The 181,393-nt window shown below is 55.8% G+C and carries 177 protein-coding genes, 4 tRNA genes, 1 rRNA gene and 3 pseudogenes (1 of these 185 running past the window's edge); 104 read left to right on the top strand and 81 right to left on the bottom strand.

From position 1 onward, the window contains the following. Nucleotides 1–32: 32 nt before the first annotated feature. A 5S ribosomal RNA gene (gene rrf, locus SK54_RS21530) occupies nucleotides 33–148 on the top strand. Between the two features lie 107 nt (nucleotides 149–255). Here the strand turns inward: rrf and SK54_RS21525 are convergent. After that, on the bottom strand, nucleotides 256–873 hold the full coding sequence (locus SK54_RS21525; protein WP_048247976.1) for a DUF2238 domain-containing protein: 618 nt from the start codon (nucleotides 871–873) through the stop codon (nucleotides 256–258). 113 nt (nucleotides 874–986) lie between these two features. Next, nucleotides 987–1,062: transfer RNA gene (locus SK54_RS21520), tRNA-Phe, on the bottom strand. Between the two features lie 169 nt (nucleotides 1,063–1,231). Between SK54_RS21520 and SK54_RS21515 the strand changes: the two genes are divergently transcribed. Together SK54_RS21515 and SK54_RS21510 are read left to right on the top strand one after the other, a co-directional pair. Next, nucleotides 1,232–2,077 (top strand): AraC family transcriptional regulator, encoded by an 846-nt coding sequence (locus SK54_RS21515; RefSeq protein WP_017694689.1) that lies wholly within the window; start codon nucleotides 1,232–1,234, stop codon nucleotides 2,075–2,077. Nucleotides 2,078–2,114: 37 nt separating this feature from the next. Continuing rightward, nucleotides 2,115–2,705, top strand: a complete 591-nt coding sequence (locus SK54_RS21510; protein WP_017694688.1) for a LysE family translocator — start codon at nucleotides 2,115–2,117, stop codon at nucleotides 2,703–2,705. On the opposite strand, the gene SK54_RS21505 is transcribed toward SK54_RS21510, so the two are convergent. The 5 genes from SK54_RS21505 to aspA all read right to left on the bottom strand — a co-directional run bounded on the left by SK54_RS21505 (nucleotide 2,702) and on the right by aspA (nucleotide 8,285). Continuing rightward, a complete protein-coding gene (locus tag SK54_RS21505) occupies nucleotides 2,702–3,277 on the bottom strand; it encodes a transcriptional regulator (protein ID WP_017383972.1) in 576 nt (191 codons plus the stop codon). The two genes, SK54_RS21510 and SK54_RS21505, sit on opposite strands and share 4 nt — an antisense overlap. A 49-nt stretch (nucleotides 3,278–3,326) precedes the next feature. After that, nucleotides 3,327–5,018, bottom strand: a complete 1,692-nt coding sequence (locus SK54_RS21500) for a protein-disulfide reductase DsbD (RefSeq protein WP_017694687.1) — start codon at nucleotides 5,016–5,018, stop codon at nucleotides 3,327–3,329. Beyond that, the gene (gene cutA / locus SK54_RS21495; protein WP_003855908.1) at nucleotides 4,994–5,317 is read right to left on the bottom strand and encodes a divalent cation tolerance protein CutA; all 324 of its coding nucleotides are present in this window, start codon (nucleotides 5,315–5,317) and stop codon (nucleotides 4,994–4,996) included. The genes SK54_RS21500 and cutA overlap by 25 nt, the downstream gene beginning before the upstream one ends. 113 nt (nucleotides 5,318–5,430) lie before the next feature. Then, entirely contained in the window at nucleotides 5,431–6,732 is a 1,302-nt protein-coding gene (locus SK54_RS21490; protein ID WP_047728100.1) for an anaerobic C4-dicarboxylate transporter, read from the bottom strand. 116 nt (nucleotides 6,733–6,848) lie between these two features. After that, nucleotides 6,849–8,285 (bottom strand): aspartate ammonia-lyase, encoded by a 1,437-nt coding sequence (gene aspA, locus SK54_RS21485; RefSeq protein ID WP_015572444.1) that lies wholly within the window; start codon nucleotides 8,283–8,285, stop codon nucleotides 6,849–6,851. Nucleotides 8,286–8,620: 335 nt separating this feature from the next. On the opposite strand from aspA, the gene SK54_RS21480 reads away from it, so the two are divergent. Further along, the gene (locus tag SK54_RS21480) at nucleotides 8,621–9,085 is read left to right on the top strand and encodes an FxsA family protein (RefSeq protein ID WP_003855925.1); all 465 of its coding nucleotides are present in this window, start codon (nucleotides 8,621–8,623) and stop codon (nucleotides 9,083–9,085) included. Nucleotides 9,086–9,108: 23 nt separating this feature from the next. Here the strand turns inward: SK54_RS21480 and yjeH are convergent, their stop codons facing one another. Then, complete coding sequence (gene yjeH / locus SK54_RS21475) at nucleotides 9,109–10,356, bottom strand: L-methionine/branched-chain amino acid transporter (RefSeq protein ID WP_032646955.1); 1,248 nt, start codon at nucleotides 10,354–10,356, stop codon at nucleotides 9,109–9,111. A 178-nt stretch (nucleotides 10,357–10,534) separates the two neighbouring features. On the opposite strand from yjeH, the gene SK54_RS21470 reads away from it, so the two are divergent. Beyond that, nucleotides 10,535–10,828, top strand: a complete 294-nt coding sequence (locus SK54_RS21470; RefSeq protein ID WP_003855929.1) for a co-chaperone GroES — start codon at nucleotides 10,535–10,537, stop codon at nucleotides 10,826–10,828. 39 nt (nucleotides 10,829–10,867) lie between these two features. Further along, nucleotides 10,868–12,514 (top strand): chaperonin GroEL, encoded by a 1,647-nt coding sequence (gene groL / locus SK54_RS21465; RefSeq protein WP_015572446.1) that lies wholly within the window; start codon nucleotides 10,868–10,870, stop codon nucleotides 12,512–12,514. Nucleotides 12,515–12,579: 65 nt separating this feature from the next. Here groL and iadA read toward each other — a convergent pair whose 3' ends face one another. The 3 genes from iadA to SK54_RS21450 are packed head-to-tail and all read right to left on the bottom strand — an operon-like array spanning nucleotide 12,580 to nucleotide 14,859. Further along, entirely contained in the window at nucleotides 12,580–13,743 is a 1,164-nt protein-coding gene (gene iadA / locus SK54_RS21460; RefSeq protein ID WP_047728104.1) for a beta-aspartyl-peptidase, read from the bottom strand. Between the two features lie 10 nt (nucleotides 13,744–13,753). Further along, nucleotides 13,754–14,215 (bottom strand): YjiG family protein, encoded by a 462-nt coding sequence (locus SK54_RS21455; protein WP_047728106.1) that lies wholly within the window; start codon nucleotides 14,213–14,215, stop codon nucleotides 13,754–13,756. Next, nucleotides 14,212–14,859 carry a nucleoside recognition domain-containing protein gene (locus SK54_RS21450; RefSeq protein WP_017694685.1) on the bottom strand — a complete coding sequence of 216 codons (648 nt, stop codon included), beginning with the start codon at nucleotides 14,857–14,859 and terminating at the stop codon, nucleotides 14,212–14,214. Before SK54_RS21450 ends, SK54_RS21455 begins: the two co-directional genes overlap by 4 nt. A 233-nt stretch (nucleotides 14,860–15,092) precedes the next feature. Here SK54_RS21450 and SK54_RS21445 point away from each other — a divergent pair, with 233 nt between their 5' ends. Further along, nucleotides 15,093–15,446 (top strand): DUF4156 domain-containing protein, encoded by a 354-nt coding sequence (locus SK54_RS21445; protein WP_003855938.1) that lies wholly within the window; start codon nucleotides 15,093–15,095, stop codon nucleotides 15,444–15,446. A gap of 65 nt (nucleotides 15,447–15,511) precedes the next feature. Here SK54_RS21445 and epmB read toward each other — a convergent pair whose 3' ends face one another. Next, nucleotides 15,512–16,540 (bottom strand): EF-P beta-lysylation protein EpmB, encoded by a 1,029-nt coding sequence (epmB, locus tag SK54_RS21440; RefSeq protein ID WP_032652269.1) that lies wholly within the window; start codon nucleotides 16,538–16,540, stop codon nucleotides 15,512–15,514. Between the two features lie 40 nt (nucleotides 16,541–16,580). Between epmB and efp the strand changes: the two genes are divergently transcribed. From efp to ecnB, 3 genes are all read left to right on the top strand, one after another. Continuing rightward, on the top strand, nucleotides 16,581–17,147 hold the full coding sequence (efp, locus tag SK54_RS21435; RefSeq protein WP_003855940.1) for an elongation factor P: 567 nt from the start codon (nucleotides 16,581–16,583) through the stop codon (nucleotides 17,145–17,147). Nucleotides 17,148–17,204: 57 nt separating this feature from the next. Continuing rightward, nucleotides 17,205–17,336, top strand: a complete 132-nt coding sequence (locus SK54_RS21430; RefSeq protein ID WP_015572451.1) for an entericidin A/B family lipoprotein — start codon at nucleotides 17,205–17,207, stop codon at nucleotides 17,334–17,336. Between the two features lie 108 nt (nucleotides 17,337–17,444). Next, nucleotides 17,445–17,591 carry a lipoprotein toxin entericidin B gene (ecnB, locus tag SK54_RS21425; protein WP_003855942.1) on the top strand — a complete coding sequence of 49 codons (147 nt, stop codon included), beginning with the start codon at nucleotides 17,445–17,447 and terminating at the stop codon, nucleotides 17,589–17,591. A gap of 37 nt (nucleotides 17,592–17,628) precedes the next feature. Here the strand turns inward: ecnB and SK54_RS21420 are convergent, their stop codons facing one another. Next, nucleotides 17,629–18,228: a helix-turn-helix transcriptional regulator gene (locus tag SK54_RS21420; protein WP_047716192.1), complete on the bottom strand. Its 600-nt coding sequence runs from the start codon at nucleotides 18,226–18,228 to the stop codon at nucleotides 17,629–17,631. A 262-nt stretch (nucleotides 18,229–18,490) separates the two neighbouring features. On the opposite strand from SK54_RS21420, the gene sugE reads away from it, so the two are divergent. Beyond that, nucleotides 18,491–18,808, top strand: coding sequence for a quaternary ammonium compound efflux SMR transporter SugE (sugE, locus tag SK54_RS21415; RefSeq protein ID WP_015572453.1), 318 nt, complete (start codon nucleotides 18,491–18,493; stop codon nucleotides 18,806–18,808). Here sugE and SK54_RS21410 read toward each other — a convergent pair. Together SK54_RS21410 and blaACT are read right to left on the bottom strand one after the other, a co-directional pair. Continuing rightward, on the bottom strand, nucleotides 18,805–19,335 hold the full coding sequence (locus SK54_RS21410; RefSeq protein WP_023295791.1) for a lipocalin family protein: 531 nt from the start codon (nucleotides 19,333–19,335) through the stop codon (nucleotides 18,805–18,807). The genes sugE and SK54_RS21410 overlap by 4 nt on opposite strands. A gap of 158 nt (nucleotides 19,336–19,493) precedes the next feature. Next, nucleotides 19,494–20,638, bottom strand: a pseudogene (gene blaACT, locus SK54_RS21405) (ACT family cephalosporin-hydrolyzing class C beta-lactamase). A 132-nt stretch (nucleotides 20,639–20,770) separates the two neighbouring features. Here blaACT and ampR point away from each other — a divergent pair. After that, nucleotides 20,771–21,646, top strand: coding sequence for a LysR family transcriptional regulator AmpR (ampR, locus tag SK54_RS21400; RefSeq protein ID WP_023302952.1), 876 nt, complete (start codon nucleotides 20,771–20,773; stop codon nucleotides 21,644–21,646). Between the two features lie 29 nt (nucleotides 21,647–21,675). On the opposite strand, the gene frdD is transcribed toward ampR, so the two are convergent. The 4 genes from frdD to frdA are packed head-to-tail and all read right to left on the bottom strand — an operon-like array spanning nucleotide 21,676 to nucleotide 24,969. Beyond that, on the bottom strand, nucleotides 21,676–22,035 hold the full coding sequence (gene frdD, locus SK54_RS21395; protein WP_000609653.1) for a fumarate reductase subunit FrdD: 360 nt from the start codon (nucleotides 22,033–22,035) through the stop codon (nucleotides 21,676–21,678). 10 nt (nucleotides 22,036–22,045) lie between these two features. Then, entirely contained in the window at nucleotides 22,046–22,441 is a 396-nt protein-coding gene (gene frdC / locus SK54_RS21390; protein WP_017383964.1) for a fumarate reductase subunit FrdC, read from the bottom strand. Nucleotides 22,442–22,451: 10 nt separating this feature from the next. Beyond that, on the bottom strand, nucleotides 22,452–23,186 hold the full coding sequence (gene frdB, locus SK54_RS21385; RefSeq protein ID WP_048247922.1) for a fumarate reductase iron-sulfur protein: 735 nt from the start codon (nucleotides 23,184–23,186) through the stop codon (nucleotides 22,452–22,454). Beyond that, nucleotides 23,179–24,969, bottom strand: coding sequence for a fumarate reductase (quinol) flavoprotein subunit (gene frdA / locus SK54_RS21380; protein WP_047728108.1), 1,791 nt, complete (start codon nucleotides 24,967–24,969; stop codon nucleotides 23,179–23,181). Before frdA ends, frdB begins: the two co-directional genes overlap by 8 nt. 310 nt (nucleotides 24,970–25,279) lie before the next feature. On the opposite strand from frdA, the gene epmA reads away from it, so the two are divergent. Both epmA and yjeM read left to right on the top strand, forming a co-directional pair. Beyond that, the gene (gene epmA, locus SK54_RS21375; RefSeq protein ID WP_045340464.1) at nucleotides 25,280–26,257 is read left to right on the top strand and encodes an elongation factor P--(R)-beta-lysine ligase; all 978 of its coding nucleotides are present in this window, start codon (nucleotides 25,280–25,282) and stop codon (nucleotides 26,255–26,257) included. Between the two features lie 177 nt (nucleotides 26,258–26,434). Continuing rightward, a complete protein-coding gene (gene yjeM, locus SK54_RS21370) occupies nucleotides 26,435–27,934 on the top strand; it encodes a glutamate/gamma-aminobutyrate family transporter YjeM (RefSeq protein WP_032646974.1) in 1,500 nt (499 codons plus the stop codon). 36 nt (nucleotides 27,935–27,970) lie between these two features. Here the strand turns inward: yjeM and mscM are convergent, their stop codons facing one another. From mscM to rsgA, 3 genes are all read right to left on the bottom strand, one after another. Further along, a complete protein-coding gene (gene mscM, locus SK54_RS21365) occupies nucleotides 27,971–31,294 on the bottom strand; it encodes a miniconductance mechanosensitive channel MscM (protein WP_017383961.1) in 3,324 nt (1,107 codons plus the stop codon). 19 nt (nucleotides 31,295–31,313) lie between these two features. Continuing rightward, entirely contained in the window at nucleotides 31,314–32,282 is a 969-nt protein-coding gene (gene asd, locus SK54_RS21360; protein WP_048247974.1) for an archaetidylserine decarboxylase, read from the bottom strand. Nucleotides 32,283–32,379: 97 nt separating this feature from the next. After that, nucleotides 32,380–33,432, bottom strand: a complete 1,053-nt coding sequence (gene rsgA, locus SK54_RS21355) for a small ribosomal subunit biogenesis GTPase RsgA (RefSeq protein ID WP_003855964.1) — start codon at nucleotides 33,430–33,432, stop codon at nucleotides 32,380–32,382. A gap of 107 nt (nucleotides 33,433–33,539) precedes the next feature. Here rsgA and orn point away from each other — a divergent pair, with 107 nt between their 5' ends. The 3 genes from orn (at nucleotide 33,540) to SK54_RS21340 (ending at nucleotide 34,478) form a co-directional block, all read left to right on the top strand. After that, a complete protein-coding gene (gene orn / locus SK54_RS21350) occupies nucleotides 33,540–34,085 on the top strand; it encodes an oligoribonuclease (protein ID WP_003855965.1) in 546 nt (181 codons plus the stop codon). 196 nt (nucleotides 34,086–34,281) lie between these two features. Further along, a tRNA-Gly gene (locus SK54_RS21345) sits at nucleotides 34,282–34,357 on the top strand. 45 nt (nucleotides 34,358–34,402) lie between these two features. Further along, nucleotides 34,403–34,478: transfer RNA gene (locus SK54_RS21340), tRNA-Gly, on the top strand. A 270-nt stretch (nucleotides 34,479–34,748) separates the two neighbouring features. Here the strand turns inward: SK54_RS21340 and queG are convergent. Continuing rightward, nucleotides 34,749–35,888, bottom strand: coding sequence for a tRNA epoxyqueuosine(34) reductase QueG (gene queG, locus SK54_RS21335; protein WP_015572463.1), 1,140 nt, complete (start codon nucleotides 35,886–35,888; stop codon nucleotides 34,749–34,751). Here queG and nnr point away from each other — a divergent pair. The 14 genes from nnr to rlmB all read left to right on the top strand — a co-directional run bounded on the left by nnr (nucleotide 35,887) and on the right by rlmB (nucleotide 51,657). Beyond that, complete coding sequence (gene nnr, locus SK54_RS21330; RefSeq protein WP_017383959.1) at nucleotides 35,887–37,410, top strand: bifunctional ADP-dependent NAD(P)H-hydrate dehydratase/NAD(P)H-hydrate epimerase; 1,524 nt, start codon at nucleotides 35,887–35,889, stop codon at nucleotides 37,408–37,410. The genes queG and nnr overlap by 2 nt on opposite strands. Beyond that, nucleotides 37,403–37,864: a tRNA (adenosine(37)-N6)-threonylcarbamoyltransferase complex ATPase subunit type 1 TsaE gene (tsaE, locus tag SK54_RS21325; RefSeq protein ID WP_003855970.1), complete on the top strand. Its 462-nt coding sequence runs from the start codon at nucleotides 37,403–37,405 to the stop codon at nucleotides 37,862–37,864. Before nnr ends, tsaE begins: the two co-directional genes overlap by 8 nt. Nucleotides 37,865–37,880: 16 nt before the next feature. Then, a complete protein-coding gene (amiB, locus tag SK54_RS21320; protein WP_023295800.1) occupies nucleotides 37,881–39,221 on the top strand; it encodes an N-acetylmuramoyl-L-alanine amidase AmiB in 1,341 nt (446 codons plus the stop codon). A 9-nt stretch (nucleotides 39,222–39,230) separates the two neighbouring features. Further along, entirely contained in the window at nucleotides 39,231–41,075 is a 1,845-nt protein-coding gene (gene mutL, locus SK54_RS21315) for a DNA mismatch repair endonuclease MutL (protein ID WP_022650252.1), read from the top strand. Then, nucleotides 41,068–42,018, top strand: coding sequence for a tRNA (adenosine(37)-N6)-dimethylallyltransferase MiaA (gene miaA, locus SK54_RS21310; protein ID WP_048247919.1), 951 nt, complete (start codon nucleotides 41,068–41,070; stop codon nucleotides 42,016–42,018). The genes mutL and miaA overlap by 8 nt, the downstream gene beginning before the upstream one ends. An 85-nt stretch (nucleotides 42,019–42,103) precedes the next feature. Continuing rightward, nucleotides 42,104–42,415 carry an RNA chaperone Hfq gene (gene hfq / locus SK54_RS21305; RefSeq protein ID WP_003855990.1) on the top strand — a complete coding sequence of 104 codons (312 nt, stop codon included), beginning with the start codon at nucleotides 42,104–42,106 and terminating at the stop codon, nucleotides 42,413–42,415. 74 nt (nucleotides 42,416–42,489) lie between these two features. Beyond that, a complete protein-coding gene (gene hflX, locus SK54_RS21300) occupies nucleotides 42,490–43,770 on the top strand; it encodes a ribosome rescue GTPase HflX (protein WP_003855991.1) in 1,281 nt (426 codons plus the stop codon). 56 nt (nucleotides 43,771–43,826) lie between these two features. Continuing rightward, nucleotides 43,827–45,086 carry an FtsH protease activity modulator HflK gene (gene hflK / locus SK54_RS21295; RefSeq protein ID WP_003855992.1) on the top strand — a complete coding sequence of 420 codons (1,260 nt, stop codon included), beginning with the start codon at nucleotides 43,827–43,829 and terminating at the stop codon, nucleotides 45,084–45,086. Between the two features lie 2 nt (nucleotides 45,087–45,088). After that, nucleotides 45,089–46,093: a protease modulator HflC gene (hflC, locus tag SK54_RS21290; RefSeq protein WP_003855994.1), complete on the top strand. Its 1,005-nt coding sequence runs from the start codon at nucleotides 45,089–45,091 to the stop codon at nucleotides 46,091–46,093. A gap of 71 nt (nucleotides 46,094–46,164) precedes the next feature. After that, nucleotides 46,165–46,362: a DUF2065 domain-containing protein gene (locus tag SK54_RS21285; RefSeq protein WP_003855996.1), complete on the top strand. Its 198-nt coding sequence runs from the start codon at nucleotides 46,165–46,167 to the stop codon at nucleotides 46,360–46,362. Nucleotides 46,363–46,465: 103 nt separating this feature from the next. Continuing rightward, on the top strand, nucleotides 46,466–47,764 hold the full coding sequence (locus tag SK54_RS21280) for an adenylosuccinate synthase (RefSeq protein ID WP_003855997.1): 1,299 nt from the start codon (nucleotides 46,466–46,468) through the stop codon (nucleotides 47,762–47,764). Between the two features lie 192 nt (nucleotides 47,765–47,956). Further along, nucleotides 47,957–48,382 (top strand): nitric oxide-sensing transcriptional repressor NsrR, encoded by a 426-nt coding sequence (gene nsrR / locus SK54_RS21275; protein WP_003855998.1) that lies wholly within the window; start codon nucleotides 47,957–47,959, stop codon nucleotides 48,380–48,382. A gap of 38 nt (nucleotides 48,383–48,420) precedes the next feature. Next, nucleotides 48,421–50,862 carry a ribonuclease R gene (gene rnr, locus SK54_RS21270; RefSeq protein ID WP_032104769.1) on the top strand — a complete coding sequence of 814 codons (2,442 nt, stop codon included), beginning with the start codon at nucleotides 48,421–48,423 and terminating at the stop codon, nucleotides 50,860–50,862. A gap of 63 nt (nucleotides 50,863–50,925) precedes the next feature. Then, nucleotides 50,926–51,657 carry a 23S rRNA (guanosine(2251)-2'-O)-methyltransferase RlmB gene (gene rlmB, locus SK54_RS21265; RefSeq protein ID WP_015572470.1) on the top strand — a complete coding sequence of 244 codons (732 nt, stop codon included), beginning with the start codon at nucleotides 50,926–50,928 and terminating at the stop codon, nucleotides 51,655–51,657. A gap of 91 nt (nucleotides 51,658–51,748) precedes the next feature. Here rlmB and SK54_RS21260 read toward each other — a convergent pair whose 3' ends face one another. Then, on the bottom strand, nucleotides 51,749–53,023 hold the full coding sequence (locus tag SK54_RS21260) for an MFS transporter (RefSeq protein ID WP_015572471.1): 1,275 nt from the start codon (nucleotides 53,021–53,023) through the stop codon (nucleotides 51,749–51,751). Nucleotides 53,024–53,218: 195 nt separating this feature from the next. On the opposite strand from SK54_RS21260, the gene SK54_RS21255 reads away from it, so the two are divergent. Then, nucleotides 53,219–54,841 carry an isovaleryl-CoA dehydrogenase gene (locus tag SK54_RS21255; RefSeq protein WP_047062249.1) on the top strand — a complete coding sequence of 541 codons (1,623 nt, stop codon included), beginning with the start codon at nucleotides 53,219–53,221 and terminating at the stop codon, nucleotides 54,839–54,841. Here SK54_RS21255 and SK54_RS21250 read toward each other — a convergent pair. From SK54_RS21250 to bsmA, 3 genes are all read right to left on the bottom strand, one after another. After that, a complete protein-coding gene (locus tag SK54_RS21250) occupies nucleotides 54,838–56,769 on the bottom strand; it encodes a methyl-accepting chemotaxis protein (RefSeq protein ID WP_047062250.1) in 1,932 nt (643 codons plus the stop codon). The genes SK54_RS21255 and SK54_RS21250 overlap by 4 nt on opposite strands. A 170-nt stretch (nucleotides 56,770–56,939) precedes the next feature. Then, entirely contained in the window at nucleotides 56,940–57,215 is a 276-nt protein-coding gene (yjfN, locus tag SK54_RS21245) for a DUF1471 family protease activator YjfN (RefSeq protein WP_003856009.1), read from the bottom strand. Nucleotides 57,216–57,363: 148 nt separating this feature from the next. Beyond that, on the bottom strand, nucleotides 57,364–57,693 hold the full coding sequence (gene bsmA, locus SK54_RS21240; RefSeq protein WP_003856011.1) for a biofilm peroxide resistance protein BsmA: 330 nt from the start codon (nucleotides 57,691–57,693) through the stop codon (nucleotides 57,364–57,366). Between the two features lie 137 nt (nucleotides 57,694–57,830). Between bsmA and yjfP the strand changes: the two genes are divergently transcribed. Beyond that, a complete protein-coding gene (gene yjfP, locus SK54_RS21235; RefSeq protein WP_048247916.1) occupies nucleotides 57,831–58,553 on the top strand; it encodes an esterase in 723 nt (240 codons plus the stop codon). Here the strand turns inward: yjfP and ulaR are convergent. Together ulaR and ulaG are read right to left on the bottom strand one after the other, a co-directional pair. Further along, nucleotides 58,550–59,305, bottom strand: coding sequence for an HTH-type transcriptional regulator UlaR (gene ulaR / locus SK54_RS21230; protein ID WP_003856014.1), 756 nt, complete (start codon nucleotides 59,303–59,305; stop codon nucleotides 58,550–58,552). The genes yjfP and ulaR overlap by 4 nt on opposite strands. 110 nt (nucleotides 59,306–59,415) lie before the next feature. Beyond that, nucleotides 59,416–60,480, bottom strand: coding sequence for an L-ascorbate 6-phosphate lactonase (gene ulaG / locus SK54_RS21225; RefSeq protein ID WP_006810379.1), 1,065 nt, complete (start codon nucleotides 60,478–60,480; stop codon nucleotides 59,416–59,418). 359 nt (nucleotides 60,481–60,839) lie between these two features. On the opposite strand from ulaG, the gene ulaA reads away from it, so the two are divergent. Genes ulaA through SK54_RS21195 form a run of 6 tightly spaced genes read left to right on the top strand, consistent with a single transcriptional unit; the run spans nucleotide 60,840 to nucleotide 65,247 of the window. After that, nucleotides 60,840–62,240, top strand: a complete 1,401-nt coding sequence (ulaA, locus tag SK54_RS21220) for a PTS ascorbate transporter subunit IIC (RefSeq protein ID WP_017694669.1) — start codon at nucleotides 60,840–60,842, stop codon at nucleotides 62,238–62,240. A gap of 12 nt (nucleotides 62,241–62,252) precedes the next feature. Beyond that, entirely contained in the window at nucleotides 62,253–62,558 is a 306-nt protein-coding gene (gene ulaB, locus SK54_RS21215) for a PTS ascorbate transporter subunit IIB (RefSeq protein WP_003856022.1), read from the top strand. Nucleotides 62,559–62,567: 9 nt separating this feature from the next. Further along, nucleotides 62,568–63,035, top strand: coding sequence for a PTS ascorbate transporter subunit IIA (ulaC, locus tag SK54_RS21210; RefSeq protein ID WP_017694668.1), 468 nt, complete (start codon nucleotides 62,568–62,570; stop codon nucleotides 63,033–63,035). A gap of 12 nt (nucleotides 63,036–63,047) precedes the next feature. Continuing rightward, entirely contained in the window at nucleotides 63,048–63,698 is a 651-nt protein-coding gene (gene ulaD, locus SK54_RS21205; RefSeq protein ID WP_017383946.1) for a 3-keto-L-gulonate-6-phosphate decarboxylase UlaD, read from the top strand. Between the two features lie 9 nt (nucleotides 63,699–63,707). Further along, nucleotides 63,708–64,568 carry an L-ribulose-5-phosphate 3-epimerase gene (locus SK54_RS21200; protein WP_015572478.1) on the top strand — a complete coding sequence of 287 codons (861 nt, stop codon included), beginning with the start codon at nucleotides 63,708–63,710 and terminating at the stop codon, nucleotides 64,566–64,568. Beyond that, the gene (locus SK54_RS21195) at nucleotides 64,561–65,247 is read left to right on the top strand and encodes an L-ribulose-5-phosphate 4-epimerase (protein ID WP_032620832.1); all 687 of its coding nucleotides are present in this window, start codon (nucleotides 64,561–64,563) and stop codon (nucleotides 65,245–65,247) included. Before SK54_RS21200 ends, SK54_RS21195 begins: the two co-directional genes overlap by 8 nt. 134 nt (nucleotides 65,248–65,381) lie before the next feature. On the opposite strand, the gene yjfY is transcribed toward SK54_RS21195, so the two are convergent. Beyond that, entirely contained in the window at nucleotides 65,382–65,657 is a 276-nt protein-coding gene (yjfY, locus tag SK54_RS21190; RefSeq protein WP_017383944.1) for a DUF1471 family protein YjfY, read from the bottom strand. 340 nt (nucleotides 65,658–65,997) lie between these two features. Here yjfY and rpsF point away from each other — a divergent pair, with 340 nt between their 5' ends. The 5 genes from rpsF (at nucleotide 65,998) to SK54_RS21165 (ending at nucleotide 68,519) form a co-directional block, all read left to right on the top strand. Next, nucleotides 65,998–66,393, top strand: a complete 396-nt coding sequence (gene rpsF / locus SK54_RS21185; protein WP_003856034.1) for a 30S ribosomal protein S6 — start codon at nucleotides 65,998–66,000, stop codon at nucleotides 66,391–66,393. 6 nt (nucleotides 66,394–66,399) lie between these two features. After that, nucleotides 66,400–66,714 carry a primosomal replication protein N gene (gene priB, locus SK54_RS21180; RefSeq protein WP_003856035.1) on the top strand — a complete coding sequence of 105 codons (315 nt, stop codon included), beginning with the start codon at nucleotides 66,400–66,402 and terminating at the stop codon, nucleotides 66,712–66,714. Nucleotides 66,715–66,718: 4 nt separating this feature from the next. Beyond that, the gene (rpsR, locus tag SK54_RS21175) at nucleotides 66,719–66,946 is read left to right on the top strand and encodes a 30S ribosomal protein S18 (RefSeq protein ID WP_000135199.1); all 228 of its coding nucleotides are present in this window, start codon (nucleotides 66,719–66,721) and stop codon (nucleotides 66,944–66,946) included. 41 nt (nucleotides 66,947–66,987) lie between these two features. Beyond that, on the top strand, nucleotides 66,988–67,437 hold the full coding sequence (gene rplI, locus SK54_RS21170) for a 50S ribosomal protein L9 (protein WP_006810372.1): 450 nt from the start codon (nucleotides 66,988–66,990) through the stop codon (nucleotides 67,435–67,437). 152 nt (nucleotides 67,438–67,589) lie between these two features. Then, a complete protein-coding gene (locus SK54_RS21165; RefSeq protein ID WP_017383942.1) occupies nucleotides 67,590–68,519 on the top strand; it encodes a DMT family transporter in 930 nt (309 codons plus the stop codon). A 46-nt stretch (nucleotides 68,520–68,565) separates the two neighbouring features. Here SK54_RS21165 and SK54_RS21160 read toward each other — a convergent pair whose 3' ends face one another. Beyond that, nucleotides 68,566–69,204 carry an OapA family protein gene (locus tag SK54_RS21160; RefSeq protein WP_015572481.1) on the bottom strand — a complete coding sequence of 213 codons (639 nt, stop codon included), beginning with the start codon at nucleotides 69,202–69,204 and terminating at the stop codon, nucleotides 68,566–68,568. A 231-nt stretch (nucleotides 69,205–69,435) separates the two neighbouring features. Between SK54_RS21160 and fklB the strand changes: the two genes are divergently transcribed. Continuing rightward, entirely contained in the window at nucleotides 69,436–70,056 is a 621-nt protein-coding gene (gene fklB / locus SK54_RS21155) for an FKBP-type peptidyl-prolyl cis-trans isomerase (protein ID WP_008502892.1), read from the top strand. A gap of 314 nt (nucleotides 70,057–70,370) precedes the next feature. Continuing rightward, nucleotides 70,371–71,780, top strand: a complete 1,410-nt coding sequence (cycA, locus tag SK54_RS21150; RefSeq protein WP_015572483.1) for a D-serine/D-alanine/glycine transporter — start codon at nucleotides 70,371–70,373, stop codon at nucleotides 71,778–71,780. An 86-nt stretch (nucleotides 71,781–71,866) separates the two neighbouring features. Here the strand turns inward: cycA and ytfE are convergent, their stop codons facing one another. After that, nucleotides 71,867–72,529 carry an iron-sulfur cluster repair protein YtfE gene (gene ytfE / locus SK54_RS21145; RefSeq protein ID WP_015572484.1) on the bottom strand — a complete coding sequence of 221 codons (663 nt, stop codon included), beginning with the start codon at nucleotides 72,527–72,529 and terminating at the stop codon, nucleotides 71,867–71,869. Nucleotides 72,530–72,774: 245 nt separating this feature from the next. Here ytfE and SK54_RS21140 point away from each other — a divergent pair, with 245 nt between their 5' ends. Beyond that, nucleotides 72,775–74,424, top strand: coding sequence for a methyl-accepting chemotaxis protein (locus tag SK54_RS21140; RefSeq protein WP_003856047.1), 1,650 nt, complete (start codon nucleotides 72,775–72,777; stop codon nucleotides 74,422–74,424). A 79-nt stretch (nucleotides 74,425–74,503) separates the two neighbouring features. On the opposite strand, the gene SK54_RS21135 is transcribed toward SK54_RS21140, so the two are convergent. The 3 genes from SK54_RS21135 to SK54_RS21125 all read right to left on the bottom strand — a co-directional run bounded on the left by SK54_RS21135 (nucleotide 74,504) and on the right by SK54_RS21125 (nucleotide 77,299). After that, nucleotides 74,504–75,469 (bottom strand): DMT family transporter, encoded by a 966-nt coding sequence (locus SK54_RS21135; RefSeq protein ID WP_017383939.1) that lies wholly within the window; start codon nucleotides 75,467–75,469, stop codon nucleotides 74,504–74,506. Between the two features lie 75 nt (nucleotides 75,470–75,544). Continuing rightward, nucleotides 75,545–76,369, bottom strand: a complete 825-nt coding sequence (locus SK54_RS21130) for an AraC family transcriptional regulator (RefSeq protein ID WP_017694662.1) — start codon at nucleotides 76,367–76,369, stop codon at nucleotides 75,545–75,547. 81 nt (nucleotides 76,370–76,450) lie between these two features. Continuing rightward, on the bottom strand, nucleotides 76,451–77,299 hold the full coding sequence (locus tag SK54_RS21125; RefSeq protein ID WP_048247915.1) for an SDR family oxidoreductase: 849 nt from the start codon (nucleotides 77,297–77,299) through the stop codon (nucleotides 76,451–76,453). An 84-nt stretch (nucleotides 77,300–77,383) separates the two neighbouring features. Between SK54_RS21125 and SK54_RS21120 the strand changes: the two genes are divergently transcribed. Continuing rightward, a complete protein-coding gene (locus SK54_RS21120; RefSeq protein ID WP_032671494.1) occupies nucleotides 77,384–77,770 on the top strand; it encodes a winged helix-turn-helix transcriptional regulator in 387 nt (128 codons plus the stop codon). Between the two features lie 93 nt (nucleotides 77,771–77,863). Here the strand turns inward: SK54_RS21120 and SK54_RS21115 are convergent, their stop codons facing one another. Continuing rightward, the gene (locus SK54_RS21115; RefSeq protein ID WP_045330347.1) at nucleotides 77,864–79,807 is read right to left on the bottom strand and encodes a bifunctional 2',3'-cyclic-nucleotide 2'-phosphodiesterase/3'-nucleotidase; all 1,944 of its coding nucleotides are present in this window, start codon (nucleotides 79,805–79,807) and stop codon (nucleotides 77,864–77,866) included. Nucleotides 79,808–79,997: 190 nt separating this feature from the next. Between SK54_RS21115 and cysQ the strand changes: the two genes are divergently transcribed. Next, a complete protein-coding gene (gene cysQ / locus SK54_RS21110; protein ID WP_015572488.1) occupies nucleotides 79,998–80,738 on the top strand; it encodes a 3'(2'),5'-bisphosphate nucleotidase CysQ in 741 nt (246 codons plus the stop codon). Here cysQ and SK54_RS21105 read toward each other — a convergent pair. Beyond that, nucleotides 80,732–81,289, bottom strand: a complete 558-nt coding sequence (locus SK54_RS21105) for a YtfJ family protein (protein WP_015572489.1) — start codon at nucleotides 81,287–81,289, stop codon at nucleotides 80,732–80,734. The genes cysQ and SK54_RS21105 overlap by 7 nt on opposite strands. 324 nt (nucleotides 81,290–81,613) lie before the next feature. Between SK54_RS21105 and SK54_RS21100 the strand changes: the two genes are divergently transcribed. After that, the gene (locus SK54_RS21100; RefSeq protein ID WP_003856054.1) at nucleotides 81,614–81,820 is read left to right on the top strand and encodes a DUF1107 domain-containing protein; all 207 of its coding nucleotides are present in this window, start codon (nucleotides 81,614–81,616) and stop codon (nucleotides 81,818–81,820) included. 76 nt (nucleotides 81,821–81,896) lie between these two features. Here SK54_RS21100 and SK54_RS21095 read toward each other — a convergent pair whose 3' ends face one another. The 6 genes from SK54_RS21095 to SK54_RS21070 form a co-directional block, all read right to left on the bottom strand. Beyond that, nucleotides 81,897–83,234: a polyamine export protein PaeA gene (locus tag SK54_RS21095; RefSeq protein ID WP_006810357.1), complete on the bottom strand. Its 1,338-nt coding sequence runs from the start codon at nucleotides 83,232–83,234 to the stop codon at nucleotides 81,897–81,899. Nucleotides 83,235–83,427: 193 nt separating this feature from the next. Beyond that, entirely contained in the window at nucleotides 83,428–84,972 is a 1,545-nt protein-coding gene (locus SK54_RS21090) for an MFS transporter (protein WP_048247912.1), read from the bottom strand. Between the two features lie 69 nt (nucleotides 84,973–85,041). Further along, complete coding sequence (locus tag SK54_RS21085; RefSeq protein WP_048247910.1) at nucleotides 85,042–86,064, bottom strand: Gfo/Idh/MocA family protein; 1,023 nt, start codon at nucleotides 86,062–86,064, stop codon at nucleotides 85,042–85,044. 9 nt (nucleotides 86,065–86,073) lie between these two features. Then, nucleotides 86,074–87,141 carry a Gfo/Idh/MocA family protein gene (locus SK54_RS21080; protein ID WP_017383930.1) on the bottom strand — a complete coding sequence of 356 codons (1,068 nt, stop codon included), beginning with the start codon at nucleotides 87,139–87,141 and terminating at the stop codon, nucleotides 86,074–86,076. 2 nt (nucleotides 87,142–87,143) lie between these two features. Then, nucleotides 87,144–88,322: a Gfo/Idh/MocA family protein gene (locus SK54_RS21075; RefSeq protein WP_017383929.1), complete on the bottom strand. Its 1,179-nt coding sequence runs from the start codon at nucleotides 88,320–88,322 to the stop codon at nucleotides 87,144–87,146. A 15-nt stretch (nucleotides 88,323–88,337) separates the two neighbouring features. After that, nucleotides 88,338–89,489: a Gfo/Idh/MocA family protein gene (locus SK54_RS21070; protein ID WP_048247908.1), complete on the bottom strand. Its 1,152-nt coding sequence runs from the start codon at nucleotides 89,487–89,489 to the stop codon at nucleotides 88,338–88,340. Nucleotides 89,490–89,681: 192 nt separating this feature from the next. Between SK54_RS21070 and SK54_RS21065 the strand changes: the two genes are divergently transcribed. Then, on the top strand, nucleotides 89,682–90,740 hold the full coding sequence (locus tag SK54_RS21065) for a LacI family DNA-binding transcriptional regulator (RefSeq protein ID WP_039271936.1): 1,059 nt from the start codon (nucleotides 89,682–89,684) through the stop codon (nucleotides 90,738–90,740). On the opposite strand, the gene msrA is transcribed toward SK54_RS21065, so the two are convergent. Then, a complete protein-coding gene (gene msrA, locus SK54_RS21060) occupies nucleotides 90,741–91,382 on the bottom strand; it encodes a peptide-methionine (S)-S-oxide reductase MsrA (RefSeq protein WP_006810351.1) in 642 nt (213 codons plus the stop codon). Nucleotides 91,383–91,606: 224 nt separating this feature from the next. Between msrA and tamA the strand changes: the two genes are divergently transcribed. Genes tamA through SK54_RS21045 form a run of 3 tightly spaced genes read left to right on the top strand, consistent with a single transcriptional unit; the run spans nucleotide 91,607 to nucleotide 97,460 of the window. Next, the gene (gene tamA / locus SK54_RS21055) at nucleotides 91,607–93,340 is read left to right on the top strand and encodes an autotransporter assembly complex protein TamA (RefSeq protein WP_017694656.1); all 1,734 of its coding nucleotides are present in this window, start codon (nucleotides 91,607–91,609) and stop codon (nucleotides 93,338–93,340) included. Continuing rightward, nucleotides 93,337–97,113: an autotransporter assembly complex protein TamB gene (tamB, locus tag SK54_RS21050; protein ID WP_047364831.1), complete on the top strand. Its 3,777-nt coding sequence runs from the start codon at nucleotides 93,337–93,339 to the stop codon at nucleotides 97,111–97,113. Before tamA ends, tamB begins: the two co-directional genes overlap by 4 nt. 2 nt (nucleotides 97,114–97,115) lie before the next feature. Then, entirely contained in the window at nucleotides 97,116–97,460 is a 345-nt protein-coding gene (locus SK54_RS21045) for a gamma-glutamylcyclotransferase family protein (RefSeq protein WP_017383925.1), read from the top strand. A 144-nt stretch (nucleotides 97,461–97,604) separates the two neighbouring features. Here SK54_RS21045 and ppa read toward each other — a convergent pair whose 3' ends face one another. Further along, on the bottom strand, nucleotides 97,605–98,135 hold the full coding sequence (gene ppa, locus SK54_RS21040; protein ID WP_006810347.1) for an inorganic diphosphatase: 531 nt from the start codon (nucleotides 98,133–98,135) through the stop codon (nucleotides 97,605–97,607). A gap of 309 nt (nucleotides 98,136–98,444) precedes the next feature. Between ppa and ytfQ the strand changes: the two genes are divergently transcribed. From ytfQ to SK54_RS21015, 5 genes are all read left to right on the top strand, one after another. After that, complete coding sequence (gene ytfQ / locus SK54_RS21035) at nucleotides 98,445–99,401, top strand: galactofuranose ABC transporter substrate-binding protein YtfQ (RefSeq protein WP_017383924.1); 957 nt, start codon at nucleotides 98,445–98,447, stop codon at nucleotides 99,399–99,401. Between the two features lie 103 nt (nucleotides 99,402–99,504). After that, a complete protein-coding gene (gene ytfR / locus SK54_RS21030; RefSeq protein WP_048247906.1) occupies nucleotides 99,505–101,007 on the top strand; it encodes a galactofuranose ABC transporter, ATP-binding protein YtfR in 1,503 nt (500 codons plus the stop codon). A gap of 10 nt (nucleotides 101,008–101,017) precedes the next feature. Beyond that, nucleotides 101,018–102,043, top strand: coding sequence for a galactofuranose ABC transporter, ATP-binding protein YtfT (gene ytfT, locus SK54_RS21025; RefSeq protein ID WP_017694652.1), 1,026 nt, complete (start codon nucleotides 101,018–101,020; stop codon nucleotides 102,041–102,043). Continuing rightward, a complete protein-coding gene (gene yjfF / locus SK54_RS21020; protein ID WP_017383921.1) occupies nucleotides 102,030–103,031 on the top strand; it encodes a galactofuranose ABC transporter, permease protein YjfF in 1,002 nt (333 codons plus the stop codon). Before ytfT ends, yjfF begins: the two co-directional genes overlap by 14 nt. A gap of 93 nt (nucleotides 103,032–103,124) precedes the next feature. Beyond that, a complete protein-coding gene (locus SK54_RS21015) occupies nucleotides 103,125–104,693 on the top strand; it encodes a methyl-accepting chemotaxis protein (protein WP_017694651.1) in 1,569 nt (522 codons plus the stop codon). Between the two features lie 37 nt (nucleotides 104,694–104,730). Here the strand turns inward: SK54_RS21015 and fbp are convergent, their stop codons facing one another. After that, nucleotides 104,731–105,729, bottom strand: a complete 999-nt coding sequence (fbp, locus tag SK54_RS21010; RefSeq protein ID WP_003856070.1) for a class 1 fructose-bisphosphatase — start codon at nucleotides 105,727–105,729, stop codon at nucleotides 104,731–104,733. A 179-nt stretch (nucleotides 105,730–105,908) separates the two neighbouring features. On the opposite strand from fbp, the gene mpl reads away from it, so the two are divergent. After that, complete coding sequence (gene mpl / locus SK54_RS21005) at nucleotides 105,909–107,282, top strand: UDP-N-acetylmuramate:L-alanyl-gamma-D-glutamyl-meso-diaminopimelate ligase (protein ID WP_017694649.1); 1,374 nt, start codon at nucleotides 105,909–105,911, stop codon at nucleotides 107,280–107,282. A gap of 104 nt (nucleotides 107,283–107,386) precedes the next feature. Here mpl and yjgA read toward each other — a convergent pair whose 3' ends face one another. Then, nucleotides 107,387–107,938 (bottom strand): ribosome biogenesis factor YjgA, encoded by a 552-nt coding sequence (gene yjgA / locus SK54_RS21000; protein WP_017383918.1) that lies wholly within the window; start codon nucleotides 107,936–107,938, stop codon nucleotides 107,387–107,389. A gap of 95 nt (nucleotides 107,939–108,033) precedes the next feature. Between yjgA and pmbA the strand changes: the two genes are divergently transcribed. Both pmbA and cybC read left to right on the top strand, forming a co-directional pair. Continuing rightward, nucleotides 108,034–109,386, top strand: coding sequence for a metalloprotease PmbA (gene pmbA / locus SK54_RS20995; RefSeq protein WP_015572506.1), 1,353 nt, complete (start codon nucleotides 108,034–108,036; stop codon nucleotides 109,384–109,386). A gap of 43 nt (nucleotides 109,387–109,429) precedes the next feature. Then, nucleotides 109,430–109,816 (top strand): cytochrome b562, encoded by a 387-nt coding sequence (gene cybC, locus SK54_RS20990; RefSeq protein ID WP_048247904.1) that lies wholly within the window; start codon nucleotides 109,430–109,432, stop codon nucleotides 109,814–109,816. 70 nt (nucleotides 109,817–109,886) lie between these two features. Here the strand turns inward: cybC and SK54_RS20985 are convergent, their stop codons facing one another. Then, on the bottom strand, nucleotides 109,887–110,042 hold the full coding sequence (locus tag SK54_RS20985) for a Hok/Gef family protein (RefSeq protein ID WP_017383916.1): 156 nt from the start codon (nucleotides 110,040–110,042) through the stop codon (nucleotides 109,887–109,889). Nucleotides 110,043–110,458: 416 nt separating this feature from the next. Between SK54_RS20985 and SK54_RS20980 the strand changes: the two genes are divergently transcribed. From SK54_RS20980 to SK54_RS20935, 10 genes are all read left to right on the top strand, one after another. Beyond that, the gene (locus SK54_RS20980; RefSeq protein WP_026080657.1) at nucleotides 110,459–110,797 is read left to right on the top strand and encodes a PRD domain-containing protein; all 339 of its coding nucleotides are present in this window, start codon (nucleotides 110,459–110,461) and stop codon (nucleotides 110,795–110,797) included. Nucleotides 110,798–110,807: 10 nt separating this feature from the next. Further along, nucleotides 110,808–111,170 (top strand): SFCGS family glycine-rich protein, encoded by a 363-nt coding sequence (locus SK54_RS20975; protein WP_006810339.1) that lies wholly within the window; start codon nucleotides 110,808–110,810, stop codon nucleotides 111,168–111,170. 2 nt (nucleotides 111,171–111,172) lie between these two features. Next, nucleotides 111,173–111,472, top strand: a complete 300-nt coding sequence (locus tag SK54_RS20970) for a DUF4312 family protein (RefSeq protein ID WP_006810338.1) — start codon at nucleotides 111,173–111,175, stop codon at nucleotides 111,470–111,472. A 22-nt stretch (nucleotides 111,473–111,494) separates the two neighbouring features. Beyond that, nucleotides 111,495–112,271: a DUF4311 domain-containing protein gene (locus SK54_RS20965; protein ID WP_006810337.1), complete on the top strand. Its 777-nt coding sequence runs from the start codon at nucleotides 111,495–111,497 to the stop codon at nucleotides 112,269–112,271. A gap of 13 nt (nucleotides 112,272–112,284) precedes the next feature. Next, on the top strand, nucleotides 112,285–112,926 hold the full coding sequence (locus SK54_RS20960; RefSeq protein ID WP_015572508.1) for a DUF4310 family protein: 642 nt from the start codon (nucleotides 112,285–112,287) through the stop codon (nucleotides 112,924–112,926). A 42-nt stretch (nucleotides 112,927–112,968) separates the two neighbouring features. Next, nucleotides 112,969–114,102 carry an amidohydrolase/deacetylase family metallohydrolase gene (locus SK54_RS20955; protein ID WP_017383915.1) on the top strand — a complete coding sequence of 378 codons (1,134 nt, stop codon included), beginning with the start codon at nucleotides 112,969–112,971 and terminating at the stop codon, nucleotides 114,100–114,102. Continuing rightward, nucleotides 114,086–115,204 (top strand): DgaE family pyridoxal phosphate-dependent ammonia lyase, encoded by a 1,119-nt coding sequence (locus SK54_RS20950; RefSeq protein ID WP_048247903.1) that lies wholly within the window; start codon nucleotides 114,086–114,088, stop codon nucleotides 115,202–115,204. The genes SK54_RS20955 and SK54_RS20950 overlap by 17 nt, the downstream gene beginning before the upstream one ends. Further along, nucleotides 115,201–115,941: a 2-dehydro-3-deoxy-phosphogluconate aldolase gene (locus SK54_RS20945; RefSeq protein ID WP_017694646.1), complete on the top strand. Its 741-nt coding sequence runs from the start codon at nucleotides 115,201–115,203 to the stop codon at nucleotides 115,939–115,941. Before SK54_RS20950 ends, SK54_RS20945 begins: the two co-directional genes overlap by 4 nt. A gap of 115 nt (nucleotides 115,942–116,056) precedes the next feature. Beyond that, complete coding sequence (locus tag SK54_RS20940; protein ID WP_032103144.1) at nucleotides 116,057–117,193, top strand: lactonase family protein; 1,137 nt, start codon at nucleotides 116,057–116,059, stop codon at nucleotides 117,191–117,193. A 19-nt stretch (nucleotides 117,194–117,212) separates the two neighbouring features. Continuing rightward, the gene (locus SK54_RS20935; RefSeq protein ID WP_048247902.1) at nucleotides 117,213–119,123 is read left to right on the top strand and encodes a BglG family transcription antiterminator; all 1,911 of its coding nucleotides are present in this window, start codon (nucleotides 117,213–117,215) and stop codon (nucleotides 119,121–119,123) included. A 32-nt stretch (nucleotides 119,124–119,155) separates the two neighbouring features. Here the strand turns inward: SK54_RS20935 and nrdG are convergent, their stop codons facing one another. From nrdG to SK54_RS20910, 5 genes are all read right to left on the bottom strand, one after another. Then, complete coding sequence (gene nrdG, locus SK54_RS20930; protein ID WP_015572513.1) at nucleotides 119,156–119,620, bottom strand: anaerobic ribonucleoside-triphosphate reductase-activating protein; 465 nt, start codon at nucleotides 119,618–119,620, stop codon at nucleotides 119,156–119,158. Nucleotides 119,621–119,725: 105 nt separating this feature from the next. Further along, on the bottom strand, nucleotides 119,726–121,864 hold the full coding sequence (nrdD, locus tag SK54_RS20925; RefSeq protein ID WP_015572514.1) for an anaerobic ribonucleoside-triphosphate reductase: 2,139 nt from the start codon (nucleotides 121,862–121,864) through the stop codon (nucleotides 119,726–119,728). A 368-nt stretch (nucleotides 121,865–122,232) separates the two neighbouring features. After that, the gene (locus tag SK54_RS20920; RefSeq protein ID WP_015572515.1) at nucleotides 122,233–122,805 is read right to left on the bottom strand and encodes a PTS sugar transporter subunit IIA; all 573 of its coding nucleotides are present in this window, start codon (nucleotides 122,803–122,805) and stop codon (nucleotides 122,233–122,235) included. Nucleotide 122,806: 1 nt separating this feature from the next. Then, nucleotides 122,807–125,404, bottom strand: coding sequence for a glycoside hydrolase family 38 N-terminal domain-containing protein (locus tag SK54_RS20915; RefSeq protein WP_047737032.1), 2,598 nt, complete (start codon nucleotides 125,402–125,404; stop codon nucleotides 122,807–122,809). 10 nt (nucleotides 125,405–125,414) lie between these two features. Then, a complete protein-coding gene (locus SK54_RS20910) occupies nucleotides 125,415–126,812 on the bottom strand; it encodes a PTS fructose transporter subunit IIC (protein WP_075550069.1) in 1,398 nt (465 codons plus the stop codon). 179 nt (nucleotides 126,813–126,991) lie between these two features. Here SK54_RS20910 and SK54_RS20905 point away from each other — a divergent pair, with 179 nt between their 5' ends. After that, entirely contained in the window at nucleotides 126,992–127,651 is a 660-nt protein-coding gene (locus tag SK54_RS20905; protein ID WP_015572516.1) for a MurR/RpiR family transcriptional regulator, read from the top strand. A gap of 8 nt (nucleotides 127,652–127,659) precedes the next feature. Here the strand turns inward: SK54_RS20905 and SK54_RS20900 are convergent, their stop codons facing one another. The 4 genes from SK54_RS20900 to treR all read right to left on the bottom strand — a co-directional run bounded on the left by SK54_RS20900 (nucleotide 127,660) and on the right by treR (nucleotide 132,741). Beyond that, nucleotides 127,660–128,406 (bottom strand): oligogalacturonate-specific porin KdgM family protein, encoded by a 747-nt coding sequence (locus SK54_RS20900; protein WP_032668656.1) that lies wholly within the window; start codon nucleotides 128,404–128,406, stop codon nucleotides 127,660–127,662. 134 nt (nucleotides 128,407–128,540) lie between these two features. Further along, on the bottom strand, nucleotides 128,541–130,196 hold the full coding sequence (treC, locus tag SK54_RS20895; protein WP_048247901.1) for an alpha,alpha-phosphotrehalase: 1,656 nt from the start codon (nucleotides 130,194–130,196) through the stop codon (nucleotides 128,541–128,543). A 51-nt stretch (nucleotides 130,197–130,247) separates the two neighbouring features. Continuing rightward, a complete protein-coding gene (treB, locus tag SK54_RS20890; RefSeq protein ID WP_020480548.1) occupies nucleotides 130,248–131,666 on the bottom strand; it encodes a PTS trehalose transporter subunit IIBC in 1,419 nt (472 codons plus the stop codon). Between the two features lie 127 nt (nucleotides 131,667–131,793). Continuing rightward, complete coding sequence (gene treR / locus SK54_RS20885; RefSeq protein ID WP_015572520.1) at nucleotides 131,794–132,741, bottom strand: trehalose operon repressor TreR; 948 nt, start codon at nucleotides 132,739–132,741, stop codon at nucleotides 131,794–131,796. A gap of 386 nt (nucleotides 132,742–133,127) precedes the next feature. Here treR and mgtA point away from each other — a divergent pair, with 386 nt between their 5' ends. Then, nucleotides 133,128–135,836 (top strand): magnesium-translocating P-type ATPase, encoded by a 2,709-nt coding sequence (gene mgtA / locus SK54_RS20880; RefSeq protein WP_048247970.1) that lies wholly within the window; start codon nucleotides 133,128–133,130, stop codon nucleotides 135,834–135,836. 202 nt (nucleotides 135,837–136,038) lie between these two features. Continuing rightward, the gene (locus SK54_RS20875) at nucleotides 136,039–138,423 is read left to right on the top strand and encodes a beta-N-acetylhexosaminidase (protein ID WP_048247899.1); all 2,385 of its coding nucleotides are present in this window, start codon (nucleotides 136,039–136,041) and stop codon (nucleotides 138,421–138,423) included. A gap of 100 nt (nucleotides 138,424–138,523) precedes the next feature. On the opposite strand, the gene gbpA is transcribed toward SK54_RS20875, so the two are convergent. The 5 genes from gbpA to SK54_RS22290 form a co-directional block, all read right to left on the bottom strand. Continuing rightward, nucleotides 138,524–139,972 (bottom strand): N-acetylglucosamine-binding protein GbpA, encoded by a 1,449-nt coding sequence (gbpA, locus tag SK54_RS20870; protein WP_047731181.1) that lies wholly within the window; start codon nucleotides 139,970–139,972, stop codon nucleotides 138,524–138,526. Between the two features lie 137 nt (nucleotides 139,973–140,109). Next, complete coding sequence (gene ridA / locus SK54_RS20865) at nucleotides 140,110–140,496, bottom strand: 2-iminobutanoate/2-iminopropanoate deaminase (RefSeq protein WP_003863373.1); 387 nt, start codon at nucleotides 140,494–140,496, stop codon at nucleotides 140,110–140,112. Between the two features lie 73 nt (nucleotides 140,497–140,569). After that, entirely contained in the window at nucleotides 140,570–141,031 is a 462-nt protein-coding gene (pyrI, locus tag SK54_RS20860; RefSeq protein ID WP_003863370.1) for an aspartate carbamoyltransferase regulatory subunit, read from the bottom strand. 12 nt (nucleotides 141,032–141,043) lie between these two features. Next, nucleotides 141,044–141,976, bottom strand: a complete 933-nt coding sequence (gene pyrB / locus SK54_RS20855; RefSeq protein WP_003863368.1) for an aspartate carbamoyltransferase — start codon at nucleotides 141,974–141,976, stop codon at nucleotides 141,044–141,046. A gap of 34 nt (nucleotides 141,977–142,010) precedes the next feature. Beyond that, entirely contained in the window at nucleotides 142,011–142,115 is a 105-nt protein-coding gene (locus tag SK54_RS22290; protein ID WP_071524139.1) for a pyrBI operon leader peptide, read from the bottom strand. On the opposite strand from SK54_RS22290, the pseudogene SK54_RS22620 reads away from it, so the two are divergent. After that, a pseudogene (locus SK54_RS22620) lies at nucleotides 142,095–142,212 on the top strand (hypothetical protein). The gene SK54_RS22290 and the pseudogene SK54_RS22620 overlap by 21 nt on opposite strands. A gap of 3 nt (nucleotides 142,213–142,215) precedes the next feature. On the opposite strand, the gene SK54_RS20850 reads toward SK54_RS22620, so the two are convergent. The 5 genes from SK54_RS20850 to arcA form a co-directional block, all read right to left on the bottom strand. Continuing rightward, nucleotides 142,216–142,695, bottom strand: a complete 480-nt coding sequence (locus SK54_RS20850) for an arginine repressor (RefSeq protein WP_003863366.1) — start codon at nucleotides 142,693–142,695, stop codon at nucleotides 142,216–142,218. An 80-nt stretch (nucleotides 142,696–142,775) separates the two neighbouring features. Further along, a complete protein-coding gene (locus SK54_RS20845) occupies nucleotides 142,776–144,179 on the bottom strand; it encodes a YfcC family protein (protein WP_022646882.1) in 1,404 nt (467 codons plus the stop codon). 46 nt (nucleotides 144,180–144,225) lie between these two features. Next, nucleotides 144,226–145,230 carry an ornithine carbamoyltransferase gene (gene argF, locus SK54_RS20840; protein ID WP_003863360.1) on the bottom strand — a complete coding sequence of 335 codons (1,005 nt, stop codon included), beginning with the start codon at nucleotides 145,228–145,230 and terminating at the stop codon, nucleotides 144,226–144,228. A gap of 119 nt (nucleotides 145,231–145,349) precedes the next feature. After that, nucleotides 145,350–146,261, bottom strand: a complete 912-nt coding sequence (arcC, locus tag SK54_RS20835) for a carbamate kinase (protein ID WP_039271906.1) — start codon at nucleotides 146,259–146,261, stop codon at nucleotides 145,350–145,352. A gap of 10 nt (nucleotides 146,262–146,271) precedes the next feature. Continuing rightward, nucleotides 146,272–147,492: an arginine deiminase gene (arcA, locus tag SK54_RS20830; protein ID WP_017383903.1), complete on the bottom strand. Its 1,221-nt coding sequence runs from the start codon at nucleotides 147,490–147,492 to the stop codon at nucleotides 146,272–146,274. 675 nt (nucleotides 147,493–148,167) lie between these two features. Here arcA and SK54_RS20825 point away from each other — a divergent pair. From SK54_RS20825 to SK54_RS20805, 5 genes and pseudogenes are all read left to right on the top strand, one after another. Then, complete coding sequence (locus tag SK54_RS20825; protein WP_032647053.1) at nucleotides 148,168–148,620, top strand: YhcH/YjgK/YiaL family protein; 453 nt, start codon at nucleotides 148,168–148,170, stop codon at nucleotides 148,618–148,620. A gap of 236 nt (nucleotides 148,621–148,856) precedes the next feature. Beyond that, on the top strand, nucleotides 148,857–149,765 hold the full coding sequence (gene yagE / locus SK54_RS20820) for a 2-keto-3-deoxygluconate aldolase (RefSeq protein WP_032647056.1): 909 nt from the start codon (nucleotides 148,857–148,859) through the stop codon (nucleotides 149,763–149,765). Between the two features lie 14 nt (nucleotides 149,766–149,779). Continuing rightward, a pseudogene (gene yagF, locus SK54_RS20815) lies at nucleotides 149,780–151,746 on the top strand (xylonate dehydratase YagF). A gap of 226 nt (nucleotides 151,747–151,972) precedes the next feature. Beyond that, nucleotides 151,973–153,355 carry an MFS transporter gene (locus SK54_RS20810; RefSeq protein ID WP_017694629.1) on the top strand — a complete coding sequence of 461 codons (1,383 nt, stop codon included), beginning with the start codon at nucleotides 151,973–151,975 and terminating at the stop codon, nucleotides 153,353–153,355. Between the two features lie 11 nt (nucleotides 153,356–153,366). Next, entirely contained in the window at nucleotides 153,367–154,977 is a 1,611-nt protein-coding gene (locus SK54_RS20805) for a glycoside hydrolase family 43 protein (protein WP_048247897.1), read from the top strand. 4 nt (nucleotides 154,978–154,981) lie between these two features. On the opposite strand, the gene xynR is transcribed toward SK54_RS20805, so the two are convergent. The 5 genes from xynR to SK54_RS22710 all read right to left on the bottom strand — a co-directional run bounded on the left by xynR (nucleotide 154,982) and on the right by SK54_RS22710 (nucleotide 158,106). Continuing rightward, a complete protein-coding gene (xynR, locus tag SK54_RS20800) occupies nucleotides 154,982–155,740 on the bottom strand; it encodes a DNA-binding transcriptional repressor XynR (protein ID WP_048247895.1) in 759 nt (252 codons plus the stop codon). A gap of 220 nt (nucleotides 155,741–155,960) precedes the next feature. Continuing rightward, complete coding sequence (locus SK54_RS20795) at nucleotides 155,961–156,395, bottom strand: DUF3828 domain-containing protein (protein WP_045348359.1); 435 nt, start codon at nucleotides 156,393–156,395, stop codon at nucleotides 155,961–155,963. A 1-nt stretch (nucleotide 156,396) separates the two neighbouring features. Further along, nucleotides 156,397–156,759: a hypothetical protein gene (locus tag SK54_RS20790; protein ID WP_017383896.1), complete on the bottom strand. Its 363-nt coding sequence runs from the start codon at nucleotides 156,757–156,759 to the stop codon at nucleotides 156,397–156,399. A 277-nt stretch (nucleotides 156,760–157,036) separates the two neighbouring features. Further along, entirely contained in the window at nucleotides 157,037–158,041 is a 1,005-nt protein-coding gene (argF, locus tag SK54_RS20785) for an ornithine carbamoyltransferase (protein WP_048247893.1), read from the bottom strand. Next, a complete protein-coding gene (locus SK54_RS22710; RefSeq protein ID WP_213014347.1) occupies nucleotides 158,011–158,106 on the bottom strand; it encodes a putative translational regulatory protein ArgL in 96 nt (31 codons plus the stop codon). Before SK54_RS22710 ends, argF (SK54_RS20785) begins: the two co-directional genes overlap by 31 nt. Nucleotides 158,107–158,205: 99 nt before the next feature. Here SK54_RS22710 and rraB point away from each other — a divergent pair, with 99 nt between their 5' ends. The 4 genes from rraB to SK54_RS20765 all read left to right on the top strand — a co-directional run bounded on the left by rraB (nucleotide 158,206) and on the right by SK54_RS20765 (nucleotide 160,380). Then, entirely contained in the window at nucleotides 158,206–158,631 is a 426-nt protein-coding gene (gene rraB, locus SK54_RS20780) for a ribonuclease E inhibitor RraB (protein ID WP_003862940.1), read from the top strand. A gap of 47 nt (nucleotides 158,632–158,678) precedes the next feature. Further along, nucleotides 158,679–159,437: a tRNA isopentenyl-2-thiomethyl-A-37 hydroxylase MiaE gene (gene miaE / locus SK54_RS20775; protein WP_023295833.1), complete on the top strand. Its 759-nt coding sequence runs from the start codon at nucleotides 158,679–158,681 to the stop codon at nucleotides 159,435–159,437. Between the two features lie 30 nt (nucleotides 159,438–159,467). After that, complete coding sequence (locus SK54_RS20770) at nucleotides 159,468–160,190, top strand: hypothetical protein (RefSeq protein ID WP_048247891.1); 723 nt, start codon at nucleotides 159,468–159,470, stop codon at nucleotides 160,188–160,190. 105 nt (nucleotides 160,191–160,295) lie between these two features. After that, nucleotides 160,296–160,380 (top strand) — tRNA-Leu (locus SK54_RS20765). A gap of 513 nt (nucleotides 160,381–160,893) precedes the next feature. On the opposite strand, the gene SK54_RS20760 is transcribed toward SK54_RS20765, so the two are convergent. Next, nucleotides 160,894–161,808, bottom strand: coding sequence for a hypothetical protein (locus SK54_RS20760; protein WP_000908169.1), 915 nt, complete (start codon nucleotides 161,806–161,808; stop codon nucleotides 160,894–160,896). 1,073 nt (nucleotides 161,809–162,881) lie between these two features. Between SK54_RS20760 and SK54_RS20755 the strand changes: the two genes are divergently transcribed. From SK54_RS20755 to SK54_RS22270, 18 genes are all read left to right on the top strand, one after another. Then, the gene (locus SK54_RS20755) at nucleotides 162,882–163,457 is read left to right on the top strand and encodes a recombinase family protein (protein ID WP_048247889.1); all 576 of its coding nucleotides are present in this window, start codon (nucleotides 162,882–162,884) and stop codon (nucleotides 163,455–163,457) included. Between the two features lie 1,502 nt (nucleotides 163,458–164,959). Continuing rightward, nucleotides 164,960–165,262 carry a hypothetical protein gene (locus SK54_RS20750; protein WP_032174593.1) on the top strand — a complete coding sequence of 101 codons (303 nt, stop codon included), beginning with the start codon at nucleotides 164,960–164,962 and terminating at the stop codon, nucleotides 165,260–165,262. Nucleotides 165,263–165,285: 23 nt separating this feature from the next. After that, nucleotides 165,286–167,130: a DEAD/DEAH box helicase gene (locus SK54_RS20745; RefSeq protein WP_032174594.1), complete on the top strand. Its 1,845-nt coding sequence runs from the start codon at nucleotides 165,286–165,288 to the stop codon at nucleotides 167,128–167,130. 43 nt (nucleotides 167,131–167,173) lie between these two features. Beyond that, nucleotides 167,174–167,605 carry a hypothetical protein gene (locus tag SK54_RS20740; RefSeq protein WP_032174595.1) on the top strand — a complete coding sequence of 144 codons (432 nt, stop codon included), beginning with the start codon at nucleotides 167,174–167,176 and terminating at the stop codon, nucleotides 167,603–167,605. Next, on the top strand, nucleotides 167,605–167,814 hold the full coding sequence (locus SK54_RS20735; protein WP_032174596.1) for a hypothetical protein: 210 nt from the start codon (nucleotides 167,605–167,607) through the stop codon (nucleotides 167,812–167,814). The genes SK54_RS20740 and SK54_RS20735 overlap by 1 nt, the downstream gene beginning before the upstream one ends. Then, nucleotides 167,811–168,002, top strand: a complete 192-nt coding sequence (locus SK54_RS20730; RefSeq protein ID WP_032174597.1) for a hypothetical protein — start codon at nucleotides 167,811–167,813, stop codon at nucleotides 168,000–168,002. The genes SK54_RS20735 and SK54_RS20730 overlap by 4 nt, the downstream gene beginning before the upstream one ends. Beyond that, the gene (locus SK54_RS20725; RefSeq protein ID WP_048247887.1) at nucleotides 167,986–168,564 is read left to right on the top strand and encodes a hypothetical protein; all 579 of its coding nucleotides are present in this window, start codon (nucleotides 167,986–167,988) and stop codon (nucleotides 168,562–168,564) included. Before SK54_RS20730 ends, SK54_RS20725 begins: the two co-directional genes overlap by 17 nt. Continuing rightward, nucleotides 168,549–168,794 carry a hypothetical protein gene (locus SK54_RS20720; RefSeq protein WP_228337397.1) on the top strand — a complete coding sequence of 82 codons (246 nt, stop codon included), beginning with the start codon at nucleotides 168,549–168,551 and terminating at the stop codon, nucleotides 168,792–168,794. Before SK54_RS20725 ends, SK54_RS20720 begins: the two co-directional genes overlap by 16 nt. A gap of 14 nt (nucleotides 168,795–168,808) precedes the next feature. Next, on the top strand, nucleotides 168,809–169,048 hold the full coding sequence (locus SK54_RS20715; protein WP_032174601.1) for a hypothetical protein: 240 nt from the start codon (nucleotides 168,809–168,811) through the stop codon (nucleotides 169,046–169,048). A gap of 2 nt (nucleotides 169,049–169,050) precedes the next feature. Continuing rightward, a complete protein-coding gene (locus tag SK54_RS20710) occupies nucleotides 169,051–169,746 on the top strand; it encodes a hypothetical protein (protein ID WP_048247884.1) in 696 nt (231 codons plus the stop codon). A gap of 14 nt (nucleotides 169,747–169,760) precedes the next feature. Then, nucleotides 169,761–170,024 carry a hypothetical protein gene (locus tag SK54_RS20705; RefSeq protein ID WP_048247882.1) on the top strand — a complete coding sequence of 88 codons (264 nt, stop codon included), beginning with the start codon at nucleotides 169,761–169,763 and terminating at the stop codon, nucleotides 170,022–170,024. A gap of 270 nt (nucleotides 170,025–170,294) precedes the next feature. Beyond that, nucleotides 170,295–171,290 (top strand): phage capsid protein, encoded by a 996-nt coding sequence (locus SK54_RS20700; protein WP_032174740.1) that lies wholly within the window; start codon nucleotides 170,295–170,297, stop codon nucleotides 171,288–171,290. 16 nt (nucleotides 171,291–171,306) lie between these two features. Further along, on the top strand, nucleotides 171,307–171,816 hold the full coding sequence (locus tag SK54_RS20695; RefSeq protein ID WP_032174607.1) for an HNH endonuclease signature motif containing protein: 510 nt from the start codon (nucleotides 171,307–171,309) through the stop codon (nucleotides 171,814–171,816). Between the two features lie 18 nt (nucleotides 171,817–171,834). After that, nucleotides 171,835–172,242: a hypothetical protein gene (locus tag SK54_RS20690; protein ID WP_048247880.1), complete on the top strand. Its 408-nt coding sequence runs from the start codon at nucleotides 171,835–171,837 to the stop codon at nucleotides 172,240–172,242. Between the two features lies 1 nt (nucleotide 172,243). Continuing rightward, nucleotides 172,244–172,543 carry a hypothetical protein gene (locus SK54_RS20685; RefSeq protein WP_007798620.1) on the top strand — a complete coding sequence of 100 codons (300 nt, stop codon included), beginning with the start codon at nucleotides 172,244–172,246 and terminating at the stop codon, nucleotides 172,541–172,543. Continuing rightward, entirely contained in the window at nucleotides 172,516–172,962 is a 447-nt protein-coding gene (locus SK54_RS22275) for an endonuclease domain-containing protein (protein ID WP_075550067.1), read from the top strand. The genes SK54_RS20685 and SK54_RS22275 overlap by 28 nt, the downstream gene beginning before the upstream one ends. 133 nt (nucleotides 172,963–173,095) lie before the next feature. Beyond that, nucleotides 173,096–173,824: a hypothetical protein gene (locus tag SK54_RS20675; protein WP_048247876.1), complete on the top strand. Its 729-nt coding sequence runs from the start codon at nucleotides 173,096–173,098 to the stop codon at nucleotides 173,822–173,824. Then, nucleotides 173,824–174,438 carry a TIR domain-containing protein gene (locus tag SK54_RS22270; RefSeq protein WP_023293398.1) on the top strand — a complete coding sequence of 205 codons (615 nt, stop codon included), beginning with the start codon at nucleotides 173,824–173,826 and terminating at the stop codon, nucleotides 174,436–174,438. Before SK54_RS20675 ends, SK54_RS22270 begins: the two co-directional genes overlap by 1 nt. A gap of 81 nt (nucleotides 174,439–174,519) precedes the next feature. Here the strand turns inward: SK54_RS22270 and SK54_RS20670 are convergent, their stop codons facing one another. Both SK54_RS20670 and SK54_RS20665 read right to left on the bottom strand, forming a co-directional pair. Further along, complete coding sequence (locus SK54_RS20670; RefSeq protein WP_048247875.1) at nucleotides 174,520–175,728, bottom strand: site-specific integrase; 1,209 nt, start codon at nucleotides 175,726–175,728, stop codon at nucleotides 174,520–174,522. Nucleotides 175,729–175,888: 160 nt separating this feature from the next. Then, nucleotides 175,889–176,758 carry a phosphorothioated DNA-binding restriction endonuclease gene (locus tag SK54_RS20665; RefSeq protein WP_048247873.1) on the bottom strand — a complete coding sequence of 290 codons (870 nt, stop codon included), beginning with the start codon at nucleotides 176,756–176,758 and terminating at the stop codon, nucleotides 175,889–175,891. Between the two features lie 301 nt (nucleotides 176,759–177,059). Between SK54_RS20665 and SK54_RS22265 the strand changes: the two genes are divergently transcribed. Next, on the top strand, nucleotides 177,060–177,533 hold the full coding sequence (locus SK54_RS22265; protein WP_075550066.1) for a SymE family type I addiction module toxin: 474 nt from the start codon (nucleotides 177,060–177,062) through the stop codon (nucleotides 177,531–177,533). A 74-nt stretch (nucleotides 177,534–177,607) separates the two neighbouring features. Here the strand turns inward: SK54_RS22265 and SK54_RS20655 are convergent, their stop codons facing one another. The 6 genes from SK54_RS20655 to SK54_RS20630 form a co-directional block, all read right to left on the bottom strand. Continuing rightward, nucleotides 177,608–177,979, bottom strand: coding sequence for a hypothetical protein (locus tag SK54_RS20655; RefSeq protein ID WP_048247968.1), 372 nt, complete (start codon nucleotides 177,977–177,979; stop codon nucleotides 177,608–177,610). 115 nt (nucleotides 177,980–178,094) lie between these two features. Then, nucleotides 178,095–178,574: an Hcp family type VI secretion system effector gene (locus SK54_RS20650; RefSeq protein ID WP_047726434.1), complete on the bottom strand. Its 480-nt coding sequence runs from the start codon at nucleotides 178,572–178,574 to the stop codon at nucleotides 178,095–178,097. Between the two features lie 2 nt (nucleotides 178,575–178,576). Further along, a complete protein-coding gene (locus SK54_RS20645; RefSeq protein WP_048247871.1) occupies nucleotides 178,577–178,924 on the bottom strand; it encodes a hypothetical protein in 348 nt (115 codons plus the stop codon). Further along, the gene (locus SK54_RS20640; protein WP_048247868.1) at nucleotides 178,917–179,600 is read right to left on the bottom strand and encodes a hypothetical protein; all 684 of its coding nucleotides are present in this window, start codon (nucleotides 179,598–179,600) and stop codon (nucleotides 178,917–178,919) included. Before SK54_RS20640 ends, SK54_RS20645 begins: the two co-directional genes overlap by 8 nt. 186 nt (nucleotides 179,601–179,786) lie before the next feature. Next, the gene (trpS, locus tag SK54_RS20635; RefSeq protein ID WP_048247866.1) at nucleotides 179,787–180,788 is read right to left on the bottom strand and encodes a tryptophan--tRNA ligase; all 1,002 of its coding nucleotides are present in this window, start codon (nucleotides 180,786–180,788) and stop codon (nucleotides 179,787–179,789) included. Between the two features lie 200 nt (nucleotides 180,789–180,988). Beyond that, nucleotides 180,989–181,393 carry the 3' portion of a hypothetical protein gene (locus SK54_RS20630; RefSeq protein WP_032634092.1) on the bottom strand. 147 nt of this gene lie beyond the right edge of the window, so only the last 405 of its 552 coding nucleotides appear in the window; its start codon lies off the right edge, out of view — the gene reads right to left on this strand; its stop codon occupies nucleotides 180,989–180,991.

Below are 181,393 nucleotides of genomic sequence, written 5' to 3'. Positions count from 1 at the left end.
ATTTTCAGCCTGATACAGATTAACAGAATTTGCCTGGCGGCTTTAGCGCGGTGGTCCCACCTGACCCCATGCCGAACTCAGAAGTGAAACGCCGTAGCGCCGATGGTAGTGTGGGGTCTCCCCATGTGAGAGTAGGGAACTGCCAGGCATCAAACAAGTGAAGAGGCCATCCGGAAGGATGGCCTTTTTGCGTTTGTTTGCTGAAAAACGGCAGGCCGGGTAAGGCGAAGCCGCCACCCGGCAACTCAGAGCGTACTATCCCTGACAAACATTCAAACGAAGCAATTGCCGCTGATGGAAACGCCCAAGGATCAGCACCGTCGTTAACGCACCAAGCAGCGCGCAAAACATATCAGACTGGGTATCCCATGGATCGCCCTGCGTCCCCAGAAAATCATCCGCACCCTGTCCCATTGCCAAAGCTGCCCACCACTCAATGAGTTCATAGGTGGCGCTAATGGCCAGAGCAACACAGCACACCAGAAATCCCGTCATCTTATGTCCACGAACATACCCACCGCGCAGCAGAATTTCTCGCGCTGCCAGTGCGGGAACCAGCCCCTGGAAGAAGTGACCGAGCTTGTCATACGGATTTCGGCTAAGCCCGAGCACCTCCTGAACCTCAAAACCAACCGGAACCTTTGCATAGGTGTACATACCACCAACCATCAGAATGATGGCGTGGAAGAAAACCAGGGTATAGAGAAGGGGAGTCAGGGGGTATCGCCGATGCGTGGCAAGCAGAAGTGGGATGATGATAATGACGGGCGTCACCTCCATCAGCCAGGTGATGCGATCGCTCGTGAACAGGCCGGTATAAAACAGGATCAACAGCAGGAGCAGTGACCCGACTTTTAAAGCAGATAAGGTCATATCATTTTCATTGTCAGGGAAAAAAATCACTATTACCTGACAGAAGGGAAAATTCAATGCGTAGCAGATACAGAAAAGCAAAAACCCAGCCATAGGCTGGGTTCTTTAAATAGTGGTGCCCGGACTCGGAATCGAACCAAGGACACGGGGATTTTCAATCCCCTGCTCTACCGACTGAGCTATCCGGGCAACGGAGCGCATTAAACCGCAATCGCGCGCGATCGTCAACATTATTTCGGGAAAAGCTGTTCAACTGCTTAAGTTTGCGGCAATCTGTCCGTTTGTGCCCTGGAATTGCACAAATCTTCCAGACAGTTCAGGCAAGATGTGACAATGCTGACGGTAAGAGGAGGGCAGTATGGCAAACGACTGGCTTGAGCTGCGTCAGCATGCAGAAACAGGTATTGAGACAATTAAGGCGCATTTCGAAGGACATGCCTTTGATCCCCACTGGCATGATAGCTATCTGGTCGGAATAACCCTTTCCGGCACCCAGCAGTTCCACTGTCGCCGTGAACGCCACCGTAGCCAGCCGGGCGATGCTTTTTTACTTGAGCCCGGGGAGATCCATGACGGTGATGCGCCGATAGAGGGGGGCTTTACTTATCTGACCTTTTATCTGGATGAACACTGGCTCACCCGTACGCTTCAAGGGCTGTACGACTCTACTCCCGGGAGCTACACCCTCCACTTTGCCCAAACGCTGACGCGAGAGCCTCAGTTGGTGCGCGCTATCGGTGATACATTTGCCTCGTTGCATAACGATGAGATGAAGATCGTCCAACAGAGCACAATGGATAACCTGCTCTCTCAGATCACTGCCCACTGCCACTGGCGTAAGAAACTCCCGTCTCAGCTACAAAGCTCCGCCGTGGCGCATCGTGCCCGCGACTATCTCTATGCGCATATCGGCGAGAACGTGGGGCTGTCAGACCTTGCCCGTGAGACGGGTATAGATCGCTTTACGCTCACCCGCTGTTTTAAGCGCGAATTTCACCTGGCGCCGCACGCCTGGCTTATCCAGCTGCGCCTGGCAAAGGCCCGACAGATGCTGGCGTGTGGGGAACTGCCTGTTGATGTTGCGGCGGCAGTGGGTTTTGCCGATCAAAGCCATCTTGGTCGCTGGTTCCAGCGGGCATACCGTATTTCTCCGGCACACTACCGTCGGTTGTGCACAAACCTTCCAGACGTTTCCAGAAAATAACGGCACATTCGTGGCTCTAATAAAAAAGGAGTCACCTGTGAATTTATTACCCTTCCTGCTGTTTGCATTTGTCGCCTCGATTACACCGGGGCCAACCAATATTCTGGTACTGGCTAACAGTCAGCACTTTGGCGTAAAAAATACGTTTCCTGCGATCCTGGGCGGGTGTATTGCCGCCAGCGCTATTGTTCTGGTTTCAGGTGCTGGGGCAGGAGAAGTGTTACGCCAGTATCCGCTGATACGTCAGGTAATGAGCTGGGCGGGCGTGCTGTGGCTTTCCTGGATGAGCTGGCAGCTGTTTAGCGCCCCGGCCGCGAATCTCTCCTCCAGACGCCATGTCCGGTTTACCGCGCGGGCGGCGGCGTTATTACAGGTTGTAAACCCAAAAACGTGGATGATGGCGCTGGCAGTTGTCAGCCTGTTTGCTCCGGCAAGCGACCATGCATTTCGGGATGTTGCGCTGATGGCGCTATGGTTTCTGGCGATCTCCGTGGCTTGTTTGTTGTGCTGGGCGTGGCTGGGGAAGGCGGTGAACCGGATTTTCCGCACCACCGTGGCGATGGTGCGATTTCAGCGCGCGATGGCGCTGTGCTTGTTTATTTCCGCCTGGACGGGAATGCTGGCTTAGGTCAGAGCACCACCCATACGACACTGCGCGAACCGCAAAATATCTTCCGCCAGACGGTGCGCCGTATCCACATCCGCCTGGCTACGGTTCACCAGCATGCGGCTCAGGCAACCTTCCAGCACCAGCTCCATCTGCTTCGCGACCATTGCCGGATCATCCACTTCAAGCGTGGTCAGCAGCTCGTGTGTGAACTCGTGCGCGGCACGTTTTTGCTGATCTGCCAGTTGATGGATGGGGTGTCCGGGATCCGGATAGTAGGTGCAGGCGGCGATAAACAGACAGCCTGGGTAACGGTTGTTGGTTACACACTCCGTCAGTGCGGTATAGCGCGCCAGCAGCTTTTGCTCGGTGGTCAGCTCTTCATTCAGCATCAGCTGCCTGCGCCAGATATCCACCTGCTGGCTGAGATAGCGCAGGGCATCATACAGCAGCGCCTCTTTATCCGGCCAGAAGCGCTTAAGTTCATCCAGAGGGTAATCAATACGGTCGGCGACCATCTCAAGCGTGGTGCTGGCGATCCCTTGAATCTCAAGCAATTGCAGGGCTTGTCCCAGTACGTCTTCGCGTTGCACGGTTATCTCCTCCGCTATTCCCAACGGTTTGTCCCGTCTAAAGTGTTGTTTACGGTTGGCGATTGCGCAAATGCGCGTTGAATGTCGTTGCGTCCATAAACCCGGTTACACGCTGCGTCGGCTGTTCTTCCCCCTGTTCATTGAAGAACAGGATGGTAGGCAGCCCGAGCACATTAAGTTGCTTCAGTAGAGCCTTATCCTGCGCGCTGTTGGCGGTAACGTTCGCCTGGAGCAGAACGGTATCGCTCAGCGCATGTTGTACCAGCGGATCGCTGAAGGTGTATTTTTCAAACTCTTTGCAGGCCACGCACCAGTCGGCGTAGAGATCGAGCATGACCGGTTTGCCTTTCGCCTGCGCCAGGGCGCGGTTAAGGTCATCCACGTTCTTAATCTGTATAAAATTCAGATGAGCCTGCGTTTGACCTGCCGGGGTGCCAAACGCCCAGTCCTGTAGTGGACGGACGCTCACCAGCGCGGCCGCCAGCAGAAGGATCTGTAGCAGGCGCATCCACGGTTTCTTCGCCCCCAGACTCACGATAAACGCCCAACTGAAGAAGGCCACGCCGAGCATCGCCCACAGACGTGTACCCCACACATCACCAATGATGCGCTCCAGCAGGAATACCGGTAGCGCCAGAATGACAAAACCAAACGCGGTTTTCACCGTCTCCATCCACGGTCCGCTCTTCGGCAGCAGACGATTGCCAAACACCGTCACCAGGATCAGCGGCAGGCCCATGCCGAGCGCGTAGAGGTACAGCGTGCCGCCGCCGAGCCACAGGTTGCCGCTCTGAGCAATGTATAACAGGATGGCGCTCAACGGCGCAGTGGTGCAGGGGGAGCAAATCAGCCCGGCGATGGCACCCATGGCGAACACGCCGCCCGCAGAGCCACCCTGCTGACGGTTGCTCATCAGCGTCAGACGGGTTTGCAGGGAAGAGGGCAGTTGCAGGGTGAACAGGCCAAACATCGACAGCGCCAGCAGAATAAACACCGCTGACAGACCGATAAGCACATAAGGGTGCTGAAGGGCGGCCTGGAACTGCAATCCGGCAGCAGCGACCACGAGGCCGAGCGCCGTATAGGTTAACGCCATGCCCTGCACATAGATAAAGGCCAGCAACAGCGCGCGGGTAGTGGAAAGGCGTTGTTTACCGCCCAGCACGATGCCAGAGATAAGCGGGTACATGGGCAGTACGCAGGGCGTAAAGGCGATGCCGATACCAATCAATAACGCCCAAAGCGCTGAGAACGGAAGGTCTGAAGCGGCTTTGCCTTCGCCCCTCTCCCCTGAGGGGAGAGGGGAGGCCGCCGCTTTCACTTCGCTAAGCGGAACGACCTTTGTTTCAGGGGGATAGCAGAAGCCCGCATCGGCGCAGCCCTGATACGTCACCGTCAGGGTAGCGCCTTTATCCGCCTGATTCACCGTGACGGGCACGCTTAAGCGCTGACGATAAATTTCACTCTTACCGTAGAACTCGTCCTCGTGCCACTCGCCAGCGGGCATCTGCAATGCGCCGACGTTCGCCTTTGCCGGCGTGATGCTGACCTGCTTGCGATAGAGGTAGTAACCCTCTTTCACCTGCCAGGTGAGACTGAGATCGTGCTGGTTTTGCTGAAAGTCGAAAACGAACGCCTGGTCGGCAGGAATAAAGTTCGAACGGCCGGGTGCGTCAAACAATCCGGCAAAAGCTGACGTGCTGCACAGCAGCAGGATCAGCGTAATGAAGCGTTGAGCCATGAGAGATAATCGTTATCGCCGTGGACCACTGGCAGAACCAGCAGCTCCGGGGTTTGGTATGGATGATGAGACTTGAGGCAGTCGAGGAGCGCCTGCTGGTTTGTCAGGTTGGTTTTGAGCAACATCTGGACTTCGTACTCTTGCTCCAGCTTACCTTCCCAGTAATAAAGGGAGGTGGCGCCGGGAAGAAGTGTGACACAGGCAGCCAGTTTTTCGGCCAACACTTTGGCGGCCAGATCCTGGGCAGAAGCTTCATCAGGGGCGGTGCACAGTACAACAACAGCATCAGGCGTGTTCACAAGTCGACCTCCTCATCACGAAAGTCTTCACTATATCACGCAAGGCGGTTGGTCATTAATGAAACGGGCCGCAGAGCGGCCCGATTTTAACTATTTTTACAACGGCTAATCGTTTACAGCACAATGCCGCCGATGATAAAGCCGAGGATCACGCAGAGCGTAATCGCCACCACGCCCGGGATCAGGAACGCGTGGTTAAACACGTATTTACCAATACGGGTTGAGCCAGTGTCATCCATCTCAACCGCGGCCAGCAGGGTTGGGTAGGTGGGCAGCACGAACAGGGCGGAAACCGCTGCAAAAGAGGCAATCGCCGTCAACGGCGTCACGCCCAGCATCAGTGCCGCAGGCATCAGCGCTTTGGTGGTCGCAGCCTGGGAGTACAGCAGCGTCGCGGCAAAGAACAGCACTACTGCCAGCAGCCACGGATAGTTGTGCAGCAGGTCGCCTGCAACGGTCTGGATATCGCTAATGTGCGCTTTCACAAAGGTATCGCCGAGCCACGCCACGCCCAGCACGCACACGCAGGCGCTCATACCGGATTTGAAGGTGCTGGCGTTCAGCACTTCGCTGGTGTCGATTTTACAGGTGATGCTAATCAGCGTCGCGATGGTCAGCATAAATACCACAATGGCTTCGTTACGCGGCAGAACCGGGTTCTGGATCAGACCTACCGTATCGCTGATGGCGGTGGCGTAGAACATCACGGCGACGATACCAATCAGGAACAGCAGCACGGAGCGTTTTGCATGCGGCTTCAGCTCGAAGACCTGGCTACCGCGCAGGCTCACTTCACCTTTTGCCAGACGTTCCTGGTAAACCGGATCGTCTTTCAGCTCGGCGCCGAGGAAGTTACACAGCACGGCAGTGATCATTACCGCAATCAGCGTCACCGGAATACAGATTGCCAGCAGCGTCAGGTAACTTACGCCCATCGGCTCAAGGATACCCGCGAAGAAGACCACCGCCGCGGAAATGGGCGAGGCGGTAATCGCAATCTGGGAGGCGACCACGGCAATAGAAAGAGGGCGAGACGGGCGAATACCCTGCTCTTTCGCCACTTCGGTGATTACCGGCAGCGTGGAGAAAGCGGTATGGCCGGTACCGGCGAGAATGGTCATAAACCAGGTCACCAGCGGGGCAAGGAAGGTGATGTATTTCGGATGGCGACGCAGCATTCGCTCCGCCAGGCTCACCAGGTAGTCCATGCCGCCCGCGACCTGCATGGCCGCGATAGCAGCAATAACCGCCATGATGATTTCGATAACGTCAAAAGGGATTGCGCCGGGTTTAATCTGAAAGATCAGGGTAAGTACAAGCACCCCGAGACCGCCGGCAAAACCGATGCCGATACCCCCGAGTCGTGCGCCAAAATAAATCGCCAACAGGACGATGACGAGTTCTGCTCCAAACATAAAGACCTGCCTTGCTCATTAACAAGTTGATATTGAATTGTTGTGTTTTGGTAACGCCCATAAAGAAAAAAGGCACGTCACAAGTGACGTGCCTTTCGGAAGCTTAGCCTGAACGGTTACTGTTCGCTTTCATCGGTATATCGTTTCGCTTTATATGCCGGGTGCATCAGGTTCTGGGCGGAGAAGATATCGTCCAGTTCGGCTTCGGTCAACAATCCTCGCTCGAGAACAACCTCACGCACGCTCTTACCGGTTTCGGCACAAATCTTCCCGACGATATCGCCGTTGTGGTGGCCGATGAACGGGTTGAGGTAGGTGACGATGCCGATGGAGTTATAGACGTAGCCTTCACACACTTCTTTATTCGCGGTGATGCCGTTGATGCATTTTTCCAGCAGGTTGTAGCAGGCGTTGGTCAGAATATGGATAGATTCAAACATTGCCTGGCCAATCACCGGCTCCATCACGTTCAGCTGGAGCTGACCGGCTTCGGAGGCCATGGTGACGGTCGTATCGTTACCAATAACCTTGAAGCACACCTGGTTCACCACCTCTGGCACCACCGGGTTCACTTTAGCTGGCATGATGGATGAACCCGCCTGCAACTCTGGCAGGTTGATTTCATTCAGGCCAGCGCGCGGACCGGAGGAGAGCAGGCGCAGGTCGTTACAGATTTTGGACAGTTTCACCGCCAGACGTTTCAGGGCGCTGTGTACCATCACATAGGCGCCGCAGTCTGAGGTGGCTTCAATCAGGTCTTCCGCAGGCACAACCGGCAGGTTGGACACTTCAGCCAGCTTCTGTACTGCCAGCTGCTGATAGCCATCTGGCGTGTTCAGGCGTGTACCGATGGCGGTTGCGCCCAGGTTAACTTCCAGCAACAGTTCGGACGTGCGCAGCAGGTTTTTCGTCTCTTCGTTCAGCAGCACGTTAAACGCGTGGAATTCCTGTCCGAGGGTCATTGGCACCGCGTCCTGCAACTGGGTACGGCCCATTTTCAGGATGTCTTGGAACTCTACGGCTTTACGCTGGAAGCCATCGCCCAGCTGATTAATCGCGTCGACCAGTTTGACGATAGAGGCATACACCGCGATGCGGAAGCCGGTTGGGTAGGCGTCGTTGGTGGACTGACATTTGTTAACGTGATCGTTCGGGTTCAGGTACTGGTATTCACCTTTCTGATGACCCATCAGCTCCAGGCCGATGTTTGCCAGCACTTCGTTGGTGTTCATGTTGACGGAGGTGCCCGCGCCGCCCTGATAGACGTCAACCGGGAACTGATCCATGCATTTACCGTTGTTCAGCACCTCATCGCACGCGGCGATAATCGCATTTGCAGCGCTTTTAGGAATGGTTTGCAGCTCTTTGTTCGCCAGAGCCGCGGCTTTTTTTACCATCACCATGCCACGCACAAATTCAGGGATGTCGCTGATTTTGCTGTTGCTGATGTAGAAGTTTTCAATCGCTCTCAGAGTGTGAACACCATAGTAGGCATCCGCTGGAACTTCCCTGGTACCCAACAAATCTTCTTCGATACGAATGTTGTTTAACATGTGAACCTTCTTTTCAAGCTGCCGATGGATTGTACTAAACACACAGTATATATGTGGTTTTGAATATTTTATGACCGACGATTATTCCCTCAATCGGCCAGATGTTCGAGATCATATGCTGATGATAGCGAATTGCCGTAAGCTGGATCACTTATTATCGACCCGATTTCATGATAATTATTAATCTGTGAAATATGTCACCGCTTTAATATTTCCAGAAAAAATATCCGTGCAAACCGATTGAATTTTGGCTAACCGTCACCATTTCTTATCTACGCGCTTCGCGAACACATTCAGTCAGGGGCCTGAAGGCACCTGCCACACAGGAGATGCCAGTGCGCTGGATACCATTTATTGCTTTCTTTCTTTATGTTTACATTGAGATTTCGATTTTCATTCAGGTTGCCCATGTGCTGGGCGTCCTGCTGACGCTGATTCTGGTGATCTTCACCTCCGTCATCGGCATGTCGCTGGTGCGCAATCAGGGTTTCAAAAATTTCCTGTTAATGCAGCAGAAGATGGCCGCAGGCGAAAGCCCGGCAGCCGAGATGATCAAAAGCGTGTCGCTGATTATTGCTGGCCTGCTGCTGATCCTGCCTGGTTTCTTCACCGACTTCCTCGGCCTGCTGTTGCTGTTGCCGCCGGTGCAGAAGCACCTGACCATGAAGCTGCTGCCGCACCTGCGTTTCAGCCGTATGCCAGGCGGTGGTTTCAGCACCGGCCCGGGGGATACCTTTGAAGGGGAATACCAGCGTAAGGATGAGCAGCGCGACCGGTTAGATCATAAAGACGATCGGTGAGTTTGTGGCCCGGTGGCGCTCGCTCACCGGGCCTGCGGATCTTGCCGCTTCGGTAAAAACACCCACAGCCCCGCCAGCATGACGATGGCGTACACACTCTTCCATCCTACCATCGCCAGCAGCATCAGGCACAGGACACAACCGACAGCCGCCAGCGCCTTAAAGCGACCTTTCAGCAGCCGACAGCCCGCCAGCATGCACAGCAGGTAGATCATGATGAAAATACCGTTGGCGTAGACAATCAGCGCGTCAAGGTTGATGTCGAGGAGATAAATGGCCAGGGAACTCACCACGCAGCAGCCCAGTACGGTATTCAGCGCATTCACCGGAAGCTGACGTTTTGACAGGCGTGAGAGGGGGCTATCCGGTTTATAAAGTGCCTGAGACCACACCAGCCGGGCGAAGCTCTGAATATAGATGTTGAGGCTGGCAAAGCAGGCGAGATAGCCAATTACGCAGGCTACCCACAGGGCTTTAACGCCAAACAGCTGCACCACGATGCCCGGCAGCGACGCGGCGGCGGCTTTCTCTTCACCGAATGCGTTAAAGTGCAGCACCAGTACGGTACAGGCCCAGTACACGGTGCCCGCCAGCAGCAGGCCAATCATCAGGGCGCGGGGAAAATCACGCTCGGGCTGTTTGAACTCGGATGCCAGATGAGCGAACGCCTCCAGACCGACGAAACACCAGAACATGACGGATAGTGCAGCGAAAAGCTGTGCGTGGTCGATGTCGTTAATCGCGGGGAAAGGAATATCCGCCACCGTAATGTCACCCGCAAACCAGATGGCGACGATCAGCGCGACAATTAACACGGCGACCAGCGTTTGCAGATTGGCGCTGGAACTGGCCCCGCGCGAGCCAACCCACCAGACAATGGCCAGCGTACCGAGTTCAGCCAGCAGCAGTTGTTCATCGTGCCAGCCAAACAGCGCCTGTCCGAAGCCGGTTGCGATATGCAGGGCTGCCGGAAGGCCAACGGGTATCACCGACAAAAATAGCCAGCCGGTGACGCGCTCCATCCGCGGCCCAAACGCCATGCCGACAAAATGCGCTACGCCGCCTGCGCTCGGGAAGTGCCGCCCGAGTATGGCAAAGACAATCGCCACCGGAAACACCAGCACGATCAGCACCGGCCATGCCCAAAGACTGTTATTGCCGGCGACCAGCGCCGCCAGCGCGGGAACCGCAAATACTCCCGTGCCTAATAAAGACGTTGAGAGTAAGCCAATGCCCTGCGCCAGCCCCAACTCCTGCCTGAGTCCACTCATTTACCTCGTCCCGCCACCATCAAAAGAGAGTGGATGGTAACACTTTCGCAAATTTTTTTTCGATTACCCCTTGAAGGGGTAAAAAGCTATCCCCATCTCTCAGGGCACTAGCCGGAAAACCGCATGCGGACCGGCGTCATCCATAACTGATAATGACTTTCTCAAAGGAGAGCTATCAATGAGTATTCGTCCGTTACATGATCGTGTGATCGTCAAACGTAAAGAAGTTGAAACCAAGTCTGCTGGCGGCATCGTTCTGACCGGTTCAGCAGCAGCAAAATCAACGCGTGGCGAAATCATCGCTGTCGGTAAGGGCCGCATCCTGGAAAACGGAACTGTGCAGCCACTGGACGTTAAAGTTGGTGACATCGTCATTTTCAACGATGGCTACGGCGTGAAATCCGAGAAGATCGACAATGAAGAAGTGTTGATCATGTCCGAGAGCGACATTCTGGCAATTGTTGAAGCGTAATTAACGCACGAAACTGTACGAATTTGAGGAAATAAGAACATGGCAGCTAAAGACGTAAAATTCGGTAACGACGCTCGTGTAAAAATGCTCCGCGGCGTAAACGTACTGGCAGACGCAGTGAAAGTCACTCTGGGCCCGAAAGGCCGTAACGTAGTGCTGGACAAATCCTTCGGCGCGCCAACCATCACCAAAGATGGTGTTTCTGTTGCACGTGAAATCGAGCTGGAAGACAAGTTCGAAAACATGGGCGCACAGATGGTGAAAGAAGTTGCCTCTAAAGCGAACGACGCTGCCGGTGACGGCACCACCACCGCGACCGTACTGGCGCAGGCGATCATCACCGAAGGCCTGAAAGCCGTTGCTGCGGGCATGAACCCAATGGATCTGAAACGTGGTATCGACAAAGCTGTCGCCTCTGCTGTTGAAGAACTGAAAGCGCTGTCCGTACCGTGCTCTGACTCTAAAGCCATTGCTCAGGTTGGTACTATCTCCGCTAACTCCGACGAAACCGTAGGTAAACTGATCGCTGAAGCGATGGATAAAGTCGGTAAAGAAGGCGTGATCACCGTTGAAGACGGTACTGGTCTGGAAGACGAACTGGACGTGGTTGAAGGTATGCAGTTCGATCGCGGTTACCTGTCTCCATACTTCATCAACAAGCCAGAAACTGGCGCTGTTGAGCTGGAAAGCCCGTTCATCCTGCTGGCTGACAAGAAAATCTCCAACATCCGCGAAATGCTGCCAGTGCTGGAAGCCGTTGCGAAAGCAGGCAAGCCGCTGGTAATCATTGCTGAAGACGTTGAAGGCGAAGCGCTGGCGACTCTGGTGGTTAACACCATGCGTGGCATCGTGAAAGTGGCAGCGGTTAAAGCACCTGGCTTCGGCGATCGTCGTAAAGCGATGCTTCAGGATATCGCTACCCTGACTGGCGGTACCGTGATCTCCGAAGAGATCGGTATGGAGCTGGAAAAAGCGACCCTGGAAGACCTGGGCCAGGCGAAACGCGTTGTGATCAACAAAGACACCACCACCATCATCGACGGTGTGGGTGAAGAAGCTGCTATTCAGGGCCGTGTTGGTCAGATCCGTAAGCAGATCGAAGAAGCAACTTCCGATTACGACCGTGAAAAACTCCAGGAGCGCGTAGCGAAACTGGCAGGCGGCGTAGCGGTAATCAAAGTCGGTGCGGCTACCGAAGTTGAAATGAAAGAGAAGAAAGCACGCGTTGACGATGCCCTGCACGCGACCCGTGCTGCGGTAGAAGAAGGCGTGGTTGCTGGTGGTGGTGTCGCGCTGGTACGTGTAGCCGCTAAACTGGCTGGCCTGACTGCTCAGAACGAAGACCAGAACGTGGGTATCAAAGTTGCGCTGCGCGCGATGGAAGCTCCTCTGCGTCAGATCGTGTCCAACGCCGGTGAAGAGCCGTCTGTGGTTGCGAACAACGTGAAAGCGGGTGAAGGTAACTACGGTTACAACGCGGCAACTGAAGAATACGGCAACATGATCGACTTCGGTATCCTGGATCCAACTAAAGTGACCCGTTCTGCACTGCAATACGCGGCATCTGTAGCTGGTCTGATGATCACGACCGAGTGCATGGTGACCGACCTGCCTAAAGGCGACGCGCCTGACTTAGGTGCTGCTGGTGGTATGGGCGGCATGGGTGGCATGGGCGGCATGATGTAATCATGTTGTTCTGAACCTCTCAGAACGAACCCCGGGCAGCAATGCCCGGGGTTTTTTATTGTCTTCTACTCAAAGGTGCCTTTCACGCACACAACGCCTCCACGCACCATCTGGCGGCCTTTCGCCCAGACCTCACGGATCTTAAGATCATCGGTCAGCACCAGGACGTCGGCATCGCATCCGGGCGCGATCCGCCCTTTATGCTCCAGGCCGAGAAACTCCGCCACGTTACGCGTAAACGGAAGAAGCGCCTCCTCCAGCGGCAGGTGATACCGGCCGACCAGCTGCTGTAGCGTCTCAAGCAGGGACTCAAATCCCGCCACGCCAATGCCAACAAGATTACCATTTGCGTCAAAATTCGGCTGGCTGCCGTTGCCATCCGAGCTGAGCGTGAGCCGGTTAAACGGCACCTGTGCTTCACGGGCCGTCGCGATAGCGGTGGCGGCATCAACAGGCTCGCTGATGCTGGTGGTGATGTCGATGTACCCCCCTTCGCGGGCATAGTCCAGTGCGGCGTGGAACAGTGCCTGGGCGCGGTTGACGTGAGTTGGCAGCAGCTTCGTGCGGGGCACGTCGGCGTTATTCAGGATGTTAAGCAGCGGCTCCAGCAGTTTCGGGCTGTTGCCGAGGTGAAACACGGATATCCCCGCTTTGGCACCCAGCAGCCCGCCGACGCGTGACTGGGCGGCCATATTCGCGAGCTGGTCATCTGCCGGAGCGGAAGAGCGATGGTCGGAAATCGCGCATTTCACGCCAATGATTTTATCAATCAGCGCCACATCCTTTTCGATACTCCCGGTAATCGTCGGAGAAGGCAGGCCATACGCGCCTGTCAGCATCCACGTGCTGATCCCTTCATGCTCAAGCGCCCGCGTTTTCGCCAGCAGCGACTCGGGATGGCGGGTCACGCCGTCGGTGCCCAGCAGGCCAACAACGGAGGTGATGCCAGCCGCCACCAGCGCAGACAATCGCACCTCTGGCGTCCGGGTGTGGGGACCGGCTTCACCGCCGCCGCCAATCAGGTGTACATGCTGATCGATAAACCCCGGACAAACCACCGCTCCGGCGAGATCGCTTTCAGGACAGTCTGGCCTCGTTGTGGCGTGGCCCGCTTTTTCGACTGCGACGATTTTTCCTCCGGCAATCAGCAGATCGCAATGCCCAAGATCCTCGGGAGCGTAAAGCTGCGCATTGCGGAAAAGGTGCGGTTCCAGCACTGAAAAATCCATTTTTATCTCCTCAGAAGAGTAGCTGCATCACCCACATTGAGAGCAGGGCGTTAATGACGCAGACAGCGATGATGTGCGGATAATATTTCGGATTGACGCCTGCGGTGCCCAGGCAACGGCCCGTGTTTTGCACCGGATTACCCATCAGATAGATGGCAGGCAGCAGGATGGTGGCATCGTGACCGTTGAGCGTGCCGGCAGCGACCAGACTGGCGCAGACCCCCACACCGCCGCCCATGCTCATTACCGAGGCCAGAAGAACCGTTGCCGCCGCACCCGGAAGTCCCCACAGGGCCATGATGGGCTCGCATACCCTGCCGACAATATCCAGCAGGCCGGTTACCTTGAGCGCCTGAATGATGACAAACGCCATGACCACGTTCGGCAGCAGGCTGGTGGTGGCGATGGTAAAGCCGCGGCGGGCGCCATCGATAAACAGGTCCATGATATTTTTACGCGGCTGGGCGATCATTTTTCCTCCTGAACGCGGCGAACTTCCATGTGGGCGATCCACAGTCGCAGGAAGTTCGCGCCAACAAATTTGAACACCAGAATGACGGCAAGCGGCGTGATCACCGGGACGGTAATAAAGGTAAAGAGTGCGGCACCAGAAGAAAAATAGTTGGTAATAATGGCGCTACCGCTGGTCTGGAAGGTGGCGAAAATGGCGCGTTCATGGTCAGTAATCGCCCCTTCGTCAGTCAACTCTTTGGTCATCCCTGCGGCTGCATCGGTATTTTGCAGGTTGGCGATAAGCGCCAGAGAGCAGATGCCCGGCACGCCGAGCAGCGGGCGCAGAATGGGCGTCATGAGCTGTTGTGCGGCACGCAGCCCGCCCAGCCCCTCGGTAACGGCAATGATCCCGAGCGATAAAATGACCGAGGGCGCCAGTTCAAGGGCAAATAAAAAACCGTCTTTCGCTCCTGTGCCGCCCTCACCGCGAAACGTCAGCGCGCCGTTCACCGGTCCAAAGCTGCCGTTCAGCACGGTAAAATCCAGCACGCGCCACCATTCGGTACTTTTGGCGAAAAAACCTGAGAAAAATACGATGGTGAGCACGAACGCCAGGTAGCCCACCCAGGTTACTTTTTCCTCTCCTGAGGATGATGCACTCATGAAACCCCCTTTTTTGAGTCGCGTACAAAAGTTGTACGTCGCATCACTAAAAACGATCGGGGGCTAAAACACGATATCCCAAAGGTTATTATCAGAATTCATTTAAGATGTCGGAGGAGTGCCAGCGGAATCTGGCTCGCAGAAATGCTCAGCATTTTTCTTTTGGTCATCTTTTTAGTATAAGGTTTACACGCGGACAACTACTGTCCAGCTTATTGAAAACGAGGAATAACATGCGCATAAAAGTCTGTGCAGGGATTGTAGGTGCAGCATTGCTGCTGGCGGGTTGTAGCACCAGCAATGAGCTGACGGCAGCGGGCCAGAGCGTTCGCTTTGTGGAAGATAAGCCGGGCAGCGAATGCCAGCTGTTAGGCACCGCCACTGGCGAGCAAAGCAACTGGATGTCGGGGCAGCACGGCGAAGAGGGCGGCTCTATGCGCGGTGCGGCCAATGCCCTGCGTAATCAGGCTGCGGCAATGGGCGGCAACGTCATTTACGGGGTGAGCAGCCCGACGCAGGGGATGCTGTCCAGCTTTGTGCCAACCGCCAGCCAGATGAACGGCCAGGTCTATAAGTGCCCGAACTGATATAACTTTTTGATGGCGCTGCCGCTTTATCTCCAGGGCAGGTAAGCGTAGCGCCACCTGCCTTTTTACTGCTGCCGCAGCTGCAAATCCAGCGGCGTCTTACTCGGCTCTCCGCCAATCTCACGTGCCAGCTTCGGCACCATATAACCCGAAACCAGCGTTAACAGCTCGCGCATAATCTTCCGGGCCTCTTCATCTGTCACCATGAAGTGCGCCGCGCCCTGGACGCGATCCAGAACATGCAGGTAATAGGGCATTACGCCCGCATCAAATAAGGCATTGCTGAGATCGGCCAGCACGCGGGCGCTGTCGTTCACGCCGCGCAGTAATACGCTCTGGTTGAGCAGCGTCACGCCTGCCTTTCGCATACGCGCCATCGCCGCACGAAAGTCCGCGTCAATTTCATTCGCGTGGTTGATATGGTTCACCAGCAGCACCTGCAAACGGGACTGATCCAGGCGCGTGACCAGGGCGTCGGTGATACGCGCCGGGATGACGATCGGTAAACGGCTGTGAATGCGCAGACGCTTAATGTGCGGGATGGTCTCAAGCTGAGTCAGCAGCCAGTCCAGCTCATGATCTTTTGCCATCAGCGGGTCGCCGCCGGAAAAGATGATTTCATCCAGTTCCGGGTGCGCCGCGATGTAGTCCAGTGCCACCTGCCAGTTGCGTTTATTGCCCTGATTTTCGGCGTACGGGAAGTGGCGACGGAAGCAATAGCGGCAATTTACCGCGCAACCACCCTTAACCAGCAGCAGGGCGCGATTACGGTATTTATGCAGCAAACCCGGTACGACACTGTTTTGCTCTTCCAGCGGATCGGTGCTGTATCCGGGGGCGGTAATAAACTCATCCTGAGAGGTAAGCGTCTGTTTTAATAATGGATCATCAGGGTTACCCTTTTCCATTCGGGCAACAAACGCGCGGGGAACGCGCAGGGCGAAAAGGCGCTTCGCCTCACGACCTGCACGCAACGCTTCGTGCTGTTCGAGGTCTAAAAGACGCAGCAATTCATCAGGACTGGTGATTACATCGGCAAGTTGCGATAACCAATCTTCTCTGGACGGGGTGTTTAGGGTTACAATATGCGCCATTTTGTGGCTTAGCTACCAGTTAACAAATTTAGAGGGCCTTATGGCAACGTACTATAGCAACGATTTTCGTGCTGGTCTTAAAATCATGATGGACGGCGAACCGTACGCGGTTGAAGCCAGCGAATTCGTTAAACCAGGTAAAGGCCAGGCATTCGCACGCGTTAAGCTGCGCCGCCTGCTGACCGGTACCCGTGTTGAGAAAACCTTCAAATCTACTGACTCCGCTGAAGGCGCTGATGTTGTCGATATGAACCTGACTTACCTGTACAACGACGGTGAGTTCTGGCACTTCATGAACAACGAAACCTTCGAGCAGCTGTCTGCGGACGCGAAAGCGATTGGCGACAACGCCAAGTGGCTGCTGGATCAGGCTGAGTGCATCGTTACCCTGTGGAACGGTCAGCCTATCGCGGTTACGCCTCCGAACTTCGTTGAGCTGGAAATCGTTGAAACCGATCCAGGTCTGAAAGGTGATACCGCAGGTACTGGCGGCAAGCCTGCCACCCTGTCTACCGGCGCGGTGGTTAAAGTGCCACTGTTCGTACAGATCGGTGAAGTGATCAAAGTGGATACCCGCTCCGGCGAATACGTATCCCGCGTGAAGTAATTTACGTCATGATTAAAGGCGCAGCGCCCGCTGCGCCTGATTTTGCAGGCAGGGAAGATGAAACGTACCGTTAAGATTCTGCTTCTGTTAGCGTTCTCCAGCGCAATTCTCTCCGGTTGCAACACCGCGCGTGGCGTGGGCGAAGATATTCAGGATCTCGGCCATATCATTTCCCATGCGGCCAGCTAATTCCGTCTAATTTTCCTAAAAATTCTTCCTTTTCCGTCAAACGACAAGATCTTGTCTATTCTTAAGTTGCTATACACAAAATAACTTTGGCTATAAAAGGAAGATATTATGGTTAAGAAAACAATTGCAGCGATCTTTTCTGTTCTGGTGCTTTCTTCGGTACTGACTGCATGTAACACCACCCGTGGCGTAGGGGAAGATATCTCCGACGGTGGTAACGCGATTTCTGGCGCAGCAACTAAAGCTCAGAACTAATGAAAGCGACGGTACGGCAGCTAACTTCACCGTACCGTCAATTCTCCACTTCCTGTAGCGATAAAAACGGGGAGTAACGCGTATCCATATGAAGCTTCATGCGGATATTGCGTTTGTACGTATACACCGTTTTTCCGTTAATGCGCAGATTGCTGGCAATTTTCTGGTTGCTCGCACCATCCATCCACAGGGTCAGTACTCTCTCTTCCTGACGCGTCAGTAACGGTGCCGCCATTTCCGGAAGCTCCGCGCTTACGCATGTCGTTAGCGCGTCGTTTATCACCGCCGCCAGTTTTTCCAGATCGGTATTTTTGGAAAGTGAAGACCATATCGGGAACTGCGCCAGATAATCTGTCATCGCCTGCTCCTGCCCCGATTGCAGCATAATAAAAGGCAATGTTTCGCTGGCAATAAGCAGGGAAGATAGCTGCTGAAAATGGTGTAAATCCTGCCGGAAGCCCGATAAATCAGCGATGACCAGCGCAGGTTTCCATTGCAGGATATGCTCTCTGGCGAGGAAAAGATTATTTACCCCGGTTACGACGAAATGACCCGAAAACAGGTCTGAATGATTGAGCCAGGCTTCAAATCCCGTGCGGGTGAAGTGACAACGGTCAATCAAAAGAATTTTGAACATATAATTTTCGCAGTCGGCTAGTGGTTTGGCTTCCTGCCATCAGAAAGCCTATCATCATAGAGAAGTCGGATGAGTCATAAATGCCTGAACTCCGTGCCTTACTGAGGCTATTTCTTGCCTTAACGTGTTCAGCAGAAAAAGTTTGAAAAAAAATTCCATACTAACCAAAATATAAGGCGCAACCTCAGCCTTGCGGGACGACCCGTAAGCGCTTCATTCATCGGGGACGGCCCCAACTTGTCGTTAAGTTAAGGAGCCTGATATGTCCTGGATCGTTCTTGTTATTGCCGGTTTGCTCGAAGTGGTATGGGCAATTGGCCTGAAATATACCCACGGTTTTACCCGCCTGACGCCCAGCGTCATCACTATCGCCGCAATGATTGTCAGTATCGTCATGCTGTCATGGGCGATGCGAACCTTGCCAGTCGGAACGGCTTACGCTGTCTGGACTGGAATTGGCGCGGTAGGGGCTGCCATTACCGGCATTCTGCTGCTGGGGGAGTCTGCGAGTCTGGCGCGCATCGCCAGCCTCGCGTTAATCGTCGCGGGTATCATCGGGTTAAAACTCAGTACGCACTAATGCAGCTGTTTTACCCAGATTAATTTCGTCACGTCAAACCCTTGCCGGGTCGCTATGTCCAGCATCTGCTGTTTCATTTCCGTCGAGATCGTTGGCGTGCGGGAGAGGAGCCATAGATAGTTGCGATCCGGCCCACACACCAGCGCATGGCGGTACTCTCTGTCCAGCGCAATGACGTTATACCCGCCGTAGAATGGGCCGATGAAAGAGACTTTCATGGCCGCGCGGTTAGACGCGCCGGTGAAATAGGCCTGACCAACTGACTGCTGCCACATCTGGCGATCCGGGTTATAACCGCGGTTAATGACCCGGATCCCGCCGTCATCCATCGCGCTGTAGCTGACCGTGACTTTTTCTAAGCCCCGTTCGAACTGATGGTCCATTCGGGCGATTTCATACCAGGTGCCGAGGAAGCGCTGTGCGTCGAAATTACTGACTACCGTGACGCCAGGCGGAGGAGTAGGGGAACTGCAAGCAACCACTAAAAACGCGGCTGTTACTGCGGCAATAACAGGCAGAATGCGCATAGGAGTTTCCTTACTGTTTTTTGTTAAGTGTAGATGACAGCAAGGAAAATGCGGGAGATTGTGCAGGGTGTTTTGCCGGGTGACGGCTTCGCCTTACCCGGCCTACAAAGTTCACGCGTTGTGTAGGCCGGGTAAGCGCAGCGCCACCCGGCAATGTTTTACTGTAGCGCCTCGAGGATATGGTATGCCGCCTCAACGCGTGCCGGGTTCGGATAGCTTGTATTCGCGAGCATCACAATACCGATCTGCTTTTCAGGAATAAAGGCCACGTAGCTGCCAAACCCGCCAGTAGAGCCCGTTTTATGGACCCAGGACGCTTTGACCGGGGGAGCCGGTGGATTCACTTCTGCCACGGGCAACGGCGCCAGCGCTACCTTACTGTCACTGCCCTCGACCACCGTGTTGGCCTCCACGGGCCAGTTGAGCATCTCCCAGCCCAGACCCTGATACATTGACCCGATACGCCAGTAGCGCGACTGCGCCAGCGCGATGCCCTGCTTAAGTGAGGCATCAGCAACGTTCTCCGGCGCCATGTTTGCCATGACCCAGTTCGCCATATCCTGCACGTTGGTTTTCACGCCATAGGCTTGTGCATCCAGCATACCCGGCGAAACACGCACCGCTTTACCATCACGATAGCCCCAGGCGTAATGCGCCTCTTCCGCTTTCGGCACGTTAATCCAGGTATGGTCCAGCTTGAGCGGCTTAAGGACCCGCGTCGTCATGGCTTGCTCATAGGGCATGCCAGAAGGTTTGACCGCCAGCGCACCAAAAGACCGATGCTGGCGTTGGCGTAAAGACGCGTTGTGCCAGGCTTCCACTGCGGCTGCCAGTTTTGATAAAAGCGCAGCAGGGAGGCGTTATCCGTGACCTCATCCGGTACCTGTAGCGGCAGGCCGCCAGCGGTGTAGGTGGCGAGATCCAGCATACGAATACCCTGCCACTGCTTGCCCGTCAGCTGTGGCCAGTATCTGGTCACCGGATCGTCCAGCGAAATTTCACCGCGAGCAATGGCATCCCCACCTAAAACGCCGGTGAAGGTTTTACTTATAGAACCCAGCTCGAACAGGGTCTGAGGCGTAACGGATTTATTCGCCGCGATATCGGCCTTGCCAAACGTGTAATAGTGCGGTTTTCCCTGATAAATAACGGCCACCGCCATGCCTGGAACAGACTGGGCTTTCATCAGCGGGGTAACCGTATTCGCGACCACCTCCGCCAGCTGTTTTTCTGACACTGGCGTGGCGAGAGCAGAGCAAGAGATGCCGAGCAGCAGGGCGCAGCAAAGGGATTTTTTCATCATCAGTAATCTTCCGTAATAGCGAGTCAAGGGGATGTCCGGGCCCGTCAGACAGGCGTAGTCTGTTGGATTTGACAGTGCCTGACAAACGGTTAAATTTAGCATTAGCTGTTAATTTTTCTAACGGAAGCGACCATGACGCGAAGCTATCTACCCCTCAATTCGCTTCGGGCTTTTGAGGCCGCCGCAAGACATCTCAGCTTTACGCATGCGGCCATTGAACTGAATGTGACGCATTCGGCTATTAGCCAGCATGTGAAAACGCTGGAGCAGCACCTGAACTGTCAGCTGTTCATTCGCGTGTCGCGCGGGCTGATGTTGACTACCGAGGGCGAAAATTTACTGCCGGTGCTGAATGATTCGTTCGATCGTATAGCCGGAATGCTGGATCGCTTCGCTAACCATCGTGCGCAGGAGAAGCTGAAAATCGGCGTGGTGGGTACGTTTGCCACCGGGGTCTTATTCTCGCAGCTGGAGGATTTTCGCCGTGGCTACCCACACATCGATCTTCAGCTTTCCACCCATAACAACCGCGTTGATCCGGCTGCCGAAGGGCTTGACTATACGATCCGCTACGGTGGCGGGGCGTGGCACGGTACCGAGGCTGAATTTCTTTGTCATGCGCCGCTCGCGCCGCTGTGTACGCCTGATATTGCCGCCAGTCTGCACAGTCCGGCCGACATCCTCAGGTTTACGCTGCTGCGCTCCTACCGACGCGACGAGTGGACCGCGTGGATGCAGGCGGCCGGCGAGCATCCCCCTTCGCCAACGCACCGCGTGATGGTATTTGATTCGTCCGTGACCATGCTGGAGGCCGCTCAGGCAGGGGTGGGTATTGCTATTGCGCCTGTCGATATGTTTACCCATCTGTTAGCCAGCGAGCGCATTGTGCAGCCCTTTGCGACGCAGATTGAGCTCGGCAGCTACTGGCTGACCCGATTGCAGTCCCGGGCAGAAACGCCAGCCATGCGCGAATTTTCCCGGTGGCTGGTGGAGAAGATGAAAAAGTAAAAAGCCCGCCGGATGGCGGGCCTGTTCAGTCAGATGGTGACCACGGCAATCAACGTGACGACCGTCAGAATGGTCGCCAGACCGTAGAAGACCCATTTACCGCTTGGCACATGGATTTTCAGATCGTGCATCGCATGGTGGATACGATGCAGACCACACCACAGCGGCAGGACGATCATCAGGAAGATGAACACGCGGCCAATAAAGCTGCTCGCAAAGGCCAGTACGCGCTCATAGCTCAGCGCATCGCCCGGGAACAACCCCAGCGGCAGCATGATCCCGACCAGCAGGATAATGACCGGGGCAATAATGGCGCTCCACATGCCGCCTGCGCCAAACAGCCCCCAGAAGACCGGCTCGTCTGAACGTTTTGGATTTGGATTGATCACAGTAGTCTCCTTACCAGAACAGTGCGACAAACAGAATGACCACAGAGACAACTGCCGTCACTGCCCAGAGCCCTTTAATGACCGGCTCTGGCCCCATTTTTTCGCCTTTTACAATGATGTTCGCTGCTTTTGGCGCCAGTTCAAACCAGGTTTTGGTATGAAGCAGCGCGGCGGCGAGCACAATCAGGTTCAGCACAACGATGATTGGGTTTTGCAGGAAGCCCACAAAACTGGCCCAGGCTTCCGGGCCGTGCTTGAGGGCATAAACCCCGTACAGCAGTTCGAGGCTGAACCAGACCGCGGGAACAGCCGTGCCTTCACGCAGCATATAGAAGCGATAAAACGGCAGTTTTTTCCACCAGGTGGACGGCATTGGCCGCACGTAGGCTTTGCGTTTAGTCGTCATCATGCACTCCTTAGCGTGGTTTCAGGGTAGCGATAAGAAAGTCTTTCGAGCTTTCCACCTTTCCCTGCTGAATGGCGGCGGCCGGGTCGACGTGCTTCGGACACACTTCGGAGCAGTAGCCCACGAATGTGCAGCTCCAGACCCCGTTCTGGCTGTTAAGCTGCGCCATACGTTCTTTTTTACCGTGGTCGCGGCTGTCTTCGTTATAGCGGTGCGCCAGGGTAATGGCGGCCGGGCCGATGAACTCAGGGTTCAGGCCAAACTGCGGACAGGCGGCATAGCACAGGCCGCAGTTGATGCAGCCGGAGAACTGATGGTATTTCGCCATCTGCGCGGGCGTCTGGGTGTTTGGCCCCTGATCCGGCATGCGCGGGTTGCCGATGATGTACGGCTTAATCGCTTCGAGGCTTTCGATAAAGTGGGTCATGTCGACCACCAGATCGCGCTCAATCGGGAAGTTGCCCAGCGCTTCAACCTTGATACCTTTGGTGTAATCACGCAGGAAGGTTTTACACGCCAGCTTTGGCACCTTGTTGACCATCATGCCGCAGGAGCCGCAAATTGCCATGCGGCAGGACCAGCGGTAGCTCAGGTCTGGGGCCAGGTTATCTTTAATATAGCCGAGCGCATCCAGCAGGGAGGTTTGCTCGTCGTAAGGGACTTCATAGAAAGCGCTGTGCGGCGCGGCGTCCACTTCCGGATTGTAGCGCACCACTTCAATTTTCAGTTTTTGCATCTCAGCCATTCGCCTTCTCCTTCTTATCGGCGGCTTCTGCTTCTGCACCGTACACGCGTTTCGCCGGTGGCAGCGTGGTGATTTTCACGTCGCTGTAGTCCAGTCGCGTAGTGCCATCCGCATCGCGCCAGGCGAGAGTATGTTTAAGGAAATTGACGTCGTCACGTTCGGTGCAGCCCTCATCCAGGCGCTGGTGCGCGCCGCGGGACTCTTTACGCGCCAGGGCGGAATGGGCCATACATTCTGCGACGTTCAGGCCGTGGCCCAGTTCAATGGTATAAAGCAGATCGGTATTGAAGACGCTGGAGGTGTCGGTGATGCGCACGCGTTTGAAGCGCTCCTGCAACTCGGCCAGCTTGTCGACGGTTTTCTGCATCAGCTCTGGCGTACGGTAGATCCCGCAGCCTTCTTCCATCGACAGCCCCATTTCGTCGCGGATCTTCGACCAGTTTTCGTTACCTTCCTGGTTCACCAGGCCTTTCAGGCGTTTTTCGACGTCTGCAACCTGCGCATCCAGCGCCGCGCTGTTAGCTTCACCTGCCGTTGCGGCACGCTCCATCGCACGTTCGCCCGCCATGCGACCAAAGACCACCAGCTCAGCCAGCGAGTTCGAGCCCAGACGGTTTGCGCCGTGCAGACCGACGGAGGAACACTCGCCCACCGCAAACAGCCCTTTGATGCGGGTTTCGCACTGCTGGTCGGTTTCGATACCGCCCATGGTGTAGTGCGCGGTTGGACGCACCGGGATCGGCTCTTTCACCGGATCGACGCCCACATAGGCTTTCGCCAGCTCGCAGATAAACGGCAGACGCTCCAGCAGTTTCTTCTCGCCGAGATGACGCAGGTCGAGATGCACCACGTCGCCGCGCGGCGTTGAGATGGTGTTGCCTTTGCGCCACTCGTGCCAGAAAGCCTGAGAAACTTTGTCGCGTGGGCCGAGTTCCATGTATTTGTTTTTCGGCTCGCCAAGCGGGGTTTCCGGACCCATGCCGTAATCCTGCAAATAGCGATAGCCGTTTTTGTTGACCAGAATACCGCCTTCACCGCGGCAGCCTTCCGTCATCAGTATGCCGGAGCCCGGCAGGCCGGTTGGGTGATACTGGACGAACTCCATATCACGCAGCGGGACGCCGTGGCTAAGTACCATGCCCATACCGTCACCGGTGACGATGCCGCCGTTGGTGTTGTAGCGGTATACGCGACCCGCACCGCCCGTTGCCATCACCACCGCATTCGCGCGGATCTGGACAAGCGTGCCTTCCATCATGTTCATCGCCACCAGTCCGCGCGCATGACCGTCGTCGACCAGAATGTCGAGAACGAAATGTTCGTCAAAGCGCTGGATTTGTGGGAACTGGAGGGAGGTCTGGAACAGGGTGTGCAGCATGTGGAAGCCGGTCTTATCGGCGGCAAACCAGGTGCGTTCGATCTTCATGCCACCGAAGCGGCGGACGTTGACGCTCCCGTCCGGACGTCGGCTCCACGGGCATCCCCACTGTTCCAGCTGGGTCATTTCCGTTGGGCAATGGTGCACGAAGTAATCAACGACATCCTGTTCGCAAAGCCAGTCGCCCCCTGCAACCGTGTCGTGGAAATGGTATTCGAAGCTGTCATGATCCTGCGCGACGGCGGCGGATCCTCCTTCTGCGGCTACCGTGTGGCTGCGCATCGGATAGACTTTTGAAATCAATGCGATTTTAGCGTTCGGATTGGCTTGTGCCGCAGCAATTGCAGCGCGTAATCCAGCCCCGCCAGCGCCTATTACGGCAAGATCGGCTTGAAAAGTTTGCACGACATTCCTCCAGATTTTTGTTTTCCCGCAACGGGATGAACTAAAGGACGTTCACCTGCCCGAACGGGCGATTGCGGAAGCGATTCCACTGCTCCTTTATGGGTAAAACAGTATAACCGCGTAGAAGTGAGGGAAATTTGACGTGTTCGATTTTTTTGCTGTTCTGTGCGGTGATTTATCATCGTGATTAATGAATGGCGTCACAGTATTTCTCTGTGCAATGAAAAAGGACTTTTACTGTGCAAAATTTGTCTCTGCCCCGGCTTACGAGTAGACTTCGTGCCCTTGTCTGAAAACGGAGAAATAACTCATGAGCGAAACGGCCACCTGGCAGCCGAGCGCATCCATTCCAAACCTGCTAAAGCGCGCAGCAATTATGGCGGAGATCCGCCGTTTCTTTGCCGACCGCGGCGTCCTGGAGGTGGAAACGCCGTGCATGAGTCAGGCGACGGTCACGGATATTCATCTGGTCCCGTTTGAAACCCGTTTTGTTGGCCCAGGCCACTCTCAGGGCATGAATCTGTATCTGATGACCAGCCCGGAATACCATATGAAGCGTCTGCTGGCGGCCGGGTGTGGTCCGGTCTATCAGCTGTGCCGTAGCTTCCGTAATGAAGAGATGGGCCGACACCATAATCCGGAATTCACCATGCTGGAGTGGTACCGCCCGCACTACGACATGTATCGTCTGATGAACGAAGTTGACGATCTGCTGCAACAGGTGCTGGATTGCGCGGAAGCTGAAACGCTCTCCTATCAGCAGGCCTTCCAGCGCCATCTGGAAATCGATCCGCTGTCGGCTGATAAAACACAGCTGCGTGAAGTGGCGGCAAAACTGGATCTGAGCAACGTGGCGGATAACGAAGAGGATCGCGACACGCTGCTGCAACTGCTGTTCACCTTTGGTGTTGAACCGCAGATTGGCAAAGATCGTCCGACGTTTGTCTATCACTTCCCGGCCAGCCAGGCCTCACTGGCGCAGATCAGCACCGAAGATCACCGCGTGGCGGAGCGTTTTGAGGTGTATTTCAAAGGCATCGAGCTGGCGAACGGTTTCCACGAGCTGACCGACGCGCGCGAACAGCAGCAGCGTTTCGAGCAGGATAACCGCAAGCGCAACGCGCGCGGTCTGCCGCAGCAGCCAATTGATAACAACCTGCTGGAAGCGTTAAAGGCCGGTCTGCCGGACTGTTCCGGCGTGGCGCTGGGCGTGGATCGTCTGGTCATGCTGGCGCTGGGCGCCGAGCAGCTGGGCGATGTGATTGCCTTTACGGTCGATCGCGCCTGAAAAAATGCCGGGTGGCGCTGCGCTTACCCGGCCTGCTCGGTCATTTAACTCTGCCACATTAAAAACTGCTCATTTCTCTCTATACGGGTCTTTTTCTTAATTTGACTCGGATAGCCACATTGTTTGTCTGGTCATCTGCTACCATCCGCGCAGTTTAATTCCGTTTCGGATGGTTATATGTCTCACTCACTCAAAAAAATGACCCTTACCGGGCTCATTCTGATGATTTTTACGTCAGTCTTTGGCTTTGCCAATAGCCCGTCCGCGTTTTATCTGATGGGCTACAGCGCGACGCCGTTTTATATCGTTTCCGCTCTGTTCTTCTTTATCCCGTTTGCGCTGATGATGGCGGAGATGGGCTCGGCGTACCGGAAAGAAGAAGGCGGCATCTATTCGTGGATGAACAACAGCGTCGGTCCGCGTTACGCGTTTATCGGTACGTTCATGTGGTTTTCATCCTACGTCGTCTGGATGGTCAGCACGGCGGCCAAGGTTTGGGTGCCGTTCTCAACGTTTCTCTTCGGTGCGGATAAAACGCAGGTCTGGTCTCTGGCGGGGCTGAGCTCCACGCAGGTGGTCGGTATTCTGGCGGTGTGCTGGATGGTGGTGGTCACGCTGGTGGCCTCGAAAGGCATCAACAAAATTGCCCGTATCACTGCCGTTGGCGGCATTTCCGTGATGTGCCTGAACCTGGTGCTGCTGCTGGTCAGCATCGCCATTCTGTGCCTTAACGGCGGGCATTTCGCACAGGAAGTCAACTTCGTTTCATCGCCTAATCCGGGTTACCAGTCCGGGCTGGCCATGCTCTCCTTTGTGGTGTTTGCCATCTTTGCTTACGGTGGAATTGAAGCCGTGGGCGGGCTGGTCGACAAAACCGAAAATCCGGAAAAGAACTTCGCCAAAGGTATTATCTTTGCCGCCATCGTCATTTCTATTGGCTACTCACTGGCGATTTTCCTCTGGGGCGTCAGCACCAACTGGCAGCAGGTGTTGAGCAATAACACCACCAACCTCGGCAACATTACCTACGTGCTGATGAAAAGCCTGGGGGTGACGCTGGGCAACGCCATGGATCTCGCGCCGGAAACGTCGGCCACCCTGGGGATCTGGTTTGCGCGGATTACTGGCTTGTCGATGTTCCTCGCCTATACTGGCGCATTCTTCACGCTGATCTACTCGCCGCTGAAAGCGATTATTCAGGGGACGCCAAAGGCGCTGTGGCCCGCACGTATGACGCAGCTGAACGCTGCCGGTATGCCTGCCAACGCGATGTGGATGCAGTGCCTGCTGGTGTGCGTGTTCATTCTGCTGGTGTCCTTCGGCGGTGATACCGCGTCGGCGTTCTATAACAAGCTGACCCTGATGGCGAACGTATCGATGACGCTTCCGTATCTGTTCCTGACCCTGGCGTTCCCGTTCTTTAAGGCGAAGCGGGATCTGGAGCGGCCGTTTGTGATCTTCAAAACCCGCGCGGCGACGCTGCTGGCGACCACTGTTGTGGTGCTGGTCGTCGCGTTCGCCAACATCTTTACCGTCATTCAGCCCGTGGTTGAGGCAAATGACTGGAACAGCACGCTGTGGATGGTTGGCGGACCGATCTTCTTCTCGCTGCTGGCAATGGGGATTTATGAGCATTACCGTCGTCGCTCGACGGCCTGTGTAGCAGAAGTGGCGTAAAGGATTGACCCCCTCCCGACGGGGAGGGGGAAAGGATTACAAACTTCCCGCCGGGCGCGTACGCGCCGCTGACGTCAACGTTCTTCCCGTCTTACGTCCGTCCAGCGTTTCCAGACGCATCTGGAACGGTGGGAACGGCATATCAATTCCGTGCTCGCGGAAGCCAGCCAGAATCAACTGGTGGATCTCATGGCGCAGCGGCATACGGTGTCCCATCTCGGCGGCGTAGATACGCAGCTCGAAAATCTGGATCCCCTGCTGCAAATCAACCAGGAACACTTCCGGCGGCGGGTTGTCGATTACCAGCGAACAGCGTTCAGCAGCCGTATAGAGGATCTGAGTCACCTCTTCGCTGTTGGCATCCGACGGAGCGGGTACGGTCAGCACCACACGCGTGACGGAGTCGGACAGCGACCAGTTGATAAACTGCTCGGTGATAAACGCCTTGTTCGGGACGATGATCTCTTTACGGTCCCAGTCGCTGATGGTGGTGGCGCGGGTGTTGATCCTGGTGACGCTGCCGGTGAGATCGCGGATGGTCACCGTATCGCCAATTCGAATCGGCTTTTCAAACAGAATGATCAGACCAGAGACGAAGTTGGCAAAAATCTCCTGTAAACCAAAACCCAGGCCTACGGTCAGGGCGGCAACCAGCCATTGCAGTTTTGACCATTCGATACCAATCATCGAGAAGCCAACCAGCCCACCAAACAGCATGATTAAATACTTGGTGATGGTGGTGATCGCATAGCCTGTGCCGGGGGTTAAATCCAGATGCTGCAACAGCGCCAGCTCCAGCAGGGCAGGGAAGTTACGGATCAGCTGCGTGGTGATGATCAGCACCAGAATCGCAATCAGCACGGCCCCTAAGGTGATGGGCTCCAGACTTTCGACCCCCTGCACCGTGGACGTCACATCCCATAAAGAGATGTTCTCCAGGAAGCCAAACGCGGAGTGGATTTCCGACCACAGGAAGATCACCGACAGCAGGGCAACCAGCATCAGAATTGAGCGTACCAGCCGCAGGGACTGGGTACTGATCGCATCCAGATCCAGTTCGACGTCATCGGCGTCTGTGGTCCCTTCGGTGCTGTTGACGTGGTTCGGCTCTTCTTCACCCCGCGCGCGCTGGGCCAGAATTTCTGCGCGACGGTGTTTGGCACGGTCAAACGCCAGACGACGACGCTGGATCAGCATGCCGCGGCGAATAACATGGTAGACCACCAGCAGCAGGAACCAGATAGCCACCGACGTTTCCAGTCGGGCGAGCAGCGCCTGCGACGTGGCGAGATAACCGACCGCTGCCGCCAGCATCGCCGCCAGCGGCGCGCTGAGCAGCAGGTTCCACAGCAGACGGTTAAACATGTTATCGCCACTGCCGGTCTTGTCGAGATAGAGCGGGATCCCGGCGCGTTTCAGGCTGAGCGTCACTACCGCTAACGCCCCGCAGATCAGCATAAAGCACAGCCGTCCCAGCGAGCCGGAGAACTCCCGGTCATTGAGATTATCGAACATGATCAACGCCATAATCAGCGGCACAATCAGCCCGATACTCATCAGGTAGTAACGCATCGCCCGCGCAACGCGATTACGCGGCCAGCCAAAGTGAGCGATGAACAGACCATTTGGCCGCGCAAACGTGGCGCAAATCATCACCACCCACAGCAGCGGAACGGTGGCGGTCACGCCATCGCCAATCGCGACGGCAAGCGGGTAGGGCCAGGCTTCACGCAGGCCGTATCCGAGCGTCATCCACAGCACCGGCAGCGGAGACGCGACCAGAATTGACCAGAACACCGTACGCAACGTCAGCCAGAAGTGATCCTGGGTTACTTTTCCCACTCGGGCGCTGGAGCGTTCAAGGAAACGGGTAAAGTGACGACGGGAATAAATACTGAAGCCCACCAGAATCAGCGCCCCCAGCAGCGGGAAGATGGTCTCCTTGCTGGTTATCATCATTACGCTGGCGAGGCCCAGCTGGCTGAAGGTGTCCAATGAAATGAGGCGGCGCAGATCCTGCACAATCTCAATCGGCCAGGCGAAGGTCATCGGCCGCACGTCGGACGTCCAGAAAAGGTAACGGTGCGTGGCTTCGTTGACCTCTTTCAGCGCATCCTCCAGCTGGCTATTCGAGACTTTCAGCTTAGTCAGCTCAAGGATCAGCGTATCGCCTCCCTGCAACAGGGAATTGAGCAGTTCGCGTTGGGTGCGCAGCTGCGCTTCCAGAATACGACTTTGCTCGCCGGTGAGCGGCTGTCCGTCAGCCTGACGGATCTGGCGGATTTGCGGCTGCTTGTTGAGGAGATCTTCATAATGAAGACGCTGAACGCGCAGCTGCGCCATCTCCGTATCAAGCTGCTGCGGTTTTGGCATCTCTGGCAGACGAGCCACCTGCGCGCGTAACGCTTCGCCCAACAGGTTAGACGAGCCAAGCCACTGGGACTGTTCGCGTAGCGTGTTGAGCGCCTGACGAACCTGGAGGGTTTGATTGGTGGCCTGACGCTGCTGCGAGGCCACCAAATCCATGCGCTGCGCCTGCTGATTCAGCGCGGCAGAAAGCTCGCGGTTAACCTTAAACTGGGCGACGATGCTGTCGGGCAGGTTAGCACTGTTTTCGGCCAGTAACTCGGTGCTTTCCAGCGCACGTTCAGCTTCACGCTGACGCTGGCTGTTGAGTTGATTTCTCAGCGCCTGGAGATATGCATCCAGCTGCTGGCTCTGCTTCTGCGCCAGCTCGGAACGCATCCGCGACAGCTCCTGGCGGTTGTTAGCGGAAAGCTGCGCCAGCTCCAGTTCATCAACCAGCGCTTTTAGTCTGGCGGATTCCGCCTGTAACCCAAGATTTTGCGCCTGATTCTGCGGTGTGCTGCCTGTCTGCGTCCCGATGCGACGTTCCACCTCATTTAACTGACGGCGAGCATCGGTTTGCTGCTGTGGAAGCTGGCTGAGGGAATCGGCAATTTCACGCGCCCGTTCCTGCTCCTGCTGCGCCAGCCGGCTTTTTTCCAGCAGCTGGCTGCTGACTTGCAGGATCTCCTGATTCAGCGCCTCGGACGTCATCCCCGCGGGGACCTGGCGTGGTTCATCGCGCAGGTTGTTTAGCTGCGAGCGCAGGGTCTGAGAGAGTTTGGGGAAGTTGTCGATAACCTGCTGATACTGCTGCGCGCGCTCAAGGGAACCCTTTCGTTCCTCAAGCGCGTTCAGTGCAGACTGGAGTGACTCAACGGTCTCCGGCTGAGCGGGTTTCGCCGCTTTTGCCTGCTCCAGCTCCTGGGTTATCTGTTTGGCGTCGGGGGCCGTCGCTGCGTACGCCCCCATGCTGAGGCACCAGGCCATCAGTAATACGATAATCGGGCGCACGTCAGCGATCCTTCTGTTGTTAGCCTTCGTCTTTTTTGTCGTCAACCAGCGGGCTGGCGTCGTGCTCGGCTTTGATCTCTTCTTCCGGCAACGGGGCAGGCGCAACCTCTGGCGTCACAAAGACCTCCGTCGATACTGCCAGAGGCTGGCCGAGTTTGGTCACGGACAGGCTTTCCAGCTCGTCGACCAGGTTAACTTTGCCCGGTGCGAACAGGTTGATGACCGTTGAGCCCAGCTTGAAGCGACCCATTTCCTGACCTTTCAGCAGGGCCACAGAACCTTCTTCTTCGCCGTCAGGCCAGGTCCAGCGCTTGATCACGCCTTCGCGCGGCGGCGTAATGGTGCCCGCCCAGACGGTTTCGATGCTGCCTACAATGGTAGCACCCACCAGAATCTGCGCCATTGGGCCAAATTCAGTATCAAACAGGCAGATGACGCGCTCGTTACGGGCAAACAGGTTAGGAACGTTTTGCGCCGTCAGGTGGTTTACGGAGAACAGATCCCCCGGCACGTAGATCATCTCGCGCAGAATACCGTTACACGGCATATGCACGCGGTGGTAGTCGCGTGGGGAGAGATAGGTGGTCGCGAAAGTCCCGTTCCGGAACAGATCGGCCATTATGTAGTTACCGGCCAGCAGCGCTTCCAGGCTGTAGTTATGGCCTTTCGCCTGCAAAATTTTGTCGTCTTCAATTTTACCCAGCTGGCTGATCACGCCGTCCGCTGGCATCACCAGCACGTTCGGGTCGGTATTCAGCGGGCGCACTTCGTCGCGCAGCGGACGCACAAAAAATTCGTTGAAGGTGCGGTAGCTTGCCGTATCCGGCTTCTGCGCTTCTTTCATGTCGACCTTGTAGTATTTCACGAACAGGTCGATGACCAGTTTGGTCAGCCAGCCCGCTCGTTTGCTCGCGCCCCAGCCCGCCAGGCGAGTGAGCCACAGTTTCGGCAGAATGTATTGAAGCGAAAGTTTAAATGAGTTTAACAAGGTAGCCTCCAGGCCATTGTTTTGTCGTTCCTGATCCGGCATTACGCTGCCGGAACCTGAAAAAAGGGGACGATTTTAGCGACGCTTAGCTTAGTTGTCAGTTATCAGAATCAGAAAAGTTTTTACGCGTTTTTACCTGGTCCATGCTTTCGAGAATACGGTGGTAATTTTCGAAACGGGTTTCCGCAATTTCTCCGTTCTCTACCGCTTCGCGGATAGCGCAGCCCGGATCGTTGTCATGTTTACAGTCGCGGTATTTGCAAGCGCCTAAATAGTCATGGAATTCGACAAATCCGTTAAAGATTTGTTCCGGCTCGAGGTGCCAGAGACCAAATTCACGCACGCCTGGGGAGTCAATCACATCGCCGCCGTGCGGGAAGTGATAGAGACGTGAGGCGGTGGTGGTGTGCTGGCCCAGGCCCGAGACGTCAGACACATCGTTGGTCAGGATCTCCTGCTGAAGGCCGAGCAGGTTGTTAAGCAGGCTCGATTTACCTACGCCGGACTGCCCCGCAAAGATGCTGATGCGGTCGGTCAGCGCATCTTCTAACGGCTTCAGGCCATCTTTGGTGCGGCTGGAAACCATCAACACGCGATAGCCAATGTTGCGGTAAATATCCATCTGCTCATTTACAAAGGCCATGGCCTCGTCATCCAGCAGATCGATTTTATTCAGCACGATGAGCGGCTCAACCTGTAGCGTTTCGCAGGCCACCAGATAACGGTCAATAATATTGAGCGAAAGCTCAGGCAAAATCGCCGAAACGATCACGATCTGGTTAATGTTGGCGGCAATGGGCTTCACGCCGTCGTAGAAATCTGGACGGGTCAGAACCGACGTGCGTTCGTGCACGGCTTCAACGATGCCTTTAACCGTTACCCCTTCCGCCGCCTCTTTACCTGGACGCCAGACCACGCGGTCACCGGTCACCAGGGAACGGATGGTGCGACGGATATTGCAACGGTGGATATCCCCGTCGGCGGATTCGACATCGGCGTGCATGCCGAAGCGGCTAATCACAACGCCTTCTGTCGCTTCGCCAAACAGGTTGTCGTCGTAATCGGGCTTCTCCGTAGTGGTTTTAAGACGGCGCTGGTGATTTGCATTCACGCGGCGCTGCTGCCCTTTGGAGAGTTTATTTTTACTCAATCGCGCTGGCTCCTGGTCGCCCGTAGCGGGCAAAACCTCTATGATACACTCTAATTAATACTAGTTAACCTGCTACTGCCGGTTATGCGAGAAGGGTGGAAAATAACATGAGCGCGGACGAAAACAACCTGATTTGGATCGATCTGGAGATGACCGGCCTGGATCCCGAGCGCGATCGCATTATTGAGATCGCCACACTGGTCACCGATGCCAATCTCAATATTCTGGCGGAAGGCCCAACGATTGCCGTGCACCAGTCCGATGACCAGCTTGCGCTGATGGATGAGTGGAACGTGCGTACCCATACCGGCAGCGGGCTGGTGGAACGCGTGAAGGCCAGCACCCTGGGCGACCGCGAAGCGGAGCTGGCGACGCTTGAATTTCTGAAGCAGTGGGTGCCGGCAGGAAAATCGCCTATCTGTGGCAACAGCATCGGTCAGGATCGTCGTTTCCTGTTTAAGTACATGCCGGAGCTGGAGTCCTACTTCCACTACCGCTATCTGGATGTGAGCACCCTGAAAGAGCTGGCCCGCCGCTGGAAACCGGAAATTCTCGACGGCTTTACAAAGCAGGGGACGCACCAGGCGATGGACGACATCCGTGAGTCTGTTGCGGAGCTGGCGTACTATCGCGAAAACTTTATTAAGCTCTGATTTTGCGATCCGGCGCCTTGCGTGGCCGGGTTTTTGTCGCTAAATTGTTCAGCTTGCCGATTAAATAAGCACTTGAACTGAATTTCAAAAAAATCGCTTTGAGGGGGGTTGCAGCTAAACGGATTTCTCGTATAATGCGCCTCCCGTAACGACAGAGAATTACACGTTACGACAGCAACAAAAGCAGTACAGATTTGCGGGAATAGCTCAGTTGGTAGAGCACGACCTTGCCAAGGTCGGGGTCGCGAGTTCGAGTCTCGTTTCCCGCTCCAAAATTTGAAAAGTATCGCAAGATACGCCAGCACCAGAACACCCAAGCGGGAATAGCTCAGTTGGTAGAGCACGACCTTGCCAAGGTCGGGGTCGCGAGTTCGAGTCTCGTTTCCCGCTCCAAATTCTTCTTCATCTCCAGATTATCCACAGCGAAGTGCTTCGTTGGGGACGTTTTCTATTATGTCTGAAATACTCTTGTGAACAGAGTTATCCACAGAAACCGTGATAAAACCAGTCTGTACGAAATGTTAGCAGGGTGAATAATATCTTCGTAATTCATTGTAATTTATGAAGAAAATTTGATTTCAAAATGTTATTGAGATCACTTGACCTGTTTGCCAGAGCTGATGGCGCCTGAATTCTTATTTTTATTCACAGCCTGTGAATATATCACACATCCCGCGGCAGCCCTTTTTCAATCACCCTGACCAGGCGCTGTTTCTTCGGTAACTGCACTTCAACCACGCCGGCATTTCGCTTCTCAATTTGCTGCGCAATCGCCCATTCTATGTGCTCATCAAGAAGTGGGTGCTCACCTCTACGGCTTTCGAGCGCCTGAAGATTTGCTTCATCCCACGGGGCATTCCCCAGCGCAACGGCCACATTACGCAGCCAGCGCAGGTGGCCGATACGACGTATGGCGGAACCCTCCGTCACCTTCAGGAACCAGGCTTCGCTCCAGGCGAACAGTTCGATCAACTGCGGGGCATGTAACGCCTTGCGCGGACTGAAGTCTTCTTCGTCCGTCAACTGTGAATAACGGTTCCACGGACAAATCAGCTGACAGTCATCACAGCCGTAGATGCGGTTGCCGATAAGCGGACGAAATTCCTCTGGAATGGCGCCTTCCAGCTCGATAGTGAGATAAGAGATACAGCGGCGCGCATCAACGGTATACGGTTCGACAATAGCGCCCGTTGGGCAGATGGTCATACAGGCCACACAGCGACCACAGCCTTCTTCCACCGGACCGTCTACCGGCAGGGGTAAATCAATCAGCAGTTCACCCAGGAAAAAGAATGAGCCCGCGTCGCGGCTTAAGATAAGTGAGTGCTTACCTGTCCAGCCGAGCCCGGCTTTTTCGGCGATCGGGCGCTCAAGAATAGGCGCAGAATCGACAAAGGGTCTAAAATTCAGCGAAACACAGTGCTGCTGAATGGTTTCCCCGAGCTTTTTTAGACGGTTGCGCAGAAGTTTATGGTAGTCACGTCCCAGAGCGTATCGGCTGACGTAACCCAGCGAAGGATTTTTTAGCGTGCGCGCAAAGGCCGCGTTAGCAGGCAGATAGTTCATGCGTACGCTAATAACGCGCAGCGTACCCGGCAACAGCTCGTGGGGGCGGGCACGCATCATACCGTGACGCGCCATCCACTCCATCTCGCCGTGGTATTGTTTATCCAGCCATGCCTGGAGCTTAGGCTCGCTGGCAGAGAGGTCGGTGTCAGTAATACCGACCTTCTGGAAGCCCAGTTCAGCACCCCACTGTTTTATTTTTTGCGCTAATTCATTGAGATCGAGGGGCTGTGACATGACGGACCATACTGTGAAGAAAAACCCCGCAAGTATACCACATTCCATCTGGCATGCGGATGACCTCCGTCGGGCCGAGAAAGAGGCCGCAGATAGCCTGGGCATTACCCTTTACGAACTGATGCAGCGCGCGGGCGAGGCGGCGTTTAACGTGGCGCGTACGGCTTATCCGGAGGCTTCGCATTATCTGATCCTGTGCGGGCACGGCAATAACGGTGGCGATGGTTATGTGGTGGCTCGTCTTGCGGTGGCGGCGGGGCTGCGCGTCACCCTGCTGGCGCTGGAGAGCGACAAGCCGTTACCGGAAGAAGCGGGCATGGCGAGAGAGGCCTGGCTGAATGCGGGGGGCATTATTCATGCGCCTGATATCGTCTGGCCCGAGGATGTCGACGTGATTGTTGACGGTCTGCTGGGGACGGGACTGATGCGCGCGCCTCGCGATGACGTCGCCGCGCTGATTACGCGCGCTAATGCGCACCCCGCCCCGGTGGTAGCGCTGGATATTCCCTCCGGCCTGATGGCGCAAACAGGCGTGACGCCGGGCGTGTCGATTGAGGCGGCGCGCACCGTGACCTTTATCGCCCTGAAGCCGGGTTTACTGACCGGTAAAGCGCGGGATGTCGTGGGCACGTTACACCACAACGCCCTGGGGCTGGAAAACTGGCTGGCCGGACAGGATACCCACATCACCCGCTTTGATGCCTCCCTGCTTGCACAGTGGCTGCCGCCGCGCCGTCCCACGTCCCATAAGGGCGACCATGGCCGACTGCTGATTATCGGCGGCGATCGCGGCACGGCAGGTGCGATTCGTATGACCGGAGAGGCCGCGTTGCGCAGCGGCGCCGGATTAATACGCGTGCTGACCCGCAGCGAAAACATCCCGCCCATTATTACCGCGCGGCCGGAGCTGATGGTCCACGAGCTTACCCCGCAGGCGATTGAAGAGGGTCTTGAGTGGGCGGACGTGGTGGTCATTGGTCCGGGCCTGGGTCAGCAGGAGTGGGGTAAACAGGCCCTGCAAAAGGCCGAGAATTTTCGTAAACCGATGCTCTGGGATGCCGACGCGCTTAACCTTCTGGCAATAAACCCGGATAAGCGTCACAATCGCATTCTGACGCCGCACCCCGGCGAAGCCGCACGGCTGCTTAACTGTAGCGTGGCAGAAATTGAAAGCGATCGCTTACTTTCAGCCCAACGTCTGGTAAAACGTTACGGAGGTGTTGCCGTTTTGAAAGGGGCGGGGACCGTTATCGCCAGCGATGGTGCGATGGGCATCGTTGATGCCGGTAATGCAGGCATGGCGAGCGGCGGCATGGGCGATGTGCTCTCTGGCATCATTGGCGCATTGCTCGGACAGAAACTTCCCCTTTATGATGCAGCCTGTGCCGGCTGCGTGGCCCACGGTACGGCGGCTGACAGGCTGGCTGCTTGTTACGGAACGCGCGGTATGCTGGCCACCGATCTTTTTTGCACGCTGCGGCGTGTTGTTAACCCGGATGTGATTGACGTAGAAAATGACTAATCGAGCGATTCCTTTACCTGATGAACAAGCCACTTTAGATCTCGGCAAGCGCGTGGCGCAGGCCTGTCAGGGGGCGACCGTCATTTATCTGTATGGTGATTTAGGCGCGGGTAAAACAACCTTCAGCCGTGGCTTTTTGCAGGCGTTAGGCCATAACGGGAACGTAAAAAGCCCGACCTACACGCTGGTAGAACCGTACACGCTTGAAAATATCATGGTGTACCACTTTGATTTATATCGTCTTGCGGATCCTGAGGAGCTGGAATTTATGGGGATCCGCGATTACTTTGCCAACGACGCCATCTGCCTGGTGGAGTGGCCGCAACAAGGTGCGGGTGTGCTGCCTGACCCGGATGTCGAAATTCACTTAGATTACCAGGCACAAGGGCGTGAGGCGCGCATCAGTGCGGTTTCCTCATCAGGCTGTTCCTTACTGGCGCGTTTAGCCGGTTGAGCGTAGGGATAACGGGATGATTAATCGCGTTAAAGGTTGGGTGCTGGCTGCCACGGTCCTGCTGTGCGCGCAGGCCGGGGCGGCCAGCCTCTCGGATATTCAGGTGTCTAATGGCGATAGCCAGGCCCGTATTACGTTCAGCTTTATGGGCGATCCTGAATATGCTTTCTCACAAATCGACAGCCGCAGCGTGGCGCTCGATATTAAACAGACCGGGGTGATCCAGGGGCTGCCGCTCCAGTTCAGCGGCAACAATCTGGTGAAAAGCATCCGTTCGGGGACGCCGAAGGATGCGCAGTCTCTGCGTCTGGTGGTCGATCTCACCGAAAAGGGCAAGACGAAGGCGGTTAAGCAGCAAAACGGCGCCAATTATACGGTGGTCTTTACCATTAATGCTGATGTTCCGCCCCCGCCACCGCCTGCACCTGTTGTAGCAAAACGCGTGGAGGCGCCGGTTTATACCCCAAGGCCGTCTGAGCCAGCCCGTAATCCGTTTAAATCACAAAATGACCGACTTACCGCCGTGACCAGCAGCAACACGGTGACGCGTCCGGCGGTCAGCGCGCGGCGTACGCCGGTCAGTGGCGACAAAGTGATTATCGCCATCGACGCCGGACACGGCGGGCAAGATCCTGGCGCGATTGGCCCGGGCGGCACGCGGGAGAAAAACGTCACTATCGCCATTGCCCGTAAGCTGCGTGCGCTTCTGAATGACGATCCGATGTTTAAAGGGGTCATGACCCGCGACGGAGATTACTTTATTTCAGTGATGGGACGCTCGGATGTGGCGCGTAAGCAAAACGCCAACTTCCTGGTGTCGATTCACGCGGATGCTGCGCCGAACCGTAACGCCACCGGCGCGTCGGTATGGGTGCTGTCGAACCGTCGCGCCAACAGTGAAATGGCGAACTGGCTTGAAGAGCACGAGAAGCAGTCTGAACTATTAGGCGGGGCAGGCGATGTGCTGGCAAACAGCCAGGCCGATCCGTATCTCAGCCAGGCGGTGCTGGATTTACAGTTCGGTCATTCTCAGCGCGTCGGGTATGATGTCGCCACTAACGTACTGAGCCAGCTGCAAAGCATTGGATCGCTGCATAAGCGTCGCCCTGAGCATGCAAGCCTCGGTGTCCTGCGTTCGCCGGATATTCCGTCGATTCTGGTAGAGACGGGCTTTATCAGTAACAACGGCGAAGAGCGCCTGTTGGGCAGCGACAGCTATCAGCAGCAAATTGCCGAAGCGATTTATAACGGTCTGCGTAAATACTTTGACGCGCATCCGCTTCAGTCTGCGCCGCAGGGCGGGGCCGCCCAGACGGCAAGCGCCGCGCTGCCGGGTGAGATGACCGCGACTAATTAAGGAGAGTTCATGCCGATTCAGGTTCTACCGCCGCAGCTCGCGAACCAAATCGCCGCCGGTGAGGTGGTGGAACGCCCTGCGTCGGTGGTGAAGGAACTGGTGGAAAACAGCCTCGATGCAGGGGCGACCCGCATCGATATCGATATCGAACGCGGAGGCGCAAAGCTTATCCGCATTCGTGATAACGGCTGTGGCATCAAAAAAGACGAGCTGGCGCTGGCGCTGGCGCGTCATGCCACCAGTAAAATTGCCTCACTTGACGATCTGGAAGCGATTATCAGCCTGGGTTTTCGCGGCGAAGCGCTGGCCAGTATCAGCTCCGTTTCCCGCTTAACGTTGACCTCCCGCACGGCCGACCAGCAGGAAGCCTGGCAGGCCTACGCAGAAGGGCGCGATATGGACGTCACGGTTAAACCTGCGGCGCACCCGGTAGGCACCACGCTTGAAGTGCTGGATCTCTTCTATAACACCCCCGCCCGGCGCAAGTTTATGCGAACCGAGAAGACCGAATTCGGACATATCGATGAGATCATCCGCCGCATTGCGCTGGCGCGCTTTGATGTCACCCTCAACCTCAGCCATAACGGTAAGGTGATGCGCCAGTACCGCGCGGTGGCGGAGGGTGGACAAAAGGAGCGTCGGTTGGGCGCCATCTGCGGCACACCGTTTCTGGAAAAGGCGCTGGCCATTGAGTGGCAGCATGGCGATCTGGCCCTGCGCGGCTGGGTAGCCGATCCAAACGCCAGCAGCGCCGCGTTCGCAGAAATTCAGTATTGCTACGTCAACGGCCGCATGATGCGCGACCGCCTGATTAACCACGCTATTCGACAGGCCTGCGAAGATAAGCTCGGCGCCGATCAACAGCCCGCCTTTGTGCTTTATCTGGAGATCGACCCGCATCAGGTTGACGTTAACGTGCACCCCGCGAAGCACGAGGTGCGTTTCCACCAGTCGCGCCTGGTGCATGATTTCATCTACCAGGGCGTTGCCGCTGTATTGCAGCAGCAGGCAGAGCCAGAGTTGCCGCTGGCAAAAGAAGAGCCCGCGCCGCGCCCACTGCCGGAAAACCGCGTGGCGGCCGGGCGTAACCATTTTGCCGAACCGGCGGTCGCGCGCGAGCCGGCTGCTCCACGTTTATCCCCGGCGGGCAACGCGCCGCGACCAACCGGCGCCAACTATCCCAACGCTCAGCCGGGCTATCACAAACAGCAGGGGGCGCTGTACCGCAAACTGCTGGATACGCCGGCGGTGGAGCATAAAGAGCACATCACGGTTTCAACCCCCTCTCTGGATGGGCATAGCCAGAGTTTTGGTCGGGTATTGACCATTATTGCCCCCGACATGGCATTGCTTGAACGCGAAGGTAAACTCCTGTTGCTGGCGCTTTCCGTGGCGGAGCGCTGGCTCAAACAGGCGCAGTTAACCCCGGGGGTGAATGCCGCCTGCGCGCAGCCGCTGTTGATCCCCGTTCGCCTGAAAATATCCCCTGAAGAAACAGGGGTTTTGCGGCGCGTGCAGACGCAACTGGCCGAAATGGGGATTGAAATCGTACTGGACGCGCAGCATGTGACAATTCGCGCAGTGCCTTTACCCTTACGCCAACAAAATTTACAAAACTTGATTCCTGAACTGATAGGCTACCTGGCGCAGCAAACGACGTTTGATGCCGCCGATACCGCGCAGTGGATCGCCCGCCATCTGGCCAGCGAGCATGCACCGTGGAGTATGGCGCAGGCGATTACCGTTCTGGCGGAGGTGGAGCGCCTCTGTCCACAGCTGGTGAAAGCGCCTCCAGGTGGCTTGTTACAACCTGTTGATTTACAAACGGCGATGACCGCCCTGAAACATGACTGAAGTAAGTAAGGCGAGCCTGCCAAAGGCGATTTTTTTAATGGGGCCAACGGCCTCCGGTAAAACGGCGTTAGCCATTGAGTTACGTAAAGTTTTGCCAGTAGAGTTGATTAGCGTTGATTCAGCCCTCATTTACCGAGGGATGGACATCGGCACGGCGAAGCCCAACGCAGACGAACTGCGTGCGGCACCGCACCGTTTACTGGATATTCTCGACCCGGCACAGGCTTACTCCGCGGCAGATTTTCGCCGCGACGCCTTAGCCGAGATGGCCGAGATTACCGCCGCGGGACGCATACCGCTGTTAGTTGGCGGCACGATGCTCTACTTTAAGGCGCTGCTGGAGGGGTTATCGCCTCTGCCATCGGCCGATCCGGAAGTGAGAGCGAAGATTGAGCGGCAGGCGGCAGAGCAGGGGTGGGACGTTTTGCACAGGCAACTGGAAGAGATTGACCCGGTTGCCGCAGCGCGGATCCACCCAAACGATCCGCAAAGGCTTTCCCGGGCACTGGAAGTTTTTTTCATTTCGGGTAAAACTTTAACGGAACTGACGCAAACGTCAGGAGACGCTCTGCCGTATCAGGTGCATCAGTTCGCCATCGCCCCGGCGAGCCGTGAACTGCTCCATCAACGAATTGAGCAGCGTTTTCATCAGATGTTGGCTTCAGATTTTGAAGCAGAAGTGCGGGCGCTTTTTGCCCGTGGAGATTTGCATACGGACATGCCTTCCATTCGTTGTGTGGGATACCGCCAGATGTGGTCGTATCTTGAAGGTGAGATTTCATACGATGAAATGGTTTATCGAGGTGTTTGCGCCACGAGACAGTTAGCGAAGCGCCAGATCACCTGGTTACGCGGTTGGGAGGGGGTTCACTGGTTAGACAGTGAAAAACCACAACAGGCGTTAAACGAAGTGATTGAGGTTATTGGTGATATCGCTGACTGAATGTGTACAATTAAGCCGTATCGTGCGCAATTTTTCAGAATCGCAAGGTTCTAAGTACAAAACAAGCATATAAGGAAAAGATAGAATGGCTAAGGGGCAATCTTTACAAGATCCGTTCCTGAACGCATTGCGTCGGGAGCGTGTTCCAGTTTCTATTTATTTGGTGAATGGTATTAAGCTGCAAGGTCAGATTGAGTCTTTCGATCAGTTCGTGATCCTGTTGAAAAACACGGTCAGCCAGATGGTCTATAAGCACGCGATTTCTACTGTTGTTCCGTCCCGTCCGGTATCTCATCACAGCAATAACGCTGGCGGCGGCACTGGCAGTAACTACCATCACGGCAGCAACGCGCAGGGTTCTTCAACACCAGCGCAGGACAGCGAAGAAACCGAATAAGGTTTTGGGCTGTTATCCACACGGGGAGCCAGGGATCCTGCGTTCCCCGCTGATCTTTTTAGAGAGGTTTACGCTTGTTTGACCGTTATGACGCCGGTGAGCAGGCGGTGCTGGTACACATCTATTTTTCGCAAGACAAAGATATGGAAGACCTCCAGGAGTTTGAATCTCTGGTCTCTTCCGCCGGTGTCGAAGCAATGCAGGTGATTACCGGTAGCCGTAAAGCGCCGCACCCGAAGTACTTTGTTGGTGAAGGTAAAGCAGTTGAAATTGCGGATGCCGTAAAAGCAACCGGCGCATCCGTTGTGCTGTTTGATCATGCGCTGTCTCCGGCTCAGGAACGTAACCTGGAAGCTCTCTGCGAATGCCGTGTAATCGATCGCACGGGGTTGATCTTAGATATTTTTGCTCAGCGTGCGCGTACCCACGAGGGTAAGTTGCAGGTTGAGCTGGCGCAGTTGCGCCATCTGGCGACGCGTCTGGTGCGTGGCTGGACACACCTTGAAAGACAAAAAGGCGGGATTGGTTTGCGCGGCCCGGGTGAAACCCAGCTCGAAACCGACCGCCGTTTGCTGCGTGGGCGTATAACCCAGATCCTTTCACGTCTGGAACGTGTAGAGAAACAGCGCGAACAGGGGCGTCGGGCGCGAACGAAAGCCGATATCCCAACGGTGTCGCTGGTGGGCTATACCAACGCCGGTAAATCCACCTTGTTTAACCAGATAACCGAGGCCCAGGTGTATGCCGCAGACCAGCTGTTTGCGACCCTGGACCCAACCCTGCGCCGTATTGACGTCGCAGACGTGGGTGAAACGGTGCTGGCGGATACCGTAGGGTTTATCCGCCATCTGCCGCACGATCTGGTCGCGGCGTTTAAAGCGACGTTGCAGGAGACGCGTCAGGCGACCCTGCTGCTGCACGTCATTGATGCGGCGGACGTACGCGTGCAGGAGAACATCGACGCGGTGAACGTGGTGCTCGAAGAGATCGACGCCCACGAAATTCCCACCCTGTTGGTGATGAATAAGATCGATATGCTGGACGATTTCGAACCGCGTATTGACCGAGACGAAGAGAACAAACCGATTCGGGTCTGGCTGTCTGCTCAGGCCGGGATTGGTGTGCCACTGCTTTTCCAGGCTTTGACAGAACGTCTTTCCGGTGAGGTAGCTCAGCACACGCTGCGACTGCCGCCACAGGAAGGCAGGCTGCGCAGCCGGTTTTATCAGCTTCAGGCGATAGAAAAAGAGTGGATGGAGGATGACGGCAGCGTGGGGATGCAGGTGCGTATGCCGATCGTTGACTGGCGTCGCCTCTGTAAACAAGAACCTGCGCTGGCGGACTATATCGTCTGATCAGAAAGGGGAAGCCTGAAAAATTCGCCCTTGCATAACAAATATGGAGCATATACATGGCGTGGAATCAGCCCGGTAATAACGGACAAGACCGCGACCCGTGGGGAAGCAGCAATAATCAAGGCGGCAACTCTGGGGGAAATGGCAACAAAGGTGGTCGCGAGCAGGGGCCGCCGGATCTGGATGATATCTTCCGCAAACTGAGCAAAAAGCTTGGTGGCCTTGGCGGAGGAAAAGGTTCTGGCTCGGGTGGCAATTCCACTCAGAGTCCGCGCCCGCCAATGGGTGGCCGCGTGGTGGGCATTGTCGCCGCTGCGGTGGTAATCATCTGGGCAGCCAGCGGGTTCTACACCATTAAAGAAGCAGAACGCGGCGTGGTCACCCGTTTCGGTAAGTTCAGCCATCTGGTTGAGCCGGGCCTGAACTGGAAGCCGACCTTCATCGATGACGTGACCGCGGTTAACGTGGAGTCCGTCCGTGAACTGGCCGCCTCTGGCGTGATGTTGACCTCTGACGAGAACGTGGTGCGCGTTGAGATGAACGTACAGTACCGCGTGACCGATCCGGAACGTTATCTGTTTAGCGTGACCAGCGCCGATGACAGCCTGCGTCAGGCAACCGACAGCGCCCTGCGTGGCGTGATCGGCAAATACACCATGGACCGTATCCTGACCGAAGGTCGTACCGTTATTCGTAGCGATACCCAGCGTGAGCTGGAAGAGACCATCCGTCCGTACAACATGGGTATCACCCTGCTGGACGTCAACTTCCAGGCTGCACGTCCGCCGGAAGAGGTGAAAGCCGCGTTTGACGATGCGATTGCCGCGCGTGAAAACGAACAGCAGTACATCCGTGAAGCGGAAGCGTACACCAACGAAGTTCAGCCGCGTGCAAACGGTCAGGCGCAGCGTATTCTGGAAGAAGCGCGTGCGTATAAGACCCAGACCATCCTGGAAGCACAGGGTGAAGTGGCTCGCTTCGCGAAGATCCTGCCGGAATATAAAGCCGCGCCGGAAATTACCCGTGAGCGTCTCTATATCGAGACCATGGAAAAAGTGCTGAGCCATACGCGTAAAGTGCTGGTTAACGACAACAAAGGCGGAAACCTGATGGTCCTGCCGCTGGATCAGATGCTGAAAGGCGGTTCTGCACCGGCAGCAAAAGACAACAGCGGTGCGAACAACCTGCTGCGTCTGCCACCGGCCTCGTCTGGCAGCGCCAGCGCGAACACAACGCCTTCTTCGAACGATGGTGACATTATGGACCAACGCCGTGCTAACGCGCAGCGTAACGACTACCAGCGTCAGGGGGAATAAGGATGCGTAAGTCAGTTATTGCGATCATCATCATCGTACTGGTCGTGCTCTACACCTCCATCTTTGTGGTGAAAGAGGGCGAACGTGGGATCAAGTTCCAGTTCAGCAGCGTCGTGCGTGACGGCGACAAGCGTCCGGTGATTTATGAGCCGGGTCTGCACTTTAAGATCCCGTTCATTCAGTCAGTGAAAACGCTCGATGCGCGTATCCAGACCATGGATAACCAGGCCGATCGTTTCGTGACCAAAGAGAAGAAAGACCTGATCGTTGATTCCTATATCAAATGGCGCATCAGCGATTTCAGCCGCTACTTCCTGGCAACCGGGGGTGGCGACGTTTCTCAGGCAGAAGTGCTGCTGAAACGTAAGTTCTCTGACCGTCTGCGTTCCGAAATTGGTCGTCTGGATGTGAAAGACATCGTGACCGACTCCCGTGGTCGTCTGACGCTGGAAGTGCGTGATGCGCTGAACTCCGGCTCTGCGGGCACCGAAGATGAAGTTGAAACCCCGGCGGCAGACGATGCGATTGCCAAAGCGGCTGAACGTGTTCAGGCTGAAACCAACGGTAAAGTGCCGGTGATCAACCCGAACAGTATGGCGGCACTGGGCATCGAAGTGGTTGACGTGCGCATCAAGCAGATCAACCTGCCAGCGGAAGTGTCCGAGGCGATCTACAACCGTATGCGCGCCGAGCGTGAAGCGGTAGCCCGTCGTCACCGTTCACAGGGTCAGGAAGAAGCGGAAAAACTGCGCGCGGCAGCGGACTATGAAGTAACCAAGACGCTGGCGGAATCTGAGCGCCAGGGTCGTATCCTGCGCGGTGAAGGTGATGCCGAAGCGGCTAAACTGTTTGCTGATGCATTCAGCCAGGATCCAGACTTCTACGCCTTCATCCGTAGCCTTCGCGCTTACGAGAATAGCTTCAAGAGCAACCAGGATGTGATGGTGCTCAGCCCGGACAGCGATTTCTTCCGTTATATGAAGACGCCGACCAACGCAACGCGATAAACTCAGGCTCGTTTGAGTATTCAAACCACCGCTCTTCACGGAGCGGTGGTTTTCTTTTATAAGGATGAAAAATGAACTCCACGATCTGGCTCGCACTGGCCCTGGTTTTGGTGCTGGAAGGCCTCGGCCCGATGCTCTATCCGCGCGCATGGCGCCGGATGATCGCGACAATGAGCCAACTCCCGGACAATATTTTGCGTCGTTTTGGCGGTGGTCTTGTGGTTGCCGGTATCGTTATCTACTACATGTTGAGGAAAACGATTGGCTGATCAAAAACTAACCGCAATTGGCATATTTTAGGGTCAAAAAGTGCTGTATATCTGAAAAAGCGATGGTAGAATCCATTTTTAAGCAAACGGTGATTTTGAAAAAATGGGTAACAACGTCGTCGTACTGGGCACCCAATGGGGTGACGAAGGTAAAGGGAAGATTGTTGATCTTCTGACTGAACGGGCTAAATATGTTGTACGCTACCAGGGCGGTCACAACGCAGGCCATACTCTCGTAATCAACGGTGAAAAAACCGTCCTCCATCTTATTCCATCAGGCATTCTTCGCGAAAACGTCACCAGCATCATCGGTAACGGCGTTGTGCTGTCTCCCGCTGCGCTGATGAAAGAGATGAAAGGTCTGGAAGACCGTGGTATCCCTGTTCGTGAGCGTCTGCTGCTCTCCGAAGCCTGCCCGCTGATCCTGGATTATCATGTGGCACTGGACGTGGCGCGTGAAAAAGCGCGTGGCGCGAAAGCGATTGGCACCACCGGTCGTGGTATCGGCCCGGCTTACGAAGATAAAGTGGCTCGTCGCGGTCTGCGCGTGGGTGACCTCTTCGACAAAGCGACCTTCGCTGAAAAACTGAAAGAAGTGATGGAATATCACAACTTCCAGCTGGTGAACTTCTACAAAGCCGAAGCCGTTGACTACCAGAAAGTGCTGGATGACGTCATGGCGATTGCTGATATTCTGACCGGTATGGTTGTTGATGTGTCCGATCTGCTGGACCAGGCGCGCAAGCGTGGCGATTTCGTCATGTTTGAAGGTGCGCAGGGTACGCTGCTGGACATCGACCACGGTACCTATCCGTACGTAACGTCCTCTAACACCACCGCGGGTGGCGTGGCAACCGGCTCCGGTCTGGGCCCGCGTTATGTCGATTACGTTCTGGGCATCATCAAAGCGTACTCCACTCGCGTGGGTGCAGGTCCATTCCCGACCGAACTGTTTGATGAGACCGGCGAGTTCCTCTGCAAGCAGGGTAACGAGTTTGGCGCGACCACCGGTCGTCGTCGTCGTACCGGCTGGCTGGACGCCGTTGCCGTACGTCGCGCAGTGCAGATCAACTCCCTGTCTGGCTTCTGCCTGACCAAGCTGGACGTACTGGACGGCCTGAAAGAAGTAAAAATCTGCGTAGGCTACCGTATGCCTGATGGCCGCGAAGTGACCACCACTCCGCTGGCTGCTGACGACTGGGAAGGCATTGAGCCAATTTACGAAACCATGCCGGGCTGGTCTGAGACCACATTTGGTGTGAAAGAGCGTAGTGGCCTGCCAAAAGCCGCGCTGGACTACATCAAGCGCATTGAAGAACTGACCGAAGTGCCGATCGATATTATTTCTACCGGCCCGGATCGTACTGAAACGATGATCCTGCGCGACCCGTTCGACGCATAATCTTCGTGACTGCTGGCCTGCGGGGAAACCCGTAGGCCGGATAAGCGCAGCGCCATCCGGCGACCGCTCCTGGATCTCCGCTTTTTCGCCCCGTCTGTCAAATAAATTAGCCGCTAACTATCTGGCTGGTTTATCATCATTAATGAATATCTCTGCGGTTTGACCGCGTTTTCCCTTTTTCCTGAGGTTGATGTGCAGTTAACAAGTTTCACCGATTACGGCTTACGCGCGCTGATTTACATGGCGTCGTTACCCGATGGGAAGATGACCAGCATCTCTGAAGTCACAGAGGTGTACGGTGTGTCCCGTAATCATATGGTCAAAATAATCAATCAACTTAGTCGTGCCGGATACGTTGCTGCCGTCCGCGGGAAGAATGGAGGGATCCGTCTCGGTAAACCGGCGCAGAGTATCCGTATTGGCGATGTGGTACGTGAACTGGAGCCGCTCTCTCTGGTGAACTGTAGCAGCGCGTTCTGCCACATTACGCCCGCTTGCCGCCTGAAACAGGCGCTTTCAAAGGCCGTGCAAAGTTTTCTCAAGGAACTGGATAACTACACGCTGGCCGATTTGGTTGAAGAGAATCAACCGCTTTATAAATTATTGCTGGTGGAATGAAGAAAATTTCCACCGGAGCTGACAACGGAGGAACCGACATGTCACAAGATCCTTTCCAGGAACGCGAAGCCGAAAAATACGCGAATCCTATCCCCAGCCGCGAGTTCATCATTGAACACTTAACAAAACGCGAAAAACCCGCCAATCGTGAAGAACTTGCCGTTGAACTGAACATTGAAGGTGAAGAGCAAATTGAAGCCCTTCGCCGCCGCCTGCGCGCCATGGAACGTGACGGGCAACTTGTCTTTACTCGTCGCCAGTGCTACGCGCTGCCAGAACGCCTCGACCTGCTGAAAGGCACCGTTATTGGTCATCGCGATGGCTTCGGCTTCCTGCGCGTGGAAGGCCGTAAAGACGACCTGTACCTCTCATCCGAACAGATGAAGATGTGTATTCACGGCGACCAGATCCTGGCGCAGCCGCTGGGTGCAGACCGTAAAGGCCGCCGCGAAGCGCGCGTGGTCCGCGTGCTGGTGCCGAAAACCAGCCAGATTGTAGGCCGTTACTTTACCGATGCGGGCGTAGGCTTTGTGGTGCCGGACGACAGCCGTCTGAGCTTCGACATTCTCATCCCGCCTGAAGAGGTGATGGGCGCACGCATGGGCTTTGTGGTGGTGGTGGAACTCACCCAGCGCCCAACCCGTCGCACCAAAGCGGTGGGTAAAATCGTCGAAGTGCTGGGCGATAACATGGGCACCGGCATGGCCGTCGATATGGCGCTGCGTACCCATGAAATTCCGTATGTCTGGCCGAAAGCGGTTGAAGATCAGATTGAAAACCTGCGTGAAGAAGTGCCGGAAGAGTCCAAAGCAGGCCGCGTGGATCTGCGCGATCTGCCGCTGGTCACCATTGATGGTGAAGACGCCCGTGACTTCGATGATGCCGTATATTGCGAGAAAAAACGCGGTGGCGGCTGGCGTCTGTGGGTGGCTATCGCGGATGTGAGCTATTACGTGCGTCCGCACACGCCGCTGGATAACGAAGCGCGCAGCCGCGGTACGTCGGTCTACTTCCCGTCGCAGGTTGTACCGATGCTGCCAGAAGTGCTCTCCAACGGCCTGTGTTCCCTCAACCCGCAGGTGGACCGCCTGTGTATGGTCTGCGAGATGACCATCTCCAGCAAGGGACGTCTGACGGGCTATAAGTTCTACGAAGCGGTGATGAGTTCTCATGCGCGCCTGACCTATACCAAGGTCTGGCATATGTTGCAGGGCGATCAGGATCTTCGCGAACAGTACGCGCCGCTGGTCAAACACATCGAAGAGCTGCACAACCTCTACAAAACGCTGGATCAGGCGCGCGAAGAGCGCGGTGGGATCTCGTTTGAGAGTGAAGAGGCGAAGTTTATCTTTAACGCTGAGCGTCGTATCGAGCGTATCGAACAGACTCAGCGTAACGATGCGCACAAGCTGATTGAAGAGTGTATGATCCTGGCGAACATCTCGGCGGCACGTTTCGTTGAGAAAGCCAAAGAGCCTGCGCTGTTCCGTATTCACGACAAGCCAACCACGGAGGCCGTAACCTCGTTCCGCTCCGTGCTGGCTGAACTCGGTCTGGAGCTGCCTGGCGGTAATAAGCCTGAGCCACGCGATTACGCCGAGCTGCTGGAATCCATCAGCGATCGTCCTGACGCGGAAATGCTGCAAACCATGCTGCTGCGCTCCATGAAGCAGGCGATTTACGATCCTGAAAACCGGGGCCACTTTGGTCTGGCGTTACAGTCGTACGCGCACTTTACCTCGCCGATCCGCCGTTATCCGGATCTGTCCCTGCACCGTGCGATCAAGTATCTGCTGGCGCACGAGCAGGGTCATAAAGGCAACACGACCGAAACCGGAGGGTATCACTACTCCATGGAAGAGATGCTGCAACTGGGCCAGCATTGTTCCATGACCGAGCGTCGTGCGGATGAAGCGACGCGCGACGTGGCGGACTGGCTGAAGTGTGACTTTATGCTGGATCAGGTGGGTAACGTCTTTAAAGGCGTGATTGCCAGCGTCACCGGCTTTGGCTTCTTCGTGCGTCTGGATGAGCTGTTTATCGACGGTCTGGTGCACGTTTCCAGCCTCGATAACGATTACTACCGCTTCGACCAGGTCGGACAACGTCTGATCGGCGAATCCGGCGGCCAGACCTACCGTCTGGGCGATCGGGTGGAAGTGAAGGTTGAAGCCGTGAATATGGACGACCGTAAAATCGACTTCAGCCTCATCTCCAGCGAGCGTGCTCCGCGTAACGTCGGCAAAACCGAGCGTGAGAAAGCGAAAAAAGGCGGTAACGGTAAAGCGGGCGGTAAGCGACGTCAGGCAGGTAAAAGAGTAAACTTTGAGCCAGACAGTGCTTTCCGTGGCGAGAAGAAACAGAAGCCCAAGGCGGCGAAAAAAGACGCTCGTAAAGCGAAAAAACCGTCGACCAAGACCCAAAAAATAGCGGCCGCGACCAAAGCGAAGCGCGCGGCGAAGAAACAGCAGGCGGAGTAATTTCCCCTCACCCTGACCCTCTCCCCAACGGGAGAGGGAAAATATTTATTACGAGAACCATCAATGAGTGAAATGATTTACGGCATCCACGCGGTGCAGGCCCTGCTGGAGCGCGCGCCGGAGCGTTTTCAGGAAGTTTTTATTCTGAAAGGGCGTGAAGACAAACGTCTGATGCCGCTGATCCACGCGCTGGAAGCGCAGGGCGTAGTGATCCAGCTGGCGAACCGCCAGTATCTGGATGAAAAAAGCGAAGGTGCTGTACACCAGGGCATTATCGCGCGCGTGAAGCCAGGCCGTCAGTATCAGGAGAACGATCTGCCGGATCTGATCGCCGGGCTGGAGAACCCGTTCTTCCTGATCCTCGATGGCGTAACCGACCCACATAACCTGGGCGCGTGCCTGCGTAGCGCCGATGCAGCAGGCGTGCATGCGGTGATTGTGCCAAAAGATCGCTCCGCGCAGCTTAACGCTACCGCTAAAAAAGTCGCCTGCGGCGCGGCGGAAAACGTCCCGTTAATCCGCGTGACTAACCTGGCGCGCACCATGCGTCTGTTGCAGGAAGAAAATATCTGGATCGTAGGAACAGCCGGTGAAGCGGATCACACCCTGTACCAGAGCAAAATGACCGGCCGTATGGCGCTGGTGATGGGAGCGGAAGGCGAAGGTATGCGTCGTCTGACGCGCGAGCACTGCGATGAGCTGATCAGCATCCCAATGGCGGGCAGCGTATCGTCCCTGAACGTTTCTGTTGCGACGGGTATCTGCCTGTTTGAAGCGGTGCGTCAGCGCGGGTAGCCTGTTGTGCCGGGTGGCGGCTTCGCCTTACCCGGCCTACAAAAGCATGGTACCGTAGGCCCGGTAAGCGCAGCGCCACCGGGCAACAATCTCACTCCTCTAACGACCGTAAATGGTCATCCTTTCTCAGCGTCATCAGCGCGAAAATACTCACCACCGCCGTTGCCATCACGTAGTACGCCGGAATATCCAGATTGCCCGTCTCTTTAATCAGCCCGGTAATGATCAGCCCCGCACAGCCCGAGAAGATCGCATTCGACAGAGAATAGGCCAGCCCCAGCCCGGTATAACGCACGCGCGTCGGGAACATCTCAGACAGCATTGCCGGCCCCGGCCCTGCCAGCATCCCAACCAGACCCCCCGCAATCAGCACCACAATCGCTTTGACTGCCAGCGTACTGGATTCCGCCTGCAAAATTTTCAGCAGCGGCAGGGCGAGGATCAGCAGGAGCACGGTGGCGATAATCATCACCGTGCGCCGCCCGATCCTGTCGCTCAGCATGCCCGACGGAATGATCGTGAGCGCAAACCCAATGTTAGAAATCACCGCAATCAGTAACGCCTGGTTAAAACCGGTGTGCAGCGCAGATTGCAGATAGGTCGGCATAATCACCAGATAGGTATAACCCGCCGCAGACCAGACCATCACGCGGCCAATGCCCATCAGGATGGTTTTGAACGTGGCGGCGGTGCTGGCCTGAGTAACAACCGGTTTTTCCCGTTGCTGCACAAAGCTCGGCGTCTCTTCCATGCTCACCCGCAGCCATAGCGCGACCGCACCCATCGGCAGCGCCAGGAAGAACGGAATGCGCCAGCCCCAGTCGTGCAAGGCTTCAGGGGAGAGCAGGGCAGAGAGCAACGCGACAATGCCTGCGCCCGCTAACAGCCCGAGCGCCACGGTAAAGGACTGCCATGCCCCGTAAAGACCGCGCTTGCCGCGCGGGGCGAACTCCGTCATCAATGAGACCGCACCGCCATACTCACCGCCCGCGAACAGTCCTTGCAGAATACGCAGGAGCGTAACGATCAGCGGCGCGGCAATCCCGATACTGGCGTAGACCGGCACAATACCGATGGCAGCGGTGGCGAGCGTCATCAATACCAGCACTATAATCAGCGTCGGTTTGCGGCCAATCCTGTCGCCAATGCGGCCAAAGACCACCGCACCCAGCGGACGGAAGAAGAAAGCGATGGCGAACGAGGCCCAGGTGAGGATCAGGCTGGTGAGCTCCGCTTCCCCCTCAAGCTGGAAGAAGTTTCTGGCAATCACCGTTGCCAGAAAACCGTAGACCGCAAATTCATACCACTCGATGAAATTACCGATGGAGCCTGCAATTAATGCACGCTTGTGCGCATCCTGTTGCATAACGATCCTCACAAAAACGGGGTAAGAATAAATTATTCAGCATTAGTGAAGTAATGAAATAGTTTATTCTTATGTTCTGTGAGCTATTTCACGAATGATATCAACACGATCGTCATCGTGTGACCCCCCTCCCATGCAGCGTGCATGCCCTCTGTCCATACTTACCTTTATTGCCAATGAAAGGAGGGAGACAGCATGCACTGGCAGACACATACCGTTTTTAATCAACCTGCACCGCTATCGAACAGCAACCTTTTTCTCTCTGATTGCGCCCTGCGCGATGCGGTAGCGCGCGAAGGGGCTGAGTGGGATGTGGATCTTCTTGCCAGCATCGGACAGCAGTTGGGTACGGCGGAGTCGCTGGAGCTGGGCAGGCTGGCGAACGTTAATCCGCCGGAGCTGCTGCGTTATGACGCCACGGGAACGAGGCTGGATGACGTCCGCTTTCATCCGGCATGGCATCTTCTGATGCAGGGGCTTTGCGCCAACCGGGTGCACAACCTGGCGTGGGAGGAGGAGGCGCGGAAAGGATCGTTCGTCGCCCGGGCCGCGCGTTTTGTGCTGCATGCTCAGGTGGAGGCGGGAACGCTATGCCCGGTGACCATGACCTTCGCCGCCACGCCGCTGTTGCTACAGTCGCTGCCCAAACCGTTTGACAACTGGTTAACGCCGCTGATGAGCGATCGCTACGATCCCCATCTCGCGCCGGGGGCGCAAAAGCGCGGCCTGCTGATCGGTATGGGGATGACGGAAAAGCAGGGCGGTTCGGACGTACTCAGTAATACCACCAAAGCAGAGAAATGCAGTGATGGCAGTTACCGGCTGGTGGGGCACAAATGGTTTTTCTCCGTGCCGCAGAGCGATGCGCATCTGGTGCTGGCGCAGGCGAAGGGCGGGCTTTCCTGCTTTTTTGTTCCGCGTTTTTTACCCGACGGGCAACGTAATGCCGTGCGCCTTGAGCGTCTGAAGGACAAGCTCGGTAACCGTTCAAATGCCAGCAGTGAGGCTGAGTTCCTTGATGCTTACGGCTGGCTGCTGGGCGAAGAGGGTGAAGGTGTCCGGCAAATTCTGAAGATGGGCGGGCTGACGCGCTTTGACTGTGCGCTTGGCAGCCACGGATTGATGCGCCGTGCGCTCTCGGTGGCGCTTTATCATGCCCATCAGCGGCAGACCTTCGGCAAAAATCTGATCGACCAGCCGTTAATGCGCGACGTGCTAAGCCGTATGGCGCTGGTGCTGGAGGGACACACGGCACTGCTGTTCCGACTCGCCCGGGCGTGGGACAACCGCACCGACCCGCAGGAGGCCGCATGGGCGCGGCTTTTCACTCCGGCGGCAAAATACAGCGTCTGCAAAGCGGGCATACCGTTTGTGGCAGAGGCAATGGAGGTGCTGGGCGGTGCAGGCTATTGCGAAGAGAGTGAACTTCCGCGGTTGTACCGTGAAATGCCCGTCAACAGCATCTGGGAAGGCTCTGGCAATATTATGTGCCTGGATGTACTGCGCGTGCTGGCGAAGCAGTCGGGCATTCTCGACCTGCTCGCCGATGATTTCGTGCAGGTCAAAGGTCAGGACAGGCACTTCGATCGCAGCTGGCGGCAGCTACAGCAGAAGCTGCGTAAACCGCAGGAAGCGCAGGGCAGGGAGATCGCGCGGCAGCTCTTTTTACTCGGGGCCGGAAGCCAGATGCTGCGGCACGCATCGCCGCCCGTGGCGCAGGCGTGGTGCCGCATGATGCTGGATACCCGAGGCGGCACGCTGATGAGCGAACAGGTGCAAACCGACCTGCTTCTGCGCGCCACGGGCCGGGTCGGTTAAGCCTTCAGCTGGAACAGGCTCACCAGCCGGGTGAGATGTGAACCCTTCTCGCGCAGCGTCTGTGCCGTCTGCTCGCTGCGCGAGATGCGATCGGCATTGATGTGCGATGCCTCACCGATGTGCGTCATCGCCAGATTCACCTGACCAATCCCCGCAGACTGCTCGCGGGAGGCGTGGTTGATTTCGGTGACAAGCTGGCTGATGTTATCGATATGAACAATGATGGCATCCATCGCCAGACGCGTCTGCTCAGACAGCGCATGGCCTTCGCTCACCTTGTTCAGCGTGTCGCCAATCAGCTGTTCAATCTCTTTTACCGCGTTGGCACTGCGTGCGGCCAGGGCGCGCACCTCTTGCGCCACCACTGCGAAACCTTTCCCGTGCTCGCCCGCCCGCGCCGCTTCAACCGCCGCATTGAGCGCCAGGATATTGGTCTGGAAAGCGATGGACTCAATCACGCGGGTAATGTCTTCAATGCGTTTCGATGCATCACGAATATCATCCATGGTGGAAACTGCGTGGGTCACCGTCTCTCCACCCTGATGCACCGCGCGTGAGGTTTCCCCCACCAGCTGCTGAGTTTGCTCCATGTTGGCGGCATTTTGCTGCACGGTGGCGGCTAATTGCTCCATGCTGGCGGAGGTCTCCTCAACGCTGCTGGCCTGTTTGTTGATCTGTTCAGAGATCTCGCCGGTGTCTGAAGCCAGCGCGTTAGTCCCCAGATGGATTTCGCTTGCGGCCTCGCGGACCTGCAACACAATTTTTTGCAGGCCGCCCCCGATCCCGTTGATGGCATCAATCAGCTGGCCGACCTCATCCTGGCGGGTTACCGGCAGGCTGGCGCGCAGATCGCCTGCGGCATACTGCCGGGCAAGCGCGATCACTGCGCGCAGTGGGCGGGTTAGCATCCGGCGAATGAGGATAACGAACAGGCCCGCGAAGAGCACGGATAGCACCACGCCCGCCATCAGGAAGCGATCGCGCAGCGTGGTGACGCTTGAAAGCAGTACGGCTTTATCCACTTCACCCACGATGGTCCAGTTCCAGCCCGGCAGCGGCGTGTAGGCAACTTTGAGCGTACGGCCATCTGCGCTCACGCGCTCCAGCGTGCCGGCTTTATCACTCAGAAGCTGCTGCTGTGTCGCCGTGTCCCAGTTGGGCAGTTTGCCCTCTTCGCTGGCATGGAACAGATACTGTCCGCGCGTTTTGCCGCTGCTGCGATCCAGTACAAAGAAGTGGCCGCTCTCGCCCAGACGACGGTTAAGGATTTTCTCGCGCATGACGTTCCACGAATGGGTGATGTCCACGCCGACAAAGATAATCCCGATAACCTGGCCTTCCGCATTTTTAACAGGCTGGTACTGCGTGATATAGCGCTTGCCGAACAGCAGCGCGAGGCCGCGATAGACCTCCCCTTTGGTGACAGCCGCAAATGCCGGGCTGGTGGTATCAAGAACGGTTCCGATGGCGCGGTCGCCATTCTCTTTGCGCAGCGACGTGGCCACGCGGATAAAATCGTTACCGCTGCGGACAAACAGCGTCGAGATGGCTCCCGTTCGGCTCAGGAAGTCATCAGAAAGCGTATTGTTTTCATGCAACTCCGTTTCGCCGCCTTTCAGCAGAGGAACGGTAAGCCCGTTTATGGTCCGGCTCTGGCTGTTGTCGCTGTTCAGCGGCTGTGGCAAAAAGGTGGTGAACAGACGGGTATAGCTTTCAACCTCTTCGCTCAGGCTGGTGTTGAACATCTCGACCATATCCACCATGCCGGTGGACTGGTTGTGCAGGTCTTCAACCGCAAGATCTTCAAGCTGCTGGCTGGCGTTGTGGCTCAACAGAAAAGTGAACAGCAAAAAAAGCGTGGCGACACTGGCACCTGTTAGCAGCGATAGCTTCGTGCCCAGACCTGCCCGGCGGAAAAAGGTGATCATAAATTGCTCATTATTGAAAAGTGATGGCTGTTCAACGGCAGAGCAGAGATAACGTTTACCTGTTTAATGTAACTGAATGTTACATGTTTGTTTTCGTTAGGTTTCGGGAGAGATAAAAAATTTGCAAAAGTGAAAAGCCACTAAAATTAAGTGGCTTTTATCGAAAGGGATTATGCATAAAGAATGGCCTGCACGCGCCAGTGATTAACATGGTGATCTTCCTGCATCTGGACGATGCGATACCAGGATGCGCCCTGTTCATCGGCCTTCAGGGCGACGACACGTTCAACGTCTTGCGGACTCCCCGTGATATTATTGACGGAGATCTGACCAATCTCGTTCAGGCCCGTGACGCAATCCGCGCTGGCAAATTCGGCCGACTGCGCCGTGGTGCTCAGCAGGCCCGCTGAAAGCAATAGCGTCGTTAAAGCAAGGGTTCGTTTCATCGTCAGCTCCTTTTCACGTGTCTCCGGTATCCGCCGGGCAATCCTTCGCGAATAAACTCATTTCCATTGTTGCTGGCATGGAGTTTATTGTGGACAGGAAAATGTCTACGGACGCAAAGCAGTGTAAAAGTCGTTCAAATGATGATGCTTACTTACGGTATAAAATTCCCTGGGCGTACCACTGTCCCGTAATAATGGTTTCATCAATCATCGTGATGACGTAATAATCTGCTTTTGCGGCAACGGCCTGTGCTTCAATTGCGTCTTCTGCATCATCCGGGGAACCACGAACCATCGCGGATACGGTACCCAGGCGTTGTAATCCTTCCGTCTGATTACGACGAATTTCCTGAGGATGATCGGTAACCGGCGGCGCCGGTTCTGGCGTACCCTGCAATACGGAACATCCGCTGAGCAGTGAGACCAGCAATAAAGCGGTAAGCCTGCGCATAAACCTGTCTCTTTTCCTGATAGCCATAGTGTAGTTGTCTGCGAATTTAGTTTTGGGGGAATGTTCCCGAAGTGTTATCTGGGACGTAGATTTCGAATGAAAATATCGTGAAACCGTAATCCAGCTCTCAACATTATGAATCATTCATCAGCACAGGATCGACAATGATTGAAATTGAAACTCGCCAGCTGAATGAGCATGAAATCATCCATGCTTTTCCGGCTGGTAAAGGTGACCAGCCGCTGCCGACGGTAGTTTTCTATCATGGCTTTCTCTCCTCGAAGCTGGTCTACAGCTATTTTGCCGTCGCGCTGGCGCAGGCCGGTTTCCGGGTGGTCATGCCTGATGCGCCGAATCATGGGGCACGCTTTACGGGCGATGAGCAGGCGCGGCTGGGGCTGTTCTGGCAAACGCTGCACGGCAATCTGACCGAGTTCGCCGGGCTGCGTGACGCGCTCTTGCAGGCCGGGCTGGTGGAGGGGAAACGGCTGGCGGTCGCAGGGGCATCAATGGGCGGAATGACGGCGCTGGGGATCATGACCAGGCATCCGGAGGTGACGTCCCTGGCTTGCCTGATGGGATCGGGCTACTTTACATCACTGGCAAAGACGTTGTTCCCGCCGCAGGCCCCTCAGGAGATTGAGACCCTGTTGTCTGAATGGGACGTCAGCCATGCGCTTTCACAGCTGGCCGATCGTCCGCTGCTGCTGTGGCATGGGGATGCCGATGACGTCGTACCGCCCGGTGAAACGTTCCGCCTGCAACAGGCGCTACAGCGCGAAGGGCTGGACAGCAATCTGACCTGCCTGTGGGGAGCGGGTGTCCGGCACCGTATTACCCCGGCCGCGCTGGAGTCAACCGTGGAATTCTTCCGTCAGCACCTTTAAACGCGCAGCACTGTGACACCCTGATCCTCGAGCTTGCTGAGGATCTCGGGGTTGGCGTTTTTGCCGGTGATCACCATGCTGATTTGCTCGGCGCGGCTGAAAAGCATGCCAGCGCGCTCACCGACCTTGCTGCTGTCGACCAGCACCACCAGCTTGCCCACCACGTTAAGCATGTTCTGCTCTGCCATTGCGGTGAGCATATCGGTTTTATACAGGCCATCCGCCGTCAGGCCTTTGCCGCTGGTAAACATCCAGTGCCCGGCGTAGAGGCTGTTTTCACTGTCCTGCGGGCTCAGGGTGATGGACTGGCTCTTGTTATACTGGCCGCCCATGATCACCACGCTTTCATGTTCCTGGTCGATGAGATAGTTGGCCAGCGGCAGATAGTTGGTGATGATCTGCACCGGCTTGCCGCACATCTCACGGCCCAGCAGAAACGCCGTCGAACCGCAGTTGATTACCACGCTCTCCCCAGGATTCACCAGCTGTGATGCCGCTCTGGCAATCCGCACCTTTTCATCGTGATTCTGCGCCTGGTGGATGTTCATCGGCGTCCAGCGTGGACGCTGCTGGCTGATGGCCTCTGCACCGTTGCGGACTTTTTTCAGCTTGCCGCTCTCATCCAGCTTGTTAATGTCCCGCCGCGCGGTAGCGGGGGAGATCCCTAAACGTTCGATCACTTTCTCGACGGTGATAAACCCTGTTTGCGCCAGGAGTTCCAGTAAAATTTGATGCCGTTGCGCTTCCGTCATGAGCTATTCCGATAAGAATTGATTTGAAAAGATGATATTTGAAATAGCGTGAAATTACTAAGATAAATATGACATCGCCAGACGCAAGGTCTGGCGATTGGGCCTCAGAATCAGAGGAAGGATTTGAACGGCAGATCGGGTTCAATCGTAAAGCAATCATCGAAACCACGCGGGTAGTGGTACTCAAGATTGTCTTTATCCAGCGGCCAGGTGAACTTGCCGCCAACCTGCCAGATGAACGGCTTGAAGCCATACTTGAGGCGGTCTTTTTTCATCTCCCACAGGACGCGGATCTCTTGCGGATCGGCCTGGAAGTTTGACCAGATATCGTGGTGGAACGGGATCACCACTTTGGTGTTCAGCGCTTCGGCCATACGCAGCATGTCTGCGCTGGTCATTTTGTCGGTGATCCCGCGCGGGTTTTCACCGTAAGAGCCAAGCGCCACGTCAATCTGATGCTCGTTACCGTGCTTCGCGTAATAGTTGGAGTAGTGGGAGTCACCGCTGTGATACAGGGAACCGCCAGGCGTTTTGAACAGGTAGTTCACCGCGCGCTCATCCATCCCGTCTGGCAGTACGCCTGCGGCTTTCTGGTCGGCAGGCAGGGTGATCAGCGCGGTACGGTCAAAGGCATCCAGCGCGTGAATTTCAATGTCTTTGATTTTCACTACGTCGCCCGGCTTCATCACGATGCAGCGCTCTTTTGGCACGCCCCAGCCAATCCACAAATCCACGCAGGTCTGCGGCCCAATAAACGGTACGTCGTCCGCGCAGTTTTGCATTACCGCTGCCGCCACGTTCACGTCGATATGATCGTTGTGATCGTGGGTAGAGAGTACGGCGTCGATCTGACGAATGGCAAAAGGATCCAACACGAAAGGCGTGGTGCGCAGGTTCGGCTGGAGCTTTTCAACGCCGGCCATACGCTGCATCTGGTGGCCTTTTTTCATCAGTGGATTGCCGTGGCTCTGTTTGCCGGTGCCGCACCAGAAATCAACACAAATGTTGGCGCCGCCTTCTGATTTCAGCCAGATCCCGGTGCAGCCCAGCCACCACATCGCAAATGTGCCAGGAGCAACCTGTTCCTGCTCGATCTCTTCGTTCAGCCAGCTACCCCACTCCGGAAAGGTACTCAGAATCCATGATTCACGGGTGATGGTTTTCACTTTACTCATCGTTTGACTCCTGGTTTTAATCAAAAGTAATCACTATATGACTTGTTGTGATTAATGCTGGCACTGTTTTAATCGATTTGCAATGGCTGATTTGCGGAAAATTCCCCTCGCCACCTCACAGAAAAAACTTCATGACGTTGTTAAGATAACCGTTATAAATGATTAATGTATTGAAATTTAAGAATTTATTTATTTGTTTGGATTGGTAGTGAAAATCATTACTAATATCATGGAAATAAATTGCGTGATCCGTCACAAATAATCAAATTCAATCTTGTGATGATTATTTGTGATTAATAGAGTGATGACACCAACCACACAGGGATTGCCCCTCGTGTTCTCATTTTCTGGAGAGAGTTATGGAGATCCTCTACAACGTCTTTACCGTTTTCTTTAATCAGGTAATGACCAACGCCCCGCTGTTGCTGGGTATCGTGACGTGCCTGGGGTACATCCTGCTGCGCAAAAGCGTCAGCGTGATCATCAAAGGCACCATCAAAACCATCATTGGTTTTATGCTGTTGCAGGCGGGGTCTGGCATTCTGACCAGCACGTTTAAGCCGGTTGTTGCCAAAATGTCAGAGGTGTACGGCATTAACGGCGCCATCTCTGACACTTACGCGTCCATGATGGCCACCATCGATCGTATGGGGGATGCGTACAGCTGGGTTGGGTATGCGGTACTGCTCGCGCTGGCGCTGAACATCATTTACGTGCTCCTGCGCCGCATCACCGGTATTCGCACCATCATGCTCACCGGGCACATTATGTTCCAGCAGGCGGGGCTGATTGCCGTTTCTCTCTATATCTTCGGCTACCCAATGTGGACCACCGTCATCTGCACGGCAATACTGGTCTCGCTTTACTGGGGCATCACCTCCAACATGATGTATAAGCCAACGCAGGACGTTACGGACGGCTGCGGCTTCTCCATCGGTCACCAGCAGCAGTTCGCTTCCTGGATTGCTTACAAAGTTGCGCCGTACCTGGGCAAAAAAGAGGAGAGTGTTGAAGACCTCAAATTGCCTGGCTGGCTGAATATCTTCCACGACAACATCGTCTCCACGGCGATTGTGATGACCATCTTCTTCGGTGCCATCCTTCTCTCCTTTGGCATTGACGTGGTGCAGGCGATGGCGGGTAAAACCCACTGGACGGTCTATATCCTGCAAACCGGTTTCTCCTTCGCGGTGGCCATTTTCATCATCACCCAGGGCGTGCGTATGTTCGTCGCTGAACTGTCGGAAGCGTTTAACGGCATCTCCCAGCGCCTGATCCCTGGCGCGGTGCTGGCGATTGACTGTGCGGCTATCTATAGCTTTGCGCCAAACGCCGTCGTCTGGGGCTTTATGTGGGGCACCATCGGCCAGCTGATTGCGGTCGGCATCCTGGTGGGCTGTGGCTCCTCAATCCTGATTATTCCTGGCTTTATCCCGATGTTCTTCTCCAACGCCACTATTGGCGTATTTGCTAACCACTTCGGCGGATGGCGCGCAGCGCTCAAGATCTGCCTGGTGATGGGCATGATTGAAATCTTCGGGTGCGTGTGGGCGGTCAAGCTCACCGGCATGAGCGCCTGGATGGGCATGGCGGACTGGTCAATTCTGGCGCCGCCGATGATGCAGGGCTTTGCGTCCGTCGGGCTGGTCTTTATGGCCGTCATCATCCTGATTGCCCTGGCTTATATGTTCTTCGCTGGCCGTTCGCTGCGGGCTGAAGAAGATGCAGAAAAACAAACAGCAGAAGTGTCTGCTCATTAAGGAGTTTCGATTATGACCGTACGTATCCTGGCTGTGTGTGGCAATGGGCAAGGTAGCTCCATGATCATGAAGATGAAAGTGGACCAGTTTTTAACCCAGTCAAACATTGACCACACGGTGAACAGCTGCGCAGTGGGTGAATACAAAAGTGAACTGAACGGCGCGGACATCATCATCGCCTCAACGCACATTGCCGGCGAGATTAGCGTGTCGGGCAACAAATACGTGGTAGGCGTACGCAACATGCTGTCGCCTGCGGATTTCGGGCCAAAGCTGCTGGAAGTGATCAAAGAACACTTCCCACAAGACGTGAAGTAAGGATGCCACATGAAACTACGTGATTCGCTGGCAGAGAATAACTCCATCCTTTTACAGGCCGAAGCCAGCACCTGGCAGGAAGCGGTGAAGCTGGGCGTGGACCTGCTGGTTAAGGCGGACGTTGTCGAGCCGCATTATTACCAGGCCATTCTGGATGGCGTGGCGCAGTTTGGACCCTATTTTGTGATTGCCCCGGGGCTGGCAATGCCGCATGGCCGTCCCGAAGAGGGCGTCAAGAAAACCGGTTTTGCGCTGGTGACGTTGAAAAAACCACTGGTGTTCAACCACGAAGATAACGACCCGGTCGACATTCTGATCACCATGGCGGCTGTCGATGCCAACACCCACCAGGAGGTGGGGATCATGCAGATCGTCAATCTGTTTGATGATGAAGCTAATTTTGACCGTTTACGCGCCTGTCGTACCGCGCAGGACGTGCTGGATTTAATTGATAACGCCACTGCGGCGGCCGTTTAAGAGGAATTGAAAATGTCATTACCAATGTTGCAGGTCGCGCTGGATAACCAGACTCTGTCTCACGCTTACGAAACCACCCGTCTGATTGCGGAAGAAGTGGACATCATCGAAGTCGGCACCATTCTGTGCGTGGGCGAAGGCGTTCGTGCGGTTAGTGACCTGAAGGCGCTCTATCCGCATAAAATCGTGCTGGCGGATGCCAAAATCGCCGACGCGGGCAAAATCCTCTCTCGCATGTGCTTTGAAGCCAACGCCGACTGGGTCACCGTGATCTGCTGTGCGGATATCAACACCGCGAAAGGCGCGCTGGACGTGGCGAAAGAGTTCAACGGCGACGTGCAGATTGAACTGACTGGTTTCTGGACCTGGGAGCAGGCGCAGGAGTGGCGCGAAGCGGGTATCCAGCAGGTGGTTTATCACCGTAGCCGTGATGCGCAGGCCGCAGGCGTGGCGTGGGGCGAAGCCGATATCAGCGCGATCAAACGTCTGGCCGATATGGGCTTCAAAGTGACCGTCACCGGTGGCCTGGCGCTGGAGGATCTGCCGCTGTTCCAGGGTATCCCGATTCACGTCTTTATTGCCGGTCGTAGCATTCGTGATGCTGCGTCTCCGGTGGAAGCGGCGCGTCAGTTCAAACGCTCAATCGCTCAGCTTTGGGGTTAAGGAGCGGGTATGTTGTCAAAACAGGTCCCGCTTGGCATCTATGAAAAGGCACTCCCTGCGGGGGAGTGCTGGCTGGAGCGGTTGCAGCTGGCGAAGCAGCTGGGTTTCGATTTTGTCGAAATGTCGGTGGATGAGACGGACGAGCGTCTTTCTCGCCTGGACTGGCGTCGCGACCAGCGTCTGGCGCTGGTGAGCGCCATTGCCGAAACCGGCGTGCGCGTGCCATCCATGTGCCTGAGCGCTCATCGTCGTTTTCCGCTTGGCAGCGAAGATGATGCTGTACGCGCCGAAGGGCTGGAGATCATGCGTAAAGCCATTCGCTTTGCACAGGATGTCGGCATCCGCGTGATCCAACTGGCGGGTTACGATGTTTACTATCAGGAAGCCAACGATGAAACGCGCCGTCGTTTCCGGGAGGGCCTGAAAGAGAGCGTTGAGATGGCAAGCCGTGCGCAGGTGACGCTGGCGATGGAGATCATGGATTATCCGTTGATGAACTCCATCAGCAAGGCGCTGGGCTATGCGCACTATCTGAACAACCCATGGTTCCAGCTTTATCCGGATATCGGAAACCTGTCGGCATGGGATAACGACGTACAGATGGAGCTTCAGGCGGGCATCGGGCATATCGTGGCGGTGCACGTTAAAGATACCCGTCCTGGCGTGTTTAAAAACGTACCGTTCGGCACCGGGGTGGTGGATTTCGAACGGTGCTTCCAGACGCTCAAACAGACAGGTTATTGCGGGCCTTACCTGATTGAGATGTGGAGCGAAACCGCGGACGACCCGGCGGCAGAAGTGGCGAAAGCCCGGGACTGGGTGCGCGAGCGCATGGCGCGGGCAGGGCTGATGGAGGCGGAACATGCTTAAGCTGAAACAGCAGGTCTATGAAGCCAATATGGATCTCCCGCGCTGTGGACTGGTGACGTTTACCTGGGGCAACGTAAGCGCCATCGATCGCGAGCAGGGGCTGGTGGTGATTAAGCCGAGCGGCGTGGCCTATGACGCCATGAAAGCGGACGATATGGTGGTGGTTGACCTGGAAGGACACGTCGTTGAAGGCAAATGGCGCCCTTCTTCTGATACGGCAACCCACCTGGCGCTGTATCAGCGTTACCCGTCTCTGGGGGGCGTTGTGCATACCCATTCCACGCACGCCACCGCCTGGGCACAGGCCGGGCTGGCGATCCCTGCTTTGGGTACGACGCACGCAGATTACTTCTTCGGCGATATTCCCTGCACGCGAGCGTTAACGCAGGCTGAGGTCGAAGGCGAGTACGAACTTAACACCGGCAGGGTCATTATCGAAACGCTGGGTGAGACGGAACCACTGCATACGCCGGGTATTGTGGTGTACCAGCATGGTCCGTTCTCCTGGGGTAAAGATGCGCATGACGCCGTGCATAACGCGGTGGTGATGGAAGAGGTGGCCAGAATGGCGTGGATTGCGCGCGGCATTAACCCACAGCTTCAGGGCATTGATGATTACCTGATGAACAAGCATTTCATGCGTAAGCATGGCCCGAATGCTTATTACGGGCAGAAGTGAATAAGTGCTCTGGAATACCGAAACAGTTGTAACCGGTGGTATTCCGGAGCCATTCATAAAAAAGCCCCCGGGCAGGGGGCAAATTATATATGGCTTTGATTTTCGTTGGCTTTCCTGGTGCTAGCGATAAAGCGTTACTGGTAAATATCTGCACTGGCGTGCATATTACCGTTGCTGCCGGGCTCACGTGTCAGCATGACGTGATAGTATTTTGCGCCCTGCGCATCGGTTTCTTCATTAAGCGCCTGATCTGCTTCACTTTCAGTGGCGAAGTTATGATTGATGTAAATAACGCCTAAGCTCTGCACATCATCCATGTTTCTGGCCTGTTGGCTGTCTATTCTGATGGCTGCCATCGCGTTTGCACTGAGCAAAAGCGCAGCCAAAATGGCGATTGCGATTCTTTTCATGATATGCGCTCCACGACTGCGTGCTGTGATACGGGGTAATGTTCTCCTTCTCTGTTCCGTGTCTCTGATTAAAGTGTAATCGCTACCCGGATTGCGATGGGTGACCATTTCTGATGGTGTTGTTCAAAAAAACAGCGCTTCTGATGAGTGCGATTTTAAATCACCCACTTAGAACAGCTTTACCCTTTGTGCGAATTATTTGTGCAATCAGCTTGAGTTTCCTGGGGGGCGCAAGTATTATGACGCGTCAATTTTTCAGCCGACCTTTAACACGTTCCTTGCCTCCCCGGGCCTCGGCTGACCCAGACAGGAGGCTGAATAATCCGTAAGGAGCAATTCGATGCGTCATTACGAAATCGTTTTTATGGTCCACCCTGACCAGAGCGAACAGGTTCCGGGCATGATCGAGCGTTACTCTGCTGCCATCACTGGTGCAGAAGGCACGATCCACCGTCTGGAAGACTGGGGCCGCCGTCAGCTGGCTTACCCGATCAACAAACTGCACAAAGCACACTACGTTCTGATGAACGTTGAAGCTCCGCAGGAAGTGATCGATGAGCTGGAAACTACCTTCCGCTTCAACGATGCCGTTATCCGCAGCATGGTTATGCGTACCAAACACGCAGTGACCGAAGCATCTCCGATGGTTAAAGCGAAAGACGAGCGCCGTGAGCGTCGCGATGATTTCGCAAACGAAACCGCAGATGATTCTGATGCTGGGGATTCTGAAGAGTAATTTCTGATGACCAACCGTCTGGTGTTGTCCGGCACCGTGTGCAGGACCCCCCTTCGAAAGGTCAGCCCATCAGGAATTCCGCATTGCCAGTTCGTGCTTGAGCATCGTTCTGTGCAAGAGGAAGCCGGGTTTCACCGGCAGGCGTGGTGCCAAATGCCCGTAATTATTAGCGGACACGAAAACCAGGCCATTACTCACAGTTTAACGGTCGGTAGCGCAGTAATCGTTCAGGGGTTCATTTCTTGCCACAAGGCAAAGAACGGCCTGAGCAAAATGGTTCTGCATGCCGAGCAGATTGATTTGATAGATTCTGGAGACTAGCCATATGGCACGTTATTTCCGTCGTCGCAAGTTCTGCCGTTTCACCGCGGAAGGCGTTCAAGAGATCGACTATAAAGATATCGCAACGCTGAAAAACTACATCACCGAAAGCGGTAAGATTGTCCCAAGCCGTATCACCGGTACTCGTGCAAAATATCAGCGTCAGCTGGCTCGCGCTATCAAACGCGCTCGCTACCTGTCTCTGCTGCCGTACACTGATCGTCATCAGTAATCGGGCACGGTCCATTAATACGACTTTAAGAGGATAAGGTAATGCAAGTTATTCTGCTTGATAAAGTAGCAAACCTGGGCAGCCTGGGTGATCAGGTAAACGTTAAAGCGGGTTACGCTCGTAACTTCCTGGTTCCACAGGGTAAAGCTGTTCCAGCTACTAAGAAAAACGTAGAGTTTTTCGAAGCACGTCGTGCTGAACTGGAAGCCAAACTGGCTGACGTTCTGGCGGCTGCTAACGCTCGCGCTGAAGCAATCAACGCACTGGGCACCGTTACTATCGCGTCTAAAGCTGGCGACGAAGGTAAACTGTTCGGTTCCATCGGTACCCGCGATATCGCTGATGCAGTTACTGCGGCAGGCGTTAAAGTGGCTAAGAGCGAAGTTCGTATGCCGAACGGCGTTCTGCGTACCACTGGTGAGCACGAAGTTGACTTCCAGGTTCACAGCGAAGTGTTCGCTAAACTGGTTGTTAACGTAGTAGCTGAGTAATTTTTTACTCTGCTCGCGTCGAAGCGCCGGCCTTGTGCCGGCGTTTTGCTTTTTAGCGTGACCCTGCGTCATCTTTTGCTCTTGTAAGGTCGCTATTCCTGACGCATTCTCTGATAATAAATTGAAACGCAATTTTATTTATGAGATTTGTCATGGATACTGCTCTGCCCACGCCCGTCTTTGCCCGTCGCAATGTGGCCTATGCCTGCGCCACGCTCTGCTGTCTGCTTTGGGGAAGCTCGTACCCGGCCATTAAAAGTGGCTACGAACTCTTTCAGATCGCGACCGATGATATCCCCTCCAAAGTCGTCTTTGCCGGATACCGTTTTCTGTTTGCCGGCGCGTTGCTGCTGCTTTTTGCCCTGGCCCAGCGAAAGCCGATTGGCAGGCTCACGCCCACGCAGTTTGGCCAGCTCACGATCCTCGGACTGACGCAGACCTCCCTCCAGTACACCTTCTTTTATATCGGCCTGGCCTACACGACCGGGGTGAACGGCTCCATCATGAATGCCACCGGGACCTTCTTCAGCGTGCTGCTGGCGCACTTTATCTACCACAACGACAAACTCAGCTATAACAAAACGCTGGGATGTGTTCTGGGCTTTGCCGGGGTTATGCTGGTGAACTTCCACAGCGGGTTAAGTGAGTTCCAGTTTGTCTGGAAAGGTGACGGATTTGTGGTGCTGGCCGCCTTTATTCTCTCTGCGGCCACGCTTTACGGGAAGCGCATTTCCCAGACCGTTGACCCGACGGTGATGACTGGCTGGCAGCTGGGGATAGGCGGGGCGGCACTGGTTGCGGGAGGCTATGCCACGGGCGGGACGCTGGAGGTGCACAGCATGAAAGCCGTCGCCGTGCTGGGGTATCTGACGCTGCTCTCATCCGTGGCGTTCGCCCTGTGGAGCGCGCTGCTGAAAGTAAACCGCGTGAGTATGATTGCCCCGTTCAACTTTGTCATACCTGTAGCAGGGACGGTGCTCTCCGCCATCTTCCTCGGCGAAAACATTCTGGACATCAAATACGCGATTGCGCTGGTGCTGGTCTGCTCGGGGATCTGGTGGGTGAATAAACGGCGTGCCTGAGAACAAAAGTGCCGGGTGGCGGCATCGCCTTACCCGGCCTGGGCCATTAACGTGCTCTGATGAAACTGCCGTCCGGCTGACGGGTAAACAGTACCTGCTGCCCGTTTCCGGTATCGATCGTTAACCCGGTCACCACCCCGCTGGCATTCTGGCGGATCTGCACCATCTGACCATTTTGCAGGTTGCTGAGCGGTTTGCCTGCCCCCTCGACTTGCGCCATGGCATACACATCCGTTGCTGGCAGATTGTGGTCGCGGAACAGCTGGGCAAGAGTTTTCCCAGGCTCTACGCGATACGAACGCCACTGCTGCTCAATGCCGGTGGGCTGTTGCGCCTGTGGCTCTGAAGGGGCGGCGGCCTGCTCCTGATCTTCCTGAACCGGTTCAGGTTCAACCGGCGCAACCTGGCCCGGATCGTTAGACGGTGTGACCAGCTGCGTCTGCATCGGCTGTGAATCAGGCTGCGGCTGGCTTTGCGACTGGATATCCAGCTCAGCATTCCGGCTGACCGGCGCGGTATCAACGTTGTCACTGCCGGAAGGAAGCAGGAAGCCGATGACGATCAACAACGCGCCGATAATAATGCCTCTGCGGTGCAAAGGCGGCAGCGGGTCCATGATGCGAAAGTTATCCGGCGCATGCCAGATTTTCGCCAGGGTAGGTTTCAGTTCAAATCGCCCGGGCATGGCTCTCCTCCTGCTCCGCGTCTTTTTATCCTGTCCTGAGAAGTGTAGTTTGCTAACTGCCTGATGGGCGTAACAAAGCCAGCTTTCGTGACATATATTAGGGAAAATCCTGACGGCTACTATTGTTTCCGTTTCGTCGCAGTTTGTCACCTTTACTTAAGACAAAGTTTTACCCATAAGGGCATGGCTGATATGCTGCCCGCTACTTTAAATGTGATGGAAGGAAAACCCATGACCACCCCGACTTTTGACACTATCGAAGCGCAGGCAAGCTACGGCATCGGCTTGCAGGTAGGACAGCAGCTGAGCGAATCCGGCCTGGAAGGTCTGTTACCGGAAGCGCTGGTGGCGGGTATCGCTGACGCGCTGGAAGGCAAGCAGCCCGCTGTGCCGGTTGACGTTGTGCACCGTGCGCTGCGTGAAATCCACGAACGTGCTGACGCCGTACGTCGCGCGCGTTTCGAAGAGATGGCGGCAGAAGGCGTGAAATATCTGGAAGAGAACCGTGAGCGTGAAGGCGTGAACAGCACCGAGTCCGGCTTGCAGTTCCGCGTAATCAATCAGGGTGATGGCGCAATCCCGGCGCGTACCGACCACGTTCGCGTACACTACACCGGTAAGCTGATCGACGGTACCGTGTTCGACAGCTCCGTCGCGCGTGGCGAACCGGCTGAATTCCCGGTCAACGGCGTTATCGCAGGCTGGATCGAAGCCCTGACCCTGATGCCAGTAGGTTCCAAATGGGAACTCACTATCCCGCACAACCTGGCTTACGGCGAGCGTGGCGCTGGCGCGTCCATTCCGCCATTCAGCACCCTGGTGTTTGAAGTCGAGCTGCTGGAAATCCTGTAATCGGTTTTTCTTATTTTCCTCTCTCCGATCGGGGAGAGGAAAATAGCGATAAAACCCGGAGTTACGACGAAATCAACATTTTGTATTGCAAACGAAACTGTTACGTGTATTTTTGTGAGCTGTTTCGCGCTGTATGAGTGATATGACACTCACTTTCAACATATTATTAACATAATATTCAAATCATAGTATTCATCCCGCCGATTCTTACCTACTATCGATTAGTCCTTACACAGGGTCCGTCATTTATTTGGCGTATATAAAGGCCAGAAGAGCCTTAACAACACAGACAGGCATAAACAGGAAAATATCACATGGTAGATCAGGTCAAAGTCGCCGCCGCAGAAGAGGCGACGTCTGAACAGTCGCTACGGCGAAATCTCACGAACCGTCACATTCAGCTTATTGCCATTGGTGGAGCCATCGGCACCGGGCTGTTTATGGGCTCGGGCAAAACCATCAGTCTTGCCGGCCCGTCGATCATCTTCGTTTATATGATCATCGGTTTTATGCTCTTTTTCGTGATGCGTGCAATGGGTGAATTGCTGCTGTCGAATCTCGAATACAAATCCTTCAGCGACTTCGCGTCAGACCTGCTCGGCCCGTGGGCGGGCTATTTTACCGGCTGGACCTACTGGTTCTGCTGGGTGGTTACCGGCATGGCGGATGTTGTCGCTATTACGGCCTACGCCCAATTCTGGTTCCCCGGCCTGTCGGACTGGGTGGCTTCGCTGGCGGTGATTGTTCTGCTGCTGAGCCTGAACCTCGCCACCGTTAAAATGTTCGGTGAGATGGAGTTCTGGTTCGCGATGATCAAAATCGTCGCCATCATCGCGCTGATTGTCGTCGGGCTGGTGATGGTGCTGACGCACTTCCAGTCGCCAACCGGCGTACAGGCCTCGTTTGCCCATCTGTGGAATGACGGCGGCTGGTTCCCGAAAGGTATCAGCGGCTTCTTTGCCGGCTTCCAGATTGCGGTGTTTGCGTTTGTCGGGATTGAGCTGGTCGGTACCACGGCGGCGGAAACCAAAGATCCGGAGAAATCCCTGCCGCGTGCGATCAACTCCATTCCGCTGCGTATCATCATGTTCTACGTGTTCGCGCTGATCGTCATTATGTCCGTGACGCCATGGAGCTCGGTGGTGCCAACCAAGAGCCCGTTCGTCGAGCTGTTCGTGCTGGTGGGGCTGCCTGCTGCCGCGAGCCTGATTAACTTCGTGGTGCTGACCTCTGCGGCCTCTTCCGCGAACAGCGGCGTCTTCTCCACCAGCCGTATGCTGTTCGGCCTGGCGCAGGAGGGCGTTGCTCCGAGCGCGTTTGCCAAACTGTCTAAACGCGCGGTACCGGCGAAAGGGCTGACTTTCTCCTGCATCTGTCTGCTGGGCGGTGTGGTGATGCTCTACGTCAACCCGAGCGTAATCGGCGCGTTCACCATGATCACCACGGTGTCGGCGATCCTGTTTATGTTCGTCTGGACCATCATCCTCTGCTCGTACCTGGTGTACCGCAAGCAGCGTCCACACCTGCACGAGAAGTCGATCTACAAGATGCCGCTGGGCAAGCTAATGTGCTGGGTGTGCATGGCGTTCTTCGTCTTCGTGCTGGTGCTGCTGACGCTGGAAGAAGATACCCGACAGGCGCTGATGGTCACGCCGCTGTGGTTTATCGCGCTGGGGCTGGGCTGGCTATTTATCGGTAAGAAACGTATGGCGGGCATGCGTTAAGCATGTTGCCGGGTGGCGCTGACGCTTACCCGGCCTAGGTTCGCGGATGTTGTAGGCCCGGTAAGCGCTAGCGCCACCGGGCTTTTTTATTTACCCGATAATGCACGCGGGAACAGAACGTTATTCTCAAGACTAATGTGTTCCATCAGATCGTCGATCATCTCGTTAATGCCGTTGTACATGGCTTTCCAGGTGGTGCACGCTTCTGGCGGCGGTGTGACGTTGTTGGTGGTGTGTTTGATCACTTCCAGCAGTTCGCCGGCGTCATCATGTTCGCTTTCCATCACGCTGATGGGCCCCATGGCCTGGCTGCCCATGCCCTGTTTGATCATCGGGAAGAGGATCTGCTCCTCTTTCATCATGTGGCTGGAAAGTTCTTCGTGCAGCATGGTCAGATATTTCGCCAGGCCGCGCGGTACGGAAGGTTTATCGGCATGAACGCGTTCAACTTTGGTCGCCTGTAAAATCAGCTCCGGCAGCTGCTCGCGGTGACGATCGTGGTAACGCACAATGATATGGTCGATGATTTCAGCCAGCGGCGCGGTGCGCCAGTCTTTGTCGACAGGCTGTTCAGCCAGCTGAGCCAGCTCCGCTTCGATAGCCTCCACATCCAGCTCTTTACGCGACGCTGCACGCGCCAGCGTTTGCTTACCACCGCAGCAGTAATCCATATCGTATTTACGGAACAGCGCAGAAGCGCGAGGGATGGAGAGCGCCAGCTCGCCTAAGGGTTGGTCGCGGAAGGCCATAACAGTTACCTCATCATCAGGAATATAAGATGCATTTTAAATACATCTTTAGGTGGATACTATAACCCTTTAGAGGCAAGGGTGAAAATGAGAAGGGGATCACAAAAAAAGCGTGCTTTTAACTTGCTGATTGAATGCAGAAAAGGGCTTTCGAAAGTTTTTAAAGGTGGAGAAACAGTAAACAACCTGCCGAACGTGCCGATAGATACAGGTCAGACAATACCTGTATATAAAAAAGGCAACGCATGTTTAAACGTATAAAAGTCATTACTCTTTTGATTTCGGTGCTGCTTGTGCTCGGCATCATGCAGCTGATCTCCGCTGGCATTTTCATTAACGCACTCAATAACGATAAAGAGAACTTCACCGTTTCTCAGCTTTCCAGCCAGAACGTCGCGGAGTTTACCGACGCCTGGATCAGCCTGAACCAGGCGCGCGTCACTCTCAACCGCGGCATGTTGCGCCTGCAAAGCAGCATGGCGTCGCAGATTAATGGCGGACAGCTGAACGAGCTGGTCAATACCGCGAAAAACCTGCTGGCCGATGCCCAGACCCATTACGATAAATACTACGCGCTGCCGGAAACGCCGGGTATGGACGAGCACCTGGCCGATCGCCTGGAAGAGCAGTACCGCGTCTACTCCGCCACGCTGACGCAAATGAACGTTCTGCTGGGGCAGGGCAATCTGGAAGATATGTTCAAACAAAATGCCGAACAGAAGCAGACCGCGATGCAAAAGGTTTATCGCGAGTGGCGTGAGGCGCAGGCCGCGCTGACCGCCAAAGGTATCCAGGACAATGAAAGCGACTACAAACGCATTCTGTGGATCCTTTCTGCGGTGATGCTGCTGGTGATCGCGGTGATTATTTCCAGCTGGATTGCGATGCGCCGTGTGCTGCTGCTGCCGCTGGAAGAGGTGATCAACCATATCCGCGCCATTGCCGCAGGGGATTTAACCCAGCCGATTCAAGCTGAGGGTAAAAATGAAATGGCGATCCTGGCGCGCAACGTTCAGGAGATGCAGACTGCGCTGGCCAACACGGTGGGCGTGGTGCGTGAAGGCGCAGATACCATCTACACCGGCGCGGGTGAAATCTCGGCGGGCAGCAACGATCTCTCCTCTCGTACCGAGCAACAGGCCGCTTCTCTGGAAGAGACGGCAGCCAGCATGGAACAGTTAACCGCCACCGTGAAGCAAAACGCCGATAACGCGCGTCAGGCGTCGCGTCTGGCGCTGGACGCCTCCTCCACCGCGAAGAAGGGCGGTAACGTGGTCGAGGGCGTTGTGCGCACCATGGACGAAATCGCCACCAGTTCCAGCAAAATCGCGCAAATTACTAACGTGATCGACGGCATTGCTTTCCAGACCAATATTCTGGCGCTGAACGCGGCGGTAGAAGCGGCGCGCGCGGGCGAGCAGGGACGTGGCTTCGCGGTTGTCGCGGGCGAGGTGCGTACCCTTGCCCAGCGCAGCGCACAGGCGGCGAAAGAGATCAAAGCGCTGATCGATGATTCCGGCGAACGCGTCAACGCGGGTTCTCAGCTGGTAAATGAAGCGGGCGCGACGATGGCGGAGATCGTCAATGCGGTTACGCGCGTGACGGACATCATGGGTGAGATTGCGTCGGCCTCCGACGAACAGAGCCGCGGTATCGACCAGGTGGGTCAGGCGGTGGCGGAGATGGATCGCGTCACCCAGCAGAACGCCTCGCTGGTGGAAGAGTCTGCGGCGGCAGCGGCGGCGCTGGAAGATCAGGCTGCACGCCTGAACGACGCGGTGGCGGTGTTTAAGATCACCCGTAACCAGGCGGTGAAAGCCGCGCCGGTAAAGACCTATGCACCTAAAGCGCAGCCCGTCGCGGCGGCGTCTGAAGCGAACTGGGAAACGTTCTGATACTGTGCCGGGTGGCGCTGACGCTTACCCGGCCTACGGTTTGTAGGCCCTGCAAGCGAAGCGCCGCTGGGCGAAAAGCTCACCCCTCCGACGCCGGAACGACCATCGGTTTTTCCGGCTTCGCTCTCACCGCAATCACCACCCCAACGACCAGCAGCGCGATCCCGCAGGCCGTTAGCAGCGGCGGCACGCTCTGACGCATCAGGAAGGTATAGAGCAGCCCTGCCAGCGTCTCAAAGACAATCAGCGGCCCCAGTATCACCGTCGGCAGCTTCTGGCTGGCAATGTTCCAGCACAGCGCGCCCACCCACGAACAGAGCACGGCAATGGCGACCATTAACCCGACGAATACCCACGGGCGCGGTCCGAAGGGCAGGGTAAATGCCGGTTGCTGGCTACCCAGCCAGACACACGCGCCCACATAGCCCAGCAACGAGACAGGGAGGGTGACCAGCGCCTGCGCCGTCGCCCACATCATCGGATGTTTATCCGGGTTTTCCCGCAGCCAGCGTGCATTGCGCAGGGCATACCAGGCCCAACAGACAACCGAAATAAACGCCAGAAAGATCCCTGAGCCGTAACGCCATAAGCTGAAGTTTTCAAGGCCGTGGCGAAGCTCGGCAATATTCACGCACACCAGCCCCACGGCGATGCAGACCAGAGCGGGCGCCATTTTTGACCACGCCAGTTTGCCGTCACGCTGGCTGTAAAGCAGGTTCGCGAAAACCGGGATGACCACCGGCAGCGTGCCGATAATCATGGTCGACACCGGCGCACCGGTGCGCTGAATGGCGCTCGCCAGACAGACGTAGTAGATCAGATTACCCATCATGGTCAGCGCCAGCGCGGTGAGCCAGTCCTGGCGGCCCAACTGACGCAGACGCGCGCGCCCCAGCCATGCCAGCGGCACGGCAATCAGCCCCAGCGCCAGGTAACGTCCGGTCGACTGCAATATTGCCGGGTACTCCGGCACAATCAGCGGGCCGACAAAAATCAGCCCCCACATCAAACCCGCAAGCAGGGCATACAACACGCCGCTAATCATTTTTCCATCCATCTTGATTCACTTTGCGATCAGTGTAGGAGGGCAAAACGCGCGCGTATTGTATTAGGTTGCGCATTAGCGCGGCATAACCTGTTTCTGGTAGCGCACGGGCGTGATGCCGTAGCGACGGGTGAAGGCGCGGGTTAAATGCGACTGATCGGTCAGCCCGGTCGCGGCGGCCACCTCGGCGGCAGGCATGCCGTGGGTGAGGAATGCTTTTGCGCGCCACAGCCGGATGGCCATCAGCATCTGGTGGGGCGTAACGTGGAAATGGGCTTTGAACTGGCGCTGAAAATGGTACGGGCTGAGCGAGACAACGTTAGCCAGCTCGTCCAGGGTCAGCGAGCGCATATAGTTGTCGTGCAGATAGTCGCGAACGCGTTCGAAGCGGTGCGCGGCCTCCTGCACCACCGGCGCATGGTGGGCCAGCGGCTGAAAAGTCTGAATCAAATCCAGTAGCAGCCCCTTCTGCGCCAGCGGATCGTTGGTGTGCCACAAGCCGTAAATTAACCGGCCAATCTGCTGCGAGCGCAAAGGGTCGTGGCGCGTGACGTCATTAAACCACCAGTGACGCAGGCCGGTGACCTCTTCCAGCAGGTCTGGTTCGATGTAGACCATCCGGTAGCGCCAGCCGCCTTCGGTGGCGGATTCCCCTGTGTGGATCTCGTCCGGGTTCATGGTCACGACGGATTTTTCCGCGGCAAGATGCTGGGTACCGCGATAGCGGAAGCGTTCGGCACCGGTTTCGATGGTGCCGATACCGAAGGCTTCATGAGTGTGAGGCTCAAAGGCGTAGTCAGAGATATGGGCGTGATAAAGCTCCAGGCCCGGCAGCTGCGCCAGATGGCGAAAGCGCGCGCTGTCTCTCTCATCAGTGAACTGTTCCGGTACGCCTTGCACGGTGAGCCTCCTTGTGGGTCATCGCTTCATTATCAGAGATGACCCGAGGGGATGCCACAAAAAATAACCAATTTTTAACAACTACAGGATGGCTTTGACGCTTTCCGCCAGTGATGTGGTTGGGCGGCCGATCAGTTTGCTCAGGGTACGGCTGTCGTCGAACAGGCCGCCTTTGGACGCGCCGGTGTCGGAGTCCGCCAGCATCTCCGCCAGCCCGGCAGGCAGACCAACGCCCTTCAGCGCAGCGGCGAAATCGGCTTCGCTGAGGTTCTGATACGTTACCGGCTTACCGCTCTGCTTGCTCAGTTCCGCAGCCAGTTCGCTCAGCGTCCAGGCATTATCACCCGCCAGTTCATACACCTTGCCGGCATGACCCTCTTCAGAAATCACTTTCGCTGCCGCCGCCGCGTAATCCGCACGGGTCGCAGAGGCAATTTTGCCTTCGCCTGCGGCACCCATAAATACGCCGTGTTCCAGCGCTGGCGGCGCGCTTGCCAGGTAGTTTTCGGTGTACCAGCCGTTGCGCAGCAGAGCGTAAGGCACGCCGGAGGCCGCCAGGGCATTTTCGGTTTCGACGTGCTCAACGTGCAGACCCAGCGGAGATTTGTCAGCATGCAGCAGGCTGGTATAGGCGATGAATTTCACCCCGGCGGCTTTGGCGGCGTTTATCACGTTCTGGTGCTGTACGGCACGCTGGCCCACTTCGCTGGAGGAGATGAGCAGTAGTTTATCCACGCCGTTCAGCGCGGTGGTAAATGCGGCTTCATCGGTGTAATCCGCCTGACGCACAACGACCCCTTGCTGACGCAACGCTTCGGCTTTCGCCGGGTTACGCACAATAGCCACGATCTGGTTGGCTGGAACGGTTTTCAGCAGTTCTTCAATAACGTGTTGGCCAAGCTGGCCGGTTGCGCCGGTAATCGCGATCATGATGAATCTCCTTCGTGTTTGTCTGGTGTTGTGGCACACTATCACCATAACTAACTTTTAGTAAGTACGTACAAAAAGGTAAGTATGAAAACAACAATACCAACGCTCAGCGAGCAAATGCGCGATGGCAACCTCTTTGCGGAACAGTGCCCGTCACGGGAGGTGCTCAAACACGTAACCAGCCGCTGGGGCGTGCTGATCCTGGTGGCGTTACGTCAGGGGACGCATCGCTTCAGCGATCTGCGCCGCAAGATGGGCGGCGTCAGCGAGAAGATGCTGGCTCAGTCTTTACAGGCGCTGGAACATGACGGGTTTGTCGATCGCGTGTCGTATCCGGTCGTGCCGCCGCATGTGGAGTATAGCCTGACGCCGCTGGGGCGGGAGGTAAGCGAGAAGGTGGCCGCGCTGGCCGACTGGATTGAGGTCAATACGCCGCAGGTGATGGCAAACCGGGAAGAGCGTGCGGCATGAAATGCCGGGTGGCGCTTGCGCTTACCCGGCCTACGGGATCGAGGATTGCGGGTAGGCCGGGTAAGGCGAAGCCGCCACCCGGCACAATCATCGCTACCTGCTCAAATCCACCTGATAAATCGCGAACCCAATATCATCCGTCGCGACCTTTTGCATCGGATACTGCGCCTTATCCTTGATAAACGCGGCTGCTTTATCGGACGGAGATGTCTCAAAGCGAATATCCAGCTTAGTGTCGCTGTGGATCGGCGCAAGTCGCCAGTTGTTATCCACCGCCGGATGAATTTCACCCGTCTTTTTCGACTCCGCGCTGATCCACGCCGCCAGCACCGAACGGTTCTCATCCGGCGAGGCAAAGGCGATGTGGCTGTCACCCGTACCGGCAAACTTGCCGCCATAGGCGCGGTAGTTGTTGGTCACCACCAGGAAAGTGGCATTCGGATCAATCGCTTTGCCGTTGAAGGTCAGGTTTTTGATACGTTCTGCCTGCGGATTAATGGCCTGACATTCGCCGTCATATTTCGCGGGCTGGGTAACGTCAATCTGATATTCCACGCCGTCGATCACGTCGAAGTTGTAGGTGCGGAAACCGTCCCAGTTAATCAGCGACTGCGGTTTGCTGCTGTGCGGATCGATCTGGTTGAACTGCCCGGCAGAGCACTCCAGCCACTCCTTCACCTCTTTCCCGGTAGCTTTCACCACCACGAGGGTGTTGGGATAGAGGTAGAGATCGGCGGCATTACGGAAGGTCAGTTGGCCTTTTTCCACCTCAACGTAGCTGGCCGGATCGTTCTTCCGGCCGCCCACTTTGAATGGCGCCGCGGCAGACAGTACCGGCAGATTTGCCAGATCCGGATCGCCCTGAATATAGTGCTCCGCATAGGCTTTCTGCGCCATGTTGACTACCTGCACGGTCGGGTCATCCTGTACCAGCGCGAGGAAGCTGTACATGTTATCAGCCGATTTACCGATCGGCTTGCTGACAAATTCACGCGTCGCGTCGTGGTCATGCTTCAGGACGTCGACCAGCTTTTTATCTTCCCCTGCCAGAGATTTTTTGGCCGCTGCGTCGTAGATCGGACGCGCTTCCGCTTTCGACTGCGTGACTTTCCAGCTTCCGCTGTCGTTATTCAGCACCAGATCCACCACGCCAAGGTGGTCGCCCCACATGCCCGGCATTACCGATGGCACACCGTTAAGCGTCCCTTTTTCGATGTCCGCGCCTTTGATAGCAACGAAATCTTTGCCCGGGAAGACGGCGTGGGCGTGACCAAACAGGATCGCATCCACGCCCGGCACCTGGCTGAGATAGTACACGGAGTTCTCAGCCATCACCTGATACGGGTCGGCCGAGAGGCCAGAGTGCGCCACGACGACGACCACATCCGCCCCTTTCGCCCGCATCTCCGGCACGTATTTGCGCGCGGTTTCGGTAATGTCGTTGACGGTCACTTTCCCGTCGAGGTTGGCTTTATCCCACGTCATGATCTGCGGCGGCACAAAACCGATATAGCCGATTTTCAGCGTCTGTTTTTTACCGTCCTGGTCGACAACCTCGGTCTCTTTAATCAGATAAGGGGTAAAGAGCGGCTTCTTCGTCTTAACGTCGATGATATTGGCGTTAACGTACGGGAATTTTGCCCCTGCCAGCGCGTCGTGCAGGTATTTCAGGCCGTAGTTAAATTCGTGGTTGCCCAGATTGCCAACCGCATAATCCAGGGTGTTCATCGCTTTATAGACAGGGTGGACCTCGCCTTTTTTCAGCCCCTTCGCCGCCATGTAGTCGCCGAGCGGACTGCCCTGAATTAAGTCCCCGTTATCGACCAGCACGCTGTTTTTCACTTCACCGCGGGCGGCGTTGATCAAACTTGCCGTGCGTACCAGTCCGAATTTTTCCGTAGGGGTATCTTTGTAGTAATCGAAGTCCATCATATTGCTGTGCAGATCGGTGGTTTCCAGAATACGGAGATCCACCGTCGCTGCCTGAACGCTTGCCGCAATCAGCGTTGCCAGGAGCGTTGCGCTAAACTTAATCATCTGAGGAGTCCTTTTTTCGATCCAAGCCACAAAAGAATATGTATGTAGTATTTGTTGCTTACAGAAGTGTGAATGCTGCCAGAAAAAAGGGTGCTGAAACCAGAATTGCTTCACAGATAGCGGAATTGTTCACATTACGATATAACTAAAACAATAAGTTATGCCCACTGCGTTAACGAAGAGGTGGAGAATGTTAGATAAAATTTGTCAGCTCGCACGGGATGCGGGTGATGCCATTATGCAGGTGTACGACGGTGCGAAACCGATGGATGTTGTCAGCAAAGCGGATGACTCCCCGGTGACGGCGGCGGATATCGCGGCGCATGCGGTGATCCTGAAAGGTTTGCAGGCCCTGACGCCGGATATTCCGGTCCTTTCTGAAGAAGCGCCCCAGAGCTGGGATGAACGTCAGCACTGGCAGCGTTACTGGCTTGTCGACCCGCTGGACGGCACGAAAGAGTTTATCAAGCGTAACGGTGAATTCACCGTCAACATCGCCCTGATTGAAAAAGGAAAAGCGGTGCTTGGCGTGGTTTACGCCCCGGTGATGAAGGTGATGTACAGCGCGGCGGAAGGTAAAGCCTGGAAGGAAGAGTGCGGCGTGCGTAAGCAGATCCAGGTGCGTGATGCCCGTCCTCCGCTGGTGGTGATCAGCCGCTCGCACAGTGACAGCGAGCTGGAGGAGTACCTGCAACAGCTGGGGGAACACCAGACGACGTCGATTGGCTCGTCGCTGAAGTTCTGTCTGGTGGCGGAAGGGCAGGCGCAGCTGTACCCCCGTTTCGGGCCGACGAACGTCTGGGATACGGCGGCAGGGCATGCGGTGGCGGCGGCGGCTGGCGCGCATGTGCATGACTGGCAGGGTAAGCCACTGGACTACACCCCGCGCGAGTCATTCCTGAATCCGGGCTTCCGGGTGTCACTTTACTGAGTCAGCAGCTTATGCAGCAGGGCAACCACCTGCTGCACCTCATCCTGCGTCAGCGCGCCGTCCTTAACCCACTGTACGCGACCGTTTTTATCCAGCACGACAATCGCTGAACTCTCCTCTTCCAGCTGCCACGCCTTACGCGTCATGCCATTGCTGTCGACAATAAACTGCGACCAGGGATAGAGCTTCTTATTGCTCTCAAGGCTTGAGCGCACAAACATCCCGGAGCCGGGAATCGCGTCGTCGGTGTTCACGATGGTGGTGGTCTGGTAGCGATCGTGCGGGAGTTTTGCGGCCTTGATCGCTTCCACGAGGGTAGCGTTTTTCTCTTTAGCGGATGTACGCCCGGCAATATGTTGTACAACTCTCACTTTGCCCGCAAGCTGCGCGCTATTCCAGGCTTTATAGCTAAACTTATCATTGTCGAGAATCAATTCTCCCCGGTCAGCAATCCCGACCGGCGGGACACGTTGTCCTTTTTCAATGTTGTGTGCGGAAGCCATCAGCGGCAGCAACAGGCAAGCTGCTGCCAGGAGGTTACGTAGGGTCATGGTGTTTCCTTATTGTTAGCAGGTGATCCGACCACTTGGTCATGCGCTTTTAATCATAAGTGCGATCAATAGGCTTTTCCCGCAATCCCGATGCCAGTTTGCGGGCGAACGCACATATCCATGCAAAAACGACGGCATATACTGCGCTGTATCACGCTTTGCAAAGATTATTCTGAATTATTGTAATCAAACGGTAAATAAACTTATGCACACTGGGTAAGTACGAGGTTCTGGTCTATAGTCATTGGGCATCAAAATTTGCGCTCAGGACAGTCGGGCCGATTGTGGCACCGCAAGAGCGTATGATTCGCAGGAGATACAAGAATGAAAATTTTCCAACGCTACAACCCGCTTCAGGTGGCGAAGTACGTGAAGATCCTGTTCCGTGGACGGTTGTACATCAAGGATGTTGGCGCTTTTGAGTTCGATAAGGGCAAAATCCTTATCCCAAAAGTGAAGGACAAACAGCACTTGTCTGTGATGTCCGAAGTCAACCGTCAGGTTATGCGTCTGCAAACTGAGATGGCTTAACCAACGTGCTATGCAGTAGTAGTTAAAAAGACGGCTCCCGATGGGAGCCGTTGATGTTTGTGGGGCACACAAAGGATTACGCCGACACCTTCTCTTCGGCATCCGGCAGTTTCGGCACCAGCACGGTCGGTTTGCTATCAATACGCGTTACCAGCAGCTGGTCGATGCGGTAGTTATCAATATCCACCACTTCAAACTTGAAGCCGGAGAACTTCACCGAGTCGGTACGTTTCGGGATTTTACGCAGCATAAACATCATAAAGCCGCCGATGGTCTCGTAGTTGCCGGACTGCGGGAACTCGTCAATGTCGAGTACGCGCATGACGTCTTCAATCGGCGTACCGCCATCGATGAGCCATGAATTTTCGTCACGCTGAACAATCTGCTCTTCCAGCCCCTGGCCGACCAGGTCGCCCATCAGGGTCGTCATAACGTCGTTGAGGGTGATAATGCCCACCACCAGCGCGTATTCGTTCATGATCACCGCGAAGTCTTCCCCGGCGGTTTTGAAACTTTCCAGCGCTTCGGAGAGCGTCAGGGTGTCCGGCACTATCAGGGTGTTGCGGATCTGCACGCCGCTGTTCAGCGCCAGGCTCTGGTTTGCCAGCACGCGGTTCAGCAGGTCTTTGGAGTCCACATAGCCGATGATATGGTCGATATCTTCGTTACAGACCAGGAACTTGGAGTGCGGGTGCTGCGCCACTTTGGTCTTCAGGCTCTGCTCGTCTTCATGCAGATCGAACCAGATGATGTTTTCACGGCCGGTCATGGAGGACGGCACGGTACGGGATTCCAGTTCGAAAACGTTCTCAATCAGCTCGTGCTCCTGCTTACGCAGCACGCCTGCCAGCGCCCCGGCTTCCACCACCGCATAAATATCGTCGGAGGTGATGTCGTCTTTACGCACCATCGGCAGCTTGAAGATGCGGAAAATGACGTTCGCCAGGCCGTTAAAGAACCACACCAGCGGACGGAAGACATACAGGCAGAAGCGCATCGGGTTGATGATACGCAAAGCCACAGCTTCTGGCGCAATCATACCGATGCGTTTCGGGGTCAGGTCCGCGAATAAAATGAACAAGCCGGTGACCAGGGAGAAGGAGAGGATGAAGCTCAACTGCTCGGCCAGCTCTACGGACATGTACTTAACAAAGAGGCTATAAAACGCCGGAGAAAACGCTGCATCGCCCACGATACCGCCAAGGATGGCGACCGCGTTCAGGCCAATCTGCACCACGGTAAAGAACATGCCGGGGTTTTCCTGCATTTTCAGAATGCGTGATGCGTTGATGTTGCCCTCGTCGGCAAGCAGCTTCAGTTTGATTTTACGGGAGGCAGCCAGCGAGATCTCCGATATCGAGAAAAATGCACTGACGGCAATAAGACAAAGTATTACTAAAATACTGTTTAACATAGTTTATCCGGCTTCTCGCCAGATCCTCAGAAGGGGAGTTGATACCATTCGTGTGAAGACACATTGAACTCAGCTCGTAGCGTTGAGCCGATTATTTCAGCGGTAGTATAGCGTAAAGACGTGTAAACCTGCCAGAGGTCACGTTTTCGGCAAAAAAAGCCGGACCGGCACGGGGCCGATCCGGCGGGAAGGGCTATTTCACGATAGATAAGTTTTCGCCCACAGCCAGGCGTGTGGCATCGCCGCCCCAGACCTGATCGTACTCATAGCCTGTCAGCTGTTTGATGACCACGCGGGTGCTGGCGTCGCAGTCGCGATAGTCGCCACCGAGCTTCCGACGCGCGATCTCCTTGAGCAGCACCTTATGCGTCTCGCGGGTCAGCTTAAATTTGTAGGTCGCGAAGAAGCTCACTGCCAGCAGCGCGGCGGTGGCAAAAATCATCAGGCCAATTATTGCTCCCAGCGCGCTTTCAGGCTGTGCGCCACTGCCTTTCACAAAACCGGACTCCTGCAACACCAGGCCGATAATCATAATCGCAATGGCGACGGTGCTTTTGCGGGTCAACACCATTACGCCAGCGAAAATGCCTTCCCGGCGCTGCTGCGTGACGATCTCGTCGATATCCGGAATAAAGCTATAAATATTCCACGGAATGTAATAGAGGCCGGAACGGGCTGCACCCAGCAGGATGAAGACGGCGGAGAACAGCAGCGTTGGCACCTCTGTTTTGGTGAGATAAACCGTAAACAGGAATGCCAGCACCAGGAAAATGCAGCTATACGAAAGGCGCAGTGCGGCGGAAGGGGTCATGTTCAGCCTGTTGAGTAACAGCATAAATCCGTACGTGCCCGGCACGGAGGCAAACGCCGCAATACTTAGCCAGCCGGACACTGCTGCCGCATCCTGACTCAGGCAATACACCACGTAATAGGTAAAGACTGAACCAAATACGTCCATCGCGGTGAAGGAGAAAATATAAATAAGAATATGCAGGCGGAAAGCGCGAATACGAAAAGAAGAGAAGAGATCCAGCACCAGATATTTGAGGTGATTAATTACTCCGCTGCTGCGCTGGGTATTAACTTTGAAGTCATACTCCTGATGCACATCTTTTGCTTCCCAGGTGCTGTACCAGGTAATAAATACCGCGATGCAAAAGACGCAGGAAAATATCAGTCCGGTTAGCGTGTAGGTAAAGGAATTATCTTTGCCGGTAAATTGCATAATCACGCCCGGAACCGACACCGCAAGAAAACCGCCCAATTGCGAGCAGATCATCCGTACGCCCGACAGGCGGCTGCGCTCTTCATAGCGGTTGGTCATCTCCGCGGCGAGGGTTTCCCACGGCACCAGCACCATCGCTGAAAGCAGTTCGATGGAAAGATAGGTGCCCAGGTAATACCAGTAACCCATGTCCGTCAGCCACAGCAGAGCATAGAGGAACATTAAGGGAGAGCTGAGTAATAAGAAGAAACGGCGACGGCCAAATTTACGCCCAAGCCAGGTGTCGCCGAAATTGTCGGTGATGTAACCCATTATCGGGCTTAATACCGCGTCAATGACGCGGGCAATAGCAAATATAGAGCCGGCTTCCACGACGGATAATCCGCAATAGGTGGTGTAAAAAAATAACAGCCAGGTGCCGATAATGGCGAAAGCGCCTCCGCCAAAGAGGTCGGTTATGCCGTAGCCAAGCGCCACGCCATAACCCACTCTGCGTTCAGTTGGTTTAACCATAATAATATCCAGTGTAGGGTAGATGTAGAGGTTGTATTTTTATTGCACTGCTGGACTACACGTGACGTTCTAATTATTAATATCTATCCATTGTCTTAACTGAGATGACCGATAAAAAGCCTCCACAATCTTGAGTGATTTTCCGGCGGTACAAATATCGGTAAAATCCGTACTCTCCGGGTGATGAATAGCGTGATAAAAACGGCGGATCGCCTGCTGGTGTCCTAATCCCCAGTAACTTTTTGCGGTGCCATCAGGAGAGGCATCGCTTTCCAGGCGAAATCGTTCGCCGGGCGTTATGCGCCAGAGCGTGTTGTCGTTGAGCAGCAGTGAGCCGCGCTCGCAGTGGATCTCCAGACAGAGGGGGGAATCCGTGGTGTGGCAGTTGCTGGCATAAAACAGACCGCGCGCACCGTTGGTAAAGTGAAGCGTGGCCATCGCGCTGTCTTCCCCTTGCGTGACGTCAGCCAGTTCCCCGCTGTCGACTACCCCCTTCAGCCGCGTGACGCCACCCGCAAACCACTGCATCAGATCGAGGGTATGGATCGCCTGGTTGATTAGCAGGCTTCCGCCTTCCGTTGCCAGCTGCCCGCGCCACGGGCTTTCCGTGTAATACGCCCCCGAGCGGGACCAGGTCAGCACAGCTTTGATACTTAACATCTTTCCCAGTACGCCTTCCGCCAGCTCCTTGCGAATGCGCAGGCTGGTCGGATTGAGCCGGTTCTGGTAGCAGACGCCGAGCCTGCCGGGTGCCTGCGCGGTGGCAGAGGCAATGTCGGCAAGCTCGCTGCTGTTCATGCCCACCGGTTTTTCGCAAAAGACATGTTTCCCGGCGGCCAGCGCCGCCAGAATCATGTTTTTGTGCTCGAAGTGGGGCGTGCAGATATGCACCACGTCGATGCTGTCATCCAGCAGCATTTCCCGGTAATCCTGATAAAAGCGGCACTGATAGTTCATCGCCAGCTTCAGTCCTTTGACGCTGTCGATATCGACCAGCGCGCGCAGCGCGACATTGGGGATTTGCCTCAGGGCATTCACATGGCAACTGTGAATAGCCCCGGCACCGATAATCGCCGTGTTCAGGATGTTCATGTCGTCCCCTTAGTCAGCTGCGTTTGCGAGCATTTGTGCTTTCACGCACAGTTCGGCAGCTTTGAAAGCATGCGCCTGAGTCATGGCATTTTCGGTGCGGTGCAGGCAGTCGAGGATCAGTTCGCCAAAGTACGGGAACCCAACCTGCCCGGCCACAGGATAGCGGAACTCGCCCTCGTTATTGACGAGGTAGACGACATCCTGCTCGCCCCGGGTGAGATCGACATATTTACGGATCTCGATATACCCGTCGGTACCGAGCAGCGTCAGGCGACCATCGCCCCAGGTAGAGAGCCCGTCAGGAGTGAACCAGTCACAACGGAAATAGCCGCTGGCGCCGTTTTCTCCTTTGAGCATGGCGTCGCCAAAATCTTCGAATGCGGGATACTGCGGGTGGTTAACGTTGCGCACCTGGCTGGCGACCACGGTGGCGTCGCGGTTGCCGGTATAAAACAGGAACTGCTCGATCTGGTGGCTGCCGATGTCGCACAGGATGCCGCCGAAATAGCGGCGATCGTAGAACCAGTCCGGGCGGCCAGTCCCTTCCCGGTGCGGCCCCATGCCCAGGGTTTGCACCACGCGACCAATGGCGCCTTGCTGTACCAGCTGCCCGGCAAAGACCGCGCTTTCCACGTGCAGACGCTCGCTGTAGTAGACCGCGTATTTTTTCCCGGTTTTCTCCACCATCGCTTTGGCGTCTGCCAGCTGTTCAAGGGTGGTGAGCGGCGCTTTGTCCGTGAAGTAGTCTTTGCCAGCCGTCATCGCCTTCAGCCCCAGCGCACAGCGTTCGGAGGGGATGGCCGCCCCGGCCACCAGGCGCACGTCGCCATCGGCGAGAATAACGTCCAGGGAATCAGCCACCTTCACCTGCGGGTACTGCTGAACAAATGTGTCCACTTTCGCCGGATCGGGATCGTAAACCCACTTCAGCGTGGCACCTGCTTCAATCAGGCCATTACACATTCCGTAGATATGGCCGTGGTCGAGCGCGGCGGCGGCAAATACAAATTCACCCGCCTGCACCACCGGCTGCGGTTTGCCCACCGGCGCGTAGTTCATTCCGTCATTCTTGTTCATGGTTACAGTCCTCGATCCAGATCTTTACCCAGAGGGATAGCGCCCACTTCGCTGAAGTTGGCGACGCTTGCGGATTTTTCATAAAAACGGGGGGCGAGGGCGTTCGTCCCGCCGGTACGGTAAAACGGATCATCGCGGCCAACAGGCAGGGAAACGACACTGCGGGTAATGGCTGATTTATACATCGCAGTAATCAGCTCCAGCGAGCGCTTACCCTGCACGCCGTCCACCAGCGGGGCCGTACCGCGCTCAATGCTCTGAAGCAGGTCGTTAATCTGCCCGGTGTGCAGAGTCCATTCGAGCCTGGGCGTCGCCTGAAAAACGGCGTCAAGCAGGGCTTCTCGCTCAATATCGTTGGTCTCCTGCGGGAAGCCGTTGTCAGCACTCACGCTGGCATAAGCCTGCCATGGGGCGGAGATGCGCGCTTTATCACCCTGGATAATGATCTTCTGATCTTCCCCGTGGTGTACTACCGAGGCGGTAAGCTGGGTGAGTGCGCCGCTGGGGTATTTGAATATCGCGGCGCTAAGGTCTTCCACTTCGGCGTTGTCATGGGCCACGTTGGTCATCATCGCCACCACCTCAGACGGGAAGCCGAGCATCCACTGAATGGCGTCAATATGGTGCACCGCGTGGTTCAGCGTGCAGCCGCCCCCTTCCTTTTCCCACGTGCCGCGCCACCACAGGTCGTAGTAGCAATGTCCGCGCCACCAGAAGGAATCCACCTGCGCATGGCATATTTTTCCGGCGAGGCCGGAATCCAGCGCCGCTTTTAAGCGCCAGAAGGCATCGGTAAAGCGGTTCTGGGCAATAATGGAGAGCGTTTTTCCGCTGGCCTGCTGGGCGGCGATCATCGCATCACACTCCTCCAGCGAGGCGGCCATCGGTTTTTCACACAGCACATGGCAGCCGGCATGAAGCGCATCAATGCTGATCTCCGCATGGACATAGGGCGGGGTGCAGACGTCAACGATATCGATGGGAAGCGCATCCTCCAGCAGCTGCCGGTGGCTGGCGTACACGCGGGCGTCCGTCAGGCCGTAACGCGCTTTTTTCTCTTCCGCTTTCTCCGGATAGATATCAACCAGCGCAACGATCCGGCAGCGCTGTCCAAACTGCAAATAACCCTGAATATGGTTATGGGAGATATTTCCTGTTCCCACAATGGCGACATTTAACATCGATTTTCTCCGGTGTTACCAGGTACCCGCGGCATCCAGCGTGATGCTGGTGGCCCCTTTATCTACAGAGGTGCTGATGCGCTGCTGAAGCAGGCGCAGGTATTGCTTTTCGTTCAGCGGTAGCTCAACCCAGTCGTCCGTCCAGGTGGAGAGGTGCATGGCGTTAGAGAGGGTTAAACCGCGAATGCCGTCCAGACCCGGTGCAATCAACGGCTCGCCGCGCAGCACGGCGGCGCAGAAGTTGGCGGTGATGACGTGGTGCTCGCTGTATTCCGGGGCAACAGGGACAGAAACCTCCCAGCATTCCGGCTCACCGAAGCCATTCTGCCAGCGAGCGTTAAACTCGGTTTCCGATTCGCGCAGCCGCCAGTAGCGCAGTTTGCCCTCGTCGACGACCACTTTGCCGCGATCGCCGACAATCTCCAGGCGGTTGGTACCCGGTGTTTCCGCGACGGTGGTAATGAACACGCCGGTCGCGCCACTGGCATATTCGGCGTAGGCTGTCACCTCGTCTTCCACTTCGATATCGCGATGCTTACCGAACTGGCAAAACGCGCGCAGACGAACCGGCATGCCCACCAGCCACTGCCAGAGATCGAGCTGGTGCGGGTCCTGGTTGAGCAGCACGCCGCCGCCTTCCCCTTTCCAGGTGGCGCGCCAGCCGCCGGAGTTGTAGTAACTCTGCGAGCGATACCAGTTGGTGATGATCCAGTTGGAGCGGCGGATCTCGCCCAGCTCGCCGCTGTCGATCAGATCTTTCACTTTCTGATACAGCGGGTTGGGCCGCTGGTTATACATGATGCCGAACACCACGTCGCACTCCCGGGCGCAGGCGTTCATCTCCTGGACCTGCGCGGTGTAGACGCCTGCTGGCTTCTCACACAGGGTATGAATGCCGTGGCGCATCGCCAGCATCGACAGGTGCGGGTGATCGTAATGCGGCGTGGCGACAATGACCGCATCGATAAGCCCGCTCTGGAGCATCTCCTGCGCATCACTGAACAGCGGAATGCCGCCAACCAGCTGCCGAATGGCCGGATGCTTTTCCGGCGCGTTATCGCACACCGCCGTAAGGCAGGCGTCGCTGACGGTTCCGGCCATTAAATAGCGTGCGTGGACCGTACCGATATTACCTATACCAATAATGCCAAAACGTACCTTCTCCATGTCTCACCTTAATTTCAGCCAAAAAGCGTGATGACCGAAAAATAGGAAAGGCGAGACGTAGCGACAATGTGTTTTTGTGAGAATACTCGCAAGGTGAATAAGTAAACTCCAACCATTTTGAAATTTGGTTTTAAAATCAAAGCGCTGTTTCTGCAAATATTTGCAAAAACTGATTGAGAGCGAGGTCACACTATGCCGGGCAAGTTAAAAATGGAGGAGATCGCATCCCTGACGGGATATTCCGTGAGCACGGTTTCCAGGGTGTTGAGCGGCAAGTCTTATACCAGCGATAAGGCCCGGGAAGCCATTGTCCGCATCGCACGGGAGCTTGGCGTGCTGGAGTCGATGGCGAGCGGACGGCTTTTAATTAACGGAATCGCTGTATTTGCGCCTGAAAGAACGTTTCAGGGGCGTGGGGATATTTTTTATCTGGAAGTGACCAAAGGCATTGCGGAAGCCAGCGCGCCACATAATGTCTGGATCAGTTATTGCGGATTAGAGGAACAAAATGCGGACGTGAAATTATTTATGGAAAAGGCAAGCCATAAAAATATTAACGCAATAATTATCATTGGTACGGATGATTCCACCATATTTAAGCTGGCCAGCACGCTGAATAAACCCTGTGTATTAATTAATTCCGTCGACCGGGACCGGGTGCTGGATTCGGTTTCGCCCGATCATCGCGCAATCGGCTTTACCACGATGCAATATCTTTTCGAGCAGGGGCATCGCCGGGTGCTGACCATCACCTGTTTACGCCGGGACACGCTCTATGCCCGGCTGGATGGAATTAAAGAAGCGTACCGGCATTTTCATGTGGCGTTTGAGCCGCAGCGGGATTTACTGGTCACGGAGTGGTTTACCGCTGAAGAGGCTGAGCGCGAGCTGGATGCGTGGCTGTTACGTCACGACAGAGCGCAGTGGCCTGAGGTCATTTTTCCCAACAGCACCAGCATGACCGAGGGTGTGCTGAAGGCGTTACAGCGGCATGGGCTGCGCGTGCCGGAAGACATCTCCATCATCACCACCGATTTTGCGTGGAATTTAGCAAACCGGCTTGAAAAGCCCATTACGGGGATCACGGTGCCCTGTCGGGATTTGGGTATAGAAGCGGTGCATTTGCTGCAAACGCGGCTCAACCGACCACAGGCGCCAGTGTTTAACCTGCTGTTGCAGGGGAAAGTCATTGATTACGGTTCGGTGAGTAATGCCACGCGCCACGCGGCTCGCGTGGCGCTGTTGCAGTAATCAGGCCTGCTGGGGAGGCAGGCAAACGCCAATGCCGCCGATACCGCAGTAGCCGTACGGATTTTTATGCAGGTACTGCTGGTGGTCGTCTTCGGCATAGTAGAACGGTTTCGCGGTAGCGATTTCCGTCGTGACCTGACGTTTATCACCGGCCGCCTGCATCGCTTCCTGGAAACGCGTCAGGCTGGCGTGGGCGGCGGCCTCCTGCTCTGGGGTGAGCGGATAGATGGCCGAACGGTATTGGGTGCCGTGATCGTTACCCTGACGCATGCCCTGCGCCGGGTCATGGTTTTCCCAGAACACCTGGAGCAGCTGTTCATAGCTAATGACGCTCGGGTCATACACCACACGCACCGCTTCAGCATGACCGGTCTCACCGGAACAGACTTCGCGGTAGGTTGGGTTAGGCGTATATCCTCCGGTGTAGCCCGCAGCGGTGCTGTACACGCCCGGCAGTTGCCAGAACAGGCGTTCTACGCCCCAGAAGCAGCCCATGGCAAACAGGGCGATCTCCATTCCATCAGGAACGTTTGTCATTGAATGGTTGTTTACGGCGTGTAATGTCGCCACTGGCATAGGGGTGTTGCGTCCCGGTAACGCATCGGCTTGTGATACCAGATGCTTTTTATCAAATAAACTCACGGTGGGGCCTCCGGGGTAGCGTTGTTTCGGTTAAGGTTGTCACGAAGCGTTTAATTGAACACAATAAATGCGATGAATGAGTCTAGATTTAATCATAAGAAATATTTGGGTGTTACACCCTTTTTCAACCCGTAATTTGGGTTTTTGGCTTTCAGGCCGTATTTTGCCGCGGAGCGGCACTGCATTTGCTTCCAGGGTGGAAACAGGGATATTCAGGAGAAAACGTGACAAAGATCCGCCAGTTATGTTTAGTCAGTTTAATGCTGACCAGCGGGATTGCCAGCGCGGCGAATGTCCGTTTGCAGGTTGAGGGGTTATCCGGGGCGCTGGAAAAAAACGTGCGTGCGCAGCTTTCTACCATCCAGAGCGATGAGGTCACGCCGGATCGGCGTTTTCGCGCGCGCGTGGATGACGCCATCCGCGAAGGCTTAAAGGCGTTGGGGTACTATGAACCCACCATCGATTTCGATTTACGCCCGCCGCCGGCGAAAGGACGCCAGGTGTTGATTGCCCGCGTCTCGCCGGGCGAACCCGTCCTGATTGGCGGCACGAACGTGGTGCTGCGCGGCGGTGCGCGCACCGATCGGGACTACCTGGATCTGCTCAGCACCCGTCCGAAAGTGGGCACCGTGCTCAATCACGGGGATTACGATCGTTTTAAAAAATCCTTAACCAGCGTTTCGCTGCGCAAAGGCTACTTCGACAGCCGGTTCAACAAAAGCCAGCTGGGCGTTGCGCTTGAGCGACGTCAGGCATTCTGGGATATCGATTACGACAGCGGCGAGCGCTACCGGTTTGGCGATGTGACCTTCGAAGGATCGCAAATCCGTGACGAGTATCTGCAAAATCTGGTGCCGTTTAAAAAGGGCGACTACTACCAGTCCAGCGACCTGGGCGAGCTGAACCGTCGTTTGTCCGCGACGGGCTGGTTTAACTCCGTGGTGGTAGCGCCGGAATTTGATAAATCCCGTAAAACGAAAGTGTTACCGCTGCATGGCGTGGTCTCTCCGCGCACCGAGAACACCATTGAGACCGGTGTTGGCTACTCCACGGACGTCGGCCCGCGCGTGAAAGCCTCATGGAAAAAACCGTGGATGAACTCCTACGGCCACAGCCTGACCACCAGCGTCAGCCTGTCTGCGCCTGAACAGCAGCTGGACTTCAGCTATAAAATGCCGCTGCTGAAAAATCCGCTTGAGCAATACTACCTCGTGCAGGGCGGCTTTAAGCGTACCGATTTGAACGATACCGAGCAGGACTCGACGACGCTTGCGGTATCACGCTTCTGGGATCTCTCCAGCGGCTGGCAGCGCGCCATTAACCTGCGCTGGAGCCTCGACCACTTTACCCAGGCAAACGTCACCAACACCACCATGCTGCTTTATCCGGGCGTGATGATCAGCCGTACCCGCTCGCGCGGTGGCCTGATGCCGACCTGGGGCGATTCTCAGCGCTACTCCATCGATTACTCCAACACCGCCTGGGGCTCCGACGTAGACTTCTCCGTCTTTCAGGCGCAAAACGTCTGGATCCGCACGCTGTACGACAAACACCGCTTTGTGATGCGCGGTAATCTCGGCTGGATCGAAACCGGTGATTTCGAACGCGTCCCGCCGGATCTGCGCTTCTTCGCCGGGGGCGACCGCAGCATTCGCGGGTATAAGTACAAATCGATCTCACCTGAAAACGACAAAGGCCAGTTGACCGGGGCGTCAAAACTGGCGACTGGCTCGCTGGAGTACCAGTACAACGTCAGCGGCAAGTGGTGGGGAGCGATGTTCGTTGACGGCGGTGAAGCGGTGAACGATATCCGCCGCAGCGATTTCAAAACCGGCGCGGGCGTAGGCGTGCGCTGGCAGTCACCGGTCGGGCCCATCAAGCTCGATTTCGCCGTTCCGGTGGGCGACAAAGACGAACACGGTTTACAGTTTTACATCGGTCTGGGGCCTGAATTATGAGTTTATGGAAGAAGATAAGCCTCGGGGTGCTGATTTTTATCGTATTACTGCTCGGTACGGTGGCGTTTCTGGTGGGCACCACCACGGGCCTGCATTTGCTGTTTAACGCCGCGAACCGCTGGGTGCCGGGGCTGGAAATCGGCCAGGTCACGGGCGGCTGGCGCGATCTGCGCCTGAAGAATATCCGTTATGAACAGCCCGGTGTGGCGGTGAACGCGGGCGAGTTTCATCTGGCGGTCAAGCTCGGCTGCCTGCGGGACAGCCAGCTGTGCGTAAACGATCTGTCGCTAAAAGACGTTAACGTGGCGATAGATTCCAAAAAAATGCCGAAGTCCGAGCCTGTCGAAGAAGAGGACAGCGGCCCGCTGAACCTCTCCACGCCGTACCCGATTGCGCTTTACCGGGTCGCACTGGATAATGTGAATATCAAAATCGACGACACGACGGTATCCGTGATGGATTTCACCTCCGGTCTGCGCTGGCAGGAGAAAAACCTCACCCTGACCCCAACCTCCCTGCAAGGGCTGCTGATTGCGCTACCGAAGGTGGCCGACGTGGCGCAGGAAGAGATCGTCGAGCCGAAGATCCAGAACCCGCAGCCGGAAGAAAAACCGCTGGGCGAAACGCTGAAAGATCTCTTCTCGAAACCGGTTCTGCCGGAGATGACCGACGTGCATCTGCCGCTGAACCTCAATATCGAAGAGTTTAAGGGCGAGCAGTTGCGTCTGACCGGCGATACCGATCTGACGGTCTTCAACATGCTGCTTAAAGTCAGCAGTATCGACGGCAACATGAAGCTCGACGCGCTGGATATTGATACTAACCAGGGGTCGGTCAACGCCTCAGGCAATGCGCTGCTGCGCGACAACTGGCCGGTAGATATTACGTTGAACAGCGCCCTGAACATCGATCCGCTGAAAGGCGAAAAGGTGAAGGTGAAAGTCGGCGGCGCGCTGCGCGAGAAGCTGGAGTTCGGCGTGAACCTCTCCGGACCGGTGGATATGGTGCTGCGCGGGCAAATCCAGCTGGCAGAGGCCGGTTTACCGCTCAACCTTGAGGTTGTCAGCAAGCAGCTTTACTGGCCGTTCACCGGCGAAAAACAGTTCCAGGCTGACGATCTGAAGCTTAAGCTGAGTGGCAAAATGACCGACTACACGCTGTCGTTCCGCACGGCAGTGAAGGGGCAGGGGGTACCGCCCGCCGATATCACCCTGGATGCGAAGGGTAACGAGTTGCAGGTTAACCTCGACAAGCTGACCGTGGCGGCGCTGGAAGGAAAAACCGAGCTGACCGCGCTGCTCGACTGGCAGCAGGCGATCAGCTGGCGCGGCGAGCTGAAGCTGACCGGGATCAACACCGCTAAAGAGGTCCCGGACTGGCCGTCAAAACTGGATGGCCTGATCAAAACCCGCGGTAGCCTGTACGGTGGCACCTGGCAGATGGACGTGCCGGAACTCAAGCTCACCGGCAACGTGAAGCAGAACAAAGTCAACGTAGAGGGCTCGCTTAAGGGCAACAGCTATCTCCAGTGGGTGATCCCGGGCCTGCACGTGGCGCTGGGTCGCAACACGGCGGATATCAAAGGCGAGCTGGGCGTGAAAGACCTCAATCTGGATGCCACCATCGACGCGCCAAATCTCGATAACGCCCTGCCGGGTCTTGGCGGCACGGCGAAGGGGTTAGTGAAGGTTCGCGGTACGGTGGAGGCGCCGCAGCTGCTGGCGGACATCACCGCCAATAACCTGCGCTGGCAGGAACTTTCTATTGCCCGCGTGCGTGTCGAGGGAGACGTGAAATCCACCGATCAGATCGGCGGAAACCTGGATCTGCGCGTGGAGCGTATCTCTCAGCCGGACGTGAACATCAGTCTGGTCACGCTGGCGGCAAAAGGTAACGAAAAGCAGCACGATCTCCAGCTACGCGTGCAGGGCGAGCCGGTCTCCGGGCAGCTGCACCTGACGGGCAGTTTTGACCGCCAGGCGACGCGCTGGAAAGGCGTGCTGGATAACACCCGCTTCAGCACGCCGGTCGGCCCGCTGGTGCTGTCGCGGTCTGTCGCGCTGGATTACCGCAACGCGGAGCAAAAGATCAGCATTGGGCCACACTGCTGGACCAACCCGAATGCTGAGCTGTGCGTGCCGCAGACCATTGATGCGGGCGCGGAAGGACGCGCGCAGATCAACCTCAACCGTTTCGACCTGGCGATGCTGAAACCGTTTATGCCGGAAACCACCCAGGCCAGCGGGGTCTTCAGCGGCAAAGCGGACGTCGCGTGGGACACCACCAAAGAGGGACTGCCGCAGGGCAGCGTTACCCTCTCCGGACGTAACGTGAAGGTGACGCAGGAGGTCAATGACGCGCCGCTGCCGGTGGCGTTCGACACCCTGAATGTGAACGCTGACCTGCGTAACAATCGTGCGGAACTGGGATGGCTGATCCGCCTGACCAACAACGGTCAGTTTGACGGACAGGTGCAAATTACCGATCCGCAAGGGCGGCGCAATCTCGGCGGCAACGTCAATATTCGCAACTTCAACCTGGCGATGGTGAATCCGATCTTCTCGCGGGGAGAAAAGGCGGCGGGGATGCTCAGCGCCAACCTGCGTCTGGCGGGGGATGCGCAAAGCCCACAGCTGTTTGGCCAGATGCGGTTAAACGGCGTGGACATTGACGGTAACTTTATGCCGTTCGATATGCAGCCAAGCCAGCTGGCGATGAACTTTAACGGCCAAAGCTCAACCCTCAGTGGCTCAGTACTGACGCAGCAGGGACAAATCAACCTGAGCGGTGACGCAGACTGGAGCCAGCTCGACAACTGGCGCGCCCGTATTGCGGCCAAGGGCAGCAGGGTGCGTATCACGGTACCGCCGATGGTGCGCCTGGACGTGTCGCCAGACGTGGTCTTTGAGGCAACGCCGAGTCTCTTCACCCTGGACGGCCGTGTTGACGTACCGTGGGCGCGCATCGTGGTTCACGAGGTGCCGGAAAGCGCGGTTGGCGTCTCCAGTGACGAAGTTATGCTCAATGAAAATCTGAAACCTGTTGAACAGAAGAGCGCTGGCATACCGATCAATAGTAATCTTATCGTGCACGTGGGGAATAACGTGCGTTTGGACGCGTTTGGGCTGAAGGCGAGACTCACGGGTGACCTGAAAGTGGCGCAGGATCAACAGGGACTTGGCCTCAATGGACAAATCAATATTCCTGAAGGGCGCTTCCATGCCTACGGTCAGGATTTGATTGTGCGTAAAGGCGAGCTGCTGTTCTCCGGTCCACCGGATCAGCCAGTACTCAATATCGAAGCGATCCGTAACCCGGAAGCCACCGAAGATGATGTGATTGCAGGCGTGCGCGTGACGGGCTCCGCCGATGAACCTAAGGCAGAGATCTTCTCTGACCCGGCCATGTCGCAACAGGAAGCGCTCTCTTACCTCCTTCGCGGCCAGGGTCTGGATAGCCAACAGGGCGATGGTGCGGCAATGACATCAATGTTAGTCGGTCTGGGGGTTGCACAAAGTGGTCAGGTTGTGGGTAAAATCGGCGAGACGTTTGGCGTAAGCAATCTGGCGCTGGACACTCAGGGCGTGGGTGACTCTTCGCAGGTAGTGGTCAGCGGCTATGTACTGCCGGGTCTACAGGTAAAATATGGCGTGGGGATCTTTGACTCACTGGCTACACTCACGTTACGTTATCGCCTGATGCCTAAGCTATATCTGGAAGCAGTGTCCGGCGTAGACCAGGCACTTGATCTGCTCTATCAGTTTGAGTTTTAGCAATGCGAATATTTGTTTACGGCAGTTTACGAACCAGGCAAGGCAACAGCCACTGGATGACCAACGCCCAGTTGCTGGGAAATTACACAATCGAAAACTACCAGTTGTACAGTCTGGGCCACTATCCAGGCGCGGTTCCGGGGAACGGAACGGTACAGGGTGAGGTTTATCGTATTGATAATGCCACGCTGGCCGAACTTGATGCCTTGCGCACCAGGGGCGGTGAATACGCTCGCCAGTTGATCCAGACGCCTTACGGCAGTGCATGGATGTACGTGTACCAACGTTCGGTCGACGGGTTAACGTTGATTGAAAGCGGTAACTGGTTAGACAGAGACCAGTTCTGAAAAACGACAACGCCACCGTAAAGGTGGCGTTGTCGTTTTGCGCCTCTTGCTGATTGTAGGCCCGTGCAAGCGTAGCGCCGCCGGGCGAAACTCTCCAGGCACAAAAAAGCCCCGACGCGCGGGGCTTAGTCTCAGCAGTAAGAATTACTTCTTAGCAGCACGTTCGAAAGAGGCGATGATTTCTGCTTTCGCCGCTTCTGCGTTATCCCAGCCTTCAACTTTAACCCATTTGCCTTTTTCGAGATCTTTGTAGTGCTCGAAGAAGTGGGCGATCTGCGCTTTCAGCAGCTCTGGCAGGTCGTTCACATCTTTAATGTGATCGTACTCTTTGCTCAGCTTGGTGTGCGGTACGGCAACCAGTTTCGCATCTTCACCCGCTTCGTCAGTCATTTTCAGCACGCCAACAGGACGGCAGCGAATGACGGAGCCTGGCTGCAATGGATATGGCGTTGGGACCAGTACGTCAACCGGGTCACCGTCCAGAGACAGAGTGTGGTTGATGTAGCCGTAGTTGCACGGATAGAACATGGCGGTAGACATGAAACGGTCGACGAACAGCGCACCGGTGTCTTTGTCGATTTCGTATTTGATTGGATCTGCGTTGGCCGGGATTTCGATCACAACGTAGATGTCTTCTGGCAGTTCTTTACCCGCAGGGACGTTGAGTAAGCTCATGTCGGTGTCCTTTAAAATGGATGGTAAACAAGTGGCAGGTATTATAGCCAACTGGCGCTGAAAGTCTCCGCCTGTTTTCGTCTTCTCTCCCTCGCGCCTTCACTTTTCAGACCGTTTCCATGACAGGATAATCCATAAACTCAGCCGCATTTTAAATGTTGAAATGAAAGCGATTACAAACTTGTGATTAACGTTTTATTCACTTTTCTGAAGTGTGATGTAACGCAATCCGTAACATATTCCATTGGCTATAGTTCATCCGCGGAACATCTTTTAACCAACAATAACCTACCCTACGAGGACGTTCATATGTGGAAGCGCTTACTTCTTGTTACAGCAGTTTCGGCAGCCATGTCGTCTATGGCGATGGCCGCACCCTTAACCGTTGGATTTTCGCAGGTCGGATCTGAATCTGGCTGGCGCGCCGCTGAAACGAATGTGGCGAAAAGTGAGGCCGAAAAGCGCGGTATTACGCTGAAAATCGCCGATGGTCAGCAAAAGCAAGAGAACCAGATTAAAGCGGTGCGTTCGTTTATCGCTCAGGGCGTGGATGCCATCTTTATTGCCCCGGTTGTCGCCACGGGCTGGGAGCCGGTGCTGAAGGAAGCCAAAGATGCTGAAATTCCGGTCTTCCTGCTCGACCGTTCCATCGACGTAAAAGACAAATCTCTCTATATGACCACCGTCACCGCCGATAACGTGCTGGAAGGCAAACTGATTGGTGACTGGCTGGTGAAGCAGGTGGATGGCAAGCCGTGTAACGTGGTTGAGTTGCAGGGCACCGTCGGGGCGAGCGTGGCTATCGACCGTAAGAAAGGTTTCGCGGAGGCCATCGCCAAAGCACCAAACATTAAGATCATCCGTTCTCAGTCCGGCGACTTCACCCGTAGTAAGGGTAAAGAGGTCATGGAAAGCTTCATCAAGGCAGAAAATAACGGCAAAAATATCTGCATGGTTTACGCCCACAACGACGACATGGTGATCGGCGCCATCCAGGCCATCAAAGAAGCGGGCCTGAAGCCGGGCAAAGATATCCTCACCGGCTCGATCGACGGCGTACCGGACATCTACAAAGCGATGATTGACGGCGAAGCGAACGCCAGCGTGGAGCTGACGCCAAATATGGCGGGCCCGGCATTCGATGCGCTGGAGAAATTCAAGAAAGACGGCACCCAGCCTGAGAAGTTGACCATCACCAAATCCACGCTCTACCTGCCGGACACGGCGAAAGAAGAGTTAGAGAAGAAGAAAAATATGGGCTACTGATCCAGTGAAATTGCCGGGTGGCGCTGCGCTTACCCGGCCTACGATACGCTCTTTTGTAGGCCGGATAAGCGTAGCGTCATCCGGCCTGATGCAGGGGGAAACCATGACCACCGAACAACACCAGGAAATCCTCCGCACAGAGGGCCTGAGTAAATTTTTCCCTGGCGTTAAGGCGCTGGATAACGTTGATTTCAGCCTGCGGCGTGGGGAGATCATGGCGTTGCTCGGCGAAAACGGGGCGGGGAAGTCGACGCTGATTAAAACCCTGACCGGGGTCTATCACGCCGATCGCGGCGCTATCTGGCTGGAAGGTAACACCATTTCGCCCAAAAACACCGCGCATGCCCAGCAACTGGGGATCGGCACGGTCTACCAGGAAGTGAACCTGCTGCCAAACATGTCGGTAGCGGATAACCTGTTTATTGGCCGCGAACCCAGACGTTTTGGCCTGCTGCGCCGCAAAGAGATGGAAGCGCGCGCCGCGAAGCTGATGGAATCGTATGGCTTCTCTCTCGACGTGCGCGAACCGCTGAACCGTTTTTCCGTAGCGATGCAGCAAATCGTCGCGATCTGTCGCGCTATCGATCTCTCGGCGAAAGTGCTGATCCTCGATGAACCCACCGCCAGCCTCGATACCCAGGAAGTGGAGATGCTTTTTACCCTGATGCGCCAGCTGCGTAATCAGGGCGTCAGCCTGATTTTCGTGACGCATTTCCTCGATCAGGTTTACGAGGTGAGCGACCGTATAACGGTGCTGCGCAACGGCAGCTTTGTCGGCTGCCGGGAAACCCGCGAGCTGCCGCAGATAGAGCTGGTCAAAATGATGCTGGGCCGCGAGCTCGAGACCAACGCGCTTCAGCGCGCGGGCCGTACGCTGCTGAGCGAAAAACCGATCGCCGCGTTTCACGATTACGGCAGAAAAGGGACCATCGCGCCGTTTAACCTTGAGGTACGCCCCGGTGAAATTGTGGGTCTGGCGGGGCTGTTAGGCTCCGGGCGCACCGAAACCGCCGAAGTCATCTTCGGGATCAAACCTGCCGACAGCGGAACGGCGCTGATCAAAGGCAAACCACAAACGCTACGTTCACCGCATCAGGCGTCGTGCCTCGGCGTGGGCTTCTGCCCGGAGGACAGGAAAACGGACGGGATTATTGCCGCCGCCTCGGTGCGGGAAAACATCATTCTGGCGCTACAGGCCCAGCGCGGCTGGCTGCGTCCGATCCCTAAGCGCGAGCAGAACGCGATTGCCGAGCGCTTCATCCGCCAGCTCGGTATACGTACCCCGAGCGCGGAACAGCCCATCGAGTTCCTCTCGGGCGGTAACCAGCAGAAGGTTCTCCTCTCGCGCTGGCTGCTCACCAAGCCGCAATTCCTGATCCTCGACGAGCCCACGCGCGGTATCGACGTGGGCGCGCACGCCGAAATCATCCGGCTTATCGAAACGCTCTGCGCCGACGGTCTGGCGCTGCTGGTGATCTCATCTGAGCTGGAGGAGCTGGTCGGCTATGCCGATCGCGTCATCATCATGCGCGATCGCAGGCAGGTGGCAGAGATCCCGCTGGATAAACTGTCGGTACCGGCGATCATGAATGCCATCGCGGCGTAAGGAGTCAAATGTGATGTCCCGTTCTCTTTCGCAAACTGGCGAAGCGAAGCGCCGCTTCACCTGGCCGACCGGCACGCCGCAAATCGTGGCGCTGCTGCTGGTGCTGCTGGTGGATAGCCTGGTGGCTCCGCATTTTTTCCAGATCGTCGTGCAGGATGGCCGCCTGTTTGGTAGCCCGATCGACATCTTAAACCGTGCCGCGCCCGTGGCGCTGCTGGCGATTGGTATGACGCTGGTCATTGCCACCGGCGGGATCGACCTCTCCGTCGGTGCGGTAATGGCGATTGCGGGCGCCACCGCCGCCTCGATGACCGTCGCCGGGCACAGCCTGCCGGTGGTCCTGCTGGCCGCGCTGGGCTCCGGCGTGCTTGCCGGGCTGTGGAACGGCATTCTGGTCGCGGTGCTCAAGATCCAGCCGTTTGTCGCGACGTTGATTTTGATGGTGGCCGGGCGCGGTGTGGCGCAGCTTATCACCTCCGGTCAAATCGTCACCTTTAACTCCCCGAGCCTGGCGTGGATCGGCAGCGGTAATTTTCTGTTCTTCCCGACGCCGGTGATCGTCGCGCTGGTGACGCTGGTGATGTTCTGGCTTTTCACCCGCAAAACGGCGCTCGGGATGTTCATCGAAGCGGTGGGGATTAACATTCGGGCCGCGAAAAACGCCGGGGTAAATACGCGGCTGATGGTGATGCTGACTTACGTGCTGAGCGGCGTCTGTGCTGCGATTGCCGGGGTGATCGTGGCCGCCGATATTCGCGGAGCGGATGCCAATAACGCCGGACTCTGGCTCGAGCTGGATGCGATCCTCGCGGTGGTTATCGGCGGTGGATCGCTGATGGGCGGACGTTTTAATTTGCTGCTCTCGGTGGTGGGGGCGTTGATTATTCAGGGTATGAATACCGGTATTTTGCTCTCCGGGTTCCAGCCGGAGCTGAATCAGGTCGTCAAAGCGGTCGTGGTGCTTATCGTACTTATCGTGCAGTCGCCGCGCTTTATCACTCTCATTAAGGGGAACCGCGGTCATGATAAAACGTAATTTGCCGTTAATGATCACGCTGGGCGTGTTCGTTCTGGGGTACCTCTATTGCCTTACCCAGTTCCCGGGCTTCGCCTCCACGCGGGTGATTTGCAACATCCTGACCGACAATGCCTTTTTAGGCATTATCGCCGTCGGCATGACGTTTGTGATCCTCTCCGGCGGGATCGACCTCTCCGTTGGGTCGGTGATCGCCTTTACCGGCGTGTTCCTTGCCAAGGCGATTGGCTTTTGGGGGATTTCGCCGCTGCTGGCTTTTCCGCTGGTGCTGGTCATGGGCTGCGCGTTCGGCGCCTTTATGGGGCTTTTGATCGATGCGCTGAAAATCCCGGCCTTTATCATCACCCTCGCCGGGATGTTCTTCCTGCGCGGCGTGAGCTATCTGGTATCGGAGGAGTCAATTCCTATTAACCACCCGATCTACGACACGCTCTCCAGTCTGGCGTGGAAAATCCCCGGCGGGGGGCGCCTGAGCGCAATGGGGCTGCTGATGCTGGGCGTGGTGGTGATCGGGATCTTCCTCGCCCACCGTACCCGATTTGGTAACCAGGTTTATGCCATTGGCGGCAGCGCCACGTCCGCGAACCTGATGGGAATTTCCACGCGCAGCACGACTATTCGCATCTACATGCTTTCGACCGGGCTGGCCACCCTCGCGGGGATTGTATTCTCGGTTTATACCCAGGCAGGCTATGCCCTGGCGGGGGTGGGCGTTGAGCTGGACGCCATTGCCTCGGTAGTGATTGGCGGTACGCTGCTCAGCGGCGGAGTGGGGACAGTCCTCGGCACGCTGTTTGGCGTGGCGATCCAGGGGCTGATTCAGACCTATATCAACTTCGACGGCACGCTCAGCTCCTGGTGGACCAAAATCGCCATCGGCATTCTGCTGTTTATTTTTATCGCGCTCCAGCGCGGCCTGACGGTGCTGTGGGAGAACCGCCAGAGCTCGCCTGTTACCCGGGTGAATACATCTTTAACAGAGCGATAACATGCTGAAATTGCTTAAACTCTAAACATTTTCCGGTAGCGGCCGATATTCTTTTTTTATGCCCAGAAATATCTCGCTACCGGAAATAACATCATGCTTAAAACGCTATCGATTCGTACCGGCTTGCTCTCTTTACTGGCCGTTATGACCCTTCTGCTGCTGATTGTCAGCGGCATCGGCATTTATGCCCTTACACAAAGTTCCGCTTCTCTCCAGCGCATCAATCATCTTCAGGGTGAACAGATGGTGCAGCTGAATGCCGGCTATACGCTGATCCTGCGCGCGCGTAACGAAGCGGGGCAGGCCGTCCGCATGATGGAGGTCGGCCTGCTGGACGATGCGGCCAGGGCGGTCAAAACCATTAACCAGGAAGTGGCGCTGGCACAGAAAACGCTGAAGGACGTGATCGGCAGCGGCGTGGCGGATGAGCAGGGGCAAAAGCTGCTGGATAACGTTGCCGCGAGTCTGGCGGTGTACAACCAGCAGGGTATCAGCCCGATGCTGAAAGCCCTGAACGAGCAAAGCGCGGACAGCTATTACGATCTGCTGGAAAACAAGCTGGTCCCGGTGGCGAAGCAGTTTGATAACGATATGCAGGCGTTCCAGGCATGGAGCGAGGCGCGCGGTAAAGCGGAGGTGAGCGCCGTGCAGGCGAGTAAAACCCGCGTGCTGATCCTGATTATCGTCGCGGCGCTGCTGACGGCTGGCATTATCGTGCTGGCCTGGCTGGTGCTGCGCCATATGCTGCTCAAGCCGCTTTCAGCCTCGATTGCCCAGCTGGAACATGTGGCGGCCGGGGATTTAACCCATACCCTGAACGCGCCGGCGAGCCAGGAATTTAATCGCCTTAACGCGGCGATCGAAGGGATGCGCCAGTCGCTGATGGACTCGGTTCTGCGGGTGCGTGACGCCAGCTCGCAGATTGATACCGGCAGCCGCGAGCTGACGGCCGGGAATATGAACCTGGCCCAGCGCACGGAATCCACCGCCACCTCGCTGGAGCAGACGGCCGCCAGCATGGAAGAGATCACCGCCACGGTGAAACTTAACGCCGATAACGCCGAGCAGGCGCACCAGCTGGCGAAGTCGGTCTCCGATACCGCCGATCACGGCAGTGAAATGGTCTGTTATGTCATTGAGAAGATGCGCGACATCTCCGGCAGCTCGGCGCGCATCGCCGATATCCTGAGCGTCATCGACGGCATTGCCTTCCAGACCAATATTCTGGCGCTGAACGCCTCCGTTGAAGCGGCGCGTGCGGGTGAGCAGGGGCGAGGTTTTGCGGTCGTGGCGGGTGAGGTGCGTAATCTCGCCAGCCGCAGTGCTGATGCGGCGAAAGAGATCCGCTCGCTTATCAGCGATTCGCAAACCCACGTGAACGAGGGCAGCGAGCTGGCGCAGCAGGCCGGTGAGACGATGGACGAGATCGCTACCGAAGTGCTGCGTATGACCAAACTGATGCGTGAAATTGCGACGGCGTCCCAGGAGCAGAGCCGCGGTATTGAGCAGGTGAATATCGCCGTCAATCAGATGGATGAAACGGCGCAGCAAAATGCGGCGCTGGTGCAGCAATCATCTGCGGCAACACGTTCCCTGGAGGAGCAGTCGCGCGAGCTGATGGAAGCGATGGCCTCCTTCAAGCTGACGACGCAAACGGCCTGAAAAAAAGGGGAGCCTGCCTGGCTCCCCTTTCTACGCGTTACGCGTCCGGGAATTCGCGGATCATGCGTTCAACGTCATCCACCATATGGCGGTTGCCGACGAAGAACGAACGGCGCTGGTGCAGGCTTTCCGGCACGATATCCAGAATACGCTCTTTACCGTCGCTCGCCTTGCCGCCTGCCTGTTCGGCCAGGAACGCCATTGGGTTGCACTCGTACAGCAGACGCAGTTTTCCGTCCGGGTGGCTGGCGGTGCTTGGGTAGAGGTAAATACCGCCCTTCAGCAGGTTACGGTGGAAATCCGCCACCAGCGAGCCGATATAGCGCGAGGTGTACGGGCGCTGGGTGGCTTTATCCTCTTCCTGGCAGAATTTGATGTACTTCTTCACGCCGTTCGGGAATTTGATGTAGTTGCCTTCGTTGATGGAGTAGGTGTTGCCCTTCTCCGGGAAGCGCATACGCTCCTGGCACAGGCAGAACACGCCCAGGGACGGATCGTAGGTAAAGGCGTGTACGCCGCAGCCGGTGGTGTACACCAGCATGGTGGACGAGCCATACACCACATAACCGGCAGCAACCTGTTTACTGCCCGGTTGCAGGAAGTCTTCTTCCGTCACCGGTGTGCCAACCGGCGTGACGCGACGGTAGATGGAGAAAATGGTACCGACAGAAACGTTAACGTCGATGTTGGAGGAGCCGTCCAGCGGATCCATCAGAACAACGTATTTCGCGTGTTCACACCCTTCGAATACGACGATCTCATCTTCTTCTTCAGAGGCGATACCCGCAACGATGTCGCGCGCGCGCAGTGCAGCTTTCAGTTTTTCATTGGCGAACAGGTCGAGTTTCTGCTGAACCTCACCCTGAACGTTCTCGGCACCGCTGGCACCCAGGATATCGACCAGACCGGCCTTGTTGATATCGCGGTGGATGATCTTAGCGCCCAGCTTTATTGCCGACAGCAAAGCAGTGAGCTCACCCGTAGCATGAGAGAACTCGTGCTGCTTTTCGACAATAAATTCACCTAACGTTTTCATAACACTTTCCCTGCATCTTATGTTGAGTAAAGCGGTTGATGTCCAACAATCTTAACAAACATTCAAATATTAGCGCAGAGGTGAATCGCGCCAGCAAAATACGGATTTACCTGAAATGCGTTTCACAGCCGCTGACATGTGAGTAAAATGTGCGCCACATTGAAGAAGGATAGTGACGTATGCGCATTCATATATTGGGGATTTGTGGCACTTTCATGGGCGGACTGGCAATGCTGGCGCGCTCGCTGGGCCATGAAGTGACAGGTTCGGACGCCAATGTGTATCCGCCGATGAGCACGCTGCTCGAGAAGCAGGGAATTTCTCTGATTCAGGGATATGACGCCAGCCAGCTGGAGCCGCAGCCGGATCTGGTGATCGTGGGTAACGCCATGACCCGTGGGAATCCATGCGTTGAAGCGGTGCTGGAACGCAATATCCCGTACATGTCTGGCCCGCAGTGGCTGCATGATTTTGTCCTGCGCGACCGCTGGGTTGTCGCCGTTGCCGGGACGCACGGCAAAACCACCACCGCCGGTATGGCGACCTGGATCCTCGAAGCCTGCGGCTACAAGCCGGGCTTCGTGATCGGCGGCGTACCGGGGAATTTCGACGTCTCCGCGCGTCTGGGCGACAGCCCGTTCTTTGTGATTGAAGCGGATGAATACGACTGCGCGTTCTTCGACAAGCGTTCTAAATTCGTGCATTACTGCCCACGCACGCTGATCCTCAACAACCTTGAGTTCGATCACGCGGATATCTTTGACGACCTGAAAGCGATTCAGAAACAATTCCACCATCTGGTGCGCATTGTTCCGGGTCAGGGCCGCATTATCCTGCCGGAGAACGACATCAACCTGAAGCAGACTATGGCGATGGGGTGCTGGAGCGAGCAGGAGCTGGTTGGCGAGCAGGGGCACTGGCAGGCGAAAAAGCTCAACGCGGATGCCTCCGAATGGGAAGTGCTGCTCGACGGTGAGAAAGTGGGCGAGGTGAAGTGGGGCCTGGTGGGCGAGCACAACATGCACAACGGCCTGATGGCGATCGCCGCGGCGCGTCACGTGGGCGTACTGCCTGCGGATGCCGCCAATGCGCTGGGCTCGTTTATCAACGCCCGTCGCCGTCTGGAGCTGCGCGGTGAAGCCCACGGCGTTACCGTGTATGACGATTTCGCGCACCACCCAACGGCCATTCTGGCGACGCTTGCCGCATTGCGTGGCAAAGTTGGCGGCACCGCGCGCATTCTGGCCGTGCTGGAACCGCGTTCGAACACCATGAAAATGGGCATCTGCAAAGACGATCTTGCGCCGTCCTTAGGACGTGCCGACGAAGTCTTCCTGCTGCAACCGCAGCATATTCCGTGGCAGGTGGCGGAAGTGGCAGACGCCTGCATTCAGCCGGCGCACTGGAGTGCGGACGTGGATGTCTTAGCGGATATGGTGGTGAAAGCCGCACAGCCTGGCGATCACATTCTGGTGATGAGCAACGGTGGGTTTGGTGGGATCCATCAGAAGCTGCTGGACGGTCTGGCGAAGAAAGCCGCGGCCGCAGAGTAAAAAAAGCCCGGTGGCGCTAGCGCTTACCGGGCCTACATTTTTTCGCACGACCTTGTAGGCCGGATAAGGCGTTTACGCCGCCATCCGGCGCAAACCCGCACAGATTACTCTTCGTTCTCAGACAGCTCGCGCAGATACTGGAAAATCAGGCGCGCAGACTTCGGCGGCTTATTCCCTTCTTTCTCTTTCTTCGCGTTGCGGATAAGCGATCGCAGCTGCTGGCGGTCGGCATTCGGCCACAGGTTCAGCACTTCAGGTACCGCGTCATCACCTTGGTCGATCAAACGATCGCGGATCTGCTCCAGCTTATGGAACAGCGCAACCTGCTGATTGTGGCGGTTTTTCAGTTTGTCCAGCGCCTGACGGATCGGCTCCACGTCGCGCTGACGCAGCAGTTTACCGATAAGCTGAAGCTGGCGGCGACGCCCTTCTTTCTTGATTTTCTGTGCCAGTTCAATGGCATCACGCAGATCCTGGTCGAGCGGGATCTTATCCAGCGCGTTTTTACCCAGTTCTACCATTTCTGCGCCAAGCTGTTTTAACTCTTCGGCGTCACGTTTAATTTCACTTTTACTGACCCAGATGATCTCATCATCTTCGTCTTCGATGTCATCACCGGGAACGTCGTCGAGCCAGTCTTCGGGCTGCTTAGTCATGTCAGGCTCCTTAAAAAAAGAGGCTAATGTTACCAGTTAAGACGCGCACTGAAAAACGGTTCTCTGTTAGACTTCACTTAACTCTCTCTTACAGTATGGCATTTGCGATGAAAGTAACCTCACAAGTTGAAGCGCAGCGTAAGATCCTGGAAGAAGCCGTCTCCACCGCGCTGACGCTCGCTTCAGGTAAATCAGATGGCGCCGAAGTGGCGGTCAGCAAAACCACCGGCATTAGCGTGAGCACCCGCTATGGCGAAGTGGAGAATGTAGAATTTAACAGCGATGGCGCGCTGGGGATCACGGTGTATCACCAGAATCGTAAAGGCAGCGCGTCGTCTACCGATCTGAGCCCGGATGCCATCGCCCGTACGGTGCAGGCGGCGCTGGATATCGCGCGTTACACCTCCCCGGACCCTTACGCTGGCGTGGCCGATAAAGAGCTGCTGGCGTTTGACGCGCCGGATCTCGATCTGTTCCATCCCGCGGAAGTGACGCCGGATGAAGCCATTGAGCTGGCCGCGCGAGCCGAGCAGGCCTCTTTGCAGGCTGACAAACGCATCACCAATACCGAAGGCGGCAGCTTTAACAGCCACTACGGCATTAAAGTGTTTGGTAACTCCCATGGCATGTTGCAGGGGTACTGCTCAACCCGCCACTCGCTTTCCAGCTGCGTCATCGCCGAAGAAAACGGCGATATGGAGCGTGATTACGCGTATACCATTGGCCGCGCGCTGGGAGATTTGCAGTCTCCGGAGTGGGTGGGAAAAGCGTGCGCCGAACGCACGCTGTCACGCCTTTCGCCGCGTAAACTCTCCACCATGAAAGCGCCGGTCATTTTTGCCAACGAAGTGGCAACCGGCCTGTTTGGTCATCTGGTGGGAGCGATTGCGGGCGGTTCGGTGTATCGTAAATCGACCTTCCTGCTCGACTCGCTGGGCAAGCAGATCCTGCCGGAATGGCTGACCATCGAAGAGCACCCACACCTGCTGAAAGGGCTGGCCTCTACGCCGTTCGACAGCGAAGGCGTGCGCACGGAACGTCGTGATATCGTGAAAGACGGCATTCTGACCCAGTGGCTGCTGACCAACTACTCCGCGCGTAAGCTGGGGCTGAAAAGCACCGGGCACGCGGGCGGCATTCATAACTGGCGCATTGCCGGACAGGGCCTGAATTTTGAACAGATGCTGAAAGAGATGGGCACCGGCCTGGTGGTCACCGAGCTGATGGGGCAGGGCGTGAGCGGTATCACCGGCGACTACTCTCGCGGCGCAGCGGGCTTCTGGGTCGAAAACGGTGAAATTCAGTATCCGGTGAGCGAAATCACCATCGCCGGCAACCTGAAGGACATGTGGCGCAATATTGTTACGGTCGGTAACGATATTGAAACACGCAGCAATATTCAGTGTGGTTCTGTATTACTGCCGGAGATGAAAATCGCCGGGCAATAATCCCCGTAAAAGCGTGATTAATAATAAAAAAAGGAAGTGAGCAATGCGTAAACACCTGTTAGCGCTCGTCGCGGCTTCAACGCTGGTTCTTGGCTCGTCTGCGTTTGCTGCCGATCTCGAAGACAACATGGACATCCTCAGTGAAAACCTGAAGGTGGTGCAGAAAACGGACAATGCGGCGGACATGAAAGACGCATTGACTAAAATGCGTGAAGCCGCGCTGGATGCGCAAAAAGCGACGCCGCCGAAGCTGGAAAGCAAAGCGGCAGACAGCGCCGAGATGAAAGACTACCGCCACGGTTTTGACGTGCTGGTCGGCCAGATTGACGGCGCGCTGAAGCTGGCGAACGAAGGCAAAGTGAAGGAAGCCCAGGCGGCAGCCGATCAGTTTGTCGCGACCCGCAACACGTACCACAAAAAGTATCGTTAATTGGGTGCCTGAGCTGTACGTCCTCTCCCCGTATGCGGAGGCGCATGATGCGCCCCCGCATCGTTGCTCCCTACTTGCCGGAGCGACAATCCATCCGCGCTGTCACTTCAAGCGAGCCGTTACGAAAACGGATCTCGCACAGTGTTTTCCTCGTCACCAGCGTTAAGATGATTATTGTCAAAGAAATAATCATCAAAACCCCGATACTTGGGTTTCTGCGTTTCATGGATGCCTCCTTGCTTTTAAGCGGGCGAGGTAGCGAACTCCACGGTGTGACGTGTCGTTTCGAGCCCCCGCCCTGATTTTTTATCAGGCGGGGCTTTCCACTTTCCGTCCCATGCCTGAGACGGTCAGTCTCAAGCACCCGCCGCCACTCTAGCGGATCCCCATAAGAAAACCTTATCCACGTCACATTTCTACGAGCCTGCTCGTAATCTTTTCCACTCCGCTTACCAGTCTAATGCCGCGTAATAGCGTGATATTCATCACGTAAATCCAGCGATTTATACAGATTCACCGCATTTATGTGGCACAGATCACTGCCGCTGCTCGCCTTTCCACTTCGAAGTGGAAAACAACTCGCTACAAACAATTCCCCCTCGACGTTAGTTTTATTCCAGAGCCATTAACGGGGTAAGACGAGTGATTAACGGAGCGGTAATGAACGACGTTGGGGAACAGGCGGTGCAAACAGAACAGCTCGCGAATACCATGCTTCAGCAGGTCTACGCCCTGCTGGCCCGGCACAACATCATTCCCAACGCGGTACAGGAGCAGATGCTGACCTCCCACGTTCGCGCAATGGCGCACCGGTCCGTGACCGGCGAGCCGCTGCCGGAGGTTGAAGCAGAGCTGTTCGACGAAATTTCACCAGATTCAATGCAACTCGCCCGTGAAGTGGTAGCGCAGTTCGGCAACCTTCCTGATGAAGAGGCCTGGCTGCTCTCCGTTCACTTCGAAGTCGCGAAAGACAACCTTTAAGGAGCAACACATGGAACAGATTACAGTCGTGATTGGCGATCGCCTGGGTAAAGGTCAGAAAGTGGCTGCGGGTGTGGAAAAAGCCGGCGGACGCGCGGTTGTCGTACCGGGCATGGCAGCGGATATGAAGCTCGGTGACGTGATGAAAGCAGAAAACGCCACCTTCGGGATCTCCTTCTGCGGCAGCGGCGGCGCGGGCGCCATCACCGCTCAGACCAAATATGGCTACAAGGCCAAATACGGCATGCGCTCCGTGGATGAGGGGGTGACCGCCATCAACGAAGGCTGCAACGTGCTGGGCTTTGGCTTTATGGATAAAGAAGAGCTGGGCGAGCGTCTGGTACAGGCGTGGCAGAAGAAATACGGCGCGTAAGCATGAAAGAACAGTTCACAACCACGGTGAGAGTGAAGGGGAAGGGCGACGCCAAAGCGCGCGCCTTTGCCGACGCCCTCAACCACGTTCAGGCTGCGGTGATGAAAGCCTCACCGCATATCTTACTGCGTATTGAGCCACAGGATGTGCAGGTTGTTCAGGCGCAAGAAGCGGTGCGAAAAGAAGCGTTTCTGTTCTTCTTTTTGCGCCGGGAAAGACGCACCTACAGCGTGGAGCTGGATGTGACCGTCAACGTGACCGCCATCAATCTCGACCAGGTGGATTTCGTCACGCAACGCTGATTATTCATAAAAGGGCAGACTGATGTTCTTAATTATATTAATAAAATCGCTCATCATTGGCGGCCTGGTTGGCGTCGGTGTTGGCGCCGGGGCTGCACGCATGTTTCATGCGCCTACCACTCAGGGTATGGGCGCGTTTCGTACGTTGGGGGAACTGAACTCCTGCGAAGGGGATCCGGCGTCCCACTTCTCCTTTGGGTTAGGTTTCTTTTTTAACGCCTGGGCCTCTTCCGTGGCCGCAGGTGCCTTCACACAGGACGTTGACCACCGCATCATCCCGAACTGGGGTGCTGCTGCACTGATGATTAAAAACCGTAACGTCGGTGAAACGCTGCATGACCCGCGCAAAATGGCGATTGCCTGCGGCATCATCGGCATGATTGTTGTGACCTTCCTTAACCTGACCGCCTCCTCCGTTCCGGCAGCGCTTCAGGTGACCGCCGTGAAGGTGCTGGTACCGGCGGCGAACCTGCTAGTCAACACCGTGATGCCGGTGATCTTCTGGCTGGCGGCCATCGACGCGGGTAAAAAATCGGGCTTCTGGGCCACCATCTTTGGCGGCGCGGCACAGCTGATCATGGGTAACGCCGTACCGGGTCTGGTACTGGGTATTCTGATTGGTAAAGGTGTTGAAGAGAGTGGCTGGAACCACGTCACCAAAGTGATGATGGCGGCGATCGTCCTGCTCTTCGTGCTGAGCGGCTTCTTCCGCGGTTTCGACATGAAGATGATCGAATCCTTCCATCTGACCGTGCCGAACTGGCTCGACATGATCCACAACTCGCTCAGCGGTAAATAACAGGAGCCTCTAAATGGAACAGAATAAAGGTTTTTGGTATGCCGACTGGTCGTTCCCGATCTTCGTTGGCCTGCTCTCCTCCGGCGTCTTCGCCGGGACGCACATGTACTACCTCTACGGCATCGGCGCGTTTAACGAAGTTGCCTTCGTGGCGATGCTGAAAGCGGGAATCGATACCGGCGTCTACGGCGCGGTGGCGGCGTTCGGTGCTAGCTTCCTGTTCGCCCGTATTATCGAAGGCTCGCTGGTGGGTATTCTCGATATCGGCGGTGCGATCCAGACCGGCGTGGGCCTCGGCGTTCCGGCGCTGCTGCTGGGCGCGGGGATCATGTTCCCGGTGACCAACTTCATTGCCGCGCTGATTACCGGCCTGGTGATTGGCCTGGCGATTGGCTACGTCATCATCCTGGCGCGTAAGTTCACCATCAATCAGAGCAACTCCACCTACGGCGCAGACGTGATGATGGGCGCGGGTAACGCCTCCGGCCGCTTCCTCGGGCCGTTGATTATCCTCAGCGCCATGACCGCCTCCATTCCAATCGGCGTCGGTTCCCTGGTAGGCGCACTGCTGTTCTACATCTGGCAGAAGCCGATTACCGGTGGCGCCATCCTCGGCGCAATGATTTTGGGCTGGCTGTTCCCGGTCGCCCTTTAATACCCGCGGGCGCTTCGGTACCCGCTTTATCAGGAGATCCTCATGTTTGATTTACTCCTGCGCCGTGCGCGCCTCGCCGACGATACCCTGACCGATATCGCCATCCAGGACGGGAAGATTGCCGCGACAGGCGACATTGACGCTCCCGCCCGCAAAACGGTTGAGCTGAACGGCGACGTGTTCGTCAGCGCGGGCTGGATTGACTCCCACGTCCACTGCTACCCGAACTCCCCGATTTACCACGACGAGCCGGACAGCGTGGGCATTGCCACCGGCGTCACCACCGTGGTGGACGCAGGCAGTACCGGCGCCGACGACGTGGACGATTTTTACGCCATCACTCGCAAAGCCTCCACCGAGGTGTTTGCCCTGCTGAACATCTCCCGCGTGGGGCTGATCGCCCAGAACGAGCTGGCCAACATGGCGAACATTGACGCCGATGCGGTGAAGCAGGCGGTGACGCGCCACCCGGATTTTATCGTTGGCCTGAAGGCGCGCATGAGCAGCAGCGTGGTCGGTGAAAACGGCATCACCCCGCTGGAGCGCGCGAAAGCGATTCAGAAAGAGAACGGCGACCTGCCGCTGATGGTGCACATCGGCAACAACCCGCCGAACCTCGATGAGATTGCCGAACTGCTGAGCTCCGGCGACATCATCACCCACTGCTACAACGGCAAGCCTAACCGCATTCTGACGCCCTCCGGCGAGCTGCGCGCCTCCATTACGTCTGCGCTGAAGCGCGGCGTGCGCCTGGACGTCGGCCACGGCACGGCGAGCTTCAGCTTTGAAGTGGCGAAGCGCGCCATTGCGATGGGCATTCTGCCGCATACCATCAGCTCGGATATTTACTGCCGCAACCGCATCAACGGCCCGGTCGGCTCGCTGGCGAGCGTGATGTCGAAATTCCTCGCCATCGGCATGTCATTGCCGCAGGTGATTGACTGTGTCACGGCCAACGCCGCCGACGGCCTGCGCCTGACGCGCAAAGGCCGCATTCAGCCTGGCCTCGACGCCGATCTGACGCTGTTTACGCTCAAGCGCCAGCCGACGGTGCTGACGGATGCCGAAAACGACAGCCTACAGGCTGAACACATTCTGATGCCGCTTGCCGCGATCCGCGCGGGCAAGGGCTACATGACCGAACAAGGGAGCACGGAACATGCCTTCGATTTATGAGAAGTACAACTTAAAGCAGGTTATCAACACCTCTGGCCGCATGACGGCGCTGGGTGTCTCCACGCCGCGCCCGGAAGTGGTGCAGGCGGCGATGGACGGCATGAATCACTATTTCGAGATGAAGGATCTGGTCAATAAAACCGGGGAATACATCGCGAAGCTGCTGGAGGTGGAAGGGGCGACGGTGGTCTCCTGCGCGTCGGCGGGCATTGCCCAGTCCGTGGCGGCGGTGCTGGTGAAAGACAGCGACTGGCTGCTGGAAAACCTGCACGTCACACCGATTGAAAACAACGAAATCGTCCTGCCGAAAGGCCACAACGTGAACTTTGGCGCGCCGGTGGGCACCATGGTGGCGCTGGGCGGCGGCAAGCTGGTGGAGGCGGGCTACGCCAACGAATGCTCTGCCGATCAGCTGGCGGCGGCGATCACTCCGCGCACGGCGGCGATCCTCTACATCAAATCGCACCACTGCGTGCTGAAAAGCATGCTCAGCGTCGAGCAGGCGGCGGTCGTGGCGCGTAAACACGACTTGCCGCTGATCGTTGATGCCGCGGCGGAAGAAGATCTGCATACCTATTACCGATCCGGCGCCGATCTGGTGATCTACAGCGGCGCGAAGGCGATCGAAGGGCCAACCAGCGGGCTGGTGATCGGCAAAACCCAGTACGTTGAGTGGGTGAAGCGCCAGACGGCGGGCATTGGTCGCGCGATGAAAGTGGGCAAAGAGGGTATCCTGGGCCTGACCTGCGCCATCGAACACTACCTGACGGCGACCAAAGAGAGCGGGGCCGAGATGGTGGCGAAGATGACGCCGTTTATCGACGCGTTGAACACCCTGAACGGCGTGACCGCGCGCGTGGTCTGGGACAGCGCCGGGCGTGACATCGCCCGCACCGAGATTAAGTTTGACGAAGCCACCACCGGCGTCGGCACCGGTGAACTGGTGAACGCGCTGAAACAGGGCGAATACGCCATTTACTTCCGTGGCTATAAGGCCAACGAAGGGATTATCGAGGCGGACGTGCGCAGCGTGAATGCTGACCAGCTGAACATCGTGTACCGCCGCATTAGCGAAGTATTAGGACAGGAGAAAAAAGCATGAAACTGACCCCCAACTTTTACCGTGACCGCGTCTGCCTGAACGTGCTGGCAGGCTCAAAGGCCAACGCCAGCGCCATTTACGAGGCGGCGGAAGGTCATGTGCTGGTGGGCGTGCTCTCCAAAAATTACCCGGACGTGGCGAGCGCGGTTGCGGACATGCGCGAATACGCAGCCCTGATTGATAATGCGCTCTCCGTGGGGCTGGGCGCGGGCGACCCGAACCAGTCAGCGATGGTGAGTGAAATCTCCCGCCAGGTGCAGCCGCAGCACGTTAACCAGGTCTTTACCGGCGTGGCCACCAGCCGCGCGCTGCTGGGGCAGAATGAGTCCGTGGTCAACGGTCTGGTCTCCCCGACCGGCACCGTCGGCATGGTGAAAATCTCCACCGGCCCGCTGAGCAGCAAAGCGCCGGACGGCATAGTGCCGGTTGAAACCGCTATCGCCCTGCTGAAAGATTTCGGCGGCAGCTCCATCAAGTACTTCCCGATGGGCGGCCTGAAATGCCGTGACGAATACCAGGCGGTGGCGGAAGCCTGCGCCCGTCACGACTTCTGGCTGGAGCCGACCGGGGGAATCGATCTGGAGAACTTCGAGGCGATCTTGCAGATCGCCCTGGATGCGGGCGTGAGCAAAATCATCCCGCATATCTACAGCTCGATTATCGATAAAGCCAGCGGTGATACGCGTCCGGAAGATGTGCGTACGCTGCTGGCGATGACGAAGAAGCTGGTTAAGTAGAACCTGCCCCTCACCCTAACCCTCTCCCACCGGGAGAGGGAACCTTTACCCCCTCTCCCTTTGGGAGAGGGCTGGGGTGAGGGGAAACAAACCGCACACACCCGAAGGAGCCACCATGCACACCCGTACCCTGCTTGTCGCTTCACTCTCTTTACTTGCTACCTCTGCAATCGCTCAAACCCAGTACGCCTGGGTGGGTACCTATAATCCGAACGGTGAAGGGCTGTACCGCTTTACCGTCGATCCGCAAACCGGTGCGCTGAACGATAAAACACTGGTGAGCAAACTGCCGAACGCCGCGCAGTTAACCGTCTCACACGACGGCAAAACGCTGTATCTGGCAAGCGAAGTGGAGCAGGGCGTGGTGCAGGCGCTGCGCATCGGTGATAACGGCGCGCTGAGCGAGCTGAATCAGGTGTCCTCCGGCGGCGCGGGGCCGGTGTATCTTTCCCTGACGCCGAACGGCAAACATCTGCTGGTGGCAAACTACGTCAGCGGAACTGTCGCGGTGCTGCCCGTTAACGCAGACGGCAGCCTGGGCGATGCTACGGACACCCATCAGGACAAAGGCGAACCGGGCGCGGCGAAGCCGGAAGCTGCCGTCGAGGGCAGTTTCGCCATCAGCGATCATAACGGCCCACATGCGCACATGATCGCCGCCGATCCGGACGGGAAATACGTTTTTTCCACCGATCTGGGGCTGGATCGCATCTATCAGTACCGTTTTGACGATCAAACCGGGAAGCTGACTCCTAACGATCCGCCATTTATCAGCGCCTCCTCAAAAGGGGCCGGGCCGCGCCACTTCGTCTTTACGCCGAAAGGCGATGCCCTGTGGCTGATTAACGAAGAGGCGTCTACGCTCACCCATTATGCGCTGGACAGTAATGGCAGGCTGAAAGAGGGTAAAACGGTTTCAGCCCTGCCGGACGGTTATAAAGGCACCAGTTTTGCTGCCGGGCTGGCGCTAAGCGCCGACGGGAAACAGCTGTATGTCGCTAACCGTTTGCATAACAGCATCGGGCACTTTACCGTAACGGCGGAGGGTACGCTGACGCATCAGGATGATGTCTGGACGCGCGGCGACTATCCGCGCACCCTGACGCTCGATAAGCAGGGTCGCTGGCTGTACGTCATGAACCAGCGCAGCGACAACATTACCCGTTTCCGCGTGGCGCCGGACGGCAAGCTGAGCGCCGAGCCAGACTATACCCCGGTCGGCAGCCCATCCCAGATGGTCATTTCACCCTGAGCAGTAAGAGGACAACGACGTGCGATTTCCGAACCAACGTTTAGCGCAACTTTTCGATCTGTTGCAAAACGAGACGCTGCCACAGGACGAGCTGGCGCAGCGGCTGTCGGTCTCCACGCGAACCGTCCGGGCGGATATCACCGCCCTGAACGCGCTGCTGGCCAGCCACGGCGCGCAGTTCATTTTGAGCCGGGGCAACGGCTATCAGCTCAAAATTAATGATGTGGTGCGCTATCAACAATTGCAGGCGTCCCACCCGCGCGCGCTGCGTATTCCGCGAACCGGACCGGAGCGCGTGCACTATCTGGTGGTGCGTTTTCTGACGTCAGCCTTTTCCCTCAAGCTGGAGGATCTGGCCGATGAGTGGTTCGTCAGCCGGGCTACGTTGCAGAGCGACATGGTGGAAGTGCGCGAGTGGTTTCACCGTTATAACCTGACGCTGGAAACCCGCCCGCGCCACGGGATGAAGCTGTTTGGCAGCGAGATGGCGCTCCGCGCCTGCCTGACCGACCTCCTGTGGGAGCTGGCGCAGCAGGACAGCCTGAACCCGCTGGTGACCGACGTGGCGCTGAATGCGGGGGTGGCGGAAAAGATGGTGCCGGTGCTGCACGATGCGCTGACGCGCCATCACATTCGCCTGACCGACGAAGGGGAGCTGTTCCTGCGCCTGTACTGCGCGGTGTCGGTGCGGCGCATCAGCGAGGGGTATCCGCTGCCGGAATTCCACGCGGAAGACGTGGAAGAGAACGTGCGTGAGGCGGCGAAAGATATCGCGGTGGCTATCCAGGAGCTGGCGGGCAAAGCGCTGTCGCCGTCAGAAGAGAGCTGGCTGTGCGTGCACATTGCGGCGCGGCAGATCCAGGAGATCGCCCCCAGTGCCATTAACGCCGACGACGACGAAGCCCTGGTCAACTACATTCTGCGCTACATCAACACCCACTATAACTACAACCTGCTGAGCGATGAGCAACTGCATGCAGATCTGCTCACGCACATCAAAACCATGATTACCCGCGTGCGGTATCAAATCATGATCCCCAATCCGCTGCTGGATAACATCAAGCAGCACTACCCGATGGCGTGGGATATGACCCTCGCGGCGGTGTCGAGCTGGGGCAAATACACCCCGTATGTGATCAGCGAAAACGAAATTGGTTTTCTGGTGCTGCATATCGGCGTCGGGCTGGAGCGCCATTACAATATCGGCTACCAGCGCCAGCCGCGGGTGCTGCTGGTGTGCGACGCCGGTAACGCGATGGTGCGCATGATCGAGGCGGTACTTCAGCGTAAATATCCGCAGATTGAGGTGACGCGCACGCTCACCCTTCGTGAGTACGAGCTTGCCGATGCCATTGGCGAAGACTTCGTGATCTCCACCGCCCGCGTGAGCGAAAAATCCAAACCGGTGGTGATGATCGCCCCGTTCCCGACCGATTATCAGTTGGAGCAGATCGGCAAGCTGGTGCTGGTGGATCGCACCCGCCCGTGGATGCTGGAAAAATACTTCGACGCGGCCCATTTCCGCATTCTCGACAAGCCTGTCGACCAGCAAACGCTGTTCCGCGAACTGTGCGGGCAGCTTGAAGGGGAAGGTTTTGTCGGCGCGGAGTTTCTGGAATCGGTTATCGAGCGTGAAGCCATTGTCAGCACCATGCTCGGCGACGGCATCGCGCTGCCGCACTCCCTCGGGCTGCTGGCGCAAAAAACGGTGGTCTACACCGTGCTGGCGCCGCAGGGCATTCAGTGGGGAGATGAAACCGCCCATGTCATCTTCCTGCTCGCCATCAGCAAAAGCGAGTACGAAGAGGCAATGGCGATTTACGACATCTTTGTCACCTTCCTGCGTGAACGCGCGATGGCGCGCCTGTGCCAGTGCGAGAATTTTGCGGCGTTTAAGGCTGAGGCGATGGAGAGTTTGAGTCGGTTTTGACGTTCAGGCGGACAGAGGATATCCGCCTTCATTCAACGCAGATGATGCACAACCTGGTTGCTGCTGCCGCGCCAGATAAGCATAGGATCTTTTAGATCCTGCACGAACTTGCCGTCGACCAGGACGTTAATCAGATCCACCACTTCCATCTGCTGCGCATTCAGTTCATCCAGCTTATAGCCCGTCCAGACCCAGACGTCTTTTCCCGCGCACTCGCGGCGGATGCGTTTTACCAGCTTCAGGATCGCCGGCACGTTTTGCGGATGGAGCGGGTCGCCGCCGGAGAGCGAGATCCCCTGGCGTTTGATGCGCGTGTCGTTCAGGTCGTTGATGATGCGGTCTTCCATCTCAGCGGTAAACGGCATACCCGAGTTCAGGCGCCAGGTGCTTTTGTTGTAGCAGCCGGGGCACTCGTGAACGCAGCCTGATACAAACAGGGTACAGCGGGTGCCGGGGCCGTTGACGATGTCGACGGGGTAGTACTGGTGATAGTTCATCGCGAATAACCACGCCGGGTGGCGCTGCGCTTACCCGGCCTACAAAAGAGAGCGGTCCGTAGGCCCGGTAAGCGCAGCGCCACCGGGCATTAACGTGGCAGCGGATTACCCGATCTGCCCATTCCCCAGATGTTTCACCCTGCGCTTCACCTCTTCCTGCTTACCGGCGTTAAACGGACGGGCATCCGGGCTGCCGAGGTAGCCGCACACGCGGCGGGTCACGGAGACGCGGGCTGCGTCGTGGTTACCGCATTTCGGGCAGGTGAAGCCTTTGCTGGTGCATTCGAACTCACCGGTAAAGCCGCACTCGTAGCACTCGTCAATTGGCGTGTTGGTTCCGTAGTACGGCACGTGCTGATAGCTGTAATCCCACACGTCTTCCAGCGCCTTCAGGTTGTGCTGAATGTTCGGGTACTCGCCGTAGCAGATAAAACCGCCGTTCGCAATGGGCGGATAGGCCGCTTCAAAGTCGATCTTGTCGTACGGGTTCACCTTCTTCTCCACATCGAGGTGGAAGCTGTTGGTGTAGTAACCTTTGTCGGTCACGCCTTCCACGATGCCGAACTCGGCGGTGTCCAGACGGCAGAAGCGATCGCAGAGGTTTTCGCTCGGCGTGCTGTACAGGCTGAAACCGTAGCCAGTTTCCTCTTTCCACTGGTCTACCGCATCGCGCAGGCGCTGCACAATCGCGATACCTTTCTCACGCAGGGCGTCGTTGTCATAGATGTGCTTGTCGCCAAACAGCGCGTTAATCGTTTCGTGAATGCCGATATAGCCAAGAGAGATCGATGCGCGACCGTTTTTGAAGATCTCCGACACATCATCGTCCGCCTTCAGGCGCACGCCGCAGGCTCCTTCCATATAGAGAATTGGCGCGACGCGGGCTTTCACCCCTTCAAGACGGGCGATGCGGGTCATAAGCGCCTTACGTGCCAGCTGTAAACGTTCATCCAGCAGCGTCCAGAAGGCCGCTTCATTCCCTTTAGCTTCCAGCGCGATGCGCGGCAGGTTCAGGCTGATGACGCCCAGGTTGTTGCGCCCGTCGTGGATCTGCTCGCCGTTCTCATCTTCGTACACGCCGAGGAAGCTGCGGCAGCCCATTGGCGTTTTAAACGAACCGGTGACTTTCACCACCTGGTCGTAGTTGAGGATGTCCGGGTACATACGCTTGCTCGCGCACTCCAGCGCCAGCTGCTTGATGTCATAGTTCGGATCGCCAAACTTGTGGTTCAGGCCGTCACGAATGGCGAACACCAGTTTCGGGAACACCGCCGTTTTACGGTTTTTACCGAGGCCGGAGATGCGGTTGCGCAGAATAGACTGCTGGATCAGGCGTGATTCCCAGCTGGTGCCGAGGCCAAACCCGAAGGTCACAAACGGCGTCTGGCCGTTGGCGGTGTGCAGCGTGTTTACCTCATATTCCAGCGACTGGAACGCGTCGTAGCACTCTTTCTCGGTGCGGGAACGGGCGTAACCGTCGGCATCCGGGATCTGCCACTCTTCCGCCGTTTTACGGTGTTTGTTGAAGCTCTCGGCCACGAACGGGGCCAGCACTTCATCGATGCGGTTAATGGTGGTGCCGCCATAGATGTGGCTTGCCACCTGGGCGATGATCTGCGCCGTGACCGCCGTCGCGGTGGAGATGGATTTCGGCGGCTCAATCTCGGCGTTACCCATTTTAAAACCGTGGGTCAGCATGCCTTTCAGGTCGATCAGCATGCAGTTAAACATCGGGAAGAACGGCGAGTAGTCGAGATCGTGATAGTGGATCTCACCGCGCTCGTGCGCAGACACCACGTCGCGCGGCAGCAGGTGCTGGCGGGCATAGTGCTTGGCGACGATACCGGCCAGCAGGTCGCGCTGGGTTGGGATCACTTTGCTGTCTTTGTTGGCATTTTCATTGAGCAGCGACGAGTTGGTTTGCTCTACCAGGCCGCGGATCTCCTGGTTCAGGCGACCGCGTTTCTCACGCTGGACGTCACGGTCGTGACGATACTCAATGTAGGCGCGCGCCAGCTGCTTGTACGGACCAGACATCAGCTGGTTTTCAACCGCGGTCTGGATCTCGTTGATATCCACCTGGCTGCGTTCATGCATCTGGCTGCTAACGACTTCTGCGACGGTGGCGCAGTAATCTGCGTCATCGACTCCCGCTGCTTTAGCTGCACGCAGAATGGCTTCTTTGATGCGCTCTGATTTAAACGGCACTTTACAGCCATCACGTTTCATCACATGCGGTGTCATGATCACTCCATTTTAAAAACAGGTTATCCACAAAGGTGGAGAAGTATTCACCGGACGTATTCCTCGCCGCGGCAAAGACTTCCCGCGTGCCCAGCTCGTGTTATCCACAATTCCGGCCAGCGTTCGCGCCGTCTTGTTGTTGGAATAGTAGACGATAAATACAAGATGTTGGGTCGGCGTGCATTTTAAGTGCTACATATAGTGATTTGCATCAAACAAGTTTGCGATTTTTTTGATGCAGAACAAAGTAAAAAGACGAGAGTACAAACGGCGGGCGCTGGGGCAATTGTAAAGACTCGAAGGAAAAATCTGATTAATTATTCAACAAAAACAAGCGCTCAGCAGAGCCTGTGCTGAGCGCTGCTCGATTAACTCACCCCGCAGGCCCAGCTCAACCCTGCCTGCAAAAAGGCTACGGTAACGATGCAGCCCAGTACCAACGGGATGAGAAGAGAGCTTTCGGGGGCATCGTCCTGTTTTTGAGAACCTTCATTACTCAGCGCAGACATCGCCTCTTCCCGCGTACGCGCCGCCAGCAATTGCTCACGCACCCGCTCATCCGTGAGTCTGCTGGTCAGCGTCGTCAGCAGGTGCATATGCGTACTGCCTGCTTCCGCTGGCGGAATGGCGAGCAGGAAAACCATCCTCACCTCTTCATCACCTTCCAGTCCCGGCCAGCATATCGGATCGTCAAAGAGCGCCAGACAAAATGCCGCCTGTTGCACCGCCTCGGTTTTACCGTGCGGGACGGCGAGCGCTTCACCCAGCGCGGTAGGGCCTTCACTTTCACGTTGTAAAACGCTTTCGATAAATGCCTCTCGATCGTTGATGACCTTCCGCCTGGCGAGCGGCTCGGTGAGCCAACGGATCACTGCTTCCGGCGTACGTTGGGGCGGGTTGATAAACACCAGATCGGGATGCGTCAATGCCAGCAAGTTCATATTAAACCTCAATCAAAAAATCGCAGGTTGCGGAGGGGAGGATCGCCGTTACCGGCTGCACGGACTCTTCCAGATAGTTAATCTGACGAAGCCCCGCCAGGCTTTCCGGCACGGGAACGGGCTCCGTGCCAGCGTTAAACACGCGGACGACCGTACCTTGCGACTGCTGCGCATGGGGCAGAGCGGAAAGGATGAGCGGTTCCGGCACGGTCAGTAGCGAGAACTCTGCCGGAAGCCTGCGCTCGGGCAGACGCAACGAAAAACGCTCAAGACGGTGATCGAGCGTGTGTAGCGTTTGCCGTTGGTAGGTGAAGGGCTGTCCAGCCGCCTGATTTTCCAGCTGGCGCAGCGTGAGGTGGTCGGCGTTGACGGCCAGCGCGACGGTGAATGAAAAGCGCAACGGTTTCAGCAACTGGGCATCAGGAGTCTCAACCACCGTATTATTGATGCCGGAGGCCCGACCCGGTCGCCATTCGAGATCGCTGCGTCCGAGCACGCCCGTCGATTTAAACATCGTCAGGGCAATAGCAGCGGGTTCGCTGCCGATAATCTGAAATTCTTTCATGCCACGGCTAGTCACAACCAGCGCTTTACCCGGTTCCGTGACAGCGATAATGCCCTCGCTGGTTTCGATATCCACGGGCTTCTCGCGATAGCGTTCTTGCCAGTGTTCACCGTCATATCCCGTTTCGCGCTGGATGATTGCGAAGGGCTGTGAGGCGATAGCGTGACGGGTGTGAACATCGCTGCCGATCAGTAAACGTAGCCGGTGATCGCAGTGGCTGTTTTCCAGCGAAGCCTCGACATACAGATTCGGATCGTCGTGGCGTAATTCGCAGACCAGACGAATGGATAACGGCGTTCGGGCCGTATCCTGACGGCTGGCGAGATCCTGCGGAAGACGCATTGTGGCCTCGACGGTCAGCTTTTCGACAAGCGGCGTTTTTACGCCGTCGACGAGCGTAAAATGCGAACAGCGCGTCGGCGCGTCGCCCGCAAGCGGTGAGAAATCGTAGCTGTCGCCCGCATCCACGCAGTCTTCAAAGGTAAAGAAAGAGGGGATACGTCTGCCGCTGCGTTTGTCATGCAGGGTAAGCGTTCCGGCATCCAGCGACAGTCGATAATGCGCATTCTCAATCTCGCTGCCCTTTATCTTTTCAGACGCCAGGAAAGGTGCAGGGTCTTCTTCAACGTTAACGGTGAGATAGCCGATCGGCGGCAGAACCGGTGTCTTTACCGCAACGTGCCAGCGGTAATAAGGGAGAAGGGGCGTCTCGCACTCGCCCTCGGCGGTAAGGGAGATCGCCGTTCCGCCGTGCAGAATGTCTCTTTCCAGGACGTCGAAAGGGATGGGCTGCCCCTGATGCGTCAGGGCGATATTATCCGCCCGGCTATACAGGGTGGTTATCACCACGCGCTGCGTTGGGGTAGCTAGCGGGTTAAAGATCAGCAGGTCGCCATCCTGAACGCAGGCGGCGGCCAGGGTTTTCACCACCAGATTCCACAGGCTATGGCACAGCTGTTCGGTTTGTTCCATACGATGCAGAATGTCGCGGTTGGTGGCATCGCTATTACAGCCGCCAATGGAATCGTGGGCATGGTTTCGCAACAGCTTTTTCCAGAGGGTGTCGACTACCGCGAGGTTGACCGGAATCCCCTGGTGACGTGCCATTGCGATTGTCGGCTCCAGCTGTCGCAGGATGAACTGTTCAACCTCATCGTTTTTCTTTTTGATGTCGTAGCGCACGGAGCCGATCGTTTTATGGATGCGGGTGTAGCGCGGCGATTTCAGCTCTCCTTCCAGGAGCTCAAACTGTTCACGCTGCGCGCGAAGGGTTTCTACATAACGCTCCAGAGAGCTGATGAAGTAACGGTCCTGATCCGGGGACTGTGCGCTGGCGACCTCCAGGATTTTCGGCAGCGCCGGGTCGATGCTGACCTGATCGCCGCCGCAGGGCAGGAGCAGGTCGTTTAGACCGGCCCGTGAACGCAAAAGTGTGGTCATCGGGTAGATTTTTCCCCGGAGATGGGAGGCTTCCGAACGCATGTTTTTAGCCGCGCCATAACCGAGCGCCATCGCACAGGCGATGACGGTCGCACCTGAGGGTGCGCGCCAGAGGAACTGGCTGCTTTTGGCGTGCCTGTCGTGATCGATACCGCGCCAGAAGACGATATTGTCGATATTGCAGCCCTGCAAGATCGTGGGCATTTGCGCATTGTGGCCAAAGGTATCCGGAAGATACCCAACCTGCATCGCATGCCCCAGCGTCCGGGCAGAAAAAATGCCGTACTTCAGGTTGCGGATAATCGATTCGCCATGCACGTTGTAGGTGTCCGTCTGGGTATACCATGGCCCTACGAAGATCCTTTTTTCTCTGACCAGCTTTTCCAGCCTGGTGCGATAATTAGGATTGATGGCGAGAAAGTCCTCCACTACCGCCATCTGTCCGTCAAGGTGATAGCAGGTGTAAGCGGAGTCCTGCTCCAGCGTGTTGATGACGTCCGCAAAATTATATGACGCCAGCACCATGCTGTCCTGACGGGTGAAATACCACTCCTGATCCCAGTGCGTATGGGCAATGACGTGGATCTGATTCATGACGTTCCCCTTATCTGGCGTTCTTTGGGCTGACATAGAGCACGCCCAGGGCGCAAATCAGTGCGCCAATAAAGACGCTCGCCAGGTAGCCCGCCACGTTGGTTGCCAGCGGCCAGCCCCAGACGGATGGCAGAGGCAGCGTCTGCTTCACGCCAAGGGTAATGGCGACCAGCGCGCCGGCGACGGCACCGGTCATGAACACCGGGATCAGACGTGGGTTTTTCAGGATGAACGGGATCGCGCCTTCGGAGATCCCAATCACGCCCAGCAACAGCGAGGTGCTACCGACGGTTTTCTCTTCCTGGCTAAAGACATCCGGTAATCCAAAGCGGCCGTTGAGGAACGCAGCAAAGCCGACGCCAATGGAGGGGATCACGATGGAGAGTTCGCGGGCGGTTAAATCAAACGTCTCGCTCATGCCATTCAGGCCGAGCGCGACCGAGCCTGCCGCCTTGTTGACCGGACCGCCCAGGTCGAACGCGGTGCCCGCGGCAATCATCGCGGAATAGAACCCGCGCCCGGTGTCACCTGCCGAGGTAAAAAAGACCACCATCAGCTGGTTAAGCGAGCCAAAAATCGGGTTAATCAAATATTCCATGACCATCACCAGCGTAATGCCGGTGATCAGCGGGACGAGCAGCATGGTTTTAATGGTGGTGAGCTGCTGGCGGACGTGAATCGAATCATTGAGCCAGCGCACCAGATAGCCCACAAAAAAGCCGATACCAATGGCGCCGAAAAAGCCGGATGGCATAAAGCCTTCGATATCAAAGAAGCGCTTATAGACTTCGTCTGACATGATGCCGCCAATAAGACCGGGGATGAGTGCCGGTTTACCGGCAATGGAAAACGCCAGATACATCGCAAAAACGGGATACATGAACTTAATGGTCATAAAGCCCACTTTATCCAGCACGCTGAACGGCGAATGTTCGATGTTAATAAACTGCCCGGTTATTTTGGCCGTCGCCATCATCAGCCCGCCCATCACCACCACCGGCAGCATATAGCTGATGGCTGCCATAATATGGCCAATAAAAATCTGGTAAGCCGAACGCTGAAGATCGTCTTCTTGTGCGACAGTGGTGACGTTTTTTTCCTTTGCCAGCGCCTGACGCAGATAGCGATCGGTATGTTTGATCAGCTCTTGTGTGCGGGTTTGAAGGTGAGGAATGTTTTCAAAACGCTCGGCATCCTGAATGGGAACGTCGGTTGCCAGAATAATGGCCGTGGCGGAGGCGATATCCTGTTTTGTTAAGCGGTTTTTAACGCCATCGCTGCCCTGCGTTTCGACCTTTACCTCGATATTGTGCTCGTTAGCCCATGCAATAATTTTATTCGCCGCCATAAAGGTGTGTGCGATACCCGTCGGGCAGGCCGTTACCGCGACAACTTTTTGTTTCGTCATTGTCATAATTCCCTGGATGTGAAAACAGGGGAAGTATAAAGAGAACCTAAAACAGTTTTTAATGTTTGCTAATACTAATTACGTATCGTGATACGCGTAAATGCAATGTGTGAAGCGCCTTCCAGAGACTATTTCTCTGTTGTGTTAATATCATCTCGGGATTAAACGGGGCGTAATAGATGAATTCATTCCAGGGAAGTGAACGTTTGATATTTGAATACATTCAGCATCATGCGTGTAATATTTCTAATATATCGGCAAAAGAGATTGCCCGTGATACCTTTACCACGACAACATCCGTTAATCGTGTATGTAAAAAAATGGGCTATAAAAGCTATACCGAGCTTCGGTACCGTTTTTTACGCGACCATTTTACACCTGCACCTGCTACACCCGACGTGGGGCCGCAGCCGGATGATATTGTGACAGACGTTTCCAGGTTGCTTACGCATTCCAGCCATATCTATCTTTACGCACGGGGAGCCTCGCTCACCAGCCTCAACTACCTGTCGCGCTTTTTGTCGCTGGCGAGCCTGCCGCACCTTATTTTGAATGACATGCACCAGTTGACACGCGTATCGAAGGGGACGCTGGTGTTGATCAGTAAATCCGGGGAGACGCAGTCGCTGATTGAAATGGCGCGTAACGCGCTGCGCAAAGGGTTGAAGATTATTGCGATTACCCGTCAGGGGTCGACACTGGCGTCGATCTCAACGCTATGCTGGCCGTTACCAATCGACATTAACGCGGTTTCGCTGTATCAGCGGGAAGGGCAGCTTGAACTGTTGAGCGCCGTGGACCGTATCGGCTGTAGGCTGCTACAGCACGATACGGTGTAGTCAGGCCGTCAGAGCTGCTTCACTATTCCCAGACGTACGGCATAATCATTTTCATGGTTGCCGTCATTATTGATGTACGTTTTATCCAGTGAAACCAGTTCGACGTATGGCGTCCAGCCATCGTCGAGCTTGTAGTTGAACGCGACGGTATGCTCCCAGTAGGTGTCATCCCCGGTTCCCTGATCGACGTTATCCTGCCAGCGGAAGCGCGGGTTATAGGACATACCGAATTTGCCGATGTTATACGCGAACCAAATGTCGAACTGGTGTGACTGGCGGCGAGTATAACCGCTGCCGTCGAGTTCTTTATCGCTGTGCGCGTCATTGACGGTGTTATAGCGGTAACGGGCGGAGAGATTCAGACCGTTATCGAAGGCTTTCCAGCCCTGAATGAAGGGGCGGTAATGCGTATTGCTGGCGGTGAAAACCGTCACCATGCCAGGCGCAACGGCGAAACCATTTCCCAGATCAAAACGCCAGCGCGTTTCGATTTCCTGTGCCGCTTCCGTTAACCCCTTGTCGTCGGGATTATATCTGTCGGTATCACCAAAAAACGTATTATTATGGTTCTGTGCGGCTTCAACGGAGAAGTAAAAACCGTTATTCGCCTGATGCATGACCTTAATGCGTGAATCATTTACGTCTGAGCGCGTATTATGACCAAAGCGAAGGTCGACGGACGTATTCCCGCACCATCCCTGTGTGCTCAATAATAATGCGCTAATACACGTTGCTTTAATAATTATCTTTTTCATAATATCCTGCCGAGGTTATTTAATTGGCAGGCTATTTTTATTTTGAGTGCGCCATATTGTAAAAGTTATCGTCGTACATTTAGCGTATCGCTAAACATAAAAAAAGAGATACAGCATGCTGTATCTCCTGAGGTTTATTCCTGCACCCACCAGATAGCTTCAAACGGGCGCAATAGCAACGTATCGGGTCGGGAGGGAACCTCGTCATAGTTACTGAGTGCCACCCGCCATGCTCCCTCTACGGGGACGGGCTGCCACTGCTGGCGCGCGTGGCTCAGGTTCGCCACCACCATCAGCGTTTGTCCCTGCCACTGGCGGCGGTAGCACCACAGGGAAGGGTGATCCGGAAGCAAATCTTCATAGTCTCCCCACGTCAGTACCGACAAGGTTTTGCGCAGGCGAATCAGCGACTGATAGGTGTAAAACACCGAATCGGGGTCGTCCAGCGCCGCGCGGGCGTTCACGGTTTCGTAGTTGTCGCAGACGCCAATCCACGGCTCGGCCTCGGTAAAGCCCGCATTATGCGAGGCGTCCCACTGCATCGGCGTGCGGCCATTATCGCGTGACTTACTCGCCAGAATCGCCAGTAGTTCATCCGTATCGCGACCGTTAGCCCGCTGTTCGGCGAACATGTTCAGGCTTTCCACGTCGCGGTAGTCGGTGATACGGCTGAAATGCGGGTTGGTCATACCCAGTTCTTCACCCTGGTAGATATACGGCGTGCCCTGCATCCCGTGCAGCACCATGCCGAGCATTTTCGCCGCCGCCACGCGGTGTTCCCCTTCGTCACCAAAGCGCGACACGATGCGCGGCTGGTCATGGTTACACCAGAACAGCGCGTTCCAGGCTTTGTTGTGCATCCCCTGCTGCCAGTGGCGGAAAAGGGTTTTTAGCGCCACGAAGTCCGGCTTCGCCTTCGTCCATTTTTCGCCGCCGGGGTAGTCTACCTTGAGGTGGTGGAAGTTGAAGGTCATCGACAGCTCGCGGCCGTCAAGAGACGCGTACTGTTGGCAGTTCTCCAGCGAGGTGGAGGACATCTCGCCCACCGTCATCAGATTACGCGGCGTAAAGACGTCGCGGCTCATCTCCTGGAGATATTCGTGGATGCGCGGCCCGTCAGTGTAGAAGCGGCGACCGTCGCCGAGGGTATCGTCCGGGAAATCCTGATCTTTTGAAATCAGGTTAATCACGTCCAGACGCAAGCCGTCCACGCCGCGATCGGCCCAAAACTCGCACACTTTTTTCAGCTCGGCGCGCACCGCCGGGTTTTCCCAGTTGAGATCCGCCTGCTCCGGCGCGAACAGGTGCAGATAATACTGCTCGCTTTCGGCGTGCCAGCGCCAGGCGTTGCCGCCAAACTTGGAGCGCCAGTTGTTGGGAAGCGTATCCGGCGTACCATCGCGCCAGATATAGAACTGGCGGTACGGACTCGCTTTATCCAGCGACTCACGGAACCAGGCGTGCTGCGTGGACGTGTGGTTAAAGACCATATCCAGCACGATGCGGATGCCGTATTCATGCGCCCGGGCAACCAGTTCGTCAAAGTCGTCCAGCGTGCCGTAGGTCGGGTCGATGGCAGTGTAGTTCGCCACGTCGTAACCGTTATCCACCTGCGGGGAGATATAAAACGGCGTCAGCCAGATGGCGTCAATGCCGAGGGTTTTCAGGTAGTCCAGGCGCTGCGTCACGCCGCGCAGATCGCCCGTGCCGCTGCCGGTGGTGTCCTGGAAACTCTTTGGGTAAATCTGATAGATGACGCCGTTCTGCCACCAGTGAGGAAGGGTATTCATAGTACGTTCCTGCAAATGCGAAGGGGCGCAACTGCGCCCCGAAAGAGAGAATTAAACAATCTGCAACGTGCCCTGACGGAACTTACGCTGGTAAACCACAGTAGTCAGCGCCATTGGGATGATAATCGCCACCGCCATCGCCAGCGCAAATACCTGCCAGAACGCGGGCTGAATGGAGAGGATACCCGGCAGGCCTCCGACGCCAATCCCGTTCGCCATCACGCTGTTCAGGCCGCACAGCAAGCCCGCCAGACCGGAGCCGATCATCGCGCAGAGCATCGGGAAGCGGTATTTCAGGTTGATACCGTACATCGCCGGTTCAGTGACGCCGAGGTAAGCGGAGATGGCAGCCGGAACGGAGATCTCTCGCTCGTTGTGCTTACGGCTGACGATGATGATGCCGGTTACCGCCGAGGCCTGCGCAATGTTAGACAGGGCGATGATCGGCCAGACAGGCGTACCGCCGAGGCTCTGGATCATCTGCATATCAATCGCCAGCGTGGTCTGGTGCACGCCGGTGATCACCAGCGGAGCGTAGAGGAAGCCAAACAGCGCGGCACCGATTGGCGCGAAGCTGCCGGTCATCAGGTGACGGACCGCGAAGGCCACGCCGTCGCCAATCATGCGGCCAAACGGACCGATAAAGGCGTGCGCCAGGAACACCGCCAGGATCAGCGAGCAGACCGGGACCACCACCAGATAGAGGTAATCCGGCACGATGCGCTTCAGGCGCGTCTCAATGAAGCCCAGCGCCAGGCCCGCCAGCAATGCCGGGATCACCTGCGCCTGATAGCCCACTTTGGCGATGGTAAACAGGCCAAAGTTCCACACCTCTGGCGTTTGCTGACCAAGTAAGTAAGCGTTCATTAACTGCGGAGAGACCAGCGTCACGCCGAGCACGATACCGAGAATTGGCGTGCCGCCCATCTTGCGCACCGCGGACCAGCAGATCCCGACCGGCAGATAGAAGAAGATCGCTTCGCCAATCAACCACAGGAAGTCATAGATGCTTTGCAGCGCCGGGTACATCTGCGCCAGGGTTTTGCCGTCGCTCATTGGCACATCGCCGATGACGTTACGGAAGCCCAGAATTAAGCCCCCGCTGATCAGCGCTGGCAGCAGCGGGAAGAAGATCTCCGCAAAATGGGAAATCAGCTGCTCATGCCATTTCATATTCTGGCGCGCGGCCTTCTTCGCCTGCTCTTTATCGGCGGAAGAGTGCCCGGTAGTCGCCAGCAGAGCCTGATAGTAATCGCCCACTTCGGTACCAATCACCACCTGAAACTGCCCGGCGTTGGTGAAGCAGCCTTTAACCATGGAAAGCTCTTCAATGGCCTTCGGGTTGGCTTTGGCCGGATCGTTCAGCACGAAGCGCAGGCGGGTAATGCAATGGCTGACGGTGGCGATGTTATCGCGTCCGCCGACCAGGACGATCAGCTGATCGATATCTGTTTGTTTGACTTTACTCATCATGAAACCTCATGACAGATGGTGATAGGGGTTATGACCTGTGCGCAAGCCTACTCCTTCAACGTGACGGCGAAAATGGGAACGTTCCCGAAATCGGGCGAAGATCACAATAATCTATTCAAAAGAATTATGAGAGATGGGCAGGAATAACGATCTGACGGGGCTCGGTGCGCCCGGTAATCTGCTCGATCAGCTGCGCGGCTGCCTGTCGCCCAGACTCGGCATAACCCGGATCAACGCTGATAATCTCCGGGTGTAAGAACTTCATCAGCGGCGTGCTTCCCACGCTCGCTAATTGCAGCTCCCCGATGCGCTGCTCCTGCAAATATTTGCTCGCACCTAATGCCAGAGTATCCGTGGCGCACACCAGGGCGGTGGTTTGTGGCGTCAGCACGCTGGCGACCTGTTCATATCCCTGTTTCATACCCAGACCTGGCAGCGCGGCCACGGCGGGGAGATTGTGTTTTTTACAAAACGCCAGGTACGCTTCATGGCGACGCTTGCCGGTGGTGATGTCGGCATGGGGCACGCCGAGATAGCTGATATGCCGATGGCCCTGTTCATACAGGCGCTGCATCAGGATCACGATCGCCCCTTCGTCATCGTAACAGACAGAGGCAAACCCGCTGGCGTCGCGCGCCAGCAGCACCAGTGACGGCTGCCAGGGTTTGAGCACGTCCTCCTTAAGGCCAGTAAATCCAAACAGCACCACGCCATCAATATTACGGCGCTGAAGCATGCCGAGATGCTCCTCCACCATTTGCGCGGAGAACTTGCTCTCCATCATGATCGGATCGTAGCCCTGCTCGTAGAACGCGGGCAGCATAGTCTGTACGGCGAGGTTTTCGGAGAGGGAATCCAGACGCGAGACAATAATGGCGACCACTTTATCGCTCTGCCCGCGCATGGCGCGCGCGGAGCGGGAAGGGGAAAAACCGTGCTGATTCATCACCGCCTCGACGCGCTCGCGTGTGCGCTCGCTGACACCGCTTTCGTTGTTCAGCACGCGTGAGACAGTCGATTTCCCCACGCCGCTTAAACGCGCGATATCTTTAATCGTAAGGCGGTTCTGCATGCTGTATTCCCTGTAACAACGATAAAATAATCAATTGAGCCTAATGCTATCCTGCGAATTCGCTATGGGCAAAGTCTGGTTTACGTTCGGTTTATTTGCAGGGCGTTATAATACCGCCCGATTAGTCACAAACGGTATGGATAAATCACTATACTGCGTGCCGATACCCAACTTTTTACTTACCGGAGGCCACATGGATCCCGATCCCACACCTCTCCTGACCAGGAGAAAACCTTCTTTCCGGTAAGCCAGCCTTTTGCTGTCTCACCGGCGTGAGGCAGCAACGTTCATACGTTCCTGCTTGATAAATTAAGTGCCTGACAGGTACGGCTTTGCCACGCCTGCGGGAAAACTGCGTCCGCCTTTGCGGATGCGGGGGAATGACTATGCTGAAGAATATCACCCGGCAGCTGCAAGCGCTGCTGAGCCGTCACCTGCCACATCGCCTGATTGCGCGCGATCCGCTGCCAAATGCCAACACCATGGCGGGAGCGGCAATCCCCGCTTCCCTGACCGAGCGCTGCCTGAACGTGGCGGCGATGGATGAAAACGAAGTCTGGCGCGCCTTTGGCGGCCACCCGGAAGGGCTGAACGCGCAAGAAGTGTTAAAAATCCGCGCGGAACATGGCGATAACCAGATCCCGGCGCAGAAACCCTCTCCCTGGTGGGTCCACCTGTGGCTCTGCTACCGCAATCCGTTCAACCTGCTGTTGACGGTGCTCGGGATTATCTCTTACGCCACTGAAGATCTGTTTGCCGCAGGCGTGATTGCCCTGATGGTGGGGATCTCCACGCTGCTGAACTTTATTCAGGAAGCGCGCTCCACCAAAGCGGCGGACGCCCTGAAAGCGATGGTCAGCAACACCGCCACCGTGTCGCGCGTGATTAACGACCTCGGCGAGAACGCCTGGATTGAGCTTCCCATTGACCAGCTGGTGCCGGGCGATCTGGTGAAGCTGGCGGCGGGGGACATGATCCCGGCGGATTTACGCGTCATCCAGGCGCGGGATCTGTTCGTCGCGCAGGCGTCACTCACCGGTGAGTCCCTGCCCGTAGAGAAGGTAGCGCGGACCCGCGATCCGCAGCAGATGAACCCGCTGGAGTGCGACACCCTGTGCTTTATGGGCACCACGGTGGTCAGCGGCACCGCGCAGGCGATTGTCACCGCCACCGGCGGCAATACCTGGTTTGGACAGCTTGCCGGACGCGTCAGCGAGCAGGAGAGCGAGCCGAATGCGTTCCAGAAAGGCATTGGCCGCGTCAGCATGCTGCTGATCCGCTTTATGATGGTCATGACGCCGATTGTCCTGCTGATCAACGGCTACACCAAAGGCGACTGGTGGGAAGCGGCGCTGTTCGCGCTCTCCGTGGCCGTTGGCTTAACGCCGGAAATGCTGCCGATGATTGTCACGTCCACGCTGGCGCGCGGGGCGGTCAAACTCTCTAAACAAAAGGTGATCGTTAAACACCTCGACGCCATCCAGAACTTTGGCGCGATGGACATCCTTTGCACCGATAAAACCGGCACCCTGACGCAGGACAAAATCGTGCTGGAGAACCACACCGACATCGCCGGAAAAACCAGCGAGCGCGTGCTCCACAGCGCCTGGCTGAACAGCCACTATCAGACCGGGCTGAAAAACCTGCTCGACGTGGCGGTGCTGGAAGGGGTGGACGAGGAGTCTGCCCGCACGCTCTCCGGTCGCTGGCAGAAGGTGGATGAAATCCCGTTCGACTTCGAGCGCCGCCGCATGTCGGTGGTGGTCAGCGAGCAGGCGGACGTACATCAGCTGATCTGCAAAGGGGCATTGCAGGAGATCCTGAATGTTTCCACGCAGGTGCGCCATAACGGCGAGATCGTGCCGTTGGATGAGACCATGCTGCGCCGCATCAAACGCGTCACCGATAACCTGAACCGTCAGGGGCTGCGCGTGGTGGCAGTAGCCAGCAAGTTCCTGCCTGCGCGGGAAGGTGACTACCAGCGTATCGATGAATCCGATTTGATCCTCGAAGGTTACATCGCATTCCTCGATCCGCCGAAAGAGACCACCGCGCCGGCGCTAAAAGCGCTGAAAGCGAGCGGTATCACCGTCAAAATCCTCACCGGCGACAGCGAGCTGGTGGCGGCCAAAGTGTGCCACGAAGTCGGCCTGGACGCGGGCGACGTCGTCGTGGGGAGCGACATTGAGCACCTGTCCTACGATGAGCTGGCCGAGCTTGCCCAACGCACCACGCTGTTTGCCCGCCTGACGCCGATGCATAAAGAGCGCATCGTCACTCTGCTGCGTCGCGAAGGGCACGTAGTGGGCTTTATGGGCGACGGCATCAATGATGCGCCAGCCCTGCGTGCGGCGGATATCGGTATCTCCGTGGACGGCGCGGTGGATATTGCCCGCGAAGCGGCGGATATCATTCTGCTGGAAAAGAGCCTGATGGTGCTGGAAGAGGGCGTCATCGAAGGGCGTCGCACCTTCGCCAATATGCTCAAATACATCAAAATGACCGCCAGCTCCAACTTCGGCAACGTCTTCAGCGTGCTGGTAGCGAGCGCGTTTCTGCCGTTTCTGCCGATGCTGCCGCTGCACCTGCTGATCCAGAACCTGATGTACGATGTCTCTCAGGTGGCGATCCCGTTTGATAACGTGGACGACGAGCAGATCCAGAAGCCGCAGCGCTGGAACCCCGCCGATCTGGGGCGCTTTATGCTGTTCTTTGGGCCGATCAGCTCTATCTTCGACATTCTGACCTTCTGCCTGATGTGGTTTGTGTTCCATGCGAATACGCCAGAACACCAGACGCTGTTCCAGTCCGGCTGGTTCGTGGTGGGACTGCTGTCTCAGACGCTGATTGTGCACATGATCCGCACCCGTCGCATTCCGTTTATCCAGAGCCGTGCCGCGTGGCCGCTGATTGTGATGACGGGCATTGTAATGGCGCTCGGGATCGCGCTGCCGTTCTCGCCGCTGGCAAGCTACCTGCAACTTCAGGCGCTGCCGCTGAGCTACTTCCCGTGGCTGGTGGCGATCCTCGCGGGCTACATGGTGCTGACGCAGATGGTGAAAGGGTTCTATAGCCGTCGGTATGGGTGGCAGTAAATTATGTTTGCCGGGTGGCGGCTTCGCCTTACCCGGCCTACTCCCGAAACGTAGGCCCGGTAAGCGCAGCGCCACCGGGCAATAGCTTTCCTCCCAAATTCAACAACCTGTGATCTCCGTCGGCGCATTCGCTTGACGACAATTTGAGCGCATGTTAACAGAATGTTTTGCCTGTATTTGGCCCGTCAGATAAGGAACATTCATGTTACGGTACAGCCTCTTAACCGCCGGGCTCATGCTCGGCGCCTCCGCCTTTGCCGCCCCGGCAGGCGACCTTCCCTTAATGCCCTGGCCTGCGAAGGTTGAACGCCCGACCACTCAGGGCGCGCTGGTGCTAAACAATCAACTCTCCGTGAGCGTCAGCGGCGAGGATCTGGGGGATGCGGTCAACCGCCTGCGCCAGCGTATTGCGCTGCAAACCGGCTGGACGCTACAGCCGCAGGCCGAAAAACCTGACAAGCCGACCATCCGCATCGCCATCGCCAAAAAGGTTAAGCCGCAGCCGCTGCCTGACAGCGATGAGAGCTATAAACTCACGGTGGACGCCAACGGCGTAAATATCTCTGCCAACACCCGCTTTGGCGCGCTGCGCGCCATGGAAACCTTGCTTCAGCTGATGCAGAACGGCGCCGAAAACACCTCGATCCCGTGGGTGACCATTGAAGATTCGCCGCGCTTCCCGTGGCGCGGGCTGCTGCTCGATTCGGCGCGCCACTTCCTCCCGATTCCGGATATTAAACGCCAGATCGACGGCATGGCCGCGGCCAAACTCAACGTCCTGCACTGGCATTTGACGGACGATCAGGGCTGGCGCTTTACCTCGAAGCGTTATCCAAAATTAACCCAGCTTGCCAGCGATGGGCTGTTCTACACCCCGGAGCAGATGCGCGAGATTGTGTGTTACGCTGCCGAGCGCGGCATACGCGTGGTGCCGGAAATTGATATGCCGGGCCACGCCTCGGCAATTGCCGTCGCCTACCCGGAGCTGATGAGCGCGCCGGGGCCGTACGCCATGGAGCGCCACTGGGGCGTGCTGAAGCCGGTGCTGGATCCAACCAAAGCGGCAACTTATACCTTTGCCGACGCGATGGTCAGCGAACTGGCGGCGATCTTCCCGGATCCGTATCTGCATATTGGCGGCGATGAGGTTGACGACAGCCAGTGGAAAGCGAACGCTGCGATCCAGACGTTTATGCGCGACAACAAACTGGCGGACAGCCACGCGTTGCAGGCGTATTTCAACCGCAAGCTGGAGACGATCCTTGAGAAGCACCACCGGCAGATGGTTGGCTGGGATGAGATCTACCATCCCGATCTGCCGAAAAGCATTCTGATCCAGTCCTGGCAGGGACAGGACGCGCTGGGGCAGGTGGCGCAGAACGGTTATAAGGGCATTCTCTCAACCGGTTTCTACCTCGATCAGCCGCAATCCACCGCCTACCACTACCGCAATGAAATTGTGCCGCAGGGGCTGAACGGCGTGGATGTGATAGCGGACACCGACAGCGTCCAGAGCTGGGCTTTCTCCATGCCGCGTCTGAAAGGCAAGCCGGTGGAAGGCAGCTTTACGCTGGTGAAAGGCGATGCCGGGTGGCGTGGATTTATTGATTTTGCCGGGAAATCGCGTCGGGCGGTGGATAACATTCAGTGGCGGGACGACAACCAGGTAACGTTTACCGTTGATACCTGGATGGGTGAAACGCGTCCGGTCGTTTCTGTTGAGAACGATAAGCTCAGCGGCTATTTCCTGGTGGGTAACGCCCGCTACCCGATCGACGGCACGCGTCTGGACGCGGTGCCAAAAGGCATACCGCCGGTGGTGCCGGACCCGGCGAACGAGGCCAATCTGCTCGGCGGTGAAGCCGCGCTGTGGGCGGAAAACGTGGTCGCGCCGGTGCTGGATATCCGTCTGTGGCCGCGCGCCTTTGCGGTGGCGGAGCGGCTATGGTCGGCAAAGGACGTCAACGACATCGACAACATGTATACCCGGCTCCAGGCGATGGACAGTTGGTCCACGGTGTCGGCTGGACTACAGCAGCATACCCAGCAGCAGGTGCAGTTCACGCGCCTCGCCAACAATGCGGATACCCTTCCGCTGCAAATTCTCGCCCAGGCGCTTGAACCGGCGCAGTATTACACCCGCCAGCATCTTAAGTTCCAGGCCGGAAACTATCATCAGTTTGAGCCGCTCAACCGGCTCGCTGACGCGCTAAACGCGGAAAGTGCGACCGTGCGTCAGATGAATAAATGGGCGGACCGTCTGGTGAGCGACGCGGAAGACACGGAAAGCGCCGACGCGCTGCGCCACGTCTTTAACCGCTGGCAGAACAACACCAGCGATGCGCTGGCCTTGAGTGAAAACAGCTATCAGCTGAAGGCCATTAAGCCGGTGATCCAGGAGGTGGATAAACTGGCCTCGATTGGCCTGAGGCTGACGGATCTGGTGGCGCGTCAGGGCACGCTGGACGACAACGAGATCGCGTCGATCCAGAGCGAACTGGATAACGCGGCGACGATCCAGGACGAGGTGGTGATTGCGGCGGTGTACCCGCTGGAGACGCTGCTTAGGGCGACGCGGAATCAGTAACAAATATCCCCTCACCCCAACCCCTCTCCCCATAGGGGCGAGGGGCTCGATCGGTTCCCTCTCCCTGTGGGAGAGGGTTAGGGTGAGGGAATCAGACCACTCAGTTCTTCAGCACCCACGCCTCTTTCCAGTGCGCGCCCACGCCCGGCTCAAACTGGTTTGCGGTTGGGCTGTACTGCACGCAGTAGCCGCTATACGGGAACGGTTTACACTCGTAGGTCTTACCGTTTTTAGGCTGTAACACCACGGTGCCCGGTTTGTAGGAGGCAATGCTGTCCGGGAAGATAAAGTCATGCGGGCCGCTGCTGTCCGCCGCGTCGCTTTCCAGCATCAGGTTTAGCACGTCCTGCGCGAACAGGGTGCCGTCTTTGTTGGTGGCGTAGTATTTCAGCATATGGTGGCCCGCCGTGACGTCAGTCAGCGTCATGGTCACGTTTTGATTGACGTTATTCATATCCTGCTTCAGGTAACCTTTTTCGGCACCGTGGTGGTTCATCACGTGCGCTTCAAAATTAACGTCACCCTGCGTGTTCACATGGAAGGTCACAATCACATTGCCATGTTCGATTTTGCTGTATTGCAGATCGGAAACGGCGATGGTCTCGCTCACCTGCGCCTTTTGCTCTTCATAAGAGATGGCAACGGATCTCAGCGTGCTGCCGTCTTTCACGAATACGCTGTTGGCGCCGTGAATCGGGCTGATTTCACCGGCTTCATCTTTCACACCGACGCGGACATCGCTATGAGCGGTGTTGATCTTCTGCGCCAGATCGTAGGACCACTGGTTAGCGTCGCCTTGTTCTGAAGAGCCGATGGTCATTTCAGTACGCAGGGCGGCAACTTCCCCGTTGGCGTCGAAGAAGCGTGCAATCACTTTATCGCCCACGTTCAGGTTATTCCCGGCAATCTGTCCGCTCAGGGTTTTACTCCACTGGGATATTACCGCTGGGGTATCGTCCGGCGTGACGTTGCCGCCGTTACCGAAATCAACGTCAATGGCCTGATAGAAACTGTTTGTGGTATCCGCAATTTCCCACACGCCATAAATAACCTGGTAGCCCGTACGTTCCGGGACATTACAGGTCATGGATTTTGTCATGGACGGTGCCTGACCATTCCCGTTAATAGTACAGAACGGCGTTAATTCGAACTGGTCACGGGTCAGCGGTTTATTGGGGTCCCAGTTTTGTTTGGTAATGTAATAACGCCAGTTGGTGGTTTTATGCGGCGCGGTATGGTGCCAGACAAATTCATGCGGGCCTGCCGTCATGGGGCTTTTAGTCCAGGCGTTCAGGCTCTGCTTATCAAGCTGGGAGTAGCTGGCAATACCGGCGCTGGCAAGCTGGCCGTCAGGCGGCATTGCGCCCGTCGGGAAGCCGGAGGTCTTTTCTACGCTCTGCGGTTCATATTGTACAGAGCCACAGTCAATATTCTGGCCGAGCTTACACATATAAGCGCGGCTGGCGGGGGATTCTATATATCCGTGTGCAAGTGCGGAAGACGCAACCGCTAATGTGGCAACGGCCAGCGCGATCTTAGAGAGTTTCATTCTTCATCCATTAATTAGAATATAACAAGGCAGCGTCAGTCTATTAATGGAGTGGGGGATGCGTCATTGCCTGGAGAGAGTAAAAATGGTCGCAATAAAAAAGGCAGCCTGAGCTGCCTTCTTTTTATTGAAATAAATTAGCGACGTACGGCAATCGCTTCAATTTCAATTTTTACGTCTTTTGGCAGACGCGCCACTTCCACACAGGAGCGCGCCGGGAAGGTGGCGTTGTGCTCGGTGAAGAACGCTTCATAAGTGGCGTTAACGGTGGCGAAATCGTTCAGATCTTTCACGAACACGGTGGTTTTGACGATATCGCCCACTTTCAGGCCGGCAGATTCGACGATCGCCTGCACGTTTTCCAGCGACTGACGCGCCTGCGCCGCTACGTCGGCTGGCACTTCACCGGTTTTTGGGTTCACTGGGATCTGACCAGAAGTGATGATCATGCTGCCCAGATCAACGCCCTGAACGTATGGGCCGATAGCCGCTGGTGCATTTTCCGTCGCGAGTACTTTGCTCATTTTTTCTCCAGAATTACAGCGTTAAGAATGTTCCCGGCCATTATAACAGCCGGGATTTCATTACCAACCTCAATTAGTTGGCCAGCACCACATAATGAGAAAACTCTTTTTCGCAGTATTTGCATTTGAGTGCAATGTCATTGGCGCGCTTTTTCACTGCGAAACTGGAGGAAACCGGCTCAGCATGACTGATGCAGTTGCTGTTCGGGCAGACCAGCACGCTTTCGATGCGATCCGGCAGGCTTGGGCGGGATTTGCCCACCACGTCGTAATCGTCGATGCGGTTAACCGTGGCGTCCGGCGCGTACAGAGACAGCTGGTTGACCTGCTCGTCGGTCAGGAAAGTGTTCTCGATCTTGATCAGGTCTTTACGGCCCATTTCGCCCGACGGCAGGTTCAGGCCGATGGTGATGCGCTGGTCGGTTTCAGTCAGTTTGAACAGCGTCAGCAGCTTAAAGCCCACCTGCGCAGGGATGTGGTCAATCACGGTGCCACGCTTGATGGCTTCAACCTGGAGTTTGTTATCGTGTGTCATGGTCGTCTCCCCTTACAGAGCTAATTCGCGATTCAGAACCAGTGCCAGTAACGCCTGGCGGGCGAAGATGCCGTTTCCGGCCTGCTGGAAGTACCAGGCGTGCGGCGTTTTATCCACGTCTGTGGTGATCTCATCGATGCGCGGCAGCGGGTGCAGCACCTTCATGTTGTCGCGCGCGCCCTCGAGGTCGCTGGCGCGCAGGACGAACTGCGCCTTCACGTTGGCGTACTCGGATGGGTCAAGACGCTCTTTCTGCACGCGGGTCATGTAGAGAATATCCACGTTGCCCATCACCTCTTCGATGCTGGCGTGCAGGCTCCACGCGATGCCTTTTTCGTCCAGCATATCGAGAATGTACTGCGGCATCGCCAGCGCGTCCGGCGCGATGAAGAAGAAGCGGTTGCCGTTAAATTTCGCCAGCGCCTGGGTCAGGGAATGGACGGTGCGGCCATATTTCAGGTCGCCGACCATGGCGATGTTCAGGTTCTCAAGCGTGCCCTGCGTCTCCTGAATGGTGAACAGATCCAGCAGGGTCTGCGTCGGGTGCTGGTTGGCACCGTCACCGGCGTTCAGCACCGGAATGCCGCCGGAAAACTCGGTCGCCAGGCGCGCCGCGCCCTCCTGCGGGTGGCGCATCACAATCGCGTCCACGTAGGTACTGATAACCGAAATGGTATCCGCCAGGGTCTCGCCTTTTTTGCCCAGCGACGTGTTGCTGCTGTCCGAGAAGCCCACCACGCTCGCCCCGAGGCGGTGCATGGAGGTTTCAAAGGAGAGGCGGGTGCGGGTGGAGGCCTCGAAGAAGCAGCTCGCAATCACCTTGTGCTTCAGCAGCTCCGGTTGCGGATTGGCCTTCAGTTTTGCCGCGGTTTCCAGAACCAGTTCCAGCTCTTCGCGGCTGAGGTCGTTTATGGAAATGATGTGTTTTTGATAAAGCGGATTCATGTTTATCTCCTGACGCCGGGCAAAAAAAAGCCCCTCAAATGAGGGGCTCTGGGAATAGGTTTAGCAACGGGAAGAAAAACGGCAGGCCAGCGTCTGATTTCAGACGCGGTAAGACGATATGTCGTACACGCTTGACCATGCTTCCTCCCGGCAAATTGTCGGGCATTATACGCAGCTCGCTTTTGGGATCAAGCGATTTAATGCACGCTTTACTCAATGCAAACGGTTCTTTATGAATATTAATGCGTTCTGAGTAAATAATTAATTTGCTTATGCACCAGTGCGGTGCGCTTCACCACGCGGGGGGCGACCCAGACGATACTGCTTCCGGCCACCACGCCTAAAATTTCCGGTAACTGGTGATAATCCAGAATACGCGCCACCGCGCGGCCATATCCGGCGACGGTATGGATAAGGATAAATTCGCTGTTGTGCTCCACGCTCACCACCATTTCAGAGACGGTACGCGCCGCGTCGGGGGCCGGGCGCAGCTGGGGATTCAGCGAATAAATCTTTAGCCCTTTGGCATTGCGAATTTTTATGACACCGAGCAACTTGAGCAGACGTGAAACGGTGGACTGGCTGATGGTCTCAAAACCCCGCTCCTGTAAGTCGCGGCGGATCTCCTCCTGGGAGAGATAGCTCTTTTCCGCGATCAGACGCTGGCAGACCGTTAGCTGTAGTTGCTCTTTGGGAGAGTACTCTTCGTAATCCATCATAGTTCCCATATCAGTTCCCGAAATAACCGGTGGCACCGCACCGATCCGTAGGCCGGATAAGCGCAGCGCCATCCGGCAAATTACAACAGGGCGCCCAGGCTTAACGCCACCATAATCACCACCGTTAAAATCCCCAGCAGCGGCGCGACCCATTTCAGATAGCGCACGTAGGGCACGCGGGCGATAGCCAGCCCGCCCATCACGACGGCAGAGGTGGGAGTGATCAGGTTAACGATGCCGGACGCCGACTGGTAAGCCGTAACCACCAGGTCGCGGTTGACGTTAGCGAAATCGGCAAGGGGCGCCATGATCGGCATCGTCAGAACGGCCAGGCCGGACGAAGAAGGCACAAGAAACGACAGCACCACTTCCAGCCAGTACATCACGTTGATGAACGCCACCGTCGACAATCCGGTGACCATTCCCTCGGCGCTGTGCAAAATGGTGTGGGTAATCATGCCCTTATCCATGATCACTACGATACCGCGCGCGATGCCGATAATCAGCGCGACGCCCAGCAAATCTCGCGCGCCGTTGATAAAGGTTGAGGTCAGCTCCTCTTCGCTCATGCGGGCGATCAGCCCGACGATAATCGCGCTGGCGAGGAACACCGCCGAGATCTCCGCCATCCACCAGCCCAGCACCGCCACGCCGTAGATCATCACCGCGAAGGCGAGGGCGAAGATCACCAGGATGAGTTTGCGCACCGGGGTAAACTCCAGCGACTGCTCGCCCTTGTTGCCGAGGAAGTGGGCGAGATTCTCTTCCTGCTTATCCGCCACGATCGACAGCGACGGATCCTTGCGCACCTTGCGGGCATAGCGCATTACCCACGCCACGCAGATGATCCAGCCGATCACCAGCAGCGCGATGCGCAACATGATGCCGTTGGTGAAGGGGATCCCGGCGGCGTTGGCGGCGATCACCGTGGCGAAAGGGTTGATGGTGGAGCCGAGGGTGCCGATCCCCGCGCCGAGCAGCACGGTGGACGCAGCAACCACCGGATCGAACCGCGCCGCCAGCATCACCGGCACCAGTAAGGTATAGAAGGGCAGCGACTCTTCTGCCATGCCGTAAATCGTGCCGCCTGCGGCAAACAGCGCCATCAGGATCGGGATCATCCACTCTTCGCGGCCGCGTAGTCGGGTGGTGACGCGCTCGATCCCGGCGTCTATCGCCCCGGTTTTAGTGACGATCCCGAGGAATCCCCCGATGATAAGGATAAACAGCGCCACGTCGATGGCCCCGGCCTGGCCGGATTCTGGATCGTACAGCCCGGCAATCGGCGCCATCAGCACCGAAACCAGCCCCTGCGGGTGCGCTGCCACGTGCGCGTAGGTGCCAGCAACCGGCACTTCTTTACCGAGCGCCTCGTTCATTGCCATATGGTACTGCCCGGCCGGAACAATCCACGTCAGCACGGCAACCACGGCAATCAGAAAAAAGAGAATGGTGTAAGCGGAGGGAAACTTGAACTTGCCCATGATGTTCTCCTGAACCCGGCGCACCCCGCGGCGCGCCGGGCGGTGATTAGTCGCCGAGTGTCGCCACCATGACCGCTTTAATGGTGTGCATGCGGTTCTCTGCTTCGTCGAAGACGATGGAGTTCGGTGATTCGAAGACCTCTTCCGTCACTTCCAGTCCCTTCAGGCCGTACGCCATTTCGATTTCGCGGCCCACTTTGGTGTGCTCGTTGTGGAACGCTGGCAGGCAGTGCATGAACTTGACGTTCGGGTTACCGGTGGCCTTCATCACGTCCGCGTTAATCTGATATGGCTTCATCAGGCTGACGCGCTCGGCCCAGGCCTCCTTCGGCTCACCCATGGAAACCCACACGTCGGTGTAGAGGAAATCGGTGCCCTGCACGCCTTCCTCCACGTCGTCGGTGAGGGTGATGCGCGCGCCGGTCTCTTTGGCGATGGCGCGGCACTGCTCAACCAGGCCCGCCTCCGGCCAGAAGGATTTCGGCGCCACAAGGCGGATATCCATCCCCATTTTGGCCGCGCCGACCATTAGCGAATTACCCATGTTGTTCCGCGCGTCGCCGAGATAAGCAAAGCTCAGCTCCGGCAGGGTTTTGCCCGGAGAGTGCTCCAGCATGGTCATCAGATCGGCGAGAATTTGGGTGGGGTGGAACTCGTCGGTCAGGCCGTTCCACACCGGCACGCCCGCGTACTCGCCCAGCTCTTCAACGATGGCCTGGCCGTAGCCGCGATACTCGATGCCGTCATACATGCGGCCCAGCACGCGGGCGGTGTCCTTCATCGACTCTTTGTGGCCAATCTGCGAACCGCTTGGGCCGAGGTAGGTGACCTGCGCGCCCTGGTCGAACGCACCCACTTCGAAGGCGCAGCGGGTGCGGGTGGAGGTTTTTTCAAAGATCAGGGCGATGTTTTTCCCGACCAGGGTTTGTTTTTCGCGTCCGGCTTTTTTGGCGGCCTTCAGCTCGATGGCGAGATCGATCAGGTACTGGATCTCCGCCGGGGTGTAGTCCAGCAGTTTCAGGAAGTTGCGGTTTTTCAGGTTAATGGTCATGGGGAAATCCTTTTTAAAATTTAGCTGTCTGATGCCCTCACCCCGGCCCTCTCCCACAGGGAGAGGGGGCGTACATTCCCTCTCCCTGTGGGAGAGGGTTAGGGTGAGGGGAAAACGACTCAGTTACGAATCAACGTGCCTTTCTCGCCCGCCAGGATCTCCGCGCCGTCGGCCAGCGCGCCGATCCCGGCAATGCCGTTGCAGGCCTCAACAAACTCGCGGCAGGCGGCCACTTTCGGCCCCATCGAGCCGGCGTCGAACTGCATGCCTCTGAGCAGCTCCGGCGTCACCTGCGCCAGCGGACGCTGGGTTGGCTTGCCCCAGTCGAGGTACACCGCGTCGGCATCGGTGAGGATCAGCAGGGCATCGGCCTCGATCTGGCGCGCCAGCAGGGCGGCGGAGAGGTCTTTGTCGATCACCGCCTCGATCCCGCGATAGCCGTTGGCGTTTTCCACTACCGGCACGCCACCGCCGCCGTTGCAGATCACCAGGTGGTCGCGCTGAATCAGCGCCGTGATGGCGTCACTCTCGACGATGCGCTTCGGCTGCGGCGACGGCACCACGCGGCGGAAGTAGCTGCCGTCGGCCTTAAACACCCAGCCTTTTTCCGCGGCCAGCGCTTTAGCCTGGGCTTCGCTGTAGACCGGGCCGATGTACTTGGTCGGGTTGCTGAACGCCGGGTCGGCGGCGTCCACTTCCACCTGCGTGAGCAGGACGCTGACCTCGCGCTGGGGCAGATTGTTTTTCAGCGCCTGCTGGAGCATGTAGCCGATCATTCCCTGGCTTTCGGCGCCAAGAACGTCCAGCGGGTAAGGAGTGACTTTGTCGTAGGCGCTGTTTTGCAGCGCCAGCAGTCCGACCTGCGGGCCGTTGCCGTGCACCAGCACCACGCGCCACTGTTCCGTTAAGCCGGCGATGGTGCGGGCGGCCTGCTCGATGTTCTGGCGCTGGATCTCCGCTTCCAGCGGCTCGCCGCGCTTGAGCAGCGCGTTGCCGCCAAGGGCCACAACCAGAGTGGGTTTTCGTTCCATGATGGCTCCTTTAAATTCCGTCGCGTTCCAGTGGGCAGCTCATGCAGCGCGCGCCGCCGCGACCGCGTCCCAGCTCGTCGCCCGGGATCGGCAGCACGGTGATGCCCGCTTTGTCGTACTTCTCGTTGGTCCAGACGTTGCGCTCGTAGCCGATCACCACGCCCGGGCGGAGGGTCAGGACGTTGTTAGCGTCGTTCCACTGCTCGCGTTCGGCTTCAAAGGCGTCGCCGCCGGTGGTGATCAGGCGGACGTGGTTAATGCCGAGGGCTTTCTCGATGGCGTGCAGCAGGTCGGTTTCCTGGGTGCGCAGCAGGCCGCCGCGTCCGTCCGGGGTGAGCGTCCAGCATTGGGCGTCCTTGCGCACCACTTCCGGGTAAACGGAGAAGGTGTCCACGTCGATGTGGGTCATCACGGTGTCGAGGTGCATGCAGGAGCGGTGTTTCGGCAGCTCAACGGCAATCACGCGCTCGGCCTGGCGATGTTTAAACAGGCTGTTGGCAAGGAACTCCACGCCCTGCGGCGTCGTGCGCTCGGACATGCCGATTAGTACCGCCCCGCGACCAATCACTAATACGTCGCCGCCTTCTAATGTGGCGTGGTCGTAATTAATATTCTCGTCGCCGAAATACTTAATAAACTCGCCGTCGGCAAATGCGGGGTGCCAGCGATATATTGCCCGCAGGTTATTGGTTTCACGCTGGCGGGCGGGTTTCGCCATCGGATTAATGGAGACGCCGTTATATATCCAGCAGGAGGTATCGCGGGTAAATAAGTGGTTCGGCAGCGGCTTCATAATAAAATCATTCGCCGTGTGGGTATCAACCACCATATTTTTAATAGCCGCCGGAATTTCACCGTAGGTTAATCCGCCGCTTAATCTGCGCGCCAGTTCGCGGTGCGGCATATCCGCCAGCCAGCCGCGCACGTCGGCGGCAAAGGTTGGTCCCAGGCGATAGTCGGAGATTTGTGTTTCAAGAAGCCAGGCTTTTGCTTCAGCAATATCAAGCGTTTGCGTAAGAAGGTCGGTCAACAGCAGGACTTCCACACCCTGCTCGCGCAGCGTGTTTGCGAAGATGTCATGCTCTTCACCCGCCCGTTCAACCGAGAGCACGTCATCAAATAGCAGCTCCTGACAGTTTGAGGGGGTTAACCGTTTCAGACTTAAATTAGGACGGTGCAGCATAACGCTACGCAATTGACCAATTTCAGAACCGACGTAATGCTTTTCCATAATTATTCCTTTAACTTTTTTTCAGAATAAAAAGGGCATGCGCCATGTGATGTGTTTAATTTCATGGCGGCTAAGCTCAATTGATTTCGTGATTTATAGTAGACGCTTAAATAATGGTTATTGTGACATTGCTCACGCGAAAACAGATATTGAGCAGTTTATTTTCAATTGCATGATTCGTATCAGATAATGATTAATTTCATATTATTAAGGGATGAATAGCTAAGCAGGAACGGGTGGCAATATTTGAAGTTGTTATTATTTTGTAGAATCACACGCTTTGAAATATTTAGTTATATTGTTGATTTTAATGGATAAAATGTTGTCACGGGAATAGCTATGCAATAATGACAGTTAACTATTTTTCACTTAAGAGAAATCAATAAATAATTATGGATTTTTAAAGGAAATAACCAAAGTGATAAAGTGTGATACACCAACAGGTTTTGTGAGTTATGTTTTAAATTCAGTGAGTTAGATCCTGTGTGCAAAGTGCATGAAATGAGGTTATGCATAACCACTGCATAAATGCCTGTGTGCAATTAACAGTGGATTAACACATTTCCCGATAAACATGCGCTGACGCAAATCTTGTCAAAAAAGGGCTGGTATGGAAGAGGCAATTCTCGTATAAAACATAAAAATGAAACAATGTTTTAATCTGAGGGTTGTATCATGATTATTGGCAATATTCATCATCTCCAGTCCTGGCTGCCAGAAGAGCTGCGCCAGGCCATTGAGCACGTTAAGGCCCACGTCACCGACGCAACGCCGACCGGTAAGCACGACATCAATGGCAACAGCCTGTTTTATCTGGTTTCGGAGGACATGACCCAGCCGTTCGCCGAGCGTCGCGCTGAATACCATGCACGCTATCTGGATATTCAGATTGTGCTGAAGGGTCAGGAAGGGATGACCTTCAGCACCCTGCCTCACGGCACCCCGGACACCGACTGGCTGGCGGACAAAGACATCGCGTTCCTGCCGGAAGGCGAGCAGGAGAAAACCGTGGTGCTGAGCGAAGGGGATTTTGTGGTGTTCTGGCCGGGCGAAGTGCATAAGCCGCTGTGCGCGGTGGGAGCACCGGCGCAGGTGCGTAAGGTTGTGGTGAAGATGCTGGTAGAGTAACCCCTCACCCCGGCCCTCTCCCAAGGGGAGAGGGTGTAAAAGTTCCCTCTCCCCTTGGGAGAGGGTTAGGGTGAGGGCACCAGACCGCACCCACGCATAATGTGATCCAGCTTAAACTTCCCGCACTCCCTCACCCCTTCCCATTTACCTGCGCTTTTTCTGCGTCATAGTATGATCGTTAAATTAATGAACGCCGTTCTATAATGTAGAACAAAATGTTTCAACAAGGAGATCTCATGCCGCAGTCCGCGTTGTTCACGGGTATCATTCCCCCTGTCTCCACCATTTTTACCGCCGATGGCCAGCTCGATAAACCGGGTACCGCCGCGCTGATCGACGATCTGATTAAAGCAGGCGTCGACGGCCTGTTTTTCCTGGGCAGCGGCGGCGAGTTCTCCCAGCTCAGCGCCGAAGAGCGTAAAACCATTGCCCGGTTTGCGATCGATCATGTCGATCGTCGCGTGCCGGTTCTGATCGGCACCGGCGGCACCAACGCCCGGGAAACCATTGAGCTGAGCCAGCACGCGCAGCAGGCGGGCGCGGACGGCATCGTGGTGATCAACCCTTACTACTGGAAAGTATCGGAAGCGAACCTGATCCGCTATTTCGAGCAGGTGGCCGACAGCGTCACGCTGCCGGTGATGCTCTATAACTTCCCGGCGCTGACCGGGCAGGATCTGACCCCGGCGCTGGTGAAAACCCTCGCCGACTCGCGCAGTAACATCGTCGGCATCAAAGACACCATCGACTCCGTCGCTCACCTGCGCAGCATGATCCACACCGTTAAAGGCGCCCATCCTCATTTCACGGTGCTGTGCGGCTACGACGATCATCTGTTTAATACCCTGCTGCTCGGCGGCGACGGGGCGATCTCGGCCAGCGGCAACTTTGCCCCACAGGTGTCGGTAAATCTTCTGAAAGCCTGGCGGGATAACGACGTGGCGAAAGCGGCTGAGTATCATCAGACCCTGCTGCAAATCCCGCAGATGTATCAGCTGGATACGCCGTTTGTGAACGTCATTAAAGAGGCGATCGTGCTCTGCGGTCGTCCGATTTCTACGCACGTCCTGCCGCCAGCCTCGCCGCTGGACGAGCCGCGCAAGGCGCAGCTGAAAACCCTGTTACAACAGCTCAAGCTCTGCTGAGCCGGACGATAACGATGACCATTGAGAAAATTTTCACCCCACAGGACGATGCGTTTTATGCGGTGATCACCCACGCGGCGGGGCCGCAGGGCGCGCTGCCGCTGACTCCGCAGATGCTGATGGAATCCCCCAGCGGCAACCTGTTCGGTATGACCCAGAACGCCGGGATGGGCTGGGATGCCAACAAGCTCACCGGCAAAGAGGTGCTGATCATCGGCACCCAGGGCGGCATCCGCGCCGGAGACGGACGCCCGGTCGCGCTGGGCTACCACACCGGGCACTGGGAGATCGGCATGCAGATGCAGGCGGCGGCGAAGGAGATCACCCGCAACGGCGGGATCCCGTTCGCCGCCTTCGTCAGCGATCCGTGTGACGGTCGCTCGCAGGGCACGCACGGCATGTTCGATTCCCTGCCGTACCGCAACGACGCGGCGATCGTGTTTCGCCGCCTGATCCGCTCCCTGCCGACGCGCCGGGCGGTGATCGGCGTGGCGACCTGTGATAAAGGGCTGCCCGCCACCATGATTGCGCTGGCTTCCATGCACGATCTGCCGACCATTCTGGTGCCGGGCGGGGCGACGCTGCCGCCCACCGTGGGGGAAGATGCGGGCAAAGTGCAGACCATCGGCGCGCGCTTCGCCAACCATGAGCTCTCCTTGCAGGAGGCCGCCGAGCTGGGCTGTCGCGCCTGCGCGTCGCCGGGCGGCGGGTGTCAGTTCCTCGGTACGGCGGGCACCTCGCAGGTAGTGGCGGAGGCGCTGGGTCTGGCGCTGCCGCACTCTGCACTGGCCCCGTCCGGGCAGGCGGTGTGGCTGGAGATCGCCCGCCAGTCGGCGCGGGCGGTCAGTGAACTGGATAACCGCGGCATCACCACGCGCGATATCCTCACCGACAAAGCCATCGAAAACGCGATGGTGATCCACGCGGCGTTCGGCGGCTCCACCAATTTACTGCTGCATATTCCGGCCATCGCTCACGCAGCGGGCTCCACTATTCCGGACGTTGAGCACTGGACGCGCGTCAACCGCAAGGTGCCGCGCCTGGTGAGCGTGCTGCCCAACGGCCCGGACTATCACCCGACCGTGCGCGCCTTCCTCGCGGGCGGCGTGCCGGAGGTGATGCTCCACCTGCGCGATCTCGGCCTGTTGAATCTGGACGCCATGACCGTCACTGGCCAGACAGTGGGCGAGAACCTCGACTGGTGGCAGAGCTCGGAGCGCCGTAAGCGCTTCCGCCAGTGCCTGCGCGAGCAGGACGGCGTGGAGCCGGATGACGTGATCCTGCCGCCGGAGAAGGCAAAAGCGAAAGGGCTGACCTCGACGGTCTGCTTCCCGACGGGCAACATCGCGCCGGAAGGATCGGTGATCAAGGCCACGGCGATCGACCCGTCGGTGGTGGGTGAAGATGGCGTTTACCGCCACACTGGCCGGGTGCGGGTGTTTGTCTCGGAGGCGCAGGCGATCAGGGCCATCAAGCGGGAAGAGATTAAGCAGGGCGATATCATGGTGGTGATCGGCGGTGGCCCGTCCGGCACCGGCATGGAAGAGACCTACCAGCTTACCTCCGCGCTGAAGCATATCTCGTGGGGCAAGACGGTGTCGTTAATCACCGATGCGCGCTTCTCGGGCGTGTCGACGGGGCCTGCTTCGGCCACGTATCGCCGGAGGCGCTGGCGGGAGGGCCGATTGGTAAGCTGCGCGATAACGACATCATTGAGATTGCCGTGGACCGCCTGACTCTGACCGGTAGCGTGAACTTCATCGGTACCGCGGACAACCCGCTGACGCCGGAAGAGGGCGCGCGCGAGCTGGCGCGGCGGCAGACGCACCCGGACCTGCACGCTCACGACTTTTTGCCGGACGATACCCGGCTGTGGGCGGCATTACAGTCCGTGAGTGGCGGCACCTGGAAAGGCTGTATTTATGACACCGATAAAATCATTGAGGTAATTAACGCCGGTAAAAAAGCACTCGGCATTTAATTATTTTCTGAGAGAAAGTCGTCTGCGGAAAATATTCCGCGGGCGGTTTTTGCTTGTCTTTAATTTTATAATTTAAACAATGACTTATGATATATCGTTGGCGTCACAAAAGCGAAATAACGTAATTCAGAAATAAGATATGACCATTGCTGGTTAATTGAGCATCTCATTACACTCCATTAACACGATGTTGTAATTCAGCACACTACATAAGGGTGTAATTCTGATGACGCAATTAACCATGAAAGACAAAATTGGCTACGGGCTGGGTGATACCGCCTGCGGCTTCGTCTGGCAGGCCACGATGTTCCTGCTGGCCTATTTCTACACCGACGTGTTCGGTCTCTCCGCGGGCATAATGGGGACGCTGTTTTTAGTTTCCCGCGTGCTCGACGCCGTGACCGATCCGCTGATGGGGCTGCTGGTAGACCGCACCCGCACCCGCTACGGCCAGTTCCGCCCGTTCCTGCTGTGGGGCGCCATCCCGTTTGGCATCGTCTGCATGCTGACCTTCTACACGCCGGACTTCTCCGCGCAGGGCAAAATCATCTACGCCTGCGTGACCTACATTCTGCTGACTCTGGTCTACACCTTCGTTAACGTCCCGTACTGTGCCATGCCGGGGGTGATCACCGCCGACCCGAAAGAGCGTCATGCCCTTCAGTCCTGGCGTTTCTTCCTCGCCGCCGCTGGGTCGCTCGCCATCAGCGGCATCGCGCTGCCGCTGGTCAGCATCATCGGCAAAGGGAACGAGCAGGTGGGCTATTTCGGCGCCATGTGCGTGCTGGGTCTGAGCGGCGTGGTCCTGCTTTATGTCTGCTTCTTCACCACCAAAGAGCGCTACACCTTTGAAGTGCAGCCTGGCTCGTCGGTGGCGAAAGATCTTAAGCTGCTGCTGGGCAACGGCCAGTGGCGGATCATGTGCGCCTTCAAGATGATGGCGACCTGCTCCAACGTGGTGCGCGGCGGGGCGACGCTCTACTTCGTGAAATACGTGATGGATCACCCGGAGATGGCGACCCAGTTTTTACTCTACGGCAGCCTCGCCACCATGTTCGGCTCGCTCTGCTCGTCTCGTCTGCTGGGCCGCTTCGACCGCGTCACCGCCTTTAAGTGGATCATCGTCGCTTACTCTCTGATTAGCCTGCTGATCTTCTTCACGCCGGCGGAGCATATTGCCCTGATTTTCGCCCTCAACATCCTGTTCCTGTTCGTCTTTAACACCACCACGCCGCTACAGTGGCTGATGGCCTCTGACGTGGTGGATTACGAAGAAAGCCGCAGCGGGCGACGCCTGGACGGGCTGGTGTTCTCCACCTACCTGTTCAGCCTGAAGATTGGCCTGGCAATTGGCGGGGCAGTAGTGGGCTGGATCCTGGCGTACGTGAACTACTCCGCCAGCAGCAGCGTGCAGCCGGTCGAGGTGCTGACCACCATCAAAATTCTGTTCTGCGTGGTGCCCGTGGTGCTCTATGCGGGCATGTTCATCATGCTGTCGTTTTATAAGCTCACCGACGCCCGCGTGGAGGCCATCAGCCAGCAGCTGATCAAGCACCGCGCGGCGCAGGGCGAGGCCATTCCCGACGCCGCGACAGCCGCATCCCATTAACCGGAGGCAACATGGAAATCACTAACCCGATACTCACCGGCTTCAACCCGGACCCGTCCCTGTGCCGCCAGGGCGAGGACTACTACATCGCCACCTCGACCTTCGAGTGGTTCCCGGGCGTGCGCATCTATCACTCCCGCGACCTGAAAAACTGGTCGCTGGTCAGCACCCCGCTGGACCGTGTGTCGATGCTGGACATGAAGGGCAACCCGGACTCCGGCGGTATCTGGGCACCGTGCCTGAGCTACGCCGACGGCAAATTCTGGCTGCTCTACACCGACGTGAAGATTGTCGATTCGCCGTGGAAAAATGGCCGCAACTTCCTCGTCACCGCGCCGTCCATTGAGGGGCCATGGAGCGAGCCGGTCCCGATGGGCAACGGCGGGTTCGATCCGTCCCTGTTCCACGACGACGATGGCCGCAAATACTACCTCTACCGCCCGTGGGGGCCGCGCCATCACAGCAACCCGCACAACACCATCGTGATGCAGGCGTTTGACCCGCAGACCGGCACCCTCTCGCCCGAGCGCAAAACGCTGTTTACCGGCACGCCGCTCTGCTACACCGAAGGGGCGCATCTTTATCGCCACGCGGGATGGTACTACCTGATGGTTGCCGAAGGCGGCACCAGCTACGAGCACGCCGTCGTGGTGCTGCGTGCAAAAACCATCGACGGGCCGTACGAGCTTCACCCGGACGTGACGATGATGACCAGCTGGCACCTGCCGGAGAACCCGCTGCAAAAGAGCGGCCACGGCTCGCTGCTGCAAACCCACACCGGGGAGTGGTATATGGCCTACCTTACCAGCCGCCCGCTGCGCCTGCCCGGCGTGCCGCTGCTGGCCTCCGGCGGACGCGGCTACTGTCCGCTGGGGCGCGAGACCGGCATTGCCCGCATTGAATGGCGCGATGGCTGGCCGTACGTGGAAGGCGGCAAGCACGCGCAGCTGACCGTGAAAGGCCCGCAGGTGGCGGAGCAGCCTGGCGCCGCTCAGGGTAGCTGGCGGGATGATTTCGACGGCAGCACGCTTGACCCTGAATTGCAGACTCTGCGCATTCCGTTCGACGACACCCTCGGCTCGCTCACCGCGCGCCCCGGCTATTTACGGTTGTACGGCAACGACTCGCTCAACTCGACCTTTACCCAGTCGACCGTGGCGCGCCGCTGGCAGCACTTCACCTTCCGGGCCGAGACGCGGATGCAGTTCTCGCCGGTGCACTTCCAGCAGAGCGCGGGGCTGACCTGCTACTACAACAGCAAAAACTGGAGCTACTGCTTTGTGGACTACGAGGGGGGGCAGGGCAGAACGATTAAGGTGATCCAGCTTGACCACAACGTGCCGTCATGGCCGCTGCACGAGCAGCCGATTCCGGTGCCGGAACAGGCTGAGAGCGTCTGGCTCCGGGTGGATGTGGATAGGCTGGTCTACCGCTACAGCTACTCGTTCGACGGCGAGACGTGGCATGCCGTGCCGGTGACGTATGAGGCGTGGAAGCTGTCGGATGACTATATTGGCGGGCGCGGCTTCTTCACCGGCGCGTTTGTGGGACTGCACTGCGAGGACATCAGCGGCGACGGCTGCCACGCTGACTTCGACTACTTCACCTACGAGCCGGTCTGACGGCTCAGGCCGGGTAGCCCAGCGCGCGTGAGAGCTGGAGCCCGGCCTGCTGAAGCTGCTCGCGGAAATCAGCCAGCTCTGCGTCGTCCACGCGGGAGGTCAGCGTCGACAGGCTCAGGGCGGCGATGACGCGGGACTCGTGGTTCCACACCGGCACCGCCACGCAGCGCACGCCCTGCTCGTTCTCTTCGCTATCCAGGGCATAGCCCTGCTCGCGGGTCTGCGCCAGGGCACTCATTAAGGCTTCGCGAGAGGCAAGGGTAGAAGGGGTATAGGTGGTGTACTGATAGCCCTCCAGCAGGGCGTTCAGCTCGGGCTCGCCCAGCCAGGCAATCAACACCTTGCCGATGGCGGTGGCGTGAACCGGCAGGCGGCGGCCGATGCGCGAATAGGCGATGGCGGCCAGCTTGCCTTCAATCTTCTCGATATAGACCCCTTCACGCCCGTCCAGTATCCCCAGATGGGTCGTCTGCCCGGTCCGCTGGGACAGCTCCGTCAGCCAGCCTTTCGCCTTCTGCCGAATATCCATCGAGCCCACGACAAAATGCCCGCGCTCGACCAGCTTCATGCCGAGGCGATACTTACCGTTCTCCGGGTTCTGATCGATATAGCCGTGAAGCTGGAGGGTTTTCAGCAGCGAGTGGAGGGTACTCTTGCTCAGCCCCATCAGTTTGCTGATGTCGGTGATCTTAAGCTCGGTGGCCTGCTCGTTGAACAGGTCGAGGATCTGCAACGCACGTTCAACAGACTGAATAATCGGCATAATGCTGGTATGTCCACGCTGGAATTAAGGCGAAAACGTACCTTTTTCGGGGTGAAAAATCAATTGAGTCGAGCGGGTTGTGGGAGAAAGGGCATCAGCCGCATCGTCGCCTGATTTGCCCGGCGGCGCTGCGCTTGCACGGGCCTACGGGTTTTGTAGGCCGGGTAAGCGCAGCGCCACCCGGCAACAAAGGCGGCTCCATTATTGTTAGCGGGGGGCATCAATTATTATCCCGAGCGGCGACAGACTGAATTTTCCAGATCCCATCTTCTTTAACCATGCAATCAATGACTGTGTGCTGGGTCTTTTTGCCAAACGTGATATTCACGTTTACACAGACCGGGTCTGAATCATACGAATCAATAGCCACATTCTCAGCCCAGTCCTCGCCGATATATTGCGATTTCATAAAAAAATCAGCCTCGTAAAATTCAGCGTCGGCATAACGGGGATCGTCTGCATGACGTAATTTTTTTATGGTGCTGGCCGTAACGAACTTATCGATTTCATTTCCCTGTTGGATGGGATAACGATCGTTGTTCACTTGTTTAATGTACCAGCGATTGAATTCAAGAGCGCGCTGCATCGGCATCTGAAAATCTTCGGCCCCCAATGCTGCTGTGCTGAATAACACAATTAAGATGAGCTTATTCATATTAATAATGCCTGTATAAGGTTATTGCTGGCTGAAGTTGGCGATAGGTTGGCCCCGGGTACAGTGTTCTCTGTTTAAAATCTGAATACCAGGTTCCAGCGCCATCGTAAATACAGACATGCCCGTACTGATTCGGGCCGGGCAAGGCATCAATCACCGCGATATCCCCCTCTATGGGAGTGCCATAGACTTTTGAGAATCCTGCTTTTTCAAGAGAACGCCAGAAATCCTTAGCGTTTGCCCCTTCGATTTTAAGCCCTCCGGCTCGAATGGCGGCGGCGATTGCTCGAGCGCAATAGTGTCCAGTATGGGTTAGTGCGTGGCTACGGGCGTATGACACAGCTTCATGTTTATTCCATGACATAAAAAATCCTTATTAATGAAATGCAGCAATAAGGAAATATTACGCCGATAATATACGGTGTTTTGTAATTGATAATGACCTGATATTAACCATTATCTACTCAGTAAATAATGGTTAATAAAAACATAAATACCTATTATCGTTAATGCGTATCTGAGAAAGCGTCAGTAAAATGAATTTTTCTGCCTGACGATAACGCTGTTGTCGTTTTTAGGTTTTTCTCCCTCTCCCTGTGGGAGAGGGCCGGGGTGAGGGCACCAGCGCTCAGAGGACCCAATCACTCCCCAAGCGTCGCCACCATCACCGCCTTAATCGTATGCATCCGATTTTCCGCCTGGTCGAACACGATGCTCGCCGGCGACTCAAACACCTCGTCCGTCACTTCCATCCCGCCGTGCAGATCGAACTCTTTCGCCATCTGCTTGCCGAGCGTGGTCTGGTCGTCATGGAACGCCGGCAGACAGTGCAGGAACTTCACGTTCGGGTTGCCGGTCAGCGCCATCATCTGCGCGTTCACCTGATACCCGCGCAGCAGCGCAATCCGCTCCGCCCACTTCTCTTTGGCTTCGCCCATCGACACCCACACGTCGGTATAGATAAAGTCCGCGCCCTTGACGCCCGCCGCCACGTCTTCCGTCAGGGTGATTTTCCCGCCGTGCTTTTCCGCCAGCGCGCTGCACTCTGCCACCAGGCTCTCTTCCGGCCAACAGGCCTTCGGGGCCACCAGGCGTAGATCCAGCCCGGTCAGCGCCGCCGCTTCCAGCATCGAGTTGCCCATGTTGTTGCGCGCGTCGCCCGCGTAGACCAGCGTCATCTCGTTAAACGCCTTGCCCGGCAGGTGCTCCTGCATGGTCAGCAGATCCGCCAGCAGCTGCGTGGGGTGGAACTCGTTGGTCAGCCCATTCCACACCGGCACGCCCGCGTACTGCGCCAGCGTCTCGACCACTTCCTGGCCGTGGCCGCGATACTGAATGCCGTCGTACATCCGCCCGAGCACCCGTGCGGTATCCTTAATTGACTCTTTATGCCCAATCTGGCTGCCGCTCGGCCCTAAATAGGTAACGCGCGCGCCCTGGTCAAATGCGGCAACTTCGAAAGAGCAACGTGTACGGGTCGAGTCTTTTTCGAAGATGAGCGCGATGTTTTTGCCAGTAAGCTTATGTACTTCCTTGCCATTTTTTTTATCGGCTTTGAGCTGTGCGGCAAGGGTCAGCAGAGAAGTGAACTGTGCAGGGGTAAAGTCGAGCAATTTCAGAAAGTGTTTCTTGTACAGATCAGACATTTTATCCTCACATGGCGAACGCCACTTATTGAATTAAAATTCACTTTATATGTGTAATTATTCATTTGCAACCCCGTTTCACAAATCTTTCCAACAAAGGTGGAGGCAAACCCGTCCGTGTGTGAAAATAGAAGTATCTGCCGCACTTTAAAGAGGATTGACCCATGGCAAACCCGGAATTACTGGAAGAGCAACGCGAAGAGACGCGTCTGATTATTGAAGAACTGCTGGAAGACGGTAGCGATCCGGACGCGCTGTACACCATCGAGCACCATTTCTCTGCGGATGATTTCGACGCGCTGGAAAAAATGGCCGTGGAAGCCTTCAAGCTGGGTTACGAAGTGACCGAGCCGGAAGAGCTGGAAGTGGAAGAGGGCGACACCGTCATCTGCTGCGACATCCTGAGCGAAGGCGCGCTGAAGGCGGAGCTGATCGACGCGCAGGTAGAACAGCTGATGAACCTGGCCGAGAAGTTTGAAGTGGAATACGACGGCTGGGGAACCTACTTCGAAGATCCGAACGGTGAAGACGGCGAAGAAGGCGACGACGAAGATTACGTCGACGAAGACGACGACGGCGTGCGTCACTAAGCGTTTCAGGCGGTGGCGCGCGCCACCGCTTTTTTCAAGGCAGAACCATGGATTACCCGCAGATACTCGCCCCCGTACTCAACTTCCTCCAGTGCCCGACCCCGCAAGCATGGATTGATAAAGCCCGCGACCCGGCGAACCTGCCGCTGCTGCTCACCGACCACATGGTGTGCGAGCTCAAGGCCGCCCAGACCGCGCTGCTGCTGGTGCGTAAATACGTCGCCGACGAAAGTGGTGCCGACGCGCTGCTCGACTGGCTCAAACCTTACGAACAGTTCACCTTTCGCGACGGCCCGGAGCCGGACTTCATCGCCCTGCACAAGCAGATTGGCAAAAGCGTGATGCCCAAAACCGACGACCCGTGGGGCCAGGCGCTCATCGACAGCATGGTGCTGCTGATTAAAGAGGAGTTGCACCACTTCTGGCAGGTGCGTGAGGCGATGCTGGCCCGCGATATTCCGTACGTCAAAATCACCGCCAGCCGCTACGCCAAAGGGATGCTGAAGGAAGTGCGCACCCACGAACCGCTGACGCTGATCGACAAGCTCATCTGCGGCGCCTACATCGAAGCCCGTTCCTGCGAACGCTTCGCCGCGCTGGCCCCGTTCCTCGACGATGACTTACAGAAGTTCTATCTCTCGCTGCTGCGCTCGGAAGCGCGCCATTATCAGGACTACCTGACGCTGGCCCAGCAGGTGAGCGACGACGATATCTCACCGCGCATACAGCTTTTTGGCGAAATTGAAGCCACACTTATCTCGACACCGGACCACGAGTTTCGCTTCCACAGCGGCGTGCCGGTGTAAACCGGCACAACTCAAGGATAAGGATGCGAGATGAAAAAAACGTGGATCAGTACGGTCGTTGTTATTGTCGCGGCCGCCGCCGTGGCGTTCTGGGTGTTCTTTGACAGGCAACGCGCTCCGGAAGCGCAGATTGATACCACCCTCAACGCGATGCCTGCCTGGCAGGTGATTAAGGAGCAGGAGCCCGCGCTGCATCAGCGCATCCTCGACCAGATGACCGCCCTGCAAAAAGCCGGCGAGCCGGAGCAGCAGATTATCGACACCATCCAGCCGCAGATCCTGCATTTGCAGATGTCGCGCCTGCAAAACGCCCCGGACGCCAACGTGGTGAACTACATGACCATCAACATGGAGCAGACCGCCGCCATCCAGAAGGTGAGCGACGACGCCTGCTTCCGCTTCCTCTACCCGATGGTGAAGGGCGGCGTGAACCCGATGCGCATGCTGGATAAAGACCTGATGACGCGGCGCATGCAGGCCGACGCCGACATGATGCGTGCGGCCTACGGCAAAAACCGCCACACCGTGACGCAAGCCGAACGCGAGGCGGCTGTCGAGGATGTGCGGCCGATTATGAAACAACTAGCCGATAAGTACGGCGAGGACATCCAGCTGTTGCAGATGCCGGAGAAGGCGGTGGGCAAGGAGAAGCTCTCCTGCGACATGGTGCAGGAGATGTGGGCGAAGGTGCTGGCGCTGCCGGAGCAGAAGGCGGCAGGGGTGATTCGGCTGGCGGTGTCTGAGCTGGAGTAACCAGGGCGCTGGTTTTTTGGGCACTTAGCGCGGGTTTCGCGCGTCGTCGCTTGCATGGCGGCGCGCGACAGGTATAATCCACAACGTTTCCGCATCCCCTTCAGTGCCGAAGTGGCGAAATCGGTAGACGCAGTTGATTCAAAATCAACCGTAGAAATACGTGCCGGTTCGAGTCCGGCCTTCGGCACCAAGTCACTAAATTCCTTACAATACAGCTAGTTAGAAGATTAAATCTGTCTCTTTTGCCTGTAAGAAATGCTCTGTTATGTCCCTTGAAAAAGCCGCTGTGGTTGATAGTGGTAATTGGGATGTTAACTCATAGCGGCGTGTAGTTCCAAGCGTCAAACACGTACTGACTCAACTTGAAAGCTATGACGTAGCCACCGTCTCTAAACAATCCCAAAAACTTTTAGTGAAGCGCATTTTAGCCCGATGCCCCCGTTCTGTCGCCGTCGCGAGACGCCGCAGGGGATAAACAGGTTTATGGTGGTCACGGTACTTGCAGACCATATGCAAGCTCTGCCAGCGGTTCGGCCTCGCTCCCCTTGGGTACATGGTCATCCTGATAAGCCTCACTAACTGACATAACTGTGATGTAGTCGCCAGAGGCTCCGCTTGTTGTCTTACCACCAACGGGGCTTTATGGATTCTATTGCGGTATGTTTGAAAGTGCGCGGGGGTTCATTCCCGCGCGTCCGGCGCTTTATGGTAAGTATTTAAGTATTTCTGCTGCCCAGTTTACACGGTGGATGACACGGGCATGGTGCAAGTTTCCGTCTAGTATTTCGGCTTTAGTTAGCTGGGATAACTGCTGCCAATTATTGTTAAGTATATAAGTTGCGTTATTACATTGTGAGCTTTCTAGTACGTAAATGTTTTGGCCTGTGAACCCAAATATTACGTAGCCTTGGAACCCAGCTTGCCCAACCGCTACGAAATCTGGTTTTTTACTATTGATAAGTTCAAGCCTGCCTTCAACAACAGCGGTATTGCCCTTTCCCCTGATCTTAATAGCTGAAAGGATTTTTGAACCGATAGTACTCCAAGGCTGTTGACCCTGAGGCAGGAGGCTCCAGTTTAGTTTTATAGATTTACTTTTAACGATGGTATTAAGTTGGTCGTCAACAGTTTCGCACAACCCAAAAAGCTCTAAAAAAAGATTAATGCAGTGAGCCACTAACTCTTTGTTGTTAGCTGTCAAACTTAGCTTTGGAGAGATGATCAACTTCTCCCCTTGCAGATTCTCTACAATCTTTAACTCTATGCTTGGTGGAGGGGTGAGGATTCTCTTGTAGCGCTTATACTCAATTTCACGAGTGTCAGTAACTTCTTGAGTTGCGCCCCCTCCGATCCATTGCTTTCTAGTCCATGAAATTTGTCTGTATGCAGTTTCTTTAGGTGCTGTTTTGTCAGGTACTGATTTGCCATTAGCATTGAATCTGGTTATTGGCCCTAAAATTTTGGGGAGGACTTCTTCACCTAAAGCTCTTTGACTTGAGAAACCAATAGAGTCCGTTTTCCCCGCATCTGGCAAAGAATGTGCAATGTAGATATCTCGGCCATCAAAGTTAGGTATGTAATTATCAATATTTCGAATACGCTTTTTCTGAATAAGCATGGATCGTTCCTTTTGATTTTATCTTACTGTTTACATAACCAACCAAGCCGGGCACAATCGAGCCGTTAGAAACGATAGTGAGGCTAACAATCGTTATGAGTTTGCAGACTCATGGCGGTCATGCTTCATAGACCGGATTCACGCAGGTGACTCCGGTTTTTTTATGCCCATCATTTATACATGGGCACAACATATAGGGTGTGTTAATAAGATTAACCCCTACATGTTCAGCATTCTAGTTAGGATTCTTTGCAGTACAAGGGTTGATTTTGAGGTTAAATTGAGGTTGTCAAAGGGAAATTTCGACCAACCCTACGTGCCGTAAGGCTTAGGCTGTATGTCAATGTTTCAAAAAAAAAAATGAAAATTTGATCGAGTGCTGATTTCTTTAGCACGAGAACATGAGATCGAACCAAAATATTGCAAAGTTTTGAACAAAAATTGAACTGCCTCGTGTCTCCATAGCCAAGACGAATGCAGTTTAAATAAGCTAAGTCAGCTCTCAAGAGTCCTTTATGACCCGAACCAAAAATTGTACCTCTTAAACCCCCACCGCAAGCGGCTCTCCGGGGTTTGTGCGCATGGAGTAATGCGGTTGTACTGGGTATGTGCGCACAACCCTCTACAAGCCGCATTCTACCGTTAGCCTATAGCTGAATCCCCGGCTTGAAAAATTGCACGCTTATGGTTGCCCCTCCCTCAACGGTTAAGGCTTCAACTTCCCCCGTGCGCCTCTCCCAGCCGAAGGCTGGGCGGGCTGTATATTGATTTGCCTTCCTCTGTGGCGTTTATGACCCTGTTTCGCGTTCTGAGCGTGAGGCTGTGGGTTAGGGTTACTCTTCTCTTTAAACGCTAAATCACTCCTGAATCTCCACTGTTAAAGCACTTTGCGTTGATGCTGAGTGCTGCTCTTGCCTGTTGTTATTGTTTTGGTTTTGGTGTCATCAATCGTTCGATTCTTGCTACCTTCCTGAGTGATTACTATCTGGTGTCATCAATTTAGGGTTTGACTAAATGCGACCATCAGTGCAATGATGCTACCGTTTTGTGATACCAGACGGGAGAGGTGAAGCATGAGGACTTTTATCTACTGCCGCGTTTCAACACGCGAGCAGGATACGCAGAATCAGGTGCTGGCTATTGAGCGTGCCGGGTATAAGGTGCCTGAAAGCAGGGTAATCAGCGAGGACATTTCCGGCAGCGTTCAGGCTATGCAGCGCCCTAAGTTCCGGGCGATGGTTGAGCACAAGCTGGAAGCGGGAGATCAGCTTGTCGTGCTGAAACTGGACAGGCTGGGGCGTGACAACATCGATGTGCAGCAGACCATCGACATGCTGTTAGAACGCGGCGTGAAGGTGGTGTCTCTTGACCTGCCTGCGCGTGATCTGACTTCATCTGAGGGCAAGCTAATCCGCCAGATGTTTGGAGCCTTTGCTGAGTTCGAGCGAAACCGTATCCGTGAGAGGACGCTGGACGGGCTGGAGAAGGCGAAAGCCAATGGCGTTAAGCTGGGACGCAAGGAAGCCACCGACACCACTCAAAAGGTGCAGGAGCTGCGCAGTGAGGGGCTGTCTCAATCGAAGGTAGCGAAGCGTCTTAGCATTAGCGTGAGCACCGTTAAACGCCACTGGAACAAGGGCGAGGGATGATGGCCTACAGCCAAATGAGGTGTCAGCACTGGCCGTTACTGGGCTGTGGGTGATGGATGACCTACAGCTTTTGTATTGATATCAGATAGTTATGTTATGCGTGATGTCGTAATGCTATGATTTGTAACGTGTTTTCGTTTTACTCGCGGCTCTCGATGTGAAGAGGTGGCGGGGCTTTAGCCGTGCCAGACGATGAGCATCGAGATCAGATTGTGAAAGTGATTTATCACTGAACAATTCCCGGTTGGGGGCGGGGAAGGGATTCAACGCTAATTTATTCAAGATGCGGTTAGGTTGACTAAGATTTATACAGACTCATCATTATTAGGTTTACTTATCCAGATCAACTTTATTAAGTACCACTTATAATTCTTGAATAAATTATCTATGAAGGTTCTTATCTGGTGTCATCTCCTAGATGGCAAGTGCTGCGCCTCAGTGACGCCGCTTTGCCTAAACGCGGAGACGTTCCGCCGTCTCCACACCTCTCAACGGTGCAGTGCTTACGCCTGCTTGCACTCACCTGTTCGGCTCATTTATCAGTCGCCGCCTGCTGCTGTGCTTCTCTTTCGCTTTGCTCTATGCGATGCTCGGTACTCATCGCTTACCCGCTCGCCGTACTGGCTACAGGTCGGGAGTTATGTAGTGGGATGGTAATTTAAAGCGGTATTACTTAAACAGCTAATTGCTGAGATAGTAATGATTATTGAAATAGAAGAAAGGATTGAATTATTACAGGGAGAATAAATAGAAAATACTAATCCAGATAAATATTAAATGTATTATTCATATTCAGCTAGGTAACTGTTCTAACTGTTATACAGCGTATCTTCGTTCGTAGCGCTCAATCACTCATCATATTCGATGACAAGTCATCTCATACTCTTCGTTCTTCGCCGACTGGCTTACCGTTCGCTACGCTCACTGCCAGTCGCTCACTCCGATACAACTTCTTAAAACCATTATACAAATAGCTGTCAAGAAATTTAAAGCTGATAATTCCGATCAATTTTAATCTATTGATCTGTGAAAGTTATAGGTAATAAAGATAACCGTTTAACTGACTGCATTTATTAATAAATTTAAAAGTGTCTATATTGTAGGAAAGAGCTACGCCAAGAACCAATTTCACATCCCTAATACACCTACCTGAAATTGCCTGTCGCACCAGACGCCACAAGGGCTGTCCGGGGTATGCGTGGATGAAAGTGACTACAAAGGGAAGGCAAGCCCCGGATAGCATTCTTGACTTGAAAGCTACTATATTGGGAAGGCTACCGACCGATAAGGGTTACTAGTGTGGGAAGATGAGACCACAAGCCCGCCCTCGCGCTATCCCGCTGCATTGCCTGTTGCGCCTGAGTTAAATCCAAATCACTGGATGAAGATCACTACTAAAGAGGGACGGAACACCGACGCCGCCTCAACCGCCACCGCCACACTTCCGGCGCTTCCGTCCTGCGCCCCGTTCTAAACTCACCTTAATTTCTGGAGCTTACATCATGGTTGATTTACGCCACATGAATTCACGCCTGCAACTGGAGCTGGCAACTGCTGCCGCCGAAGCGTTAAGCACGATTAGCGCCACGCCGCAACAACTGGTCTGGAGTGAAACTGTTATCCCGCATTACGTGCGCTGCGCTGTCACGGACAAGACGGTACAGGGAGCATTCCACAAACGTCTGCGTGTGTATTACTACAATCCCGATGGTTCCGTTATGACCTTCCGCGCATGGCGAAAGCTGCACGGCGTGACCAAAAAGAGAGGTGTCCACCGCCGATACATCTGGCGGAAAGCTGCTTGATTATTTGACTGGAGATTTCAAACATGCCCACGAGATTGAACCGCCTGCTTGCGCTGGCCGCTGACGCCGAACCGCTGAACACTGCGCCTGCGGATGCTCAGCAACTGGTTGCGGATAAGATAGTTGTATCGCGTAACAAGCAATGTCCTGTAAAGCGTAAACCCATACAGGCTGCGTTTAATACGGAGTCACAAGAATTTTACTTTAACGCTGACGATTCTGTTATGTCGTTCCGAGAATGGAAAGAGGCTAACGGAATCGGACGCAAGACACACGCCCGCCGCGCTGATGCAGGGTTGCGCCAGATTATCCAGCCGGGCGATGCAATCCACTGCCGCCGCGCTGAGCTGGTGATGTGGCTAAACAAAAAGCCTGCCCGGTACGCCGAGCCGCTGCCACCAGATTTCCCCGGTGTTCGCGTAGACGATGCCGCATTGAAACCGCGTGAGCACGCCATCCCGGAAGCGACCACGGGGCAAAACGCCTTTCTTAAAGCCTGTCGCGAGTTTCTGATTTGTGATGAGAAGACCATCCGCCGCATCAATCGTGGCATGAGCAAGCTGGAGGCGATGCGCCACGCTGACTTTGACACCCTCGGGGATAGCCCGGAGTTTCACCAGCTATGGGGCAGTGAGCTGAAATCCACTAAGGACAATTTCAACACGAAGAACCAACACTGTGACGTTGGCGGCGCTGACCTGCCGCCGTCCATCCCGCCGCTGGTTACAGCGCCGTACAGGTTCCGTGAGCTGGAGCAATGCGACCGCCCGGCATTCGTACCGTTACCGCCGCCAGATGGTCATGACTGGCGACCCGGTCAACTCGACGTGGCCGCCGCTGTGTTTGCCCGTGACCGCGATATGTTGGCCGTACTGCCGACCGGGTACGGAAAGACGGCTGCATTCACCTATGCCCTGCAATTTGAGTCTGATGCTGGCGAAGGTATGACCGTTATTGTCGTGCCGACGAACACTATCAAGCAGCAGGTGCTACAGCAGTTAAGGGAGGCTGGCGTTCACGCTGTGGCATTTGGCGATAAACTACCGAAGCGGCGTAATGCGCAGCAACTTGCGGGGTTGGCTGCTGGTGCTTTCCGCGTCGCAGTCGTTTCGCCTGAACATCTGGTGCCGGGTAGTCAGGTGCTTGCCGCGCTGATGGCCGCTGGTGCGGACAGATTTATCATTGACGAGGTGCACACCGTTGATGAATGGGAGTTCCGGGACGCTTTCCCTGCAATGAAGCACACCCTGCAAAATGCCTTCCCGGATGCTCAGCGGTGCGCGTTTACTGCGACCCTGCGAAAAGGTGATGAGTCTGGCTTGATGAAAGAGCTTGGCTGTCGTGGCGAGTTCCTCACCTACCGCGCCAGTGCTGCCCGTGAAAACATCCAGCTTATTCCTGCTCAGCAATGCGTAACTCCGCGCCGGGCTGCCGTTGGTCTGGTCAATGCGCTGCCGGAGAATGAAAAGACATTGGTGATGGTGGACAGCATAAAGATGCTGTATGCGTATCTCAACGAACTGGGAGACCGTGCCCGGCCTTATCATTCTGACGTTGAGCGACTGAGCCGCGATCAGCGGCACGCCAACGCAGAGTGGTTCTCCAGCACGCCCGGCGCTGTTCTGGTGGCGACCAAAGCCTTTGGCCTCGGAGCCGATATTTCTGACGTGCGTAACGTAATTGTCACTTATGTTCCGGAAGACCTGCCCGATTTGGTGCAAATGGTTGGCCGTGCCGGGCGCGATGGTCAACCTGCCCGTGCTTTCATACTCTGGTCATCGTTGGCGCTGGGGGATGCGCCTGATGATTTGGCGGCGTTGTACCAGCCCCACAATGCTAACTGGGGTTACATCTCCCGCTTCCTCTGAGCTAACTGGCTCGCCTGTTTAATTTCCTCTCTGGAGAATCCACATGCCTGATGAAACCGTGCAGCAACGCGCGGGGCGTTCTGACGCCCTGATTAATGCGCAGCTCGCTTACGCCCTGAACGGGTATTCATTTGATGGGTTGGCCGAACGTCATCGCAAGACCCTTAACCGGGAGGCCATCCTTCGCGAGGTGTCCACGCCGCTGGAGCGATATTGCCTTTTGAATGATTGCGAACCGTGGGAGTGTCTGGCCGCTGTGCTGAACCGCATGAAAAGGCCGGATGGCTCACGTTGCTGGAAAGCTGTCCGCCTGTCTGAGCGGGTTTTTAATGGTCGAGTGCATCCAGTGCGCAAGACACCTGATGAAGTTTACGCCGCCATTGCCCGCCGTTTATTTCTGCCGAAGCCCGTGCATCAAGAAGTGATACAGCACATCCGGGCGCTTGGCCTGTTACCAGTTGGAGATAACCATTAATGACCAAAACCGAGTTTGAAGCTGGGACATGGGATATGCGGTGCCTGTTGCTGGAGGCGCTGACCCGCCGCCTGAAAGAGGACTCCGCTGGAGAATCCCGCATGGCTGCTGCCGAGCTGTCATCCTGCGTGAACTTCCTCAAGCAAAATGCCGCCGATGCGCCGGACGCATCTTTCAATAACGTGTTCCCGGAGGATGACAACGAATGACGCCGCACCAGTTTAGAGCGTGGTTTAACTCGCTGCCTGAGAAGTACCAGAAGCAGGCCAAAGCCATGTACGACAACGCCCGGCGCGGCGGTGGTATCCATACCGCATCCAGCCTCGCTTTGATTAAAGACCTTGTAGAAGATTCGATTAACTTTGATGGAGAGTTCCAGTATGACAACCACCAGTAACGCAACCCTGACCCTGCGCGATATTCAGCTTATCAATAAACTGAGTATTGTTGACCACCTGAACAACGATGAAATCTCTTCTCGCACTGGTTTCAGCCCGAGCGACATCGACCGTGTAATCCGTGGCGTCTATGTCGATGACTTGGCCGAACAGTGGAAAGACGATGCTGATATTACTCTGGCTGAATACAACGCCATCCGCAGCCGCTATAAGCCCGGCAAGCTGCACCGTGATACGGAATTTATGATTGCCCGCGATACGCTGATTCGCCCTGAAACCGTGCTGGCTATCGCTCATTCCAGATTCCAGAACGCCCACACTCACCCTGCGCCGAAAGCCGTTAAAGTGAAGCCGGAGAAAGCGAAAGCCATGCGCAAGCTGGTGCCTTCTGATTTGGATGAAATCCACAAGTTAGAGCGCTTTGGCTGGCCTGTCGCTGACATCGCCCAAAAGCTGGACGTTCCGCCAGAGGTGATCGCTTTCGTTAACCGCTGCTTAAAGAGCCGCTGGCCGTATGGTGACATTCTGGAAAATGTTAATGCGAAATGGGGAGCCGAGTGATGGAAGATAACGACATCATTCACCCTGCAATTGACCCGACTCAATACGTCAACCTTGACGAGATGCGGGAAGGCTACGCCCCTGTTAAGCCGCAGGGGTGGGACATCCTGACGCAGAATCTCCGAAGTGAGGCCGCACCCGAACAGCCAGTCACCGCCCGTGGACGCCGCCAGCGTCCGCGTGGCTCCGCTGGCGAGCGCCGTTGGCTACGCCGTCACGGGCTTATTTAACTGAGGATTATTTCATGAGCACCATCATTTTAATGGAGCCACGCCGCGCGGCTGATTGCGGGCAACAACTGAAATTCATTGCTGACGCCTTGAATCTTCGTCAAATCGACTTGGCTCGTGTGTACCAGATCGACAGACAAGATCTCGGCAAAGCGTACCACGGACAGAAGATGATTCCTGCCCGATGCGTACATGCGCACATGCTTTTACTTGAACTGGCGCACCGCCGAGTTACATCACAAGAGGTTGCATAATTATGGCTGACAATCAAAACCCTTATCTCGCTGCTGGCGCTGATGCTGCATCGCAGCAATCGCCATACATGGCTGCACCTGTTGGAGCTGACAATGGGGCATCCCGCTTTAGCTCTGCGCCTGCTGATGCTGATTTCCTCCGTACCCAACCCGTTAACGGTAATGATGGCGGCCAATGGAATAATAGCAATATTGCTAATCAGCAAGACCAGAACGCGGACAGCGCCGGGGCGCAGGTGGGCGATACTATTCCCCTGATGGATGGAACAGCTATTGAGTACACCGCCGAGCTGCAAGGATTGATGGGGCAGTTTCACCAGTCTATAGAAAGCCAGCTCGGGCACGGAACAGTTGACGCTATGTTGCAGTACGCGGGCACGCTTGACGCCGGGACGCAATCCACCCTTGAACGTATGGTTATGTCTGGCGACCCTGCGCAGATGCAGCGGGCTGTTCAGTACCTGCAAGAGAGGATGGCCGCAGGCACTGCGACTGGTTATGTCCCGTCGCAGGGGAACACATATGGTCAGCCCGCCGCGCAACCTGTCGGAATGTCACACGCTGAATTCATCGCGGCGTACGATGCGCTGAATCAATGGGCTGCACAGACTGGCCGGGGTGCTGGCACGCGAGAATACGACCAGCAGTATCATGCGCTGGTTGCTCAACGCAGCGCCGGGAAGCGTGCCGGGCGCTAACTGGAGAATTCCATATGTACGATGAGAATAGAATCCGAGTCCTGACCGAGGTAGAGAAACAATCTCACTCGGTCGATAGCATTCTTTCCATTCTGCTTGATAAATACCCCAGCACCAGCCCCGACCATCTGACGCGTGTCGCTGAATGCCTCGTTACTTTTGGCTGGGGTGTTGCTGAATACGATGCGTACCGCGCCGGGATGCTTGGCGAAGAGAAGCGCCAGACGATGGTCGCTTGGTTTACTGAGCGGAATTCCGCGCAACGCTGGGCTGCCTGATTCCGATGCCAGCGCCTGACGGTGCATTGTGGGCTGCAAGTCCGACTGGACACCTGACCCTGCGAATTTACTACTTACTGTCCACTAATCGCTGAGAGCCGCGCCAATTCTGGCCTAGCAAAGCCAGTTTCGGGTACTCGGAGACTTTTCTATCAATCTGCTTTAACCCTGATTTTCCATCTCTCTGAATCCTGCCACGGCGGGAGGATTACGCACGCCTGCACCATGACGATGGCGCGGGCTTCATCAACCTACGTAGGAGTTTTGTTTATGGCTGATACTTCGTACAGTCCCGATCTGTTTCGCCCACATTATGGCGGGGTGGAATCCGACAATGATATTCACATCGAGGCTTATGACCGGGATGTCCAGACCCGTTTAGAGTCCAAATCCGTATTTCTGGCCGAGAGGCTGTCTACATACAGGCCGCTGAAAGCCAGCAACCAATACCGCATTGATCGCCTGAGTGGTGATCTTGAGGTGAAGGGCAGAACAGCAGGGCAATCGCTGGAGCCTACCGCCGTTAAGTCGGACAAGTTGGTTATCTCTGTGGATACGCTGAGCTATATCCGCATCCCCATTGACTATCAGGATGACTGGACTGCACCCACCTTTCGCGCAGAGCTGAGCCGCAATATCGGTACTGCTCACGCTAAATTCTACGACGAAGCGCACGCCATCCAGCTAATCAAAGCGACTGACTTTGTACCACCGCCGACACTGCAACCAACGTTTAACCCGTTGACGGATAACGTTGTCTCGCTCGACCTGACAGCGGGGAGCGAAGAAGACGCCGCGAATGAGCTGGTTAGCGCTATTAAAGCTGCTGTTAATCGATTCCTGACTGAGAAAGATATTCCGGTGGCGGAGCTGGTACTGCTTATCGACCCGGCTTGGTTCAGCATCCTGATGGAACATAAGAAGCTGATGAACGTCCGTTACAGCCGGGATAGTGGCAACGATTACGCATGGCGTCGTGTTGGCTATGTCGCTGGGGTGCGAGTTATCGAGCTGAATAGTTACCCGCAGGAAGCCATTACCGGACATGAACTGGGCGCTGATTATGACGTTACCGCAGAGGAAGCGCTGACGAGGGCGACGCTGTTTAAACCTTCCTCGGTACTGTTGACGGTCGAAGCGCAGAGCGTCATTAATCGCCAGTGGGATGATGAACGCGAAATGACGATGGTGATGGACTCATATCGCCTGTTCAACGTTGGGCTGCGTCGTCCTGATTGCGTTATCAATTTCCGACAATCTGCGTAACTGGAGGGGCTGAGTCATGGTTAATGATGCTTACGCCCCTGAGCTGCTGCGATCCCTTTTCCTGTATGACCCGGTTACAGGTCGCTTGTGCCATAAAGCTAACCGACGCCGGGTTAAGGCTGGCTCCTATGCTGACTCCACCCGGCGAGCTGATGGCTATCGTCAAGTTGCCCTGCGACTTGATGGCAAGCAGTACCAGCTAAAAGCCCATCGCGTGGCGTGGATTCTTGCGCATGGCGCTATTCCTCACGGTAAGCAGATCGATCACATCAACGGTATCCGTGACGACAACCGCCTATGCAATCTGCGTTTGGTTACGCAGCGGGAAAACGACCAGAACCGACGCAAGGCAAGGGGATATAGCTGGAATAAAGGCTGTAGCAAATGGGAGGCTTACATACGCGTTGACGGTGTACGCCATCACCTTGGCTTATTCACATCCGAAGCGGCGGCACGTGCTGCGTACCTGAAAGCTAAAGCCAGATACCATCCCTCAACACCAGCCGATTTGTTGCAGGCTGCCTAATCCCCGGAGGTTCCATTAATGGCTGATGAAAAGCCGATTAGAGCGCTGGCAGATGATGACCCACGTCGCCAGCGGTACGCTGAACTGTTGGCGCAGGCTGGCCGCATGACTATGCCCCGACTGCATCCGGGCGATGCTAATAGTGTTATGAGCCAACTTGCGACGATGCTTGGCGCACCTGTCCCGATAGTCGGCGCTATGACGGAGCATGCCGCTGCATGGCGTGCCTGTCTTCTGGAGCAAGGACTTGGTGATCTTCTGGATGGCTTGAGTAAGCAGGTGCTGACCGTCTTCTTTCTGCTCTGCTGGAGAGACAGCGCCTTGCGATTGGCGGGTAAGCAAAAGGAACGGCTTACAGCGGCCAGCGAGGGTTTGACCATTGAGCAATACCGGGCAATGCACCCGGCTTACAGAGAGGATAAATAAGATGATAACCACGATTAAGCTGAGGTGGCGGTACATCGAGCCGCCGCCAATGACTGGCGCACTTGCTGACCTGAAACAATGGGTAATTGATGCCGGAGAGCCTGAGCTTGAAGATGAATTTCGTAAGCTGCTGGGGCTAATGCGCCGCAACGGTATCAGTGACGAACGTGTTAATGCGATGGCTGATGAGCTTTATGTTCTGGTTTGCCAACGCCAGCGCGAAGAATACGAAGCCTGCAAGCGGGCCGCGTCTGACAATGGAGATTTTGAATCATGGTTACACGGACAGACCAGCTACTAAGAAAAGCTATGAGGGGCTATCTGGAACACCTTGGCAACATGCCGCTGGCGGAACGGGTTACAAATGCTGCTGTATTCGAAGATGTGTATCGCTTTTTGTTGAATGGCTCCGGGCGGCTGGAGCTGCGCCGCGCTGACGTGGCTGCCGTCCGTGTCTTCCTTTGGAACTATCAATACCGCCGCTGTGCTGTGACAGGTAAGCCGCTGCGCCTTGCGTCTGCCGTGCTGGATCACTGCCACCGAACCGGGCGCGTGCGTGCTGTGGTGCATCGATCTGCTAACGCTGCCGAGGGAGGCCATTATGCAGGAAGTTTATGTGGGCTGACCCACGCCAGTATGAGCGTAATGTTGGTAAGTTACCGACGCCAATACAAGGGGATAGGAGTTATCTATCCCCATAAAACTGAGCAACTTACTTAGCTGGGCTTAAGTTCATTGTACTAGCCTACACATTAGAGATGCGTAGGCTAGGCAGAATGTGTCTGATAACTAGCACTTCCACTCTTAAAAACATCGTTGTATAGTTTTTAAACTGCGTTTTAGGATGATGCTTATGTACAAGAGATGGGTTGCGTGGGGGTCTGTTTGCATAGTTGTTATTGCGCTTTTGGGAACGGTTCAGTTACCAACGTCTGAAGATATAACCTTCAATAAGCGTTTACTTCAAAATATTGGGGTGCTTAGCTCTCTACTTTCTGTAGTTGTATTAATCATTGTGGCTATCTTTCTATTAGATGGCATGATGAATCGAAAATATTCGTTTAAAGTTGAACGGCTTAGTTTTGGCGGTTTAAATATTCTTTTTGATAACTCTGATGCCCTTTTTATAAAGTCTATACAGAATTTTCTCGACACGAAAAGGACGCTTTTTAAAATAAACGTCCAGCAGGATGCTTTTGATGAGGTATTTAATTCTTATTACGAGGTCTATCAATTTATTCGTGTTGAGATGCGAGTTCTGAATATTAAAAGGAAAAAAGATCTTGAGTTATATATGTTGGCGAATACTATGCTCAAAAAACTAAATGCATTTCTGACTGAGCACCAAAATAATTATAGGCGCTGGCATAAGTATGTCTCAGATAAAGATGAAGTTAAAATTGACGAGAAGCCTGATGGTGAAGCAATTGTTCTTAGGTATCATCTGACGCCAATCGGTAAAATTCAGACTTACTATTATCATTTTAATAAACTTGTTAATGATTTTACTGATCTGAATAAATTCTTTCAAGATAGTGTTGCCAGCAAGTTTAGTATTGACATGGATAAATGGAGCAACTAATGCATAAAACATTTCTAAGTTATCATCATGCTAATGAACAGGATTTAAAAGATAGTATAATAGAGACATATGGCGGGGAATCTTTTATCGATAAATCCGTAAGCGACGGTGACATTAGTACTGATGTAAGTGAAGAATACATCATGCGTAAGATACGCGAGGAATATCTAGCTGATACTACAGTTACTGTTGTGCTTATCGGGAGAGAGACAGCCCAACGTCCATTTGTGAATTCAGAAATTCAGGCATCTCTATGGGGAGAAAATCCAGCGGGATTGATAGGTGTCGTCAGAGATGAAATCTGGAATGAAGTTTTTACCGATGCTGTATGTTCTGATTTTCGCTGTAACTGTGGAGTGAGTTTAAGGCAGATTTCTACTGGTTATACACTATATCTTCCTTATCTGGTGCAAGGTAATCATCGTTTTCAAAAAACAGTTCCGCATTACACTGATGAGGAAGTGTATTGTGCAGTGGTAAGGTATTCCGATTTTATTGCTGATTGCGAAAAATATATTGATGAAGCATTTAATAAACGAGCAATTATGAATCCTGCTGTTAAAAGAAATGCAGATACAGTTCCTGCTATCCGAGCTAAACTTAGACTATGGTAACGATTGGCTGCGCTTGAGTTAACAGCGCAGCCATAGTCAAATAATTTAAGTAAAAAATAATTCAATTCGCAAGTTTTTTATTTACCTGATGTCTTTATATGACAACAATTCGACGTATCTTTTTAGTTCAATCGTTGAGGCGCTATTTCTTGAATAGGTTTTGAAACTTTCTGTACTTCCGCGCTCATGGCCTGCTAGTAGCGCGATTCTATCCTCTGGCACTTGAGCACGGTCGAGCTGTTGCACAAAAGCATGGCGGAGTGAGTGAAACACTTTTCTCTCTGCGGCAGGTTCGCCAAGCGCTTTACGCTTTGCTCGCGTGAATTGCTGCGTATGCCACGTTGAGCGCTTCCCATCGGCTCGGTCTGTGATTGAGGCGTGATAGAACAGAAAACCGCTATGTGTGTTTTTGAGCAACGATTTCACGAGGGGGATTAGCTTACTGTGTACAGGGACGATTCGCGCCGCGCTCCTGGTTTTCCCCTCGGTGATTTCAAAGCACAAAACGCCCTCGATGGTTTTAATACTGCTCTCACGCAGCGTACATATTTCATTGATCCGCATACCGCTGTAAGCACCAATAGCCGTTACCGCCTTCATCTCGTCATCAAGCAAGGTATAGACCTTTGCCAGCTCTCCCGGTGCGAAGACTTCATAGCTGACCTTGCTGCTTTTGGCTTCGAGTGCATGACCACGCCAAGGATTGTCCTGTGGTGCATCGTGATAGCGATTGCGTGCCAGATCCCATATCTGCGCCAGTGCGCTTATATAGTTCTGGATGGTTTGCGGCGCTCGCTCAGTTTTGAGCTTATCTAACCAGCCTGTAACTATGGTTCGGTTAATATCCCGCAACTGAATATCTTTCTTTTTCAGGTGGGTTAACAGCACCTCTACGGCTTTGTTGGTCTTGGATAGCGTGGTCAGCTTTCTCTTCTCGCTGTATTGGAGAAGATACAGATCGCGCATTTTAAGTAGGGAAGGGCAAGCCTGAACCGATGCACCAAATGATGCGGGGGCTTCCTTGGCGTACACACTGACACGCCGTAGTTCATCAATTATTTGATCGACGGATGAGCCTCCTTGTGGCTTTAGTAGATTCCGTAAGCGAGTCCATTCCAGAGCAATAGCATCCCGAAACAAACGCGCTTGACGTATGTCTCGTGTCCCTGTGCTTTTCATAAAGTAGCGCTTCCCTTGGAACAGGTGGCGCATGTAGCTGGGGATAGCTATCCGCACGAGGTAATTCCCGCAGGGATCTAAAACTAGATAACGATCTCTCTTGAAACTCATACAAACCCCTGTTATGTTGTCGGGGCTTTTTCATGGCTAAACAGTCTGTGAAATGTGCCGGGGTTATGAGTTTTAGTCTAGCTAGTTCAAAGAGTTAACAATGATTCTTGAAGCAAGCTAAGCCGCCTAAACCCGTGCCGGTTCGAGTCCAGCCTTCTACTCATCGTCTAAACACCTCTCTACGATGCCACTCCACAAACCCTTCCTCAGGATAATTCCCTTTCACCATAGGCAACGCAATCTGCTTCCCGGCAAAATCCCAGAAAAGCCGTCCAACAATCCCGCCCCCATTCACCGCCTCAGATACCAGCACCCTCATATTCCCATCCAGCCCAATCGATCCTTTATCAAACGCCTTATGATGAATCGCACACAGCGCCAGTCCGTTCGGGATCTCACACGGCCCGCCAAACTGCTTCCACTTGATATGCGCAGCTTCGAGTCCAACGGAGGCGTTATCATGTCGCATGTTAAATCCGCAAATAGCACACTCGTAGTTATAAGCACGCAGCACCTGCTGACGGAACAGCGGATCGCGAACCTTACGGATTTGCTGGATATCAAAACCCATCTCATCCGCGATCTCTTCCTGAATGCTTTCAGGAAAGTGCGCTTCAAGGATCTGCTGTGCCAGCGAGCCGATCAGGTTTTTGTTCTTACTCAGCAACGCAAAGTGTTCTTCATCAAACCCGCCTGCAACGTTATGTTCCACAAGTTCTTTAACAGGTGGTTGTTTACTGCCAGTAGTTGAACAGAACTCAGTATTCTGAAGATCCCAAAACCCGTCCCTCTTGAGCCGCCAGAAGGGCATATTTGGGTAATGCGCCTTCCGCTGTGGGCCAAAGCGTTCTAACAGGCTAAGCAACTGCTCGTGGACCTCAGTACCGTAATCAAACAGTCGCGCATGCCCCTGCTGATAGTTCGCCAGCACGTAAAGAAGCAATAATGGCTTATGCGGCGCTCGCTGTTCACCTTTGCGCCAGATAGTGATGTCGGCAATTGCCTGTTCGAGAGTTTTGCTGGAAGCCATCGCGTTACGGAAGAAGGTAAATAATTGCGATGATGCTCGCAAAACCCAGACCGATCAACCCGCAATCAACAAAAACATGACCTTACCGCAAAGAACTCTATTTCCTGAATCCCCCTCGCAAATTCCAAATTTACCCCACACCAAACCGCTGTATTTATATTCAGTCCTGTATAATAAGCACCAGAAATTACGCCGAACGGCAAAAGGAAGTATCAAAGAATATTTAAAGAAGAATTCGCGATATGAAGGTGCTGCAACACCCCCATACCGCTAACCACAAACAACTATGAAGGAGTTGAAAATGGCTGCGACGAATTTTAAGCCAGAGTTTACTGTTTGCAAAACAGAATCAGACGCTTTCACCGGCATGATTGAAAACCGCGAACTGGTGCGCAAAAACAGCGCCCGCCGACTTCACGGCAACCAGTTCAACGCGGCCCCCGTCCATCCCCGCGCTGAGACGCCGCAGGACAGTGCCGCTTGCTGCGAACTTTATTCCCGCATAGATATGAAATACCTTCTGCTGGGCGGCGAGTGGTTAACCCGTGCGGGCTTTATCGACGGCATGCCCGTAAAAATCCGCGCCATGAAAGACTGTATTGTGATTACGCCACAACATACAAGAGAATTATGGGGATGCCTGGAAGGCATGAGCGTGGTGAATATAAATAAAAAGAAAGTGGCGCAGTGGTTGAAGGCCTTTCCGGGAGCGCTGAATGATACAGGCGATATACCGGCTGTTAAGCGTGGAACAGGGCAGGCGATGTCGGAGTAACTGTGCTTCCCATCTAATGTAACGCTTGAAGCAATAAAACGGGCATGTCATCTCATGCCCGTTTTAAGTAAAAATCAATCACGCTTAACCTGCTCTTTCACAGCCTTAACCAGCGCAGCGTGAAGTTTGCCGACGGTTAAATCACATATAACAGGTTCGGGTATGCCACGTATCCAGCGGATAAACCGACAGATGCCAAAAAAGTCTATGCCTTCACCCGTAAACAGATACTCATTCTCTGCGAGAGAGAACGTTTTCCTGTAGCCATCTTCTTCCGTGGCAAGCTGAACGCCAAACGCTTCTTCGCAGTCTTCCAGTAAGTCTTCGCCGTCCATACCGCAAATATGCAAATCGGCCTCAATCAACGTATTGCTATCGATAGGTTTACGATGCTCACCTGATGAGTTTCGAACAACCTCAATGACTTGAGAGAGTGTGGGTTCCATCATGATGCTCTCCTTTAAAGCGGTAGAAATCATCGCCAGCGCTTCCCGGCGACGTTCCGCTTGGTCGGACCGACAAGCACAACGTTACCCCGGCCCGAGAAATTTTAAAGTCGGTTCAGGCTATCGCCATATGATTCCAGGCATCTCTGTAAACTATATTCCCGTCACAGTGTTTCCAGGTGATTGCTTCATATCTTAGCTCGATTGTCTCTGTATGCGTTCCTGTTCCAGAACCCGGGAACAGATTGGGCGTAATACCCGTGATTTTTACATTCTCCAGGATAATGTTGAAATATTCTCTCTCGATTCCTGCATCATCAATTTGATACATTTTGATCGTAGCCGATTTTAGCGTTTGGTTTTCACACAGTGCCCTGATGAGAACCGGTGTTGTTTTATCAAACTCTTTCTGAACGGCAATTGGTGTATGTACACGGGTACCTGTTAGTCGGCCTGTATTTCCACTCACAGGAATGGTGAGGTGATGAGCGACCGCCTTTAATTCAATAGCGCCTAACCTACCGGACACCATGGAACCTCCTACGACTGGTGAGCCATTAGCATCGGTTAACCAAAGATATGCTGGATTTGACATGATTATTCCTCATCTATATTTACAAAAGAAGGTAGGCGTAACATCGCCACGACCCATATGAATAAGCCAATGATTTTCAGCGGCCATGGTTCAAGGACAGCTATACAAGCAAATGCACCGATGATCAGTAAGGGGCCTGATAACACATCCAGGATTCCGCCAAAAATATGCATCTTTACTGGCAGTAATTTATTCATTACTAATGAAATAAGGTAGGCACTTAAGGTAATGATGCAAAAGGCGATTGTTTTATCACGCCAGGTTTCGAATTCAACCCAGCTAAGGATATAGGCTAAAACTAAATATGAGCAAAGAAGCAGGTTTATCATTGGGGTGATAAACTTACTCATACGATCCTGCCGTAGTATGTGCAGTTAGTTTTTCATTAACTTTCTTCATGATTTGATTAAATACAGGTTTTCCTTCTGAATAACCTGCATGGATAGCATCTACGAAAGGCTGGACGGCATCAGCGAACAGAAAATAAAGTAAGTCATAGTCTCTTGGTCTCAGAAGTTGATATACTTCTGGGGCTTCTGCTTTGAGTCTGTCAGATGTTCTTATTGATCGTTCAGCCATTCCACCAAACAAAAGGAGTGTGCTCAGTGCCGTGATTGGGTGACTTTTCCCTTTGAAAACAACAAACGTGAAGGACGTCCTTTCAATAACATGCTTTGCGATTGTTGATGCAATAATATTGGTTGATATTCTACCTGCAATTGAAGTCGTTACAGATCTGTATATTTTATCCTGCTCCTCCTCGGTTAAATATCTATTGAATGCTTTAAATATAACGTTAACTGCGTTAACTATGTTCTCGTAATTCAAAATGTCGTTTTTTATGGCAGTCATCATTCTTATACGTTGAGTTTCACGAGCATACCTGGTATCTGTGTCAAAGATTCCGTAAAACAGATATCCATAATCTAACGGTACAGATAGCCCTCCATTTATAAGCCCAGTAACTGTATCAGGAGAAGCGATTATGTTGCATAATCTCCGGGCTATATCTTCTACATCAGCCATAGTATCCCTTCAAATGTATTATAAAGGGTAATATCAATGTGATATTAATGTAGATAAAGCAATTAATTATATCTAAACGACGAATTAAGAATTATTGGCGGAATTAATATTATATTAAATGAGATAATAAGCGGCTTTGTGCTAACAGCACGCACTCCACCGCCCAACCTCAATCAACTCACCTCATCAAAACACCGGCACCCCCAGCCCAACCTTCACCTCCCTCAACGTCTCCTGCGTCACCCCCTGCGCCCATTCGGTCCCGCGCTTCAGCATCGCCATCAACTCCCCCTTATCCCGCATATACATCGCCCGCCGCTCCCGCATTGGCGCAATCAGTTCCTGCAAACACGCCTCCAGCTCGTTCTTACACACCCTGTCGCCCAGCCCGCCCGCCTGATAATGCGCCTTCATCGCCGCTACTTTCTCCTTGTCCGGATGAAACGCGTCGAGGTACGTAAACACCACATTCCCCTCAATCTGCCCCGGGTCGCTCACCTTCAGATGGTTCGGGTCGGTGTACATGGCGCTGACCGCACGATGAATCGTCTCTTCGCTGGCCGAAAGGTGCAGCGTGTTGCCCAGCGATTTTGACATCTTGGCGCCGCCGTCGATGCCGGGCAGGCGGCTGGTGTCGCTCAGCATCGCCTTGCAGTGGCGCAGCACCGGGGCGGGCAGCAGGCTGTTCATCTTGTGCACAATCTCGTTGGTCTGCTCAATCATCGGCAGCTGGTCGTCGCCGACGGGCACGCACTCGGCCTTGAACGCGGTGATGTCCGCCGCCTGGCTGATGGGGTAGGCCATAAACCCGACCGGCAGCGAGCGGGCGAAGCCTTTCTGCACAATCTCGTTTTTCACCGTCGGGTTACGCTCCACGCGGGCGACGGTGACGATGTTCATATACAGCATCGTCAGCTCTGCAAGGGCGGGCAGGGCGGATTGCAGGCAGATCGTGGTCAGGTTCGGGTCGATGCCGGCGGCGAGGTAGTCGGCCAGCACTTCGGGGATGTTGTCGCGAATTTTTTGCGGGTTGCTGCCGTTGTCGGTTAGCCCCTGAAGGTCAGCAATCAGCACAAACTGGTTGTGCGTCTGCTGAAGCGCCACGCGCTGGCGCAGCGATCCGACGAAATGACCGAGGTGCAGCGGGCCGGTTGGGCGATCGCCGGTGAGAATGGTTGGTGCGTTCATAAAGACTCCTTAACGTTGTAATGCCGAAAGGGGTCTAAGATGTGAGAAAGCCGCCTTTCGGCGGCTATCTGAAAATGAGGAAAACAACTCCGTGCCGCCTTTAAGAAGGCAGCCACCAGCGGTTTACGGTGAGCACGGCGTGGTTTATGTTCATAGAACTACAGTATCATAATTATTGAACAATTCAATTGCATCCTTCTCTACTTTAAAATGGTTACGATAAGGTTTGCCAAACCCAAGCCTACAGCTACGATTATAACTAACCTTAACTGCTCTATCTTTTTACGCTGTGATATGGCTTCTACTTGCAATGTTTTTATATAGTTTAATGCTGTATCAACATTTCCATTTTGCGTATTTGGTGTGACGTCGACCGTCTTAATATTCTCAGCATGGTTGGCGAGTACACCTCCTCCGGCTCCGGCACAAACAAAAAAAGCCATTTGAGTAAATATAGCAAGGTTCTCGTTGAAATCAGGGGTCATTAAGTCTTTATAGTTTTTTTGGAACAGTTCTGGAATTCCTAATCCCATGAATATCCCAAAGAAAATGAGAGAAACCCCTTTTTCAACGCGCGAAAGACGCTTGCTTTCCAGAAGTGATAT

It is taken from the genome of Enterobacter sp. MGH120 (assembly GCF_001037725.1).
Taxonomy (GTDB): domain Bacteria; phylum Pseudomonadota; class Gammaproteobacteria; order Enterobacterales; family Enterobacteriaceae; genus Enterobacter; species Enterobacter hormaechei_C.
The sequence above is the reverse complement of the archived record's forward strand: the minus strand, read 5'-3'. Positions and strand labels throughout refer to the sequence as shown.

Bases quoted from the DNA above. Each gene is read 5' to 3' on its own strand.
- SK54_RS21525 (WP_048247976.1), bottom strand. From the start codon at position 873: ATGACCTTATCTGCTTTAAAAGTCGGGTCACTGCTCCTGCTGTTGATC.
- SK54_RS21515 (WP_017694689.1), top strand. From the start codon at position 1,232: ATGGCAAACGACTGGCTTGAGCTGCGTCAGCATGCAGAAACAGGTATT.
- SK54_RS21500 (WP_017694687.1), bottom strand. From the start codon at position 5,018: ATGGCTCAACGCTTCATTACGCTGATCCTGCTGCTGTGCAGCACGTCA.
- SK54_RS21490 (WP_047728100.1), bottom strand. From the start codon at position 6,732: ATGTTTGGAGCAGAACTCGTCATCGTCCTGTTGGCGATTTATTTTGGC.
- aspA (WP_015572444.1), bottom strand. From the start codon at position 8,285: ATGTTAAACAACATTCGTATCGAAGAAGATTTGTTGGGTACCAGGGAA.
- yjeH (WP_032646955.1), bottom strand. From the start codon at position 10,356: ATGAGTGGACTCAGGCAGGAGTTGGGGCTGGCGCAGGGCATTGGCTTA.
- SK54_RS21470 (WP_003855929.1), top strand. From the start codon at position 10,535: ATGAGTATTCGTCCGTTACATGATCGTGTGATCGTCAAACGTAAAGAA.
- groL (WP_015572446.1), top strand. From the start codon at position 10,868: ATGGCAGCTAAAGACGTAAAATTCGGTAACGACGCTCGTGTAAAAATG.
- iadA (WP_047728104.1), bottom strand. From the start codon at position 13,743: ATGGATTTTTCAGTGCTGGAACCGCACCTTTTCCGCAATGCGCAGCTT.
- SK54_RS21455 (WP_047728106.1), bottom strand. From the start codon at position 14,215: ATGATCGCCCAGCCGCGTAAAAATATCATGGACCTGTTTATCGATGGC.
- SK54_RS21450 (WP_017694685.1), bottom strand. From the start codon at position 14,859: ATGAGTGCATCATCCTCAGGAGAGGAAAAAGTAACCTGGGTGGGCTAC.
- SK54_RS21445 (WP_003855938.1), top strand. From the start codon at position 15,093: ATGCGCATAAAAGTCTGTGCAGGGATTGTAGGTGCAGCATTGCTGCTG.
- epmB (WP_032652269.1), bottom strand. From the start codon at position 16,540: ATGGCGCATATTGTAACCCTAAACACCCCGTCCAGAGAAGATTGGTTA.
- efp (WP_003855940.1), top strand. From the start codon at position 16,581: ATGGCAACGTACTATAGCAACGATTTTCGTGCTGGTCTTAAAATCATG.
- SK54_RS21430 (WP_015572451.1), top strand. From the start codon at position 17,205: ATGAAACGTACCGTTAAGATTCTGCTTCTGTTAGCGTTCTCCAGCGCA.
- ecnB (WP_003855942.1), top strand. From the start codon at position 17,445: ATGGTTAAGAAAACAATTGCAGCGATCTTTTCTGTTCTGGTGCTTTCT.
- SK54_RS21420 (WP_047716192.1), bottom strand. From the start codon at position 18,228: ATGTTCAAAATTCTTTTGATTGACCGTTGTCACTTCACCCGCACGGGA.
- sugE (WP_015572453.1), top strand. From the start codon at position 18,491: ATGTCCTGGATCGTTCTTGTTATTGCCGGTTTGCTCGAAGTGGTATGG.
- SK54_RS21410 (WP_023295791.1), bottom strand. From the start codon at position 19,335: ATGCGCATTCTGCCTGTTATTGCCGCAGTAACAGCCGCGTTTTTAGTG.
- ampR (WP_023302952.1), top strand. From the start codon at position 20,771: ATGACGCGAAGCTATCTACCCCTCAATTCGCTTCGGGCTTTTGAGGCC.
- frdC (WP_017383964.1), bottom strand. From the start codon at position 22,441: ATGACGACTAAACGCAAAGCCTACGTGCGGCCAATGCCGTCCACCTGG.
- frdB (WP_048247922.1), bottom strand. From the start codon at position 23,186: ATGGCTGAGATGCAAAAACTGAAAATTGAAGTGGTGCGCTACAATCCG.
- epmA (WP_045340464.1), top strand. From the start codon at position 25,280: ATGAGCGAAACGGCCACCTGGCAGCCGAGCGCATCCATTCCAAACCTG.
- yjeM (WP_032646974.1), top strand. From the start codon at position 26,435: ATGTCTCACTCACTCAAAAAAATGACCCTTACCGGGCTCATTCTGATG.
- orn (WP_003855965.1), top strand. From the start codon at position 33,540: ATGAGCGCGGACGAAAACAACCTGATTTGGATCGATCTGGAGATGACC.
- nnr (WP_017383959.1), top strand. From the start codon at position 35,887: ATGACGGACCATACTGTGAAGAAAAACCCCGCAAGTATACCACATTCC.
- queG (WP_015572463.1), bottom strand. From the start codon at position 35,888: ATGTCACAGCCCCTCGATCTCAATGAATTAGCGCAAAAAATAAAACAG.
- tsaE (WP_003855970.1), top strand. From the start codon at position 37,403: ATGACTAATCGAGCGATTCCTTTACCTGATGAACAAGCCACTTTAGAT.
- amiB (WP_023295800.1), top strand. From the start codon at position 37,881: ATGATTAATCGCGTTAAAGGTTGGGTGCTGGCTGCCACGGTCCTGCTG.
- mutL (WP_022650252.1), top strand. From the start codon at position 39,231: ATGCCGATTCAGGTTCTACCGCCGCAGCTCGCGAACCAAATCGCCGCC.
- miaA (WP_048247919.1), top strand. From the start codon at position 41,068: ATGACTGAAGTAAGTAAGGCGAGCCTGCCAAAGGCGATTTTTTTAATG.
- hfq (WP_003855990.1), top strand. From the start codon at position 42,104: ATGGCTAAGGGGCAATCTTTACAAGATCCGTTCCTGAACGCATTGCGT.
- hflK (WP_003855992.1), top strand. From the start codon at position 43,827: ATGGCGTGGAATCAGCCCGGTAATAACGGACAAGACCGCGACCCGTGG.
- hflC (WP_003855994.1), top strand. From the start codon at position 45,089: ATGCGTAAGTCAGTTATTGCGATCATCATCATCGTACTGGTCGTGCTC.
- SK54_RS21285 (WP_003855996.1), top strand. From the start codon at position 46,165: ATGAACTCCACGATCTGGCTCGCACTGGCCCTGGTTTTGGTGCTGGAA.
- SK54_RS21280 (WP_003855997.1), top strand. From the start codon at position 46,466: ATGGGTAACAACGTCGTCGTACTGGGCACCCAATGGGGTGACGAAGGT.
- rnr (WP_032104769.1), top strand. From the start codon at position 48,421: ATGTCACAAGATCCTTTCCAGGAACGCGAAGCCGAAAAATACGCGAAT.
- rlmB (WP_015572470.1), top strand. From the start codon at position 50,926: ATGAGTGAAATGATTTACGGCATCCACGCGGTGCAGGCCCTGCTGGAG.
- SK54_RS21260 (WP_015572471.1), bottom strand. From the start codon at position 53,023: ATGCAACAGGATGCGCACAAGCGTGCATTAATTGCAGGCTCCATCGGT.
- SK54_RS21255 (WP_047062249.1), top strand. From the start codon at position 53,219: ATGCACTGGCAGACACATACCGTTTTTAATCAACCTGCACCGCTATCG.
- SK54_RS21250 (WP_047062250.1), bottom strand. From the start codon at position 56,769: ATGATCACCTTTTTCCGCCGGGCAGGTCTGGGCACGAAGCTATCGCTG.
- yjfN (WP_003856009.1), bottom strand. From the start codon at position 57,215: ATGAAACGAACCCTTGCTTTAACGACGCTATTGCTTTCAGCGGGCCTG.
- bsmA (WP_003856011.1), bottom strand. From the start codon at position 57,693: ATGGCTATCAGGAAAAGAGACAGGTTTATGCGCAGGCTTACCGCTTTA.
- yjfP (WP_048247916.1), top strand. From the start codon at position 57,831: ATGATTGAAATTGAAACTCGCCAGCTGAATGAGCATGAAATCATCCAT.
- ulaR (WP_003856014.1), bottom strand. From the start codon at position 59,305: ATGACGGAAGCGCAACGGCATCAAATTTTACTGGAACTCCTGGCGCAA.
- ulaG (WP_006810379.1), bottom strand. From the start codon at position 60,480: ATGAGTAAAGTGAAAACCATCACCCGTGAATCATGGATTCTGAGTACC.
- ulaA (WP_017694669.1), top strand. From the start codon at position 60,840: ATGGAGATCCTCTACAACGTCTTTACCGTTTTCTTTAATCAGGTAATG.
- ulaB (WP_003856022.1), top strand. From the start codon at position 62,253: ATGACCGTACGTATCCTGGCTGTGTGTGGCAATGGGCAAGGTAGCTCC.
- ulaC (WP_017694668.1), top strand. From the start codon at position 62,568: ATGAAACTACGTGATTCGCTGGCAGAGAATAACTCCATCCTTTTACAG.
- ulaD (WP_017383946.1), top strand. From the start codon at position 63,048: ATGTCATTACCAATGTTGCAGGTCGCGCTGGATAACCAGACTCTGTCT.
- SK54_RS21200 (WP_015572478.1), top strand. From the start codon at position 63,708: ATGTTGTCAAAACAGGTCCCGCTTGGCATCTATGAAAAGGCACTCCCT.
- SK54_RS21195 (WP_032620832.1), top strand. From the start codon at position 64,561: ATGCTTAAGCTGAAACAGCAGGTCTATGAAGCCAATATGGATCTCCCG.
- yjfY (WP_017383944.1), bottom strand. From the start codon at position 65,657: ATGAAAAGAATCGCAATCGCCATTTTGGCTGCGCTTTTGCTCAGTGCA.
- rpsF (WP_003856034.1), top strand. From the start codon at position 65,998: ATGCGTCATTACGAAATCGTTTTTATGGTCCACCCTGACCAGAGCGAA.
- priB (WP_003856035.1), top strand. From the start codon at position 66,400: ATGACCAACCGTCTGGTGTTGTCCGGCACCGTGTGCAGGACCCCCCTT.
- rpsR (WP_000135199.1), top strand. From the start codon at position 66,719: ATGGCACGTTATTTCCGTCGTCGCAAGTTCTGCCGTTTCACCGCGGAA.
- rplI (WP_006810372.1), top strand. From the start codon at position 66,988: ATGCAAGTTATTCTGCTTGATAAAGTAGCAAACCTGGGCAGCCTGGGT.
- SK54_RS21165 (WP_017383942.1), top strand. From the start codon at position 67,590: ATGGATACTGCTCTGCCCACGCCCGTCTTTGCCCGTCGCAATGTGGCC.
- SK54_RS21160 (WP_015572481.1), bottom strand. From the start codon at position 69,204: ATGCCCGGGCGATTTGAACTGAAACCTACCCTGGCGAAAATCTGGCAT.
- fklB (WP_008502892.1), top strand. From the start codon at position 69,436: ATGACCACCCCGACTTTTGACACTATCGAAGCGCAGGCAAGCTACGGC.
- cycA (WP_015572483.1), top strand. From the start codon at position 70,371: ATGGTAGATCAGGTCAAAGTCGCCGCCGCAGAAGAGGCGACGTCTGAA.
- ytfE (WP_015572484.1), bottom strand. From the start codon at position 72,529: ATGGCCTTCCGCGACCAACCCTTAGGCGAGCTGGCGCTCTCCATCCCT.
- SK54_RS21140 (WP_003856047.1), top strand. From the start codon at position 72,775: ATGTTTAAACGTATAAAAGTCATTACTCTTTTGATTTCGGTGCTGCTT.
- SK54_RS21135 (WP_017383939.1), bottom strand. From the start codon at position 75,469: ATGATTAGCGGCGTGTTGTATGCCCTGCTTGCGGGTTTGATGTGGGGG.
- SK54_RS21125 (WP_048247915.1), bottom strand. From the start codon at position 77,299: ATGATCGCGATTACCGGCGCAACCGGCCAGCTTGGCCAACACGTTATT.
- SK54_RS21120 (WP_032671494.1), top strand. From the start codon at position 77,384: ATGAAAACAACAATACCAACGCTCAGCGAGCAAATGCGCGATGGCAAC.
- SK54_RS21115 (WP_045330347.1), bottom strand. From the start codon at position 79,807: ATGATTAAGTTTAGCGCAACGCTCCTGGCAACGCTGATTGCGGCAAGC.
- cysQ (WP_015572488.1), top strand. From the start codon at position 79,998: ATGTTAGATAAAATTTGTCAGCTCGCACGGGATGCGGGTGATGCCATT.
- SK54_RS21105 (WP_015572489.1), bottom strand. From the start codon at position 81,289: ATGACCCTACGTAACCTCCTGGCAGCAGCTTGCCTGTTGCTGCCGCTG.
- SK54_RS21100 (WP_003856054.1), top strand. From the start codon at position 81,614: ATGAAAATTTTCCAACGCTACAACCCGCTTCAGGTGGCGAAGTACGTG.
- SK54_RS21095 (WP_006810357.1), bottom strand. From the start codon at position 83,234: ATGTTAAACAGTATTTTAGTAATACTTTGTCTTATTGCCGTCAGTGCA.
- SK54_RS21090 (WP_048247912.1), bottom strand. From the start codon at position 84,972: ATGGTTAAACCAACTGAACGCAGAGTGGGTTATGGCGTGGCGCTTGGC.
- SK54_RS21085 (WP_048247910.1), bottom strand. From the start codon at position 86,064: ATGAACATCCTGAACACGGCGATTATCGGTGCCGGGGCTATTCACAGT.
- SK54_RS21080 (WP_017383930.1), bottom strand. From the start codon at position 87,141: ATGAACAAGAATGACGGAATGAACTACGCGCCGGTGGGCAAACCGCAG.
- SK54_RS21075 (WP_017383929.1), bottom strand. From the start codon at position 88,322: ATGTTAAATGTCGCCATTGTGGGAACAGGAAATATCTCCCATAACCAT.
- SK54_RS21070 (WP_048247908.1), bottom strand. From the start codon at position 89,489: ATGGAGAAGGTACGTTTTGGCATTATTGGTATAGGTAATATCGGTACG.
- SK54_RS21065 (WP_039271936.1), top strand. From the start codon at position 89,682: ATGCCGGGCAAGTTAAAAATGGAGGAGATCGCATCCCTGACGGGATAT.
- tamB (WP_047364831.1), top strand. From the start codon at position 93,337: ATGAGTTTATGGAAGAAGATAAGCCTCGGGGTGCTGATTTTTATCGTA.
- SK54_RS21045 (WP_017383925.1), top strand. From the start codon at position 97,116: ATGCGAATATTTGTTTACGGCAGTTTACGAACCAGGCAAGGCAACAGC.
- ppa (WP_006810347.1), bottom strand. From the start codon at position 98,135: ATGAGCTTACTCAACGTCCCTGCGGGTAAAGAACTGCCAGAAGACATC.
- ytfQ (WP_017383924.1), top strand. From the start codon at position 98,445: ATGTGGAAGCGCTTACTTCTTGTTACAGCAGTTTCGGCAGCCATGTCG.
- ytfR (WP_048247906.1), top strand. From the start codon at position 99,505: ATGACCACCGAACAACACCAGGAAATCCTCCGCACAGAGGGCCTGAGT.
- yjfF (WP_017383921.1), top strand. From the start codon at position 102,030: ATGATAAAACGTAATTTGCCGTTAATGATCACGCTGGGCGTGTTCGTT.
- SK54_RS21015 (WP_017694651.1), top strand. From the start codon at position 103,125: ATGCTTAAAACGCTATCGATTCGTACCGGCTTGCTCTCTTTACTGGCC.
- fbp (WP_003856070.1), bottom strand. From the start codon at position 105,729: ATGAAAACGTTAGGTGAATTTATTGTCGAAAAGCAGCACGAGTTCTCT.
- mpl (WP_017694649.1), top strand. From the start codon at position 105,909: ATGCGCATTCATATATTGGGGATTTGTGGCACTTTCATGGGCGGACTG.
- yjgA (WP_017383918.1), bottom strand. From the start codon at position 107,938: ATGACTAAGCAGCCCGAAGACTGGCTCGACGACGTTCCCGGTGATGAC.
- pmbA (WP_015572506.1), top strand. From the start codon at position 108,034: ATGGCATTTGCGATGAAAGTAACCTCACAAGTTGAAGCGCAGCGTAAG.
- cybC (WP_048247904.1), top strand. From the start codon at position 109,430: ATGCGTAAACACCTGTTAGCGCTCGTCGCGGCTTCAACGCTGGTTCTT.
- SK54_RS20985 (WP_017383916.1), bottom strand. From the start codon at position 110,042: ATGAAACGCAGAAACCCAAGTATCGGGGTTTTGATGATTATTTCTTTG.
- SK54_RS20975 (WP_006810339.1), top strand. From the start codon at position 110,808: ATGGAACAGATTACAGTCGTGATTGGCGATCGCCTGGGTAAAGGTCAG.
- SK54_RS20970 (WP_006810338.1), top strand. From the start codon at position 111,173: ATGAAAGAACAGTTCACAACCACGGTGAGAGTGAAGGGGAAGGGCGAC.
- SK54_RS20965 (WP_006810337.1), top strand. From the start codon at position 111,495: ATGTTCTTAATTATATTAATAAAATCGCTCATCATTGGCGGCCTGGTT.
- SK54_RS20960 (WP_015572508.1), top strand. From the start codon at position 112,285: ATGGAACAGAATAAAGGTTTTTGGTATGCCGACTGGTCGTTCCCGATC.
- SK54_RS20955 (WP_017383915.1), top strand. From the start codon at position 112,969: ATGTTTGATTTACTCCTGCGCCGTGCGCGCCTCGCCGACGATACCCTG.
- SK54_RS20950 (WP_048247903.1), top strand. From the start codon at position 114,086: ATGCCTTCGATTTATGAGAAGTACAACTTAAAGCAGGTTATCAACACC.
- SK54_RS20945 (WP_017694646.1), top strand. From the start codon at position 115,201: ATGAAACTGACCCCCAACTTTTACCGTGACCGCGTCTGCCTGAACGTG.
- SK54_RS20940 (WP_032103144.1), top strand. From the start codon at position 116,057: ATGCACACCCGTACCCTGCTTGTCGCTTCACTCTCTTTACTTGCTACC.
- nrdG (WP_015572513.1), bottom strand. From the start codon at position 119,620: ATGAACTATCACCAGTACTACCCCGTCGACATCGTCAACGGCCCCGGC.
- nrdD (WP_015572514.1), bottom strand. From the start codon at position 121,864: ATGACACCGCATGTGATGAAACGTGATGGCTGTAAAGTGCCGTTTAAA.
- SK54_RS20920 (WP_015572515.1), bottom strand. From the start codon at position 122,805: ATGAACTTGCTGGCATTGACGCATCCCGATCTGGTGTTTATCAACCCG.
- SK54_RS20915 (WP_047737032.1), bottom strand. From the start codon at position 125,404: ATGAATCAGATCCACGTCATTGCCCATACGCACTGGGATCAGGAGTGG.
- SK54_RS20910 (WP_075550069.1), bottom strand. From the start codon at position 126,812: ATGACGAAACAAAAAGTTGTCGCGGTAACGGCCTGCCCGACGGGTATC.
- SK54_RS20905 (WP_015572516.1), top strand. From the start codon at position 126,992: ATGAATTCATTCCAGGGAAGTGAACGTTTGATATTTGAATACATTCAG.
- SK54_RS20900 (WP_032668656.1), bottom strand. From the start codon at position 128,406: ATGAAAAAGATAATTATTAAAGCAACGTGTATTAGCGCATTATTATTG.
- treC (WP_048247901.1), bottom strand. From the start codon at position 130,196: ATGAATACCCTTCCTCACTGGTGGCAGAACGGCGTCATCTATCAGATT.
- treB (WP_020480548.1), bottom strand. From the start codon at position 131,666: ATGAGTAAAGTCAAACAAACAGATATCGATCAGCTGATCGTCCTGGTC.
- treR (WP_015572520.1), bottom strand. From the start codon at position 132,741: ATGCAGAACCGCCTTACGATTAAAGATATCGCGCGTTTAAGCGGCGTG.
- mgtA (WP_048247970.1), top strand. From the start codon at position 133,128: ATGCTGAAGAATATCACCCGGCAGCTGCAAGCGCTGCTGAGCCGTCAC.
- SK54_RS20875 (WP_048247899.1), top strand. From the start codon at position 136,039: ATGTTACGGTACAGCCTCTTAACCGCCGGGCTCATGCTCGGCGCCTCC.
- gbpA (WP_047731181.1), bottom strand. From the start codon at position 139,972: ATGAAACTCTCTAAGATCGCGCTGGCCGTTGCCACATTAGCGGTTGCG.
- ridA (WP_003863373.1), bottom strand. From the start codon at position 140,496: ATGAGCAAAGTACTCGCGACGGAAAATGCACCAGCGGCTATCGGCCCA.
- pyrI (WP_003863370.1), bottom strand. From the start codon at position 141,031: ATGACACACGATAACAAACTCCAGGTTGAAGCCATCAAGCGTGGCACC.
- pyrB (WP_003863368.1), bottom strand. From the start codon at position 141,976: ATGAATCCGCTTTATCAAAAACACATCATTTCCATAAACGACCTCAGC.
- SK54_RS22290 (WP_071524139.1), bottom strand. From the start codon at position 142,115: ATGGTCAAGCGTGTACGACATATCGTCTTACCGCGTCTGAAATCAGAC.
- SK54_RS20850 (WP_003863366.1), bottom strand. From the start codon at position 142,695: ATGATGGATTACGAAGAGTACTCTCCCAAAGAGCAACTACAGCTAACG.
- SK54_RS20845 (WP_022646882.1), bottom strand. From the start codon at position 144,179: ATGGGCAAGTTCAAGTTTCCCTCCGCTTACACCATTCTCTTTTTTCTG.
- argF (WP_003863360.1), bottom strand. From the start codon at position 145,230: ATGACCATTAACCTGAAAAACCGCAACTTCCTGAAACTGCTGGACTAC.
- arcC (WP_039271906.1), bottom strand. From the start codon at position 146,261: ATGGAACGAAAACCCACTCTGGTTGTGGCCCTTGGCGGCAACGCGCTG.
- arcA (WP_017383903.1), bottom strand. From the start codon at position 147,492: ATGGAAAAGCATTACGTCGGTTCTGAAATTGGTCAATTGCGTAGCGTT.
- SK54_RS20825 (WP_032647053.1), top strand. From the start codon at position 148,168: ATGATTATTGGCAATATTCATCATCTCCAGTCCTGGCTGCCAGAAGAG.
- yagE (WP_032647056.1), top strand. From the start codon at position 148,857: ATGCCGCAGTCCGCGTTGTTCACGGGTATCATTCCCCCTGTCTCCACC.
- SK54_RS20810 (WP_017694629.1), top strand. From the start codon at position 151,973: ATGACGCAATTAACCATGAAAGACAAAATTGGCTACGGGCTGGGTGAT.
- SK54_RS20805 (WP_048247897.1), top strand. From the start codon at position 153,367: ATGGAAATCACTAACCCGATACTCACCGGCTTCAACCCGGACCCGTCC.
- xynR (WP_048247895.1), bottom strand. From the start codon at position 155,740: ATGCCGATTATTCAGTCTGTTGAACGTGCGTTGCAGATCCTCGACCTG.
- SK54_RS20795 (WP_045348359.1), bottom strand. From the start codon at position 156,395: ATGAATAAGCTCATCTTAATTGTGTTATTCAGCACAGCAGCATTGGGG.
- SK54_RS20790 (WP_017383896.1), bottom strand. From the start codon at position 156,759: ATGTCATGGAATAAACATGAAGCTGTGTCATACGCCCGTAGCCACGCA.
- argF (WP_048247893.1), bottom strand. From the start codon at position 158,041: ATGTCTGATCTGTACAAGAAACACTTTCTGAAATTGCTCGACTTTACC.
- SK54_RS22710 (WP_213014347.1), bottom strand. From the start codon at position 158,106: ATGAATAATTACACATATAAAGTGAATTTTAATTCAATAAGTGGCGTT.
- rraB (WP_003862940.1), top strand. From the start codon at position 158,206: ATGGCAAACCCGGAATTACTGGAAGAGCAACGCGAAGAGACGCGTCTG.
- miaE (WP_023295833.1), top strand. From the start codon at position 158,679: ATGGATTACCCGCAGATACTCGCCCCCGTACTCAACTTCCTCCAGTGC.
- SK54_RS20770 (WP_048247891.1), top strand. From the start codon at position 159,468: ATGAAAAAAACGTGGATCAGTACGGTCGTTGTTATTGTCGCGGCCGCC.
- SK54_RS20760 (WP_000908169.1), bottom strand. From the start codon at position 161,808: ATGCTTATTCAGAAAAAGCGTATTCGAAATATTGATAATTACATACCT.
- SK54_RS20755 (WP_048247889.1), top strand. From the start codon at position 162,882: ATGAGGACTTTTATCTACTGCCGCGTTTCAACACGCGAGCAGGATACG.
- SK54_RS20750 (WP_032174593.1), top strand. From the start codon at position 164,960: ATGGTTGATTTACGCCACATGAATTCACGCCTGCAACTGGAGCTGGCA.
- SK54_RS20745 (WP_032174594.1), top strand. From the start codon at position 165,286: ATGCCCACGAGATTGAACCGCCTGCTTGCGCTGGCCGCTGACGCCGAA.
- SK54_RS20740 (WP_032174595.1), top strand. From the start codon at position 167,174: ATGCCTGATGAAACCGTGCAGCAACGCGCGGGGCGTTCTGACGCCCTG.
- SK54_RS20735 (WP_032174596.1), top strand. From the start codon at position 167,605: ATGACCAAAACCGAGTTTGAAGCTGGGACATGGGATATGCGGTGCCTG.
- SK54_RS20730 (WP_032174597.1), top strand. From the start codon at position 167,811: ATGACGCCGCACCAGTTTAGAGCGTGGTTTAACTCGCTGCCTGAGAAG.
- SK54_RS20725 (WP_048247887.1), top strand. From the start codon at position 167,986: ATGACAACCACCAGTAACGCAACCCTGACCCTGCGCGATATTCAGCTT.
- SK54_RS20720 (WP_228337397.1), top strand. From the start codon at position 168,549: ATGGGGAGCCGAGTGATGGAAGATAACGACATCATTCACCCTGCAATT.
- SK54_RS20715 (WP_032174601.1), top strand. From the start codon at position 168,809: ATGAGCACCATCATTTTAATGGAGCCACGCCGCGCGGCTGATTGCGGG.
- SK54_RS20710 (WP_048247884.1), top strand. From the start codon at position 169,051: ATGGCTGACAATCAAAACCCTTATCTCGCTGCTGGCGCTGATGCTGCA.
- SK54_RS20705 (WP_048247882.1), top strand. From the start codon at position 169,761: ATGTACGATGAGAATAGAATCCGAGTCCTGACCGAGGTAGAGAAACAA.
- SK54_RS20700 (WP_032174740.1), top strand. From the start codon at position 170,295: ATGGCTGATACTTCGTACAGTCCCGATCTGTTTCGCCCACATTATGGC.
- SK54_RS20695 (WP_032174607.1), top strand. From the start codon at position 171,307: ATGGTTAATGATGCTTACGCCCCTGAGCTGCTGCGATCCCTTTTCCTG.
- SK54_RS20690 (WP_048247880.1), top strand. From the start codon at position 171,835: ATGGCTGATGAAAAGCCGATTAGAGCGCTGGCAGATGATGACCCACGT.
- SK54_RS20685 (WP_007798620.1), top strand. From the start codon at position 172,244: ATGATAACCACGATTAAGCTGAGGTGGCGGTACATCGAGCCGCCGCCA.
- SK54_RS22275 (WP_075550067.1), top strand. From the start codon at position 172,516: ATGGTTACACGGACAGACCAGCTACTAAGAAAAGCTATGAGGGGCTAT.
- SK54_RS20675 (WP_048247876.1), top strand. From the start codon at position 173,096: ATGTACAAGAGATGGGTTGCGTGGGGGTCTGTTTGCATAGTTGTTATT.
- SK54_RS22270 (WP_023293398.1), top strand. From the start codon at position 173,824: ATGCATAAAACATTTCTAAGTTATCATCATGCTAATGAACAGGATTTA.
- SK54_RS20670 (WP_048247875.1), bottom strand. From the start codon at position 175,728: ATGAGTTTCAAGAGAGATCGTTATCTAGTTTTAGATCCCTGCGGGAAT.
- SK54_RS20665 (WP_048247873.1), bottom strand. From the start codon at position 176,758: ATGGCTTCCAGCAAAACTCTCGAACAGGCAATTGCCGACATCACTATC.
- SK54_RS22265 (WP_075550066.1), top strand. From the start codon at position 177,060: ATGGCTGCGACGAATTTTAAGCCAGAGTTTACTGTTTGCAAAACAGAA.
- SK54_RS20655 (WP_048247968.1), bottom strand. From the start codon at position 177,979: ATGGAACCCACACTCTCTCAAGTCATTGAGGTTGTTCGAAACTCATCA.
- SK54_RS20650 (WP_047726434.1), bottom strand. From the start codon at position 178,574: ATGTCAAATCCAGCATATCTTTGGTTAACCGATGCTAATGGCTCACCA.
- SK54_RS20645 (WP_048247871.1), bottom strand. From the start codon at position 178,924: ATGAGTAAGTTTATCACCCCAATGATAAACCTGCTTCTTTGCTCATAT.
- SK54_RS20640 (WP_048247868.1), bottom strand. From the start codon at position 179,600: ATGGCTGATGTAGAAGATATAGCCCGGAGATTATGCAACATAATCGCT.
- trpS (WP_048247866.1), bottom strand. From the start codon at position 180,788: ATGAACGCACCAACCATTCTCACCGGCGATCGCCCAACCGGCCCGCTG.